We start from the raw sequence: 230,686 nt of genomic DNA on the forward strand, positions 1-230,686 counted from the left end.
AGCCGTCCGCGACCTGGGACGAGTTGGTTGAACGCACCGAGTTTCTGTATGAAGAGGCGCGCCAGACCCGACTGACCACCGAAAAATTCATGATCGACGGCCGGCACACCGGGACCGGCGGCGGTAACCATTTCGTGTTGGGTGGCGCGACTCCGGCCGACTCACCGTTTCTGCGCCGTCCCGATTTGCTCCGCAGCCTGATCAGCTACTGGCATAACCACCCGTCCTTGTCCTACCTGTTTTCTGGATTGTTCATCGGCCCGACATCACAGGCCCCGCGCGTTGATGAAGCACGCAACGATGCGTTGTATGAACTGGAAATCGCCTTCGCCCAGATGCCAGAACCCGGCGAAGAGTGCGCGCCATGGCTGGTGGACCGACTGCTGCGCAATCTGCTGATCGACGTGACCGGCAACACGCACCGCGCTGAGTTCTGTATCGACAAGCTTTACTCGCCGGACGGTGCGACCGGACGCCTTGGCTTGCTGGAATTGCGTGCGTTCGAAATGCCGCCGCACGCGCGTATGAGCCTGGCTCAGCAGCTGTTGTTGCGGGCGTTGGTGGCGCGGTTCTGGCGCGAGCCTTACGCGCCGCCGAAACTGGCGCGCTGGGGCACTGAATTGCATGATCGCTTCCTGTTGCCGCACTTCATTGAGCAGGATTTCGCCGATGTGATCGTTGATCTCAATGCGGCCGGTTATCCGGTGCGAGCCGAATGGTTTGCCGCGCATCTGGAGTTCCGTTTTCCCAAAGTGGGCGATTACGCGGTCAGTGGCATTGAACTGCAATTGCGTCAGGCGCTGGAGCCTTGGCATGTGCTGGGCGAGGAGGGCGCGGTCGGCGGCACGGTGCGGTATGTGGACTCGTCGCTGGAGCGCTTGCAGGTCAAGCTCACCGGCCTGCCACCCCAGCGCTACTTACTGACCTGCAACGGCGTTCCGGTGCCGTTGCAACCCACCGGGCGGGTCGGCGAGTTTGTCGCCGGCGTGCGTTTTCGCGCCTGGCAACCGGCCAACTGCCTGCAACCGACCATCCCGGTCCATGCACCGCTGGTGTTCGACCTGCTCGACACCTGGATGCAACGTTCGCTGGGCGGCTGCCAATACCACGTGGCCCATCCGGGCGGGCGCAACTACGACAGCCTGCCGGTGAACGCCAATGAGGCCGAGAGCCGGCGCATGGCGCGGTTTTTCCGCATCGGACACACCCCAGGGAAAATTCCTGTACCGAATCTGGACATTAACGACGAGCTGCCGATGACGCTCGATTTACGACGTTTCTAAATCGTACGCGACGCGCGGATTTTTCGTATATGCGGGTGTCATGAGCGTGCGTTAGTCTGACCGTTCTTTGCTGTCTGCCGAGCTTTCCATGCCTGATCTGCTTGATCACTACCCGCTCACGGCGGGCACCTATCACGAACTGCTTGACGACAGTGGCGGCGTACGCCCGCACTGGCGTCGGTTGGTTGACCAATTGCAACGCAGTACGCCATCACAGTTGGTGCAGCGTCAGGCCTTGCTGACACGGCAGATCCAGGAAAACGGCGTGACCTACAACGTCTATGCCGACCCCAAGGGCGCAGATAGGCCGTGGGAACTCGACCTGCTGCCGCATGTGATTGCCGCTGATGAGTGGGCGCTACTATCGGCCGGGATTGCCCAGCGAGCACGCCTGTTGAACGCGGTGCTGGCGGACCTGTACGGGCCGCAGCGATTGATCGCCGAAGGTCTGCTGCCGGCAGAACTCGTATTCGGGCACAACAACTTCCTCTGGCCTTGTCAGGGCATTACGCCGCCCGACGGGGCGTTTCTGCATCTGTACGCCGTCGACCTGGCGCGCACGCCCGATGGCCGCTGGTGGGTCACGGCGGACCGGACTCAAGCACCGTCCGGCGCCGGTTATGCCCTGGAAAACCGCACGATCGTCTCCCGGGCCTTTCCCGAGCTGTATCGCGATTTGAAAGTGCAGCATCTGGCCGGGTTCTTCCGCACGCTTCAGGAAACACTGGCTCGGCAGGCGCCTCGCGATGAGGAAGCACCGCTGATCGTGTTGCTCACGCCGGGACGGTTCAACGAAAGCTATTTCGAACACCTTTATCTGGCGCGTCAGCTCGGATACCCGCTGGTGGAGGGCGGCGACCTCACGGTGCGGGATGCCACGGTCTACCTGAAAACCCTGAGCGGCTTGCGTCGGGTTCACGCGATCATGCGTCGGCTCGACGATGACTTCTGCGACCCGCTGGAACTGCGCACCGATTCCGCACTTGGCGTACCGGGGCTGCTCGAGGCCGTGCGACAGGGGCGGGTGCTGGTGGCCAATGCCCTCGGCAGCGGCGTCCTGGAGTCGCCGGGGTTGCTGGGCTTTCTGCCGAAGATCAATCAGTTCCTGTTCGGCGAAGAACTGATCCTGCCGTCTATCGCCACCTGGTGGTGCGGTGAGCCGCCGGTGCTGGCGCAAGCACTGGAAAAATTGCCGGAGTTGTTGATCAAACCGGCTTTCCCGTCGCAAAGCTTTGCGCCGGTGTTTGGCCGTGACTTGAGTGAAAAACAGCGTATGGCCCTCGCGTCGCGCATGCAGGCACGCCCTTATGCCTATGTTGCGCAAGAAATGGCCCAGTTGTCCCAGGCGCCGATCTGGCAGGCCGAGGACGGTCAGTTGCAACCGCGGGCCATCGGCATGCGCGTTTACGCAGTGGCCAGCCATGACGGCTATCGGGTTTTACCGGGCGGCTTGACCCGGGTGGCCGCCGAGGCGGACGCCGAAGTGGTGTCGATGCAGCGCGGTGGTGCGAGCAAGGACACGTGGGTGCTGGGCGATCGTCCGCCCAGCGGCGAGCAATGGAAAACCCAGCGCACTATCGGTGTGCATGACCTGGTACGCCGAGATCCTTACTTGCCCTCGCGGGTGGTGGAAAACCTGTTCTGGTTTGGCCGCTATTGCGAGCGCTGTGATGACAGCGCACGACTGTTGCGGATCATGCTGGCGCGCTACGTGGACGGCGATGATCCGCAAGCCTTGCAGGCGGCTGTCGAACTCGGTGAACGGCTGAACCTGTTGCCCGATGAAGGCGAGTTGCCAGAGCGCCTGTTAGCCGCATTGCTCGGCGAAGACTGGCCATTCAGCCTGCGCTCCAATCTGCAACGCTTGCAGTGGGCGGCCTCGCAAGTGCGCGGTAAACTCTCGCGGGAAAACTGGCAGGCGCTGGTGGAGTTGCAGCGCGAGGCCATGGAGCTGGAAACCGAAGAGCCGGATTTCGGTGAACTGCTGGATTTTCTTAACCGTCTGGTGATGTCGCTGGCGGCGCTTTCTGGCTTCGCCCTGGACGACATGACCCGGGACGAAGGCTGGCGTTTCCTGATGATCGGGCGCAGGATCGAGCGCCTGCAATTTCTCAGCGGCAGCCTGGCAGCATTTTTGCGCGGCGCGGGGGCCTTCGATCAGGCTGGGTTGGAGTGGCTGCTGGAGTTGGGCAACAGCAGCATCACCTACCGTTCGCGGTATCTGGCGGTGGCGCAACTGCTGCCGGTGCTCGACCTGCTGCTGCTCGATGAGCAAAACCCTCACGCCGTCCTGTTCCAGTTGAAGCTGGTGACTCGAACCCTGAAACGCTTGAATGACGACTTTGGTGTGCCTCGCGAAGCGGGTTTGCCGTTGTTGGTGGAGCGACTGGCGCAATTCGATCTGGGTTGCCTGGAAAACGCTTTGTTCGGCGAAACCAGCGTTCGCGCAGCGCTCAATGGGCTGGCCGATTTGCTGCAAGAAATCGCCGACGCCAGTGGGCAAGTGTCGGATCGCCTGGCCTTGCGCCATTTCGCCCATGTCGATGATGTCAGCCAGCGCACGGTGTCCGTCTGATGAGTGCTCACTACCAGATTTTTCACGATACCCATTATCACTATGACAGTCCGGTGTCCTTGGCCCAGCAGCTCGCGCATCTCTGGCCGCGGCCCTGTGCCTGGCAGCGCTGCACCGCTCGACAATTGCAAATCAGTCCAGACCCGACTGCGCGCCGGGATGAGCTGGATGTGTTTGGCAATCCGCTCACGCGATTGGCCTTTGAGCGCCCGCACGATGAGTTGCTGGTCAATGCCAGCCTGACCGTCGAAGTCCTCGCCCGGCCCACGCTGGATTTCAATCAATCGCCGCCCTGGGAAGACACCCGTAACGCGTTGACCTATAACAGCCAGCCGCTGGCCCCAGACCTACTTGAAGCCTGTCGGTATCGGTTCGAATCGCCTTATGTGCATTTGAAGCGCAACTTCGTCGAATTCTCCGAGAGCTGCTTTCCGGCGGGGCGGCCGTTGCTGTGGGGTGTTCAGGCTTTGATGGAGAAGATCTTCAGCGAGTTCACCTTCGACGCCGAAGCGACCCAAGTGGCGACGCCTTTGGTGGAAGTGCTGGAGCGCCGACGCGGAGTGTGTCAGGACTTCGCTCACCTGATGCTCGCGTGCGTGCGTTCCCGTGGTCTGGCCGCTCGCTATATCAGCGGTTATCTGCTGACTCAGCCACCTCCCGGGCAGCCCCGGTTGATCGGCACGGACGCGTCCCATGCCTGGGTCTCGGTGTTTTGCCCAGCGCTGGGATGGGTCGATTTCGACCCGACCAACAACGTACAACCGGCACTCGAACACATCACCTTGGCTTGGGGCCGGGATTTCTCCGATGTCTCGCCATTGCGGGGGGTGATTCTGGGAGGGGGCAATCATGACCCGGAAGTCAGCGTCACCGTAATGCCACTGGATTAACAAAGAACCACTGTGGGAGCCTGTTCGCGAAGCGATCTGTCAGTTAAAAAAATGTTGGATATGCGGACGCTATCGCGAGCAGGCTCCCACAAGGGACTGTGTGCGTTCTTTAGATAGGGGTATTTCAGAGAGGACTGTGAGGGTCAGCAAAGTGACTGCTGACCCTGGACACAGATCCGGTGGGCCTGATCAGATCATCCGGCCCTGAGGGTCTCAGGCGTCGGGCGCCTGATCTTTCGGTGCTTCAGTTTCGTCTGTAGCCACGTCGCCTTCAGCATCCGGGTTCAGTGCTGCTGCTTCTTCTTCAGCTGTAGCTTTTTTGCGCTGAAGCTTTTCCTCTTTCTTCTGCTCCTTGGCCAAGTCTCTCTGACGTTTGGCGAAGGAATAATTAGGTTTAGCCATGGGCGATCCTCTGGGGTCGAAGGTGAGGTTGAGCGGCGCATATTCTGCCCTGTATCGGTGCCGAGCCGTTAGCTGGGTTTTTGATCGGTCCATTTTGGCATGACCGATGGTTGCCAGGCGTCCAGTGCATCGAGCAGGATTTGCGGTGATTCGCTCACTTGCAGCATGTCACGGTGCGGTGCGCGAACGAAGCCTTCGCCGACGATATGATCAAGAAAACCGGTCAATTTACTGTAGAAACCGTTCACTTCCAGTAGCCCGAGCGGCTTGCCGTGGTAGCCGAGCTGGCCCCAGGTCCAGACTTCGAACAGTTCTTCCAGAGTGCCCAGGCCGCCGGGCAGAGCGATGAACGCGTCACTGAGTTCGGCCATCCTCGCCTTGCGCGCATGCATGCCGTCGACCACTTCCAGACGCGTCAGGCCGCTGTGGCCGATTTCCTTGTCTTTGAGGCTTTGCGCGATGATCCCGATCACTTCGCCACCGGCCGCCAGTGCCGCATCGGCAACGATCCCCATCAGCCCGACGGCGCCGCCGCCATAGACCAGGGTCAGCCTGCGCTCGGCCAGTGCTCGCCCGAGGGCGACAGCCGCTTCACGATAAGCCGGATTGGTGCCGGTGCTGGCACCGCAAAATACACAAACGGACGCTAACGACATGCCTTACTCCACGGTCAGGATGGCCACAGAGTAAAGGCAGGCGAGCGGCGCTCCAAGGTCTAAACTTCGCGTTCAGGTGTTTCGTAGGTGCCACTGGCGCCACAGGCATAAGCGGCGAGCAAACTGCGTAACAGGCTGTTAAAGGACATGACAGGCGCTCCAGATCAGGGATGACGGCCTGATGATAGGGCCAGGCCAGACGTCTGGCTGGTAGATTGTTTCGATAGGTGTCATAGGCCGAAAGTTGTATACAATTTTTGATTCAGGTCATAGGAACTTGCGAAGATTTCAGGCAGTCTTCTGTCCATTCGCACTTCTGTTAACCCTGCCTTGGAGATTCACCATGTTTGCCAAACTTGTTGCGATATCCCTGCTGACATTGGCCAGCAGCCAACTGATGGCTGCCGAATGCAAGGTCACTGTCGACTCCACCGATCAAATGTCCTTCAACACCAAGGCCATTGAAATCGACAAAAGCTGCAAGACGTTCACCGTTGAACTGACTCACTCCGGCAGCTTGCCGAAAAACGTCATGGGCCATAACTGGGTGCTGAGCAAAGAGGCTGACATGCAGCCGATTGCGACCGCTGGCCTGGCTGCTGGAATTGATAAGAACTACCTTCCTGAAGGTGATGCACGCATCATCGCGCACACCAAAATCATCGGTGCTGGCGAAAAGGATTCGGTGACCTTCGACGTGTCGAAGCTGGCAGCGGGCGAAAGCTACGGCTTCTTCTGCTCGTTCCCGGGCCACATCTCGATGATGAAAGGCACGGTTACCCTGAAGTAATAGAATCGTGCTCATAAAAAAAGCGTCCGCTGGGGACGCTTTTTTTGTGCCTGGCATTACACCGAGTCATCGTTCATCGCGGGCAAGCCTTGCTCCTACAGGGTTGGCGTCGTGAACCGTAGGAGCATGGCTTGCCAGCGATGGCGTCCGTAAGAACGCCACTTGAATCAAGGCGCAAACGGCATCACCCGCTTGTGATGAGTCTTCCTGTACGTGTCACAGATGATCTTGAACGCTTCTTCACGCACCGGCTCGCCGTGCAGAAACGCATCGATCTCGGCATAGGTCACGCCGTGTGACGCTTCGTCCGGTTTACCCGGCGACAGGTCTTCCAGATCGGCTGTAGGGATTTTTTCCACCAACGACTCCGGTGCACCGAAGCTGCGAGCGATATCCCGGACCTGGTTCTTCACCAGACCGCTCAATGGTGCCAGGTCGCAGGCGCCGTCACCGAATTTGGTGAAGAACCCCATCACTGCTTCCGCTGCGTGGTCAGTGCCAATCACCAGACCATGGGCGGCGCCCGCGATGGTGTACTGAGCGACCATGCGCATCCGCGCCTTGGTGTTGCCGAGCACGAAATCCACTGAAACCGCGTGCTTGCCTTCGAAGGCGGCGACTTCATTGGCCAGGGATTTGACCGCCGGGCCTATGTTCACGGTGTGACGCTCGTCCGGGGCAATGAAATCCACCGAGGCCTGAGCGTCGTGCTCATCGAACTGGGTCTCGTATGGCAGACGTACCGCGATGAACTTATAACTCTTGTCACCGGTGCGTTGGCGTATTTCGCGCATGGCGCGTTGGGCCAGCAGGCCAGCCGTCAGCGAGTCGACGCCACCGCTGATGCCCAGCACCAGGGTCTTGAGTCCGGAATTGACCAGGCAATCCTGAATGAAGCTGACTCGCCGAGCGACTTCTGCCTCAAGGGCGGCCTCGTCGGCAAACGGCGGTTGAACCTTGAGCTGCTCAGCAATCTCACGCTGTACGGCTTGCATGAATTCACTCCTTGCTAGGTGGGCTTGAAAGGGCGGCAGGTACTTTGAAAACGTGTCGCAAATAGGCGACAAAATTCGGGTCTTTGCAGTGAGTCTTGCCAGGCTCATCAGAAATTTTTGCGACGGGCTGGCCGTTGCAGGCCGTCATTTTAAGCACGATGTTCATCGGTTCGACACCCGCAATATCACACGTCAGGTTGGTGCCGATGCCAAAGCTGACATTGATTCGACCCCGCAGCGCCCGGAATACTTCCAGCGACTTGGGCAGTGTCAGGCTATTGGAGAACACCAGCGTCTTGCTCATCGGGTCGATGCCGAGCTTGTGGTAGTGGGCAATGGCTTTCTCGCCCCACAACACCGGGTCACCTGAATCGTGGCGCAGACCGTCGAAAAGCTTGGCAAAAAACAGATCGAAATCGCCGAGGAAGGCATCCGTGGTGATGCAGTCAGTCAGGGCGATCCCCAGCAGACCGCGGTACTCGCGCACCCAGCAGTCGAGCGCGGCGATTTGACTGTCGATCAGCCGTGGCCCCAGTTGCTGGTGGGCCATGATCCATTCGTGGGCCATGGTGCCCAGCGGTTTCATGTCCAGTTCTCGGGACAGGTGCACATTGCTGGTGCCGACGAAGCGTCCGGGGAAGTCATGCTTGAGCACGTTCACCACTTCTTCCTGCACGCGGTATGAAAAGCGACGGCGCGTGCCGAAATCGGCTACCTGCAAGTCGGACAATTCGTCGCTGCTGGCGTTGGCGGTCAGCCAGTCGAACTTGCGGTAAAGCTGTTCGCGCGCCTGTTCCAGGACGATTTCCCGGTAACGATAGCGGTTGCGCACTTCACTGATAATCGCCAGCAGCGGCACTTCGAACAGAATTACATGCAGCCACGGCCCACGCAGGCGGATGAACAGTTCGCCGTTTTCGATGGCGGTGTGGATGTAGCGCAAGTTGAAGCGAAACAGTCCGAGAAACCGCAGGAAATCCGGCTTCAGAAAACTGATGCGTTCCAGAAAACTTAGTTGATCGGCGCTCAGGCTCAACTCTGCCAGTCGCTCGATCTGGAAACGGATCTCCGCCAGATACGGGCGCAAATCTTCACTGTTGCGGCAACGAAACTCCCATTCGACTTCGACGTTCGGGTAGTTGTGCAGCACCGCCTGCATCATCGTCAGTTTGTAGAAGTCGGTGTCGAGCAGGTTCTGCACGATGCGATCGCCAAACACGCTCTCGCTCATAACGGGGTTCTCCGCATTGAATGGGGCTAGTGGCGCATATCACTGGTAAAGATTGCCAGCGATTTTTTGGACAACGCAGATTCCCTGTGGGAGCAAGCCCCCTCACCACAGGGCTCGATCCCACAGGGTTTGGGTGAGACTTTAGATTTGTGCCCCGTCCGGGCTGTCAATCTGCTCCAACATCCATTTCACAAAATCGCGCACCTTGGGCACTTCCGCCGAATGCTCGGGATACGCCAGGTAATAGGCATCCGTGCTCGGCATCGAGTGTTTCCAGGGGATGACCAGTTTGCCGTCGGCCAGTTCTTCTTCCACCAAAAACCTTGGCAGCAGCGCCACGCCGCAGCCGACCTGGGCGGCTCGGATGCACATGTAGAAGGTTTCAAAGCGCGGGCCGTGGTAGCTGTGTTCGGTGTGGTAGCCCTGACTGTCGAACCAGTCATGCCAGGCCTGGGGTCGCGAGGCGTTTTGCAGCAAGACCAGGTCGGTGAGTTGCGTAGGGTCGGTGAACGGCGTGTCCGGCAGGCTGCCCGGTGCGCAAACCGGCACCAGCTCTTCGCCGAATAGCTTCAAGCATTCGGTGCCGGGCCGTGAACCCTGGCCGAAATAGAACGCCAGATCGCTGCGACCTTGCAGTAAATCGTCGGCTTCCTGCTCGCTGCACAGGTCCAGATGGATCGACGGATGACGCAGGCGCCAGCCTTTCAGTCGGGGCACCAGCCAGCGCGCACCGAACGTCGGCGGGGTCGAGACGCGCAAGACTTCGGTTTCACCGCCGTAGGAACGCAGGTAATGGGTCGACATTTCGACCTGGGTGAGGATTTTTCGGACTTCCACCAGGTACAAATCACCGGCCGGGGTCATTTGCAGGCGTCGGCGCACGCGGCGGAACAACAAGTGCTGCAACAATTCTTCAAGTTGCGCGACCTGTTTACTGACGGCGCTCTGGGTCAGGTTCAGCTCTTCGGCGGCCCGGGTGAAGCTCAAATGCCGGGTCACGGCCTCGAAACACTGCAGTGCTGTGATCGACGGCAGGTAGCGTTTGTTCAGCATGGGTTGTCCTTTTTCTTGTTTCTTTCTTACCAGCAATTCGCAGCATGAATAAACGGAATGATATCTCTCTTAAAGGTCGTTTGTTGGGTAACCTCCGGGGAGCTAAAACTACAGGTCTGATCAGCCGTGACTATTCCGGCTGCACCCATTGTGTTTTTCGCTTGAGGAGTGACCCATGGTTGCCGCATTGCTTGATCGTCTTGGTGTAAACCCGGCCCAGTACCAAAACGGCAAAGTGCCGGTGCATTCGCCGATCGATGGCAGCCAGATCGCGGCCGTGAACTGGGAAGGCGCTGCTGAAGTCGAGCAGCACATCAGTCGTGCCGATCATGCGTTCGAACTGTGGCGCAAGGTCCCGGCGCCGCGTCGTGGCGAGCTGGTGCGCCAATTGGGCGACATCCTGCGCGAATACAAGGCCGACCTTGGCGAGTTGGTCTCCTGGGAAGCTGGCAAGATCACTCAGGAAGGCCTGGGCGAAGTTCAGGAAATGATCGACATCTGCGATTTCGCCGTCGGTCTGTCCCGCCAGCTGTATGGTCTGACCATCGCTTCCGAGCGTCCTGGCCACCACATGCGCGAAACCTGGCACCCGCTGGGCGTTGTCGGCGTCATCAGTGCGTTCAACTTCCCGGTTGCGGTCTGGGCCTGGAACACCACGCTGGCGCTGGTGTGCGGCAACCCGGTGATCTGGAAACCGTCCGAGAAAACGCCGCTGACTGCCCTGGCCTGCCAGGCGCTGTTCGATCGCGTTCTGAAAAACTTCAGCGATGCTCCGCCACACCTGAGCCAAGTGATCATCGGCGGCCGCGACGCCGGCGAAGCACTGGTCGATGACCCGCGTGTCGCGCTGATCAGCGCCACCGGAAGCACCCGCATGGGCCGCGAAGTGGCACCGAAAATTGCCGCGCGTTTCGCTCGCAGCATTCTGGAACTGGGCGGCAACAACGCGATGATCCTCGGCCCAAGCGCCGACCTCGACATGGCCGTTCGCGCTATTCTGTTCAGCGCCGTCGGCACTGCCGGTCAGCGCTGCACCACCCTGCGTCGCCTGATCGCGCACGAATCGGTGAAGGAAGAGATCGTCACCCGCCTGAAAACCGCTTATTCCAAAGTGCGCATCGGCCATCCGCTGGAAGGCAACTTGATTGGTCCGCTGATCGATAAACACAGCTTCGAAAACATGCAGGACGCGTTGGAGCAGGCCTTGAGCGAAGGCGGCCGAGTGTTCGGCGGCAAGCGCCAACTGGAAGAAAAATTCCCTAATGCTTACTACGTCGCACCGGCCATTGTTGAAATGCCGGAGCAGAGCGACGTGGTGTGCCACGAAACCTTCGCACCGATTCTGTACGTGATTGGTTACAAGGATTTCGACGAAGCTCTGCGCCTGAACAACGCCGTGCCACAAGGCCTGTCGTCCTGCATCTTCACCACCGATGTGCGTGAAGCCGAGCAATTCATGTCGGCGGTAGGCAGCGACTGCGGCATCGCCAACGTCAACATCGGCCCGAGCGGCGCAGAAATCGGTGGCGCGTTTGGTGGCGAGAAAGAAACCGGTGGTGGTCGTGAATCGGGCTCCGATGCGTGGCGCGGGTACATGCGTCGCCAGACCAATACCGTGAACTACTCGCTGGAGCTGCCGCTGGCTCAGGGCATTACCTTCGACTAAACCTCAAGTCGAACAGTGATTCCCTTGTAGGAGTGAGCCTGCTCGCGATAACGGTTTGTCAGTCACATAGATGTTGGATGTGCCGACGCTATCGCGAGCAGGCTCGCTCCCACAGTTATAAGTGTGTGTTGGTTCGGTTTCAGTTGGAGTCTGGCAATGCCGTTACGCGAAGAGTGTCTGTGGGAAAAACTGACGCCGCAAAGGCCCGACAACGCGGCGCTCAAGGGTGAAGTGACAGTCGATGTCTGCGTCGTCGGCGCCGGGTTCACCGGTTTGTCGGCGGCGGTGCATCTGCTGGAACAAGGTAAATCGGTGTGTGTACTGGAAGCTCATCGCGCCGGCCATGGTGGTTCGGGACGCAATGTCGGATTGGTCAACGCCGGCATGTGGATTGCTCCGGACGACATCGAAGCCGGATTCGGCGAAGCAGTGGGCAGCCAGCTCAATCGCATGCTCGGCGCGGCACCGTCCCTGGTGTTCAGCCTTGTGGACAAGTACAACATCGATTGCCAGTTACGCCGTGAAGGCACGTTGCACATGGCGCATAACGCCCGTGGCGAAGCGGATTTGCGCAGTCGTGAAGAACAATGGAAACGACGCGGAGCGCCGGTCGAGCTATTGACCGGGCAAGCCTGCGAGCAGGCGACGGGCACTAAAAAAATCGCCGCGGCCTTGCTCGATAGACGTGCCGGCACCCTCAATCCGATGGCCTATACCACCGGGCTGGCCAAAGCGGCCATCGGCCTGGGCGGCCAACTGTTCGATCATTCTCCGGTCACGCGGCTCGAACGTCAGGGTCAACGCTGGTCGGTGCAAACCGCTCAGGGCTCGGTCATGGCCGAGAAAGTCGTCATCGCATCCAACGCTTACACCGAAGGCGACTGGACCGAACTGCGGAAGAATTTTTTCCCCGGTTACTACTACCAAGTGGCTTCGGTCCCGCTGACCGAAGACGCCGCGCAACAGATTTTGCCCGGTGGCCAGGGTTCCTGGGACACCCGGCAGGTGCTCAGCAGTATTCGTCGCGACAAGGATGGGCGTCTGCTGCTCGGCAGTCTCGGTAATGGCAATCAGAAGCCGGCCTGGTTTCTGAAAGCATGGGCCGATCGCGTTCAGCAGCATTATTTCCCCTACCTTAAACCGGTCGAATGGGAATGCACCTGGACCGGTCGCATTGCCTTCACACCAGACCATTTGATGCGTCTGTTCGAACCAGCGCCCGGTTTAGTGGCCGTTACCGGTTACAACGGTCGTGGCGTGACGACGGGTACGGTAGTTGGCAAAGCCTTTGCCGATTATTTGTGTAACGGAAATCCTCAAGCACTGCCGATACCTTTTGCCCCCATGCAGCCATTGGCGGGGGTAGGGCTGCGTAGCTGTTTGTACGAGGCCGGGTTTTCGCTGTACCACGCAGGCCAGTGCTTGCGGATCGTTATTTGATTGTTGAAGTTTGTTGCCGGAAGCGGCGTTTTTCGGCGCAGCGTCTAGCCTGTGATGGTGCGGGTTGTAGCAGTCCCGCACCAGCAGTGTGCACTTCGGTGACGAACGGTGTTACAGGCTGGTTGCACGTCGTTTGACGCTGCGGTTGCAATGATGGCGCATGCGGGTTGCGCCTTTAAAAATAAATGGTTTTACCTTCAGCGGTTTAGACGGTTGCACGCCCAATGAAAATGGGATCGAAACAGTCGAAAAAACAATAAGGCAGCGACTTTTTTCAGAATAAAAAACCGATGGCACGGCCCTTGCTCTGAGCATTCAGAGAAATCGCAGTGCCAACTAAAAAAAAACCTTGGAGCACCACCTCATGTCCCAGACGTTTTACAAGAAAGGCTTTCTGGCCCTCGCAGTGGCAGCTGCGTTGGGTGTTTCTGCGTTTGCACAGGCTGATGTGAAAATCGGTGTGGCGGGTCCGATGACAGGTGCCAACGCGGCATTTGGCGAGCAGTACATGAAGGGTGCACAAGCTGCAGCCGACGCGATCAACGCATCGGGCGGCGTTAACGGGGAAAAAATCGTACTGGTGAAGGGCGATGACGCCTGCGAACCGAAACAGGCTGTGACGGTCGCCAAGGACCTGACCAACCAGAAAGTCGCCGGCGTGGTCGGTCACTTCTGCTCCTCCTCGACGATTCCGGCCTCCGAGATCTACGACGAAGCAGGCATCATCGTAATGACTCCAGGTTCCACCAACCCGGCCGTTACCGAGCGCGGTCTGAGCGCCATGTTCCGTATGTGCGGGCGTGACGACCAGCAAGGCATCGTGGCCGGCGACTACATTGTCGACGTGCTCAAAGGCAAGAAAGTCGCGGTCATCCACGATAAAGACACCTACGGCCAAGGTCTGGCAGATGCCACCAAGGCTCAGTTGATCAAGCGTGGCGTGACTCCGGTCATCTACGAAGGCCTGACCCGTGGCGAAAAAGACTTCAGCGCCCTGGTCACCAAAATTCGCGCTGCTGGCGCCGACGTCGTCTACTTCGGCGGTCTGCACCCGGAAGCCGGTCCATTGGTTAAACAACTGCGTACCGAAGGCCTGAAAGACGTGAAATTCATGTCCGATGACGGCATCGTGACTGACGAACTGGTGACCACCGCCGGTGGCGCGCAATACGTTGACGGCGTGCTGATGACCTTCGGCGCCGACCCACGCCTGCTGCCAGACAGCAAGACCGTGGTAGACGCTTTCCGCAAGGCCGGTACCGAGCCTGAAGGTTACACCCTCTATGCTTACGCAACAGTCCAGGCCTTGGCCGCTGGCTTCAATGGCGCCAAGTCCAACAAGGGCGAAGACGCTGCCAAATGGCTGAAAGCACACCCGGTCAAAACCGTAATGGGCGAGAAGACCTGGGACGCCAAGGGCGACCTGAAAGTCTCCGACTACGTGGTTTACGAGTGGGACAAGGACGGCAAATATCACCAACTGGAAAAACAGAAGTGATATGAACTGCTGATCTGCCCGGTGCCTGGTGCACCGGACAGATCAATCAACATGTCCGTGCAGTACCTGTCTTTTCTCGTAGAGCTGCACACAACCGTGTTGCGCCGGCGGCTGAACCCCGGTCCGTTGCAACCCGCTTCTGTGCAGTCTCTCAAATGCGTGAGATTGCGTTATGGATGGTATTTTCCTGCAGCAACTGGTCAACGGCCTGACCCTCGGGTCGGTCTATGGCCTGATCGCCATCGGCTACACAATGGTCTATGGCATCATCGGCATGATCAACTTCGCCCACGGCGAGGTTTACATGATTTCTGCTTACCTGGCGGCAATCAGTCTGGCTCTGCTGGCTTACTTCGGTATTGAATCCTTCCCTCTGCTGATGCTCGGCACACTGGTCTTCACCATCATCGTCACGGCGGTGTATGGCTGGGTTATCGAGCGCGTCGCCTACAAACCGCTGCGCAACTCCACCCGACTGGCACCGCTGATCAGCGCCATCGGTATTTCCCTGATTCTGCAAAACTATGCACAGATCGCCCAGGGCGCCCGTCAACAAGGCGTTCCGACACTGCTGACCGGTGCATGGCGCGTTGAAGTAGGCACTGGCTTCGTCCAGCTCACCTACACCAAGATCTTCATTCTGGTCGCCGCGTTTGTCGGGATGGGCCTGCTGACCTACGTCATCAAGTACACCAAGCTCGGCCGCATGTGCCGCGCGACCCAGCAAGACCGCAAGATGGCCTCGATCCTGGGGATCAACACCGACCGTGTGATTTCCTACGTGTTCATCATCGGTGCAGCGATGGCGGCCTTGGCCGGCGTGCTGATCACCATGAACTACGGCACGTTCGACTTCTATGCAGGTTTCGTCATCGGCATCAAAGCGTTCACCGCAGCGGTACTCGGCGGGATCGGCTCGCTGCCGGGAGCGATGCTTGGCGGGATCATTCTCGGGATTTCCGAGTCGCTGTTTTCAGGTCTGGTCAACTCGGACTACAAAGACGTCTTCAGCTTCTCGCTGCTCGTTCTCGTTCTGGTCTTTCGGCCTCAAGGCCTGCTCGGCCGTCCTCTTGTGTCGAAGGTGTAAGCGATGTCTTCAACCACTAAAAAAACCATTGATCTCAAAAGAAGCCTGGTTGACGCGATTCTTGCCGGCCTTGTCGCCCTGATTGTGTTCGGCCCGATTGTTGGCGTGGTCCTTGACGGCTACGGCTTCAACCTGGAACCGACCCGTGTGGCGTGGATTATCGCCGTCGTCATGGCGGGCCGCTTTGCTTTGAGCCTGTTCCTGCAAACACCCAAGGGTCTGAAAATTCTCGAAGGGTTTGAAACCACCGGCTCCGGGGTTCATGTACTGCCGCCCGATTACAAATCCCGGTTGCGATGGATCATCCCGCTGATGATCGTCATTGCCGTGGTGTTTCCGTTTTTCTCCAACTCCTACCTGCTGGGCGTGGTCATCCTCGGGTTGATCTACGTGCTGCTCGGTCTGGGGCTGAACATCGTGGTCGGCCTGGCCGGCCTGCTCGACCTGGGTTACGTGGCGTTCTACGCCATCGGCGCCTATGGCCTGGCACTCGGTTACCAATACCTCGGCCTGGGCTTCTGGACGGTGCTGCCGCTGGCGGCGATCACTGCCGGGCTTGCCGGTTGCATCCTCGGCTTCCCCGTGTTGCGTCTGCACGGTGACTACCTGGCGATCGTGACCCTGGGTTTCGGTGAAATCATCCGTTTGATCCTCAACAACTGGTTGTCGCTGACCGGTGGCCCGAACGGCATGCCGGCTCCGCTGCCAACGTTCTTCGGCCTGGAGTTCGGCAAACGAGCGAAAGACGGTGGCATACCGTTCCACGAGTTCTTCGGCATCGCCTATAACCCCGACGTGAAGTACTACTTCATCTACGCGGTGTTGTTCCTGGTTGTGCTGGCCGTGTTGTACATCAAGCACCGCTTGACCCGTATGCCTGTCGGTCGCGCCTGGGAAGCCCTGCGTGAAGACGAAATCGCCTGCCGCTCCATGGGCCTGAACCACGTGTTGGTGAAGCTCTCGGCGTTCACCATCGGCGCATCCACGGCGGGTCTGGCCGGCGTGTTCTTCGCCACCTACCAGGGCTTCGTCAACCCGACCTCGTTTACCTTTTTCGAATCGGCCCTGATCCTCGCCATCGTGGTACTCGGTGGCATGGGTTCGACCATCGGCGTGGTGATTGCAGCCTTCGTGCTGACCGTCGCCCCGGAACTGCTGCGTGGCTTCGCGGAATACCGCGTGCTGCTGTTCGGCATCCTGATGGTGTTGATGATGATCTGGCGACCGCGCGGCCTGATTCGGATCAGCCGTACCGGTGTGACCCCGCGTAAAGGAGTAGCGCCATGAGCGAAGTCGTACTCTCGGTCGAGAAGCTGATGATGCACTTTGGCGGCATCAAGGCACTGAGCGATGTCAGTCTCAAGGTGCACCGCAACTCGATCTTCGCCCTGATCGGCCCCAACGGCGCCGGCAAAACCACCGTGTTCAACTGCCTGACCGGGTTCTACAAGGCCTCCGGCGGCAAAATCGAACTCAACGTGCGTGGCGAGAAAACCAACGTCATCAAGCTGTTGGGCGAATCGTTCAAACCGACCGATTTCGTCTCGCCTAAATCCTTCGCCAGTCGGCTGTTCTACAAAGCGTTCGGCGGCACCCACCTGGTGAACCGTGCCGGGCTGGCGCGGACTTTCCAGAACATTCGCCTGTTCAAGGAAATGTCGGTGCTGGAAAACCTGCTGGTGGCCCAACACATGTGGGTCAACCGCAGCATGCTGGCGGGTATCCTCAATACCAAGGGCTATCGCAAGGCTGAAAGCGATGCACTGGACCACGCCTTCTACTGGCTGGAAGTGGTGGACCTGGTGGATTGCGCTAACCGCTTGGCCGGTGAACTGTCCTATGGCCAACAACGCCGTCTGGAAATCGCCCGGGCCATGTGCACTCGTCCGCAGATAATCTGCCTCGACGAACCGGCCGCCGGCCTCAACCCTCAGGAAACCGAAGCGCTGAGCGCGATGATCCGGCTGCTGCGTGACGAGCACGATCTGACCGTGGTGCTGATCGAACACGACATGGGCATGGTGATGAGTATTTCCGACCACATCGTGGTGCTGGACCACGGCATCGTCATCGCCGAGGGCGGCCCCGACGCGATCCGCAACGACCCGAAAGTGATTGCGGCCTACCTGGGCGCTGATGAAGAGGAAGTGGCGTTATGAGTCAACCGATCCTCGAACTCAAGGACCTGGATGTGTTCTACGGGCCGATTCAGGCCCTGAAGAAGGTCTCGCTGCACATCAATGAAGGTGAAACAGTCAGCCTGATCGGCTCAAACGGCGCCGGCAAGTCGACCCTGCTGATGTCGATCTTCGGCCAGCCGCGCGCGGCGGACGGGCAAATCATCTATCAGGGCGTGGACATCACTCACAAATCGTCCCACTACATCGCCTCCAACGGCATCGCGCAATCGCCGGAAGGTCGGCGGGTGTTCCCCGACATGACCGTCGAGGAAAACCTGCTGATGGGCACCATCCCGATCGGTGACAAGTACGCCAAGGAAGACATGCAACGCATGTTCGAGCTGTTCCCGCGACTTGAAGAGCGGCGCAATCAGCGGGCGATGACCATGTCCGGCGGCGAGCAGCAAATGCTCGCCATCGCCCGTGCGTTGATGAGCCGGCCGAAACTGCTGTTGCTCGACGAGCCGAGCCTGGGGTTGGCGCCGATTGTGGTGAAACAGATCTTCTCGACCTTGCGGGAACTGGCGAAAACCGGCATGACCATCTTCCTGGTCGAGCAGAACGCCAACCACGCGCTCAAGCTGTCGGATCGGGCGTATGTGATGGTCAACGGCGAGATTCGCCTCACAGGCACCGGCAAGGAGCTGCTGGTGAACGAAGAAGTGCGTAACGCTTATCTCGGCGGTCATTGAGTCTGCGTTGTTAAACAAAAGCCCCGGCGCGCAATCGCCGGGGTTTTTTTATGTGGAAAGAGAAGTATCGGTTGAATTTCAAGTGTTCAGGCGCTGGTCCGCGCAAATTTGATATCAGAAAGTTAAATTATAAATTGGCTCTAATTCACTGTAAAAAGTTCAGTCTTAATTGCAGCCGCTATTGGTTATTGTAGGTGCCATAGTTATGTACTAAAAATAGACTTGACACTGCGGGAAAGCGTCTATACTTACCCGGCGTGTGCTTGTAATAACGCTACTCTTAAGTTCTGTTTCTAGCGCAAATCAATGCATGATATGGCCTCTTATATAGAGAGGTGTTATCCAAGACTGTGGAGACGCTTAAAATGACTCATAAGTTTTTTTGCAAAATGGCCCTTGCTGGCGTGATGCTCGCATCCGTCAGCGGTGTTTATGCCGCGTCGGCTGATCCCGATGATATGACGTGCAAGGAGTTCCTTGTAACGCCTCCGCTATCCCAGGCCACAATCGCACTTTGGTATTCAGTCGACGAAAATATCAATTCAAACGGGGGGTCGTTCACTAAAGAAAAACTTAAAACTGAAATTCTTCCTGAATATGTAAAGCGGTGTACAAAGAACCCCGAGAAAAAAGCTTCCAGTTTTACAGAGGAAATAAAGAAACTGTTCTGAATGATGTCGTCATGAACCTAGGGCGCTTGTCGGTGTTTTATGCCGGCGAGCGTTATTACCGTTTTGTGAGTCCGGTTAGTTTGACGGACAGAGTTGGTTGAACATTTTCGCTGGCCTGGTTCTCAAGAACCGATGCTGGCCAGCGATATCCCCCACAAAGCCATCGTCATCCCGGATGTAATCAGGATGGCGGATGTAAATCGCCTCCTGATCGATTCCCAATTCATCACCATTCCCTGTGGGGCAAACCGACTCGCTCAGGGGGGGCATGTGCTTTCTTGAAATTGTGGAAAACAATATTCACAAGCTCTGAAAGCGCGACATAAAGCCGCTGTAAATAGTTGTTTTGTCACTGTTTTGACTTGTCCCCGTTTGCTGTGGAGCTGGCTGTGAATAACGTGGGAGTAGCTGGCTGGACGCCTTTAATTACGTGGCTTGTAGCGATGTGGTTGTTTTTTGATCAGTCGTTTTTACGAGGCTGGAGGACGGCGTTGTCAACCTTTTTATTGGCGATTAAAGCAGGGTGATAGGGGCGCTAACGGCCTGTGGATAAGTCTGTGGTTAAACTCTGGAAAGACTTGGCTAAGGGCCGTCGTTACTGGCTTGGCGCCATCGCTGGTTTGCAGGTTCAATCGTGCAAAATGCCTTGGGCTACACCGCGCGCCTGCCAGGGTCAAGCGAAAAACTTTATGAACTCCCCGCAAAGCCCTGTACACAGTGGCCTCCAGCATTTCCACTTGCCCCCGGAAACTGTGGACCGGCCTGTGGATAACGTGCGCGTACATGGCTGCAAGCCACGGTGCGTATGGTGCTAACAGGGTTGGTTGTTTTTTGCACAGTTCTTGTGATAGTTGCCGCTGTGAGCAAGGCCGGGCATGCTGCCAGCTGACTTTCTATTCCAAGGGCTGCCCGTCAGCCGAAGCAAGGAGAACACGATGTCCAACACCCTGTTTATTACCGGCGCGACCTCCGGTTTTGGTGAAGCCTGTGCCCGCCGTTTTGCCGAGGCTGGCTGGAAACTGGTGCTGACAGGCCGTCGTGAAGAGCGCCTTACTGCCCTGTGTGCCGAGTTGTCGAAGCAGACCGAGGTGCATGGCCTGGTGCTCGACGTGCGTGATCGCAAAGCCATGGAGGAAGCGATTGCCAACCTGCCGCCGTCCTTCGCCAAACTGCGTGGGCTGATCAACAACGCCGGCCTGGCGCTCGGCGTGGACCCCGCACCGAAGTGCGATCTCGACGATTGGGACACCATGGTCGATACCAACATCAAAGGCCTGATGTACAGCACCCGTCTGCTGCTGCCGCGTCTGATTGCCCATGGCCGTGGTGCCGGCATCGTCAACCTCGGCTCTATCGCCGGCAACTATCCGTACCCGGGCAGCCATGTGTATGGCGCTAGCAAGGCATTCGTTAAACAGTTTTCGCTGAACCTGCGTTGCGACCTGCAAGGCACAGGCGTGCGTGTCAGCAACATCGAGCCGGGCCTGTGTGAGAGTGAGTTCTCGCTGGTGCGTTTCGCCGGAGACCAGGAGCGTTACAACGCGACGTATGCGGGGGCCGAGCCGATCCAGCCGCAAGATATCGCCGAGACTATTTTCTGGGTACTGAATGCGCCGGCGCACATCAACATCAACAGCCTGGAACTGATGCCGGTGAGTCAGACTTGGGCTGGTTTTTCTATTGAGCGTAATGCCAAGGCGTAAGACCGCGTAACGGCTATCGCGGGCAAGCCCGGCTCCTACAGGATTTGAGTTGAGTGGCCATTTTGCGAACGCCACAAACCCTGTGGGAGCCGGGCTTGCCCGCGATAGCAATCTGTCAGTCAGCGCAGATAGTCGACCAACCCGCGATAGCAGGTTGCCAGGTGATATGGCGTCGTCGACGGCATGTCCTTGCGGCTCACTTCGCCTTGTTCATCGCGACACTCATACCAGCCGCCCGTATGCAGAAAGCGCTGTTGCAGCGCCTCCAACTGGCGCTGCACAGAGGCCTCGCTGTCCGGTCGCAAGGTCAGGGCGCGCAAGTATTCAGCCTGAGCCCAGATGCGCTGGGTGGCATCCTTTGCAGAGCCATCCAGATCAAGCATCGCCGCAACCGCACCGGTTTGGGGATCAACACCCCGTTTCTCGGTAATGGCAAATGCACGCTCAAGCGAAGCATGCAGTGTGGAATCGCGCAGCAACGGCGAGGACTCCAGCAGGAAATACCACTCGAACTGATGCCCCGGTTCAAACCAGTTATCCACAGCTCCCAGCGGCTTCTCCATCAACACGCTCTGTTGCGGGTCGATGAAGCGCTTCTGCATGGCTGTGCATAACTCAACGAGCGCGCGCTGCACGGCGATGTCTTCGCGCACCGACAGGGTGGCGAGGAAGGCTTCGGCCAAGTGCATAAGGGGATTTTGCAGCGCCCCGGAGTTGAGCGAAGACCAGTCTCGGTCGAGGCTGGCTTCGTACAGGCCGTCGCCTGTCGCGAAACGCTGAGCGATCACTTCCAGCGCCGCATTGAGCACCGATTCCACCAACGGCTCGCGCACCTTGTCCCAGTAATGGGCGCAGGCGAACAGGATGAACGCGTGGGTGTAGAGGTCTTTACGCTGATCGAGCGGTGCGCCGTGCGGGTCGATGCTGTAGAACCAGCCGCCATGTTCGGCATCGTGGAAATGTTGCTGCAGGGACCGGAATAGCGCAGCAGCCCGCTCTTCGGCAGCCGGAACCTGGCCGATCAGGCTGGAGAACACATACAGCTGCCGCGCACAGGCCATGGCACGGTAGCGTTGGGGGGCCAGCGGTTGATGTTCCGCGTCCAGTGCTTCATACGGCAGTGCCATGTCAGCATTCCATCCGGGTCCTTGCCAGAGCGGCACGATCACGTCCCGGAAATGCTGTTGCACCGAGGCGAACAGGGCGGTCAATTCAGGCAGGGAGGCGGAGCGGGAAACAGGCGGCATTGGCTGGCGTCGTCACGGCAGGGTTGATTGCGCGACATGTTAGCAGGCCTGAGAGATGCGGTGTCTGTCAGGCCGCCATCGCGAGCAAGCTCGGCTCCCACAGGAGTACGCATTCCACTGTGGGAGCCGAGCTTGCTCGCGATGAGGCCATCACAGGCGATAAAAAATCAGCCCGCCAACAACCACACGCCAGTCGCCGCCGACGCCGCACCCGCCAGCCGAACCAACGGTGCAGCGGCTTGAGGCAGTACGCGAACCACCGCGTATCCCGCCGCATGCAATGCTGCCGTCGCCGCCACAAACCCGGCCGCATATACCCAAGGGCTCGACATCTGCGGCAATTCCAACCCGTGCGCCACACCATGGAACAGTGCAAAAAGCGCCGTCGCCCCAATCGCCACGCTCAACGGCGGACGCACCGCCAGCGCCACCGCCAGGCCCAGCGCCAGCACCGACGAGGCAATCGCGCCTTCCAGTGCCGGCAGGTTCAGCCCTTCAAACCCCAGTAACCCGCCCATCAGCATCGTGCCGACGAACGTGCATGGCAGCGCCCAGCGCGCTGCACCTTTTTGCTGTGCCGCCCACAGGCCGACCGCAATCATCGCCAGCACGTGATCGAGGCCGCCAATCGGGTGGCTGATGCCGGCGATCAAGCCGTTGTCGCCATGACCCGGATGGGCGAAGGCGATGGCCGGGGTCAGCAGCAGGGCCACGGCGCCCAGAATGCGTTTCAGTGTCATGGGTAAGCTTCCTTGTTGATAAGTCGTGATCAGGCCGCTGTCAGCAGGCCCTGGCATTCGATGAAGGCGATGATTTCCTCAAGTCCGAGACCGGTTTTCTGGTTACTGAAGACAAACGGTTTGCCGTTGCGCATGCGTTTGGTGTCGCTGTCCATCATCTCCAGCGACGCCCCCACCAGCGGTGCGAGGTCGATTTTGTTGATCACCAGCAAATCGGATTTGCAGATACCGGGCCCGCCCTTGCGCGGCAGTTTGTCGCCGGCCGAAACGTCGATCACGTAGATGGTCAGGTCGGATAATTCCGGGCTGAACGTTGCTGACAGATTGTCGCCACCGGACTCCACCAGAATCAGGTCCAGCCCCGGAAAGCGGCGGTTCAGTTGATCCACGGCTTCGAGGTTGATCGAGGCGTCTTCGCGGATCGCCGTGTGCGGGCAACCGCCGGTTTCCACACCGATGATTCGCTCGGGCGCCAGGGCCTCGTTGCGCACCAGAAAGTCGGCGTCTTCGCGGGTGTAGATGTCGTTGGTGACGACGGCAAGGTTGTAACGCTCGCGCAGGGCCAGGCACAGGGCCAACGTCAGAGCGGTTTTACCGGAACCGACCGGGCCGCCGATGCCGACGCGCAGGGGTTGTGTGTTCATGTGGTTCTCCAAATTTAAAGGCCCTAGGAACGGAACAGGCGGCTGTACTGGCGCTCATGGGCCATGCACGCCAGGGACAGGCCAAACGCGGCGCTGCCATAGTGTTCGGGGTTGATTCGGGTGGCGTCCTGCTGGGCTTGTTGCAATAGCGGCAGCAGTTCGCTGGTCAGGCGCTGAGCGGCTTGCTGGCCCAGCGGCAAGGTTTTCATCAGCACCGCCAATTGGTTTTCCAGCCAGCTCCAGAGCCACGCGGCCAACGCATCCTGCGGACTGATCCCCCAAGCCCGGGCGGCCAGCGCCCAGCCGAGGGCCAGGTGCGGTTCGGGGCGTTGTTCGAGGAAGGCGCGGGCGGGCGCATCCAGCTCCGGTAAGCCGTTGAGCAGCTGCTGCAACGAATAGCCCATCTGCCGGCTTTCCTGATGCAGCTCGCGAGTTTCCCGACTGGCGCGATGTTCTTCGCAGCGTTGCAGCAACTCGTCCCAGTTTTCATCAAAGGCGGCCATGCAATGGGCGAGCAGCAGCGGCGCCTCGAACCGTGCCAGGTTCAGCAGCAGCTGATCGCTGATCCAGCGTCGTACGCTGTCCGAATCGCACACCCGACCGTTATCCACGGCCATTTCCAGGCCTTGGGAATAGCTGTAGCCGCCAATCGGCAGTTGCGGGCTGGCCAGACGCAGCAGCGCCCAGGCCGGGTTCATGGACGGACGCCGAACTGATGCAGTTTCGGCGGGTAGTTGAAGTCTTCGTCGCCGTGCCGCGAATGATGATGGCCGCCACCATAAGCACCGTGTTCCGGCTGAAACGGGGCTTCGATGTTTTCGACCTTGGCTTCCAGCTGTTCGAGCATGGCTTTAAGTACGTAATCGTCGAGCAGGCGCAACCAGCCATCACCGATCTGCAGGGCGACATGACGGTTGCCAAGGTGATACGCGGCACGTGTCAGCTCGAAGGCATTGGCGCAGGTAACGTGTAGCAGTTGTTCGGGGCGGGCGCAGACGCGCACGATGCGTCCGTCTTCGGCTTGCAGGCATTCGCCGTCATACAGAGGCGGCTGACCGCGCTCCAAAAACAACCCGACGTCTTCACCTTCGGCACTGAAACAGCGCAAACGGCTTTTACTCCGGGCTTCGAAGGTCAGGAGCAATTCGGCGGCCCAGACGGGTTGAGGGTTGATTCTGCGATGAATCACCAGCATCGGAAGGCTTCCAGCAATGGACAATGCTCAGGCTAGAGCAAGGGGCTTGCCAATCGGGCGATACGTAGGAAATACCTGTCGGAGCTTAGTGGGGGGGGCCGGGTGTTGCAGGATTTTGGATCATGTTGGTGCATGTGGCGTTTTCGTGCACCAATGTGGGAGGTGTGGATTTACTCAGTGCTGCCGAGTCCTTGCCAGTGTTTGAGGCCGATAAAGATGAAGCGCAACTGCTGAGTGATCTTCGCCTGAGGCGTCAAATGCTCGGGCAGCGCCTCGGCCGGCGGATCGATAATGTCCGGCAAGGTCGCGAAAACACTTTTAACGATCAGATCAGCCATCACGCTCAAACCAGCGATGTTGAGATGCTGAAGCTTTGGCATCAAGGACAAGTCAGCCGCCAAATCCGAGCTGATGTCTTCACGCAACCGCCCAATCGCCAATCGCACCGGCAGCGATCCGCCGTACTGTTCGCGGGCAAGAAACAGAAACTGCGAGCGATTGGCGCTGACCACGTCGAGAAAGATCCGCACCGACGCATCAATAATGCCGCCCATGACGAATTCGTTGTGGCGCACCAGGCGAATGGTTTCGCGGAAGGTCTGACCGACTTCGCTCACCAGCACCAGGCCCAGTTCATCCATATCGGCGAAATGTCGGTAGAAACCGGTGGGCACGATGCCGGCGGTTTTCGCCACTTCGCGCAGGCTGAGGCTACCGAATCCTCGGCCGCATTCCATCAGATGGCGAGCAGCGTCCATCAGGGCGTTGCGGGTTTGTTGTTTCTGTTCGGCGCGGGGCAGCATCGCAAGGGTGTTTTCTGGACAGGACAGCGGCGCACTCTAGCAAATCGGCTTCGCTGGCGTCGAACGACTATCGGGGATCAGGCGGAGAAACGCAGTTCTCTATAAATCAAAAGCCCAATCCGGGGATTGGGCTTTTTTTCAGGGCGGCCATAGGGCTTAGCTCGTAGCGCTGTTGCGTTCGATCACACGGTCACCACCGCCTTCGGCAAGGGTTTGACCTTGTGGGGTGCGATCGGAACCACCTTCAGCCAGAGTTTGACCTTGTGGGGTGCGATCGGAACCACCTTCAGCCAGAGTTTGGCCTTGTGGAGTGCGATCAGAACCGCCTTCAGCCAGCGTTTGGCCTTGTGGAGTGCGATCGGAACCACCTTCAGCCAGCGTTTGGCCTTGTGGAGTGCGATCGGAACCACCTTCAGCCAGAGTTTGGCCTTGTGGAGTGCGATCAGAACCGCCTTCGGCAAGCGTCTGACCTTGTGGAGTGCGGTCGGCACCATCTGCAGCGACGGTTTGGCTGAACGCCGAGTGGCTGTCTTTGACTTGCGGAGCGGCCTGGTCAGGGGCTGGCAGAGCGAAAGCAGTGCTGGCTAGCATTGAGAGGGTCAGGCTAAGCAGTAGTTGGCGTTTCATGATGGGTTGCTCCTTGGGAGGGCGATCAAGTGGGTACGAGGGCAATGCTACTCTCGATAAGTCGATATGAAAGTTCATAAACGCAATGGTAATAATCAACAGAATTGATTGTTCTGCAGAAGGGCTCTAAAACGGGCGTTTTCGGCGAGTTTTTTTGCGCTGGAGTGGGTGGTTTCGACCCACTCGTGCCGCACAAAAATGCGGTCGGTAACGCTGTCTGGCGTGAGCACGGTGACCCTGATCGATTATTTGAACGTTAATGGGCTGTTCGGTTAAACCTGCGCGCTTTTTCCCAGTCCTAGGTGTCATGGCAGGTCGGTTCTGGCCTGACGTTTCACACGTGCGTCGCGGTCAGGGCGCGCAGTCGTATTCAGGAGTCCTGTGCAATGACGCGCACCCCCAAGATTTTTGCCTGGGCCTTTGCCAGCCTGGTTGTTCTGCTGGCGATACTCGTTTTGATCATCGTGTTTTTCGACTGGAACCGGATCAAACCCACAATCAACACCAAAGTCTCCGAAGAGCTGCACCGTCCGTTCGCCATCAATGGCAACCTCGCGGTGGTCTGGCAGCGCGAGCCTGACGAGGGTGGCTGGCGGGCCTGGGTACCGTGGCCGCACGTGGTGGCCGAAGACTTGAGCCTGGGCAACCCGGACTGGTTGAAGCAACCGCAGATGGTCACCCTCAAACGCGTAGAGCTGCGAATTTCGCCGCTGGCCTTGTTGGCTCAGCGGGTGGTGATCCCGCGCATCGACCTGACCGAACCGAACGCCGACCTTCAGCGTCTGGCTGATGGCCGCGCCAACTGGACGTTCAAATTCGATCCGAAAGACCCCGACGCCGAGCCGTCGAACTGGGTGGTCGACATTGGCGCCATTGGCTTCGACAAGGGCCATGTCACTCTTGACGATCAGCACCTGAAGACTCAGCTCGACGTACTCATCGACCCGCTGGGCAAACCGATTCCGTTCAGCGACATCGTCGGTGAAAAAGCGGCGAAAACCACGCTTGAAAAGGGTGGCACGCCGCAGGATTACGCCTTCGCCCTCAAGGTCAAAGGCCAATACCATGCGCAGAAACTCGAAGGCTCCGGCAAGATTGGTGGGTTGTTGGCGCTGCAAGACGCGGCCAAGCCGTTTCCGCTGCAGGCTCAGGTCAATATTGCCGACACCCGCATAGAGCTGGCCGGCACCCTGACCGATCCCCTGAACCTTGGCGCGCTGGACTTGAGGCTGAAACTGGCCGGCACCAGCCTGAGCCATCTCTATCCGCTGACCGGTGTAATACTGCCGGATACATCGCCATACGCAACCGACGGGCACCTGATTGCCAAGCTGCATGAGCCTGGTGGAGCGGTGTTCCGCTATGAAGCGTTCAACGGCAAGATTGGCGAGAGTGACATTCACGGCAGCCTGACTTACGTCGCCAGTCAGCCAAGGCCGAAACTCAGTGGTTCATTGCTCTGCGACCAACTGTTGTTCGCCGACCTGGCGCCGCTGATTGGCGCCGACTCCAATGCCAGGCAACAGGCCCGTGGCGGCGACAGCAAGCAGCCGCCGGACAAAGTGTTGCCGGTCGAGGAGTTCAAGACTGAACGCTGGCGTGACATGGACGCCGACGTCGAATTCACTGGCAAGCGCATCGTCCACAGCGAAAAACTGCCGATCAACGACCTCTTTACGCACCTGATACTTAACGACGGCGTGCTCAGTCTCGAGCCGCTGCGCTTTGGCGTGGCGGGCGGCAATCTGGAGGCGCAGATTCGCTTGAATGGCCGTACCGAACCACTGCTAGGCCAGGCCAAACTCACCGCGCGCAGATTCAAGCTCAAGCAACTGTTCCCGACCTTCGAACCGATGAAAACCAGCTTCGGCGAGCTCAATGGTGATGCCGATATTTCGGGGCGCGGCAACTCGGTGGCCAAGCTGTTGGGCAGCGCCAATGGCACTCTGAAAATGCTCATCAACGACGGCGCGATCAGCCGCGAGTTGATGGAACTGGCCGGGCTGAATGTCGGTAACTATGTGGTCGGCAAAATCTTTGGCGACAAGGAAGTGAAGATCAATTGTGCGGCGGCCGACTTCGACATCAAGACCGGGCTGGCGACCACGCGCCTGTTCGTCTTCGATACTGAGAACGCGATCGTCTACATCGATGGCACCGTGAACATGGCGACCGAACAACTGGACCTGACCATTACGCCGGAGTCGAAAGGCTGGCGTTTGATTTCGCTGCGCTCGCCACTGTACGTGCGGGGCAAGTTCATCAAGCCGGATGCCGGTGTGAAAGCCGTGCCGCTGATGCTGCGCGGGGCGGGGATGGTGGCGTTGGGTGTGATTGCGGCGCCAGCGGCGGGGTTGCTGGCGTTGGTGGCGCCCAGTGGTGGTGAGCCGAATCAGTGTGCGCCGTTGCTGGAGCAGATGAAGGCTGGGAAGGCGCCGGTGACGGTCAAGCCCACCAAGTAAATTACGGCGTCTGTACTGACGCCATCGCGAGCAGGCATGACAGGCACTACAAACATTTCAGAATGTATGCCCGGACAGCAACGCCTCCTCGCGCAACCACGCAAAAAACGCCCGGACCGGCGGATGTCGCTCGCGCCCCGGCACGCAAAGCGCGCTGTAACCGGCGCCATCGACCTGAACGTCGCCGCGATAAGCCACCAGCAAACCGCTGGCCACGCTTTCTGACACCAGAATATTGCTCGCGAGTACCAGGCCTTGACCGGCAATCGCCGCTTGCAGGGCGTAATGCTCTTCGTCGTATTCACGGACCGCCGGTTTGCCCGCCAACCATGACTCGCCTGACTGCGCGCACCAGGCCTCCCAGCCATGGGCGTACAGCCTGGAGTTGTGCCAGTGCACGCTGATGAGCGTTGGCGTGTGAGTGGCGGCCAGTGCGACTTGCTCCGGCGAGCCGTAAACGCCGAAGGACTCATCGAACAGGCACAAACCATAGAGGTTGGGGTAGGTGTCGAGGCTGTAGCGCAGCACCAGGTCGACACTGGCGTCCTGATGCAAATCGATGACTTCGCAGTGGGTGTCCAGACGCAGGCTGATGTTGGGGTGGCGCGCGTAAAAGCGCCCAAGGCGCGGCACCAGCCACAAGGCCGCGAACGCTGCGGTGGTGGAGACCGTCAGGTTGGCGCCACTGCGTTGCGGACGCAAGGTGTCGACGCTTTGCGCCACGTCCAGAAAGGCACCGTGCAGGCTGTGAAATAACCGCTCACCGCCCTCGGTCAGGCGCACTTGCCGTGGCAAACGCTCGAACAATGGAACGCCGAGCCAAGTTTCCAGTGAGCGAATCTGATGCGACACCGCCGTCGGCGTCACTGAGAGCTCTTCGGCCGCAGCCTTGAAACTCAACAGGCGCGAGGCGGATTCGAAAGCGCGCAGGGCAGTCAGTGGCAGCGAGGCAAACATTCAATTCTCCATGGATGAAATGGATTCATCCAAACTGATTTCTGCTCATTTGAAGCGCTTGTCTGGTGGCTTCAAGCTGCAAGTCACCCGCCGTTTGAGTGTAATCCCAAGGAGATTCAGATGAGTAAAATTCTTGCCGTTCACGCCAGCCCCCGTGGCGAGCGCTCGCACTCGCGCCGTTTGGCCGAAGTGTTTCTTTCGGCCTGGCAGGCGCGCCATCCTCATTCGAAATTGACGCGTCGCGAAGTCGGCCGGGCGTTGATTCCGCCGGTCAACGAAGCCTTTGTGGCCGCCGCGTTTTACCCCGAGCCCGATGCGCGACCGTTGTCGATGCAGGCTGATCTGGCCTTTAGCGATGAGTTGGTGGGCGAATTGCTCGGCCATGATCTGCTGGTGATTTCCACGCCGATGCACAACTTCAGCGTACCGAGCGGCCTCAAGGCCTGGATCGATCAGATTGTGCGGCTCGGGCTGACGTTCAATCACACTTTGGATAATGGCGTGGCCCAGTACGAACCGCTGGTCCATGGCAAAAAAGCGCTGATCGTCACCAGTCGCGGCGGGTTTGGCTTCGGACCGGGCGGTGAGCTGGAAGCCATGAACCACGCTGATCCGTTGCTGCGCACGGCGCTGGGATTCATCGGTATCACCGACATCACCGTGGTCGCCGCCGAGGGCGAAGAGTCCGAGGCGCGCACGTTCCAGATCTCCGCCGCCGAGGCCGAACAGCGCCTGTTGTCGCTGGCCAGGGAGTTCTAAATGGCCTGGTTGTTTCTGCTGATCGCCGCCGGGTTTGAAGTCACCTTTGCCATGGGCATGAAATACGCCGAAGGCTTCACCCGACTCTGGCCGTCCTTGATCACCGTGGTCGCCGCCGTGGGCGGGATTTACTTCCTGACCCTGGCCATGCGCGAGCTGCCGGTGAGCATCGCTTACCCGATCTGGACCGCCATCGGTTCACTGGGCACGGTGTTTCTGGGCTTTGCGCTGTTGGGCGAAAGCCTGACAGCGATCAAACTGGTGTCGGTGGGGTTGATCGTGGCGGGCGTGGTTGGGCTCAAGTAGGGCGGATGTCATAGACTGGTCGTCCAGTTGTCATCTTTGGTGACGATGCTTGGCTGACGTCTTGCCTCGCGCCTTGCTTCATCTCACCGATCACAAGGACGTTCGCCCATGTCGCAAGGTTCCGCCACGCGCTACCCGTTGGTGTTGGTCCCGGGGATGCTCGGGTTTATCCGTCTTGTGCTCTATCCGTACTGGTACGGCATCGTCTCGGCATTGCGCCAAGGTGGCGCGACCGTGTTTGCGGTGCAGGTCTCGCCGCTCAATTCCAGTGAAGTGTGCGGTGAACAACTGTTGGCGCGGATCGAGGAAATCCTGCGCGAAACCGGGGCCGAGAAGGTCAACCTGTTCGGCCACAGCCAGGGGGCGCTCACTGCCCGCTATGCGGCGGCCAAACGCCCGGACCTCGTGGCGTCGGTGACCTCGGTGGCCGGGCCGAATCACGGCTCGGAGCTGGCCGATTACCTGCACAAACACTATCCGCATGACAGTGCCAAGGGCCGGTTGTTGAGCGTTCTGTTACGGATAATCGCCGCGTTGATGAGCCTGCTCGAAACCGGCTATCGCGGGCCGAAACTGCCGGTGGATATCCACGCATCCCATCATTCACTCACCACCGATGGCGTGGCGCTGTTCAATCAGCGTTATCCACAGGGGCTGCCTGAAACCTGGGGCGGGCACGGGCCGGAAGAGGTTAACGGCGTGCGCTATTACTCGTGGTCCGGGACGTTGCAGCCGGGCAAGACGGATAGCGGGCGCAACCTGTTTGACGGGACCAATCGCAGTTGCCGACTGTTTGCCAAAACCTTTGTGAACGAGGTCGGGCATTGCGATGGGATGGTCGGGCGGTACAGCTCGCACCTTGGGGCGGTGATTGGCGATGAGTATCCGCTGGATCACTTCGATATCGTCAATCAGTCGCTGGGATTGGTCGGGAAGGGCGCCGAGCCGATCCGGTTGTTTGTCGAGCATGCCGCCCGGCTCAAAGCGGCCGGCGTGTAACCTCCTTACCGCGTCATCGTTCATCGCGGGCAAGCCACGCTCCCTGTAGCGGGCTTGCCCGCGAAGGCGTCAGTTCAGGCAACTCGGACCTTACTGCCTAACACCGTCGTCCAACGCCCCGAAAGAACAACCCCACCCAACGTCAGCAACCCGCCCACCAGGTGATACATCGCCAACTGCTCATGCAGCACCACCGCTGCAATCAGCGCGGTAATCAACGGCAGCAGATTGAAAAACAGCGTGGTCCGACTCGGCCCCAAGCGCACCACTGCCTGCATCCACGCCAATGGCGCCAGCATCGAAGCCAGCAGACAGGCGTAAAGCACCAGCGGAATGTTTTGCAGCGTCGGGCCGATCTTCGGCGAGGCGGCGAACAGCGGAAACAGCACCACCACCGCCACCAACACCTGCAAATACAACAACACCAGCGGTGGCAACCTCAGCTGCCATTTTTTCAGCAGCGTGCTGTAAATCGCATAAGCCAGGGTGGCGACCAGCATCATTGCATCGCCCATGTTCACGCCGTGTTCAAGTAACGCACCGAGTCTGCCGGACGACACCACCACCCATACGCCGGCAAACGACAGCACCGCGCCGGCCAATGCGCCGGCGGTCAGGCGTTGGCCGAGGTTGACAATCGCCATGGCCAGCGACATCAACGGCATCAGCGACAGGATAATCCCCATGTTGGTGGCGGAGGTCAGTGCTGCGGCGAAGTAGGCCAGGCTCTGATAGACCGCCATGCCCAGCACGCCAAGGACGAAAATCTTGCCCAGGTTCGGGCGAATCAGCGGCCAATGTGCGATCACCGGTTTGAGCATGAACGGCGTGAACAGAATCCCGGCCAGCAGCCAGCGGTAGAAACCAATCTCGGCGGGGAAAATGGCCCCGGCTGACATTTTGGTGATCACGGTGTTGCCAGCCCAGATGAAAATGGCCAGCAGGGGATGCGCGTATTGCATCAGAAAAAACCAGAACGTTAATGAGGGGCAATTATCCGCTTGTCTGGATGCAGGCCTATACTTCGATCCAGACAACCTGCCCCAGATTACGGACAGCATGAACAGTAAGCACATTGACCTGCTGGACTTCGCCGAGCTGCCGGCTCCGGTCTATTTCCGCTATGCCGATTTCAACACTCACGAGTACGCCTCGGCCCACCGTCACCCTTGGGGCACGCTCGAGTATTCGGCCAACGGCGTGTTGCACATGGAAATCGGCAACAGCCGTTTCATGTCGCCGCCGCAATACGCGGTGTGGGTGCCGCCCGAGACCGAGCACAGCTTCTATAGCAACCAACCGATCAACTACCGTGCGGTTTGCCTGGCGCCGTCGCTGTGCCGCGAGTTGCCGCAACAGGCCTGCACGCTGGCGATCAGCGATATTCTCAAGGCGATCCTCAAGGACTTCGCGGCTCGCGACGTGAAGATCCCCGAGCGTGACGCCGACCGACGTCTGGCTCAGGTGCTGGTCGATCAGCTTCGGCAAGCGCCGGTGCACGAATGCTATCTGCCATACGCCAGCAGCCCCGGTCTCATGGCGATCCTCCAGGTGTTGCACGACGCCCCGGACAACAACCAGCCCCTGGCTCATTGGGCCGCGCAGGTGCATGTCAGTGAAAGAACCCTGGCCCGGCAGTTTGTCCGCGAATTAGGTATGAGTTTCGGTGAGTGGCGCCAGCGCCTGCGTTTTCTTGCGGCCATCGAAGCGCTGAAAAGTCCGCGCAGCGTGCAGGCAATCGCTTTCGACCTTGGTTACAGCAGCGGCTCGGCGTTTATCGCCATGTTCGCGCGTCAGGCCGGATGCACGCCGGAGCATTACCGGCGTAATAGCGCGTTTTGATTTTTCTTGAGTACTTTCTTGCAAGGTATTACGAGTGTTGTTTCCAGTAAAAATACTGCAGGTGCGGGCCACTGAAAATAGATGTAAATAGCTGCGTGAGTCGTTGCGAATGAGCATTTCTTCAGCCGTTTGGTGAATCACAGCAAGACCCGGCAGGACATTTTTGAATTGGCACCGTAGAACCAAGACACCCGGCAATGAAGCCACAATAATTCGCAAGGATATAGATTCATGGCAACTCGACGCCCTACAAAAGGCCCCCTCAACTCCGACGCTCGAACACCGGGTTCGATGCCCGCAAACGGACATCCCTCAGGCCTTGATCTCCCGCGCCGTATCAATGCCGACCCCGTGACGGGAGGCGGCCGGACTCATCTGCCAGGGATCGACAGACCTAGGCGCAACGATTCGCTCGCCACAGGGGCAGCGTCGATAACGGTCAGCCCTATAGGTTCCGTTTCCAGTTCCAGTTCCAGTTCCAGTTCCCGATCGGCTAATCCATCGGAGCCGCGTCCGCTGTCAGAGTATCGGATCCCTTCGACTGCAAAGTTGCCAGAGGCCGATGTCGATGGCTTGCGGGTATTCAAAGGACGTTCGTATGCCGATGTTTCAGACGTTGGCATCGTACAAGTCGGCAAAGACTCAAGTACCGGGCAGTACCACGCCAAAGTGCCGAATGAGCGAACAGCTAGCGGCCCCGTGCTTGTATACGATCCGGTCAGCAAGATTTGGCACCTGCAAACTGATGTCGAAACCGCGAGCGCGGCCTTGACCGATACTCGATACGCCTACCAGCGTGCGATCGAGGGCGAGCAGCCGCGCACGTGGGACGAGCAGACCCTGATCAAGCGACTCGGTGTGCAGGCACAGGGTCTGGAAGAGGTCTACGCGGATATTCTTGCGGTGAGTCGCGTCGAGATCGATGCGGTCCGGCGCATGTACGCCAACAATGAACGCATCATTCCGCTGCTCCAGGACACCGTGACCCGATTCAGGATCGATCGCGAGATCGGTCGCTTCATCGACAGCATCAGAAGCGACCATTTGCCTGATTATTTGAAGGCTGATCTGCAGTTTCAGATTGACCTCCTTGATGGCGTTTGGCCGGGCAAGGCGATGGCGTTGCTGGACGCTGATGGCACGCTGTTGAAAGGGCTTGGCCCGGCGGATGCTACACCAGTGCCCCTGTCGCGCGATCGGCTGGTTGATGGCGACCTGCTCAAAACCTTGCTGTCGCATCTGAACGAGGCTGAAACCAAGACCTTGCTGAACATGGCTCCCGGTGAGCCGCTGAGCACGCCTGAAGAGAATGCCCGGCGTTTGAGACGCCTGCTTGCACAACAGGCTGAGCAGCGTAAGGCCTACCTGTTTGATCAACGTTATCGCCATATCGATCGGATTACTTCGGGTGAAGCGCTCGTTATTCAGGAGAAACTTGAGGGGCTGCCGGGTGTTGTGGCACGAGAGGTGGTGAACATCGCCACGCCGGCGGAACTGCAAGAAACGAGGCTTGGTCTCCTCCCCCGCAGACTTGAACACTTGGGGCGCTGGGCCCTTCAGGATGTTCGTATCAGTCGTGCTTACGAAGGCATTTACCTGGATTCGGTCAACAACCCGGATACCTTCAGGCTTGCTCTGCACTCATTGGGAAACCTTGGAGTTTGGGGGCGTGAAATACGCGTCGATATTCATCAGCATCGCTACGGTGGAAAACAGCTGCACATGTTCGGTAAAGCCGACGCGGCGACCCACCTTACGTTTGTCGAAGGCGAAAACGGGACCTACCAGGCTTTCGATGACGCAGGCAACGCATTGCATTCCGCCAGCGGCCCCTATGACTCGCTGCTTCATACACTGCCGGAAGAAGCCCGCAAGTGGTTGAACATTGAAGAAGGCGATACAGAATCGTTGAAAGCAATTCTGCGCACCGATGCGCTGAAACCGTACCAGTTAGTAGAGGTGCTGCCCAATCTGCCCGCCATGCAATGGGCCACGTTTGACCCGGACTTCATGCGGCTGCGCACAGGTTTACCCACATCCGACGGGGAAATGGCGCAACTGCAGATGATTGCGGACAAGTATGCAGGGCTGGAACTCATCTCGTTCCATGATTCAGTTCCGACAATTGAAAAATACGACTATCTGCGCGGCTTGAAGTGGCTGCATGAGCACCTCCCGGAGCAGTGCTTTTTGTCGTTGCAAAAAGCCTTGAATAAAGCGAACGGCGAAAGCCATGACGCCAATCTGAACGTCATCAAGAGCATTGAGGCATTACCCGAATTGCACTCATTGATGTTGCCTGAGCCGTTCAATTCGATGACTCGCCGCTTGTTCACTGACGACGCTCTGGTGCCACTCACTGAGTCCGAACGAAACCTGGCCGCCCATGCTCGCAATCTGCGGCAGAGCGGGCGAGTTGAGGCGTACGAATCCCTAAAGCGTACCGTTATAGAAAAAGGTATGGCGCCAGGCGAGGCGCTGATCGAACTGCGCAATGCGTTTCCTGGAGAGGCGATGGCGCCGCAGGAACCCGTCGAAGTGACTGCGCGGGTCATGGCTGATCTGCAACTGGCGCAGCACGTCATCTATCGCGCCAAAGAGCTGATACCGATGTCCGGTAATCAGTTGCCGAGTATCTGGCTGTACGGGGGGACGGCGATCGCGAAAATCAAAGGCCTGCGCCACTTCGATCTGCAGGAAGGCGGGTTCACTGCACAGTTGACCATTGCCGATGCTGCGCGCAAAGCCATCGAAATAAAGGGAGGAAACTGTTCGGAAAATTCAAAAGTGACCTTTTCGATACTTGCCAGCCAGCCGAGGTCTTCCTCGATCCATATCGTCAAAGCGAGCAACTTTGATCACCAGTACGTGGTAACCGGCAATGACCTGGGGAAATTATCCGAGCTGGTTGTCGCCGATTCCTGGCCCGAGTTTCCTGCAGCGCATACCGCTGCTCAGGGTTATTTCGATTTTGAGTTGCCGCCGGTCCTCACGTTGGAACCTGGGCCCGCCGCTGCAGACTATGGGTTTATAAACGAAGTCCCGCCAGGGCCGACAACGCTGCCAGAGGTGTCGGAATCAAACACCTTCCGGCAGGTAAAGATCAACAAACTGCACCAGTCAGGCGCGTATGCCCATTGGACATCCCTGAAGTCACTGGGCACCACTTTCAATCTGCCGGGGGAAGTGCCTGTGTCGTTCGAGAAAGTGCCAGTTTCGGTTGTCACCACGCGGCAGGATGCCTATGACCGCTATCTGGGCAAGTTTGAGGATCTGACGGCAACGGCCTGACGGATTGGTTTGTTCGACCGGCGCGCGTGACTTCTCACGCGCGCCGTTGGCTATTGATGATGGAGGTGTGACGGCCTTTGTCTACACTTCAGAGCGAGGCCGTGCCCATCGGCGCGGCAACAAGGAGAAAACTCCATGATGATGTTGCGTGTCCCTTTGTTGATGATCGGTTTGCTGCTCTGCACTCAGGGTTTCGCGGCCACAGCCCAGCAGGAAAAGATGACCACCTGCAATGCCGACGCGACGGCAAAAAGCCTCAAAGGCGATGAGCGCAATACGTTCATGAGTACCTGTCTCAAAGCCGCGCCGGCCGCCGCTGACGCGAAGGCCATGACCCCTCAGCAAGAGAAGATGAAAGCCTGCAATGCTGACGCCGCCGCCAAGTCGTTGAAAGGTGACGAACGCAAAGCGTTCATGAGCAACTGCCTCAAAGCCACGCCGGCCGCTACTGATGTGAAAGCCATGACGCCTCAGCAAGAAAAGATGAAGGCTTGCAACGCCGACGCTGCCACAAAGGCGCTGAAGGGCGATGAGCGCAAGGCGTTCATGAGTGATTGCCTGAAGAAAAAATAAACCGGTCCAGAAGATGTGGGGCCAGTCGGGTCACCGCAAAAAATCGCCCAGGCCCCGACCAAAGTCGACCTACACAATTCCTAGTGCTGCCACCAGAACGCTGGCAGACTGCCAATCCTTTTACGCTGTTCGTTTTGAGGCTGTATGCCAACGTTTTCTCAACGCCACGTTTTGCTGCTGATCAGTTGGTTCATCATTTTTGGTGGTTTGCTGCTGGTGATCCCGCTGCGCTTGTTGCCTAGCCTGCTGGCCGGTCTGCTGGTGTTCGAACTGGTCAATATGCTCACGCCGCAATTGCAGCGGCTGATCGAAGGACGGCGCGCGCGCTGGCTGGCGGTGGCTTTGCTCGGGACCTTGGTGGTGAGTGTGCTGGCGCTGATCTTTGCCGGCGCCTTCAGTTTCCTGCTGCACGAAGCGGAAAACCCCGGCGCTTCCCTCGATAAATTCATGGGCGTGGTCGACCGGGCGCGCGGGCAACTGCCGCCGTTCATCGACGCTTATCTGCCCGCCAGTGCCGGTGAATTCCGCGTGGCCATCGGCGAATGGATCAGCAAGCACTTGAGCGACTTGCAGCTGGTGGGCAAAGATGCGGCGCACATGTTTGTGACGCTGCTGATCGGTATGGTGCTGGGTGCGATCATTGCCTTGCAGCGTGCGCCGGACGTGACCAAGCGCAAGCCTCTGGCGGCCGCACTGTTCGACCGTCTGCACCTGTTGGTCCAGGCCTTTCGTAACATCGTTTTTGCGCAGATCAAGATTTCGCTGCTGAACACTTTCTTCACCGGGATTTTCCTGGCGGTGGTCCTGCCGATGTTCGGCATCAAGCTGCCGCTGACCAAAACCCTGATCGTGCTGACCTTCCTGCTCGGCCTGCTGCCAGTGATCGGCAACCTGATGTCGAACACCCTGATCACCATCGTCGGCTTGTCTCTGTCGATCTGGGTTGCGGTGGCGGCGTTGGGTTATCTGATTTTTATCCACAAGCTCGAGTACTTCCTCAACGCGCGCATTGTCGGCGGGCAGATCAGTGCCAAGTCGTGGGAGTTGCTGCTGGCAATGCTGGTGTTTGAAGCCGCGTTCGGCCTGCCGGGGGTGGTGGCGGGGCCGATTTATTACGCGTATTTGAAGAGTGAGTTGAAGCAGGTGGGGATGGTTTGATCCAGCAGATTTGTATTGCCTGATCTGACGCCATCGCGGGCAAGCCAGGCTCCCACATTAGATCTCGGTCAACTGTGGGAGCGTGGCTTGCCTGCGATGAGCGCGACTCGGTTTCAGATCAGTCCATGTTGCCGTAGCGCTTCATCGCTTCAATCGCCAACCCGCTACCAATGCTGCCAAAGATGTTCCCTTCCACATGCCGCGCATTCGGCAGCATCGCCGCAACACTGTTGCGCAAGGCTGGAATCCCGCTCGAACCGCCGGTGAAGAACACTGTATCCACCTGATCGACCCGCACATCGGCGTCGTTGAGCATCTGGGTCACGCTGGTGCGCACGCGCTCCAGCAGCGCTTCGATGGCCGACTCAAACAGGGCTCGGCTCAGCTCCACACTCAGCCCCGGCTCGATGCGGTCCAGCGGCACGTGACGGCTTTCGGCATGGGTCAGCTGGATCTTGGTCTCTTCCACTTCCATGGCCAGCCAGTGGCCGGCGCGCTGGTCGATCAGCTTGAACAGGCGATCGATGCCGCCAGTGTCTTCGATGTCGTAACGCATGCTGCCCAGGGCAAGGGTCGACTTTTGCGAGTACACCGAGTTGATGGTGTGCCAGGTGGCCAGGTTCATGTGGTGGCTGGTCGGCATGTAGGCGCCGCTCTTCATGCGGCTGCCGTAGCCGAACAGCGGCATCAGGCCTTGCAGGCTCAGTTGCTTGTCGAAATCGGTCCCGCCGATGTGCACGCCGCCGGTGGCGAGGATGTCGTCGTGACGGTTGTCATGGTTGCGGCGCTCAGGTGACAGGCGCACCAGCGAGAAGTCGGACGTACCACCGCCGATGTCGACGATCAGCACCAGCTCTTCCTTTTCGATGGTCGACTCGTAGTCGAATGCCGCCGCAATCGGTTCGTACTGGAACGAGACATCCTTGAAGCCAATGGCGCGGGCCACGTCCACCAAAGTGTTTTCGGCTTCCTGGTCGGCCATTTCATCGTCATCGACGAAAAACACCGGACGGCCCAGCACCACTTCCTCAAACTCCCGACCAGCGGCTGTTTCAGCGCGCTTCTTCAACTGGCCGATAAACAGCCCGAGCAGGTCCTTGAACGGCATCGCCGTGCCGAGAACGCTGGTGTCGTGCTTGATAAGCTTGGAGCCCAGCAGGCTCTTGAGCGAGCGCATCAACCGGCCTTCGTAGCCTTCCAGGTACTCGTGCAGCGCCAGCCGGCCGTACACCGGGCGGCGTTCTTCCATATTGAAGAAGACCACCGAGGGCAGGGTGATCTTGTCGTCCTCCAGCGCGATCAGCGTTTCCATGCCGGGGCGCAGCCAGCCGACGGTGGAGTTGGACGTGCCGAAGTCGATACCGCAGGCACGGGCTGGAGATGCGTTTTTCATGTCTTTCGAGTTCCGGTTAAAAAACGGCCGCGCAGTGTATGTCAGTGCGACGAATATTCGAAGGCCGACTATCTGCTATTTCGCATGCATTAGCGCTTGAAAGACTCAGCTTTGCCCCAAACTTGCTGGCATGGGCCTGGTAGCCAACCGGCGGTCGCAAGAACCGTCGTCCGCTGCCGATAAACTTCTGACGCGCTGCCCGGTCACAAAATCGAGATCGGTCAATCCAAACGCTGCAAACAAGAGCATGCTGTGCCTGGCGGCGCGATTTGATAACGGATGGTGATCCTCAGATGGACTTCAAAGACTATTACAAGATTCTCGGTGTGGAACCGACCGCTGACGACAAGGCAATCAAGGCTGCCTATCGCAAGCTGGCGCGCAAATACCACCCGGATGTCAGCAAGGAAAAGGATGCCGAGTCCAAGTTCAAGGATGCCTCGGAAGCCTATGAAGCGCTGAAAAGCGCCGACAAGCGCGCTGAATATGACGACTTGCGCAAATACGGCCAGCACGGCCAACCGTTCCAGGGCCCGCCAGGGTGGCAGGGGCGTGGTGCCGGTGGTTTTGGTGGTGGTCAGGACACGGGCGATTTCTCGGACTTCTTCAGTTCGATCTTCGGTAACCGTGGGCCTGGTTTTGGCGGTGGAGAGTCGCATCGCAGTGCTGGACGTCGAGGGCAAGACGTGGAAATGGAACTAGGGATTTTTCTCGAAGAAACCCTCTCGAACGAATCGAAGAAGGTCACCTTTCAGGTACCGCAATACAACGCGGCCGGCCAGCATGTGAGCAACACCCCTAAAAGCCTGAACGTGAAGATTCCGGCCGGTGTGGCGGACGGCGAGCGTATACGCCTCAAGGGGCAGGGTGCTCCGGGTATTGGTGGCGGCGCCAATGGCGACCTGTTCCTGATCATCCGCTTTGCGCCGCACCCTAAATTCGACGTCGAAGGCGAGAACCTGATCATCACGTTGCCGCTGGCACCGTGGGAGCTGGCGCTGGGTACCGAAGTGGCGGTGCCGACCCTGACCGGTAAGATCAATCTCAAGGTCCCGGCCGGCAGCCAGAACGGCCAGCGCATGCGCGCCAAGGGCCACGGCCTGCTGAACAAGGCGGGCGAGCGTGGCTTCCTGTTCGTGCAATTGAAGGCGGTCATGCCAAAAACCTCGAACGATGAGGTCAAGGCGTTATGGCAGGAACTGGCGAAAAAAGCCGAGTTCAACCCAAGAGAAAACTTCTGATCCACGAGACGGAGTAGCCCATCATGAGCACCCCCCTGATCGTTCACCTGGACCTGGCAGAATTCTGTGAGGCGACCGACCTGTCGGACGTCTACGTGATCGAAATCGTCGAACACGGCATCCTCGAACCTCAGGGCAAACAGCCCAAGGATTGGCGTTTCAACGATTATGAACTGGCGCTGGCCAAGCGCGCCGCCAAGTTGCGGCGCGATCTGGAACTGGAGTGGGAAGGCGTCGCCCTGGCGCTGGACCTGCTTGAAGAGGTCCAGCAACTGCGGGCCGAGAACCGGATGTTGAAACAGCGGCTGGGGCGGTTGGTGGTCGAGTAGGTGTTCCGGAGTTTTCGTATTGCCTGTTCTGGCGCCATCGCGAGCAGGCTCACTCCTACAGTGACCGTATTCCATCTGGATGAACTCGGTCGAATGTAGGAGTGAGCCTGCTCGCGATGAACGATGACACGGTCTCCTGCGTTACACCCTCCGGGGCAACACCACCGTAAACAGCGTCCCATCCGCCTCGCTGGAGCTGACCTCTATCGTCCCGCCATGCGCATCCACCACTTCCTTGACGATAAACAACCCCAAACCAAGGCTGGTCGTTGGCTGGCCGAGTTCCTCGTCTGCACTGCGCACCAACGGGTCGAAGAGGGTGCCGATGGCATCTTCGGGAATCGGAACGCCAAAGTTGCGCACCGTCAGGCGAACCGCGTCCGGCTCCCCGCTCACGGTGACGTAGACATCCCGTTTGTTTAAACCGTGCTGCAACGCATTGCCAATCAGGTTCTGTAGCAGCTGGTCAAGTCGTCCGGCATCCCAGACTCCTCGGGTATCACCCACGACGTTCACCGTTGGATCGCACTCAGGGTTACCGGCGCAGGCTACGGCAATCGCGGCATGGGCTGCATCCGCCAGGTCCATGGGCGCCGGTTCGATGGGCAGGCTCTTGCCCAAACGACTGCGCACCAGCTCCAGCAAATCGCTGACCATCACCGCCATGTGTCGAGCGCCACGCTTTATGTTGATCGCGCAGGTCAGTGCATCGCCTTCAAGCGCGGCTTTGCGCAGTAACAGTTCGGTAGACATGCTCACCGCTTGCAGCGGGGCCCGCAGGTCATGCCCGAGGATTGCGAGAAAGATGTCCCGTGAGTGATTGACCTGCTCGGCATAGGCCGCAGTGGATTCGGCAAGGGCTTCGTCGATCGCTTCGTTGAAACGGATCATGTCCTGGAAATAAGTCAGTTCCGGTGAGTCCAGGGTGTCGACCCACAATCGGATCACACAAGCGCGAAGATGACGGAATTCCGAGGTCATTTGTACCAAATCAAATCCCACGGTATGCCGCAGTTCACCATGGCTGGCGCCGGCCTCGTCCAGGCTTGGCGTTTTCTCCGGTCCTTCACCCTTGGCCTTGGCGCTCTGTTCGCTGGCGGTTTGTGCCGTGGTCATGTCCTGCGCGGCCGCCAACAGAATCGCCTTGGCGTGATCACGCAAGGCCACACGATCCATATTTTCAGCCGCCGGCGTGATGGTTTTGGCGAATTTCTCCCATTCATCGACGATACGGTCCACGTGTTGCCTGATGAATTCGGATAAGCGCATGGCCGGTTTCCTGACAGAAGGTCTGGGCAGCTTAGTCTTTTTAACGGCGGCCCAATACTACCGTTCACGCGCAGGTTCAGAGGGCGAGGCGGTCAGGGTGGTAATTAATTATTTTTCAGGTTTTAAAGTTGAATGTGAGTGGCTGTTTTCAAGCGGTTTGTCAGCAGTTATTTAATCTTTTGTTTTATTCGTCGTTGCATAAGCTGGGTGCTCTTGTCGTTGCATAGGGATTTTTGCGAAATGGAAGCGTCATCAGAAGGAACTGTATTGGAGTACCTCACACAAAAAGTCCCGGCGTTTATAAAGACCGTGCCGGCTGACAGGCTTGAATCATTCGTCAACCAGAACCCGGCTGTTCCCGAGTGGTATGGCCGTGCACGCGCCATGGATCGCCAGTACTTGAAAAGGCTTATCGAGGAACGCTGGAAATTGCAGGGCCCTTTGGAAAAGACACTCAATGATTTGCAACAGGACATCAAAACGTTTGCGCAACCGTTACTTGTTCATGCCCTGAAAGATCAGCTGGATCTTGAACTGGACGTTAATACAACGTTAGTGCGGCTTTATGTTCCCGCCACACTTACATTCGGCATTGATACCCACGCCAGTCGAACCAGGCAATACACGTTGCTGGAAGCGGCGCTGCACAATTTTGAAGATCCGGAAACACGGAGCGGCGCATTTCGCGATGGCTCCGGTATTTTCATCAAGGACGCCGAAGGGGAATTGCAACGCCAGGCATTGACGGTCGAGCGGTTTGCATCCTTGTGCCGGACATTGGACATCGGTGCCCAGTATCAAAAACACATCACGGCATTGCTCAAGCCGGCAGCCGTTGATGCCACGACAATCCTTGAGCGGCATGCCACCGCCTGCGAAATAGCGGCTTTCAACGAATCAGCACTCATTGCGTATTTGAAGAACGACCTCTCTTACTATTCATACAGCAAGTTGCAGGACGTGCGGGATCGTAAAAGCAACATCATGACGGGCAGTCGCCCCCTGCAGTGTCATCGCCTGTCACTCATGGGGTTCAAACTGACCGGCATTGTATTGTTCAGCGCCGTGGCAGACCCTTCGCTGGTGAAAAGAACCTATGACAGTCTGATTCCGGCGCACCAGCGATTGATGACGGACTGGTCTCAGCGCCTGTCGATAGTGCCGGGCCAGGAGTTTGAACAGTTCAAGCTGCTCAAGGCGTTTTTCGCCAACGGTCCCAGCGGCATGATTGATGAGATGCTCCGTCAGGATGATATCCATCAACAAAGTCGTCTGGACGGCACGTTGATCGCCTATGTGCCGGACGACCCTGAACATCCGCTCAAGGAGTATGCGTCGTTCACTGATTTCATGAAGGCGCTGATCAGTCAGTTGCGTTCACCGGACTATCAACAGTTTTTCAGCCGTTTCGTGGCGCAAAAAGACAAGGGCCGTTTTTTCTCGCGAGTCAACGAGCGCCTCACTACCTTTGCCTGGCATCAACGCGAGCCTCTGGACATGGGCCCCTGGTGGAGGGAAACCGCCACGGAAAACCCCGATGCGGAGCCGATCACCAACCCCGTCACGGGCGATATCTGGCGTCATGTCTCAGGCTGGCGCAGAGAGAAAGCCATCGCCGACGCGCGGCTCATTGCCGTACCGACCGACGATGAAGATGCCGCCACTCGCTGGGCGCGATTGACCAGTTACTTGAGTATCGGCTGGAACCTGTTCAATTTTGGCGCCCTGTTGGTGCCCGGTCTGGGCGAAGCCATGTTGGGCATCATGGTCGGGCAAATGCTGCTTGAAACCATGGAGGGTGTTGAAGACTGGAGCAAGGGGGACAGGGCAGAGGCAGCGGGTCTTCTGGTCGGGGTCATGATCAATGCGGCCCAACTGGCACTCATGATGGCCGGGCACGTGTTGCCAGGACGCATTCCGGCGCCGGTCAAGGCGTCGTCTTTTGTCGACCAACTGAAAAAGGTCGAGCTCCCCGAGGGTTCCACCCGTCTCTGGAACCCCGACTTAAAACCCTATGAGCACGTGGTTTCCCTGCCCAAGGATGCGGCGCCGAACGAACAGGGTCTTCATCGTCACAATGGAAGGGATTTTCTGCCACGGCAGGGTAAGTACTTCGCGATCACCGACGATCCGCAGAACGGCCAGCCGCGGTTGCAGCACCCCAATAGATCGACGGCTTATCAACCGAAGATGAAACACAACGGTGCCGGAGCCTGGCAAACCGAACTCGACCGCCCCGTCGAATGGGACAAGACCACCCTCATGCGGCGTCTGGGGCCGATGGTCGACGGGTTTGATGAGGCGACGCTGGAATACATCCGTCTGGCCAGTGGTGTCGAAGAAAACATACTGCGCAGGTTGCAGGTGGAAAACGCCGCACCACCGGCGTTACTCGTCGACACGATAAGACGGTTCCAGGCATTTGCTGAAACCGAGAAACAGCAAGGCCCGTTGACCTGCCTGCAACGAAAGACTCGTTTCGATACGCTCTACAACGCGCATCAACGTTCAGACAATGCCGGCGTGCTGGTGATACAGGACGCTTTTTCGCAGTGCCCGACCAACCTTGCCGAAGAGTTGCTGGCCACCGCCGCGCCTGAAGACCTGCGTGTGGTTGCGCAGAAAAAACGCCTTCCCTTGAGGCTTAAGGAACAGGTGCGTGCAGCCTTGCTGGAAGTGCGCACGACGCGTGCCTATGAAGGGCTTTTCGTTGAGTTTCTGCACACCGCGGATACTGAAAGACTGGCGTTGCATACGCTGGAAACATTGCCGAACTGGCCCCGCGATGTGCGCATCGAAATCCGAGAGCATTCATTCTCCGGTCCCCTGCGAGACAGCATTGGCCCGCAAGGCGCACCCGTGCGCAAGGTGCTGGTCAGCAACGACGGCGCCTATGAAGCACGGGACGCTGCCGATCGGCATTTGCATGGCGCTGACAATCTGTTTGCTTCGGTGCTGCATGCGCTGCCCGACGCGCAACGCAATGCGCTGGGTTATGAGATCAATCAAGGGGACGCACTCAGGCAGGCGGTTCAAAGGACACCGCTGGCGCGGGGCCGGTTGCAGCCGATACTGGCCGACAACCCGCTCCGCAAGCCGGTCTACGATTCCCACACGATGAAGCTGCGCGGCGGTATGCGTGGTGCTGATCAGGGCATTCCACAGCTGGCAGGACGACTGACCCCGCAGGAGCGGGTCAGGAGTGTGCGTACCGGCTGGACGGAGACCCAAGCCCAGGCCTATCTGGTGGGCGACGGTCGTGAAGGCAGCCCGGAACAGCGAGCCAGCGAGCTTGAGGCGCAGTTCAATCGACTCAATGCCAACTTCCAGCGCTGGCTGGATACGCCCACCGAGACGTTCAGGTACAGCGCGGCCGGAAGGGCCGAATGGGAGTCAAGAAACGCGTTGTATAAGGCGATCAGACAATGCTGGCAGCAAACCGGGCCAAGGGATATGGACCCCTTCGGCAATGTGCACGGAATAACCCTGGATCTGAGGGATATGCCACTGGCAAGGCATTTGGGGACGATGCCTCCCCTGGAGGGGGACTTCGGGTATGTCACCCACCTGAATCTGCTGAACACCGGGTTGGCCGATGCTCAGGTGTCGTTGCTCGATCAATTCCCCAGGCTTCGCCACCTGAACCTCAATGGCAACGCGCTCACACGGTTTCCTCGCGCGGTGAGCCGGATGCGCGGGCTGACGGAGCTGAACATGCGTGGCAATCGAGTGGTGCTGGATGCACAGTCGGTGGCCGATCTGGGCGGGTTGGTCCGGCTGGAAAGCCTGGACCTGATGGGCAACCCTTTGGGGCGCGTCCCCGATATTGGCCGGATGCCCATGCTGCACACGCTGCTGCTGACCGACACGGGCATTTCCACCTGGCCCGACGGATTGTTTTCTCTGCCAAGGTTCCGGCATTTTTATCTGGATCTTCAACTTAACCGGATCCTCGACGTCCCTGCGGTTACGCGGGGCACCGCCGAGGCGGAATTGTTGGCGCGCACGGTGTTGAGTCGAAATCCGCAGTGGTTGCCGGAGGCGAATCTGCAGTTGCTGCGCGAGTACATTCAGTCCGTCGGCATGGATCCTGACCGACCTTATCCGCCCCGTGGCGTACACGATAGCCTCGACTGGGAGCAAGGGCTGACCCGACCTGAGTGGGTCGCCCGGCAGGAGGCATGGAATGAGGTTGAGGACGAGTTCGGTTCGGTGCCGTTTTTCAACGAGATCCGCAAGCTGACCGAGTCCTATCACTTCAAACACGACATTGAATTTCGCGCGGACATGACCGCCAAAGTCTGGCGCATGCTCGACGCCATGGCCAAGCACAGCGCGCTACGAGAAAAACTGTTCACGATGGCCACGGCGCCTACGGCGTGCGTCGACGGCGGCGCTCAACTGTTCAATGCCATGGGGGTGGAGGTTCTGATTCAGGAAGCCTATGACCTGGCGAGTCCGAATCTGGTTGAAGCAGAACTGGTGCTGCTGGCCCAGGGCAAATCCCGTCTGGATGAGCTGAGCAGAATCGCGCACAAGGTCATTGGTGAGCGTGTAAATCGGGGCGAGCAGTTCCGGCGTGTCAATGCAGCGGGCGAGGTCACAGGCACCATTGATGAAGTCGAAGTGCATCTGGCCTACATGACGGACCTGGCCGACCGCCTGGAACTGCCTTGGCAGTCTCGAAAAATGCAGTTCAGAAAAATCGCCGCGGTCACGCCAGCGATGATCGAGGATGCGTACCAGCGTGTGCTCGATCTGGAAGCCGGGGATCTGCTGTGCGAGGCGATCAGCGAACAACCCTTCTGGTCATCCTACATTCAGGGCTCCAATCGTCGTGCTTTCAAAGCCATCAGGCGCCGTATCGATGCGACCACCGATTTTTCCATGGCCCTTGAAAAGCGGGCGACCGAGTCGCTTTCGTTGCAGGAAAAAGCGCAATTAAAAGAACAGATCTGGGTACTCGCCGCCGAGCTTGGCAAGCCGGAGAGCGAGTTCGCCCCGGGACAGGTCATGACCGCCCACGTGTATGAAAGAGAAATGAGCCGGCTCAATGCCGAGAAGCTGACACTACAAAAGACGCTGATCCGACAAGCGATGGATCGGGCAAAACTGTAACGGGTCGAAACGCCCTTCACCGTCATAAGCTGAACCGGCACAGACGTCGGTTGCGGCACGAAAACCGACGATTTTCGTGCCGGCCTATTAAGTCGTACATAAGGATATGTACCTTGCGAAAAAAACACGAAAGCAACGAAAAAAATGCAGTGCAACCACCCGCTGCCGAGTCACAAAGTGCCCACGCCGAATTCATCGCCGACGCCATCCCGGAATGGCTGGTGAATGCCTCGCCCGAGCGGCGAGAGGCGATGAAAGCCGCAGCGCTCATGCTGCCCGATTGGTACATGGCGGCATCGCAGGCGCAGCGCCAGACCTTGAACGCGAGTTTTGTGGCGAGTGTGACGTCGCAGAACCTGCTGGATAAAACCCTGTCGCGCCTGCAGGACATTGATGCGTTTGCCGAGCCGTTATTGGTCAAGGCACTCAAGGACCGGTTCGCAATGGAACTGGACGTCACTAAAACCTTCCTGCAACTGAAAAAGCCTTTGGAGGTGGGCATTTTCGAAATAGAAGTCAGCACGTTCGAGGTATTGAAATTGCCGCTGCTGCAAGCCGCGCTGCACAACTTCGAAGAGACGGAGTGTGCAGCGGATCACTTTCATTCCACCTCAGGCTTTGTGGCCGAATCGGCCCCGGGCCAATTCAGCAAGGTGACCACTGCCTTGACGGTGGTGCAGTACCTGAAGCTTTGTCGGGAGCTCGACATCGGTGCGAAGTATCAGGCTTACTTGAAGGACTTTGTGCAACCTTCCAATCCCGTGGCCGACGCCGTGCTGCGCAAGCGATTTGTGAGCAGTCAAAAAGATTCGATGCGCGCGGCTGCCGAGCTCGCCCTGTTGAAGAAGGACATCGAACCGAAGGATTACTCGATGATCCTTTCGGTCATTGGCGGAGAAATCAATCCGAAGATAGACAACACGCCGGTGTGGATTTGCGACCTGGTGTTGATGAAGAAGAGAATGACCGGCTGTGTACTTTTCCATATCTGCGAAAAGTATCGCTACTCCGATGACGTCCTTCTCTACATTCCCCATGACCCGGAGCACCCGTTAAAACGCTACAAAAGCCGGGACATGGAGGCGACCTTGAAGCGTCTGTTCTTGGCCTCGGACGCCTCGCAACCGGCCAACGCTGGCCCGACGGCTTATCAACGCTTTTTCAGCCAGTTCGTGGCCTATGCAGATCGTCCGTATTACTTCAGCCAGTTTGCCCGCAAGGCAGCGGACTCCCCGCCAGACCCGATAGCGCCGTTGCGATCTCCCTTGTGGAAAGCAATTGAAGCGTTCCCGCCGTTTTTTTCCGTCCTCACCCAGGTTAACGAGCTGCCTCCCGAACCACCGTCGCGGCAGGAGCCGGTCGACGAACTTTATCTACCTGTCACCGGCTACAGGCAGCGTGGTTTGTGGGGGCCGAACGTCGATCCCTGGGCGGATCTCTATGAGCAAAGTCGCAACAAAATCCTTGTAGATGCCCGCAGTCATGCTGTTCCCACGGCCGATGTCGACGCCAGGGTCCGAGCGCAAAAAATCGCGCATTTGCTTGAATTCGGCCTGCTGGTGTTGAACGGCGCCTCAATGTTTGTACCGGTGCTGGGTGAGGTGATGATGGCGGTGATGGCCGGCCAGATCCTGTACGAGACATTCGAAGGGGCCATTGAGTGGAGCGAGGGTGATCGCGAAGCAGCCTGGGCTCACCTGAGCGACGTGGCGGAAAACCTCGCGCTGATTGCTCTGATGCATGGAGCTGGCAAAGGTTTGGGCAAGTTGGCAGCGGTGAAACCCGAACCCTTGGTCGAGGGGTTGAAACCGGTCACGTTGCCAACGGGGAAACAACGGCTGTGGAAGCAGGACCTTGAGCCTTATAAGGCTCCCATTACGTTACCCGTCGATTCGCAGCCTGACGGACTGGGCCTGCACTCGGTTAACGGTCAGGGCATTTTGCCGCTCGACGATGCTCGCTTTGTGGTCAAGCAAAACCCTGCCAGCGGTGAGTACTGCATCCAGCACCCGCGCCGGCCTGAGGCTTATGCACCGCACCTGGAACACAACGGGGCGGGCGCGTGGAGCCATGAAGGTGAAGAACCTCTGAGCTGGGACGGGCCGATCCTGATGCGGAGGCTCGGCTATCGTGCGCAGGCCTTCTCGGATGCGCAACTGGAGCAGGTGCGCACCGCCAGTGGTGTTGAACATGATCAACTGCGTCGCCTGCATGTCGAAAAACAGCTGCCCGGCACGCAGTTGTCCGACACCCTCACGCGCTTTCGAATCGACCGGGACATTGAAGCATTCAGGGCACAGATCGGCAGCGATGACCCGGAGGTCTACGCCAAGGCGGATCTACGTCTGCAGTTCAGGGTCATGCGCAGCCAAGAGCTGTTGCCCCTGACACCCTCGATCAAAGTCATGGACAGCAAGGCAAAAACTATCTGGGAAGATCCGGTAACAGGCGCAGGACAATCACGCCGGTTGACGTTCGTGGTGAGTGATCGGGATGCGGCTAACGGCACGATGCTCACCTCGCTGCTGGACATGTTCAAGGCTCAAAAGGTCGATATCGGGAGCGTTCCGGGAACGTCGGATTTGACGCTGGAACAACGTGCCGTTGAACTGCGCAAGGAAATCGCGCGCGCCGTGCAGAGCAGGAAAAATTTATTGTTCGAGTCCCTATATCGAGAACAGGATGCCAGCACCCACGGTTCCGTGGAGCGAATCAGAGTCTTTTTCCCGCAGCTGCCCAGCGTCGTTGTGGAAGAAATCCTGGGTGGCGCGACTCAGGAAGAACGGTTGGCGTTGAACAAACCGGGGCCCTTGCCTCAGCCCCTTTACGAGCAGGCCGAACGGGCCCGCCAGGAACTGCGTGTGGCTCATGCCTATGAAGGCCTTTATATCGAGACCTCATCGGGCATCGACAGTGAACGGTTGGCCCTGCGCAGTCTTGAAGCACTGTCGGGCTGGCCGAAGGACGTGCGTTTCGAGCTGCGCGAGTATGGGGTTCAAGGGAAATTGCTGGACGCGATCGGTCCGCCGCAGCTGCCGGTCCGTGCGGTGTTGGTGGTTGACGAGAACACCCGGTTCGCTCAATCGACTGCTGCAAACCTCTATTCGTCCGTATTGCAGGCCCTGTCGGCAGAGGAACGACAGGCATTGGGCTTCACGCTGGAAGAGGCCGAACGATTGAAATCGGCAGTGCAACGCAGGCCGTTGCCGCGAGATCAGTTACGGGCGGTTCTTCAGCAGCACCGAGTGCTCAAGCCAAACGTCGAGTCAGGCATGAAACTGCTCGGCGGCGTTGGCCCGTTGCCGTCCGGGCTACAGGTGGCCAGTTTTTTTCGAACGCCGCGCGCGCGGGTGCTCAAGCTATTTCCCGACTTCAGCGAGGCGCAGGTCGACGCATTCCTGCTGTCGTTGGGCGAGGATGTACGCGGCGGTCTGACTCGACATGAAGCCGAATTAACCACCCTCAAGAATGAGTTGAATACCTGGGTTCAATCCCGTGTCACAGCGCAAAGCAGCCCCGCTGTAGCCGGGCTGATCCCGGGTGGGCGCGAGCGTCAGATAGCCAGTAATCTCAAGCGTTGCTGGCGTCGGCAGAGCGGCTCGACACTGCGCATCGACTCGACCGTCGAGCTGCCGTCGTTGAGTGCCCGATTCGGTCATGTCGAGACGCTCGCGTTGACCGGTACAGGCGTGCGTAACCTCAATGCCTTTCTCAAGGGCTTCACCGAACTCAAGACGTTGAAACTGGAGAGGATTTCCCGGCTCAGCGAATTGCCTGAGGTGGTGGGTGAAATGAACGGTTTGACTCACTTGAGCCTCAGGGGCAGCCGGGTTCGATTCAATGAACACAATGCGGCGGTGCTCGGGAAATTGAGTGCTCTTGAAGCGCTCGACTTGTTGAAAAATCCACTGGGTATCGCACCGGACTTCAGCACGATGCCCCGACTGAAGACCATCAACCTCAGTGGCACGGGCATCGACCAATGGCCCGCGGGCATGGGGAATCTGCCCGACTTGCAAGTGTTGGATTTGCGCGATAACGAACTGACCGAAGTTCCCCTGGCGATGCTCTCTACGGCGGATGATCAACTCGAAGCAAACGCCAGGGTGAACCGGGTAACGCTTCTGGAGGGTAACCCGTTTACTCGCCAAGGCTGGCAGCAGCTTCAGGACTACCGGGCGCGTCTGCAAGCGCTAAGGCCCGAACTGTTGGAGGGCAGCCTTCCCGGCGCATTCAAGGTTCAGGACTCGATGTCCGTCAGAGTTCGCCAACTGTACCCCGGCTTCGACGAGTTTGAGGTTGAGGATTTCCTGCAAACCCACGGGCTTGCGGCTGAGACCGAGCTGGCTCGCCTTGAAAACGAATATGAAACCTTGAATCGGCAGCTATCGGCCTGGGCATTCTCGGGGGGCGGCGCACGCCAACGCTACGTCCGGGCGGGTCAGTGGCGAGACCACTCCGGCCTGGAAAGCAGACATGAAGCCGCCGAGCGCATTCGCCGCTGCTGGAGGCGGCAATCTCCCCAACGAAATGCCGCTGACGGTAGTCCGATCGGTTTTGAGCTCGACTTGAGTGGCGAGACACTGGACAGCGTGCCGGACCTTGAGGCCGATTTCAGCCACGTGGGCTCGCTGAAACTCAACAATATGGGCCTGAGCGTTTCTCCAGAAGGATTTCTTGCGCGTTTCAAAGGTGTGCGCTGGTTGGATATGTCGCAAAACCAACTGACGGCAATACCTCCGGCATTGGGTGAAATGCATGGGCTGACCCGTTTGTTTCTGCAGCGAAACCGCATTCAGCTGACTGCCGACACTGCTCAACTGTTGGCTGGACGAACAACACTCAGGGCTTTAAGCCTGTCCTACAACCCTTTGGGCAGGCTGCCCGATTTCAGCCGGATAACGGATATGCGTTCGCTCTCCTTGAACACGATCGGAGTTGATGAGTGGCCAGTCGGGCTGGGAGCACAGCCTTTGCTGGATGCCATTGATGTGAGAAACAACCTGATCACGACGTTTCCGGAGTCGGTCATCACTCCACCTGCCGAGCAACTGGAACACGCAGCGCGCGTCAACAGTTTCACTTACATTGGCGGCAATCCATTGTCAGAGACCGCCCAGCAACAACTGCGCGACTACTGGAGCCGGCTCGAGCGCGAACGTGCGGACCTGTGGGGGCTACGGCAGCCGTGGGGCTTCGAGTACCAAGCTCCCAGGGTGTCTGATGAGCGCGCGATATTGCACAACCAGGAACAAGCTGGGCTCGAGCGCTGGAGCAAAGACTTGCCCGCCGATCAGGTCACGAAGAGACAGGCTCAATGGCAGACGCTGTTCCGACAACAAGGGTCTGACGGTTTCTTCCGGGTGCTCAACGACCTGCAGGGAGCCGGTGCGGGCCATGAAGACCTTCAGCAGCGTGTATGGGCGGTGATCGACACCGTGACTGAACAGACCGCGCAATCTGAAACGCTGCGCGGTGAGATGTTTGAGTGGGCGGGGCGACCGTCCTGTTGTGATCGTGCGGCGTTGTCGTTCAGTAACCTGGAAGTCATGGCCATGGTTTATCGGGCCAGGGCACTGGCCGGGGACGGGCAAAATGCGTCGGCCTTGCTGTCGTTATCCAGAGGGTTGTTTCGGCTGGATGAGGTCGAGAAAATCGCGCTGGCGGATATCGCGCAACGCACCACAGCGATCAATAACATGCCGGGTTTGTCGGCGGCTCAAAAGGCCAATCGGATTGCCCTTCTGGAAGAGGTCGAAATAAAACTGGCCTACCGCGTCGGTCTCAAGGATCGGCTCGGATTGCCAGGGCAGCCGAGGCAGGTCAGGTTCACCCGCTTGGCCAACGTCACACCCGCGATGCTGGACAACGCGTACAACCAGGTGCTGGCGCTGGACAATTCGCCCGCAGAGTTTCAGGCGCTGGTCGAGAAAGATTTCTGGAAAGACTTTGTGACGAATACCTGCCGAGAGCAATTTGAAACGCAGCGAGAGCCTTATCTGGCCCGTCACGAAACCTTGCGTGAACACCATCAGGCCGGGACATTGACGGCGCCAGCGTTCAAGGTTCAGTCCGACGATCTGGATGCCCAACTGCAGATCGAAGAGGCGGCACTGATCGAGAAGCTGACGCGCGAGGAACTGGTCAAACATCCATTCTGAGCGCAGCACCCAGCGTTTCACGTCCAGTGAACCGATGAACAAAGGCCTGGAGGCGCGCAAGCGTTTCCAGGCCTTTTTGCAATGTCGTCGGTTCAGAACAAAAAGTAGCGCTGTGCCATCGGCAACACATCTGCCGGCTCACACCACAGCAACACACCGTCGGCCTTGACCTGATAGGTCTGCGGATCGACTTCGATGTCGGGCAGGTAGTCGTTGTGGATCAGGTCGGTTTTCTGCACATCACGGCAACCCTTCACCACCGCGATTTTCTTCTTCAGGCCCAGTGCTTCGGGAAGACCAGCCTCCTGCGCCGCTTGGCTGATGAAGGTCAGGCTGGTGGCGTGCAGCGAGCCACCATAGCTGGCGAACATCGGGCGGTAGTGCACCGGTTGCGGCGTCGGAATCGATGCGTTGGCATCGCCCATCAGGCTGGCCGCGATGGCGCCGCCCTTGAGGATCAACGTCGGTTTGACCCCGAAAAACGCCGGGCGCCACAGCACCAGGTCGGCCCATTTACCCACTTCTACCGACCCCACTTCATGGCTGATGCCATGGGTGATCGCCGGGTTGATCGTGTACTTGGCGATGTAGCGTTTGGCGCGGAAGTTGTCGTTGCCTGCGCCGTCACCAGGTAGCGGGCCGCGCTGTTTTTTCATCTTGTCGGCGGTCTGCCAGGTGCGGGTGATGACTTCGCCGACGCGGCCCATGGCCTGGCTGTCGGAGCTGATCATCGAGAACGCGCCGAGGTCGTGCAGGATGTCTTCGGCGGCAATCGTCTCGCGACGAATGCGGCTTTCGGCGAAGGCCACGTCTTCGGCAATACTCGGGTCCAGGTGATGGCAGACCATCAGCATGTCGAGGTGTTCGTCGATGGTGTTGCGGGTGAACGGCCGGGTCGGATTGGTGGAACTCGGCAGCACATTGGCGAAGCCGCAGGCTTTGATGATGTCCGGCGCATGACCGCCGCCCGCGCCTTCGGTGTGGTAGGTGTGGATGGTGCGACCCTTGAACGCGGCAAGAGTGGTTTCGACGAAACCGGATTCGTTGAGGGTGTCCGTGTGGATTGCCACCTGCACGTCAAACTGATCGGCAACGCTCAGGCAGTTGTCGATACTCGCAGGGGTGGTGCCCCAGTCTTCGTGCAGCTTGAGGCCGATGGCGCCGGCCTTGACCTGTTCGATCAAGGGCTCCGGCAGGCTAGCGTTGCCTTTGCCGGTGAGGCCAATGTTCATCGGGAACGCGTCGGCGGCCTGGAGCATGCGCGCCAGGTGCCACGGCCCGGAAGTGCAGGTGGTGGCGTTGGTGCCGGTGGCCGGGCCGGTGCCGCCGCCGATCATGGTGGTGACGCCGCTCATCAACGCTTCTTCGATCTGCTGCGGGCAGATGAAGTGAATGTGCGTGTCGATGCCACCGGCGGTGAGGATCATCCCTTCGCCGGCGATGACTTCGGTGCTGGCGCCGATGGCGATGGTCACGTTCGGCTGCACGTCCGGATTGCCGGCCTTGCCGATGCCGGCGACGCGGCCTTCCTTGAGGCCGACGTCGGCTTTGACAATGCCCCAGTGGTCGATGATTAGCGCGTTGGTGATCACGGTGTCGACGACCTCGGCGGCCAACAGTTGGCTCTGGCCCTGGCCATCACGGATGACTTTGCCACCGCCGAATTTCACTTCTTCACCGTAGGTGGTGAAGTCTTTTTCGACCTCGATCCACAGCTCGGTGTCGGCCAGGCGGACCTTGTCGCCAACGGTGGGACCGAACATGTCGGCGTAGGCCTGTTTAGAAATTTTCATGGGCTTGCCTTGGGATTCAATTGTTTTTGAGACCGCTCGCGTAGCTCGCTATCGCTGGCAAGCCAGCTCCTACAAGGGAATCGCATCCACCGGCAACAATGGGAATGGAATGCGATCTCCTGTAGGAGCTGGCTTGCCAGCGAAGGGGCCAATGCACACGAAGCACTAATCAGAGGTCACCCATGATCCGCCCGGCAAATCCGAATACCCGGCGATGCCCTGCCAGATCCACCAACTCGACTTCGCGACTCTGCCCCGGTTCGAAGCGCACGGCGGTGCCGGCGGGGATGTTCAGGCGCATGCCGCGGCTGGCGGCGCGGTCGAAGGTCAGGGCGTCGTTGGTTTCGAAAAAGTGGTAATGCGAGCCGACCTGGATCGGCCGGTCGCCGCTGTTGGACACTTTCAGGCTGACAGTGCGGCGGCCGACGTTGAGTTCGATATCGCCGGGCTGGATCTGGTATTCACCGGGAATCATCAGTGGGCTCCTTGCAGAATTTTGTAGTAGAGCGCGGTCGGTTTGTAGCGGCCGCTCGGGTCGCAGGCGTAGTCGGGGATTTCCCCCGCCCGTGTGTAACCCAGCGCCTTGTAGAAATCTTCAGCGGGGGAGCCCGCCTCGGTGTCGAGGAAGAGCATGCCGCGCTTGTGCTGGAGAGCGGCCTGTTCCAAAGCGCTCATCAACTGTTGGCCCAGACCCCGCCGACGCGCGTGCTCGCGAACCAGGAGTTTTTGCACCTCGGCGCGGTTCAAGCCATTGGCTTTGTGGCACAGGGTCAGTTGCACGCTGGCTTCCACTTGTTCGTCGCGAACCACCACCCACAGCAGCACGTTGCCCTTGGTCAGGTTCTCCTGAACTTCATCGAAATAGGCACGCGCCTGTGTGGCATCCAGAGTGGCCATGAAGCCGACGCTGGCGCCATACCCCACGGCATCGAGCAACAAGTCGATCAAGCCCTGGCGATAGTGCGCAAAGCTCTCAACATTCACGCGGCGCAGTTGGGCTGCGTTCATTAGCGATTACTCCTGGTGGGCGACTGGCGGCTCCGCGCCGGGATTGAGGGTCAATTGCATGAAAGTCAGGTCCAGCCAGCGGCCGAACTTGGTGCCCACCTGGGGCATTTGCCCGGTGGTGATGAAACCGGCGCGCTCATGTAGACGAATAGATGCCGCGTTACCGCTTTCGATGGCCGCGACCATCACGTGTTTGTCGCAGCCTTTGGCACGTTCGATCAGCACCGTCATCAGTTGCGGGCCGAGTCCATTGCCACGCTGGTCGCTGCGCACGTACACCGAGTGTTCGACGGTGTGGCGAAATCCGTCGAACGGTCGCCAGTCTCCAAATGACGCGTAACCCAGCACACTGTCGTCAGCGTAGACGATCACCAGAATCGGATAACCCTGAGCTTGCCGGGCACTGAACCAGGCCTGGCGGTTGCCGAGGTCCACGGCTTGTTCGTTCCAGATCGCCGTGGTGTTGAGCACGGCGTCGTTGTAGATGTCGCGGATCGCCGGCAGGTCGGCCTGTACCGCTTCGCGAATGTGGTAAGTCATGGCGGGGCCTCAGGCGATAGGTTGGTGGACGGTGACCAGTTTGGTGCCGTCGGGGAACGTCGCTTCAACCTGGATCTCCGGGATCATTTCCGGGATACCTTCCATCACTTGCTCACGGGTCAGCAGGGTCGTACCGAAGTGCATCAAGTCGGCCACGGTCTGGCCGTCCCGCGCGCCTTCGAGCAGCGCAGCTGAGATGTAGGCCATGGCTTCCGGGTAATTGAGTTTCACGCCGCGCGCCAAACGCCGCTCGGCCACGAGGCCAGCGGTGAAGATCAGCAGCTTGTCTTTTTCGCGTGGGGTCAGGTCCATCGTTGGAATCCATCTGGGCAGATAAAAAATATTCGGATCTGTAAATACATACCTGTAGGAGCTGGCTTGCCAGCGAAGCTTTTGGCGTCAGTGAGTACGCCTTCGCTGGCAAGCCAGCTCCTACAGGGGGGACGGTGTTCAGGTGCTCCATATTCTGGGCGGGACGGCTTCGCGACCGAGCAACGTCGGCCTGAGCAATCGCCATAGATCAATCAACCAGCCTCGCGCCAGCAGCGCTTCACTGGCCAGGCACCGAGCCACCAACAGCCCCGGCAACTGGGTCAAATCCCCGCGTACATCGTTGGGCAGCGAACGACAGGTTTCCAGCAACTCGCTATCAATCTCACCGGTCACCAACAACGTCGCAAACACCGGTTGCCCGTCCAGCCCGATGGGCGAATCCAGCAAACCGTCATTGCCGACAATGCGCTGGCGTTCGTGCCAGAGCAACTGGCCGTCACGGCGGATATCCAGATGCGCCTGAAAATGCCCGAGGTTAAAACGCTCGCCACTGGCCGGTCGACCCAGCGCCACAACGTCCCAGTAGAACAACCGCGCATCGCCTTCCAGCTCAATCGAGGTGCTCAGTTCGGCCTGGGCATCGCTGAAGACAATCGTCTCTTGCGGCAACCACTCCAGTGTCGCGCCCGAAGCCACCCTCAAATCAAGTGTCTGGTAGGCCGGGCCCGCTGCGCGATACCACTTGGCCGCGCCGGGGCTGGTGATTTGTGCCCAGGCGTTTGTGCCGACGCTGGCCGAAATGTCCAGCCGATCACCACCGGCAATCCCGCCCGGCGGGTGAACGATGATGTGCTGGCACACCTCGGGGCCTTCGGCATACAGATGCTTTTGCACCCGCAGCGGGCCCAGGTGGCGGCGCTGAACCGGTCGGGTACTGTCGCCGAATCGGGCGTAGCCTAACTCCAGTTCGGCGTGCCAACTGGGGGTAAACAAGGCGCCAGAAGCTGGAAGAGTCATAGTCAGTGCTTATCGTGAGGTCGTCAGGATCTGTGCAAAGGCTGTGCCGGCAGACATGGCAGGCAGGAAGCGGCTGTTCATCGTCGCTGCGCACTGATACGAGGCGTCGTATGGAGCGCGGTGCGATAAATTGGTGCCTGGCGCAGATGTGAGACATATATACCGCCTTCCGTGGTCGCAAAGAATCCAGGATGCAAGCGCACGCCCCCTCCTCCAGCGGGGCGGCTTAACTTCTTGGAGTCTCTTGATGACCACTTCTACTGATTCTGTACAACCAGCAGCTTCGACCGCGCCGGTGTTGCCACCCGTGAGCCAACCTTTCATCTGCGTGGACGATGCAGCGTATTGGATTCACCAGCAAGAACGCACGAACGACGGAGAATACGGTGCGCTCATATTGCAGCGCCCCGACGGCAAGTTTGTCGCGACAACACCTATAAAAGATGAGGCAACTTCATTTGATTTTGAGCGTTTGCTACCGTTCGACCAACAGACCCAGACGATCAGTCACCCAGCGGGATACCGTTGCATGGGCCTTTATCACAGCCATCCGGAATATGCAGAACAGATTGCCAGGACGTACCCCTCCTACAACGAGGAGCAGGTCAAGTTGTATATCGCGCTCCCTTCGCTAGGCGATATCGCTTTAACTTTCAAGCATGTGAGTTTCTTTAAACATAATTATGTTTCAAGTCCCTATGGCTCTCTGGTGGCCTACTCCATCAATCCGCAAAACGCATCCGGCAATCCTAAATTCCGAATGGGCTCGACGCCCGAGAGCCGGATCCGGAGGATGGTGAGCATCGGCCAGTTGCGTGTCATCGATCCAGGCACCATCTGGGGTGGACATCGCGGCCCGGTCACGGCGGATTGGGTTCCCTATACGCTGGCAAGCCGCACGCCCCCGGTGTCTCAATGACAGTTGACAGTACACCGCTCAGATCGTAACCAGCCCGCGCACACCATCGGCTTCCATATTTTCGCCGCGACCTTGCTGCACGATCTCGCCCCGTGACATCACCAGGTATTGATCGGCCAGTTCGGCGGCGAAATCGTAGAACTGCTCTACCAGCAAAATAGCCATGTCGCCCCGGGCCGCAAGCTTCTTGATCACCGCGCCGATCTCCTTGATCACCGACGGCTGGATGCCTTCGGTGGGCTCGTCGAGAATCAGCAAGCGTGGACGGCTGGCCAATGCGCGGCCAATCGCCAATTGCTGTTGCTGGCCCCCGGACAAGTCACCGCCGCGCCGGTGCTTCATCTGCAGCAGCACCGGAAACAGCTCGTAGATGAACGCAGGGACTTCCTTGGCTTCAGCACCGGGAAATCGCGACAGGCCCATCAGCAGGTTTTCTTCGACGGTCAGCCGGCCGAAGATTTCCCGACCCTGCGGCACGTAAGCGATCCCTGCGTGCACGCGCTGGTGCGGCTTGAACGTGGTAATCGGTTTGCCTTCCCAGTTCACTGCGCCTTCTTTGGCCGGCAGCAAACCCATCAGGCATTTGAGCAGGGTAGTCTTGCCGACGCCGTTGCGCCCGAGCAGGCAGGTGACTTCGCCGACTTTCACCTCGAACGTCAGGCCGCGCAGGATGTGGCTACCGCCGTAATACTGGTGCAGCTTGTCGACTTGCAGCATGTTCAAATTCCCCTCAGATCCCCTGTAGGAGCAAGGCTTGCCCGCGATAGCGATCTCAAGGACGCCATCGCGGGCAAGCCTTGCTCCTACAGGGGCGACATTTCAGCGACCGAGGTAAACCTCAATCACCCGCTCGTTGTCCTGCACCTGCTCCAGCGACCCTTCGGCCAGCACGCTGCCCTGGTGCAACACGGTGACGTGGTCGGCAATCGAACCCACAAACCCCATGTCATGTTCCACCACCATCAACGAATGCTTGCCCGCCAGACTCTTGAACAGTTCGGCAGTGAATTCGGTTTCGGCGTCGGTCATGCCCGCCACCGGCTCGTCGAGCAACAGCAATTGCGGGTCTTGCATCAGTAGCATGCCAATCTCCAGAAACTGCTTCTGTCCGTGGGACAACAACCCCGCCGGGCGATTGACTGAAGTCGTCAGGCGAATGGTTTCCAGCACTTCAGTGATGCGATCACGTTGCTCGCCACTCAGCCGCGCCCGCAGGCTGGCCCACACCGACTTGTCGGTTTTCTGCGCCAGCTCCAGATTCTCAAACACGCTCAACGCTTCGAAAACGGTCGGCTTCTGGAACTTGCGACCGATACCGGCCTGGGCGATCTGCACCTCGCTCATCTGCGTCAGGTCGAGGGTTTCACCGAACCAGGCCTTACCGTGACTGGGGCGGGTCTTGCCGGTGATCACGTCCATCAGCGTGGTCTTGCCCGCGCCGTTGGGGCCGATGATGCAGCGCAGTTCGCCGACGCCGATGTACAGATTCAAGTCGTTCAGTGCCTTGAAGCCATCGAAGCTGACGCTGATGTCTTCCAGGGTCAGGATCGTGCCGTGGCGGGTATCGAGGCCTGGGCTGACGCGTTGGCCGTGGCTGATGGCGTCGCGGCTGGTGCCGGCGTCCTTGTTCGGTTCCACGGGGAAAAAGGCCGGTTCGAGCATGAATTCAGCCGTCGCAGTGACTCTCATTGCTCACCCCTTTTTTTCAGCAGACCGATCACGCCCTTGGGCAGATACAAGGTCACGATGATGAACAGCGCGCCGAGGAAGAACAGCCAGTATTCCGGGAACGCCACGGTGAACCAGCTCTTCATGCCGTTGACCACGCCAGCGCCCAACAGTGGGCCGATCAGCGTGCCGCGACCACCCAACGCGACCCAGACCGCCGCTTCAATGGAGTTGGTCGGCGACATTTCGCTCGGGTTGATGATCCCGACCTGCGGCACGTACAAAGCCCCCGCCAGACCGCACAACACCGCGCTCAGCACCCAGACAAACAGCTTGAAGCCGCGTGGGTCGTAGCCGCAGAACATCAGGCGATTTTCCGCATCGCGTAGCGCGGTGAGCACCCGCCCGAACTTGCTCTGCGCCAGGCGCCAGCCGATGAACAGGCTCGCCACCAGCAACACCACCGTGGCGAAAAACAACACCGCGCGGGTGCCCGGTTCGGTAATGCCGAAACCGAGAATAGTGCGGAAGTTGGTGAAGCCATTGTTGCCGCCAAAACCGGTCTCGTTGCGGAAGAACAACAACATTCCGGCGAAGGTCAGGGCCTGGGTCATGATCGAGAAATACACGCCCTTGATCCGCGAGCGGAAGGCGAAGAAGCCGAACACCAGCGCCAGCAGTCCCGGCGCCAATACCACCAGACACATGGCCCAGAGGAAGCTGCTGGTGCCGGTCCAGTACCACGGCAATTCGCTCCACGACAGGAACGTCATGAACGCCGGCAAGCCATCGCCCGAGGCCTGGCGCATCAAGTACATGCCCATCGCGTAACCGCCGAGGGCGAAGAACAGACCATGGCCGAGGGACAACAGGCCGGCGTAACCCCAGACCAGATCCAGCGCCAGGGCGACGATGGCGTAGCAAAGAATCTTGCCCACCAGCGTCAGGGTGTAGGCCGAAACGTGAAAAACACTGACGGGCGATAACAGCGACAGCAGCGGCAACGCCAGCAGCAAAACGAGGATCACCGCGCCGACCGCGATCGTGACCTTGGGGCCGGCCTTTTGTGTGGCCGTGAGCAATAGGGGCTGGTTCATCGGGGCATGCTCACGTCCATTGACGCACCGCGGTGCAGGCTGTCGGCGTGCCAGGCAAGGCGCGGGTCGCAGGTGATGGTTGTTCCCTCGACAAGATCCGCAACGCGGCATGGCGCGTCGACAGTCGCAACCCGTAGGGCCGTTGTCTTGTTGGCGGCGGGGCCAGTCTCGATGTCATTGATGGAAAACATATTTACGTTCCTTATCGGTGTCGCCGCCAGCAAGGCAGCGGCGCGGTCGTCAATGGGCGTGAGCATGCCCCGCTTAGTCGATCACCCGTCCTTTCAGTGCGAAGAGACCTTGCGGACGCTTCTGGATGAACAGAATGATCAGCGCGAGGATCAGGATCTTGCCGAGCACGGCGCCGATTTGCGGTTCGAGAATTTTGTTGGCGATACCGAGGCCGAACGCGGCGAGCACGCTACCGGCCAACTGGCCGACACCGCCGAGTACCACCACCAGGAACGAGTCGATGATGTAGCTCTGGCCGAGGTCCGGGCCGACGTTGCCGATCTGGCTCAGCGCCACGCCACCGAGGCCGGCAATGCCCGAGCCGAGGCCGAAGGCGAGCATGTCCACGCGCCCGGTCGGCACGCCGCAACACGCGGCCATGTTGCGGTTCTGGGTGACGGCGCGCACGTTCAAACCCAGGCGGGTCTTGTTCAGCAGCAGCCAGGTCAGCACCACCACAAACAGCGCGAAGGCGATGATCACGATGCGGTTGTACGGCAGCACGAGGTTGGGCAGCACTTGAATCCCGCCCGACAACCACGCCGGGTTGGCCACTTCAACGTTCTGCGCGCCGAACAGCAATCGCACCAGCTGAATCAACATCAAACTGATGCCCCACGTGGCGAGCAAGGTTTCCAGCGGGCGGCCATAGAGGTGACGAATCACCGTGCGTTCCAGCGCCATGCCGATGGCAGCGGTGACGAAAAAGGCCACCGGCAACGCAATCAGCGGGTAGAACTCGATGGCCTGAGGGGCGTAGCGCTGGAACATCATCTGCACCACATACGTCGAGTAGGCGCCGAGCATCAGCATCTCGCCGTGAGCCATATTGATCACGCCGAGCAGGCCGAAGGTGATCGCCAACCCCAGTGCTGCGAGCAGCAAAATCGAACCGAGGGACATGCCGCTAAACGCCTGACCAAGCAGCTCGCCGATCAGCAGTTTGCGTTTGACCTGGGCGAGGCTGGTTTCGGCGGCGGTGCGCACCGTGGCGTCGGCTTCGACGCCCGGTTCCAGCAGGCTTTCGAGGCGGGTGCGGGCCAGTGGGTCGCCGGTTTCACCGAGCAGTCGCACAGCGGCGAGACGCACGGCCAGGTCGGTGTCCACCAGTTGCAGATTGGCCAGCGCGAGGCTGAGTGCGGCGTGGACGCTTTCGTCTTTTTCGCTGGCCAGTTGCTGGTCGAGGAATTTCAGCTGCGCGGGTTTGGCACTTTTCTGCAATTGCTGCGCGGCGGTCAGACGGATTTTGGCGTCGGCGACCAGCAGTTGGTGGCTGGCCAGTCCGGTGTCGATCAGACCCCGCAGGCGATTGTTCAGGCGCAAGGTTTTCGGTTGGCCGTCGATAGTCAGCTCGCCTTGTTGCAAGGCGTTGATCAGCTCGATACGGGCCAGGCCAGGCTGCGCGGCCCAGGCTTCCAGCAGTTTGGCTTGCTGCACAGGGTTGGCGGCGACGAAGTCTTCGGCGTCGTTGGCCTGTACGGCCATCGGCAGTAACAGCGCGATGGCGAAGATGAAGCGGTAAAGGGCAGTGGGCATGTCGAACGTCCTGGTCATACGAGGACCTTGTAGGAGCTGGCTTGCCAGCGAAGGCGGTCTATCAGGCAAACCGCGTGATGCTATTCGCTGGCAAGCCAGCTCCTACAGGTGTTGTGTCGGGCCCAGGGTGAGTGTCCGGGCCCGGCATCGCAGGGCTTAGTTGCTCTTCACCGCATACTCCGGCTTCTTGTCGTTGCCCTGAATGAACGGGCTCCACGGCTGGGCGCGGATCGGCCCTTCGGTCTGCCACACCACGTTGAACTGACCGTCGGCCTGGATCTCGCCGATCATCACCGGCTTGTGCAGGTGATGGTTGGTCTTGTCCATGGTCAGGGTGTAGCCGGACGGCGCGGCAAAAGTCTGGCCGGCGAGGGCTTCGCGGACTTTGTCGACGTCGGTGGATTTGGCTTTTTCAGCCGCTTGCGCCCACATGTGAATGCCGACGTAGGTGGCTTCCATCGGGTCGTTAGTCACCGCTTTGTCGGCGCCCGGCAGGTTGTGTTTCTTGGCGTAGGCTTTCCAGTCCGCGACGAACTTCTTGTTTGCCGGGTTCTCCACCGATTCAAAGTAGTTCCACGCCGCGAGGTTGCCCACCAGCGGTTTGGTGTCGATGCCGCGCAGTTCTTCTTCACCGACGGAGAACGCCACGACCGGAACGTCGGTCGCTTTCAATCCCTGGTTCGCCAGCTCTTTATAGAACGGCACGTTGGAGTCGCCGTTGACGGTCGAGATAACCGCTGTTTTGCCGCCGGCCGAGAATTTTTTGATGTTGGCCACGATGGTCTGGTAATCGGCGTGGCCGAAGGGGGTGTAGACCTCTTCGATGTCCTTGTCCGCCACACCTTTTGAATGCAGGAACGAACGCAAGATTTTGTTGGTGGTACGCGGGTAGACGTAGTCGGTCCCGAGCAGGAAATAGCGCTTGGCGCTGCCGCCTTCTTCGCTCATCAGGTATTCAACGGCGGGGATCGCTTGCTGGTTCGGCGCGGCGCCGGTGTAGAACACGTTTGGCGACATCTCTTCGCCTTCGTATTGCACCGGATAGAACAGCAAGCCGTTGAGCTCTTCGAACACCGGCAACACCGATTTACGCGACACCGAGGTCCAGCAACCGAACACCACGGCCACCTTGTCCTGCGTCAGCAGCTGACGGCCCTTTTCCGCGAACAGCGGCCAGTTGGACGCCGGGTCTACCACCACCGGTTCCAGCATCTTGCCGTTCACGCCGCCCTTGGCGTTGATCTCATCGATGGTCATCAACGCCATGTCTTTGAGCGATGTTTCGGAGATCGCCATGGTGCCGGACAACGAATGCAGAATCCCGACCTTGATGGTTTCGGCGGCCTGGACCGTCCAGGTCATGCCCATCGCGGCAATGCTTGCCGAGAGTGTAAAAGCCTTGATCAAGCTACGACGCTTCATTGTGCGATCTCCATGAACTGATGAATTTTCTTGGTTGGCAGATGCGGACTACTGAAGGCTGTTTTGCAAGGGCTGTGCCCGGTTGGCAAAAGTCGTGGAAATGACGGGTTAGAGCGGTTGTGCGGTTTGGGCAGCGCACCATCAAGGGACGAGGTCGGGGCAGTGGTGCGACGAGGTGCGCCACATTGGGGCGAGCAACGATGATCTCCTGTGGGAGCGAGCCTGCTCGCGATGGCGGCCTTTCAGTCGAAGTGATGCTGGATGTGTTGTCGTCTTCGCGAGCAGGCTCGCTCCCACAATTGATCAGTGTTGTGAACGTGATGTGTGGACCACGATAGATCCCTGTGGGAGCGAGCAGGCTCACTCCCACATTTTTTTGCAGTACCTCTAGGTGGGAACGACGTTATCCACCGCGCGGTTCACGGCCAGTTCCGCGAGCATGATGACCTGCTGAATCGCCATCGCCTTATGGCGCTGCGGGCCGATCAGCTCGGTGGCGAAATCGCTGGCCAGCACACTGGCTGACGCCAAGGATTCACAGGCATTGACCAACAGGCTTTCGGTGTCGTTGTCCGGGGCGATCATGAACATGGTGCTGGGGCGGCGGGGCTTTTCGGTGTATTGGGCCGGGGGACCGAGGTAGTAGTCGAGGGCGCGCTTGATGGCATCGCGGTCTCTGAGCAGGTCTTCGTCGCGAGATGTTTCGGGATCGGGAGTGGTGGTGTCGATGGGTGGATCACTGGCTTCTTGGTCATCTTATAAGGGCTCTAAGAATCAAGTGGAGCCACCACTTGCCGTTTCTCACGCGGCGGAATGGTGGCAGCTATGTGCGGAGTGAGAAACCGGGCAGCACCCAAACCCGGCCGGACCGAAGTCCGCCCGCACACAGCCGCCATAGAGCATTGACGCAAGCGCATTGGCCGGCGGCAATTATGGTGGTACTGATGTTGGATTAACAGGGGCTGCCGGGTTCTCACACCCGATCACTGAGTTTTCAGTGACAGCCCCAGACTAGACAGCCCACGTCCGACGAACAACCTGAAAAAGTCGTGGGAAACGTCCGGTCATTTCGCATCCAGATAAACACACATAAACAACCCCGGAATCACAACCCCTGTAGGAGCTGGCTTGCCAGCGAAAGCGGTGGGTCAGTCACATCGATGCAGGATGTGCCGCCGCATTCGCTGGCAAGCCAGCTCCTACCGTGGATGTGTGGCGCATGCAGAATCAGCGAACGACGATACCCCCCTGTAGGAGCTGGCTTGCCAGCGAAAGCGGTGGGTCAGCCCCAAAAATGTTGAATGTGCCGCCGTCTTCGCGAGCAGGCTCGCTCCCACATTAGAATGTGGTCACAAAGAGGAGGCCGATTCAGTTTGTCGGCTGAAACGCGACAACAGCACGCGATCCAGCACCCAGACCACCACCAAGGATGCGCCCACCAGAGGAAACATCACCGCCAGGGCGAACATGATGACCATCGCGGTTTTCCATTTCGGCAAATCGTGACGCAGCGGCGGCACACCGAATTTGCCCTGTGGCCGACGCTTCCACCAGATCACCACGCCACTGACGGCGCTGAGCAGGATCATCAGGCAGATCAGCAACACGATGATCTGATTGAGCACACCGAACATCTTGCCTTCGTGCAGCATCACGCCGATTTCCGTGGCGCGGGCGACGGTGCCGTATTGCTCGTAACGCACGTCGGCGAGGACGTCGCCGGTGTATTGATCGACGTGCAGCGTGGCGTCGTTGCGTGGGTCATCCGCGAACACGGCAATGGTGAACACACCCGTCGCGGTGGTCGGGAAGGTGATGCTGTAACCCGGCTCGACCTTGCGCTGCACGGCGATGTTCTGCACGTCTTGCAGGCTGATGGTCGGCGCCGCCGGACCGGACTGTGCGCCACCGTGGGCCATGTGTTCGGCGTGGTCGCCGGACATCGGCATCGGCGTGTTTTCCATGGCCCAAGGCACGGTCTGGCGGGTGGCGGTGTTGAGGCTGCGGGCCTCGACGTCAGACTTGGGCACGTTGTCCCACATGGCGGCCGGAAACACGTTCCAGACGCCGGCGTATTGCTGGCCCCAGAAGCCGGTCCAGGTCATGCCGCTGAGCAACATCACCAGCAGCAACGACGCGCCCCAGAACCCGGTCACCGCGTGCAGATCACGCCACAACACGCGACCGCGACTGGTCAACCGTGGCCACAAAATGCCTGCCGCCTGGCCACGCGGCCGCCACAGGAACACCCCGGACACCACCAGCACGATGCCCCAGCCGGCGGCCATTTCGATCAGTCGATCACCGACGGTGCCGATCATCAGCTCGCCGTGAATCGCCCGCGCAACCGCTTGCAGGTTCTTCTTGGCGTCTTGCTCGCCGAGGATGTCGCCGTGGTAGGGATCAATGAACACGTTGAGCTCGGTGCCAGCATTGATCACGACGAATTGAGCGCTGCGCTCGGCGTTGACCGGTGGCAGGTACTGCTTGATCGTGGCTTGTGGATAGGCTTCCTTGACCCGCTTGAGCAGGTCGTCGGCGGGCACGGTGTGGTGGCCGGCCGGGACGTTCAGCAGGCTGCCGTACATCAACGGATCGAGTTGCGGTTTGAACAGGTAAATGATGCCGGTCAGGGCCAGCATCACCATGAAGGGCGCCACGAACAGACCGGCATAGAAATGCCAGCGCCAGGCCAGGTTGTAGAAATTCGGTTTGGGCTGTTTCATCACGTGTGCTCCGTTTTGGCATGGATCTTTTAGTTGTTTGTTGGCGGTTGCTTCGCAACCGATCGCGAGCAGGCTCGCTCCTACAGTAGGAGCGGGTTTGCCCGCGATGTTTTTAGAAACTCATGTCCACCTTGGTCCAGAGCGTTCGCCCCGGTTCTTTGATGGCCTGAGGGTTTTGGGCCGGGTAGCCAAAACCGGCGTTGCCGGCCAGGTTCAGGTGCTCGGCGTAGGCCTTGCCGAACAGGTTGTCGACGCCGGTGCTGACCCTCCAGTGCTGGTCGATCCGGTAGGCACCGTTGAGCGAGAACACGCCGAAGCCCGGGGTCTTGTCGAAGTCTTTGCCGACGACGTTGCCCTTGTTCAAATCGATGCGGTTTTGCGCAGCGACCACTCGCCACAGCGCCCCGGCACTCCAGTTGTCTTCGCTGTAGGTAAGGCCGAAACGCGCGTCCAGTGGCGGCATTTGCGGCAGTGCGTTGCCGTCGCTGCTGTTCTTGCCCCAGGCGTAGGCCAGGGTCGCGTCGGCTTTCCAGTTGTTGGTCAACCGGTAGGCCGCACCGAGTTCGCCGCCCATGATGTTGGCGTCGATGTTTTGTGCCTGGGAGAGGGTGCCCGCTGGGGTCGGGATGTAGTTGAACAGGATGTAGTCGTGCACTTTTCCGACATAACCCGAGGCCCAGGCGTCGAGGTCTTCGGTTTTGTATTGCAGGCCGAAGTCGAGCTGGGTGGTTTTCTCAGGCTTGATCGAATCGAAGGCATTCACCGAACCGGCGGGGCCGCTCTTGGGTGAAAACAGCTCCCAGTAATCCGGGAAACGTTCGGTGTGACCGAGGCCTGCGTACAGGGTGGCCGGGCTGTCGGCCAGGTCATGCTCATAACGGGCGAAGCCGCTTGGCAGGGTGTCGGCGCGGGTATCGTCGGCGGTCGGGTTGGGGCGTTTAGTCATCCCTGAACCGATGGTTTGCCGGTAATCCTTGGCCGAGGCGCGGTCCAGGCGCGCGCCGGTGATCAGCCGGTCACGGTCGGCGGCGTACCAGGTCAGTTCGCTGAAGACGCCGTAGTTGTGGAAGTCGGCGTCCTCGGTGTACGGCAGGTCCTTGTAGGTATTGATGCCCGCACTGCCGCGCTGGCGGTGTTCGCTGGTTTGCACGTCAATGCCGCTGATCAGCTGCACGACGGCCCAGCGCCAGGTGCCTTTGACCCGGCCGCCGACGGTTCGACGGTCGACATTCGACGCCCTCGGGCCGGACATCATCCCGGTGCCGGACGGCGTGCGCAGGGTGTAGTTGTCCATCACGTGGTCGGCGTAGTTGTAGTAAATCTGGCCCTCGATCTTGTCCAGCACGTCGCCGACGTTCGATTTTTCAAAGCGTAGACCGAGGCTTTCGCGCAGGAACTGCGAGCCGTCCATGCCGCGCCCGGCGTAACGCGCCTCACCATCGCTTTTGCCGGCGGTCAGTTCCAGCAGGGTGTCGGCATCCGGCGTCCAGCCGAGTGCGACATCGCCGTTCCACTTGTCGTAGCGCGAGGGCACGGTGTCGTTGTTGCCATCCCGGTAGTCGTCGGCGTGTGCGGTGTTGCCGATCACCCGCACGTAGCCCAACGGCCCGCCGGCAGCAGCGTCCACCAGTTTGTCGAAGCGGCCGTTGGAGCCGGCCAGCACGCTGGTATTCACCCGGGTGCCGAGTTCGCCGAAGCTCTCCGGCTCTCGGTCGAAGAGGATGGTCCCGGCGGACGCGCCCGGCCCCCACAGTACGGTTTGCGGGCCTTTGATGACGGTGAGTTTGTCGTAGGTTTCCGGCGAGAGGTAGGAGGTTGGCGCGTCCATCCGGCCGGGGCAGGCGCCCAGTAATTGGCCGCCGTTGGTGAGGATGTTCATCCGCGAGCCGAACATGCCGCGCAGCACCGGGTCGCCGTTGGTGCCGCCGTTGCGCACGAGGGCGAAGCCGGGGATGGTTTTCAAGTAGTCGCCACCGTCACTGGCCGGCACCGGTTGGCGCGGGTCCTTGGGGTTGGTGACGATGGTCAGCGGTGAGCTGGGGGCGATCGCGGTGATGACCGTCGGGCTCAGATCTTCACTGTGGCCTGCGTGTTCATCGGCCAACGCCAGCGGTGTCAGTAGAGCGCCACACAGGAATGCGGTGGCGTGCCTGAATCGAACACGGGGTTCGTTCAGGGCAAAAGAAGCTTGGGCAGGGCTCAAGCGTGAGTCAGCAGAAAACCTGGACATGACAATTTCCATCGAACGGCATAAACGACACGGCCGGCAGCCGAGGCAATTTCCTTGTGGGAACGAGCCTGTGTGGTGAGCGAGCTTGCTCGCGCTGGGCTGCGTAGCGGCCCCTTTTGTGAGTGCTGCGCACTCAAGCGGGAGCAAGCTCCCTCGCCACAAAAGCTCTGTCCCACAGGTTTGCTTGGCTGGTTTAACCGTGTGAGATCAGAGGTGGGTGTTTACGCGACGATGGGCGGGGCGCGTGTTCGGGCGCCGGGGAAGTACGGTTGCCGGGCGTGGCCCAGGCGGGGGGACGGGGTGGTGAACGTGCTGGCGGGTGGGGTGTTGAAGGCTGTGAACGAAACACCGCCGGTCAGTGCCGGGCAGTTGAACAGCAGGCTGCAATAGCCGCATTTTTCCCAGAGCGCATGGTGCGAGGCTTTGGGCGGGCAATGTTCGGCGGCGGGTTGCGCGCCGTGGTCGGCGTGTTCCATCGCCGACATGTCCATGCTCATGTCCATCGACATGTTCATGGTCATTGCAGAGGCGCGTTGATCCATCGGCATCGACTGAGAAATCAGCGGTCCGATAAAGATCATCAACATGGCGAACAAGCTGATCCAGCTACCGTGCGTCAGGCTCAATGACTGACGACGTGACGCGGATGACCTGGCGCTAAGCGGGCGCATGGCGGCTTCTGCTCAGTCGGTTACTGGGCGTGAGCGTGCATGTGCATGTCTTGCGGCGGCTTCTTCTGCACGGCGACTTCGACCGTCACATCGCCGGCCTTCTCGAAATGCATCGTCAGCGGGAAGTGTTTGCCGTCGCTCAGCAGGCTGCGATCTTTCAGCCCCAGCAGCATCACGTGATAGGCCATCGGGGCAAAGGTAACGTTGCCGCCGGCGGGAATCTCGACGCTCGGCACGTGTTGCATCTTCATCATGTCGTTCTGCATCACATGCTCGTGCAACTGGGCCTCGCTCGAAATCGGCGAGTCGACACTGAGCAGGCGGTCAGCGGTTTTGCCGCTGTTTTGAATTACAAAATAGGCGGCAACGGTTGGCGCGTTGGGCGGCAACTCCTGCGACCACGGGTTCGCGATTTCCAACTCGCCGACTTTGTAGTCTTGAGCATTGGCAAAGCAGGCAGGCAGCAGCAACGCAGCCAGAACGATGAGTTTGTTCAACATGGCAGTTCTCCAGAACGATTCAAAACGCAGGTCAATTGCGAGAAGGAATCACACCAGAGGGGATGCGCGGGGGTTGAGACTCGGCCATTGCCGACGAGGTGTGGGGATATTGAGTGTGGCGGCGGGCAGGCTTCGATTGCTCTCGAAATGCGCGAAATACAGCTGCGGCTCATGCCCTGGCAGCGCCACCAAAGGGGCGGAGCCCGAGCAACACCAGCAATGCTGCATGTTGGAATGATCGTCGCCCTGTGGTGCTTTTTGCTCGATATCGCCCAGGGAAATCGCCACCATCTTGGTGCCGTTGGAGGTGCAGAAACTGCCCCACAACAATTGCTCGGCGGGTGATTTCGCCGCCTGCGCCATCGCATTGCTCATCGGCATGGCGAGCATGTTGAACAGCACTGCGAAGCAGGCGATCCAGGCAATTGCGAGCCGATGTCGGGACATGGGACAAATCCATTGAGTGGGCGATCAAGCGCGGCTATTTAGCCTGATCAGGACCGATAAGTAAAAAAGCGGCGTGCGGTGTGGTGTCGCAGTGCAATCAGCGTGCACTGGCATGCAAGCGCAGGCCTAAAGCTTTCATAACCTTCATGATAGTCGCGAATTCCGGATTGCCAGTGTTACCCAGCGCTTTGTACAAGCTTTCACGGCCCAAACCTGCGTCCCGGGCAATCTGCGTCATGCCCTTTGCTCGGGCTATGTCGTTGAGAGCGGCACGTATGAGTACTCCGTCGCCAGCATCCTCTTCAAAGCAAGCATCCAGATAGGCAGCCATTTCTTCCGGAGTCTTGAGAAACTCGGCGGCGTCGAAACGGGTGAATTGTTCGGCCATGATTTACTCCTCATTACCGATGTTTTGCGCCATTTGAAGGGCGCGTTTGATGTCTCGTTTTTGAGTCGACTTATCTCCACCCACCAACAGCAGATAAACCACATCACCTCGGCGGGTGAAGTACATCCTGTAACCGGGACCGTAATGCACACGCATTTCAAAAACAGCTCCGCCTACCGGTTCGTAATCACCACAGTTTCCATGCTCGGCAGCTCGGAGTCTGGCAATGATGCGAGCTTTACCAATGATGTCTCTCAGTGAGTCGAGCCAGTCGGCAAATGCACGGGATCGTTCGAAGTCGATCATGTTTGATCGTATTCCTTGGGATACAAGTTGGCAAGGCGCACTTTCCCCAGGCCGAATTCGGTCGTCCCTCAGGATGCGGGTAGGGTGTGCTTGTTAAGATCAGAGGACTATATGATTCACGGCATAGAGTGAACAGCCGGCCCCGTCCGAGAGTGTTGCCGGCAAATTCGCGATGTTAAGCAGTTATCAGGAATGGTCCGACATCGAAAGGGCAGCCAGTACTTCACCCACCGTCTCAAACTCCCGATCAACCGTGGGCAACACCGGCCGCTGCAAAACAATCACCGGTACCCCACGCTCCCGCGCCACTTCCAGCTTCGGCTCCGTCGCTGTGCTGCCGCTGTTCTTGCTGATCAGCACATCAATCTGCCGGCGCTCAAACAGCTCTCGCTCATCCTCGATTACAAACGGTCCGCGCGCGCCGATGACTTCGCAGCGTTCGTTGCCGGGGTAAACGTCCAGGGCACGCAAGGTCCAGAATTGCTCCGGCGGAATTTCGTGCAGGTGCTGCAGCGGTTCGCGGCCGAGGGTAAACAGGGGGCGATGGAAGGGTTTCAGAGTTTCGATCAGTTCCGCCCAGTCGCGGACTTCGCGCCAGTCATCTCCGGCCTGAGGTTGCCAGGCCGGCCGTCGTGACGCCCAGCAGGCAATGCCGGTCAATTGCGCGGCGGTGGCGGCGTTCTGGCTGATTTGTGCAGCGTAGGGATGGGTCGCGTCCAACAGTAGATCAATCCCTTCATCGCGAATGAATTGCGCCAGACCTTCAGCACCACCGTAGCCGCCGACGCGCACCTGACAGGTCAATTCCGTCGGCACGCGACCGACACCGGCCAGGCTATAGATGTGTTGTGGCCCAAGGGTTCGAGCGATGGCCAGCGCTTCCGTCACACCACCGAGCAGCAAAATGCGCTTCATTGAAAAGCTCCCGCATGGCCGACAACTCCACCCTGACGATCAATCGCAAACACTTCGACCTGAACCTGAGCCGGCACCATGCTGCGAGCAAAATCCAGCGCGTGTTGACACACCGCATCACCCAGCGCGATGCCCGCCGCACTGGCCATCGCCAAGGCTTGCTGGCTGGTATTGGCCTCGCGAATCGCCTGTTGCAGCGCCTCATCAGCGCCGACCGCCGCCGCCCATTCGGCCAGTTGCGGCAGATCGATGCTTGAATGCCGGCTGTGCAAATCCATGTGTCCGGCCGCCAGTTTGCTGATCTTGCCGAAGCCGCCGCACAGGCTGAGTTTATCCACAGGCACTTTGCGCAGGTGTTTGAGCACGGCACCGACGAAGTCGCCCATTTCGATCAGGGCGATTTCCGGCAGGTTGTAGACCCGGCGCATGGTGTCTTCGCTGGCGTTGCCGGTGCAGGCGGCGATGTGCAGGTAACCGTTGGTTTTGGCGACGTCGATGCCCTGGTGGATCGAGGCGATGTAGGCCGCGCAGGAGAACGGCCGGACGATGCCGCTGGTGCCGAGAATCGACAGCCCGCCGAGAATCCCCAGGCGCGGGTTCATGGTTTTCAGCGCCAGGGCTTCGCCGTCCTCGACGTTGACGGTGACCTCGAAGCCGCCGTTGTAGCCGAGTTCAGCGGCCAGCAACGTCAGGTGATCGGTGATCATTTTGCGCGGCACCGGATTGATCGCCGGTTCGCCGACGCCCAATACCAAACCGGGTCGTGTCACCGTGCCGACTCCGTGCCCGGCCTTGAAACGAATGCCCGGTTCGGCGCTCAGGCGCACGTGCGTGTACAGCAGGGCCCCGTGGGTCACGTCAGGGTCATCGCCAGCATCTTTGATGGTCCCGGCTTCGGCGCCGTCGTCGGTCAGGCGACAAAATTCCAGGCGCATCTGCACCTGCTTGCCCTTGGGCAAAGCGATCTCGACCGCGTCAGCACTCATCCCGGCCAACAACAGACGCGCCGCCGCCAGACTGGTGGCGGTGGCGCAACTACCCGTCGTCAGGCCGCTGCGCAGCGGGGCGGGTTGTTCGGCGGTTTCGTCACGCATCGCAGGGCTTCGTCACGTCCAGCAGGGTAATGGGCAGCGCCTGGCGCCAGGTGTCGAACTCGCCCAACGGCTGCGCCTGGGCAATGTGGATGCGAGTCAGCTCACCGCCGTAGCGTTCGCGCCAGGCCATCAGGGTCATTTCACTTTGCAGCGTGACCGCGTTGGCAATCAGTCGGCCGCCGGGTTTGAGTTGTGCCCAGCAGGTGTCGAGCACGCCTTCGCGAGTGACACCGCCACCGATGAAAATCGCGTCCGGGCGTTCGAGGCCCACCAAGGCCTGTGGCGCGTTGCCGCGAATCAGTTGCAGGCCGGGAACGCCGAGGGTGTCGCGGTTGTGTTCGATCAGCAGCTGTCGACCTTCATCGGCCTCAATGGCCAGTGCGCGGCAAGTCGGGTGGGCGCGCATCCATTCGATGCCAATTGAGCCGCTGCCGGCGCCGACGTCCCACAGCAGTTCTCCGGGCACCGGCGCCAGGCGTGCGAGGGTGATGGCGCGCACGTCGCGCTTGGTCAGTTGGCCGTCGTGGTTGAAGGCCGAATCGGGCAACCCGGCCAGTCGTGAGAGGCGCGGCGTGTTCGGTTCGGCGATGCACTCGATGGCGATCAGGTTCAGATCGGCGATCAGCGGATCGTTCCAGTCATTGGCGACGCCATCGATGCGCCGTTCGGCGGCACCGCCCAAATGTTCCAGCACTGTGAGGCGGCTCGGGCCGAAACCGCGTTCGCGCAGCAATGCGGCGATGGCGGCCGGGCTTTGACCGTCGTTGCTCAGCACCAGCAGACGCACGCCGCCAAACAACTGCGCATTGAGGGCAGCGACCGGCCGGGCAACCACTGAAAGCGTCACAACATCCTGCAACGGCCAGCCCATCCGCACGGCTGCCAGCGAACAGGAGGAGGGCGCCGGGAGGATTTGCATTTCATCAGCAGGTACTTGCCGCGCCAGGCTGGCGCCCACGCCGAAGAACATCGGATCGCCGCTGGCCACTACGCACACCGGCTCACCGCGTCGGGCCAACAGTGGTTCAAGGGAAAATGGACTGGGCCATAGCTGACGTTCGCCACGGATGCACACCGGCAGCAAATCCAGTTGCCGCTGACCGCCAATAATTCGCGAAGCACGCAGCAGCGCGTGCCGGGCGTTTCTGCCCAGGCCCTTGAAGCCGTCTTCACCGATTCCCACTACTGTCAGCCAGGGTGACATCTGCAGTCCTTAAAAATAGTCCTCAAACGGACGGTTCCGACGGGCAGGCTTTTCATGCCGCCTGACAAAGCAGGCATAATACCGCGCCTTCGCCCGCGAAGCGCCTTTCCCCCCACAGCCGGTCGCCCCCTTGAACGAACGTCCGATGTCCACTGCCTTGCGCCCCTCGGCTTGCCCGGGGTTGCTGCGTATTGTTCAGGCACTGGACGGTGGTATCTGTCGAATTAAATTGAATGGCGGCTCGATCAGCGCCGTTCAGGCCGAGGCGGTGGCTGATGCGGCCGAGCGATTCGCCGGCGGCGTAATCGAGGCGACCAATCGCGCCAACCTGCAAATTCGCGGGATCGGCAGTGAGCACGCGGCGTTGATCGACAGCCTGATGGCGGCCGGGCTGGGCCCAAGCAGCGTCGCTGGTGATGACGTGCGCAACCTGATGCTCAGCCCGAGCGCCGGGATTGACCGGCAGAGGCTGCTCGACACGCGCCCGCTGGCCAGGCAGATTCTTGCGACACTGCAAAACCATGAACGCTTCCACGACCTCAGCGCCAAATTTGCCGTGCAGCTGGATGGCGGCGAAGGCCTGGCGATGCTCGAACATCCGCATGACCTGTGGCTTTCAGCGGTCGAGCGAGACGGCGAACAACGGTGGGCGTTCGGTCTGGCCGGGTGCCCGACAGACGTACCCGCCCGTTCGGTGTCGCTGGAACAGGGCCATGCGCTGGTCATTGCAGTGCTTGAGTTGTTTCTCGAACAAGCGCGCCCCGATCAGACCCGCATGCGCCATCTGCTCGCCGAATGCTCACTCGACGGGTTTCTCGCTCGACTGGCCGAACGTGTGCCGCTGATGACCATCGAAGGCTGGCAGCGCACGGCAACCCCGAGTGGCCTGCACATCGGAGCTCATCCACAGCGTGACGCCGAACGTGTGTACATCGGCGCAGTGCCGCCACTGGGCCGTCTCGATCCCGCGATGCTGCGGGGTGTTGCACAACTGGCGCTGGAACAGGGCGACGGCAGCCTGCGTTTCACGCCGTGGCAAAGCCTGTTGCTGCCCGGTGTTAATACCGACAATGCAGCTCAAGTTATCCACAGCCTCGAACAACTCGGCCTGCGCTGCTCGGCCGATGATGCCTTGGCGCACCTGATCGCCTGCACCGGCTCCAACGGTTGCGGCAAAGGGCTGGCCGACACCAAGGGCGATGCCCGGCAACTGGCGGCGCTGCTGCAACGCCAAGGTCGTGTGCTGAACGTTCACCTATCGGGTTGCTCACGTTCCTGCGCGGCGGCGCACATCGCGTCGATCACTTTGTTGGCGGTCTCTGCCGGTCATTACGACCTCTATTTTCGCGACGCAGCGCAGCCCGGTTTCGGCGCGCTGCACGCACGCAATCTTACTATTGAAGCGGTCGCAGCCTTGCTTGACGACCGTTCACGGAGCTCCCTAGATGCTTGATTACATCCGCGACGGTCAGGAGATCTATCGCAACTCCTTCGCGATCATTCGTGCCGAAGCCAACCTGGCGCGAATCCCCGTCGATCTGGAAAAACTCGCAGTGCGCGTGATCCACGCTTGCGGCATGGTCGATGCCATCGACGGCCTGCAGTTTTCCGAAGGCGCGGGCAAGGCGGGGCGCGAGGCGCTGGCCGCCGGTGCGCCAATTCTGTGCGATGCGCGGATGGTCAGCGAAGGCGTGACCCGCACGCGGTTGCCAGCGAACAATCAGGTCATTTGCACACTGCGCGATGACAGCGTTCCGGAACTGGCCCGTGAGTTGGGCAACACCCGCTCCGCCGCTGCGCTGGAACTATGGCGTCCGCACCTGGAAGGCAGCGTGGTGGTGATCGGCAACGCGCCGACGGCGCTGTTTTATCTGCTGGAAATGCTCGACGCCGGTGCGCCGAAACCCGCCCTTATCCTCGGCTTCCCGGTGGGCTTTGTCGGCGCCGCCGAATCCAAAGCCGCGCTCGCCGCCGACAGTCGCGGTGTGCCGTTTGTCATCATGCAAGGCCGGCTCGGCGGTAGCGCCATGGCTGCCGCCGCCGTTAACGCCCTTGCCACGGAGATCGAATGATGCAGCAACCTGGACGCTTGATCGGCCTGGGCGTCGGCCCCGGTGATCCGGAACTGATTACTGTCAAAGCCCTGCGCCTGCTGCGCGAATCGCCGGTGGTGGCGTACTTCGTCGCCAAGGGCAAAAAGGGAAACGCCTTTGGCATCATCGAAGCACATTTGCAGGACGCGCAAACGCTGCTGCCGCTGGTGTACCCGGTGACCACTGAAGCATTGCCGGCGCCGCTGTCGTATGAGCAAGTGATCAGCGATTTCTACGATGCGGCCGGCGAAGAACTCGCCGCGCATCTGGACGCGGGCCGTGACGTGGCGGTGATCTGCGAAGGCGATCCGTTCTTCTACGGCTCTTACATGTACCTGCATGATCGTCTGGCCGAACGCTATGAAGCCGAAGTAGTGCCGGGCGTTTGCTCGATGCTCGGCGGTGCTTCGGTGCTGGGCGCGCCGCTGGTGTATCGCAATCAGAGTTTGTCGGTGCTGTCTGGCGTGCTGCCTCACGACGAGCTCAAGCGTCGACTGGCCGATGCCGATGCGGCGGTGATCATGAAGCTGGGGCGCAATTTCCCCAAAGTCCGTCAGGTGCTCGAAGAGCTCGGTCTGGCGGAGCGCGCGCTGTATGTCGAACGCGCGACCATGGCCAATCAGAAAATCGTCCCGCTCAATGAGGTCGAGCCGATGTCCTCGCCGTACTTCTCGTTGATCATCGTTCCCGGCGAAAGGTGGCAAGGCTGATGGCCCGTCCAGTTCCGGCGATTGTCATTCTGGGCAACGGCAGCCTCGCGACCGCGCGCAAGATTCAGCAGCTGTACCCCGGCGCGATGATCCATGGCCTGGCCGAACGGGTTGACGGTGCAGACCGTGTCTATCGCGAGTTTGGCGCGACCTTGCGTGAGTTCTATCAACAGGACACGCCGATCATTGCTTTGTGCGCGGCCGGGATCGTGATCCGCACACTGGCGCCGTTACTGCTGGAAAAAGGTGCCGAACCGCCGGTGCTGGCCGTGGCCGAAGACGGCAGCGCCGTGGTGCCGCTGCTCGGTGGGCTGGGGGGCGTGAATGTCATGGCCCGGAAGATTGCCGCCGGTCTTGAGGTCGCTGCGGCGATCACCACCAGCGGTGAATTGCGTTTTGGCACCTGCCTGCTCAATCCACCCAGCGGTTATGCGCTCGGTGATCTGGAACTGGGCAAACGTTTCGTCTCGGATTTGCTCGCGGGTCAAAGCGTACGCGTCGAAGGTGCTGCGCCGTGGCTGGCGCAGGCGCAGTTGCCGCAAGATCCTCAAGCGCATCTATCGATCCATGTCGGCCATGCCGAGCGTGCGCCTGCGGCCAATGAATTGATGATCTACCCGCGCAATGTGTTGGTGGCGGTGGACGGCAAGGTGGCGGATCTGCCTGGAGCCATTCGCGCGGCATTGCATCAGGCGAACATCGCCGTGCAATCGGTGGCCTGCCTGTTGGCCAGCGACCTGTACATGGCCAGTGCGGCGTTGCGTGAAGCGGCACTTGAGCTGGGCGTACCGCTACGCTTTGCGTCATGTAACGGAGTGAGCGAGCTGATGGAGCATGCGGCTCGCGACGCGGCGTTGGTCTGGACGGACACGAACATCGCTATCGCCGTGGCCAGTCAGCCACTGGACGTTACGCGGATCGGCCGCCCGCGCGGTCGTCTGGCCGTGATCGGCCTGGGCCCTGGCGCCGCCGAACTGATGGTGCCAGCGGTCAAGGCAGAGCTGGCGAAGGCCACCGATGTGCTTGGCTATGAAACCTACGTGCGCATGGCCGGACCGTTTCGCGAAGACCAGGTGCTGCATTGCACCGACAATCGTGAAGAGATGCAGCGTGCCCGCCATGCCTTTGAACTGGCGGCGCAAGGCCGCTCGGTGATTGTGGTGTCGTCGGGTGACCCTGGTGTGTTCGCGATGGCAGCGGCGGTGCTTGAGGCCTTGCACGAATCGACTGAGGCGAGTTGGCACAGCGTTGATCTGGAGATACTTCCGGGTGTTTCCGCGTCCTTGGCAACAGCAGCTCAGGCCGGCGCGCCGCTGGGTCACGACTTCTGCGTGATGTCGCTCTCGGACAATCTCAAACCATGGTCGATCATCGAGAAGCGTCTGGACCTGACCGCCGAAGCCGATCTGGCGCTGGCGTTCTACAACCCGATCTCCCGTGCGCGTCCGTGGCAATTGGGTCGGGCACTGGAGATTGTGGCGCAGCATCGCACCAGCGAAACGCCTGTGGTGCTGGGACGTGACATAGGTCGGCCAGGGCAGACCTTGCGTGTGACCACGCTGGGGCAATTGACCCCGGAACAGGTGGATATGCGCACCATGGTGTTGATTGGCTCTTCGACAACCTGCGTGTTCCCGCGTGCCGAGGGCGGCGAGTGGGTGTATACGCCGCGTTGGTATGGCGACAAACCCGCTTCGTGAAGAGTGGCGGCCTCGTTCTGAGGCCGCTTTCCTTTTGAAAATTCTCGCGTCGGGTATTTAAGTGTCCTGATGTAAATAAAGGCGGGGTCCGGTCATGGATAACACTCATATTTATGGAGTGTTGTGATTCGGCTTGTGTGTTTTTTACTGTTTTGCAGGGCGTTTAAGTTTCTGGATGTTCGGCGGGTAATGAATTGTTGGTTTTCCATCGTGAGACGAGAGATTAGTTGGGTTAGTGTTGTTTTCAGAGTCTGATTGGCTCCTTGGTTTTTTTGCCGATTTCTATTTATACAGGGAAGTTTACTTATGGGTGAGCAGGAAGCTCGTCGTGCGAACGGCTATGTCAGTTTTGTCGATCTTTTTAAACTGTCAGATCTTGAGCAGGCCTTGCAGGCCTATAAAGGTACTGACGAATATGACGCTGTTTTTCGATATTACTTCGGGTGTATCGGGCTGCTCGATTTTCCGAGGATGCGTGTGCCGCTGGGCCTGTTGCGCCAGGCGCTCAAGTCTTTGGTTGAACCCAATGGCCGGCGCCGACGTGCCGCTGAGCAGGGGCCGCCATCAGCGCCGGATGAGGGGGCTGCGCCTGGGCTGACAGAAATACAGGACAGACTGGAAGGTTTTCATGCACGGCTGTCCAACAGTATCGAACAATTGAACACAGTGGCGATTGAAGTGCCGAAAAACTTGCACTTTGTCTGGCTCGGTGGCGGTCTTGGGGATATTCAGCGCGACTATATCAATGTCTGGAATAAAGCCGTAGCCGGGGAAGGTTACAGCGTCAAACTGTGGTACGACAGCGACGCATTACTGGCCTACGAAACCAACCGGATCATTGTTGAAGCCGCCAAGGCTGACGCGATGCTTAATGGTGGGCAAACCAGTAAGACCGCCATTGAATTGGGCGACAAGTATGAGGAGCGTGCCATTGTCCTCAAGCAACAAATGTACGCTCATATCTCTCAGGCTGTAGCGCGGGGTATAACCGCCGATGACGCAAGAATTGATCTTCTGGTTCGGGGTTATGGCCAGAATGAAGCGCACCTTAAAGCCTTGAGGGATAAAAACAGCCGAAGTATTTCGGCAATGGGTGAGGGGAGTATTGAACTACGAGACTTGGCGAGCAGTGTAACGCCGCTTAGTTTGCAGGCTATTTACGAACGGGAAATAAGTTTGCGTGGCAATTTCGCCGCCGCGTCCGATGTGGTGCGTGTCGAGGCTTTGATCGCTGAAGGCGGAAGTTACGCCGATGTCGATAACCTGCCACCCCTACAGGAAACGCTTGGCGGCGTGGATATCAGCCAATTCGGCACCGATGCGCGCTTGGGCGTGTTGCAGTTGCTGCTGGATCATAGCCCTGGGTGGATGCCGGGCCGTCAGGCGCTTCGCGGCCAATACACGAACTATTTCGAAGAAATACCCCAGGAACATCGCGTGGAACTGGAGCGCTTTGCCAAAAGTCGCCCCGCCTTGAACAGTGTTTTTCGTCCACCCGCCGAACGCCTCGTCCGTCCTGACGGGATGCGCGCCGTCGCGGAGCAAAGCAGCTTGAGCAATGCGTTCCTGATGGCCCATCCCGATTCGGCCATGCTGAAGGCGGTGATCGAACGTTTCAGGCTCAACTACGAAATGGTCGATGCCACCGCGCGTTTGGCCCTGGAGCGAAATATTGCGCTGATCGACGCCGAGGCCATGATCGGTCTGGCGCAGGAGGTGATCGAGAAAAAATTCGGTCCCTTGCACCAACTGTCAGCGGATGAAGAACTGTCGCTCAGCTTTCTGGTCGAGGCTGCGGCGACCTACCACAGCGACGGTATCCGCCCGCAGAGCGAAGTGACGATCTACCTGACGGGGCCTGCGGCCATGCGCGATGCGATGGCGTCCTACGTCAGAAGGCACTTCACCGTTCGAGCGTCTAATGCCTGGCAAGCGGACGTGGCGATTGCCGCCAAGGGCACGGTCAACCGGGCAACCGAAGAGGAACTGGATCACTCCTGGAAAGAAAATGCGAGCGACACGGCGCAATGGTTGATCAATGAACAAAAACGCTGGCAAGAAGGGCGGTTCAAAACCCGCTTCGCGGGTAGTGTCGCCCAGTTGCTGGAACATCAGACCGTCCAGTTTGAGGAAGGCTGGCCTGTCATCGAGGGGCGTCATGTGTTGTCGACGGTCTTGTTACAGCAACTGGCCGATGAATTGGGGGAGCCATTTCTCAACGCGATGAATGAGCAACACAGCGGTCCGATGACCTTCGAAAAAGCACTGCCATTGAGTTTTGAAGATCGCCAATCAATCCTCGCTCAGGATTCCAGGGCACGGCCTCCGGCTTCACTGAGTGACTCGACGACTCAACAGCTGTCGGTCGATGAAATACTGAGCCGCATCGCCAACGGCTCCTTTCAGAGTGCGCAGTTGAGCCCCCGACAGCGGCTGTTGCTGGGGACATTGCTGGGGGCTTCGGCACTGGATAACCGGAGCTTCGAGGCGGTGGGTATCGAACTGGAAAATCTGGCCAACACGGTTTCCGCGCTGGGCACCTCGGGCCGTTATGCAGCCATCGAGCGCCAACTCTACAAACACAGTGCGCGGGCCTTCCTGGCTGGAATGGACGACACACCCGGCGAGCCGCCGGCGTTTGCCGAACGGGCCCTGGACCTCAAGGAAAGTGCGCTCAAGCAGCCCTTGACCTTGCGTGAGTGGGGCCAGCGGGTTGCCCGGATTCAGCAGCTGGCGAAGCTTGAATTCCGAGACCGGATTGTCGAGCGGGTCGGCATTGTTCTGGATGGCTTCCAAGCCGGTACGATCAAGCTGGTGCCGCAGGATTTGTTGCTGCAGGGCATTGGCGAGCGAGTGGGAGGCCGCTGTTACCCGCTGGCTCTGGCGATGTCCGCTGCATTGACCCAAGGCCCTGCCGCCGCCAATACCCTGCGGGAACGCTTCTACCTCGGCGTCATTGACCCTGAGGAAGTGGACTCTGCGGTCTTTCTGCGCGTCGTGGAAGAGATGCGGGGGCTACAGCTAAACGAGATAGGTGCCACTCTGGCTCGCTCTGATCTGGCACAGGTCGTGGCGTTACTGGAAACCAAGACAGCCACCACTACCTTGATGCTCAACTCCAACAACCACTCCATGCTGGTGGCGAAAACCTTTGATGGCGAGCGCGCCCTCTATCATTTCTACGATCCTAACTTTGCGGTGTTCGAGGTTGAACAGCCGCAGCTGTTTCGAGAGGCGCTGGAGCAGTTCTTCCTGAAGCATGAAATGGCCAGGCAGTACGACGCCTACGGTGAAACTTCACGTCCGATGTTTGACCTGATCGAGCTGGACGGTAGGCGTCTGTCCGAGACATTACTGTCTTCCGGTCTTCGTGTGTCGGACCTGTTGCAACCCGGTCCGCTGAAGGAACAGTCATTGCCTGCAGTCAGGCAGCGCCTGGCCAGTGCTCGCGGCGAGTCGCTAATGAGCAATCCTCGACTGGGCAGCAGTCTGCTGGAGCTGGACGGTCATTGGTGGGGGCAGCAGATCCATCAGGCGACCACCGCGCTCCAGGAAAAGAATCCAGAGGTCGCAGGGTTTGTCCCGTTGTTCGAGACACTGGAAGTGACCCCGGTCGGCGAGTATCGCTTGAGCCTGATCAACCCCCGCAAGCCTGAAGAGCTGGTGCAGGTTATAACCAGCGATCAACGTTTCCTGCGCATCAAAAACTATCTGTCAGCGCATTTCTCGACGTTGGCAACAAAACCCCGAGCACCGGTCAATGAGCCGGATCCGACCGGGGCCGGCAGCGTTCATACACTGAACGCAGGCTTCACTATCCAGGCGCTGATGAATGCGCTGCGTTCTCGGGAAGGCGCCGGGAAACCGTTGACCACTGCCGTCCGGTTGCACGCCTATGTCAATTACGCGCAACTGGTGCACGGTAATGTGATTGATGTGCTTGGCCTGGTCAAACTTGTTCGACAGGCCCTGGCAGAAGAGAAGGTGATCGCGCAGACCTGTGCGCCGGTGGTGAGTGAGGCATTGGGGCATGTGGCTAACGAAGGCGTGGGCGCGGTGTTAGGTTTGGCCAATGCAGGGTTTGATGTTTACCAGTTGGCTACGGCCCAAAACGATGTGGAGCGTGCGCAGTACGGAACTCAATTGGCGTTTGATTCGGCGAGTGTGGTGCTGGCCGGCGCAGGAATCGGTGCCGGTGTTGTCGGTGCGAGTACCGCAGCAGCGGTTCTGGGTGGTGCCGGGGTGATTTTAGGCGGTCTGGCCATCGGGGCCGCAGCACTGGCACAGGGCTTTGCCGTCATTGCGGAGGAGGTGAAACGGGTCGGGTTGTTTTTTGACGAGCTGGAGCGGGCTCATCGTGCAGGGGGCTATCGGTTTGATGAGGGGGGGGATGCGTGGTTGCCTCAACCATCGCTGGTATTCCAGACGCTGGATTTGAATGCGCAAACCTTAAGGTTTGACAGCCCCAGACTGTTCCCCTTGCGCGATCATTTCGGGGTGCCGGATTTTGAAGCGGATTACGAGCGAGCCATTGATATTCGCCGTGAACTCGGCTTGCCGGGCCAGGCCGGTTTCCGTCCCGCTGCCGGACAGACCATCGTGCTGCCCTGCACGCCTAAAACGTTCTACGGCTACGAGTACAAGTGGCTGCCTTTTTCCACGTTGCGTCATGACGTTGGCTTTGATGTGGCCCGTCGCCTGGAGAAAAAGAAGCCGGACGGCCAATACCTGTTCCTCTTTTCTTTTTATTCGTTTCCGGGTGACTACATTGTCTATCGTCTGAACCCGGTCTATCAGCCGACGCTGATCACCGTGCGACTGGACGCGGTTGATCGCACGCTGGTGGTGCCCGATCTGCCGAAATCGTGGCATGGAAAAATCACCTATAGGATTGAAGGCGCCGATGCGCAATGTTCGCTGGTGCTCAATCCCGGGGTCAGCATTGAGCTTGAAGCGCCGTCGCTGAAAACTTCGCGCTGGGTGCTGCAAGCGTCCTGGGCGAACGTCAGCGATGTACAAATGGAAACCTCCGGAGGCGTTTCCATTGGCGCAATCAAGGTGATGATCAGCGGCAAGGGACGCCATGAAATCGTGGTCAAACTCGCCAACAACCAGGTGTTCAGGGTTCAGGGTCGCCAGCTGGTACTTCTGGAGCAAGACGTGGCCCCTGGCATAAACGCGCAGGTTTTGCAGGACTACTTCAAGGCCCTGGCCAATGACCATCGTCTGGCCATGCCTTACACGCCGATTCATCAGTTTCCGGTCCCGTTCGAAAACCCGAACGAACCCAGGTTCGCAAACGCTTGGTACGACGCGGTGGAAGACCGGTTTCTATACATCCGCGATGACGCGCTGGGAGAGGCCGATGGTGCTTTGCTGGGCGCAGTGGTTAGCGGCTATGCCTACTTCTACGACCCGCGCAATTACTTCATCTGGCGAGTTGACGCCGTGACAGGTTTGCTCAGTCATCGTTACAGGCTGTTGGTCGCGAGGATTGCCGATAGCGTCATCACCCACTGCAAGGTGGAGGCGCACGGGGTGATCACAGTTTTTCAGAGGGTCACGCGCCACGACCTGAGGACAGATGAGTTTGTGTACCAGCTGCATGGAGACGAGGTGTTTTTGAGTTCAATGACTCGAGACCTGGACCCGGCTCTGGAAGCTGTCATGAGCACGGCTGACATGCTTGCCGACTGGGCATTGGTGTTTGGCGAGTATGTTTCGCCTTTGCCTGCCTCGACTCACGATGGTGTCACCACCGTCAGCTGGCAGCCTGCGCCTTACGTTTCGGTTTGCTGGAAGGTGGGCTCAACGTTGCGTGATCTGGCCTGGGTTCGCAGCAGCGATCAGCTGATTATTCGTCCAGTCCCGTTGCGACACCGGGTACGAGGCTGGCCGGACTCCATCAAACAATTGAATGAGCTCACGTTGATTCCGCCTGCCAACGATGAGGCTGATGTCTTCGTCATTTACGACAAGACCTCCATGCGTCTATCCCGCCAACAATGGGTTAACGGGGCATGGACCGTGCGACAGATTGCGCCCGAAAGGCTGGTCAATGTGGTGGCTGTGGAAGAAGGTTTCCTGGCGCTGACGCGCGAAGGACTGTTCTTCAATGTGACCGCCGAAGGCCGGCTGCGACTAGGAGGCCTGTCCGATGACTGGCTCAGAGGGCGAGCGCAATGGTGGTTGGCGTTGGACGCGGTGGCCACTCAATACCCGGTCGAAAGTTTTGCAATTGTGGGTTTGACGAATTTCAGCGGGGATGCCCGGTTAAGCGCCTGGTATGTGGATGATCGGCTGTTGCTGTCCGAGTTGGGGCATGGAAAGGAAGTGCGTTTGCTGAGCGTTACGCCGGATAACAAGGCGGTCTGGTTGCTTGAGCGTTCAACCGGCGAAGTCTACCGTCAGGCCTTCATTGACCCCGACGTGCTGGACGGTGCGTTTGGCCCGGGCCTGCGATTATTGCAGGCCGACGCGGTACCGGCCCCGCAGCGCGAGTGGGCGCCCTGGCGGTTTGCCGGGGTCAACGCAGAGGGCGCAGGCCTTCGAGCAACAACGTTTGAAGGGATCCAGGTCGAGCTGCGCTATCAGGAGTCGGTGTTGGTGACCGGGGTTGATAATGATTGGGTTGCCGCTCAGTCCGACCCATTGCACGACAGCCTCAGGACGCTGGTCGAGCAGCATCGGCATACCGATTTCCTTTCGGTAGATGAGCCCGACAGCCGGCAATGGTACGTGCCGCAAACCGGGCGATTGATCCGGGCATCGGCAGCATCAATCCCTGCCGCCGCTTTTGAACTGTTGGGAACGCAACAGCAAACCAGCGTGTTGCTTCATGAAACCACTGGGGGCTTATTGCATACCTATCCGGGCAGGCAGCAAGCCGGGCCTGTCAGTTACATCCAACGCAACGCTGAAGTCCTGGTGGTCGAAGGGCAAATGACGGTAAGTGATCTCTTGCCGCTGATTCCCGACGATGTGAATACCCTGATTCTTCGACTGGGACAGGGAGCTGTCACATGCCACTTGTCGAAACCCGCCTGGTTGAGACTGGAGTCGGTCATCGTCGACTGCCGACATGCGCTGGAAAACACCGTTTCGATTCCGGGGAAGCTCATCTGGGTACTGGACCATCCTCAACGGTTATTGCTGAGCAAGGTCCAGGAGCACTTGGTGATTGTTGATCCAGACTGTGGGGACAGCTTGATCTTCCGCGAAGTGTTCTCAGCCGATATTGCCTTGCGTGGAGATGTGTTTCTGGCGATGAGCGGCTATCGGTCCTTTGCCGTATCCGCACTGGTGAAAACCCTGGTGAGCAGAAAAGACATGACGAGCCCTGTATCGCTCACAGAGCTCCTGCCGGTCGAGAAAGTCGAAGGCATCGCCAGTTAAGGCACCAGGTAGCCCTTCACGCCCGTAAAGATGATCTGCGCCGCCAAGGCGCAGACGAACAACCCCATCAACCGGCTGACAATCTGCAAGCCCTGGTCGCCGAGAATACGCTCGATGTGGTTGGCCAGATAAAGCACGACGCCCACGGTGAAGCTCGCTAGCGCAATGCTGAGAATGGCCGTGAGTTTATCGTCCCAATGCGGTTGGCCTATGCCCATCACCAGCAATGCGCCGATGGTGCCGGGGCCGACCGTCAAGGGAATGGTCAGCGGGACGATGGTCACGTCCTGCTGCACGTTATCGGTTTGCACCGCCGACTTGCCTTGGGCCATGCCCAGCGCCGAGATGAACAGTACGCTGCCGGCACCGATGCGGAACGCGTCCACGGTGATACCGAACACGCTGAAAATCACCCGCCCGAACAAGTACAACAAGACGCTGGACACCAGCGTGGCGACCGCCACTTTCCAGGCCAAGCGTCGTTGTTCCTTGCGCGAATATCCGCGGGTCAAGCTGATGAAGCAGGACAACACGAAGAACGGGCTATAGAGCACCAGCATCTTCAGGTAAACGCTGAATAACACTTGGAGCATGGTTTTGGCTCGCTTCAAAAGAGGGGTGAGGTGAAGTCTATCAGTCGATCAATTGCGTGTGGGGATCGGGTTTCAAAGACCTGATTGTTGTTTGTCTTTATTTGCGTGTTTTTAACTAAGTATGTGGGGGTGGTTATTATAGGTTGAGGGATATGGCGTTACATAGTCTGGATTGTTAGTATTCACTTGTTTGGTTATTATTTTTCCCGCAAGTTCATGAGGATCTTGCTTAAATGTAAATAAGGAATTTGTTATGAATAGCTCAATAGTGAGTGATCAATATATTAACGCCTGCGTTAAAAGTCTGCAGGAATATGAGCTGGATGATGTGGTAACTATTCGCCCTCGTAGTATGTTTACGCTGGGTGACACCGTTGAAGCACCTTCGAAAGCCTCTATCGTGGGCGAAGGTGTGTTGTCTTTCAGCAGTGGCCTCGGTGCTGCGAACCGGTCGGATGCGCAGAATGCTTTTCTCTATGCGAGCCTTGTTGCGAACAAAGCATTTGCACAGGAGTACCAGGGTAAAGAGTGGTACGAGCTGTTTCGGGAAGTCATGACCAAAGCGGGCTGGACGCCTACCAGCAAGTACTACAACGACTTGCACATCAGCGGAACCAGTGTCCGCATGGACAAGCTGGTGTTGGAGATTCTTGGCTCGGTGGTCGCGGGCCTTGCGCTACCGGGGCCGGCTACTGCATTGATGCTGAAAGTGGCGGGAGAGGCGATTGCAGCCCTGCAAAAGCGCGATACGGCACTGACAGTTTATGAGCGAAATCTGTTGGAGCATGGCGTAGGCGGAATAGCGGCCGGCGCGTGCACTGAACATAATGGCGTAGCTATTTTGGCCCTCGGTGCGGTGCGGTTTTTACGCAAGAATACGTCGACCAAAGTGCTGTTTGTGGATGTGGATACTCGGAGTGTGAATCTGTATCGCGGTGAAACAGTTTTTGAAAAAATGACCTGCTCGCCACAGCTACTCGTGAAGTTATTGCAAATAAACTGATCGCGCACGCCGGCAAAATTGCTGACTATGATATCTAATTGAATCTTGCAGGGCGGTCGAGTGTCGACCGCTCTTTTCTATTGGCGAGAAAATGATATGGGTTGTGATTATTTAGTGTCGGTAGTTGGGGCTGCTATCGTGATTGTTCCTGAATCTGATGGGTGGGTAGCTCATGATGATGTGCTCAATTCGGTATTGCTGGCGCAACTGGTTGCCAATAAAGAAGTTGAAAAAAATCCAGAGATTAATTGGTATGACGCTTATGTGAAAGTTTTAGATGACTTCTGGCTACGGCAAACAAAGGCGCGAGAGGAAAGGCTCATCACCGAAAACTGCGGCGAATCGGTGATCGAATGGGTTGCAGCTGCGATGTCCAAAGGTGCTCCAGACGAAGGACAAGATACTGCCGCAACATTGGCACGGGTGGCGAGTGTGTCGGGCACTGAACCTGCAATGAGCTTGCTGCGCAGCCATGTGCAAAAAACGTCCGCAGATGAATCGACTGAAGTACCTGCGCCAGCCAGGATTGTGCGTTTGCTTGTAATTCTGGCGCGAACTCCGACCTCGGTCACAAGCGTGTACCTGGAGTTTAAAACCCGTCAAGAGATAAGCCCCAATCCTTTGGCACAGCGCTTTCAGGCCGAAGATGTACAAGGCACTGTCAGCATGCGTTACGCCCGGGTCTATCTGTCCGAAACCCTATACGGTCCTGCGCGTGATGCTATCGCCTGGAAGGTCAGGGAAAGGCTCAAGGGCAATGTTGCGCTGATAAGCCTGACCGACAGCTGTTCTGGCGTGCAGGTTCCTGAGGAAGTTGAATCATGAGGCAATTGATTGCTCCACCGGCTGCGGTTGTTGGCGGCAGCGTCGTGGCGTTTGCCAGTGGTTTGCCTGCGTCCCACCGAGAAGACATTTACATGAGCACGGCATTTGCGCAATACGCTACCCGTGCTGCGTTTAACGATGGATTGTCGGGTGACTGGTTTGACTACTACCGCAATCAACTGAAGTTTCTCGGATGGGATGTTCCAGAACCTGAAACATTGTTGCCCCTACAGGACGGTCTGATGGGCAGGCAGGCAATGCGAAGTATCTCAACACGTCTCGGCGAGGCATTCGCCCAGCCTATGAGTCGGGCTTTGGCACAGATGGAGCGCAACGCATTGGCGCTCAAGGTCTTCGACTCGACGAGCCTTGGCTCAGATGGCGGTTACTTCCAGATGATTCCTTGCGTGATGAACGGTCCGAACAAAGTTGATATAGGGATTTATCACCGACAGTTTCAAATTCGTCGTAATGTCTCTCGATTCCTGTTTGTCGAGGATCAAACGCTCGTGCACAACAGCATCGAACAGATGGCTGTGATTACCTTCAACACACTTCACTATGCCCAATTTCGGGACAAGGTGAAGCAGTCGGTCATATCCCAGTCTCTGAAATACCTGATCGATCTGGAACTCTGACGAGCTCGCTGCAACACGTTGCTCAGAATGTCGACGCTGTACGACTTTGCTGATCACGCTGGGCAACCCAATGCTCGATCAGGTCACGCAACTGCGACAGCTCCACCGGCTTGGCCATATGCCCGTCCATGCCCGCCTGGCGCGCGCGCTCTTTGTGCTCGGCGAGGATGTGCGCGGTCAATGCCACCACCGGTGTGCGGGTTCGCTGGTTGCCGACTTCCCAGGCGCGTAGCTGCTGGGTGGCCGAGAAGCCATCGAGGATCGGCATTTCGCAGTCCATCAACACCAGGTCGTAGCGCTGAGCTTTCATCGCCAGCAAGGCTTCTTCGCCATTGCTGGCGGTGTCCGGTTGCAGGTTGAGTTTGCCGAGCATGCCGCGAATCACTTTGGTCGAGATCGTGTTGTCTTCAGCCACCAGGATACGGAAGTCGCTTGGGACCTTGACCGGAAGCGTCGGGCCTGTAGGCCGATGATGCGAAACGGCCGGGCCTTTGTTGCGCTGATTCAACTCGTCCGCGAGGGTGGTCTTGAGGGTGTAGCCGGCCACGGGTTTGGCGAGGATGCGTTTGATCCCGCAGTTGCGAGCAATGATCTTGCTCGGCGCATTGCTGATGCCGGTCAGCATGATCAGCAGAATGTCGTGATTGAGGCTCGGGTCTTCCTTGATCTTGGCCGCCAGTTGCATGCCGGTCATGCCCGGCATGTTCTGGTCCAGCAAGACCACATCGAAGTAATCGCGCAAGTGGGCCTTGGTGCGCAACAAGGCCAGGGCTTCCTTGCCGGAAGGCACGGCGCTGACGTTCAAGCCCCAGGCGCTGCACTGTTGCACCAGCACTTTGCGGCAGGTGTCGTTATCGTCCACCACCAGTACGCGCGCACCTTGCAGCGGACCATCGAGGTCGCAGGTAGGGTGCTCAAGCCGTTCCGGGTCCAGTGGCAATGTCAGCCACAACGTGCTGCCCTGGTTGGCGCCCGTCTTGATGCCGAACTCGCCGTGCATCAGGCGGATCAGCTGACGAGCGATCACCAGCCCCAGATTGCCGCCCAGACTCGTTGCCGAGAGGAAGTGCTTGCTGTGCAATTCGGCGTGCATCAGGGCATCGCGCTCATCGGCCTCCATCGGCACACCGCTGTCTTGCACGGCGATGCGCAGCCGAGGTTTTGCACTGCGTTCATCGAGGGCAACGACAATCAGAATCTCGCCTTCGTCGGTTTTCTTCAGCGCGTTTTCCAGCAGGCTCAGCAAGGTCTGGCGCAGGCGTGTAGGGTCGCCGCTGATGACGCGCGGCACTTGCGGCTGGATGAAGCTGATCAGCTCCACATTCTGCTGCTCGGCCTTGGCGCGGAAGATACTCAGGCAGTCTTCGATCAAGGCGTTGAGGTCGAACTGCACGTCGTCCAGCTCGATCTGCCCCGACTCGAGCTTGGAGATGTCGAGAATCTCGTTGATCAGTGTCAGCAGTTCGTTGCCGGCGCTGTGGATGGTCTGCACGTAGTCGCGTTGTTTGACCGACAGGGGAGTGCCCAACAGCAGCTCGGTCATGCCCAGAACACCATTCATGGGGGTACGAATTTCATGGCTGATTTTCGCCAGGAACTCGGCCTTGGCGTTGATCTCGGCGTTGCTGGCGGCCAGGTCGCGACTGACACTGAAGCGATCTTCAGTGATGCTGCGCTGACGTTCGCTCAGGGCGATGCTCATCAGCAGGCCGCTGATGCAGGTGAACACCAGAAGCGTAGTGATCAGGCCTTGCGGCGCGACCAGCGTCAGTCCCAACAGTGCGGGCAGCATGATCAGTGTGCCAATGTTGAACACCACCATCGCCGCGACGAAAAACCGTGCCGGGCGATAACCTTTTTGCCAGTGATAGGCGCTGACGAACAACATGCTCAGGCCTGCCAGAGCAACCAGGACGTAGGTAATGATGTTCAGCGGCAATGTGTTGACGAACAACAACAGCAGGCCGCAGGCGACGATGAACAGAATGTCCGCCAGCAGCAGTTTGTTCAGCGGGTGAGGGCCGAGCGGGGCGAAGAATCGACACGCAAGCATCAAACCGCTCGGCGCAGTCAGCAATAACGCGAGGTAGGCGCCCGGTGCCTGGATGGCGTGCCAGTTCGGCAACCATGGCCCAGGCAGGTTCAGCAGCAATAGCAGACTAAGCATCAACAACCCTTCACACCAGGCCAGCCAAAGGCTGCTGCGCGAACGTGTGTAGGCGTAGCGCACGAAGTTGTGCAGGATCAGCATGCCGAGGCAACCGAACAGCAGGCCGTAGATCAGCGTCTGGTTCTGATCGGCTGCGGTCGTGATCGCCGATTGCAGGGTGATGTGAGGCCGCAACTGGTGGTCGGAGACCAGTCGCAGGTAGACGTCGAGAGGGTTGTCGCTTTGCGGCAGCGGCAACATGAAGTCGCTGCTGGGCAGGGGGCGGTCAGCCTGGGGCTGCCCGGTACCGGTATTCAAATGATCGATCAGCTTGTCGCCGTCGAGTACATATAGATTGAGCGCCGACAGGTCGGGTGCAAACACCCGCAGCAATTGTTCATGTTTGCCAGGGGCCAGCCTGAAACGCAGCCACAACGCACCATCGGGCTCGGCCGCCGTGAGGCGATCGAGTTCGATGGGGCTGAATTGATTGGTGTAGCGAGCGGAGCGGATGTCACTGAGCTGCAGGTCGCCCTGTTCGTCGAGCAATACCGCCCAGCCACTGCCTTGCGCGGCCTGGGCCGGGAGCATGCAGAGCAAGGTCAGCAGAGTGACGGTGAGGCTTATGGCAATCCTGAGCCAGCGCACGGCGAAATCCCTTCGTAGGTTGATGCCAGATTATAACTATGCGCGGTGCCGGAATAGTCCGGCAAGGACCAGCGGCCCTTGCCTGGCCGAATGAATGGCCTTATTCCTGGCTTTCGCCCCGCTCACGGGCAATGGCACGGTAGCCAATGTCATTGCGGTAGAAACAGCCTTCCCAATCAATCTTGGCCGCCAGCTTGTAAGCCTGCTGCTGAGCCGCATCGACGCTGGCGCCCATGGCGGTGGCGCAGAGCACACGGCCACCGGCTGTCACCACTTGACCGTCCTTGAGCGCAGTGCCCGCGTGGAAGACTTTGCCTTCCAGTGCGGCGGCTGCATCCAGACCGTTGATGGCCACACCTTTGGCGTAGTCACCCGGGTAACCACCAGCGGCCAGCACGATACCGACGCTCGGACGTGGATCCCATTGCGCTTCGACTTTGTCCAGTGCTTGAGCCAGAGCGGCTTCAACCAGCAAGACCAGGCTCGACTGCAAACGCAGCATCACCGGTTGGGTCTCAGGATCGCCGAAACGGCAGTTGAACTCGATGACTTTTGGGTTACCAGCCTTGTCGATCATCAGGCCTGCGTACAGGAAGCCTGTGTAGACGTTGCCTTCCTCGGCCATGCCGCGAACGGTCGGCCAGATCACCAGGTCCATGGCCCGCTGGTGCACTTCTGCAGTCACGACCGGGGCAGGGGAGTAAGCACCCATGCCGCCGGTGTTCGGGCCGGTGTCGCCGTCGCCGACGCGTTTGTGGTCCTGGCTGGTGGCCATTGGCAGCACGTTCTTGCCGTCGACCATGACGATAAAGCTGGCTTCTTCGCCGTCCAGGAACTCTTCGATGACCACGCGCGAACCGGCGTCGCCGAACGCGTTGCCCGCGAGCATGTCGCGCACGGCGTCTTCGGCTTCTGCCAGGGTCATGGCAACGATCACACCTTTACCGGCGGCCAGGCCATCGGCCTTGATCACGATCGGTGCGCCTTTTTCACGCAGATAAGCCAGGGCAGGCTCGATCTCGGTGAAGTTCTGGTAGTCGGCGGTCGGGATCTTGTGGCGCGCCAGGAAGTCTTTGGTGAAGGCTTTCGAACCTTCCAGCTGGGCAGCGCCAGCGGTAGGACCGAAGCAGTCCAGGCCACGGCTGCGGAACAGATCGACCACGCCTGCCACCAGCGGTACTTCCGGGCCGACGATGGTCAGGGAAACGTTTTTCTCCGCGAAATCTGCAAGCTGCTCAAGGGCCAGCACGTCGATAGCGACGTTCTCGCATTTGGCTTCGGTGGCGGTGCCGGCGTTGCCGGGTGCCACGAACACTTTCTGCACACGCGGATCCTGAGCCACTTTCCAGGCCAGTGCGTGTTCACGGCCACCGCTGCCAATGATCAAAACATTCATTTCAAAAACCTCGGTTGTGGGAGCAAGGCTTGCCCGCGATGGCGATCTCGAGGACGCCATCGCAGGCAAGCCTTGCTCCTACAGGTCTGCGCATTGCAGGCCTGATGATATTAGTGACGGAAGTGGCGCATGCCGGTGAAGACCATGGCGATGCCAGCCTCGTCGGCCGCAGCAATCACTTCGTTGTCACGCATCGAACCGCCTGGCTGGATCACCGCAGTAACGCCGGCCTTGGCTGCATTGTCCAGGCCGTCGCGGAACGGGAAGAACGCGTCCGATGCCATGACCGAGCCTTGTACCTGCAAACCGGCGTGTTCGGCCTTGATCGCGGCGATACGGGCGGAGTTCACACGGCTCATCTGGCCGGCGCCGACACCGATGGTCTGGCGGTTCTTGGCGTAGACGATGGCGTTGGACTTGACGTACTTGGCCACTTTCCAGGCGAAGATCAGGTCGTTGATTTCCTGTTCGGTCGGTGCGCGCTTGGTCACGACTTTCAGGTCATTGGCGCCGATCATGCCGATGTCGCGGCTCTGCACCAGCAGGCCACCGTTGACGCGTTTGTAGTCCCAGGCAGCGGCGCGATCAGCCGACCATTCGCCGCAGGCCAGCAGGCGCACGTTGGCTTTTGCCGCCACGATGGCGCGGGCTTCTTCGCTGACGCTCGGGGCGATGATCACTTCGACGAACTGACGCTCGACGATGGCTTTGGCGGTTTCAGCATCCAGCTCGCGGTTGAAGGCGATGATGCCGCCGAACGCCGATTCGGTGTCGGTGGCATAAGCCAGTTCGTAGGCCTGGCGGATACCGCCTTCGGCGTCCGGACTCACGGCCACGCCGCACGGGTTGGCGTGCTTGACGATTACGCAGGCCGGCTTGACGAAGCTCTTCACGCATTCCAGCGCGGCGTCGGTGTCGGCCACGTTGTTGTACGACAGTTCTTTGCCTTGCAGTTGGGTCGCGGTGGCGATGCCGACTTCGGCAGGCTTGGCTTCCACGTAGAACGCCGCGCTCTGGTGCGGGTTCTCGCCGTAACGCATTTCCTGGGCCTTGACGAACTGGCTGTTGAAGGTGCGCGGGAATTCGCTGCGACCTTCGGTGCTGAGTGTTTCAGCGGCCTGATTCACGGTGCCCATGTAGTTGGCGATCATGCCGTCGTAGGCGGCGGTGTGTTCGAAAGCCTTGAGCATCAGGTCGAAACGCTGAGCGTAGGTCAGGCCGCCGGCCTTGAGGCCTTCGAGGACGCTGGCGTAATCGCTGGCGTTGACCACGATGGCCACGTCTTTGTGGTTCTTGGCCGCCGAGCGGACCATGGTCGGGCCGCCGATGTCGATGTTCTCGATGGCAGTCGGCAGGTCGCAGCCAGGCTTGTTGATGGTGGCTTCGAACGGGTACAGGTTGACCGCGACCAGGTCGATCGGCTTGATGCCGTGCTCGCTCATGATTGCGTCATCGATGCCGCGACGACCGAGGATCCCGCCGTGGATTTTCGGGTGCAGGGTTTTCACCCGACCGTCCATCATTTCTGCGAAACCGGTGTAATCCGCGACTTCCACTGCGGCAACGCCGTTGTCGCGCAGCAGCTTGAACGTCCCGCCGGTAGAGAGGATCTCGACGCCCAGGGCTTCAAGCTCTTTGGCGAATTCGAGGATCCCGGTCTTGTCGGAAACACTGATCAAGGCGCGGCGGATCGGCAGGCGGGTAGTCTGGTCGGTCATTTCAATTTCCATCAAAAGCAAAGGAGTCAGCAAAAAAGGCGACCGGTTTTACGCGGGCGCCTTTCTGGTTTGATTGAATGCTTACAGCAAATCGTACTGCTTGAGTTTCTTGCGCAGCGTGCCTCGGTTGAGCCCGAGCAGCTCGCTGGCCTTGGTCTGGTTGCCCTTGACGTAGTTCATCACGCACTCGAGCAGGGGAGCCTCGACTTCGGAGAGCACCAGGTTGTACACATCCGTGACGGCAGCGCCCTCAAGGTGGGCGAAATAATTGTGCAGCGCCTTCTCGACACTCCCGCGAAGGGTCTGGCCTTCTTCGCTGGGCGTATTGAGGTGCTGTTTCAAATTTACGTTGTCGCTCACGGGTGTTGTTCCACTCACTAAAGTCTCGGTCATCATCGTCATGCGGCCACCCCTTCTCCGTCCCCTGTCAGGCTCTTGTAACGTTCGGCGAAGAAGCCCTGAACGTTGGCGCATTGTGCTTCCGTATCTTCCAAACGATTGAAGTGGGCGCGAAACTCCCTGGCGCCCGGCAAGGTTGCGAGATACCAGCCCACATGCTTTCGAGCGATACGGACACCCATCACGTCTCCATAGAAAACGTGCAGGGCGGCCAGATGCTCTAGCAGAATGCGTTCCACCTCGATCAATTCCAGCGCCGGGAGTTTTTCGCCGGTACGCAGGAAATGGTCGATCTCACGAAAAATCCATGGCCGCCCCTGGGCAGCCCGGCCTACCAACAAACCATCGGCACCGGTCGCATCGAGCACGTACCGGGCCTTCTCGGGCGAATCGATATCGCCGTTGGCGAAGACCGGAATCGACACCGCCTGCTTGATCGCGGCAATGGTGTCGTACTCGGCTTCACCGGTGTACAGATCGGCACGGGTGCGGCCATGGACCGCCAACGCCGTAATGCCTGCCTGCTCGGCGATCTTTGCCACCGTCAAACCATTCTTGTTGTCCCGGTCCCAGCCGGTACGGATCTTCAGGGTCACCGGCACATCAACCGCAGCCACCACGGCCTGCAGGATCTCGGTGACCAATGCTTCATCCTTCAACAGCGCGGAACCGGCAGCCTTGTTGCAGACCTTCTTCGCCGGACAACCCATGTTGATATCAATAATCTGTGCGCCCAGCTCAACGTTGGCCCGGGCCGCGTCCGCCAGCATCTGTGCATCACCACCGGCGATCTGTACCGAGCGTGGCTCGGGATCACCTTCGTGGATCATGCGCATCCGCGACTTGCGGGTGTTCCACAAACTCATGTCGCTGGTGACCATTTCCGAGACAACCAGCCCCGCGCCCAATCGCTTGCACAGCTGACGAAAGGGTTGGTCGGTGACTCCTGCCATCGGGGCGAGAATCAAGCCGTTTTGCAATGTGTATGGACCGATGCGTACCGCCGACATAGGACTTCCCTGTTGTGGGGCCGGATCATTAGAGTTCGAAAAAGGGTTGGCATGATACCCGCTCTCGATGACTGGATAAAGGCTGAATTGAACAAAATCTGAACAGTTATTCTGTTATTGCCAGGAGTTCGGTACGGACGGTCCCAGTCAGAAATCTGCCGTCAAGCCTGTAGCGGTGAAGCGTTTCACTCGGGGGAGTGGAAGCTCAGGCTGTAGTTCACTGCTTTGGCGCCCGGGTCGAGAATATCCAGCGCGATGTGGATCGGCGTTTGCGGTGGCATTTCCGCCATGCCTTCGAGGTCGCCGTTGAGGTATTCGCCGGGTTTGAAGCGACGGCTGGCAATCAAATGGCCATTAAGGTCGGCAAAGCGCAGTTCCAGCAACGGGAAGGGCTGGGAGAACGCGGCGCGGTTGTAAATGATCGCATCGACCACCAGGGCACCACTGAAATCCGGGTGACTGCGGACCACCAGGTTGCTGCTTTTGATTTTGGCAATGTCGACTTTGGACGGCACTGTGCAACCGATTTTCGGGCACAGTTGCTGGAACCAGGGGCGGTACTGGTCCTGGCGGGCCAGCTCATCGAATTGGTAGGCAATGTATTGGCCCGCGAGCGCGGCGGCACCGAGCAAGACCAGGAGCAACCAGAACAAACGCCGGCCCCAGGGGGATCGACGCTTTTGCCAATCAAGTTGCAGTGGGTCGTCGGTCAGGTCCTGCAGTACCTCGGCGCGCACGCCCGGTTCGCTGCGCTCGCGACGTTTGCGCAACGGTTCGATGGAGGGCAGGTTGTCGTCGAGCACCTCGGACGCCGACAGGCGTTCGTGGTTGAGGGGGGCGTCGAGTGGGTCGTGCAGGCGCAGATGGGGCACCTGGGGTTCGTCGTCCAGATCAACCGGTTCCAGCGAAAACGAAGGCTCGGTTCGCGAGTGTTTTCTCGGCTCGGATTCTGATTGCGGCAGTTCGGTTTCTGTTGACTGGGCGCGGTCGGCGGCCGACTCGCTGAAGAGGCTATCGGACCACGGCTCGTCGTCGTGCTCGATAGAGTCGCGACGGGCACTGAGGCCGTCTTCGCGGTGCCGGCCAAACTCTGTGGTTGGCTGGATTTCCCGCTGTTCGAGCCGGGCGAGCTCTTCGTCCAGGTCCAGGCTGTCCAGATCCAGTTCGGAGGCGGTCCACTGCTTTTGGCTGATAGCGCGTTGCACCGGCGGTTCAACGATGGCCGGGGCAACCGGTTTGACGGCTTCTTTACCGGCCCGTTGTTCCAGCAATTGTTTGGCGGCGTTGAATACCTGCAAGCAGGAGCCGCAACGAACCACTCCACGGGCCACGCTCAACTGAGCATGGCTGACGCGGAAGCTGGTTTGGCAATGCGGGCACTGGGTGACGAAGCTATCGGTCATGCGGCGATCCGGTTTATGCAGGCGTTCATTCTAGCGCCGACGGCCGGTGATGCGCACCCAGCCATCGCGATTGGCAATCGGGTCCAGATCGAAGTCTTGAGCGTAGGCGGCGGCAACGTCTTCACCTTGTTCGGCGAGGATGCCGGACAACGCCAGGCGACCACCCGGTTTGACCAGGCTGGACAGTTGCGGGGCCAGGGAAACCAACGGCCCGGCAAGGATGTTGGCGACCAGCACGTCCGCTTTGACCGGCGGCAGATCTTCCGGCAGATACAGCGGGAAGAGTGCTTCGGCAATGTTATTGCGCCCGGCGTTGTCGCGCGAGGCTTCCAGTGCCTGGACGTCAATGTCGGTGCCGACGGCTTCCTTGGCACCCAGCAGCAGGGCGGCAATCGCCAGAATCCCCGAGCCGCAGCCAAAATCCAGCACGTTGCAGTCTTTCAGGTCCTGGCCATCGAGCCATTCCAGGCACAGCGCGGTGGTCGGGTGGGTGCCGGTGCCAAACGCCAGGCCCGGGTCAAGCAGCAGGTTCACGGCGTCAGGCTCGGGCGCGGCGTGCCAGCTCGGGACGATCCACAGGCGCTGACCGAAACGCATCGGCTGGAAGCCGTCCATCCAGCTGCGCTCCCAATCCTGGTCTTCGATGACTTCGCTGTGATGCTCGGGCAGCGGGCTGCCGGTCAGCAGCTCAAGGTGGGCCAATACGCTGGCGGCTTCGGTACCGCCTTCGAACAGGGCCAGCAGGTGCGTGTGCGACCACAGCGGCGTGGTGTTGAGTTCTGGCTCGAAGATCGGCTGATCTTCGGCGTCCATGAAAGTCACCGATACGGCGCCCACTTCAAGGAAAGCGTCTTCGTAGGTTTCGGCTTGTTCTGGGCTGATGGCGAGACGGACTTGCAGCCAAGGCATGGCGGGCACCTTTGAAAAATATTGATTGCAGCCTAGCGGGCTGCGATAAGCGCGCAAGTTTACGCGAGCGCGGAGGTTTTGTGGGGGTGACGTGGTCTGCTTCCACCGCTTGGTTTCTGAATGACACAGTGCCCTGTGGGAGCGGGCTTGCCCGCGATGACGTCAGCACATCCGACATCAATGTGAGAGGTAGAGCGCTTTCGCGGGCAAGCCTGCTCCTGCAGGGGGTGTGTTGTGGGGTCGTTGAAATGTCCAGAAACAACAAAGCCGCCCGAAGGCGGCTTTGTTGATTGGGTCGAAGCTTAGTGCTTCTCACCAGCGAGCTTGTGCTCAAGGTAGTGGATGTTGACTCCACCTTTGCAGAAGCCTTCATCACGGACCAGATCGCGGTGCAGCGGGATGTTGGTCTTGATCCCGTCGACAACGATTTCGTCCAGCGCATTGCGCATGCGCGCCATGGCTTCTTCACGGGTTGCGCCGTAGGTGATCAGCTTGCCGATCAACGAATCGTAGTTCGGCGGAACGGCATAGCCACTGTACAGGTGCGAATCGACGCGAACGCCGTTGCCGCCAGGTGCATGGAAATGCTTGACCGTGCCAGGGCTCGGCATGAAGGTTTTCGGGTCTTCGGCGTTGATTCGGCATTCCAGGGCGTGACCGCGGATCACCACGTCGTCCTGGGTATAGGACAACTTGTTGCCAGCGGCGATGCTGAGCATCTCCTTGACGATGTCGATGCCGGTGACCATTTCCGAAACCGGGTGCTCTACCTGGACGCGAGTGTTCATCTCGATGAAGTAGAAGTGGCCGTTCTCGTAAAGGAACTCGAAAGTGCCGGCGCCACGGTAGCCGATGTCGATGCACGCCTTGACGCAGCGAGCGAGGACTTCCTGGCGTGCTTTCTCGTCGATGCCCGGTGCCGGCGCTTCTTCGAGAACCTTCTGGTGACGACGTTGCAGCGAGCAATCGCGGTCGCCCAGATGGATGGCCTGGCCCTGACCATCGGAAAGTACCTGGACTTCCACGTGGCGTGGGTTGGTCAGGAATTTTTCCAGATAGACCATCGGGTTGCCAAACGCCGCGCCAGCTTCGGTGCGGGTCAGTTTCGCAAAGGAAATCAGGTCTTCTTCTTTGTGCACAACACGCATGCCACGACCACCACCGCCGCCAGCGGCTTTGATGATCACCGGGTAACCAACTTCGCGACCGATGCGCAGAGCGGTTTCTTCGTCTTCAGGCAGCGGGCCGTCGGAACCCGGAACGGTTGGAACGCCCGCAGCGATCATGGCGTGTTTGGCCGATACCTTGTCGCCCATCAGGCGAATGGTGTCGGCTTTCGGGCCAATGAAGGCGAAGCCGGAGTTCTCGACCTGTTCAGCGAAATCAGCGTTTTCCGCAAGGAAACCGTAGCCTGGGTGAATGGCGGTAGCGCCGGTCACTTCAGCTGCGGCGATGATTGCCGGGATGTGCAGGTAAGAGTGCGCGGCCGAGGCCGGACCGATGCAGACGGATTCGTCTGCCAGGCCCAGGTGCATCAGTTCTTTGTCGGCCTTGGAGTAAACGGCGACAGTCTTGATGCCCATCTCTTTGCAGGCTCGCAGGATCCGCAGGGCAATCTCGCCGCGGTTGGCGATCAGAACTTTTTCCAACTTCGCAGTCATCAAAGTTTCTCCGCGGTTCAAACGATGGTGAACAGCGGTTGGTCGTACTCAACCGGCTGGCCGTCTTCGACGAGGATGGATTCGATCACACCGCTGGTTTCAGCTTCGATGTGGTTCATCATCTTCATGGCTTCGACGATGCACAGGGTGTCGCCTTTCTTCACGGTCTGGCCGACTTCAACGAAGGATGGCGAGGATGGCGAAGATTTGCGATAGAACGTACCGACCATCGGCGAACGGGCAACGGTGCCGTTCAGGACAGGCGCGGCCGGAGCAGCAGGTGCAGCGGCAGCAGCAACCGGAGCAGCAACAGGCGCTGGTGCCGGAGCGTGCATTGGAGCCGGTGCGTAGTACTGCTGAGCCGGGGTTTTGCTATGACGGCTGATGCGTACGGACTCTTCGCCTTCCTTGATCTCGAGCTCGTCGATGCCGGACTCTTCCAGCAGTTCGATCAGTTTCTTAACTTTACGGATATCCATGAATCATCAACTCCCAAGGGTCGGTCAGGGGCGTTTACGCTTGTTGTTCAAGTCGTTGCCTGTCTTTCAAGCTGCTCTAGTGCGGCCTCCAGGGCCAGTCGATAACCGCTGGCGCCAAGGCCGCAGATCACTCCCACCGCTACGTCGGAGAAGTAAGAGTGATGGCGGAAAGGTTCGCGTTTGTGCACGTTAGACAAATGCACTTCGATGAATGGGATGCTCACTGCCAGCAGCGCGTCACGTAATGCGACACTTGTGTGCGTAAAAGCTGCTGGATTGATCAAAATGAAGTCCACACCTTCGCCGCGAGCGGCATGGATGCGATCGATCAATTCGTACTCGGCGTTGCTTTGCAGGTGCAGCAAATGATGGCCGGCTTCACGGGCGCGGCGTTCCAGGTCCTGGTTGATCTGCGCCAGTGTCGTAGCGCCGTAGGTGCCCGGTTCGCGGGTGCCGAGCAAGTTCAGGTTGGGGCCGTGCAGCACCAATAGGGTCGCCATCTGCTGTTCCTTGTTATCTGTGAGCAAGAGTCAGAACCCGGCGACTATGCCGCAAAGGCTTTGTGACTGTCCAGTTCTATGCAATAGCCAGCACGATAGCCGATGTTTGCGCGAAATATGTGACCGGCTGATTAAATCTGGTCATTTGCTTTCGCAACACGTTCAGCGAAGTCTTTGGCGTTGATCTCGCCGATCACTCGCACATCGGTGCGTTCAACGCCGTCCTTGCCAAAAAACATCAAGGCCGGAGGACCGAACAATTTGTAACGGTCGAGCAGGGCGCGTTGCTCGGCATTGCTGGCGGTGATGTCGAAACGGACCAGTCGATAGCCTTGCAGGCGCTCGACGACTTTTGCGTCCTTGAGGACTTCACGTTCGATGACTTTGCAGCTGATGCACCAGTCGGCGTACCAGTCGAGCAGCAGCGGAGTGCCCGAGGATTGAGCATCGGCGAGCACGCGGTCCAACTCTGAGGGCGTGCTGATTGTTTGCCAGGTTCCGGTGTTTTGCGGTGGTTCGTTACCTGCAATCACGCGCGATTGACCAATCGGGTTGAACGGATCGGTCTGGCCGCTGAACGCCCCGAACCAGCACGCCAGTGCGTAAAACAGCAGGAACATCCCCAGCAGCTGGCCCAGGCGTTTTCGAGGGGGCTTGTAGACGAACTCCAGTGCGCCCATGAACAAGCCGACACCGCCGGCCAGCAAGCCGATCAGCAGCAAGGTGATCTGGCCCGGCAGTACCCGGCTGAGCAGGGCGATCGCCAGTCCCAGCAACAGCACCCCAATGGCGTTTTTCACATACACCAGCCACGGCCCGCTTTTCGGCAGCCAGGCCGCGCCACCGGTGGCCACCAGCAACAGCGGCGCGCCCATGCCGAGGCCGAGCATGAACAGTTTCAGTCCACCTCCCAGCGCATCGCCGCTGGCACTGATGTACAGCAGCGCACCGGCCAGGGGCGCGGAAACGCAGGGCGAAACCAACAGGCTGGACACCACGCCCAACACCGCGGCGCCCCACAGTGAACCGCCTTCAGTGCGGCCCGCGATGCGATCCAGGCGACTGCTGATGGCCTGGGGCAGCTTGAGTTCGAATACGCCGAACATCGCCAGCGCAAACAGCGCAAAAAACATTGCAAACGGCACCAGCACCCAGGCCGATTGCAGGCGTGCCTGAAGATTGAGCTGCGCGCCGAACATTCCCATCAGCGCACCGAGCAGGGCGAAGCAGGCGGCCATCGGCAGCACGTAGGCCAAAGACAGGTTGAAGCCGCGCCAACCACCGACCTGACCACGCAGCACCACACCGGACAGGATGGGCAGCATCGGCAGCACGCAAGGGGTGAACGTCAAGCCCAAACCGGCGAGGAAAAACAGCGCGAGTTCGCGCCAGCCAACGCTTTGCGCGGAGGTCGGGGCGCCGATGCCATCAATGCTCAGGCGCTCGGTTTCCGGTGGATAGCACAGGCCTTTGTCGGCGCAGCCCTGATACGTCACGGCCAGTGTGAAGGTACGTTGATCGGTGCGCGGTATTTCTACGTCAACAACACCGTGATAAACCTCGACATCGCCGAAGTACTCGTCGTGCTTCTGCTCGCCCTTGGGCAGTATTGCTGCGCCCAGGCTTATATCGGCCGGGTCAGCCCGAAATTGGAAACGGTGGCGATAGAGGTAATACCCCTCGGTGGCGACGAAACGCAGCTTGATCGACTGCGGCGTGCTGTCTACCAGGCTCAATTGAAAGGCTTCGCGCACCGGCAGAAAGTCAGCGCTGTTGTTGATCGCGCCCAGAGTGGAGCTGGGCCGGGTGTCCGGCAACCCGGCGGCGGTGGCCGGCAGGGCGAGCACTAAAAGCAGCAGGCAGAGCAAACGGCGCATGACAATCTCGCGTATCGGAATTGGGGGCATGATAGCGGACAGTTGTCGGGTGTGCAGGGTAGGGGGTTGTGCGGTGATTGTACTGGCGCCTTCGCGAGCAAGCCCGCTCCCACATTGGTTCTGTGTCGTGCACAAATCAAAGGTGGGAGCGGGCTTGATCGCGAAGGCGATTTTTCAGACGCGGAAGGCTTGAACGGCCGTACGCAGCCGCCCGCCCAGCACCAACAGATTCTCCCCTTGCTCACGCCCTTCACCAATGCGCAGCAAGTTATCCCCGCCCAATTGGTGAATTCGCTCGCTGTGGTCGCGAATCTCGCTGACCGCGCCGCTCTGCTGGGCGGTGACATCGGCAATGCGCACGGCAGTGTCGGAAATGGTCTGGATGGCCCCGACGATTCTATCCAGCGCCCCGTCGGCCGCTTGCGCCTGATTGGCCGTGGCTTCTGCATGTTCAACTTGCGCGCGCATGCCCTCCACGGATTGACGCGCGGCGGTTTGCAGGCCGGCAATCAGCGTCTGAATTTCTGCGGTGGCCCCGGTGGTGCGTTGCGCCAGTGAGCGAACCTCTTCCGCCACCACTGCAAACCCTCGGCCCATTTCCCCGGCGCGAGCCGCTTCGATGGCGGCGTTCAGCGCCAGCAGGTTGGTCTGGTCGGCAATCGAGCGGATCACCGTCAGCACGCCGCCGATGGTCGCCGATTCTTCGGCCAGGTGCTCGATCATCTGCGCGTTACCCTGCACTTCGCCCACCAACGCATGCAGGCCGGTGAGGCTCAGGCCGATGACTTTCTGGCCGTGCGCAACCGCCAGGCCGGCATGACGACTGGCGTCGGCTGCCTGGCTGGCATCGCCGGCGACCTGTTGAATCGTCGCCTCCAATTCACCGAGAGAATCGCGGATCAGTGCCGTGTCGCCTGCCTGATGTTCGGCGCCACTGTGCAGATCATTACTCAAGTCGGCCAGAGTTCGGCTGCTGCCGGCGACTTGCTCGGCGTTGAGACGAATGGTCCCGACCAGATCCACCAGGTAGGCGCGCAAGCGATTGAGCGACGCTTGAATGTCGTGCAATTCGCGATTGGTGTTGCCCAGTTCAATGTCCCGGCTGAAGTCGCCTTCTGCCCACGTAGACAGGGCCGGCGCCAGGTTGGTCAGGGTTCGGGCCAAGCGTCGTTGCAGGGTATCGATGAGTAAGGCGATCAGCAGGATCAGCCCGATCATCACACCCTGCATCAACCGTACTTCGCCCTGGATCTGGCCGTGCTGGGCGCGGACCACGGGTTCGAGTCCGGCAATCGCTTGCTGCGCGGCGGCGATTTTCAGGTGGGTGGCGGCGCTGAGATCGGTGCGTTTCTGGATTTGATCGCGGGTGCGCGACAGTTCGGCCGGGTAGCGCGTGAGCAGGCTGTTGAGTTCACGCTTGAGGCCGACACCCGCGTCTTCGGCGGCAACTTTCTCGTTGTTCTCCAGGCCCATCATCGACGCGAAATCATCGGTGTTCGACTCACTCTTGGTGGTGACGCCGAGCAGCGGCAAGCCGCCCAGCAGCTCCGCCTGAGTACGGATGTTGGCCACTTCGCGTTCGACGTCGGCGGCCAATTCGCTGCGGCCACTGCTGACCAGTTTGTCCCGGGCCAGGGACAATTTGCCCAGGTGTTGAGAGGCGCTAAGTAGCGGCGTCAGGTACGCCGCGTCAGCGCTGGCGTATTGGCTGAGTTGGTCGAGGCTGGCGCCGAGTTCGCGTTCGGCTTGCAGCAGCAGCGCTTGCGGGTCGCCCGCGAGTTTGCCGGCGGCCAACAGATCGGTTTTGCTGAACTCATCCAGGTTCGACAGGCTCGGGCGCAAAGTGTCGGCGAGCGCCGGTGGCAACTCACCGAGCTCCTTTTGCAAGACGTCAATGGCCTGGCTGGCGCTGCTCAGGCGCAGGGCATCGCCACTGGCGAGGTAGTCTTCGATATTGCGCGCGACTTCATTCTGAAATTGCCGGGACAGCCCCAGGTAACGCTCCATCAACAGATAGGGGCGCTCCAGGGCCTTTTGCGACCACCACAGTGTGGCGCCAAGGGCCACGCACACGGCGACTAACAGGAGGGTGTTGAGATTGGTCAGCAACTTCAGGCGCATAGCGGGTCTACCGACGGCTGAGTGGTAAGCGCCTGAATTTATTGCGTTTGTGTTACAGCGTTATGACCGAATCGGTGGATTCCGATAAAAAAGTGGCACTTTGCCGTGATGTTCGCGCCGCCTGAATACGGTTGCGTCCGGCACCCTTCGCGCGGTATAGCGCCTCGTCCGCCTGGCTGGCCATCGTCACGCTGTCGGAGTGTTCGCACAACTCCACCACACCGGCACTGAACGTGCACCAAAGGTCTTGAGGTTGGGCGGGGTAGTGAATTTCGGCAAAGCGCTGACGAATTTCATTCAGCACTGTGTAAGCCGATTCGAGGTCGGTGTCCGGCATGACGATCGCGAACTCCTCGCCGCCATAGCGGCCGATGAAGTCGGTCTTGCGCAAGCGTTGCTTCAAGAACAGCGCCAGGCTTTTGATTACCCGGTCGCCCATGGGGTGGCCGTGGCTGTCATTGACGCGTTTGAAGTGGTCGATGTCGAGCATCGCAAAGCACAGCGGCTTGCTCTCGCGGCGGGAGCGGAAGCTGCAGTCTTCAAGCAATTGCAAAATGTGCGTGTGGTTATACAGACCGGTAAGGCTGTCGCGGACCATTCGGGCTTTCAGATTGCGTGCCCGTGCCGCGCGGTTGCGCACGGTGGTGATCAGGTGGCGCGGCTTGATCGGTTTGGTCAGGAAGTCGTCGCCGCCTTCGCTCATAGCGTCGAGTTGCTTGTCCAGATCGTCTTCGGCCGACAGGTAAATGATCGGCACGCTGACATAACGGTCGTTGTGACGGATCACCTTGGCCAGTTCAGTACCGGTGCAGGTTGGCATGTACATGTCGAGGATGATCAGGTCAGGTTGAAAGTCCGAAAGTTCGGCCATGGCCTGAATCGGATCGATCAACGTGCGCGTGACGATCCCGGCGCTGTTCAACAGGCGTTCGGTGTGCAGGGCCTGGGCGCGGGAGTCGTCGATGATCAGCACTTTATAAGGTTCGTACTGAGCGACACAGGTCAGGACTTCGATTTTCTCCAGCAGGCTCGAAGCTTCCAGGGTGCCGGTGAGAAACTCCTGGCCACCGGCACGCACGGCGGCGAGGCGGGTCGGGGTATCGGTTTCGTTCAGGCTGAAGAACAACAGCGGCAGGCGATGATCGAGACCTTCCTGGGCTTCGGCGGCCAGTTTCAGGCCAATACCGGCGCCACTGAAGTCGACGTCCATGACGATGGCGGCGGGCAAGCGCTCGACCATCGACGCACGAAACGCTGCAATGCTGTCCAGGGATTGAGCGCTGAGTCCGAAAAATTCCAGTTGCTTGGCCAGGCGCTCGGCGCGGTCGTGATCTTGCAACATCACATAGATCGGCTTGCGCAAGGGTGGCAGCAAGGTATGTTCGAGCTGATCGCCATGTCGCAGGCCGGTGCGCGACAAGCGTTGCATCAAGCGATTGAGATCGGTGATCAGCCCGCTGCTCAGGCGTCCGCGATTGGCGTCGACCGCCTCCAGCGACTGACCGATGTGGCGTGCCAGTTGCGTATGTTCCGGTTGCTCGAAACGCTCGGCAAACCGCAGCAGGCGCAGGTTGGCCTCTCTCAGTTCCGATAAGTCGGCGGTGGACCACTCGCTGCGTTGCAGGCGCTGCCAGATCTCAAGAATTTGACGTGCCTGATGAATCACCCGCTGGGCAAAGTGGTGCTTGAGGCGCTCACGGCTGGGGTCTTCTGGCTCGGTCATATCCTGACTACTAGTTAGGGTAAATGCTGAGATCGACTGGTGGCTCTATGCTAGCACCTCTTTTCAATGGGATGAGAGAGTCGTACGGCAATTATCTGTTAATCAGCCTTATTCAGTTTGTGACTGGCTGGTCTTATTCGGTGGAGCTGCGTTAGGCAGGCCCCTACATTCTGGCGGTTTCAGGAGATTTCCTTGTCGCTTCAGGGCAACGTCCTTCGCTGCGGCGAGCCTCGTCTGTCAGGGAATTCTGATTTTGCGTCAGCATGATTCGGACGGGATTTTCGGCTGTTAGGGTTCAGGGATTCCCTTGGTAGCCAGCCGAAACTCATGACTCAGTGTTTTGAACAGCATTCCAGCGATGAACAGCGCCTGAATCACAAATCACAACAGCACCCCCGTTACTGACTGTGAGTGTAAAGAGGAGCGGCTATATGGCAGCAAGACCTTGGTCACTGACGTGCCGATCCTCACGTGTTCCTGCCTTTGGCGTACGTATCAGCGCGAGGCGGAGGAGATCGTCGCACCGAAGGGCGTATTGATTGCCGACCCGGTGGCGCGCAATCGAGCGATCAACGCGGCCTATGCCCGGCTGTGGCTGCAAGACCCAAGGTTTCAGTGGGCCGGGTTGGCGGCGTTTGCCTCCAAACAGGTCGGATGCGGATTGCTGCATGCGGCGCAAAGTGTTGAACGTATTCGCGAGGAGCGGGAGGCGCGGCAGCGTTTGCGAGACAGCCGCCGTCAGTCCGGGCTTTTGACTCCGGACAGGATGCCCGAACCGGCAGATGCCTTGCGTGACTATAAAGAAGCGGATGCGCGTAACCCGGTGCCTTCAGTGGATATTCGTTTTGCCGGGGAAGACTCGTCCTTGGTACAGCAGCAGTTCCGGCATGTGCACGACTTGCAAAATATTCTACAGCCCACGATTTATCAGAACGGCCAACTGGTGGCTTTGCTGCGTGGCAACCATGCTTCTTATGTGACCGGTTTTCCTTCTGGCGTAGCCCAGGCAATTGAGTTGACGCTCTCCAGCCAATGCCGGCGTGTTGATGACGGACGCACCATTGGTTTCAGCAACAGTCCGCTAGCGGACTTGTCGGATATCGAGCAGCGAATGCCTTTCGTACTTCGGGCTGCAGCACGCTTTGATCAGATGCTCAATGATACGAGCCGTAGTGTGCTGCAGCAGTCGATCACCGAGATCTCATCTGGGCAGGGAATACGGTGAGTGTGCGGCAAGGTATAGGCCGCTGGCGGCTCGGGGCAGGCTTGTTGTTTCTGGCTGCCCTGATCGGGGTGGCTACGAATCAGTTGGTTGAGTCTCTATCGCAAGAGCCAGTGATCGCATTGGAGGTGGGCGGCACCTATGAAACCTTGCGCAAGCATTCTTCCGTGCCCTTCAGTCCGAGAATCCCCGGGCATGTCTGGATGGGCCTTCCCGATACGGATGCACGGCTTCGACTCATCGATCCGCAGTATGAGTTCGTAACGCCGAGAGCGCGTTTTTTTACCGTTGTATTTGACGACAACGTCGTTAGCAGTATTCGCATGTCCCCACAAGTTGAGCCTTTGCTGCTCGATGATGCCCTGAAGGTAGCGATGGATTTACAAGAGCAGTGGCGCCATGGCGGATGGAGGGTGGCCGGCAGGAAAAGTTATCCACCCTTTGCCGACACGCCAGAATGGCGAGCGCAGTTGAAAGACGTCAATAAAGGAGGAAAGGTCTACTGGAAAGCGGGCAAAAAATATCAAGTCACGATGCATTTTCACCGATTCAACTACGACAAGCGACCCAACGAAGAGCGCTACCTCATCACTCTGTCGATCGGCAAGCCATGGACGCCGTTCGCAGAAGATGGGGACGAAGAAGCGCTGATCGAGTTGGACCAGTCCAACCCGAACACACCCTTGTTCCCCAAATAAACCCAAGGAGCCCCACCATGCCAACCCCCGCCTTCATGACCCTCCACGGTGAACGACAAGGCCTGATCAGCGCAGGCGCCTTCACCGAAGCGTCAGTGGGCAACGTCTACCAACTGGGCCGTGAAGACCAGATCATGATTCAGGCCCTGAGCCATGGCATTTTTGTGCCCAAAGGGTCAGGAGCGGGGCGCCGGATGCACAAACCCTTGATCATTACCAAGTCCATCGACAAGGCGTCCCCGTTGATCAACATCGCCTTGTGTTCCGGGGAGCTGCTCAGCAAGTGCCGCGTCGAGTGGTATCGCACTTCGGCCCAGGGAACGCAGGAGCATTTCTACACCATGGAACTGGAGGACGCGGTGATCATTGGCGCCGAGGTGCTCATGCCCCATTGCCTGGACGCCAGTAGTGCGCACCTCACCCAGTTGGAGAAGGTTCACTTCAGCTACCGCCGAATCTACTGGAGACATGAAATTAGCCGGACTATGGGCTCCGATGAGTGGAGCGCCGAGGAACAGGTATGAGGCTGGTCAATGAGTTTCATCTGTCCGCGTGGGAGCGCCAGCATGCTTATTGCGGTGAGGATGCGGTGGATCACGTGCGCCAGGCATTGCACGATCGCCACCCCATCGAAGGCCTGGAGGAGTTGCGCTCCGGGTTGATGATCGATGTCGACAGTGAGGTACTCGACCAGATTGAGCGGGCGAGTGGTGGTTGGTCAGGGCTGAAGCCGACTACGGTGACTGGACGATTCCGCAGCGGACCTTTGACCGCAAGATCATGGAGTTGATGAAAAATCCACCGGTCCAGCCCTCTCGATCGCCAAGGATTTTCCGCTTGGTTGACAGCGTTACGGGTGAGCCATTGGCGCAGCGACGCTACATCGCGACAGTGGGCGGGCAGAGGCTCCAGCGCACGACCGACGGCGAAGGCATCGCCCATCTTTTTGGCGCAGACGAGGTGCGGCAGATTTCAATGGAGGTCATCGGCGCCAGCGAACGTATGGACGCTTGAGTTCATCGGCAACGGTTACGGCAGGTTCGTCCGTCATTTTTCAGGATTAACCCGGCGACGGGTGCCGGCCTAAGGCACGTTGTTGTATGGTTGTGGTCGAATCGATGAACTCAAGTGATTGAAAGGATATCGCCATGCTGGACTGGAAGAACCGCGCGGGCAGCGCGCCTGAACGTGCCGCTGAACCTAAATCGGCCACCCGCAGTTACTTTGGCGGCCTGCTGTTCAGCCGGGCGCTGGCCACGCTGATCGGCTTTTATCTGCTGGTTACGATTGCCCTGGGTTGGTACTGGAGTGCAGAACCTGCGCTGTTCCCGGTCCAGCAAAATGCCCAGATCGCTGCCGAAAAAGAAGGCAAACAGATGGTCATCGGCTACACCACGGTGGAAACCCTCAAGACCGTCGCCGGGACGTTGCTGAGCAAACCGGGTGGCTATATTTCCAACGACCGTTTCCCGCCGGGCCTGTGGATGGACAACATGCCGAGCTGGGAATATGGCGTGCTGGTCCAGGTGCGCGACCTGAGCCGTGCGCTGCGAAAAGACTTCGCCCGCTCCCAGTCGCAGTCGGCCGAAGACGCCGATCTGGCCAAGGCCGAACCGCGTTTCAACTTCGACAACAAAAGCTGGGTGCTGCCTTCCAGCGAGTCCGAATATCAGGAAGGCATCAATTCCCTGAGCCGCTATCAGGCACGTCTGTCCGATCCGAACCAGAAAAGCGCGCTGTTCTATGCCCGCGCCGACAACCTGAACAACTGGCTCGGTGACGTGGGCACCCGGCTGGGTTCGCTGTCACAACGCCTGTCGGCCAGCGTCGGCCGGGTCAAACTCAACACCTCGCTGAAAACCGAAGTCCTCGCGCCGGGCCAAGTGCCACAGGTCGACGAAGAAATCGTCGAGACCCCGTGGATGCAGATCGACAACGTGTTCTACGAAGCCCGTGGTCAGGCCTGGGCGCTGTCCCATCTGTTGCGCGCCATTGAAGTCGACTTCGCCGATGTATTGGCCAAGAAAAACGCCACGGTCAGCGTGCGTCAGATCATTCGTGAGCTGGAAGCCTCGCAAGAGGCGGTCTGGAGTCCGATGATCCTTAATGGCAGCGGCTTTGGTGTGCTGGCTAACCACTCGCTGGTCATGGCCAACTACATATCCCGAGCCAACGCCGCAGTGATCGATCTGCGTCAATTGCTCAATCAAGGCTGATTTATGGTCGACGACGCCAAAGAGGCCGCCCATCGCGCGGCCTCGGATGCCGAACAGATTGCCTGGGTCGACGAACAGGACAACCTGCTCGGCGCCCTGGTCCGTTCCGACTTGCGTGAACGCGGGCTGATCGGGCGCGGCACCTACATCATGCTGTTCAACTCGGCGGGTGAACTGTGCGTGCACCGGCGAACCCTGAGCAAAGCCATTTATCCGGGGTATTGGGATGTGGCAGCGGGGGGCATGGTGCTCGCCAGCGAAACCTACGCCGAGTCGGCCGCCCGCGAACTCGAAGAAGAGCTGGGTGTGCGCGGTGTGGAATTGACCGCCCATGATCACTTCTTCTTTGAAGACACCGGCAACCGGCTCTGGTGTTCGGCGTTTTCGGCGGTATGGGATGGGCCATTGATTCTGCAGCCGGAAGAAGTGCTCGAGGCGCGCTTCATCCCCATCGATCAGGTCATGCTGGAAATCCAGCAAAAGCCTTATTGCCCGGACTCTCTGGCCGCGTTGAAGCGCTATCTGCGCGCTCAACAGGATGAAGTCGCAAAAGAGCTATAAATTGGCGCCGATTGGCTCTTAGCAAGTCGGCTTTTTGCCGTTACACTGCGCGACCTTTTGTGGGAGCAAAGCTTGCTCGCGAAAGAGCGCATGGACGACACGTGCTGTCTGATGTCGCGCGTTATCGTTGACGTCCATCGCGAGCAAGCTCGGCTCCTGCAAGGTTGTACCGTTTCAGTAGCGCTGCCCCTGCCTGAGTGGGGCTTCGCGGTCGATGGCAACTTCCCGAGTTGCCGCGATCAGTCTTTGTCCTCCCAAGAGGATTGCCGGTGGCCAAAAAAGCCGCATCCTTCGCCGCCCTTGGTGGCCTGGTATTTTCCACCGACGCAGGTCGTCATTGCCCGGAATGCAGTAAACCGGTGGACGCCTGTATCTGCAAACAGACCGTTATCCCGGCCGGCGACGGCATCGCTCGCGTGCGTCGCGAAAGCAAGGGCCGTGGCGGCAAGACGGTGACCACCATCACCGGCGTGCCGTTGGCTGAAGACGCGCTCAAGGAACTGGCCACCACGTTGAAGAAACGTTGCGGCACAGGCGGGGCGTTGAAAGACGGGATCATCGAAATCCAGGGCGATCATGTCGAGCTACTCTTGGGCGAGCTGATCAAACTCGGTTTCAAAGCGAAGAAGTCCGGCGGCTAGCAGCCTCTGTGAAAACCACCCTCGGCTTGATCCAGTCCTGACAGCAGGTCTGGCGTCGTCTACATGGTTTTCACAGAGCCTGTTCTGACCGGTTTCTAAACTCAAACCTGAATGTGAGGTCTATCGCCCTTGCATGCAGGCTAATCGTCATTTTCATTCTTTAGACTGCGCCGGCCTGAACTCAAGGCGCGCTCAACGACTTCTTTATAGGGGACTTCAATGTCCGTACGACGCACACGCAAAGACGATGGCAGCCAATGGACAGTTGCGGACAGCCGCAGTGTTTACGGGATTCGCCATTGGGGGGCCGGGTATTTCGCGATCAACGACGCCGGTCGCGTCGAAGTTCGTCCGAACGGTCCGACCAGTTCGCCTATTGATCTGTTCGAGCAAGTCGACCAACTGCGCAAAAGCGGTTTGTCCTTGCCATTGCTGGTGCGTTTCCCGGATATCTTGCAAGACCGCGTGCGTCAGCTGACCGGCGCCTTCGATGCGAACATCGAGCGTCTGGAGTACCAGAGCAAGTACACCGCGCTGTACCCGATCAAGGTTAACCAGCAAGAAGCGGTGATCGAAAACATCATCGCCACCCAGGACGTTTCCATCGGTCTGGAAGCCGGGTCCAAGCCTGAGCTGCTCGCCGTTCTGGCTTTGGCGCCGAAGGGCGGCACCATCGTCTGCAACGGTTACAAGGACCGCGAGTTCATTCGTCTGGCGCTAATGGGCCAGAAGCTGGGTCACAACGTCTTTATCGTGATCGAGAAAGAATCCGAAGTCGGCCTGGTGATCGAAGAAGCGGCGTCGCTGAAGGTCAAGCCTCAGGTCGGCCTGCGCGTGCGTCTGTCGTCCCTGGCTTCGTCCAAATGGGCGGACACCGGCGGCGAGAAATCCAAATTCGGTCTGTCGGCGGCGCAATTGCTGTCGGTGGTCGAGCGTTTTCGCGCGGCCGGCCTGGATCAGGGCATTCGCCTGCTGCACTTCCACATGGGCTCGCAAATCGCCAACCTGGCGGACTACCAGCACGGCTTCAAGGAAGCGATTCGTTACTACGGCGAACTGCGCAACCTCGGCCTGCCGGTGGATCACATCGATGTTGGCGGCGGTTTGGGCGTGGACTACGACGGTACGCATTCGCGTAACGCCAGTTCGATCAACTACGACATGGACGATTACGCCGGTGTCGTGGTCGGGATGCTCAAAGAGTTCTGCGACGCGCAGAACCTGCCGCACCCGAACATTTTCTCCGAAAGCGGCCGCTCCCTGACCGCTCACCACGCCATGCTGGTGGTGCAAGTCACCGACGTCGAGAAACACAACGACGACGTGCCGCAGATCGACAACAAGGAAGAGCTGCCGGAAACCGTGCAGTGGCTGGTTGACCTGCTGGGCCCGACCGACATCGAGATGGTCACCGAAACTTACTGGCGCGCGACGCACTACATGAGCGACGTGGCTACCCAGTACGCCGATGGCAAGCTGACCCTGGCGCAAAAAGCCCTGGCCGAGCAATGCTACTTCGCCGTGTGCCGTCGTCTGCACAACTCGTTGAAAGCCCGTCAGCGTTCGCACCGTCAGGTGCTCGACGAACTCAACGACAAACTGGCCGACAAGTACATCTGCAACTTCTCGGTGTTCCAGAGCCTGCCGGACACCTGGGCCATCGGCCAGGTCCTGCCAATCCTGCCGCTGCACCGTCTCGATGAAGAGCCGCTGCGCCGCGCCGTGCTACAAGACCTGACCTGCGACTCCGACGGCAAGATCAAGCAATACGTCGACGAGCAAAGCATCGAAACCAGCCTGCCGGTGCATGCGCTGAACGACGGTGAAGACTACCTGCTGGGGATCTTTCTGGTGGGCGCCTACCAGGAAATTCTTGGCGACATGCACAACCTGTTCGGTGACACCGACTCGGTGAACATCTACCAGAACGCTGACGGCAGCGTGTACCACGCCGGTATCGAAACCCACGACACCATCGAAGACATGCTGCGCTACGTGCACTTGTCGCCGGAAGAGTTGATGACCCACTACCGCGACAAGTGCGCCAGTGCCCGCATCACCGCAGCCGAGCGTACCCAGTTCCTCGACGCTCTGCGTCTGGGCCTGACCCGTTCGTCTTACCTGTCTTCGTAAGGTAAGGCACTGTTCTCATCAGGTTGTCTGAAAATGTTCCGCACGTTGCGGAAATTTCAGAGGACCTGGTGAGACGCGTCTTTGTTTTCCAGCGAAATGACTCACATCCACGTCTATCCATGCGATGTGGTCTTCTTTTCGCGTAGGCCGTTTCCTAAGTTGTATTTCGGCACTCTACTCGGCCAACTCTCTCGGAGAGAATCCCCGGCCGCCCCTCCTGTAGAGAATCGCCGATGTTCGATCCAGTCAACGAGCCGTCATTTCGTCTGGATGTAGCGGGTCTGCCCGATCCCTTTGAGGTCTTGGCCTTTACTGGCAGTGAAGCGATCAGCGAACCCTTTGAGTACAACGTGGATGTGCTGATCGATGATCCGGCGCTGGACTTGGCAAGCCTGTTGTACCGCCCGGCTTTTTTGCATTTCGGGCCAGCGGGGAACGGTATTCACGGGCAGCTGCATGAACTCGTCCAGACCGGACATGGCACCACATACAGACTTTGTCGTGTAAGCCTGAGGCCGAAACTCGCGTGCCTGGCACTGCGGTCCAGCCGGCGAATGTTCAGTGACCGTTCGGTGCCGGACATCCTCGCCCAAGTGCTCAAGGAGCATGGCATTGCGGGCAAGGATCGGCGTTTCGAGTTGACCGGCGATTACCTTCCTCGGGATTTCTGCACGCAGCACCAGGAGTCGGATCTGCAATTTTTCCAGCGACTGTGCGCGCAAGAAAGACTTCATTATCACTTCGAGCACCGCTGGAGTGATCACTGTCTGGTCATTGGTGACGGGCAGGGACACGATCGGTGTGGCGCAGAGATGGTCTTCGCGTCCGACACCGGGCAACCTGGCGTGCATCAGTTCACGCTCCATGGTCGCGCGCAGGCTGCCGAAGGCCATACGAACGTTGCAACGCTGCGCAGTGGCCAGCGCGTTCCGATGACGGGTCATCCGTGTGCCGACTGGAATCGTCTTTGGTTGCTGACCCATGTCGAGCATCAGGGTGGACAACTGCCGGAGTTTACGTACGGCAACCAGATCCGCGCGGTGGCCGCAGCGTTGCCTTATGTGCCGGCGGGTTTGGCTACTGGTCCCAGGATGCACAGCCTGCAGCGGGCCTGGGTGGTCGAGGTTGCTGAGTCTCAACCCGAGGCGTCCCGACCCGTCGCCGTGCAATTTGACTGGCTCTATCAGGGCGAAGGCGCAGCCCCCAGCCACTGCTGGTTGTCGATAGCGCCTGAATTGCGCGACGCGCTCGAACTGCCCTTGAGTGAAGGCATTGAGGTGCTGGTGAGCTTTGTCGAAGGCGATCCTGATCAACCGCTGATCACCGGGTTTCTTCCCGGCACGTCCGATATCCAGGCGCCAGGCTCGTCCGAGCTTCAACCGGCTGCGGTGGAAAATGACAACGTGTCGGTCGAGGGATTGTTGCGCTTGTTGCACTCCAGCGAGCCGTTGGTGTTGCTGTGCCTACTGCCCGGCGGGGGCAGTTTTACTGATTGCACGCAAAACCTTTGCATTTGCCGGGCCGCGACGCAGCTTGGCCAGAGCGGTGCGGCATGATTGCCGTCCTGGCTCCCGAAGCAACCTCGCCATGGTTGTTGCTCGATGTACCGGGTGAACCTGGGGCCGGTGCAGCACTGCGGCAACAGTTTGCCCATGCCCGACAGTTCTGGTTATTTGAGAACACCGAATGGCAGCCGCTGAGGGAGCGCGGACCGGTGTTGATCGACCTCAACGGATGCCCTGCGCTGGCCGAACGGTGCCACCGCGAACCCCACCTCTGGAGCGGGTTATGGCTGGTCAGTGAGGCGTCGCCGTCGCAGTTGCTCGAACATCTGCGTCGCATGCTCACCGTCACCGTTGGCCTGCATCACCGCGCCTTGCTGAGTTACTACAATCCCCACACGGCCAGCTACTTTTTCGATGCGTGCGATGCCCAGGAGCTAAGTCGCTGGCTCGGTCCGATCAGCCAGCTGCGCTGGTTCGGCGGAACCTGGGCTGACCGGGCTATCGGCTGTCAGGGCTGGCAGCAGTTGTTCAATCCGGGGCTTGCGGTCAAACCGCTAGGCATCGAGGAAGACCTCAGTGCGCGTCAGCGCGACGCTTTGCAAACCTGCCTGCTGGAACAACACGCCTGGCGCTGGAGCCAATCCACCGGATGCGATTACACGCGCCTTTGGGCTTATCTGCAGGAGGGACTGGCGCTGGGTTTCAGCGAGCGGCCGGTGCTCGATGGCTGGTTATGGCTACGCTTGCAATACCCTGGCGCAGTGCCTGAGCAGCCGTTGCCGGGAATCACCCAACAGGAACGTCTCGATAGCCTGCGCAATCGTTGGCAGAAGGATCAACCCTGAACGTGTTGAAGACCCTGACCTCCCATCATCCGGCGAACCAGCCGTCGTTCTTGCGCAAGTACCAGGCGAACGCGCCGAGGGTCAGGCTGCGCAACACCATGAACAGCAAAAACGTGATCCACAACCCATGGTTGCCCAGGCCTTGCAGTGCCCAGGCGAAGGGCAGCAGGAGAACCACGGTCAGCAGCATGCCGTTGCGCATTTCCCGGGCGCGAGTGGCGCCGATGAACAACCCGTCGAGCAGGTAACTCCACACCGCAATCAGCGGCAACGCAGCGAGGTAGGGCAGGTAGATGAACGCGGTGTCGCGCACGCTCTGGATGTCAGTTTGCATTTCGATAAACAGGTGCCCGGCGAACGCAAACAACACGGCGAAACCCAGGCTCGCCAGCAACGACCAGCCGCAGGCGACCACCAGTGAACGCCGTAACGCCACTCGATCACGCGAGCCGATGGCGTGCCCGCACAAGGCTTCCACGGCATGCGCCAAACCGTCCAGAGCGTGTGCCGTCAGCAGCAGGCCGTTAAGCAGGAGCGCGTTAGCGGCAACGGTGGCATCACCGAGTCGCGCGCCCTGTACGGTGATCAGGAAAAACACCGATTGCAGCGCCAGGCTTCGGATGAAAATGTCGCGATTGACCGCCAGCAATGGCCGCCAACTCTGCCACAGCGCCAACGCGGCCCAGACGATATGCCCCGGGTAGGCACGCAAGGCTTTGCGCGTCAGCAGCAGGCCAATCAGCGCACCGGTCCATTCGGCAATCACCGACGCCCGGGCCGCACCGACCACACCCCATTCCAGCCCGAGGACGAACCACAGGTTCAGCGCGATGTTCACCAGGTTGGTGCTCAGCAGAATCGCCAGCGGCGCCCGCGCGTTCTGGGTGCCGAGGAACCAGCCGACCAGGGCATAACTGGCCAGCGCCGCCGGTAGACCGAACAACCGCGTATGGAAAAATTCGCGGGTCAGATGATCCAGTTCGGCCGAAGGTTGCATGAAGTGCAACGCGACGCTGCTCAAGGGAACGCCCACGGCGCCCAAGACAATCGCCAGGCCCAAGGCCAACAACAAACCTTGCAACAAAATCTGCCGCAACGCCGCGCCATCCCCGCGTCCGGCGGCCTGCGCCGCGAAACCGGTGGAGCCCATTCGCAGAAAACCCATGGCCCAGGCCAGGAAGGTATACAAACTGGCCCCGACTGCGACGGCGCCCAACTGATGGGCGTGGGGCAGGTGGCCGATGGCCGTACTGTCGACCAGCGCCACCAGCGGTACGGAAATGTTTGACAGAATCATCGGCGCAGCCAGCGCCCAGACCCGACGATGGGTCGGGCGGTCACGCCAGTCGGCAATCAGGTTGGACATGCAGGCTCCTTGGCGAAGCCGGCATTGTAGCGACAGTTGGTGGTGATCGTTCCCACGCTCTGCGTGGGAACGATCAGGAGTGTGGGGGTTTTGGGTGTCAGTGAATAATCCAGCTCAACAACCAAAGCCCCAGCATCAACCAGATGATCCCCATGATGATCGAAGCATTCATGAATGCCCGAATCGCCGACCACAACAGCATCAAGCCCAGAATCAGCGCGATGATGCTGATGATCGAAGCATCCATCCCCAGCGCCCGGGACAAGCCTTCGACAAAGTTGCCGCCGGCATGGCTCAACAGATTGAACAAGCCACTGAGGCCGTCAACGATAAAGCGGATGACCGAACCGAGCGCCTGGCCGAGCCATTCGAAAAAACCTTCTACCTGCATGTCGTTATCGTCCTGATGAAAGTGGTTGAGCCTTGGGCCATTGATCGCATTGACGAGTTCCCTGCAAGCATAGTGGTTTTGCAGCGCGTGCCGCTTGCCTTCACACATCATCCCCCCGAAGCTATACGCCTTCAGGAGAGCCCGATGAACCTTGTTGAACTGACCGAACGCCTGCACGCCATCCGTGATCGCAATGACTGGCGGCAATTTCACAGCCCGAAAAACCTGGCCATGGCCGCCAGTGTGGAAATGTCCGAACTGGTGGAGATTTTCCAGTGGCTGACCGAAGACCAGTCGCGTCAGTTGTCGGCCGACAAGCTTGCCCATGCCGGGCAGGAAGTGGGTGATATCGTGCTCTATTTATTGCTGCTGTGCAGCGAGTTGGGGTTGGACATGAATGAAGTCGTGCGCAGCAAACTCGCGGACAGCGAAAAGAGGTTCAGCTGATGAGCGATCGTCATTTCGATCAACTGGCGACACGTTTCGCCGAAAAAATCTACGGCGGGGCCAAAGGCGCGATCCGGCTGGCGGTGCTTCAGGCCGACCTGGCTGAAACCCTTCCGGACCGGCCGCTGCGTGTACTCGACATCGGCGCCGGTCTGGGCCACATGTCGTTGTGGCTGGCCCAGCGTGGTCATGACGTTACGCTGGCCGAGCCCGCCGAGCCGATGCTCGAAGGCGCCCGCCAACGCTTTGCCGAGGCCGGGCAGAACGCGACATTCATTCAGGCGCCGTGGCAGGAACTGCTCGGTCAGCTCACCGAACCCTACGACCTGGTGCTGTGCCATGCCGTGCTGGAATGGCTGGCCGAACCGCATGCGATTTTGCCGGTTTTGCATCAACTGACGAAGAAAGACGGTTGGTTATCCCTGGCCTTCTACAACCGCGATGCGCTGATTTACCGCAACCTGCTCAAGGGCCACTTTCGCAAGATGCGCAAGAACGACATGGCCGGCGAGAAGCAGAGCCTGACCCCGCAACAGCCGCTGGATCCGCGCGAGCTGGCGGGGCAACTTGAAGGTCTGTGGCAGGTCGAAACCCAGAGTGGCGTGCGGGTTTTTCACGACTACATGCCTGTGGAATTCCAGGCCCGCGCCGAGCTGGTGGACTTGCTCGAAATGGAGCTGGCGCACCGTCGTCACCCAAGCTTTGCCGGGCTTGGGCGCTATCTGCACTGGATCTGTCGACCGATCTGAGCGGAGCACGAAATGAAAAGTCTTTCAGGGTTACTGGTGATCTGTCTCGGGCTGGCGGCCTGTGAAGGCAGTAACCCGTATGTGGCATCGTCCAATCCGATACCGCCGGCGCCACCCGGCGCCGCCACCACCTTCGATCACAGCGCCTACCCGGCGCCACCGCATGACTACGGGCGTTATCGCAGTTGGGCGTGGCTCGACGGGCATCTGCCGCCGGGCACCACCTGGGCAGACTCGGCGCAGGTGGCCGAAGTGGTCAGCAATGCGCTCGATCAGCGCGGCCTGCGCCCGCTGCACGATAACCGGCCGGCCGACCTGTTTGTCAGCGCCAACCTGCACCTGGAAACCCGTTTGCGTCAGGAACAGGACGACTACGGCTATTACGGCGGTGGTTATGGTGGTTACAACCACTATGGCAACGGTTACGGCATGTACGGCAGCGTGCCGATCTTGCGCACGTATCAGGAGCAAGTTCTGGTGGTGCAGGTGAATATGTACGACGCCGGCACCGGACAACCCGTGTGGAGCGGTAGCGCCGAAACCGGCCAAAGGGCCAGCCAGAGTGAGCAAGCGGATGCCCTGCGAAAGGCTGTAGAAAAGGCAGTGTCGGCGTATCCTCCCAGTTAGCTTCTGTAGATAAGAAGCATTCCGCTGGTTTTGCATGCAACCGGAGAAACATCATGTTCCGCCGTCTCGCTGTACTGGCCGTGGCCGCGCTGCTCAGTGCCTGCGCTGCCAACCAGGTCAATCATGACTTCGATGCCAGCCGCGATTTTGCCGCCTACCGCAGTTGGAGCTGGAAAGAACCCGCCCTGCAATACCGCCCCGATGATCCAAGAATCAAGAGTGACCTGACCGAACGTCGCATCCGCGAAGCCGTGACCGATCAGCTTGATCAGCGAGGCTTGCGTCCGGCCGCCACCGGCACCCGGGGCGATTTGAACGTACAAACTTATCTGATCGTCGAAGAGCGCCAGCAACAAGTCACCACCAGCTATGGCGGCGGTTATGGCAACCCATGGAACGGTTACTGGGGCGCGCCGATGTACAACGAAACCCGCAACGTCAGCTACAAAGTGGCGACCATCCAGATCGACCTGCTCGATGGCAAGGACGGCAAACTGGTGTGGCGCGGCAGCGACGAACAACTGCTCAGCGGCTCGCCGAACCCGACGGAACGTAGCAATGCGATACATGAAACCGTTGTACGCATCCTGGCCAACTACCCACCTACATTGGCCCACTGAGCACACATTGGCTCGCTCTCACATTTGATTTGGCAACAACACAAATCCCCTGTAGGAGTGAGCCTGCTCGCGATAGCAATCTCAACACTCCAAAGTTTCCTCTGTCAGCCATCACGCCACCGGCCGCCAATGCCCGACCATGTGCTCAAGATCCCCAGCGCCCGCTAACTGAAAGTCCCCACTGGATCCCGCCGCGCTCGCCAGCAATGTCACTTCACTGGGCAACCGCACCGGTTTGCGAAACTGCACGGCAATCTCGATGTTCGCCGTTGGCAGATGATCGGCCAGTGCCGCCAGCGTACGCGCCTTGTTCCATAACCCGTGAGCGATGGCGGTCGGGAAGCCAAACAGTCTGGCGCTGACGGCACTCAGGTGAATCGGGTTGTAATCACCGGACACCTTGGCGTACTGGCGGCCAATGTCTGTCGGCGCTTTCCAGCGGGTGACTTCCATCATCTCCAGCGTGGTTGCCAACACCTCCTCGACCGGTTCCCCGTCCAGTTTGACGCCCCGGCACAGCATCTGGCTTTGCGCTTCCCAGAGCGTCCCCAATTGATCGTCCAGCGTGGTCACCAGATCGAACGTCGCCCCCTTGGCATGGGGTTGCAGATTCTGCACCTGCACGCTGACGCGAATTCGGTGCACGCCGCCCATGGGCCGCAAGACGCGAATGCGGTTGCTCAGGTGAATCAGCCCCAGCAAGGGAAACGGAAATTCCCTGGCGGTGAGCAATTGCATCTGCAAGGCAAACGCCAGGATGTGCGGACAGGTTGGCGGCAACAATCCGTTGTCGGCAAACCCGCAGACGTTGCGATACGCCGCCAGGCGCTTGGGATCGACATCGACCCAACAGTGCAAACCCGTGTCGGGCAACGTGGTGCCGGTGATTTTGCGCCGCGTCGCTGCTCGCACGTACAACGCCGACAGGTTCGGTTCGCGGTTGAGTGTGTGCCAATCGGTGATCATCGCTAGGCCCCCAAGACGCTTTGTCCACAGACCCGCAGCGCTTGCCCGGTAAACGCGCCGGTGCCCGGTTGCGCCAGCCAGGCCACGGCTTCGGCGACGTCTTGTGGCAAGCCGCCCTGGCCGAGTGAACTCATGCGTCGGCCCGCTTCACGCAGGCCGAACGGAATGTGCGCGGTCATCTGCGTTTCAATAAATCCCGGCGCCACTGCGTTGATGCTGATGCCGCGCTGGTCCAGCAACGGCGCCCAGGCTTGCGCCAATCCGATCAGCCCGGCCTTGCTCGCGGCGTAATTGGTTTGCCCGCGATTGCCGGCGATGCCGCTGATGGAGGCCAGCAAAATCACCCGGCCGTTGTCGTGCAGGGTGCCGCTGTCGAGCAGGGCCTTGGTCAGCACTTGTGGCGCATTGAGGTTGACCGCGAGCACCGCGTCCCAGAATTCCGGGGTCATGTTGGCCAGGGTTTTATCCCGCGTGATCCCCGCGTTGTGGACCACGATATCGACGCCGTCGGGCAGTTGTTCGACCAACTGTGCGGCGGCGTCTTCGGCGCAAATGTCCAGGGTGATGCTGCGCCCGCCGAGGCGCGCGGCGAGGGCGTCAAGATCGGTTTTGGCCGGTGGCACGTCGAGCAGAATCACCTCGGCGCCGTCACGGGCCAGCGTCTCGGCGATCGAGGCGCCGATGCCACGCGCTGCGCCGGTCACCAGCGCCTTGCGTCCTGCCAGTGGCCGCGTCCAGTCCTGAACCGGCGTGTCGCACGCCTTCAATCGAATCATTTGCCCGGACACAAACGCACTCTTGGGCGACAGGAAAAACCGCAACGGACCTTCAAGTTGATCTTCCGCACCGTCGCCGACATAGATCAACTGCAACGTGCCACCGCTGCGCAGTTCCTTGGACAGCGAACGGCTGAAACCTTCCAGTGCGCGCTGGGCGCTGGCGGCGAATGGGTCGCTCAAGGTTTGCGGCGCACGGCCCAGAATCACCAGGTGCGCGCTGTGATCGAGGTTTTTCATCAGCGGCTGGAAGAATTCGCGCAGCTGTTTGAGCTGCCCGGTTTGCTCCAGGTTACTGGCATCGAACACCACGGCTTTGAGCTTCGGACCGTGGCCGGGAATCCACGCGGTGGCCAATGAAGGTTCGGTGCCGTAACTGTAAATCGCGTCGGTCAGGCGATTGGCGAAGGCGCTGACTTTCTCTGCCAACGGGCCACCGCCGATCAACAGCGCCCCTTCGACAGGCCGCAGCCGGCCTGCCTGCCAGCGCTCCAGACGGACCGGCGACGGCAAACCCAAGGCCCCGACCAGGCGATGGCCGATGGACGAATTGGCGAAGTCGATATAACGGTCAGACATGGAACGTGCTCCGGCAGCTGGGGTTCAAAGTGTGGACCACGATTGGCAATCAGTCGTTCGATCCACGAGATAAGGCCTACGCTTGAACATTGCAGAGTAGTTCGTTGCGGGAATTTCAGGGCGACCGCCGCCCAGCATTGGAATGCAAACCCTGAAATGGGATGCAGCCCTGTGGGAGCCTGCTCGCTTCCACAGGGGATCGGGTTTCAAGTTGAATATTTCAAAGGAGCTTTTCATGACTCAGCTGCGCCGCGTCGCGATTATCGGCGGTAACCGTATTCCTTTCGCCCGTTCCAACGGGGCGTATGCCACCGCCAGTAACCAGGCGATGCTCACCGCAGCGCTCGAAGGCTTGATTGAACGCTACAACCTGCACGGCCTGCGCATGGGCGAAGTGGTCGCGGGGGCGGTGCTCAAACTGTCGCGGGACATGAACCTGACGCGCGAGTGCGTGCTCGGGTCGCGGCTGTCGCCCGAAACGCCGGCCTATGACATCCAGCAGGCTTGCGGCACCGGGCTGGAAGCGGCGTTGCTGGTGGCGAACAAGATTGCCCTGGGGCAGATCGATTGCGGCATTGCCGGTGGCGTAGATACCACCTCGGATGCGCCGATCAGTGTCAGTGAAGGCCTGCGCCGGATCTTGCTGCAAGCCAATCGTGCCAAGACCACCGGCGACAAACTGAAGACGTTCCTGCAATTGCGGCCACGGCACCTGATCCCGGAATTTCCGCGCAACGGCGAACCCCGCACCGGTTTGTCCATGGGCGAACATTGCGAGCTGATGGCGCAGACCTGGCACATTCCCCGCGAAGAACAAGACCAACTGGCGCTCGAAAGCCATCGCCATCTAACCGCGTCCTACGCCGAAGGCTGGCACAACGACCTGATGACGCCCTTCCTCGGCCTGACCCGCGACAACAATCTGCGCCCGGACCTGACCCTGGAACAACTCGCCAAGCTGAAACCGGCCTTCGAGAAAAGCGCCAAGGGCACGATGACGGCGGGCAACTCCACGCCACTCACCGACGGTGCGTCGCTGGTGTTGCTGGGCAGTGAGGAATGGGCCAAGGAGCGTGGCTTGCCGATCCTCGCGTACCTGCGTGACGGCGAAGCGGCAGCGGTGGATTTCGTCAATGGTGCCGAAGGCCTGTTGATGGCGCCGGTGTACGCGGTGCCGCGATTGCTGGCGCGCAATGGCCTGACCTTGCAGGACTTCGACTACTACGAAATCCACGAAGCCTTCGCCGCGCAGGTGCTCTGCACGTTGAGGGCCTGGGAAGATCCTGACTATTGCAAAACCCGCCTCGGGCTTGATGCGCCGTTGGGCTCCATTGACCGCAGCCGCCTCAACGTCAAAGGCAGTTCACTGGCGGCCGGGCATCCGTTTGCGGCAACCGGTGGGCGGATTGTCGCCAACCTGGCGAAGTTGCTGGATGCGGCGGGCAAGGGCCGAGGCTTGATCTCGATCTGCGCGGCGGGCGGTCAAGGCGTCACCGCAATAATCGAGCGCTGAAGCCAGCATTGGCCGAAACCGGAACCCTGTGGGAGTGAGCCTGCTCGCGATGGCGGTGTATCAGACACATTAATGTTGACCGACACACCGCCATCGCGAGCAGGCTCACTCCTACAGGGATTCTCGGCATCAAATAGATTTGTAAGGATCCATGACTTGGCCTAACGTCGGCCCCATCAGCCCTCTTGCGACACAAGGCTAGTTAATGCCGACTAACGGACAAATCTCCCTCGAACGAACGATTCCGACGCTGTCGACGTTACCGCGTCCGCTATTCGCGCGAGTAGAAAGCCTCAACGCCGGATCCTGGACGCCACCACACCGCCACGATTGGGTGCAGTTTTCCTACGCCATCAGCGGCGTCCTCGGCGTGCACACTGCCGAGGGCAGTTTCTTTGCGCCGCCGCAGTGGGGCATCTGGATTCCGGCGGACCTGGAGCATCAGGTCTTGACCTCGATGCGCGCCGAAATGCGCAGCCTGTATGTGCGCCGTGAAGATTGTGAGTGGGCGGACGGGCGCTGCCGGGTGCTGGAGGTCACTCCGCTGGCGCGGGAGCTGATCAAGAGTTTTTGCTTGCTGCCAGTGGAGTATCCACAAGGCGACAGCCAGGAAGCGCGGTTGGTGAGTGTGTTGCTGGATCAGTTGGCGAACTTGCCCGAGGTGGGGTTTTCCCTGCCGTTGCCACGGCATGAACGGCTGCTGGGATTGTGCAACGAGCTGATTGAAAGGCCTGAGCAAAACGTGACGTTGCAGGCCTGGGCGGAACACTTGGGCACCTCGGAAAAAACCCTGATGCGCCTGTTTCAGCGCGAGACCGGGTTGAGCTTTCGCGGTTGGCGACAGCGGATGCGGTTGTTGTCTTCGTTGAGTTTGCTGGAGGAGGGCGCCAGCGTGACCAATGCCGCGCTGGCGTGTGGCTATGACTCGACGTCGGCGTTTATTGCGGCGTTCAAAAGCCTGTTCGGGTTTACCCCCGGCGAACTCTTCAAGCAATAACCCCACCTGACCCTTGTGGGAGCGAGCCGGCTCCGGGCGGCGTTCCGACGATAGCTGACTGACATTCAACATCGATGTTGACTGACATGGCCTCATCGCGAGCAGGCTCGCTCCCACAGTGGATGTGCGGTGTTTCTGAACGATCAGGTTCTAAAGCGTCGAACCAACCCGTCCAGTTCGCTCGAAAGTCCGGCCAGGCTTTGCGAATCCAGGCGCGCCGAGTTGGCCAGTTCCGCGACCAGTTGCGCATCTCCATGGATCTGGCTGATGTGTCGGTTGATGTCTTCGGCCACGGAATGCTGTTCTTCGGCCGCTGTCGCGATCTGCGTGTTCATGTCGCGGATCACGTCCACCGACTCGCGAATAAGCCCAAAGCTGTTGCGTGCTTCGCCGATGCGGCTCACCGACTGCTGCGACACTTCCAGGCTCGCATGCATCTGTTGAGTCACTTGGCTGGTGCGCTTGGCAAGGTTGCCGAGCAGACCGTCGATCTCCGCCGTGGAGTCAGCCGTGCGTTTGGCCAGCGCCCGCACTTCGTCGGCCACGACCGCAAACCCGCGACCTTGCTCGCCGGCACGTGCCGCTTCGATGGCCGCGTTCAGCGCCAGCAGGTTGGTCTGCTCGGCGATCGAGCGAATGGTCCCCAGGATCGACTGAATATCGTTGCTGTCGCGTTCCAGCTGTTGCATCGACTGCGCCGACTGTTCGATCTCCTGGCTCAAGCGATCAACGCTGCTCACCGCTGCATCAATCTGCTGTTGACCTTCACGAGCCTGACGCTGGCCGTTGTCTGCAGAGTCCGCTGCCTGGCTGCAAGAGCGCGCGACTTCGTTGGCGGTGGCGACCATTTCGTGGAACGCCGTGGACACCATGTCCACCGCTTCGCGCTGGCGTCCGGCGGCTTCGGCCATGTCGCTGGAGACCTGGGTCGAGCTCTTGGAGGTGGCGAGGATGTTGGTCGCAGCGCCTCCGATGCTTTGAATCAGGTTGCGAATCGCCGTCAAGAACTGGTTGAACCAACTGGCCAATTGCGCGGTTTCGTCGCTGCCGCGGATTTCCAGGTTCCTGGTCAGGTCGCCTTCGCCTTGAGCGATACCTTCCAGACCGCTGGCCACGCTGCGGATCGGGCGCACGATGACGCTGGCGAAGCTGGCGCCGAGGATGGCGAAGAACACGGCCAGCACGGCCGCGATGAGTGCGATCAGCCAGGTCAGTTGGGTGGCCGAGCTCATCACGTCGTTTTGCTTGATCAGGCCGATAAAGGTCCAGCCCAGTTGCTCCGACGGCCAGACGTTGGCCATGTAGATTTCGCCGTTCAGCTCGACTTCCACCAGGCCTTTGCCAGCCTTGGCCAATTGCGCGTAACCCTCGCCGAGGCTGCTCAGTGGCTTGAAGTTGTGCTCCGGTTGTTTCGGGTCTACCAGGACCATGCCGGTATTTTCCAGCAGCATCAGGTAGCCGGTTTCACCGAGCTTGATCTGTTTGACGATTTCGGTGAGCCCCTTGAGCGTCACGTCGATGCTGACCACGCCGCCATTGCTGCCCAATTGGTTGTCGATGGTGCGCACGGTACTGACGTAGGTCGCGTCGTCCTGTGCCCAGTAATAGGCCTCGGTGCGGAACGGCTTGCCCGGTTTGGCCTGGGCCGCTTTGTACCAAGGACGCTGGCGTGGGTCGTAATTGTTCAGCTTCGCATCGTCCGGCCAGGACACATAACCGCCGGCAGCGGTGCCGAGAATGGCATAAGCGTAGGAGGGGTGACTCTTGCCCAGGTCCTGGAGGAGGCTGAAGACTTTTTTGTCCATCTCGCCTTGCGCAATGCTCTCGGCGTTGGCGCTCATGTAGGTCTTGAGGCTGTCGTCGGAGTTCTTGATCAGGGGCTGATTGGCCAGGTAGTCGACGTTCTGGCTGATGCCGTCGAAAAACAGTTGCATGGCGTTGCTGACCTGACGAATTTCGCGGCCGCTGCCGTCGACGAAACTCTCCTTGGCATCACTGCGCAAATTCAGCACAACGAGGGTGGCGACCAGCACCACGGGCAAGCTGGCGATGATTGCAAACGCCCAGGTCAACTTCTGTTTGATGTTCATCCACGCTCCAGATTTTCTTGTAGGCCCACGCAGTGCTGATGACTCGCGGAATATTGGCAGCCGAAAACGTTGTTTTTCATCTCGGGTCCGTGAGTGCGCCGTCGTTTTCTGTAGGAAAGTTTGTCGGACAATTACCTTTGTCTTTGAGGACTTCGGCCGCAGGAGGGGGAAATTGAGCCTGGATTGGAAAAATCCTACTGAAAGGTATGAATAAAGATTTCAGTTTTTGTCGTAAATGCCCTCAGAACCTTTCGTCTACGGGTGTCGTTGCCTCAGCTATGATCTCGGGCGGTCATTGACGACCGGCGGCGTATGAGTGATTAATCCGGCACATTGCGTGCTTCACGACGTTCATAGGTCGGCAACCCCTCCCCCGAACGACTGGATTGCCGTATAACGAATGACTTTCGCGTGTTTGGTAATAAAGGACCCACAATAAAAGCTGATGAAGACTCCAAAACGCATTGAACCCCTGATCGAGGACGGTCTGGTTGACGAGGTGCTGCGCCCACTCATGAGTGGTAAAGAAGCAGCTGTTTATGTGGTGCGCTGCGGCAACGAGTTACGTTGCGCGAAGGTCTACAAGGAGGCGAATAAACGCAGTTTCCGTCAGGCGGCCGAATATCAGGAAGGCCGCAAGGTGCGCAACAGCCGACAGGCTCGTGCGATGGCCAAAGGCTCCAAGTTCGGCAAGAAAGAAACAGAAGACGCCTGGCAGAACGCCGAAGTGGCGGCTTTGTTCCGCCTGGCCGGTGCCGGTGTTCGGGTGCCCAAGCCGTATGACTTCCTCGAAGGCGTATTGCTCATGGAACTGGTGGCCGATGAATACGGCGATGCCGCGCCGCGTCTGAACGACGTGGTGCTGGAGCCGGACCAGGCGCGCGAGTATCACGCGTTCCTGATTTCGCAGATCGTGCTGATGTTGTGTACCGGTCTGGTGCACGGTGACCTGTCCGAGTTCAATGTGCTGTTGACCCCGGACGGCCCGGTCATCATCGACTTGCCTCAGGCGGTGGATGCGGCGGGTAACAACCACGCGTTCAACATGCTGGAGCGCGACGTTGGCAACATGGCGTCCTACTTCGGGCGATTTGCGCCGGAGTTGAAAAAGACCAAGTACGCCAAGGAAATGTGGGCGTTGTACGAAGCCGGCACCTTGCACCCGGCCAGTGTCTTGACCGGGGAATTCGACGAGCCGGAAGAGTTGGCTGACGTCGGCGGGGTCATTCGCGAAATCGAGGCTGCGCGGTTGGACGAAGAGCGTAAGCAAGCCATCCGCGCTGCTGACGACGCGCCACCGAGCAAAGCCGAAGAACCGCCTCCGCCCTGGATGCAGTGATGTGCTAAACAAAAACCCGGCTTCGGCCGGGTTTTTTGTCCCCAATCCCCCAAGCACCGAAGATTCACTGTGGGAGAGCCTGCTCGCGATAGGGCCATCAAGTTCAAATCGCCTACAGGGTGGAAAAGGCTTGGCGATCAGGTGTGAACAGGTTCGGCGCAGCAGCCCGACGCCAGGTTCTTGAGGATCGGGCAGTCGGGGCGATGGTCGCCCTGGCAGTGCTCGACCAGGTCTTGCAGGGTGTCGCGCAGCTGGCCAAGCTCGCGGATCTTCTGGTTCAGTTCGTCGATGTGCTGACGGGCCAGGGCCTTCACATCGGCACTGGCGCGTTGGCGGTCCTGCCAGAGGGTCAGAAGTTTGCCGACCTCTTCCAGTGAAAACCCCAGGTCCCGGGAACGCTTGATGAAGGCCAGTGTATGCAGGTCATCGTCGCCATAAACGCGGTAGCCGCTGTCGGTGCGATGGGCGGCCTTGAGCAAGCCGATGGACTCGTAGTAACGGATCATTTTCGCGCTCAGGCCGCTTTGGCGGGCTGCTTGGCCGATGTTCATCGGTTATTCTCCAGGTCCTTGGGCTTCCAGGTTTTTAACAGTAACGCATTGCTCACCACGCTGACGCTCGACAACGCCATGGCTGCACCGGCCAGCACCGGGTTGAGGAAACCGAACGCCGCCAGCGCAATGCCGATCAGGTTATAGACGAAGGCCCAGAACAGGTTTTGCCGGATCTTCGCGTAGGTCTTGCGGCTGATCTCCAGCGCCGCCGGTACCAACCGTGGATCGCCGCGCATCAGGGTGATCCCGGCCGCGTGCATCGCCACATCGGTGCCGCCGCCCATGGCGATGCCGATGTCTGCAGCGGCCAGGGCCGGGGCGTCGTTGATGCCGTCGCCGACCATCGCCACCACGCCGGTCCTTTTCAGGTCGACAACGGTGGCGGCTTTGTCGGCGGGCAGCACTTCGGCATGCACATCGGTGATGCCTAGCGCCTCGGCGACGACTTTGGCACTGCCACGGTTGTCACCGGTCAGCAGATGGCTGCTGATGTTCTGCGCGCTGAGCTGTTGCACGGCTTGCAGGGCGCCGGGCTTGAGGGTGTCGCCAAAGGCAAAGAGGCCGAGCACTTTCGATTCCGGGCTTTGCTCGATCAGCCAGGACAGGGTTCGGCCCTCTGTTTCCCAGGCTGTTGCCGAGTCGACCAACGAACCCGCATTTAAACCACTTTCTTCCAATAGACGGCGATTGCCCAACGCCAATCGACGACCGTCCAGCGTACCGGCAATGCCTCGCCCCGTCAGCGATTGACTGTCGCTGACATCGGCCACGGTCAATCCACGTTCGGTGCAAGCGTCCAGCACCGCCTTGGCCAGCGGATGTTCGCTACCCCGTTGCAGCGCGCCGGCGATTTGCAGCAGGGCGGCTTCGTCACCGTTAATGGCCGTCAAATGAGCAATGCGCGGTGTACCCGACGTCAGCGTGCCGGTCTTGTCGAACACCACTGCACTGACTTCATGGGCGCGCTCCAGCGCTTCGGCGTCTTTGATCAGAATCCCGTAGCGTGCCGCCACGCCAGTCCCAGCCATGATGGCTGTCGGAGTCGCCAGCCCCAAGGCGCACGGGCAAGCAATCACCAACACCGCGACGGCATTGATCAGGGCTGTTTCAATCGGCGCGCCGTACAGCCACCAACCGATGAACGTCACCAGCGCGATCAACAGGACAGTGGGGACAAAGACCTGGCTGACTTTATCTACCAGTTTCTGGATCGGTGCTTTGGCGGCCTGGGCGTCCTCGACCAGACGAATGATTCGTGCCAACACGGTTTCCGCGCCCAAGGCCTGGGTGCGAACCAGCAATCGGCCTTCACCGTTTATCGCGCCCCCGGTGACCTTGTCCCCCGGTTGCTTGGGCACCGGCAGGCTTTCACCGCTGATCAGCGCTTCGTCGGCGTGGCTTTGGCCTTCGACCACTTCGCCGTCCACCGGGAAGCGTTCTCCGGGTTTGACCATGACCAGATCATTGAGACGCAAAGCGCTGATGGCGACGTCCTGTTCGCGGCCATCGATCACCTGAATTGCTCGCTCCGGGCGCAAGGCTTCGAGGGCGCGAATGGCGCTGGCGGTCTGGCGTTTGGCGCGGCTTTCCAGGTACTTGCCCAGCAGCACCAACGCAATCACCACCGCCGAGGCTTCGAAATACAGATGCGGCATGCGCCCGGCGGCTGTGGCCCATTCGTAAACGCTCAGGCCGTAACCGGCGCTGGTGCCCAGGGCGACCAGCAAATCCATGTTCCCGGCCCCGGCGCGCACGGCTTTCCAGGCGGCGACATAAAAGCGCGCACCGAAGATGAATTGCACCGGCGTTGCCAACGCAAATTGGGCCCAGGCGGGAAGCATCCAGTGCACACCGAACGGTTGCAGCAGCATCGGCAGCACCAGCGGCAAGGCGAGGAAGAGGGCCATGATCAACGCCCAACGCTCACGGTGCAGGCGCTTTTGTTGAGTGTCGGTTAGCGGGTGTTCGACTTCCCAGACGCTGGCGGAGTAACCCGCTTTGGTCACGGCAGCGATCAAGCTTTGCGGATCGATGTGGCCGAGCAGTTCGAGGTGGACGCGTTCGTTGGCCAGGTTGACGCTGACGCTCTTGACCCCCGGCACCTTGGTCAATGCACGCTCGACCCGGCCGACGCACGAAGCGCAGGTCATGCCGTCGATGCTCAGTTCCAGATTGTGCCGGGGCACGCTGTAACCGGCCTGCTCAACAGCGTCCATCAACGCGTTCAAGCTGTCGCTGGGCGCCTGGACGCGGGCCTGTTCGGTGGCCAGGTTGACGCTGACGGCAGTGGCGCCGATGACTTTGCTCAAGGCTCGCTCGACACGCCCGGCGCAGCTGGCGCAGGTCATGCCGGCAATCGGCAGATCGAACGTGGTGGATTCGAACATCGGTCGCACTCCCTGTAGTAGATGCCTACAGGATCAACCTTGCCATACGGGCAAGGTCAAGCACCAATCTAAAACTGTAGGAGTGAGCCTGCTCGCGATAGCGGAGTGTCAGTCAATATCTGCTTAGCTGACACACCGCCATCGCGAGCAGGCTCACTCCTACAGGACTTGCGTCAGTAGTCGAGGACGGCGGGCTTGAGGTACATCCCTTCCTGCGACATCGCAATCCGGTACTTCAACACATCGCCGGCCTTGATCTCGATGTTCTGCGCGCCCGGTACGAGCATGCCCGGGTTGCAACCCGGTACTTGGCCCGGCAGCAGTTTGAGGCGCAAGGACACATTGCCCGGCGGCAGGTTGAACGAGGTGCTTTGTTCCTGGAACAGCCGTGCAGACAGTTGATCCTGGATGTACACACCGATCTCGCAGGACGTTGAAACTTCCAGGCGCTCGCGGGAAATGATCAGTACGCCATAGTTCTCCCCGGCGGCGTGAACCGAAGGTGTCGCGGCAAAGAGGCTGAGGAAGCCAAACAGGCTGAGAGCTGACCAGCGCATGGCTGAATCTCCGGAGTTCGAGTCATTGATACCCGCAGCTTGGCCGAGCGCGACGCCGATTGCCAGCCCGGCAATTTGTTCAAGAACTTGACCTTGCCACGGTGGCAAGCTCGAGACTGCTCGCAACCTCATGAAAGGAGCCACACCATGCAAGTGTTCAACGTTCAAGGCATGTCTTGCGGTCACTGCGTCAAAGCCATTACTCAGGCGCTGCAAGCCAAAGATCCGGCGGCCAGTGTGCGGGTCGATCTGGCCGCCAAGGAAGTCGGGGTTGAAAGCGCGTTGACGGTCGAGCAAGTGATCGCCGCGATCACCGAAGAAGGCTACGACGCCAAAGTCGCCTGACCCAGCGAAATCCCCTGTAGGAGCGAGCTTGCTCCCACACAGGCTCAATCCCACAGTTCTGCATTCATTCAGTAATTTTTTGTTAGTTAGCAAGCTATCGGAATGTTCAAGGCGTTCATGCACGGCTAGACTGTCGACCTGACGACTCATGTCCAACTGGATGCCTGATGAACTTCCGTACCATTCTGATTCTTGGCGCCCTGAGCGCTTTCGGTCCACTGGCGATCGATTTCTATCTGCCGGCCTTCCCGGCGATGGCGCTCGCCTTCGGCACAGACGAAAAACATGTGCAACTGACGCTGGCGGCGTATTTCCTCGGTTTGTCGATTGGTCAACTGTTCTACGGTCCGGTTGCTGATCGTTTCGGGCGGCGTATTCCGTTGCTGACCGGGGTCGGTTTATTCACCGTTGCTTCGCTGGCCTGCGCGTATGCGCCGAACCTTGAATGGTTGATTGGCGCACGTTTTGTCCAGGCGTTAGGCGGTTGCGCGGGGATGGTGATTTCCCGTGCAGTGGTCAGCGATAAATGCGATGCCGTGGGTTCTGCGAAGGTCTATTCGCAACTGATACTGGTCATGGGGCTGGCGCCGATTCTCGCGCCGATGCTCGGCGGCTTGTTGGTCAACACCTCGGGTTGGCAGTCGATTTTTCTGGCGTTGACCGGTTTCAGTGCCTTGGCCGCATTGGCCGTGGCGCTCGGTTTGCCGGAAAGTCTGCCCGCGCATGTGCCGCGTCAGCCGCTGTCGGGGGCTTTCAGGCAGTACGGTCGCCTGTTGTCGGATCGGGTCTATCTCGGCCACGCCCTGACGGGTGGCATCGCCATCGCCGGAATGTTTGCCTACATCGCCGGTTCACCGTTCGTGTTCATCAAACTCTACGGTGTGCCGGCCGAGCACTTCGGCTGGCTTTTCGGCACCAACGCGGCGGGGTTCATTCTGGTGGCGCAAGTCAACGCACGATTGCTCGCCAAGCGTGGCCCGGCGTTCTTGCTGGCACGTGCCGTGTGGGTTTACCTGGTCGCCGGCCTGACACTGCTCGCCGTCAGTGCGCTGCGCCCCGAGCATCTATGGCCGTTGCTGATTCCGCTGTTTATTTGTATCTCCAGTCTCGGCTGCATCCTCCCCAACGCGTCGGCGTGTGCCATGAACGGGCAGGGCGCCCGCGCCGGCAGTGCATCGGCGATGCTCGGCTGCCTGCAATTCACCGTCGCGGCCGGTGCCGCTTCGCTGGTCGGTGTTTTACACGATGGCAGCGCCATGCCGATGGCGATGGTCATCAGCTTGTGCGGAGTGTTGGTGTTGAGCATGGCGAAGCTCACCCGGCGCTTGCAAACTGCCCGGGCGTTGGCACAAGCCCAAGTCTGAGGGCGGACTCAGCCAGCAGCGCGCTGCTGGTGACCGGGAATTTGATGGGGGGCGTACAGGCGTGCTTCGAGGGTTCGGGTAAAGGCCAGTGCTTCGGCTTCGCTGCGGAATGTCACGGCAAGCTGGTCCAGACGGACCTGCCATTGTGATTTAGCCACTTCTTTTATCAGGATCTTCATTGCTGATCTCTCCTCTTGTAAAAGATGCTACGTAAAGAATATGCCGCAGAGGATTCGATTGTAGACCCGAATACGATCGCTATTGTGACAGAGGTCAACTCTCGGACTGACGGTGTCGTCCCTGTCTGGACGACACCGCCGTCGCGTTTTTCAGAACCCTTCCAGCACAATCTTGCCCTTGGCTGTACCGCTTTCGAGTAACGCATGTGCACGGCGCAGGTTGGCCGCGTTGATGGTGCCGAAGTGCTCCCCGACCGTGGTTTTCAGTGTGCCGGCGTCGATCAGCCCGGCGATGCGGTTGAGCAAATGGTGTTGCTCGATCATGTCTGCGGTTTCGAACAGCGAGCGGGTGTACATGAACTCCCAGTGCAGTGACAGGCTCTTGCGTTTGAGCTTGGTCACGTCCAGCGACTTGGGATCATCGATCAATGCCAGTTTGCCTTGCGGCGCCAGCGCCTCGACCAATTGATCCAGATGACGATCGGTTTGGGTCAGGCTGGCGACGTGGGTCACGTAATCCACACCGCCACGCTTGAGCTCCTCGCTCAGCGGTTGGCTGTGATCGATCACCAGGTCGGCGCCCAGTTCACGGACCCAACTCTGGGTTTGCGGACGGGAGGCGGTGCCGATGACGTTGAGCCCGGTGAGCTGACTGGCCAGTTGCGTAAGGATCGAACCCACACCACCGGCCGCGCCGACGATCAGCAGGCGCTGGCCTTCATCGGTGTTGCCTTCGCGCACTTGCAGGCGCTCAAACAGCAACTCCCAAGCGGTGATGGCGGTCAGCGGCAGCGCGGCGGCTTCGGCGAAGCCGAGGGTTTTGGGCATGTGGCCAACGATCCGCTCATCCACCACATGGCGTTCGCTGTTACCCCCAGCCCGGGCGATGGAGCCTGCGTAAAAAACCTTGTCGCCAACCTTGAACAAGGTCACTTCGCTGCCAACGGCCTTGACCACACCGGCCACGTCCCAACCCAACACCTTGGCCGTGCCTTCTTCAGGCTGGACGTTCTGGCGGACCTTGGTGTCCACCGGGTTGACCGAGATGGCTTTGACGTCCACCAACAGGTCGCGCGGGCCGGCAACCGGTTCTGGCAGTTCAATGTCCTGCAGAGAGTGTTCGTCGCTGATCGGCAACGAGTTGTAGTAAGCAATGGCTTTCATCTAGGGCGTTCCTGAAGGTAATAAAGGAAGGAATCAGGCCACGGTACGCAGGCGCTTGAGGTCGAAGTGTTCGAGAAAGTCGCCGGCCTTGGCCCGGAAATTCTGGATGTGGGCGCTGGCGTCATGCGCTTGCAGGGCTTCGTCGCTGCTCCACTGCTCGATCATGTAAAAGGCCTGCGGGTTGGCGAGGTCCTGGTGCAGATCGTATTGGCCGCAACCGGCCTCGGCGCGGGTCGGTTCGACCAAGGCACGCAGGTGCTGTTCAAGAGCGTCTTGCTGGCCGGCTTTGGCGATGAGGGTGGCAATGGCGGTAAAAGGCTGGGACATGGACGACTCCGGGAGTGTGATGAATTCGATGGGGCAGATGATTGGCTATTTCGCAGCAAGATAAAACCCGCTAAAAGAGCAGTCTCTTTCAATATTATTTTGATAATCGAGGCTGAAGATGCTGCGTTTCGACGACTTGCAGCTGTTCGTCCGGGCTGCGGACCTGGGGAGCCTGTCGGCGGCGGCGCGGGTGATGGACATGTCGGCGGCGGTGGCCAGTGCGGCCTTGAAGCGCATCGAACAGCAACTCGGCGCGCGTTTGCTGGCACGCTCCACCCGCAGCCTGCGCCTGACGGCCGAAGGCGAGGGCTTTCTGGAATATGCCCGGGCGGCCCTGAGCAACCTTGATGAGGGGCGCCGATTGCTGGCCAGTGGTCAGGATCAGGTCAGCGGGATTCTGCAGCTTTCAGCACCGTCGGACTTTGGCCGCAACCTATTGCTGCCGTGGCTGGACGAGTTTCAGCGTGAGCATCCGAAACTGACCGTGCGGCTATTGCTGGGTGACCGCATCGCCGACCTGTTCCGCCAACCGGTCGACATCGCCCTGCGCTATGGCGAACCGGAAGACTCAAGCCTGGTGGCGCTGCCCATAGCCCCGCAGAACCGCCGGGTACTGTGCGCCGCGCCGAGTTACCTCGCCAGACAGGGCGAGCCACGGCAGCTGGAGCAACTGGCTCAGCACAATTGTTTATTGTTCATGCTGGGCGGCCGGGTCCACGATCACTGGAGTTTCCATGACGGCAAGCGCGAAGTCGGCCTGACCGTCAGCGGTGACCGTTTCAGTGACGATGCCGATGTGGTGCGGTTGTGGGCCGTTGCAGGCGCAGGGATTGCTTACAAGTCCTGGCTCGATGTTGCCGCCGATGTGCTCGCCGGGCGGCTGAAAGTGCTGATGCCAGAACTGCTCTGTGAGCGCGCACCTCTGAATTTGCTGTGCGCCCATCGCGCACAATTGAGTAAGCCTGTGAACCTGTTACGGGAAATGCTTGCCAGCCGATGCGCTCATTTAAGCAGCCAATTTCCGACGATATCGGGCATCGATCATTAGTCGCAGGTAAATAGAGAAATTTCTGTCAGCAACTATCAGCACTGACGGTTTCCCGGGGGCAGGATCCGGCGGTCAACCCGCTTATACTAGCGCCCGCCTCATGTACGCATCGTCGATCTCGTGTTGGCGAGTCCGCGTTCCAGTCGTCATGGCCCTCGCTTAATCATCCGACCTTCGCCCTGGCTGCGAAGCCTTGGCATAGGTGCGTGGAGGGCTTTGCCCGGCTTATGGCGGTTTTCGCGGCTTGGCCGACGACACATTACTGGTCAAGATGTCTCTGAGCAGCAGACGAAACGATTCAACAGGGAGTGAATACATGGAACATGCACCTTGCATCAGCCAGATCGCCACGTTGCTGGCTGACCCAAAGCGCAGCGCAATGATGTGGGCCTTGATGGACGGCACGGCGCGGCAAACCGAAGAGTTGGCATTGTTGGCCGGCCTGTCACCCTCTTCGGCCAGCGCACACCTGGGACGATTGTCCGCAGGAGGTCTGTTGAGAGTTGAAATCCGTGGGCGAAAGCGATTTTTCCGCCTGGCGGCCCCCGAAGTCGGCGCGGCTATCGAGGCATTGGCCAGTGCGACCCTGGCCAGTACACCCCGAGAGGTCCCGGATGTTTTCAAACGCCCCAATCCCATCGCCAAACCTCAGACGGCGCCTTCGTCACTGCTGCGAGCCAGGCTGTGCGACGACCATCTGGGAGGCACCCTGGCCGCCGACCTTTACCAGCGGTTGCTGGATGCAGGCTGGATCGAACAGATCGATCAGCGGGTCATGATTACCCACAAAGGGTCCACCCAACTGGCGACACGTGGCGTGTTCATCCAGGCGCTGGCGCATCGCAACAGCCGGGTGGCTTGTGCCTGTCCCGACTGGAGCGAAAGACGCCCGCACATGGGCGGCTCACTGGGCGCGGCACTGTTGCAACTGTTCATGCAGTCGGGCTGGTTGAGCCTGCCCAACGAATCCCGTGCCTTGCAGATCACTGCTGCTGGGCAGCGTGAAATCCATCGCTTCGCCAAGGAAACCGAGCTGGAAATGGCGCTTTAAGGATGAAGCAACATCCAATTGACAATGTGGGAGCGAGCCTGCTCGCGATGAGGTCGTGTCAGTCAACAACGATGTTGATTGAACAACCGCTATCGCGGGCAAGCCCGCTCCCACAGGGGCTTATGGTTTGACCAACCGTGCATCCAGGCTGTTTTGCGCCAGGCGCTTGGCCTGATCCTGGGTCATGCCCAGGTCGGTGTACAGCGCATGGAAGTTCTCGGTCACGTAACCGCCGAAGTACGCCGGGTCATCGGAGTTCACGGTCACTTTCACACCACGCTCCAGCATGTCGAGGATGTTGTGTTGGGACATGTGATCGAACACGCAGAGTTTGGTGTTCGACAATGGGCACACGGTCAGCGGGATCTGTTCGTCGATGATCCGCTGCATCAAACGCTCGTCTTCGATGGCGCGCACGCCATGGTCGATGCGCTGGATTTTCAGCAGGTCGAGGGCTTCCCAGATATATTCGGGCGGGCCTTCTTCACCGGCGTGGGCGACGGTCAGGAAGCCTTCGTGACGGGCACGGTCAAACACGCGCTGGAACTTGCTCGGCGGGTGTCCCATTTCCGAACTGTCCAGGCCCACGGCCACAAACGCATCGCGGAACGGTAGCGCCTGATCGAGGGTTTTCTGTGCTTCTTCTTCGCTCAAGTGACGCAGGAAGCTCAGAATCAAACCGCTGGTAATGCCCAGTTGCTGCTCGCCGTCCTTCAAGGCGGCAGCGATGCCATTGAGCACCACTTCGAACGGTACGCCACGGTCAGTGTGGGTTTGCGGGTCGAAGAACGGTTCAGTGTGAATCACGTTCTGCGCCTTGCAACGCAGCAGGTACGCCCAGGTCAGGTCGTAGAAATCCTGCGAGGTGCGCAACACGTCGGCGCCCTGGTAATACAGGTCGAGAAATTCTTGCAGGTTGTTGAAGGCGTACGCTTTGCGCAGGGTTTCGACGTCGTTCCACGGCAGGGCGATCTTGTTGCGTTCAGCCAGGGCGAACAGCAGCTCAGGCTCCAGCGAGCCTTCGAGGTGCAAATGCAATTCTGCCTTGGGCAGGGCGTTCAGCCAGTCGTACATAGTCTTTTCTCATCAGGTGCAGATGGCGAGCATTCTACAGATGCCCGTGGAAACAACTTGCAAAACCTGACCAGCCGGTTCATCACACCGCTTCCTGTTCCCGTCGATAGGCGTAGGTATCGGCGAAGCGCGAGAGCAGGAATTGCGCGCAGGTGGTGGCCGGGTATTTCGCCGGGTGCAGTTCATCCTGACAACCGGGCAGGCATTCGATGCGTGTGTCGGGGTGCGGCTCGGCGAAGAACGGCATCGAATAACGGTCCACGCCCAACGGGCTGATCACCCGGTGCGGCGTTGACAGATAACGGTCGTTGCTCCAGCGCGCCATCATGTCGCCTAGGTTGACCACGAAGGTGCCTTCAATCGGTGGAGCGTCGATCCATTCTCCCTTCACGTTCCGTACTTGCAGGCCGCCGGCAGCGTCTTGATACAGCAGGGTAATGCAGCCGTAATCGGTGTGGGCGCCGGCGCCTTGTTGTTCGGCGGAACTGGCGGTCTGGCGCGGTGGGTAATGGATCATGCGCAGGACGCTGACCGGCTCGTTAAAACGGGTGTCGAAAAAATCTTGCTCGATACCCAGTGCCAGCGTCATCGCGCGCATCAGGGTTTGGGCGAGCGCCTGCATGTCGGCGTAGTGCTGTTCCATCAGCGTTTCCCAGCCAGGCAGCGACGGGTGACGGTTAGGGCCGCGCAAAGGTTTTTCCGCCAGCACGTCGGGATGATCGGCCGGAAGGTGCAGGCCCATGTCGAAGGTTTCCTTCAGATCGCTGGGCTTGCTCGGGTCGAGTTGTTCGGTGGCGATGGCGCCGTAGCCGCGATGGTGGCGGGTTTGGGTGATGTCGATCTTGAGCTTTTCGGCGGTGGGTTGGGCGAAGAAGCGTTGGGCGTGGTCGAGCAGGGCGTCGATGCGTTCCGAGGAAATCGGGTGGCCCTTGATGTAGAAGAAACCCCATTCGCGGCAGGCGTGGTCGATTTGCGTGGCCACTGATTGCCAGGCGGTTTGGTCATCGCTGTAGAGCGGGGCGATGTCGATGATCGGGAGTTGGTTCATGCACAATTCTCAAGAACGCTGAAAATTCATTGTAGGAGTGAGCCTGCTCGCGATAGCGGACTATCAGTCAACATGGATGTTGAATGTAACGGCCTCATCGCGAGCAGGCTCGCTCCCACAAGGTTTTGTGTTGGGTGCGGAAAATTACTTCGGAATATCGGCCTTCATGCCTTCAACGTAGTAGTTCATCGACGCCAGGTCCGCATCGCTGGCCATCGCGCCCGCCGCGAATTTCTCGACCCCTGCCTGATCCTTGATCGGCCCGGTGAAGGGGTGGAAGGCGCCGCTCTTGATGTCCGCAATGATCTGCTCTGCTTCGGCTTTCACCGGCGCTGGAACCAGATCACTGATGGGCAGTTCAACTGTACCTTCCTTCAACCCGCCCCAATAATCCTGCGACTTCCATGAGTGATCGAGCTCGCTTTGGGTCGCTTGAATATAGTGTGGACCCCAGTCGTTGACGATGGAGGTCAATACCGCTTTCGGCCCGAAGTGCGCCATGTCCGACGCGTAGCCGACGGCATACACGCCACGACGTTCTGCCGCCTGGATCGGCGCCGGGCTATCGGTGTGCTGGAACACCACGTCCACGCCCTGATCGATCAGCGCGTTGGCGGCGTCGGCTTCCTTGCCCGGATCGAACCACGAGTTGACCCACACCACCTTGATCTCGGTGCCGGGGTTGTACTTGTTCAGGGCCAGTTGAATGGCGTTGATGTCGCGGATCACTTCCGGGATCGGGAAGGAGGCGACATAGCCAATCTTTTTGGTCTTGGTCATCTTCGCCGCGAGGAAGCCGCCGACGTAGCGACCTTCATAGGTGCGCGCCAGATAGGTGCCGAGGTTCTTGTCCTGTTTGTAGCCAGTGGCGTGTTCGAAGGTGACTTTGGGAAATTGCTTCGCCACTTTCAGGGTCGGGTTCATGTAGCCGAACGACGTGGTGAAGATCAAGTCGTAGTTGTCCTTGGCCATGTTGCGGATCACCCGCTCGGCGTCGGCTCCTTCGGCGACGTTCTCCACATAGTTGGTGGTGATCTGGTCGCCGAATTTTTCGGCCAACGCCTTACGTCCCTGTTCATGCTGATACGTCCAGCCGTGGTCACCGATCGGACCGATGTAGACGAAGCCGACTTTCAGCGGGTCGGCGGCACTGGCGGTCAGGCTGGCGCTCAGACCGATGGTGGCGGCGACGGCGCAAAGCAGCTTCTTCAGCGGACGTTTATGCATGAATTCCAACTCCATTTTGTTTTGAGGTTGGAAAGGCCAATGCAAATTGCTGACCAACAAGACAACAAAGTCTTCCGAAACCGTGTCGAGGCCATCGCGAGCAGGCTCGCTCCCACAGGGGAGCGCATTCCAATGTGGGAGTGAGCCTGCTCGCGATGAGGCCGGTGAGGCCAATAAAAGTGCATGGCCGTGTACAGCTGCCATCCACTGGTGCGCTAAGGTGTAACGAAACGTTAGCGCCGCACCGCAGTCAGTAGCTCATCACTTTGCTTTCGCTCCACTGCGCAAAAAAGGCCCGCAATGCTCACACTCCTCAAGCAAGAAACCTTTCTGCTGCTGGCCGTCCTCGCTGCCGTCGTCGCGTACCCCCTGGAGCACTGGATGCTCCACAGCGGCCAACCGGTCGCGCTGGCCGCCGGTCTGGTGTTGATTGCCTTCATCGTCGCCGCCTCCATGCGCGTCGCCCGTCATGCCGAACTGCTGGCGGAAAAAGTCGGCGATCCTTATGGCACGATGATCCTGACGTTGGCGGCGGTGCTGGTGGAAGTAGTGATTCTGGCGATCATGATGAGCAACGAAGCCTCGTCCACCCTGGTGCGCGACACGATTTACTCGGCGGTGATGCTCGACATCAACGGCATCCTCGGCCTGGCCGCGTTGATGGGCGGGCTCAAGCACGGCGAGCAGTCCTACAACGATGATTCGGCGCGCAGCTACAGCGTGATGATTCTCACCGCCATGGGTGTGTCGATGGTGGTGCCGGAGTTCATTCCCGAGGCCAACTGGAAGATTTATTCGGGCTTCACCATCGGGGCGATGGTCGTGCTCTACGCATTGTTCCTGCGGATGCAGGTCGGGCCGCACAGTTATTTTTTCAGCTACAGCTACCCGGAAAAACGCCGCCGGAAAGTCCCGGCGGAGGAACCTGAACCGGTCAATCTGGTGCTGAGTATCGGCACGTTGGTGTTTGGCGTGGTGGTGATCGGCGCACTGGCCGAGGTGATGTCCAAAACCCTCGATCTGGGGCTGGAAGGGACGGGCGCACCGCCGGTGATTACGGCCATTCTGGTGGCGGCCATTTCCGCGGCGCCGGAGATTCTGACCGCATTGCGCGCAGCATTGGCCAATCGCATGCAGTCGGTGGTGAACATCGCCTTGGGCGCGTCACTGTCAACGGTGATCCTGACGGTGCCGGTGATGGAAGCGATGGCGCTCTACACCGGCCAGCCGTTTCAAATGGCGATGACCCCGGTGCAGACGGTGATGATCTTCCTGACCCTGATCGTCAGCGCGATCAACCTCAACGATGGCGAAACCAACGCCATCGAAGGCATGACCCACTTTGTGCTGTTCGCGACATTTATCATGTTGTCGTTATTGGGGCTTTGAAAGCATCGCGGGCAAGCCATGCTCCTACGGTACAGCGTCGTTCTCACGACGCATGCAAACCTGTAGGAGCAAGGCTTGCCCGCGATCGGCGTCCGATCAGGTCCCGGCGATCAGCTGCCGAGCCGCCTGGCTGTGATCAGCGATCAGACCTTTGAGGTCCAGCCCCTCAACCTGCCCATCAATCACTCGCCACTTGCCGCCGACCATCACCCGATCCGCCCGATCCGCGCCGCACAGCAGCAACGCCGACACCGGATCATGGCTGCCGGAGAAGCGCAGTTCATCCAGTTTGAACAACGCCAGATCCGCCTGCTTGCCCACCGCCAGTTCGCCGATATCGGTACGGCCCAGCAAGCTCGCCGAGCCCTTGGTCGCCCAACCCAACACCAATTCCGGCGTGATTTTCTCAGCGCCATAACGCAAGCGTTGAATGTATAGCGCCTGACGGGTTTCCAGCATCATGTTGGACGCATCGTTGGACGCCGAACCGTCCACCCCCAGCCCGAGCAACGCGCCCGCCGCCGTGAGGTCCAGCGTCGGGCAAATGCCGGAAGCGAGGCGCATGTTCGAGCTTGGGCAATGGCAAATGCCCGTGCCGGCCGCGCCGAGGCGGGCGATTTCATCGGGGTTGAAGTGGATGCCGTGGGCCAGCCACGTACGCGGGCCAAGCCAGCCGACGCTATCCAGATAATCCACGGTGCGCAGGCCGAAGCGTTGCAGGCAGAAGTCTTCTTCGTCGAGGGTTTCGGCCAAGTGGGTGTGCAGGCGCACGTCGAGTTTGTTTGCCAATTCAGCACTGGCGGACATGATTTGCGGGGTCACCGAGAATGGCGAGCAAGGCGCCAGAGCGATCTGGATTTGCGCACCGTCACCGCGTTCGTGGTATTCGGCGATCAAGCGCTGGCTGTCGTCGAGAATGACTTCGCCTTCCTGCACGGTCTGCTGCGGTGGCAGGCCGCCGTCCTTTTCGCCGAGGCTCATGGAGCCGCGAGTCAGCATGGCGCGCATGCCCAGTTCGCGGACGCTTTCGACTTGCACGTCGATCGCATTTTCCAGGCCTTTGGGGAACAGGTAGTGGTGATCGGCGGCGGTGGTGCAACCAGACAGCAGCAACTCAGCCAGTGCGACTTTAGTGGCGAGGGCGAGTTTTTCCGGGGTGAGGCGGGCCCAGACCGGGTACAGGGTTTTCAGCCACGGGAACAACGGCTGATTAACCACCGGTGCCCAGGCGCGGGTCAGGGTTTGATAGAAATGGTGATGGGTGTTGATCAGCCCCGGCAGGATCACATGCTCGCGGGCATCGAAGACTTGTCCACAGGGCGCAGACGGTTGCTGGCCAGCGCCGAGCACTTCGACGATGACACCGTCTTGCACAACCAGACCGCCACGGGCATCAAGGCCATTGGCAGTGTAGATCGCGAGGGGATTTTTTAACCAGGTACGGGATGCGGGCATGTTGGCCGGCTCCTCTGAAAGTTGGGTTCAGGGTTGCCAGCTCAGTGATTACCCTGTCTGCTGATCCAGGATCGCCGCGGGGGCGAGGTGCGGAGTTTCGGACAAAACGCTGTTCTGGGCAAGCCCGGCCCGACAGGACAACACAAATCCCTGTAGAAGCCGGGCTTGCCCGCGATGCAGGCACCTCGGTCTGTCAGCGAGACCGAGGTGATGCAGTCGCGGGCAAGCCCTGCTCCTACAGTAGGCGGTAGTGTTTACCAGGGAATGGTTTCACCTCGGTAATTCACGAAGTGATGCCCGCCCTTGCCGGTGTACGCATTGACCTGATCAACCAGCCCACGGGTACTGGTGTCCACATCAATGTCCGCACCTTCACCGCCCATGTCGGTTTTCACCCAGCCCGGATGTAACGACAGCACGGTGAGTTGTTGCTCGCCCAATTGCGTCACAAAGCTGTTGGTCATCGAGTTCAGCGCCGCTTTGCTGGCTTTGTACAGCGCCAGTTCCGGCGCGTCCGGCATGGTCACGCTGCCGAGTACCGAACTCATGAACGCCAGCACGCCGCTGTCCGGGCGAATCTGCCCGATGAAATGCTGGGCCAGGTTGATCGGGGCCACAGCGTTGGTGAAAAACAACTGACCCACTTCGGCCAGCGTCGCACCGCCCGGTGTTTGAACGTCCGGGCCCTTGACCCCGGCATTCACGAACAACAGATCGAACACTTCACCTTTGAGCTGTTGGCTGAGGGCAATCACCGCTGGCTGATCGTCCATGTCGAGTTTCTCGATCCGCACATTGCCCAAGGCCCTTAGAGCTTCGGCGTTTTGCGGGTTACGCACGGTGGCGGTGACTTGCCAGCCGTCGGCCAGCAGTGTTTTCACCAGGCCGAGGCCCAAGCCCCGGGAGGCTCCGATGATGAGAGCGGTTTTTGCCTTGGACATGAGTGGCTTCCTTGAAAAAAGAGGATCACGGATTTAAAGGACAACGCTGGCCGAGCCGTTGCTGCAACTCGCTGCGCAACGCGCCAAGTTCGGCCATGCGGGTTTCGATCAGTTTGAGTTTGTCTTGCAGCAATTGCGTGACGGCGCTGTCCGGGTCGGGCGACTGCCACAACGCGGCGACGCTGTTGCCGATTTCGTCGAGTGTGAAGCCCAGTCTCTGGGCGGTCTTGATGTACAGCACCAGTTGCACCATGTCTGCCGGGTAGTCGCGATAACCATTGGCGCTGCGTTGCGCCGCGATCAATCCGCGCTGCTCATAGAAACGCAGCGTATCGCGGCTGACCGCGCTGGCCTGGGCTAATTCACCGATGCGCATAGTGGTGTCTCAAGAGGGCTTGACCTTGGAGCATACTCCAGGCTTTAGCCTTGTTGCTCCTCGAATGTCTGGAGCAAGGCCAATGTGGACTTCAACGCAATATCGCCGGGTGGTGCGGGGCAGCGCCTGGTATGACTTGATTGTGACGGCGGCGTTTGTCACGCCGTGGAGTTTTGCGGCGTTACACGGGGTGTTGGCGGGGTTGAGCCAGGCCTTTGACTTGCCCGGCGAATTACCGGCGTTTGAGCCGATGCACATGCTGATGGCGAATCTGTTGGGCTCGATTGTGTGTGTTTGGGCGGTGCTGCGGATTCGCGATCCGCAGCAGGTGTTTGGGCGGTATGACGCGGCTGGAAGATTCCTGTTTTCGGCTTGGCAGCTGTATGCCTTGCTGCATGGTGCCAGCTCGTTGCTGGTGGTTTTTTTGGTCTTTGAGTTGGCGTGGGGCGTTGTTCAGGTGTTGCCTGTTCGGCAGCCATCGCTGGCAAGCCATGCTCCTACGGGCGCAGCGCCAAACCAGTAGGAGCCGAGCTTGCTCGCGATGGGGCCCGCCCAGTCAGCCGCTAATGCCCACCCTGCCACGGTTGCCCCAACGACACCGGTGCATACAACCGAGTCCGCACGGCATCCCGCGACAGCAGGACCAACACCACAATCGTTGCGACATACGGCAGCATCGCCAGCAGGCTCGACGGAATCGCCAGCCCCAACCCCTGCGCCACCAAATGCAGGATGCTGGCGAGTCCGAACAGATACGCGCCCAGCAGCAAGCGCCACACGCGCCAACTGGCAAACACCACCAGCGCCAAGGCAATCCAGCCACGCCCGGCGCTCATGTTCTCGGCCCACATCGGCGTGTACGCCAGGGACAGATACGCCCCGGCCAACCCGGCCATCGCGCCGCCAAACAACACCGCCAGCGTACGCACACCCAACACCGGCAAGCCCATCGCGCTGGCCGCATCCGGGTTTTCCCCGACGGCCTGAATGATTAGCCCTACGCGGCTTTTCAGAATCACCCAGGCCACCAGCGCAAACAGCACGAATGACAGGTACACCAGCAAATCCTGCGCAAACAACATCCGCCCGATCAGCGGGATCTCGCTCAAGTAGGGAATCGCCACCGGCTCAAAACCGACTAGCGGTTTACCGACCCATGCCGCACCGACAAACGTCGACAGGCCCATACCGAAGATCGTCAGCGCCAACCCGGTGGCCACCTGATTGGCGTTGAACACCAGCGCCACCAAGGCAAACAGCGACGACAACAGCATCCCGGCGAGCATTGCCAGCAATACGCCGAGCCACAAGTTGCCGCTGTTCAGCGCGACGATAAAACCGATCACCGCGCCAAACAGCATCATCCCTTCCTGACCCAGGTTGAGCACGCCGCTCTTCTCGCAGATCAATTCACCCAGCGCCACCAACAACAACGGCGTGCCGCAGCGGACCATGGCGTAGAAAATATTGCTGAGCAGATCGATATCCATCACAGCGCTCCTGCATGTACGGCGGTGGCTGGTGCGCGACGGGCCCAGCGCATATTCAAACGAGGTCGGTAGAGAATCAGCACGTCGCTGGCCAGCAAGAAAAACAGCATCATTCCCTGGAACAATTGGGTGATGGCTTGCGGCAGGTTCATGCTCATCTGCGCGCTTTCACCACCGATGTACAACAACGCCATCAACAGGCTGGAAAACAGTATGCCGATGGGGTTGAGTCGTCCGAGAAACGCCACGGTAATCGCCGCATAGCCGTAGCCGGGCGAGACTTGCGGCACCAATTGGCCGATAGGTCCGGTCACCTCGCACACGCCGGCCAGGCCAGCCAAACCTCCGCTGATCAACAGCGCCAGCCAGATCAAACGCTTCTCGCGGAACCCAACGAAACCCGCCGCGCGCTTGTCCAGCCCCAGCACTTTGATCTGGAAACCGACAAAGCTTTTCTGCAACAAGACCCAGACAGCGACCAACGCCAGCAAGGCGAAATACACCCCGGCGTGAACCCGACCATCCTCCATCAATAACGGCAAACGGCTGAAATCACTGAACATCGCCGATTCCGGGAAATTGAACCCGGCCGGATCCTTCAACGGTCCATGGACACAGAACAGCAGCAGGTTCAGGGCGATGTAATTGAGCATAATGCTGGTGAGGATTTCGTTGGCATTGAACCGTGTGCGCAACCATGCCGTCAGCCCGGCCCACGCCGCACCGGCCAGGGTGCCGACCAGCAGGATCAGCACCAGTGCCCAGCGACTTTGCAGGTCGATGATGTTCACCGCCAAGGCACTGCCGGCCAGCGCGCCGAGCAGCAATTGACCTTCGGCACCGATGTTCCAGATCCGCGCCTGATACGCCACCGCCAGCCCCAGCGCGCAGAGCAAAATCGGCAACGCTTTGACCAACAATTCCGAGACGCCATACCAGTCGCTGACCGGCGCGATCAACAAGGTGTGCAAAGTGAGCAGCGGGTCGTGGCCCAGCGCGATAAACAGCCATGAGCCACAACCCAGCGTCAGCGCCGCCGCCAGCAATGGCGAGCACCAGAGCATCAGGCGCGATTGCTGGCCACGGGGTTCGAGAGAAAGCAGCATGTAAAACTCCGTTAAACCGTCGCGGGGGCAATTGATTGAGGGGCGTCGAACTGGCCGGCCATCCAGCCGCCGACGTCGATCAGGCGCGTGTCGACGGTGGCTCTGAGCGGCGACAGACAACCGCTGCACAAAGCGCCGAGGCGGTCGCTGATCTGGAACAGTTCGTCGAGGTCTTCGGAGATCACCAGGATCGCCGCCCCGGCATCGCGCAAGGCAATCAGCGCGCGGTGAATGGTCGCGGCGGCGCCGACGTCCACCCCCCAGGTCGGGTGCGCGGCGATCAGCAATTTGGGTTGCTGGAGGATTTCCCGGCCAAGGATGAATTTCTGCAAGTTGCCGCCAGACAGGCTGCGGGCCGGCGTTTGAGCATCGGGCGTCTTGACCCCGAAGCGACGGATGATCTCTTCGGCCAACGCTTCGACCTTGCGGCGCTGAATCAAGCCGTTGCTGACCAACCCTTGTTGAAAAGCCGTTAGCAGCGCGTTATCCGCCAGACTCAATTCCGGCACCGCGCCGTGACCCAGGCGTTCCGCAGGAACGAAGGCCAGGCCGAGGTTGCGTCGCGCATCGGGTCGCAGATGAGCGACCGATTGTCCACCGAAACTGATCGTCGCGCCGTCATTGCGGGTCAGTCGTTCTTCGCCGCTCAGTAAGGCGAGCAACTCATCCTGACCGTTACCCGCGACACCGGCGATGCCGACAATTTCACCACTGCGCACCTCAAGATCGACGCCCTTCAGCGAGCAACCGAACGGATCGGGATTGAACCAGGACAACCGGTTAACGGTGAGAAACGCATCACCGCCTATAACCTTCGGATAGTCCGTAATCGTCTCGGCCGCTTCACCGACCATCAGCCGCGCCAGTTGTCGGTCCGAACATTCGGCCGGCAAGCAATGTCCGGCCACTCGCCCGCCGCGCAACACGGTGGCGCTGTGGCAAAGCGCCCGGACTTCACTGAGCTTGTGGCTGATAAACAAAATGCTGCAGCCCTCGGCCGCGAGTCGGCACAAGGTGACGAACAGTTCTTCGGCCTCTTGCGGGGTCAGCACCGAGGTCGGTTCATCGAGAATCAACAGGCGGATGTCTTGCATCAGGCAACGAATGATTTCCACCCGTTGCCGCTCGCCAATCGACAGGCTGTGGACAAGTCGCTCCGGCTCTAGCGCCATGCCATAACGTCGGGACACCTCACGAATCTTCGGTTCAAGCTGTTTCGGTGTGCCGGCCGCGGCGCCCATCGCCAGGGCAATGTTCTGCGCCACGCTCAATGTTTCGAACAGCGAGAAATGCTGGAACACCATGCCAATCCCAAGGCCACGGGCCTGGGCCGGGTTGCGCATGGTTACCCGTTGCCCTTGCCAGATCATCTCCCCGGAGTCGGCATGGGTGACGCCATAGATAATCTTCATCAGCGTACTTTTACCGGCGCCGTTTTCCCCGAGCAGGGCGTGGATTTCGCCAGGCGCAATCGTCAGGTCGATGGCATCGTTGGCCAGGCATCCGGGGTAGCGTTTACTAATCTTGCGCAATTGCAGGCGGGGCGTTTGATCGGGGATCGGCACGGGGTTGGGCATGACGGACTCGGGTCGATGGGCGTGATGCCTGTGGATAAAGCAATTTCCTGGCCATGTAGTCAGGAAAGCTGCTAATCCGCGCAGGTACAGTCCTCGGGGACAATGGGTTGCGACCCATCAACGGCGAATCAGGCACCACATGAGGGCAGAGCTGTTGATCAGGCTCCTGTTTTGCTCGAGTTGAATTGGTTAAAAAACGAGCAGCTGTCTGCAAGCCATACCGGATAGGGAATCGCGACAGTCATGAACGGGTTATCCACAGATTGCTCCACAGTATTTGTGCGCAAGCTCAAAGGTCGGGCATAAGCACTGTGCGGCTATCTTCTAAAGGTGATAACCCGCGCTAACTATTTGTTTTTACGTGAATTTAGTGCTGATGATGGCAGATTGGACGAAAAGTGAACAAAGCCCGCAAACCCGCATGACAGAAGGGTTACAGACACCTGTGCTCAGGTTATCCACAGCCGGGTGCACAGTAGATGTGGGCAAATTCCCAACGTCGACAGAATAAGGGTGAACGTTGTTGGTGCGCTCAGTGCTGCAATACAATGCGCCCGCGACTCAAGTCCGCCAGCTGCGTTTGCAGGGTGCGGATCTGCGCTTTTCCAATCGCTAATTGCAGTTCGACGCCGTTGGCGGTGAAGGTTTCTTCCACGACTAAACCGCCCAGTTCCGCCACGCGAAGTTTCACCAGTGCGAGTTCACCAAAGGCGCAGGCGCAGCTGACAGGCACTCGACTGATCAGCTCCACCTTTGGCGCCGCTTGCAAGCACTTGTTGGCGCCGCCGCCATACGCCCGGGCGAGGCCGCCCGTGCCCAGTTGAATGCCGCCGTACCAACGAATCACGAGCACCGCGACCTGGTCGCAATCCCGCGCTTCGATCGCTGCCAGAATCGGTCGGCCTGCAGTGCCGCCGGGCTCGCCATCGTCGTTGCTGCGGTACTGATCGCCGAGCTTCCACGCCCAGCAATTGTGCGAAGCATTGAGGTCACTGTGCTGTTCGAAGAACGCTTGGGCTTCTGCTGGGCTTGATATCGGCGCGGCGAAGGTGATGAAGCGGCTTTTGCGAATCTCTTCGCGGTATTCGCAAAAATCGCTGAGGGTAAATGGCATAAGTGTCTTAAATAGCAGGGGTCAGGCCGCAGCCCTTGAGGATGATGCGGATCAGGTTGTTGCTGGCGTCTTCGATGTCTTGCTTGGTCAGCTTGGTACGTCCGCTGACTCGGCAGATCTGGGTCGCGAAGTCGGCGTAATGCTGAGTGCTGCCCCACAACAGGAAGATCAGGTTGACCGGGTCGACCGGGTCCATCTTTCCAGCGTCGATCCACGCCTGAAATACAGCTGCCCGGCCCTGGAACCAGGCGCGATAGTCCTGGTTGAAGTACTCGGTCAGGCACTCGCCGCCACTGATCACCTCCATGGCGAAAATCCGCGAGGCTTGTGGCTGGCGACGGGAGAACTCCATCTTGGCGCGGATATATCGCGTGAGCGCTTCGGCCGGATCGTCTTCGGCAGTCAAGGTGTTGAAGGTGCTGTCCCACAACTCGATGATGTTGCTCAGCACTGCCACGTACAAACCGAGTTTGTTGGTGAAGTAGTAATGCAGGTTCGCCTTGGGCAACCCTGCATTCTGGGCGATGGTGTTCATGCTGGTGCCTTTGAACCCGTGACGGGCGAACTCGTCTTCGGCGGCTTTGATGATGGTCTCTTCGTTCTTCTGACGAATGCGGCTGGCAGGTTTACCGCCATGGGCTGGGACTTCAAAGGTCATAGGCACTTCCAGACAAATAGGTGGGTGCAACCAATGCGTTGATAGCGCACCCATGGGCTTCAGACAAGTCCCGGCTGATAAAAGCTCATGTACTTGTAGGAGCCGGGCTTGCTCGCGATAGCGGCTTAACATCCAGCATTGATATTGACAGACCTGAGGCCATCGCGAGCAAGCTCGGCTCCTACAGTGTTTCTTCTTTTATTCAGCGAGTCGCGGCGAGGCTCTCCAGGAAGCTTTCCAGTACCAAATGCGGACGACGGCCCTTGCGCGTGACCGATGCAAGGCTCAGGTCATAAAAACGTGCCTGCGGTTTCAGCGCACGCAGACGACCTTGTTGCACCCAGAGGCTGGCGTAATGATCCGGCAGGTAACCGATGTAACGGCCAGTGAGGATCAGGAACGCCATGCCTTCACGGTCCGACGCGCTGGCGGTGCAGTTGAGTGCCTGGTAATGGGCCTGGATATCTGCTGGCAAGCGGAAGGTCGGCGCGATGGCGTCCTGACTGTTGAGACGTTCGTCGTCGAGTTGTTTGTCGTCAACGTAAAACAGCGGATGGCCAACCGCGCAGTACAGCAGTGAACGTTCACTGTAGAGCGGCTGATATTCCAGCCCCGACAACGCGCTGGCCTGGGGCACAACACCGACATGCAGGCGGCCATCGAGCACGCCTTGTTCCACTTCATTGGGCGCGATCATGCGGATCTGAATCTGTACATCGGGGCCGCGCTCTTTCAGTTGTGCCAGTGCGTGGGTGATACGCATGTGGGGAAGGGTGACCAGGTTATCGGTCAGGCCGATGGTCAATTCGCCACGCAAATGTTGGTGCAGGCCGTTGACTTCGGTGCGAAAACTTTCCAGCGCACTTAATAGCTGCAAGGCCGATTGGTACACCTCGCGACCTTCTTCGGTCAGGGAAAACCCGGCTCGACCGCGTTGACACAAACGTAAGCCGAGGCGCTGTTCCAGATCGCTCATTTGCTGGCTGATGGCCGAGCGCCCGATCCCCAGCACACTTTCCGCCGCAGAGAAGCCGCCGCACTCGACCACGCTGCGAAAGATCCGCAGCAAGCGGATATCAAAGTCGCTGACTTGCGCCAGTGGATCGGGACGACGCGTGCTCATAGTTTAGTAACAGCCTGACTGAACGTTAGAAAAGTTGGATTTCACCGACTTTATCCCCGTGGCAATTTAGCTGCAAGAACGCTTTTGATCTCTACGCCGCTTATTGCCCTGCGAGGTTTTGCCCATGAACTTGCCTGAAAACGCCCCGTCGTCCCTGGCCAGCCAGCTCAAGCTTGATGCTCACTGGATGCCCTATACCGCCAACCGTAACTTCCAGCGCGACCCGCGTCTGATTGTGGCGGCGGAAGGCAGCTGGCTGATCGACGACAAGGGCCGTAAAGTCTATGACTCGCTGTCCGGTCTGTGGACCTGCGGCGCCGGGCACACTCGCAAGGAAATCCAGGAAGCGGTTGCCAAGCAACTGGGAACGCTCGATTACTCGCCAGGTTTCCAGTACGGCCATCCGCTGTCGTTCCAACTGGCTGAAAAAATCACCGATCTGACGCCGGGCAATCTGAATCACGTGTTCTTCACCGACTCCGGTTCAGAGTGCGCTGACACCGCAGTGAAAATGGTGCGTGCTTACTGGCGTCTGAAAGGCCAGGCGACCAAGACCAAAATGATCGGCCGTGCTCGTGGCTATCACGGTGTGAACATCGCCGGTACCAGCCTCGGCGGTGTGAACGGTAACCGCAAAATGTTCGGTCAGGCGATGATGGACGTTGATCACCTGCCGCACACACTTTTGGCGAGCAATGCCTATTCCCGTGGCATGCCGGAGCTGGGCGGTATCGCCCTGGCTGACGAGCTTCTGAAGTTGATCGAACTGCACGATGCGTCGAACATCGCCGCCGTATTCGTTGAGCCGCTGGCCGGTTCCGCTGGCGTACTGGTTCCGCCACAGGGTTACCTCAAGCGTCTGCGCGAGATCTGCGATCAGCACAATATCCTGCTGGTGTTCGACGAAGTGATCACCGGTTTCGGCCGTACCGGCTCGATGTTCGGTGCCGACAGCTTCGGCGTGACCCCGGACCTGATGTGCATCGCCAAGCAAGTCACCAACGGCGCGATCCCGATGGGCGCAGTGATTGCCAGCTCCGAGATCTACCAGACCTTCATGAACCAGGCGACGCCTGAATACGCAGTGGAATTCCCCCACGGCTACACCTACTCCGCACACCCGGTGGCTTGCGCCGCTGGCCTGGCAGCACTCGACTTGCTGCAAAAGGAAAACCTGGTGCAGAGCGTGGCCGAAGTGGCACCGCATTTTGAAAATGCGCTGCACGGTCTGAAAGGTTCGAAGAACATCATCGACATTCGTAACTATGGTTTGGCCGGTGCCATCCAGATCGCGCCACGTGATGGCGACGCGATCGTGCGTCCATTCGAAGCGGGCATGGCGTTGTGGAAAGCCGGGTTCTATGTGCGCTTCGGCGGCGACACCCTGCAGTTTGGCCCAACCTTCAACAGCAAGCCGCAAGACCTTGATCGTCTGTTCGACGCGGTCGGCGAAGTGCTGAACAAGATCGACTGATTTTCTCTTCTATATAGAGGCGCCCTTTAACGGGCGCCTGTGGACAACTTTTCAGGAGCGCTACATGAGCCTTATCCCGCATTTGATCAATGGCGAACTGGTGACCGAAGACGGTCGCACGGCCGACGTGTTCAACCCGTCCACCGGCCAGGCGATCCACAAGCTGCCATTGGCCAGCCGCGAAACCATTCAGAAAGCCATCGACTCGGCCAAGGCTGCATTCCCGGCCTGGCGCAACACGCCGGCGGCCAAGCGTGCCCAAGTGATGTTCCGCTTCAAGCAACTGCTGGAACAGAATGAAGCACGCATTGCTCAGTTGATCAGCGAAGAGCACGGCAAGACCCTGGAAGATGCGGCGGGTGAATTGAAGCGCGGTATCGAGAACGTTGAGTTTGCTTGCGCAGCGCCGGAAATCCTCAAGGGCGAATACAGCCGTAACGTCGGCCCGAACATCGATGCCTGGTCGGACTTCCAGCCGTTGGGCGTGGTGGCCGGTATTACTCCATTCAACTTCCCGGCGATGGTGCCGCTGTGGATGTATCCGCTGGCGATCGTCTGCGGCAACTGCTTTATCCTCAAGCCCTCCGAGCGTGATCCAAGTTCCACGCTGTTGATCGCTCAGCTGTTGCTGGAAGCCGGTCTGCCTAAAGGCGTGCTGAACGTCGTGCACGGTGACAAGGCTGCGGTTGACGCGCTGATCGAAGCGCCGGAAGTCAAAGCGCTGAGTTTTGTGGGTTCGACGCCGATTGCCGAATACATCTACGCCGAAGGCACCAAGCGCGGCAAACGTGTTCAGGCACTGGGCGGCGCGAAGAACCATGCGGTGCTGATGCCGGATGCGGATCTGGATAATGCGGTCAGCGCACTGATGGGCGCGGCGTACGGTTCTTGCGGCGAGCGTTGCATGGCGATCTCGGTGGCTGTGTGCGTCGGTGACCAGGTGGCGGATGCGCTGGTGGAAAAACTGGTGCCGCAGATCAAGGCGCTGAAAATCGGTGCGGGTACTACCTGTGGTCTGGACATGGGGCCGCTGGTCACCGGTCAGGCGCGCGACAAGGTCAGCGGTTATGTAGAAGACGGTGTTTCTTCCGGCGCGACCCTGGTGGTCGATGGTCGTGGTCTGAGTGTGGCCGGTCATGAGGAAGGTTTCTTCCTGGGTGGCTGCCTGTTCGATAACGTCACGCCAGAGATGCGCATCTATAAAGAAGAAATCTTCGGGCCAGTGTTGTGCGTCGTTCGGGTGAACAGCCTGGAAGAAGCCATGCAACTGATCAACGATCACGAATATGGCAACGGCACCTGCATCTTCACCCGTGACGGTGAAGCGGCGCGGCTGTTCTGCGATGAGATCGAAGTGGGCATGGTCGGCGTTAACGTACCGCTGCCGGTCCCAGTGGCTTATCACAGCTTCGGTGGCTGGAAGCGTTCGCTGTTCGGCGACTTGCATGCGTATGGCCCGGATGGTGTGCGTTTCTACACCCGCCGCAAAGCCATCACGCAGCGCTGGCCACAACGTGCGAGCCATGAAGCTTCGCAATTCGCATTCCCTAGCTTGTAAGAAGAAGGGAAGAAGGCCGGCCCCTTGGGGCCGGCCTTTGTGTTTCTGGGGTTTTTTGATCTATATGACACAATTGTGACATTAAAGATTGACGGCAGATTCTGGATGTCTATAATTCGCCCCACTTCCGGCGCAGTCGAAACGGAAAACTCCTTGATAAACAAAGAGTTACGCGGTTTTCGGCAGTAAGCGGCTTCAGGTCATCGAAGCCCGAAAGGAGTTGAAAAAGAGGTGTTGACAGCAGCGTGTAACGCTGTAGAATTCGCCTCCCGCTGACGAGAGATCGAAGGCGCAAGTGGTTGAAGTTACAAAGGAAACTTTGAAAACTTCTGAAAATAACCGCTTGACAGCAACAGAGGCTGCTGTAGAATGCGCGCCTCGGTTGAGACGAAAGATCTTAACCAACCGCTCTTTAACAACTGAATCAAGCAATTCGTGTGGGTGCTTGTGGAGTCAGACTGATAGTCAACAAGATTATCAGCATCACAAGTTGCTCCGCGAGAAATCAAAGATGTAACCAACGATTGCTGAGCCAAGTTTAGGGTTTCTTAAAAACCCAAAGATGTTTGAACTGAAGAGTTTGATCATGGCTCAGATTGAACGCTGGCGGCAGGCCTAACACATGCAAGTCGAGCGGTAGAGAGGAGCTTGCTTCTCTTGAGAGCGGCGGACGGGTGAGTAATGCCTAGGAATCTGCCTGGTAGTGGGGGATAACGCTCGGAAACGGACGCTAATACCGCATACGTCCTACGGGAGAAAGCAGGGGACCTTCGGGCCTTGCGCTATCAGATGAGCCTAGGTCGGATTAGCTAGTTGGTGAGGTAATGGCTCACCAAGGCGACGATCCGTAACTGGTCTGAGAGGATGATCAGTCACACTGGAACTGAGACACGGTCCAGACTCCTACGGGAGGCAGCAGTGGGGAATATTGGACAATGGGCGAAAGCCTGATCCAGCCATGCCGCGTGTGTGAAGAAGGTCTTCGGATTGTAAAGCACTTTAAGTTGGGAGGAAGGGCATTAACCTAATACGTTGGTGCCTTGACGTTACCGACAGAATAAGCACCGGCTAACTCTGTGCCAGCAGCCGCGGTAATACAGAGGGTGCAAGCGTTAATCGGAATTACTGGGCGTAAAGCGCGCGTAGGTGGTTTGTTAAGTTGGATGTGAAATCCCCGGGCTCAACCTGGGAACTGCATTCAAAACTGACAAGCTAGAGTATGGTAGAGGGTGGTGGAATTTCCTGTGTAGCGGTGAAATGCGTAGATATAGGAAGGAACACCAGTGGCGAAGGCGACCACCTGGACTGATACTGACACTGAGGTGCGAAAGCGTGGGGAGCAAACAGGATTAGATACCCTGGTAGTCCACGCCGTAAACGATGTCAACTAGCCGTTGGGAGCCTTGAGCTCTTAGTGGCGCAGCTAACGCATTAAGTTGACCGCCTGGGGAGTACGGCCGCAAGGTTAAAACTCAAATGAATTGACGGGGGCCCGCACAAGCGGTGGAGCATGTGGTTTAATTCGAAGCAACGCGAAGAACCTTACCAGGCCTTGACATCCAATGAACTTTCCAGAGATGGATTGGTGCCTTCGGGAACATTGAGACAGGTGCTGCATGGCTGTCGTCAGCTCGTGTCGTGAGATGTTGGGTTAAGTCCCGTAACGAGCGCAACCCTTGTCCTTAGTTACCAGCACGTGATGGTGGGCACTCTAAGGAGACTGCCGGTGACAAACCGGAGGAAGGTGGGGATGACGTCAAGTCATCATGGCCCTTACGGCCTGGGCTACACACGTGCTACAATGGTCGGTACAGAGGGTTGCCAAGCCGCGAGGTGGAGCTAATCCCATAAAACCGATCGTAGTCCGGATCGCAGTCTGCAACTCGACTGCGTGAAGTCGGAATCGCTAGTAATCGCGAATCAGAATGTCGCGGTGAATACGTTCCCGGGCCTTGTACACACCGCCCGTCACACCATGGGAGTGGGTTGCACCAGAAGTAGCTAGTCTAACCTTCGGGAGGACGGTTACCACGGTGTGATTCATGACTGGGGTGAAGTCGTAACAAGGTAGCCGTAGGGGAACCTGCGGCTGGATCACCTCCTTAATCGACGACATCAGCTGCTCCATAAGCTCCCACACGAATTGCTTGATTCATTGAAGAAGACGAAAGAAGCAGCCTGTATCGGTTTGTAGCTGAGTTGGTTAGAGCGCACCCCATGCTTTGTGGTAAAGAGCAGGGTGAGGTCGGCCTTAGTAGCTCGAAATTGGGTCTGTAGCTCAGTTGGTTAGAGCGCACCCCTGATAAGGGTGAGGTCGGCAGTTCGAATCTGCCCAGACCCACCAATTTTGTGTGGGAAACGCCTGTAGAAATACGGGGCCATAGCTCAGCTGGGAGAGCGCCTGCCTTGCACGCAGGAGGTCAACGGTTCGATCCCGTTTGGCTCCACCACTACTGCTTCTGTTTGTATAAAGCTTAGAAATGAGCATTCCATCGTGGTGATGGTGAATGTTGATTTCTAGTCTTTGACTAGTTCGTTCTTTAAAAATTTGGGTATGTGATAGAAAGATAGACTGGACGTTACTTTCACTGGTAGCGGATCAGGCTAAGGTAAAATTTGTGAGTTAAATTGCGAATTTTCGGCGAATGTCGTCTTCACAGTATAACCAGATTGCTTGGGGTTATATGGTCAAGTGAAGAAGCGCATACGGTGGATGCCTTGGCAGTCAGAGGCGATGAAAGACGTGGTAGCCTGCGAAAAGCTTCGGGGAGTCGGCAAACAGACTTTGATCCGGAGATGTCTGAATGGGGGAACCCAGCCATCATAAGATGGTTATCTTAAGCTGAATACATAGGCTTAAGAGGCGAACCAGGGGAACTGAAACATCTAAGTACCCTGAGGAAAAGAAATCAACCGAGATTCCCTTAGTAGTGGCGAGCGAACGGGGACTAGCCCTTAAGTGGCTTTGAGATTAGCGGAACGCTCTGGAAAGTGCGGCCATAGTGGGTGATAGCCCTGTACGCGAAAATCTCTTGGTCATGAAATCGAGTAGGACGGAGCACGAGAAACTTTGTCTGAATATGGGGGGACCATCCTCCAAGGCTAAATACTACTGACTGACCGATAGTGAACTAGTACCGTGAGGGAAAGGCGAAAAGAACCCCGGAGAGGGGAGTGAAATAGATCCTGAAACCGTATGCGTACAAGCAGTGGGAGCCCACTTTGTTGGGTGACTGCGTACCTTTTGTATAATGGGTCAGCGACTTATTTTCAGTGGCGAGCTTAACCGAATAGGGGAGGCGTAGCGAAAGCGAGTCTTAATAGGGCGTCTAGTCGCTGGGAATAGACCCGAAACCGGGCGATCTATCCATGGGCAGGTTGAAGGTTGGGTAACACTAACTGGAGGACCGAACCGACTACCGTTGAAAAGTTAGCGGATGACCTGTGGATCGGAGTGAAAGGCTAATCAAGCTCGGAGATAGCTGGTTCTCCTCGAAAGCTATTTAGGTAGCGCCTCATGTATCACTGTAGGGGGTAGAGCACTGTTTCGGCTAGGGGGTCATCCCGACTTACCAAACCGATGCAAACTCCGAATACCTACAAGTGCCGAGCATGGGAGACACACGGCGGGTGCTAACGTCCGTCGTGAAAAGGGAAACAACCCAGACCGTCAGCTAAGGTCCCAAAGTTATGGTTAAGTGGGAAACGATGTGGGAAGGCTTAGACAGCTAGGAGGTTGGCTTAGAAGCAGCCACCCTTTAAAGAAAGCGTAATAGCTCACTAGTCGAGTCGGCCTGCGCGGAAGATGTAACGGGGCTCAAACCATACACCGAAGCTACGGGTATCACTTAGGTGATGCGGTAGAGGAGCGTTCTGTAAGCCTGTGAAGGTGAGTTGAGAAGCTTGCTGGAGGTATCAGAAGTGCGAATGCTGACATGAGTAACGACAATGGGTGTGAAAAACACCCACGCCGAAAGACCAAGGTTTCCTGCGCAACGTTAATCGACGCAGGGTTAGTCGGTCCCTAAGGCGAGGCTGAAAAGCGTAGTCGATGGAAAACAGGTTAATATTCCTGTACTTCTGGTTATTGCGATGGAGGGACGGAGAAGGCTAGGCCAGCTTGGCGTTGGTTGTCCAAGTTTAAGGTGGTAGGCTGGAATCTTAGGTAAATCCGGGATTCTAAGGCCGAGAGCTGATGACGAGTGTACTTTTAGTACACGAAGTGGTTGATGCCATGCTTCCAAGAAAAGCTTCTAAGCTTCAGGTAACCAGGAACCGTACCCCAAACCGACACAGGTGGTTGGGTAGAGAATACCAAGGCGCTTGAGAGAACTCGGGTGAAGGAACTAGGCAAAATGGCACCGTAACTTCGGGAGAAGGTGCGCCGGTGAGGGTGAAGCATTTACTGCGTAAGCCCATGCCGGTCGAAGATACCAGGCCGCTGCGACTGTTTATTAAAAACACAGCACTCTGCAAACACGAAAGTGGACGTATAGGGTGTGACGCCTGCCCGGTGCCGGAAGGTTAATTGATGGGGTTAGCTAACGCGAAGCTCTTGATCGAAGCCCCGGTAAACGGCGGCCGTAACTATAACGGTCCTAAGGTAGCGAAATTCCTTGTCGGGTAAGTTCCGACCTGCACGAATGGCGTAACGATGGCGGCGCTGTCTCCACCCGAGACTCAGTGAAATTGAAATCGCTGTGAAGATGCAGTGTATCCGCGGCTAGACGGAAAGACCCCGTGAACCTTTACTATAGCTTTGCACTGGACTTTGAATTTGCTTGTGTAGGATAGGTGGGAGGCTTTGAAGCGTGGACGCCAGTTCGCGTGGAGCCAACCTTGAAATACCACCCTGGCAACTTTGAGGTTCTAACTCAGGTCCGTTATCCGGATCGAGGACAGTGTATGGTGGGTAGTTTGACTGGGGCGGTCTCCTCCTAAAGAGTAACGGAGGAGTACGAAGGTGCGCTCAGACCGGTCGGAAATCGGTCGTAGAGTATAAAGGCAAAAGCGCGCTTGACTGCGAGACAGACACGTCGAGCAGGTACGAAAGTAGGTCTTAGTGATCCGGTGGTTCTGTATGGAAGGGCCATCGCTCAACGGATAAAAGGTACTCCGGGGATAACAGGCTGATACCGCCCAAGAGTTCATATCGACGGCGGTGTTTGGCACCTCGATGTCGGCTCATCACATCCTGGGGCTGAAGCCGGTCCCAAGGGTATGGCTGTTCGCCATTTAAAGTGGTACGCGAGCTGGGTTTAGAACGTCGTGAGACAGTTCGGTCCCTATCTGCCGTGGACGTTTGAGATTTGAGAGGGGCTGCTCCTAGTACGAGAGGACCGGAGTGGACGAACCTCTGGTGTTCCGGTTGTCACGCCAGTGGCATTGCCGGGTAGCTATGTTCGGAATAGATAACCGCTGAAAGCATCTAAGCGGGAAACTAGCCTCAAGATGAGATCTCACTGGGACCTTGAGTCCCCTGAAGGGCCGTCGAAGACTACGACGTTGATAGGTTGGGTGTGTAAGCGCTGTGAGGCGTTGAGCTAACCAATACTAATTGCCCGTGAGGCTTGACCATATAACACCCAAGCAATCTGTGAACTCGAAAGAGACCAGATTGCGGTGTGTGAAGACGATACACATTCGAAAATTCGAAACGAAACACACAAATCTATTACATACCCATTCGCTGGAGCGTGAACCGAAAGGTAAACGACCTGGCTACCGAATTTCTTGACGACCATAGAGCATTGGAACCACCTGATCCCATCCCGAACTCAGCAGTGAAACGATGCATCGCCGATGGTAGTGTGGGGTTTCCCCATGTGAGAGTAGGTCATCGTCAAGATTAAATTCCGAAACCCCTATCTGCGTATGCAGGTAGGGGTTTTGTTTTGTCCGCAGGAAAGTTCGTACAGCATTACCGGACAGCTCCCGGCTGTCACAGTCTCCCGACAATGCTAAGGTTCGGCCCTAGCGTTTGTATTTTCCCAAGGAAGCCTTTATGCCGGACGCCACGTCTCTCAACGCTGCTTTTATGGTGGTCCAAAGCAACAGTCTGAATGAACTGCGCAGCCTGGTGATCAGCGTAATGCGGCGATATCCGCTGGCTCCCCTGGAAAATGAAATCGCCCTGGTGCAGAGCAATGGCATCGCGCAGTGGCTTAAGTTGGCACTGGCCGAAGATCCGGAAGAGGGTGACATGGGCGGCTGCGGTATTGCAGCAGCCATCGACGTGCAGTTACCCGGTAGCTTCATGTGGCAGCTCTATCGCATGGTCCTTGGGCGGGATGAAATCCCGGTCAAATCGTTGCTCGATAAAGCTCCACTGACTTGGCGTCTGATGCGCCTCCTTCCGCAATTGATCAACCAGCCGCACTTCGAGCCGTTACAGCGCTTCCTCACCCATGACACTGATTTGCGTAAGCGCTACCAGTTGGCTGAGCGACTGGCCGACCTGTTCGACCAATACCAGGTCTACCGAGCCGACTGGCTCGAAGACTGGGCAGAGGGCCGCCACCAATTACGCAATGGCAGAGGCGAAGCCAAGCCATTGGCCCCGGCCAACTGCTGGCAAGCGGAATTATGGCGAGCGCTGTTGCTGGATGTGGGTGAAGAAGGCATGGCGCAAAGCCGTGCTGGTGTGCATCAGCGGTTTATCGAGCGCATCAACAGCCTCGACGTTGCCCCCAGCGGATTACCTTCCCGGGTGATCGTTTTCGGGATTTCTTCTCTCCCCGCTCAAGCACTCGAAGCGCTCGCCGGACTGGCCCGTTTCAGCCAGGTTCTGCTGTGTGTACATAATCCATGTCGTTACCATTGGGCGGACATCGTCGCCGATAAAGACCTTCTACGGCATCAATACAAGCGCCAGGCTCGCAAGAGCGGAATGCCCGTTGTACTCGACCCACAAACGCTCCACCAGCATGCTCACCCGCTACTGGCTGCCTGGGGTAAACAGGGACGGGACTACATCAACCTTCTCGACAGCTATGACGATCCCAACAGCTATAGCTCTGCATTTCGTGACGGACGAATCGACCTGTTCAGCGACAATCAGCCAAAGAACATGCTCAATCAACTGCAGGACGACATTCTCGAATTACGTCCATTGAGCGAAACGCGAGAATGCTGGCCAGCCGTCGATCTGGAGCAGGACGAGTCGATCCGTTTTCACATCGCCCACAGTGCCCAGCGTGAAGTAGAGATCCTCCATGATCAGTTACTCGCACGCTTTAGCGCGGATCCGGACCTGAGGCCTCGCGATATCATCGTGATGGTCCCGGACATCGACAGCTACGCACCGCATATTCGCGCCGTATTCGGTCAACTTGATCGTCAGGACCCTCGTTTCATTCCGTTCACGCTAGCGGATCAAGGCCAACGCGGTCGCGATCCTCTGCTGATTGCAGTCGAACACCTACTTAAACTCCCCGATAGCCGTTTCCCCGTCAGCGAGATTCTCGACTTGCTGGACGTCCCTGCATTACGCGCCCGTTTTGGCGTTGAGGAGCGTGACCTGCCAACGCTGCACCGCTGGATCGAAGGTGCGGGCATCCGCTGGGGAATGAATGCCGAGCAGCGTGCGGGTCTGGGATTGCCTGAAGCGCTGGAGCAAAACAGTTGGCGATTCGGTTTGCGCCGGATGCTGCTGGGTTATGCCGTGGGCAGCGCGAATGCGTGCGAAGGCATCGAGCCTTACGACGAAATTGGCGGTCTGGATGCCGCACTTATCGGACCTTTGGTGGCCCTGCTGGATGCGTTGGAGATTGCCCACCAGGAACTGACTCAACCTGCACCGCCCAAGCAGTGGGGCGTGCGGTTGCAAGCGCTGGTGCAGTTGTTCTTCCAGGCCAGCAACGAGCACGACGACTACTTGCTGGCCCAGCTCGAAGAGTTGCGCGAAACCTGGCTCGACACCTGCGAGTCCGTAGGATTGCACGACGATTTGCCGTTAACCGTCGTCCGAGAAGCCTGGCTGGCCGGACTGGATCAGGGCCGCCTGTCCCAGCGTTTTCTGGCTGGTGCAGTTAACTTCTGCACCTTGATGCCCATGCGGGCGATCCCGTTCAAACGGGTTTGTCTGCTTGGCATGAACGACGGGGACTATCCTCGTGCGCAACCGCCGCTGGATTTCGATCTCATGGGCAGTGACTACCGTCCCGGTGATCGGTCTCGCCGCGAAGATGACCGTTATCTTCTATTGGAAGCGCTGCTGTCGGCACGTGATCAGCTCTACGTCAGCTGGGTTGGCCGAAGCATTCGGGATAACAGCGAACGCCCTGCCTCTGTGCTGATTGGCCAGTTGCGTGACCATCTTGCCAGCGGCTGGCGGCTGCGCGATGAAGGTAAGGACCTGTTGAAGGCCATGACTCAGGAACACCCATTGCAGCCTTTCAGTGCTCGCTACTTTCATGAAGGTGACGCGCTGTTCAGCTACGCCAATGAGTGGCAAGTACTGCATCACGTCACTGTTCAGGTGGCTGACGGCGAAGTGCTTGAAGCTTACGTACAGGAGGAGCCGCTGAGCCTCGGTCAATTGCAGGATTTTGTGCGCAATCCCGTGCGACATTTTTTCAGTCAGCGGCTGAAAGTGTTTTTCGAAGCGGCTGAAGTGCCCTTGGCCGATGAAGAACCGTTTGTCCTCGATGCGCTGGAACGTTACACCCTCAGCGACAGCCTGCTTGCGGCCGCTCTGGGGCGAATTGATCACGCCGATCAGGCACTTGAAGACCAGGCCAAACGCCTGCAAAACAGTGGGCTGCTGCCCATGGCTGGATTTGGCGAATGCCTTCAGCGTGAGTTGATCGAGCCGCTGCCGGATCTGCTGCAGCGCTATCAACAGCTCCTGGCGTTATGGCCAACACCGCTTACCAGTGCTCTGCCAGTGAATCTTGAGTTGGAAGGACTGCGTCTGGAAGGTTGGCTCAGTGGCCTGCACCAGCGTGCAGACGGTGGTTTGCTGTCGGTCACGACCATCCCCAACAGCATTGGCTCAGTCAAAACCCGAAAATGGCACCGTTTGACGCGGCCTTGGGTCAATCATCTGGTTGCCAGCGCCAGCGGCATACCGACGACCACCGCGCTAGTGGCCAGCGACGATAGCCTGTTACTGGAACCGCTGGAAAAGGGCGCTGCACTCAAAATTCTAGGGCATCTCCTGGAAGCCTGGCAGGCGGGCATGCGTCAACCATTACCGATTGCAGTAAAAACAGCCTTTGCCTGGCTTGGCCAGACTGATCCGCTGAAAGCCGAAGCCGCTGCCCGCAAAGCCTATGAAGGCGATGGCCTGACCTCTGACGGAGAACGCCGCGAAAGCCCTGCACTCACCCGGCAGTTTGCTGACTACGACGCACTGCTCGCCGACGAAACGTTCCCCGACTGGTGCAACGCCTTGTACAAACCGATGCTTGAAGCCCCTTGGCGCTCACTGACCAGCGAGGAGGCTCGTTCATGACAACAAAAACTCCTCTGGCGCTGGCCTTCCCACTGCGCGGCAGTCAACTGATCGAAGCCAGCGCCGGGACCGGCAAGACCTTCACCATTTCCGCGCTTTATCTGCGTCTTGTCCTGGGTCACGGCAGTGACGCGAGTGGTTACGGGCGTGAGCTGTTGCCGCCGCAAATCCTCGTTGTGACCTTCACCGATGCCGCCACCAAAGAGTTGCGTGAACGTATCCGCACGCGCTTGGCCGAGGCAGCGCGTTTTTTTCGTGATGAGACTACAGCGCCGGATGGCCTCATTGCCGAACTGCGTGATCAGTACCCCCCCGAACAGTGGTCGGGCTGCGCAAACCGTCTGGACATCGCCGCGCAATGGATGGATGAGGCGGCTGTCTCGACTATCCACAGTTGGTGTCAGCGCATGTTGCGCGAACATGCGTTCGACAGCGGTAGCTTGTTTACCCAAACCCTGGAAACCGATCACAGCGATTTGCTGGGCGAAGTCCTGCGCGATTACTGGCGACTGTTCTGCTACCCGATGCAAGGCGATGCGCTGAACTGGGTGCGCAACAATTGGGGTGGTCCGGCGGCGTTGCTGCCGCGCGTGCGCGGTTTGTTCGCCAGCGAGCGTGACAGTGTTGAAGGAAAAGAGCCTGCCGAGCTGATCGACGAATGTTTGCAGGAGCGACGAAGTGCGTTGCTCGAACTCAAAATGCCTTGGCGCCAATGGGCGCACGAGCTGCTGGTCATCTGTCATCAAGGCGTTGCGAGCAAGAGTGTCGACGGTCGAAAAATGCAGGCGCGCTACTTCGAACCCTGGTTCGAAAAAATCAAAGCCTGGGCCGAAGATGAAGCGCTTGAGCAACTGGACATCGGCACCGGTTTCACTCGTCTGACGCCAGATGGCATGGCCGAAGCCTGGAAGGGCGAAGCGCCCCGTCATCCAGGATTGGACGCGATGCCCGGACTCAAGGCCAGCCTCGACGGACTGCCGACCCCCGATGCTGCCGTTCTGCAACATGCCGCACACTGGGTTGGAACACGGTTCGAGGAAGAAAAGCGCCGCCGCGCGGAGATGGGTTTCGATGACATGCTGCTGCGCCTGGATGCTGCTTTGCAATCCGAGGGAGGCGAGCGCCTGGCCACCTTGATTCGGGAGCAGTTCCCGGTAGCGTTGATCGACGAATTCCAGGACACCGACCCGGTGCAATACCGGATCTTCGAAAGCATCTATCGCATCGAAGATAACAATCCCGAGTGCGGCCTGTTCCTTATCGGTGATCCGAAGCAGGCGATCTATGCGTTCCGTGGCGCCGACATTTACACCTACCTGCGCGCCCGTCAAGCCACCACCGGTCGACTGCATACGCTGGGCACAAACTTCCGCTCCAGCCACGGCATGGTCAGTGCGGTTAATCATGTTTTCGAACGCGCCGAGTCTCGTGAGTTGGGGCGCGGCGCGTTTCTGTTTCGGGAAAAGAATGGCGACAACCCCGTACCGTTTTTGCCTGTCGAGTCCCAGGGGCGCAAAGAGGTTCTGCACGTAGAGGGGCAAGTGGTGCCGTCCCTGAGTATCTGGCATTTGTCCGCAGAACAACCACTGTCCGGCGCGGTGTACCGGCAACAATTGGCTGCTGCCTGCGCCAGTGAAATCACCGCATTGCTCAACGGTGGACAACAAGGGCAGGCGGGTTTCGTCGAGGCTGGCAAGGACTTGCGGGGCCTGCTCCCGGCGGATATCGCGATCCTTGTACGCGATGGCAAAGAAGCTCAAGCGGTGCGCGGCGAGCTCTCGGCCCGAGGTGTGCGTAGCGTTTATCTGTCGGACAAGGACTCGGTGTTCGCCGCACAAGAAGCTCACGATGTGCTGACCTGGCTCAAGGCCTGTGCCGAGCCCGATGTCGAGCGGCCACTGCGAGCCGCGTTGGCCTGCATCACGTTGAATCTGTCGCTGGCTGAACTGGAACGTTTGAATCAGGACGAGCTGGCCTGGGAAGCACGGGTCATGCAATTCCGTGGCTATCGCGAGCTCTGGCGCAAGCAAGGTGTGCTGCCGATGCTGCGACGGTTGCTGCATGACTTCCAGCTCCCGCAGGCATTGATCGTGCGCAGCGATGGGGAGCGAGTACTGACCAACCTGCTGCACCTGTCTGAATTGCTGCAGCAGGCTGCGGCCGAGCTTGACGGCGAGCAAGCGCTGATTCGTCATTTGTCCGAGCATCTGGCGTTGTCCGGCCAGGCCGGTGAAGAGCAGATCCTGCGCCTGGAAAGTGACGAACAACTGGTCAAGGTCGTGACCATTCACAAGTCCAAGGGCCTTGAATATCCCTTGGTGTTTCTGCCCTTCATCTGTTCGGCGAAACCGGTGGATGGCACTCGTTTACCGCTGCATTACCACAACGAAAACGGCAAGGCTCAGGTGACCCTGAAGCCGACTGCCGAGTTGATTGCCCTGGCCGACGATGAACGTCTGGCCGAAGATCTGCGCTTGCTGTATGTCGCCCTGACTCGCGCGCAACATGCGTGCTGGCTCGGCGTGACGGATCTCAAACGCGGCAATAACAACAGTTCGGTGCTGCACCTGTCGGCGTTGGGTTACCTGTTGGGGGGTGGTTTGCCATTGGCCGAGTCGGCAGGCTTGAAACGCTGGCTGGAAGACTTGCAGCAGGACTGCCCGGCGCTGACTTACGCTGAAATGCCGCAAGCCACCGTCGAGCATTACCAGCCGCCGCAAAATCAGGCGACTTTGCTCGCGCTGCGCGTCCCCAAACGCAAGGCCAGTGAAAACTGGTGGATCGCCTCGTACAGCGCCTTGCGCATTGGCGACCGTTTGAGCGTGGGCAGTGACGAAGCCCCTGAGAGTCCGCAAGCGCAAAAGCTCTTCGACGACGAGCGCCTCGATCCGCACGCTCCACGAGACGTGATGGCCGGTGGCGGTGATATCCATCGATTCCCTCGAGGCCCCAACCCCGGCACCTTTCTTCATGGTTTGCTGGAATGGGCCGGCGACGAAGGTTTTACCGCCAATCCACAAGCGGTCGAAGACGCGATTGCCCGTCGCTGCAACCGCCGTGGCTGGGAAGGCTGGATCACCACGCTGAGCGATTGGCTGCAACATTTGCTCAAGTCCCCACTGCACATCGGCGGTGGGCAGGCCCCGGTGATTTTCGAGCAACTGACTCAGTACCGTGTCGAGATGGAGTTCTGGTTCGCCAGCCATAAAGTCGACGTGTTGAAACTGGATGAACTGGTGCGCCAACATACCCACAAAGGCGTTGCCCGAGTGGCTGCCGAACCGGTCTTGCTCAACGGCATGTTCAAGGGCTTTATCGACCTCACCTTCGAGCACGAGGGCCGCTATTACGTCGCCGACTACAAATCCAACTGGCTGGGTGCAGATGACGCGGCCTACACCCAGCAGGCCATGGAACAGTCGATTCTCGATAACCGCTATGACCTGCAATACGTGCTGTACCTGTTGGCCTTGCATCGACAGCTCAAGGCGCGGCTTGCCGACTACGATTACGACCGGCACGTCGGCGGCGCGGTCTACCTGTTCTTGCGCGGTACCCGTGCTGCCACCCAAGGCGTGTATTTCACCCGTCCACCCAAAGAGCTGATCGAGCGACTGGACCTAATGTTCCAGGGCAAGCCAGAACCCAAGGCCGAACCCGCGTGGGAACAGGGAGTACTGCTATGAGTCGCACCTTCGCCGATTTGCTGCCCACACCCTTGGCGGCCGAAAGCCTGGCGGATCTGGCGCCGTTGAGTCGTGCCGATGACCTGCTGCTGTTACTGACGCGCTGGGTTGAAAGGGGCTGGTTGCGAGCGCTGGACAAGGCCTTCGTCGCCTTCCTCCACGAACTCGCTCCCGACGATGATCCGTTGGTGCTGCTTGCCGCGGCGCTGACCAGTCATCAACTGGGCCACGGTCATGTGTGCCTGGACTTGTTCGAGACGCTGAAAGAACCGGATTTCGCCCTGTCGCTACCCCCTGAAGGTGATCTGCACAGTGGCGCGATGGTATTGCCGTCGCAATTGCTGGAAGCGCTGGACGGTGCCCATTGGTGCAAGGTTCTGGCCTCCAGTAATCTGGTGGCCCTGGCCGCAGACGGTCGTGAATCTGCGCAATCGCGGCCCTTGGTTTTATCCGGCAAGCGCCTATACCTGCGCCGCTATTGGGCTTACGAAAGACGCATCGACGATGCCCTGCGCCTGCGCTTGGCTGAACACGAACCGACACCGGATGATTTACCCCAACGCCTGACTGGTTTGTTCGGCTCCGCCAAAACCGGTGAAGTGATCGACTGGCAAAAACTCGCCTGTGCCTTGGCGACCCGCAGTGCGTTCAGCATCGTGACCGGCGGCCCGGGAACCGGCAAGACCACCACCGTCGTGCGCTTGCTGGCATTGCTTCAGGCGCCAGCCGTGGAAGCCGGCAAACCGCTGCGCATCCGGCTTGCCGCACCCACCGGCAAAGCCGCGGCCCGCCTCACGGAGTCGATCAGCCAACAGGTCCAGACCCTGACAGTCGCCGAATCGGTTCGCGGCCAGATCCCGTCCGACGTCACCACCGTGCACCGTTTGCTCGGCAGTCGTCCCGGCACCCGTCACTTTCGCCATCACGCCGGTAATCGCTTGCCGCTGGATGTGCTGGTAGTGGACGAAGCGTCGATGATCGACCTGGAAATGATGGCCAACCTGCTCGATGCGATGCCGGCCCACGCGCGGTTGGTGTTGTTGGGGGACAAGGATCAGCTGGCATCGGTGGAGGCCGGCGCTGTGCTGGGGGACCTGTGCCGGGATGCCGAGGCAGGCTGGTACAGCCCGCAGACTCGCCAGTGGCTGGAAGCGGTCAGTGGTGAAAGCCTGGAAGCCAGTGGATTGCAGGCCGACACCCAGGGCACTCATCCATTGGCCCAGCAAGTGGTGATGCTGCGTCATTCGCGCCGGTTCGGCGAGGGCAGCGGCATTGGTCAACTGGCGCGCTGGGTCAATCAGCAACAACCCGAACAAGCGCGCAAACTGCTGGCAGCTCGAAGCCACGACGACGTGTTTTCCCTGCCGCTCAAGGGTGAGCAAGACCGGGCGCTGGAGCGCTTGTTGCTCGAAGGCCATGGCGAAGGACCGCAAGGCTATCGCCACTATTTGAGTCTTTTACGCAGTCAACGGCCGCCGCTCGACAGTTCACTCGACGATCCACGCTGGACCGAATGGGCGCGAGACGTGTTGCAAGCCTTCGACGCTTTCCAGTTGCTGTGCGCCGTCCGTAAAGGGCCGTGGGGCGTGGAAGGGTTGAATCAGCGTGTGACCGCCGCATTGCTTAAAGCCCGACTGATCGACAGCGATCAGCAGTGGTACGAAGGGCGCCCTGTGTTGATGACCCGTAACGACTATGGCCTGGGATTGATGAACGGTGACATCGGCATCGCCCTCAAACTGCCGGAGCGTGAGGGACCCGAAGCAGGCAAGCAGGTGTTGCGTGTGGCGTTTCCGAGAAATGACGGCCAGGGCGGCGTACGTTTTGTTCTGCCGAGCCGGCTCAACGATGTCGAAACCGTCTACGCCATGACCGTCCACAAATCCCAAGGCTCGGAATTCGCCCATACGGCGCTGATTCTGCCGGATGCCCTGAACCCTGTGCTCACCAAGGAACTGATCTACACCGGGATCACCCGGGCCAAGCACTGGTTCACCTTGATCGAGCCGCGCGCCGGTGTCTTCGAAGAGGCCGTGCGGCGCAAGGTCAAGCGCTTGAGCGGGTTGATGCTGGAGCTGGAGGAGGGGATTGCGCCGAGCCTTTGATTGAGCGCCGACTAGTCGGCGAACAACATCTCGCGCGTTTCACCCATCAACAGGCCCTGATTCTGTTCAGTGACCGAGCGGATGTAATCCCACAGCAGGGTAATCCGCTTGAGCTTCCTCAGGTCCTCCCGGCAGTACATCCAAAACTGTCGGGTGATGTTGATCTCTTGTGGCAACACCGGCAGCAGCCGTGGGTCCTGGGCCGCCAGGAAGCACGGCAGAATTGCCAGCGACCGCCCTTGCTGCGCCGCCACGAATTGCGCGATCACGCTGGTGCTGCGCAAATTGGCGCTGGCGCCGGGCAGCACGTTCGCCAGGTACAACAGCTCTGAGCTGAACGCCAGATCGTCGACATAACTGATGAATGAATGCTTGCCCAAGTCTGCCGGGCGGCGGATCGGTGGGTTTTTGTCCAGATAGTCCTGGGTCGCGTACAGCTGCAATCGGTAGTCACAGAGTTTGCAGCAGACATACGGCCCGTGTTCCGGACGCTCCAGGGCGATGACGATGTCGGCTTCGCGCTTGGACAAGCTGATGAAGTGCGGCAGCGGCAAGATGTCCACGGAGATGGCCGGGTAGGCGTCGATGAAATGACTCAGTTGCGGCGTGATGAAAAAGCTGCCGAAGCCCTCGGTGCAACCCATGCGCACGTGACCGGACAACGCCACTCCAGACCCTGAAACCTGCTCGCAAGCCATGTGCAATGTGCTTTCAATGGACTCGGCGTAACCCAGCAGTCGTTGACCTTCAGCAGTCAGGACAAAACCGCTGGTCCGGGATTTCTCGAACAACAAAGTCCCCAATGCCGCTTCCAGCGAACTGATGCGTCGCGACACAGTGGTGTAGTCCACCGCCAGGCGCTTGGCCGCGGTGCTGGCCTTGCGGGTGCGGGCGACTTCGAGGAAAAACTTGAGGTCATCCCAGTTCAGTGAGCCTAAAGACGTGATGTTTTTTTGCATGATGGACCGGCTTTTATGTGCGTTCTTATTAGAAGTTTGCACATCTATACTCCAAAAACAGCTCCACAACCAATTCGCGGCACACGCCTCATCACAAGGCGACTTTTTCGCCTTGGCTCCCAAGATAAAAACAAGCATCCGGAGACCCACATGAACGCATCGCTCACGCCTGACCAAACCACTGTCCAAACGGTAAAGCTGTTGATCGACGGCCAGTGGGTCGAATCCAAAACCACCGAGTGGCACGACATCATCAACCCGGCGACCCAGCAAGTGCTGGCCAAAGTGCCGTTTGCCACCACCGAAGAAGTCGACGCCGCCATCAGCGCTGCCCATCGTGCCTTCCAGACCTGGAAGCTGACGCCGATCGGCGCGCGGATGCGCATCATGCTCAAGCTCCAGGCGCTGATTCGTGAACACTCCAAACGCATCGCCGTGGTCCTGAGCGCAGAGCAAGGCAAAACCATCGCCGACGCTGAAGGCGATATTTTCCGTGGCCTGGAAGTGGTCGAGCATGCGTGCTCCATCGGCAGCCTGCAAATGGGTGAATTTGCCGAGAACGTGGCCGGCGGTGTCGACACCTACACCCTGCGTCAGCCAATCGGCGTGTGCGCCGGCATCACCCCGTTCAACTTCCCGGCGATGATTCCGTTGTGGATGTTCCCGATGGCCATCGCCTGCGGCAACACCTTCGTGCTCAAGCCGTCCGAACAGGACCCGATGTCGACCATGCTCCTGGTGGAGCTGGCTATCGAGGCCGGCGTTCCGGCTGGCGTCCTTAACGTCGTGCATGGCGGCAAGGATGTGGTCGACGCGCTCTGCACCCACAAAGACATCAAGGCGGTTTCCTTCGTCGGTTCGACCGCCGTCGGTACTCACGTCTACGACCTGGCCGGCAAGCACGGCAAGCGCGTGCAATCGATGATGGGTGCGAAGAACCACGCCGTGGTGCTGCCGGATGCCAATCGCGAGCAAGCGCTGAACGCTCTGGTCGGCGCTGGTTTTGGTGCGGCGGGTCAACGCTGCATGGCTACCTCCGTAGTGGTATTGGTGGGCGCGGCCAAACAATGGTTGCCGGACCTGAAAGCGCTGGCGCAGAAACTGACAGTCAATGCCGGCAGCGAGCCGGGCACTGACGTTGGCCCGGTGATCTCGAAAAAAGCCAAACAGCGAATTCTTGATCTGATCGAAAGCGGCATCAAGGAAGGCGCCAAACTGGAACTGGACGGTCGTGAGATCACGGTTCCAGGTTACGAGAAGGGCAACTTTGTCGGCCCGACCTTGTTCTCCGGCGTGACCACCGACATGCAGATCTACACCCAGGAAATCTTTGGCCCGGTGCTGGTGGTGCTGGAAGTGAATACGCTCGACGAGGCCATTGCGCTGGTCAACGCCAACCCGTTCGGCAACGGCACGGGCCTGTTCACCCAAAGCGGTGCAGCGGCGCGTAAATTCCAGAACGAAATCGACGTCGGCCAGGTCGGCATCAACATCCCGATTCCGGTGCCGGTCCCATTCTTCAGCTTCACCGGTTCGCGCGGCTCCAAGCTCGGCGACCTCGGCCCGTATGGCAAGCAAGTGGTGCAGTTCTACACGCAGACCAAGACCGTCACCAGTCGCTGGTTCGATGACGACAGCGTCAACGACGGTGTGAACACCACCATCAACTTGCGTTAAGGAGCCGGACATGAAAATCGCTTTTATCGGTCTCGGCAACATGGGCGCGCCGATGGCGCGCAACCTGATCAAGGCCGGCCATGCTCTGCGTCTGGTCGACCTGAACAAAACCGTGCTGGCGGAGCTTGAGCAACTGGGCGGCAGCATCAGCGCTTCGGCCCGTGAAGCGGCGCAAGGCGCGGAACTGGTGATCACCATGCTCCCGGCTGCTGTGCATGTGCGCAGTGTGTGGCTGGGTGAGGACGGCGTTCTCGCCGGTATCGGCCAAGGTGTACCGGCCGTGGATTGCAGCACCATTGATCCACAGACCGCACGCGATGTGGCCGCCGCTGCTGCCAAACAGGGCGTGGCCATGGCCGATGCGCCGGTTTCCGGCGGCACCGGCGGTGCCGCAGCCGGGACGCTGACCTTCATGGTCGGCGCCACCCCGGAACTGTTCGCCACCCTGCAACCGGTACTGGCGCAGATGGGCCGCAACATCGTCCATTGCGGCGAAGTCGGCACCGGGCAAATCGCCAAGATCTGCAACAACCTGCTGCTGGCGATTTCCATGGTTGGCGTCAGCGAAGCCATGGCGCTGGGTGATGCCTTGGGGATCGACACGACCGTGCTGGCCGGGATCATCAACAGTTCCACCGGGCGTTGCTGGAGTTCGGAAATGTACAACCCATGGCCGGGCATCGTCGAAACGGCGCCGGCCTCGCGCGGGTATACCGGCGGCTTCGGTGCCGAACTGATGCTCAAGGATTTGGGGCTGGCCACGGAAGCTGCCCGTCAAGCGCATCAACCGGTGGTGCTCGGCGCGGTGGCCCAGCAGTTGTATCAGGCGATGAGCCAGCGTGGGGAAGGTGGCAAGGACTTCTCGGCGATCATCAATAGCTATCGCAAACCGCAATAATTTTGTAACAGGTACAGCATGCCCTCATTGACCGGGAGATCACGTCGGGTGATCCCCCGGTTTTTTTGCATCAGGCAAAAACGAAATACTTGCGCACGGTTTCAACCACTTCCCACGTGCCTTTCATCCCCGGCTCAATGACGAAAATATCCCCGGCGCGCAGATGAATCGGCTCCTTTCCTTCCGGAGTGATGATGCAGTAGCCCTCGCGGAAATCGCAGTATTCCCACTTCACGTATTCGACATACCACTTGCCTGGCGTGCAGATCCAGGTGCCCATGATCTTGCTGCCGTCTTCGCTGGTGTAGGCGTTGAGGTTGACGGTGTGCGGGTCACCTTCGAGTTTTTCCCATTTGCAGGCGTCCAGCACCGGCAGTGGATGAGTATCGCGAAGGACGGTAATCGGTGCGGTCATGATGACTCCGGGCAGTGGGCTCAAGAACTGAAGTCGCACCCTATAGCGCCTGTGCACCGGTCAGTTGTCTGAACTCGACATCGAAGTGTCCAGAAACGCGCAGCACCTCAAAGACTTTCCAAAGGGCAATCCACCCTGGACTGTTGGAGGCTGGCTTCGAACTCGATCAATTGTGCGTGCTGGCGCGACAGCGCTGTCATTCGCTCACTGATTTCGCGCTTCTTGGCATCGATGGACTGACGCGCCAGTTCCCACGGCATCGCCTGACCCTGGTGGCCGGTGAAGATCGCCTGCAACTCCTTGAGCCTGAAACCCAGTTGCTGAGCGCACTTGATGAACATCAGCAGGTCGACACTTTGCTGGTCATAGACGCGGTATTTTCCCAAGCGCTGGGCCGCAGGCAGCAAGCCGATTGACTCGTAATGGCGGATGCTCTTGATCGTGGTGCCGGAGCGTTGCGCGGCTTGGCCGATGTACATGAAAAATCCTTTTTTACCGTGGTACAGCCCGGCGCATTATCGGCAGACTCAGCGGCTGGCGATAGTCTGGGCTTGCAGCAACCAGGCTTCACGCTGGTCAGCGCTGGCGCCGAGAATCGGGCCGAACGTGAGTGTGCGCTTGGGTTCGATACCGCAGAAGGCGAGGGTGGTGCTGCGGACCTGATGCAGCCCGGGCATGCGATACACCCAGCGGTAATACCAGGGGGGCGTGTCCATGGTTAACAATAAATGCGCGCTACGACCCTGCAATAATTTGTCGGGAAAGGCTTTGCCTTCCCGGTACTTGAAGGCGAAACCGGGCAGGAACACTCGATCAAAAAAGCCCTTGAGCAAGGCCGGAATCCCGCCCCACCAGATCGGATAGACCAGCGTCAGATGCTCCGCCCACAGGATGTCGGCCTGCGCCTGGCGCAAATCTGCTTCCAGTGGTTGAACCTGTTGATAGCCTTCACGCAGCACCGGATCAAAGTCCATCCTGCCGAGAAACAACTGGCGGACTTCATGCCCGGCGCGCAACGCCGACTGTGCATAGCGCTCGGCCAGTGCAGCGCAGAAGCTGTTGCTGGAAGGGTGACCGAGAATCACCAGAATGCGTTTACCCATCGTCGCTGTCCTTGAAGATGAAACCTCAAGGGTAAAGTCTGCCCCTCAGGGGAGAGTCAAGGCATGCAGCAGCGCTCTGGCATAACCGGGCAGCGTGGCAAATTCCCGGGCACAAATCAGGAGTTTGCGTTGAGCCCAGGTTTCTTGCAGCGCGATGCTCTGGAAAGGTTGTTCGCCGGACCAGCGCTCGACGGCCGCGAGCGGCACGATTGCCAGCCCCGCGCCCCGGGCGACCATGCGCATGACACCATCAAAACCGTCAGCGCGGATGCGGATTTTCAGGCGTGAACCGATGTGCAGCGCCTGTTCTTCGAGGTACACGGCCAGGGCGCTGTTGGCGTTCAGACCGACATAATCGTGGTGCAAGGTGTCGCTGAAACTTAAGCATTCGGTGTCGGCCAGCGGGTGGTCGCGGGGCAGGATCAATACCAGCGGATCGTCGCGAAAGGCGCGGGTCTGCAGGTCATCGGTGTCTACGGCGTCGGACACGATGCCCAGGTCTGCCGCACCTTGGCGAAGCGCGTGGGTGATGCGTGCGCTGGGTAATTCCTGAAGGTCGATGTCGAGATTCGGATGCTCGTGCAGAAAGTCGGCGAGCAACTCCGGCAGGTACTCGGTGATCGCCGTGGTGTTGCATAGCAGGCGCACCTGACCTTTGACGCCTTTTGCGTATTCGGCCAGGTCCTGTTGCATACGGTCGGCTTGTTGCAGCAGGGATCGGGCGTGTTTTGCCAAGGCTTTGCCGGCCGCAGTGGGCGTGACACCGCGACGCCCGCGCTCCAGAAATTCGATGCCGAACGAAGCCTCCATGGCGCGGACTCTCGCGCTCGCCGCTGCCAGGGACAGATGGCTGCGCGCGGCACCGGCGGTGATGTTGCCGCTGTCGAGAATGTTCAGGTAGAGGCGCAGGTCGGTCAGGTCGAAGTGCATGTTTTGTCCCAAGATCGTTCCCACGCTCTGCGTGGGAATGCCTCAATGGACGCTCCGCGTCCGCTTCGGCATGTGACGCGGAGCGTCACGGGCTGCATTCCCACGCAGAGCGTGGGAATGATCAACAAACTGTTCAGCCTGTTGCTCAGCAAGAGGCTGCCTCAGTATATGGCAGATTTTCACGGGGCCAATCCAGGCTCAGGATAGCCCCATGAATACACTCGCCGCGTTCTATCAAAACCTCGGGTTGGCCCTTTCTTTACTGATCATCGCCACCTTTCTCCTAGCTGGCATGATCAAAGGCGTCATCGGCCTCGGCTTGCCGACGATTGCCATGGGGCTGTTGGGTCTGGCTATGGCCCCGTCGCAGGCTGCCGCGCTGCTGATCATCCCGGCGACCCTCACCAATATCTGGCAACTGGCATTCGGCGGGCATTTGCGGGCGCTGATCAATCGGTTGTGGCCGATGCTGCTGGCAATCTTCATCGGCACCGGTGTCGGCACGCTTTGGATCGGGATGGCCAGCGGTCATTGGGTGGTTCGCGGATTGGGCGCTGCGTTGTTGCTCTACGCGCTGAGTGGTTTGTTCCTGCCAACCCTGCGCGTCGACGGTCGTACCGAACGCTGGCTCGGTCCGCTGTGCGGCGTGCTGACCGGCGTCATCACCTCGGCCACCGGCGTCTTCGTGATTCCTGCCGTGCCTTACCTTCAAGCGCTCAATTTGAGCAAGGACGAACTCGTGCAGGCGCTGGGCTTGTCGTTCACCGTTTCGACCTTGGCGCTGGCGGCTGGCCTGTGGTGGCGCGACGCCTTGGGTGGTGGCGAATTGAGCGCGTCATTGCTGGCGCTGATCCCCGCAGTGCTCGGCATGTTTCTGGGCCAATGGCTGCGTCAGCGGATCAGCGCCGTGCTGTTCAAGCGCGTGTTCTTCATCGGCCTCGGCGTGCTCGGCGGCCATTTGCTGATCAGCGGGTAGCGGACGACGGGCTGAGCATGTCGATGGCGCGGATCTCGAAATCCCGTTCGAGGAATTCATCGCGCTGCTCGAGGAATTGCTTCATGTGCGGCAGATTCGAGTGCACATCCAGGTGAGCCTGGGATTGCCAGATCTCGTAGAAGATAAACAGCGTCGGGTCCTGCTTGTCGCGCAGCATGTGGTACTCGATGCAGCCGGGTTCGGCGCGGCTGGCTTCTACATAACCGCGGAAAAACGCTTCGAAGGCGTCGGATTTTTCCGGGCGGGTTTTGGCGTGCAGGATGAAGCCTTGCATTTCACTCATCAGAAATCTCCTCAAGTTAAGAATCGGCGCAAGTCTATGGCAACAATCACCTAGTAATTCGTGTGTATTGGTCAAAAGGGTTTTGTGCATTCGGGGCTTATTCCGCGCGAGCCCCCCCGCTAACCTGCCGCCATCCAATTTCTGACCTTCCGAGATTCCCCATGAAAAAAGTCCTGTTGCTCAATGGCGGCAAAAAATTCGCCCACTCTGATGGCCGCTACAACACCACCCTGCACGAAGCGGCGCTGAGCGTGCTGGACCGCGGCGGCGTGGACGTGAAAACCACCTTCATCGACGAGGGCTACGACGTCGCTGAAGAGGTCGCCAAACTTCTCTGGGCCGACGTGATCATTTATCAAATGCCGGGCTGGTGGATGGGCGCACCCTGGACCGTGAAAAAGTACATCGACGAAGTCTTCACCGAAGGCCATGGCAGCCTCTATGCCAGTGATGGCCGCACCCGTTCCGATGCGTCGCAGAAGTACGGCAGCGGCGGATTGGTGCAGGGCAAGCAATACATGTTGTCGCTGACCTGGAATGCGCCGCAGCAAGCCTTCGACGACCCGACCGATTTTTTCGAAGCCAAGGGCGTGGACGCGGTGTACTTCCCGTTCCACAAGGCCAACGAGTTCCTCGGCATGACCGGCCTGCCAACCTTCCTGTGCGTCGACGTGATGAAACGCCCGAATATCGAAGCCGATGTCGCGCGTTATGAACAGCACCTGCGCGAGGTGTTCGGCCTCAAGGCTTGAGGTTCCTTTTGCCCCGCATCCAGCTACTATCAAGCCAGTTTTGAATGAGGGGCCTTTGTGAAAGCCAGATCCGATGAGTTGCAGATTTTCGTCTGCGTGATTGAATGCGGGTCGATTTCCGCTGCGGCCGAACAGGTCGGACAAACGCCTTCGGCAGTCAGCCGCACGCTGTCGCGGCTGGAGGCGAAACTCGATACCACGCTGATCAACCGCACCACGCGGCGCATGGACCTGACCGAAGAGGGCAAGTACTTCTTCGAGCACGCCAAGCGGATTCTCGATCAGATGGACGAGCTTGAAGAACGCCTCAACTCACGCCAGCAAACCCCGTCCGGGCGGCTGCGGATCAACGCCGCCTCACCATTCATGCTGCACGCCATCGTGCCGTACATTGACGAGTTCCGCCGGCTCTACCCGGACATCCAGCTCGAACTCAACAGCAATGATCTGATCATCGATCTGCTCGAACAAAGCACCGACATCGCGATCCGCATCGGCACACTCGCCGACTCGACCTTGCACGCCCGCTCGCTGGGGTGCAGTCCGCTGCACATCGTCGCCAGCCCGGCCTACCTCGAGCAACACGGCGCGCCGCAGGCAGTGGCGGATTTAAGTGAGCACGCATTGCTGGGGTTTACCCAGAACGAAGGCCTCAACCAATGGCCGCTGCGTTATGTACACGGTGATCGCTGGCCGATCGAGGCGTCGATCAGTGCTTCCAGTGGCGAGACGATCCGGCACTTGGCGCTGGAAGGCCAGGGCATTGCTTGCCTGTCCCACTACATGACCATCGACGACATCCGTGCCGGACGTTTGCAGGTGCTGCTGGCGGATTTCAACAGCGGCTATCGCCAGCCGATCAACGCGGTGTACTACCGCAACTCGCAATTGGCCTTGCGCATTCAATGTTTCCTGGACTTCATTCAGGGCAAATTGGCGGTGTATGCGAATTCCGATTTCCAAGGCTGATTCGTGATCCCTGCGCAAGAGTGAATTGGGTCAGAGGGGATTTTTCGTCAGTGATCACTCCTCGATACTCGTTGCATCACTTATTCACGCAGGGAGTTTCCCCATGAACGTATTTGTAACCGGCGCTGCGGGTTTCATCGGCGGCTCCATCGCCACCGGCCTGATCCGCGCTGGCCACAAGGTCAACGGCCTGGTGCGCAGCGAAGCACAAGCCAATGAACTGAGCGCGTTGGGCATCACTCCGGTGATCGGCACGCTGGACGACAGCGCACTGCTCGCCGAACAGGCTCGGGCTGCCGACGCCGTGATCAACGCCGCCAGCAGCGACCATCGCGGCGCGGCAGAAGCCTTGCTCGACGCGTTGCGCGGTTCCAACAAAGTGTTCCTGCACACCAGTGGTTCGAGCATCGTCGGCGATGCATCCGGTGGCAAGTCAAGCGAGGTCATCTACTTCGAAGACAAGCTACCGGAACCGACAGCCGACAAGGCCGCTCGCGTGGCCATCGACAACCTGATCCTCGCTGCTGCGAACGACGGCGTGAACTCGGCCGTGATCTGCAACACCCTGATCTACGGCCACAGCCTGGGCGTCAACCGCGACAGCGTGCAACTGCCACGCTTACTGAAGCAGGCACGTAAAAGTGGCGTGGTCCGGCATGTCGGTCCGGGGCAGAACATCTGGTCCAACGTGCACATCGAAGACGTGGTGTCCCTGTATCTGTTGGCGCTGACCAAAAACAGACCGGGCACGTTCTATTTCGTCGAAAGCGGTGAAGCGTCGTTCATCGACATGACCACTGCCATTGCCCAAGCGCTGGAGCTGGGCGCGCCGCAAGACTGGCCGTTGAAAGACGCCGAAGCGGAGTGGGGGTATGAAATGGCCAACTATGGTTTGGGTTCCAACAGCCGGGTACGCGGGAAAAAGGCGCGTGAGCTGCTGGGCTGGGTGCCGAAGCGGGTGTCGGTGATTGAATGGATTCGGGACGAGATGGTTTGAATTCGCTTTAGACCGCGTCGTGGCCATCGCGGGCAAGCCATGCTCCTACAAGGGTTTTGTGAGCGACGCAAATCCCTTGTAGGAGCATGGCTTGCCCGCGATGGCATTTCCGAAGTCCCAACAACTGGCCGGGCTGCCCTCAATTCCGTAACATCCGCGCACGTTCTTCTCGTCACTCCCTGCGTGCGATTCCCCCATGAAACCAAAACGCCTACGCGCTGATGTCCTGGCCGGGCTCACGACCTCTTTTGCCCTGTTGCCCGAATGCATCGCCTTCGCGCTGGTGGCCCACCTCAATCCGCTGATGGGGCTTTACGGGGCATTCATCATTTGCACCCTGACCGCGCTGTTCGGCGGCCGGCCGGGAATGGTGTCGGGCGCTGCCGGTTCGATGGCCGTGGTGATCGTCGCGCTGGTGGTGCAACACGGCGTGCAGTACTTGCTGGCCACCGTGCTGCTGGGCGGGTTGATCATGTTGGCGTTCGGGTTGCTGAAACTGGGCAAACTGGTGCGCATGGTCCCGCACCCGGTGATGCTCGGTTTCGTCAACGGTCTGGCGATCATCATCGCCCTGGCGCAGTTGGAGCATTTCAAAAGTGGTGAAAACTGGCTCAGCGGCATGCCGCTGTACGTGATGACGGGGTTGGTGGCCGTCACGATGGCCATTGTTTACCTGCTGCCGCGCCTGACGCGTGCCGTACCGCCGGCACTGGTGGCGATTCTGGGCGTGGGCCTGGCAGTGTATCTGCTGGGCTTGCCGACCCGTACGCTGGGCGACATGGCGCATATTGCCGGTGGCCTGCCGACGTTTGCATTGCCAGGCATTCCCTGGACGTTGGAAACCCTGCGCATCATCGCTCCCTACGCGATTTTGATGGCGCTGGTCGGCCTGCTGGAAACCTTGCTGACCCTGAACCTGACCGACGAAATCACCGAGAGCCGGGGCTTCCCGGATCGCGAGTGCGTGGTGCTCGGTGCAGCCAATATGGTCTCTGGTGTGTTCGGCGGCATGGGCGGTTGCGCGATGATCGGTCAGACCGTGATCAACCTCAGTTCCGGTGGGCGCGGACGGCTGTCCGGGGTGATGGCCGGGGTGATGATCCTGCTGTTCATTCTGTTTCTTTCGCCGCTGATCGAGCGCATCCCGCTGGCGGCGCTGGTCGGGGTGATGTTTGTGGTGTCACAGCAAACGTTCGCCTGGGCCTCGCTTCGGGTATTGAACAAAGTGCCGTTGAACGACGTGTTGGTGATCATTGCCGTGACGGTGATTACCGTGTTCACCGATCTGGCCACTGCGGTGCTGTGCGGAATCATCATCGCGGCGCTCAACTTTGCCTGGCAGCAGGCCCGGCAGCTTTACGCCGACAGTCATCTGGAAACCGACGGCAGCAAGCTCTACCGGGTGCATGGCACGCTATTCTTTGCCTCGACGACACCCTTCCTGAATCAATTTGACCCTGCCAATGATCCCGCTCAGGTCACGCTGGATTGTCGTCATTTGAGCTTCGTTGATTACTCGGCCATTGCTGCGCTGAATACGCTGCGCGAACGCTACGCCAAGGCCGGCAAGCACCTGCGCGTGCTGTACTTGTCGGAGCGCTGCAAGAAACTGCTGAAACGTGCGCGCGTGAATCACGACTGAGAATGAACGCGGCAGGTGGACGATTACCTGCCGTAGGGAGACAGACATGATGTACGACACGCTGATTCGCAACGCCCTGATCATCGACGGCAGCAACCGCCCCGGCTACCCCGCCGACGTGGCGATCCTGAATGGCCGCATCGAGCGCATCGGTGACGTGCACGACGCCACCGCCACCGAAGAAATCGACGCTGCTGGCCGTGTACTGGCGCCGGGTTTCATCGACGTCCACACCCACGACGACACAGTCGTCATCCGCCAACCGCAGATGCTGCCCAAGCTCAGCCAGGGCGTGACCACGGTGATCGTCGGCAATTGCGGCATCAGTGCTTCGCCGGTGAGTTTAAAAGGCAATCCGCCGGACCCGATGAACCTGCTCGGCACGGCTGCGGCATTTGTTTATCCAACGTTCAGCGATTACCGCGCGGCGGTCGAAGCGGCAAACACCACGCTGAACGTCGCCGCACTGGTCGGCCACACCGCCCTTCGCAGCAATCACCTGGATGACCTGTATCGCACCGCCACGCCGGACGAAATCAGCGCGATGCGCGAACAATTACGGGAAAGTCTTGAGGCCGGCGCGTTGGGTTTATCCACAGGTCTGGCTTACGCCAGCGCGTTCTCGGCGTCTACCGATGAAGTGATGCAACTGACTGAAGAGCTGACCGCATTCGGCGCGGTGTACACCACCCATTTGCGCAGCGAATTCGAACCGGTGCTGGAGGCGATGGACGAGGCTTTTCAAATCGGACGTCATGCGAAATCCCCGGTGATCATTTCCCACCTCAAATGCGCGGGCGCCGGTAACTGGGGACGCAGTCCGCAACTGCTGGCGTCCCTTGAACACGCGGCGAAAACCCATCCGGTGGGCTGCGATTGTTATCCCTACGCGGCAAGCTCTTCGACGCTCGACTTCAAGCAAGTCACCGACGCACATCGCATCACCATCACCTGGTCCACGCCGCACCCGGAGATGGGCGGTCGCGACCTGATGGACATTGCCGCCGAGTGGGGTGTGCCGTTGCTCGACGCCGCCCGACAACTACAACCGGCTGGCGCGGTGTACTACGGCATGGACGAGGCAGACGTGCGAAGAATCCTTGCGCATCCGCTGTCTATGGTCGGCTCTGACGGATTGCCGGAAGACCCGTTCCCGCATCCGCGCTTGTGGGGCGCATTCCCACGGGTGCTAGGCCATTTCAGTCGCGATGTCGGGTTGTTTCCACTGCACACCGCGGTACACAAAATGACCGGGTTGTCGGCGGCGCGATTTGGCTTGAAAGAGCGTGGCGAAATCCGCGAAGGGCATTGGGCCGATCTGGTGTTGTTCAATCCGGTGACCATTCGCGACGTAGCAGACTTCAACGACCCGCAACGGGCTGCGGAAGGGATTGACGGTGTATGGGTCAACGGTGTGTTGAGTTACAGCGAAGGGCAGGCGAACGGCAAAAGGGAAGGGCGGTTTTTGGCGCGAGAAGGGGATCTGCGTGGCGGGTTTCAGTAAGCATTATTAGTGGTCCGTCACACTGGCGGCACATTGCAATTAAAGAATGCCACCTCCAAGCCGAAGCGCTGATATTCGACCCAGCTACAATGGGGTGTCTTTTTTAGTCAGGGAGTAACTGCATGAGCTTCGGTAAAACCACCCCGATCTTGCGGATTTTCGATGAAGCCAAGGCGTTGGAATTCTACGTCGACTTCCTGGGTTTCAAGATCGACTGGCAACATCGCTTCGAAGCGAATTTCCCGCTGTACCTGCAAGTTTCCCGTGGCGAATGCGTGCTGCACCTGTCCGAACACCATGGTGACAGCACGCCGGGTTCTGCGCTGCGGATCGAGACGGATGAACTGGAGGCGTTTGCGCAGCAATTGCTGGCCAAGGAATACCCCTTTTCTCACCCGCAGATTCAGGCCATGCCCTGGGGGAGCCAGGACATGACCATCAGTGATCCGTTCGGCAATCGATTGGTGTTTACCAATGCGATCAGCGTGTGAAACGGGTTCTGGATGACTGCATCGATTCCAGATGTGCCGGGTAGTCCATAGGACCCAGTCGCCCGGTGGGCACATTTATATCCCCGGGGATCAAGGCATTACAGTTCATGCACGTGGGGAAATCGGTTACTTGTCTGGAATCGGGAGTTCCCTTTAGTCGTTGAGTCATTACAAATACGTTTTCAAGCGGGACACTCAATGAGCTATTGAGCAGTGCGTTTCTGCTTCGTACTTCTGCATGGCGCCCGGGAGTGCCGGACTTGATGGGAAACAAATGCCCGGAGCGCCCTAAATGGTCGCGAATATCTTGAGCCAGCGCCGGGTGAAGGGCCACGTCATGTTCAGTGGCATAGTCTCGTTCAACCTGAGCCATGTAAGCCTCTGGTCGGGTTACTTCAAAAATACCCAAGTCTGCTGGCCCCTCTGATGAGGGAAGGGGATTGCGATAAATCCGGACTCCGGAATAGGGGATGTCTCCCAGTTGCTCAGGGAAGTTGAAGTGCTCCCAGGACGAGAAACTACCGTCTGCCGTGGTGACTGCGGCGTGTGCGGTCAATACATTCAGTTTCTTTCCCGAATAGGTCGTGAACGTTGGATTGGCAGCTTCGATTCCGGCAATTTCTTTGTCTGTCAGTGGATGTTTTCGATTGGGAGACCTGACCTTCAATTCATCAAGCTTTGCAGTCTTCGCTTCTGCAAATTGTCTCGGAGCATCCGTCATCGAAACGGTTTTCATTGAAAACCGGTCGTAGTAGTCGAGTACCACGGGGAAATTTGCCAGATCATCGCGTCCCAGCCCGTGTGAGTCGGCAAATCGCACCGGGTTGTTCCCCACCATGCAATACAGATTCAACCCGTCAGCCGTCCCCGCAGGATCCGGACTGATCCAGCGCTGCAACCATGGTGCGTAATATCGCTGGCCGTAGTAATACAGCCCGCTGGCATCACACTCCTTGCCTGAATAACGAATGGTTCTGTAGTTCGCTTCCAGCACGTTACGGGCGGCTCTCCATGCGGTACCGCCAAAGGGGTAATAACCCTCCTCGCTGATCAGCTTGCCTTCGGCGTCCAGTTCGATTGTGTTGGAACCCAAGTGATCGTCGAAGCGGTAGCGCATAGCGTCATTGTGGATGCCTGAAGGTATTCCCTGGCTCCAATGCAGACACTGTACGTTGCAGTTTCCTGCCTTGATGGTGATGACTTCGAGTTTTTCCGTCGTGCTTTCACGGATCTCCAGCCCCGGTAAATAAATGACGTCGTAGCAATGGGTCAGTGCATGCGCCTTTTGAATCTGTCGTTTGCGAATGCGCTGACCGTTGCCATCGTAGAGATAACTTTCCGTATCGGCTTCTTGCCCTGCGCGCTCGACCAGCGTCACGCTGTGTAATTGGTTACGGATATTCCATCCCAGAGGTTGCCCGGTTTGCAGGGTTTGCAGGGTTTGCAGGGCTTGCAGATTGCCGTTGGCGTCGAAGCCTGCTGCAAAGTCGGGGTTTGCATCACCTGCTTTCCATGACAACCCACGATTGCTGTCAGGGGCGATGCGCATCTCGCGGGTGTAGTTGTTGCCCTCGCACTGATGCTGCAGCTTGATCAGATTGGAGCACTCGTCATAGGTATATCGCTGAGTGAAATTGAGCAGTCGGCTCCGGTCGCCCGGGCGCCTCGACCACTCGGGAAGTGAGGTCTGGATGCTTGCTCCCTGCTCTTCACGCCCCGAAGCCTGGACCAGTTGATAAAGGCTGTCATAAACATAGGAACTGACCGGTTTGATACGTTGGTTGGCGTTGTGCTGCGCAGGTTTGCTGTGGTCTTCGACACTGCGCACATTGCCGACAGCGTCATAGGCGTAGTGCAGCTTCTGGACGACGCTTGCATCAGTGCGCGAAATGGTTCGCTGGTTCATGCGTCCATTTTCAGGTGCATAAATCGCCATGCCAGTGATCTTGCTTCCCAAGGTTTGCAACTCGATCTGACCCTGCTCGTTGTAGCTGACCTGATCGAGAATCAACCTTTGTTCAGTGGCGCCATTGAGTTGCAGCGTGACTTTTTTGAGCTGTCCGGCGACATCGAACCAGAAGCGTTGGGTATGACCTTTGGCATCCTTGTGCTGAACAACTTCGCCGGTCGCTGTGTACTGCCAAGTGGTGGTGTAGCCGGATCCGCTTTCGAGCAGGTCATCCCGTTTGGCGGCTTCTTCGGGCCAGTTCGTGGATTGTTGGTCTTTGAGCAAATGTCGTGTTTCGCTCAGCAGATTACCTGTCAGGTCATACGCGCCAAGGAGCCGTTTTCCTGCCGTATCATCATGACGAATCAATCGACCGCACTGGTTTTTTTTCGCAGAGTCGGTTGAGCTGTCTGCGTAAGAAAAACGTTCGGTGGCTTGGCGGGATTTTTCTTTGCCTGCTTCGTAAATGGCTGTGGGGCGTAACTGGTTGTCGTAGTCCGTTTGCCGATGGCTGCCCCGAGAGTCCCAGTTTTCCAATGCTTGGCCCGCTTCGCCGAACAACGTCAGGCGCCAACCTGCATCGATGCTTTTGCTTAACAGCAATGCGCCGGACAGGCTGCTGATTTGCATCAAGTCGGCTATTTTCACGCTGTCACCGCTGTGTTGCTCGGCAATCTGGCCGTTGATGTCGTGCGGGTAACGAGTAATACGAGCCTGAGGCTGCGTGATGACGTCATTGCGCAGGTAGGCGACTTCGCGAACCCGGACGCCGCGACCGTCGACAACGTTCAGTGTCGGGGTCTTGCCATGAATATTGATACTCATATGTCGCCTCCCTGCGCCATTGATTGATCAGGCTGTGTGTCGTTCTCGTCTTCGGTAATGGTGTACCAGGGGAAATAGGTGTACTGACGTTCGTCGCCATTGGCATTGATGACACGAATGGGCCGGCCCAACGGGTCGTGGAAATGCTGATCGAAAAGTTTTGATTGGCGTGCGGATTTATCGTCGGTGTAGCGATGATGGTCACTGAAAGAGGGGCGGTAGGTGCGACTGACTAAACCCTTGGTGTCGTATTCGATGCGTTCGCTGACGCGCCAGTGATGACTGACTGCGCTTTTTTGCGTGGTGTCGCTAACCTGCTCCCGAGTGCTTTCTTCGTTGACGACGCCGGCTGCACTCAACTCGACTTTTTGTTTTATTTGTAGCTGCCGACCAAAACCATCCCGGTAAACGACAGTGATATGTGTCTGTTTTTCGCTATCGGTGGGGTATCTGTCCGACTGCATAAGGACGTGGTGAACAGGTTCGCGCCGCGCGTTTTTTGCTACAAGCTTCTGCAATTTTTGCTCGTGAGGTGTCTGCCTCGTATCTGACTCGAACAGGCGAGTACGAGTGCTGGCGCGAACATGCCCACCGGGCAATAGATCGCCTAGCGTCACCGCTTCTTTGCACACGTCTAGTTCTGCTTTGTTTGTACCCACAATTTTCCCCATCCAGCTCAACGAGTTGTAGAACCAGGCGCTGGCGACATTCTGGAGTGCCAGGGCCGGGTTTTCGATGGCGAGATCAGGCCGGTCGTCATAACGACGGATGTAGGTCGTCAGTGGCTTGAAGCCGATATCTTTACCGTTGACGGGTTTGTAATGGCTGACGGCTTGAACGTGTCCGAAGGGGTCGTACAACGCTTCCCGGACAATGCCGTTGGTGTCAGTGATCAGAGTCGGCTGGAGGTTTCGGTAGTCAATATTCGAGGCTGTGGTAACGCAGTTGTCCGGCAGTTTGATGCGCGTGGTCAGGCAGTAATAAGGGTCGTAGGTAATAGCTGTCGAACCCTGCGACTGGCTTTCCTTGAACGTCTGCAGCTTAAAGAAACCCTCGATTTTTTCGTAAGTAGCGAACTTGCGTCGTACCGACCAAAGCCTGGCATTTTTGTCCCATTCAGTGTCTGGAGGTAAGGCGATGGGCATTTTTTTGTAGCCCACATCTTCGAGCTTGTTTAGCAAATCAAAAGACGTTGAGTCTGATGGTTCTTTGAGTAGGTCATAGACCTTCAAGGCCTCGTCATTGAGCTCGGCTGTTTCCACATGATCCACCAACGCTTCGATCCTGGCACGGCCATCGACATAGGTGTCGCTTGCGTCCGGTTTCCTGTAACGCACCAGCGACAGGCCAGTCATGACTTTTTCGGTTTCCCATGACGCTGAGGCGCTCAGTTCAAGCAGCTTTTCATAATTGATGTCTTTGGGTTCCAGTCCTCCAGCCGCAGGTGCCTTGGGCAGTTTCAAGGCATTGGTACGCTGTAGATAACGCAGGCCCAGGCGCCTGGCTTCAGGCGTTTCAATGTGGATGAATTGAGCCTTTGTTTCGTTTACGTAGTAATACTGTTGGTCTGCGTCATGGGCATCTTTCCACCATGTGCACTGCCATTTGTCTGTAAACGGAGAGGTGTCTTCTTTTGTTTTACGTCGTGCGTAACTGATCTCCAGGCTATGGGTGAGGTGGCCGTAGGCGTCCCATTCCAGACTGATTGAATGAGTGCAACGAGGATCATCGGGGATGCGTTCGTACTGACAGCTTATGGACTCCACCTTCAAGGGCTGCACGATTGAATAGGGGCTGTGTTTATCCAGGCTGCGCAGCTCGCGTACCAGGTAACGGTACTGTTCTACCGAATAAGGATGTTTTTCCTCCGGCGTCCTGTCCTGACCGTAAATCTCTATCCGCAACGGGCGTCCGCTCAACGCTCTGGCCAAATCACGACGGCGCGCGGCCGAGTTGTGGGCAACTGCGTCAAGAGACGATTTGGGCTTGTCCGGGCTCTGGATTGCACTCATCTGCAGTACGGTGAGACCGAGCGGGACGGCTGATTCGTCGCTGCTGTAGTAATTCTGATTGAGCAGGTCTACTGCTTGACCCGTGTGGAACCAGGTCTTGGTCGTTTTGGCCTTGGCCACAACTTTGTCGTTGGGGCTATCCGTTTGCTGGAGCAGGCCGAACCCCCGAAACACTCGCTCGTCGCTGTCGTACACGCCCCGTCGATACTTGAATTGTTGTGTCAGTCGATTGCCTGTGACTTCATCGAGTTGAGTCTGTTGTTTGACCAGATGCACGGGAAAGGGAAGGCGTGAGATCGCTGGTTTGTTGTTCTTGAGTAACTGTTTTTTTTCATCCAGCCACTCTTGTGCAGAGCTGCGATATCGAATGCTGCCACTGGCACCCATGTTGTTATTGGTCGAACTGAGCAGGTAGGGTTTGGAGTCAACAAAATCATACCGCCAATGCCTGTCTACCTCTCCCGGCAGGCTGAAAACCAGGCTTGCGCAGCCAAGTCCCTGCAGATCTGTAGCGCTGACCTGGCAGAAACGGTCATAACGCAGGCCTTCGGGCCATGGCAAAACGACTCCCCGGCGCAGGCTGTTGCCACCCTGGTTCATGAATATGCGCGCACCATCAGCTTGCAGATAAATAAGGTCCGTCGCACCCGAGCCGTCCAGATCGGCCAGTAGAATGCGTGATGCGTCAAATGCCTCGTAGGCGAAGTCGAGGGTGGCGATAACCCGACCCTTTGCGAACCGTCCGCGCCCCAGATTGGGCCAGCATTTCACTTCGTTGTGGCGGATACGGATCAGGTGCTGCTGGCCGCTGCCCAGAACATCACTGAAAGCCACCAGTTCGCTACGAGCGTCGCCAGGCACTGGCAGGTCATCCTCATCTACCAAGCGTGGCACTTCGATTGCGGGAGCGAACCGGGCGATTTTCTGGTTGGCATACAGGCGAACACTGCGCGGTCCCACCATCACCAGATCGCTTAAGCCCGCCCCCATCAGATTGGCCAACTGTCCTTGCGGATTGAAGAACTCCGTTGGTACAGCAGCAAATGAAGTGAAGTTCGACCATTTGCCATTGGGGCTCAGAGTAAAAAAGCCGCTGAGCCCTGGCCGTGTCACGATCCAGTCCAGATGACCGTTACCGCTGATGGCGCCGAGAAACTGTCGCAAGGGTTTATTGCTATCGGCCAGCGGTATTTCTGGCAGCTCATGCCATTGTGTGAAGGTGACGTGGTCCTTTCCTTTCTCATCTCGCAACGGCTGGCTGTAGCGCCAACTTTTGTCCGTTTGGTGAAGTACCCCTGGCAGGCCTTCTCCAAGCAAATCGACAAACTGAAAACGCTGTCCGTGGTTGAGCCTGGACAACGCGTCGAAGGTTTTGTATCCGCCAGCGTCAGGTTTCAGGGTGAAACCGGTGTACGTGAACTCAAGCGGCGGTTGGCAGCTGTCCGTCTCGTTGCCATAGGATTGGGGTAACGCCGCCATCAGGCAGTTGCAGGATTGAGCGCTGGCCTGATACTGAAGCAACACGCGACGAACCAACACCGGCGCATTGCCCATGGACGTCTCATTGGGAAAGTAATGAAACATCAGGATTTGCCGGCACAAGTACTGAGTGCCCAATTCAAAACCATAAGCGAACTCCGAGAAGGGATCACCGCGTACAGACCCTGCAGGAGTCGTTTTGTAGTCGGGCTTCTTATCGGGTGTTGCATTGAGTTCGTCGTAGTCGAAACACAGTTCGAAATGCCACGCTTGATCCTTGAGGCCGTCGATTTTGCACAAGTACAACTGTGAGTCGGCTTTGAAATTGCCATAGCGCACGCGGCTCGGATAACGCTGGGCGCGGTAGTCGCCAACTCCGGTGTCGGACTCCTTGCCCGTGGCGTACTCATAAAGAATATGTTCGCCATGAGCATTCATGCTCTCTTCGATCAGCCACTCGGCTACCCGCAAGGGGGCGTCGGGGTCTGTGCGCCGTGCCACTGGCGTTTTTCCGTACACGTGCTGGTTGCCGTCGGCACTGTGTACCCGCCAGAAGCCGGGTTTGTCGTTAGTGCTGGACCAGTGTTCGATCAAGTCGAAGTCGGCTTCGATGCGGGGCCGGTATTGCACGACATCATGCGGCACCTCTTGATCGCCCACAGTGCACATTTTGCGAGTTGATCTGATTGCGCCCGTCGTATCGTCCCGTTCAGGCAACCACACTTCGCCACTGGGGCTGACGAACAGATCATCGTCGCAATAGGCCGGGACGCCGAGGCTGGTGCGTCGTGTGACGGTCGCCAGAGACAGTTTCCAGCCGAGGCCGAAAATGCCGTTTCCTTGGCCATTGCTGTAGCGCAAAGTCAGCGCCGGAGCATACCCGCGTCCAGGTGACACCGGCAGCGGGATCTCGCAGGTGGCCGCACCGCTGGAGCCGACGGCGGCCAAGCCGTGCCCCATGCCTTGAATCGCACCGCCGCCCTTGGGCAGGGTCAGAGGGGTAACCTCTATGGGGGGGAGCTCGCTCATTGCGCACCCCCGGAGGCCCTGGCGGTGTACTGCAGGTGCACGATGATATCGGTGAGCGATTCAAGCATGGCTTTCTGTTCTTCGAAATTAGGGAAAAACAGTTTCCATTTGGAAATCGCACCGGTGTATTCAAAGGGCAGGTAGCGTTCATCCTGAAAGTTCAGCGTGAACAGACCGTTGTCGTCGATACCCGTCGACAGCGCAATGTGCTGATTGGCCCGCAGACTTTTCATGACGGTCTTGTCTGAATCGGGCATGACGACTTCGCTGGACGTCTGGGATAGCGTAGCGCGGACATCCTCATAAGGTCCGAGGACGGCGGGCAAGGAAATACTGATGCTTTTGATCCGGCGCAGGCAGTGTCCCGGGTAGTCGTTTTCAAAAAGGGAAGACGTTAATTCAAACTCGCACACGCCGCTTTTTACCAGGGTGGACTTGAGTCCGTCGGTCACTGGTTTGTTCTTTTCGGTCGTATCGTCCCAGGGCTTGTTGATTGAGGATGGCGGTGGCGCCTGCTACTTCGGACTCACCGTTTTTAGCCAGTTTATTTTCCAGCGCATACAGTTTTTTGTTGGGCTCCTCGCTGAATTGTTTCAACGTGAGCGCTGCCCATAGATCGGTTTGCCTGACATCCGGTCTCGGCCCCAACAGGTTCTGTGCGCACAGATACCAGAGCTTGGCGTCGGTCAGGCTGTCGGGGGTCAATTCGCGGTAAGCGGCGTCGCCGCGATTGAGCAGAATATCGATGTAGAGCATGTACAAGGCTTTGCGAAAGTGCACGGGATGACTCAGTGCAATCTGGTGCGGATCCTGTGCCCCCTGGATGGCATAACTGGATTGGCCGGGTTTGGCCGCGTCGGAGGTCAGTGGCGCCGCGTTCCAGTAATCCGGGTTAGCGCCACTGACTGCTTTTCGCGAGGGATTGAACAGGTACTGCATCCAACGTTCGGCTTCGCTGTATTGACGCTCCTGGTTAAAACGGTGTGCCACCAGCCAGGGAAGGTATAGAAACAGCTCGACAAAGTAGCGACCGTAGGCACCGTAAAAATCCATTTTTTCAGTCGGTTTTCCGTTCTCGAAGGGGGGTTCTTCCAGATGCTGAGAGGACCAGCTCAGCAAGGTATCCATGCTGTCTTCTGCGCGTTCGATCAGATGCCTGGCGAAGGTGATATTCATTCGGATGGGTTGGCGGGGCTGGCCATCACTGTTCTTTATTCCGGAATTTTTGAAGTCGATGAAGTCTGCCCTGCCAAACGTGTTATCCAGATGGATTTCGATACTGGGAGCGATAGGCGAAGTTGACGGGTAACTGAACTGAAGCATTTTTTGACTGGAAAACGGCCAGCAATCGAGAACCGCAATAAGGGTCTTGTCTGAGGTGGTGGTCAACTGGGTACGAGGAACCGCTTTCGAAGTGATCTGGGCATCCTTGTCGATAAAAGCCGACAGGTTGAAATCAACATATGGAGCCCCAATACCTGTGCTTTCAAACTCACCAATATGCAGGGTGACACACAGCGATGAGGTCGATCGGTCACAGGTGGCAATGGTTCGTGTGTATTCCTTCAACTCCGCCAGGCTCATGCCTACCGCAGAGTCGGCTGAACAGTAACCTTGCCCACAGGTCTTCGGCGTACTCCAACTTCCGTCATATTTTTTGAAACACATATTCAAACGAAACAACGGATACGGTTTGTCCTTACTTCCTTCTTTGCTCCCCTGATCCTGAAACACGCATTCGGCCCAGAACACATACAAGCGGTTGTTGGACACGACCAGGCGAATGGTGTGCTCGATGGTGCTTTCGGAGACTGGCAGATTGACGCGATGCCAGTCGGACCATGCCTGTGGTTCCGGTGCATCATATTTGTCAGTCTTGGAACCGGGCACGAGGGGACGGCAGGCCATGTCCAGAGAGCGCCAATACCAGGTATTGGCGGCACGGGATTTGGCTATGAAGTAATAGGTGCTTTCGTCGAAGTTGTCGCCGTCGATGTAACCATTGACGATTTCCAGGTTGGCCACTTCCTCCAGTCGGGTCAGATAGGCCAGCACAGCCGTTCGCACCGACTCGGCAGTGAGCTGGTTGCGGTTGAGGTCGTTTTCCAGTTGTTCGAAGCTTTCAGTTCTGGCCTTGCGAAGCGTCGGATCAAGATAGGCCGCTGGGAAGTAATGAAGGCGTTGATGGGTCACCCAGTCCTGATAGTGATGCATGACGGTGCGCCAGGTTTCGACTTGATCTGCTGGAATCTGCGCGGTGTGATATCCCGGCTCCATGTTGGCCAGAATACTGTTGATGTATTGCTGCAGACTGGCGATGGCGCAGGCTACCGGGCTTGTGGGCACATCCTGGCTGACCAGCACGTCAAGCAACCAATAGTGATAAAGATCAGTGGCCGTTTTAAGGTGTTCTGCAACCTTCAGCTCTTTCAGGGTCTTGTCTTGCGGTGCGATCGCTGACAGATAGAGACCAAGCTGCGCATCACGCAGGCTTTCATTGAGTTGTTTTTCCATAGCAACAGACATGTTCATTCCTTGAGCACGTAGTGGAGTTAGTGACTGGCTGCCATGACCGCTTCACCGACGGCCTTCCATTGATCGATCGAACTGTCGTTCTGCAGGGCCACGGCCTTCAGCAGGGCGGTCGCGCTGAGCCCGGTCGCTTTACAGGTGTGGTGACAACGCATCACCCAATCGATCTCCTTGATTGTTGTAGCCCGCCTGAACATCAGTTTCGAGGTGAGCGCGGTGACTTCAGTCGTTGTCCAGTTCATTAATTGGGCCAGACGGCTGTTGACGGCTTGCGCTTCTCTACTGAGGAAATTGGCGAATTCCAGGTAGCTCAGCAGGCTTTCTTCCGGTTGCTGGTAAGTGATCAGGAAATGGTTGAAACGATCGAACAAGTACAGGGCTCTGAATGACAGGCTCAATTCCCCATCCGATATGTCCAGCCAGCGGGCAGTGCTCAGGAGTGCGCGCAACGCCTTGTTGCTCAATTGCAACCTGACAGCGGCTTCGGTATGGCGCAGTAGTGAACGCAGTGTGCTTGCAAGTGCGTGTGAGTCTTTTGAGTCCAGAGCCGCCTTGAGAATCTGATGTACCGACGTTTTCGCCCAAAACACCACATCGATTCCACAGTTCATGGGCAGCAGGAGCGCTTCCTGTAGAAACTCTTCCACCCGGTGTTGCTGTCGGTCATGGGCCAGTAGAAGTAAGCCTTTGAGTTTTTGTTTGCAGTCTTCCTTGAGCCTTAAGTTTTTGTCTGGATCCGTGTCCAGTGTCAGCTGCGCAAATACTTTATCCAGTGTGTTTATCAGGCTCTGTGGTACATCGTCTCTGATTCTGGGGGCGAAATTTTTTACCAACCCTTTGTCATCCAGCAGGGTATCAGCCAGTTTTGCGCGCCATTCCACAGTGTTCGGCAATGCCAGCGTTGCAAATTCCTGTGCGGTGATCGCGCACTGGAGAGTGTCGGCTTTGAGTTTTGTGAGGTGTTGCTGCAGTTGCCCCAACGGATATTCGTCACCGCTTTGCAGCTCAAGAACACGTTGCAGCATGGGGATGTCGTAGGTGGATTCTTTGATCCAGCGTGTTATCCAGTCCAATTGCATCAGGACGTGGAGTAAGTTGAATGCAGGATCGGCTTCATTTCTCAGGGTTACTTGATTTATTTCGCCATTCAGAGTGCCGATCGAAGTAATCCCCGTTTCAGGAGAGCGGGCTAACGATTGCAGTAACAGATCCGTATTTTTTCGATCTGTGTATTCGTCAAAGTCACCGACATTCCATTTGATGATTCGGCCCGCCAGTGATGTCTGGCTATTGGGGGCGGTGGTTAGAATCTTGTCGATGTCGATCCATGGCACTGTGATTTCGTCTGGCGCTTTGTAAAACTCGAGGACAAGTCGTTGATCTGTACTGGCATCGGCAAACCATGACGTGTTTGTTCGCAGGGTTGAACCGGCAAGCAAAGTCGCTTCACCAGGGCCGCCCTGTTCCGGAAGCTGGAAAATGGCGAGTATTTCGAAATACTGCTCTCTCTTTCGGCCGCTTATGTGAAAGATTCGTCTGCCGGAGTCGCCGGTTGCCAGGCACCTGAAAATGCTTTCCCCCCCCAGCAAATTTCCCAACGTCGTACTGTCGGCAATCGAAAGACCGAACATTCGCGCTGTCCGTGCCTGACGATAAATGGACGACAGCGTGGGTAAGCCACACTTGAGCGGCCCCAGGTATTTCTGCGTGTTTTTGACAACCCGAAGTAGCGAGTCCTCTGTCAGAGGCAGGCCAAGGCTGACGCTCAAATGTTGGTGGATGGCGTGAGAGCCAGGATCCGAATCATCCGCTTGGAAGGCACGATCATCGAGCTTTAGCGGTGTGTCAAACACACGGGCCTGGTTGAACACCTTGTCAAACTGGGAGGTGTTGTCGCCGGTCGAGCAGGGTGATACCTGGTGTAACAGTGCTGCGAACTCTTCAGCCGTGATCGAGTGCTGGCGGTTCAGATAGCGAAAAATCCCCAGGACCTGGATGGAATGGTTGTTCAGTTGCATCGGGTCATTTTTTTTGGGCAGTTGCGATTCAAAAGCGCTGCACATCAAGGTGTCCAGATCGGTGAACGGGATATCGAGCCAGCGTTGAAGGCGGATCATTCGATGCAAACGTTCGAATCGATCCTCGGTCGCGTTGGCGATTTGCGCAGGCTTTTGTTCTTTGTCCAACGTCATGCTTGTGTCATTGACAGCTTGAGGACCGTTTACATAACGGGCTCCATAAGGCTGGGGAAAAGGCGCTGACAGCAAGTACTGAGCAGACGTGTGTGGCGTGTATTTGCCTTGCGCCAGCAAGGCCTCCATTTGCTCGGCTTTAAGCTCGGTTCGCTCCAGGAAGGTGTTAATTGTCTTCAGACCGGAAATTGACGCGGTGCCGTAGATTTTTTCCCAGTAGATGTTTTCTGGCGTGCGCCGTTCTTCAGGGGCGCGCTCAGCCCATGGCTGTTCCGTCAGCAATGCCTGTTGTTTTGGACCCAGCCCGGACATCAGCATCTGAGCGGCATCAGAGGCAACGTCCAGCACCTTGCCGTACAAGGACGCGTCGTAAGACCGCAGAGGCAGGAATTCGCTGACGAGGTAATTCAGCTCTCCGAGCGTCGGTTTGTTCCCCCTCAGTCCCAGCAGGCACTGATGGTGGAAAAACTCATAGGGGAGGGCGAAGGGATAATACCGTTGCGCCAGAACGTCATAGGTCGATTTGCCTTTGTCGTCGTTGGTCTTCAGCGCGTCCTGAATATTGCTGTCCAGAATGGCATTGACTATCCCGAGCATCGGTTGCGCAGTAAACGTGCTTTGCTGATCAATCGACAGTTCGGGCAGATCCGGACGCCGTTTTTCCAACAGGATGCGGGTTTCTTTTTCCTCCGCCGATTGCGAAGGGCAGGACTCCAGTTGCAAGGCAAACAGGTACAGCGCTCTCAGGTAGGCGACCGGTGAGTCAATGGCAGCGATCGAATCGTTTTTGCAGGCGTCATTCCAGTTTTCTTTGAACTGATGAGTGTAGGTGGGACCTTGTTCCGCGACCGAGCGAATGCCCCGGGGATGCCACTGATGCTGTGGCACACCGTCTGAAGCTTGCTGCTCCCGATACAGGACGCTGACTTGGGCTGCGTAACATTTGGCGTTGTCGTAAAGCGACTGAGTATCGATGCTGAGCGTTGCATAATTCGTATCCGTATCCGTATCCGTATCCGTATCCGTATCCGTATCCTTCTGCTTCTCCTTCTCCTTCTCCTTGATCGCGGTATCGACGCGATGCTTGAAGTCGGCTTCGGTAAGTCGGGAAATGTCGAACACCGAGGTGAGCTTCAGATCTATAAAAAGCGCTTTAACTTTTATTTTTTGTGCGTCATCGGAACTGTAGGTCGTGATCAAAATATCGAGTAAGGATTGATCGTTGCCTGGGGAATTGCCGTCCATGCTTGTGAATCTCCAATAGGTGGAGATATCGACAGTACGGCGTGGCAGGGGGGACGGCTGTCAGCTACTCCATCCAGCGGACGCTGGAAGTTTCTCCACTTGGCAGGGGACTGAGGCAGGAAGGCTGTAGGATTTTGAAACACCGCAGGCAGGAGAGATTGCCAATAACCTTGGCACGGGAAGGGGATCTGCGTAACGGATTTCAGTTTTCGCCCGGCACTCGGTGGGTTTGGCGAAACTCGCCGGGCGGCATCCCGCGCCGGCTTTTGAACGTACGGTGAAACGAACGGGGTTCGGTGAAACCCAGGTACTGGGCGATGTCCTGAATCGGCAAGGTGCTGTTGAGCAGGTAATGCTCAGCCAGTTCCTGACGCAGGTCATCGAGGATCTGCTGGTACGACGTACCGGCCTGATGCAGCTGGCGTTGCAGTGTGCGCACTGACACGGCGAGATGCTCGGCCACTTGCTCCTTGCGTGGCAAGCCTTCCTTGAGCAATTGACGCAGGATGCTTTTGACCCGCTGTTCCAGCGACGCGTCCTCCAGTGTCGCCATCAAACCCTGCGCATGTTCTTCCAGGGTGCGCAGCAATTGCGCATCGGCCTGGCGCAACGGCAACTGCAAATACGGCAACGGCACAATCAGCGCCGAATAAGGCTGGTCGAACAGTACCGGACAGTCGAAGAATTGCTCGTACTGCGCCAGCGTCGTGTCAGCCGGTCGTGTATGTTCCAGCCAGACAGCGGCCGGCGACATCTGCGTATCAGCGATCCAGCACGCGTATTGCAGCCAGGAGCCGAGCACGTTTTCCACCAGGTGCCGGCGAATTCGCGGGCGTTGATAGCGGCATGCCCAGATCAGGTGCACGTGGCTGTCCTGCACCTCGGCGCGGCTGACGCCCATGTCTCCCACCAGTTTCTCGAACGGCATGATGCGGCTCATGGCATCGCCCAGTGTCGCGCAGTTCATGGTGATGTAGCCCAGCACGCTCCAGGAATTGGGTAACACAAAACGCGCGGCGTTGAGACCGAACAACGGATCGCCCGAGTGTTCGCAGAAATAATCGAGCAGCCGTTCATGGGCTTCACCCGGCAATCGCAGGCTGTTGTCACTCAACTGCTGCGCCTGCAACCCGGCAGCCGCCAACGCAGGCTCGATGGCCATGCCCAGTTGTTCGGCATGACGCAGGTATTTGAGCAGCGGCGGAACTGAAGTGAAGCCCAGGGATTGCATGATCGAATTCCTTTGATCAAGGCCCGCGTGCGCGGATGAATGCCCTGAAAGGTAATTTGAAACCCCGGCTAAAGTAAATGGCTGACGTCTGTGCGACGTTTGACTCAATTGGCTACTCGAACTGGCCGGATGCGACCGTGACACTTTCGGGCAGCTGACTAGTATGGGGGCCTGAAATATCACTGATAAGAACCGCAAAAGGACACACGCATGCGACGCTGGAACGGCTGGGGAGATGCAACCACGGTGGTCGAACTGCCGGCCCAGGGCGCGAGTTTTCTCGCCCAGCGGTTGGGTGACGGTCGAGCGTTGCCCGATGCCACGCTTGAGACGGCATTGGCCCGCGTGCCGGCCTCGCGGTTGCAGGAACATGCCTTGTACAGCGTGGTTGCGCAGGATCGTTTGCTGCATGCCCGGGGGCAGAGCCTGCCGGACTGGTTGGCGTTGCGTGAAGGCGCGCTGGGGCATTATCCCGACGCCGTGGCCTTTCCCGAGAGCGCCGAACAGATTCGCCAGTTACTGGCGCTCGCCCATGAGCAGGACGTGTGCCTGATTCCTTATGGCGGCGGCACCTCGGTGGCCGGGCACATTAATCCACCGAGTTCCGCGCGACCTGTGGTGACGGTTTCCCTGGCCCGCATGAATCGCCTGCTGGACCTCGACGAACAGAGTTTGCTGGCCACCTTCGGCCCTGGCGCGACAGGGCCGCAGGTGGAAAGTCAGCTGCGGGCCCGTGGTTACACCCTGGGGCATTTCCCGCAGTCGTGGGAGCTGTCGACCCTGGGCGGTTGGGTCGCCAGCCGTTCCAGTGGCCAGCAGTCGTTGCGTTACGGGCGAATCGAGCAACTGTTCGCCGGCGGGACCCTGGAAACTTTTGCCGGACCTTTGCAGATTCCAACCTTCCCGGCCTCTGCCGCCGGCCCCGATCTGCGAGAAGTGGTGTTGGGTTGCGAGGGTCGTTTCGGGATCATTTCCGAGGTCAAGGTTCGGGTCAGTGCGCTACCCGCCGATGAGCGTTTCTATGGCGTGTTTCTTCCCAGTTGGACCAAGGCGCTGCAAGCCATCCGCCAGTTGGCCCAGGCGCGGGTTCCGCTGTCGATGCTGCGCCTGTCCAACGCGGTGGAAACCGAAACCCAGCTGGCGTTGGCCGGTCACCCGCAGCAGATCGCCTGGCTGGAAAAGTACCTGGCCCTGCGCGGTGCCGGTGAAGGCAAATGCCTGCTGACGTTCGGCGTGACCGGGAATCGCCGGCAAAACGCGCTGTCCCTGAGCCAGGCCCGGCAGCACCTCAAGGCATTCGGCGGGGTGTTTACCGGCACCTTGCTCGGCAAGAAGTGGGCGCAGAACCGTTTTCGTTTTCCCTATCTGCGCGAGAACTTGTGGAACGCCGGTTATGTGGTCGACACCCTGGAAACGGCCACCGACTGGAGCAACGTCGACAACCTCCTGACCCTCATCGAAAACAGCCTGCGCGACGCCCTGGCGGCTGAAGGCGAACGGGTGCATGTCTTCACCCACCTGTCCCATGTCTACGGCGAAGGATCGAGCATCTACACCACCTATGTGTTTCGCCCGGCAGCGGATTACCGCGCGACGCTGGCGCGCTGGCAGGCGCTCAAGCAGGCGGCCAGCCGGACCATCGTCGACAACCACGGCACCATCAGTCACCAGCATGGCGTGGGCAAGGACCACGCGCCGTACCTGCGGCGCGAAAAGGGCGCGCTGGCGATGGACACCCTGCAGGCGCTGAGCCGGCATTTTGATCCGGCCGGGCGACTGAACCCCGGCACGCTGTTGCAGGAGTGACGGCCGTGAGCCAGGACTGGAACGCCGCGTGGCGACAGCAGGTGCTGCCGACGCTGGCGGATGAAAACTGGGACCTGATCGTCATCGGCGGCGGCATCAGCGGCGCCGGTATCCTGCGCGAAGCCGCGCGCCGCGGCTGGCGTTGCCTGCTGCTGGAGCAGCGTGATTTCGCCTGGGGCACCTCCAGCCGATCCTCGAAAATGGTCCATGGCGGCTTGCGGTACATCGCCAAGGGCCAGTGGCGCCTGACCCGCGATTCGGTCCGCGAACGCCAGCGCCTGCTCGACGAAGCGCCGGGACTGGTGGAGCCGATGAGTTTCATGATGCCGCATTACCGTGGCGGCTTTCCCGGACCGCGGGTGCTGGGTGGTTTGTTGTCCATCTATGACGCGTTGGCGGGGCGGCGTAGCCATCGCTTCCATGATGCGCAACAACTGCGTTATCTGGCGCCGGGGGTGAAGGAACATGACCTGCTGGGTGGCACCTGTTTTGTCGATGCGCTGACCGATGATGCTCGTCTGGTGATGCGCGTTTTGGGCGAGGCTCGGGCCGACGGCGCCGTGGTATTGAACGGGGTACGCGTGCAGCAATTGCTGCGTAAAGAGGGGCGGGTGTGCGGGGTTCAGGTAGAGGACTGCGAAGGTGGCGCATCAATGCAATTGCGTTGTCGCGTGTTGGCCGTGGCCACCGGCGCCTGGGCTGAGCGCTTGCGCGTGCCCGATGCCCCTCGTCTGTTGCGCCCGTTGCGTGGCAGCCATTTGTTGCTGCCGGGCTGGCGCCTGCCCGTGGCGCAAGCCTTCACCTTCCTGCACGAGCGCGACCGTCGACCGGTGTTCGTTTTTCCTTGGGAGGGCGCCACGGTAGTCGGCACCACGGACCTCGATCATCACGGGGACCTGGACCAAAGTGCGAGCATCAGCCCCGAAGAACTCGACTATCTGCTGGCGGCTTGCAGCCAACAGTTCCCCCAGGCAGAGGTAATCGCCGCCGACGTGCTGTCGACCTGGTCGGGAGTGCGTCCGGTGGTGGGCAGCGCAGCGGGTGAACATCAAGGCAAACCGTCGAGTGAAACTCGAGAACATGTGTTGTGGCAGGAGCCGGGTTGCGTGACCCTGGCCGGCGGCAAGCTGACCACTTTTCGCCCGCAGGCGATCGAAGTGCTCAAGGCCTGCGCGGCAATGCTCGACCGGCCCTTCGATGATGACGCCGCGCCGGTGTTTGCCGTCGTGCCGCCGCTGGCGATCCCCGGGCTCTGTGGCAGTCAGTGGCGGCGCCTGGCCGGGCGGCATGGTCGTGACCTGCCGAGGCTGGCGAAACTGATCGCGGAACTGGGCCATGACAGTGTGGGCGCCACTGACACCTTGTGGGCGGAACTGGCCTTTGCCTGTGATTCGGAAATGGTCCTGCATCTGGATGACTTGCTGCTGCGTCGCACCCGTCTGGGCCTGTTGCTGCCGCGAGGCGCCGAGGATTATTGGCCGGCCATTCGCCGACTCTGCCAGCCACGGCTGGGCTGGGACGATGAGCGCTGGCAGCAGGAGCAGCAGCGCTACCAGGCGTTATGGCAACGACACCATGGTTTGCCGGATGCCGCGCATTGATGCCCATTGAAGAGAGCTCCATGGATAACCACCCGAACAAGCGTTACCTGCTGGCCATCGACAATGGAACCCAGAGCGTGCGCGCGCTGCTCTTCGACCTGCAGGGCAATCTGCTGGGCAAAGGCAAGGTCGAGTTGCAGGCCTATTACTCGACACAACCCGGCTGGGCCGAGCAGGACCCGGAGTATTACTGGGCGAAATTGGGCGAAGCCTGCCAGCAGGTGTGGCAGCAAACCGGTATCGATCGTTCGCAGATTGCCGGCGTCTCCCTGACCACCCAGCGCGGCACAGTGATCAATGTCGATGCGCAAGGCAAGCCGTTACGCCCGGCGATCCTGTGGCTCGATCAACGCCAGAGCGAAGTCGAAGGCGGGATCAAGGGGCCGTGGGGCTGGTTGTTCAAACTGGTCGGCGCGCAAGCCACCGTGGATTATTTTCGCGCCCAGGCCGAGGTCAACTGGATCGCCCGCCACCAGCCTGAAGTCTGGGCGGCGACCGATAAATTTTTGCTGCTCTCGGGGTTTCTCACTCATCGCCTGTGCGGGCGCTTTGTCGATTCCGTGGGCTGTTGCGTAGGCTACCTGCCGTTCGATTTCAAACGTCTGAAATGGGCCGCACCCTCCGACTGGAAATGGCAGGCGCTGGCGGTGCGCCCCGAGCAATTGCCGAGCCTGCTCAAACCCGGTGAGACCCTGGGCTACATCAGCGCCGAGGCCAGCCGCCATACCGGCATTCCCGAGGGAGTGCCGCTGATCGCAGCGGGGGCGGACAAGGCCTGCGAAGTCGTGGGTTCCGGAGTCGTCGACGCGGATACGGTGTGCCTGTCCTACGGGACCACAGCGACGATCACCAGCACCCGGTCGCGCTACCTGGAAATCGTCCCGTTGATCCCGCCTTACCCCTCGGCGGTGCCGGATCAATACAACTGCGAGGTGATGATTTATCGCGGCTACTGGATGGTCAGCTGGTTCAAGAACGAGTTTGGCCTGCGGGAAATACAGCAGGCCAAAGCGCTGGGTGTGGAGCCGGAGCAACTCTTCGATGCGTTGGTCGACGCGGTGCCGCCGGGGTCCATGGGGCTGATGCTGCAACCCTATTGGTCGCCGGGCATCCGCGAACCCGGTGTGGAAGCCAAGGGCGCGATGATCGGCTTCGGCGACGTGCATACCCGTGCGCACATTTACCGGGCGATCCTCGAAGGTCTGGCGTATGCCTTGCGTCAGGGCATGGAGAACATCGAGAAGCGTTCGAAGCTCTCCATCACGCGTTTGCGCGTCGCCGGTGGGGGCTCCCAGAGCGATGCCGCGATGCAGCTCACGGCCAACATATTCGGCCTGCCGGCCGAGCGCCCGCATGTCTATGAAGCGTCTGGCCTGGGCGCGGCCATTTGCTGCGCGGTGGGGCTGGGTCTGCACGCGGATTTTCCCACGGCGATCGCGGCCATGACTCGGGTGGGGGCAGTGTTCATGCCGCAACCCGAGGCGCAGAAGATCTATGAGCGACTGTACAAAGAGGTCTACCTGCGCATGTACCGACAGCTCAAGCCGTTGTACCAAAGCATCCGCAAAATCACCGGTTACCCCGCCTGAACGAACACAGGGAATCCCTTGTATGTCCTGCGGTGTTTTTTGCACCGTGCATGTGGCGCTATCGGAGAACTTTTCTGGTGAGATTGGACAGTGTCAGGGGCGGGGTCGGTTGTTAGGCTCAACCCCCACTGCACATCCAATAAGAACCAAAAGCAATGAAGCTGACACTCCTCCTGCTGCTGCTTTATGGAACGGCACCGATGGCGTGGGGTTGGTCCAACCATACGGTCGGCAGCTACCAGGCGTTGCAGGATTTGCCGGCCTTGCGCACAGCCCCGCAGGTCGAAGTCGAGCCACTGGAGCAGTTTCTCTCGCAGCAATACCAAGCCGTGTCCGCACTGCTGGAGGAGCAGGAGCGCTTCGCCCGTGAGCACTTCGCCCAGTACCCGCCGCGCCCCGACAGCCTGCAACTGCCAGCCGTGCCAGGGGACAATCTGCGCCACGACTTCCTCACCGCGTTACGGATCAATCCGCGGATTCATCTGGCGATGGTCATCCAGCCGTTGCCGGGCAAGGATTTGCCCGAACGTGAACACCTCCAGGCCGAGCAGGTCATGGTTGAGCAGACCCTGTCGCCGTGGAATCGCCAGCGCTTCATCCACGTGGCTGACGGCGAAAAAGTAGCGCCCCTGGCCGTGTTGGCCAGCGCCGCCGATGAGCCTGATTACGGCCACGACATCAACCTGTTCAGCGACAACCCCGGCGAGGTGGGCGAGTTGTACGGCTTCGGCCCGCAGCCTTTCGGCGATGCCCGGTTTCAGTACAGCTCCCAGGCGCCGTTCCATATGGGGTTCTTCCATGAAAGTGCGGTGGTGTATGCCGCCGCCGGATTTCTTCAGCGCAGCTGGCCGGACTGGCGCGCCTACCAGTACATGGGGTTGGCGCGACTGGCGTTTGCCACTGGCCATCCTTACTGGGGTTATCGATTTCTCGGGTGGGGCCTGCACCACGTTCAGGACCTGACTCAGCCTTATCACGCCAAACCGCTGCCCGGCGTCGAACTGACAAGCCTGCTGCTGCTGGAAAGCAAGGCGTTGGTCGGCTTCGACGCCGATAAGCATGCGGCCATCGAACGGGTCGCCACCCGGCACATGGAAGTGGAGAAATATCAGTCGACCTGGCTTCGTCGCCTGCTGCACGCCGGCCAGGCCCATCCGATGCTCGATGCTTATGCCGATCACGCACAAGACGCCAGTTACCCACCGTACTCGGTCGACTACCTGCGCGAAGTGGTGAGTGCCGAGTCCGCCGACGAGTCCGCAGCGTTTGATCAAGCCATCGGACAGTGGCTGGACACGGCTGCGGTCACCAGCGATTTCAGCGCCAGTAACCAGGTACAGCGCGAAGACTTCGACCATCCGGCACTGAACCAACAGCTGTTCAAACTGCTGGGGCATTTCGGCACGCACAGCCGGATTTATGTCAGTGCGGGATTGGCGCCCTAGCCATCGCGGCAATATTGCTCACTTACACAGAAACCATAAAAACAATAAAACCAGGGAAGAGGAATAGATCATGAGCACTCGATTTCGCCTGACTGGCGCGGCGCTCCCCGGCGTCGGCCTGGCAGGGCTGCTGCAACTGTGCGCGGTCGACGGCGTGCAGGCCGAGGAGTTCAGCGTACTGGACAATCAGGTCACCGGTTCTTTCGACAGTACCTTGTCCTATGGCCGCTTGTGGCGAGTCCAGGGCCGGGACAAGAACAACGACGACATCAACACCAACGACGGCAATCGCAACTTCGACACCGGGCTGGTTTCCGAGGTGTACAAGATCACCTCGGAGCTTGAGGCCAACTATCAAAACTTCGGGATGTTCATGCGCGGCACTGCGTTCTATGACACCCGACTGATGGATAAGCGCAACGATTACTACCGCAACAACAACCCGTCGCAACCGAGCCAGAGTTACCCGCAGGACGACCACTTCACTGACCAGACCCGCGATATCGCCGGTAGCCGGGTGGAGATGCTCGACGCCTACGTCTATGGCAACTGGGACGTCGCGCAGATGCCGGTCACGGCGCGTCTGGGGCGCCAGGTGTTCAACTGGGGCGAGGGGATTTTCTACCGGGGCGGGATCAACACCACCAACCCGGTGGACGCGGCCAAGTACCGTTTGCCCGGTGCCGAAGTCAAGGAAGTGCTGGTGCCGGTGGAAGCACTCAGCTTCAACATCGGCCTGACCGACACCCTGACCATGGAAAGCTTTTACCAGACGAACTGGAAGGAAACCCGCATCGACCCGGTCGGTACGTTCTACTCGCAGACGGACCTGTTCGCCGACGGTGGCAACACCGGCTACAACAACTTTACCGATACCGCACTGGACACCCCGGTGCCTGGCTTCGGCAACGTAATTGGCCTGTACAGCGCGCTGGGCAACAACCCCTCGCTCAACCAGGCCCTGAGCACCACCGGCCTTTATGCCAACGGGGTGACCCCGACCTTCGGCAATATCGTCAAGGTGGCAACAGTCGGCAAGGATTACAACGCGCGCAATGACGGCCAGTTCGGTTTCGCCTTTCGCTACGTCGCAGAAGAACTCAACAGCACCGAGTTCGGGTTGTACATGGTCAACTATCACGCCAAGGAACCGACTGTCTCCGCCGATCTGGGGGGGTACCAGGGCATCGACATGAATGCCCTGACAAGCCTGTTGACCGGTGTCGCCGGCAGTCAGGCGGGGCAACTGGCCAACGGCCTGGCGACCGTGGATGTGATGGGCAATATTCAGGCTCATCGTCGCTACGCCGAAGACATCCGCATGTACGGCTTCAGTTTCAACACCACCCTGGGCCAGGCGTCTGTGTTCGGTGAAGTGGCCTATCGGCCGAATCTGCCCATCGGGGTCGCCGCCACCAACGACCTGATCGGCGATCTGGCCAACGGCGCTGCCGCATTGGCAGGCGGTCAGAGCATCAACATCGGCGGGCAACAAGTCACGCTCGACAGCCAGATCAACAACGCTGAGCGGGTGGAAGCGTTCAACACCTCCCTGGGCACCATTTACAACTTTGGTCCGAGCCTGTCGTTCGACTCGATGTTCGGCGTGTTCGAGCTGGTGTCCGAACACCTGCGCGGCAGTAACCTGCAGTACACCGCTTATGACGGCAGTACCCGTTACTACGCGGGCACCGGTAACTTTTCCTACGTGTCCGGCGGCGATCGCAGCGACCAGGTCAACCGCGATTCCTACAGCTACACCGCGATGGTCAATGGCACCTGGAACGACGTGTATGCCGGGGTCAACGTCTCGCCCTATGTCGTCTACAGGGACGACTTCGAGGGCAACAGTTATCAGGCGGGCAACACCATCGAGGGCCGCAAGGCCTACACCTTGGGGATCAAGGCCAACTACCAGAACAAGCTGGAGGCCGAGCTGCAATACACCGAATTTTACGGCGGTGGGCAGGACAACGGCCTGCGTGACCGCGACAACGTCGGCTTCAACCTCAAGTACTTCCTTTAAGCGCTACACGCAAACCAAATGTGGGAGCGGGCTTGCTCGCGAAGAGGGCGGCACATCCAACACAGATGTCGCCGGATATATCGCCTTCGCGAGCAAGCCCGCTCCCACATTGGATCTTCTGTGTCTTGCAGACCGCAGCAGGATTTATTTCGGAGAACGATCATGTTTCACATGCCACGACTGACCAAAACCACACTGGCTCTAATCCTTAGCCTGGCCGCCGGCAGCACGCTGGCCGCCATCTCGCCCCAGCAGGCCGAACAATTGAAAACCACGCTGACGCCGCTGGGCGCCGAGCGTGCCGGTAACGCCGCCGGGACCATTCCGGCCTGGGCCGGCGGCATCACCCAGGCGCCGGCCGGCTACAAACCGGGTCAACACCACCCGGACCCGTACGCGGCGGACAAGCCGTTGTTCACCATCACCAAAGCCAACCTTGAACAGTACAAAGCCCACCTCAGCCCGGGTCAGATCGCCCTGTTCAACAGCTACCCCGAGACCTTCCAGATGCCGGTCTATCCCTCTCGCCGGACGGGCTCGGCGCCGCAGTGGCTGTATGACAACACCTACAAAAATGCGACTTCGGCCAAGCTGCTTGAGGGCGGAAGCGGTTTTGCCGATGCCTATGGCGGTGTGCCGTTCCCGGTACCCAAGGACGGGATCGAGGTGCTGTGGAACCACATCACCCGTTATCGCGGCATCTATGTGGTTCGTCGTGCTTCCGAAGCGCCGGTACAGCGCAACGGCAGCTTCGCGATAGTGACCTCGCAGCAGGAGGGGCTCTTCAACTATTACCGCCCGGGCGGGCAGTTTGCCGACTTGAAAAACATCCTGTTTTACTACTTGGCGTTCGTGAAGAGCCCGGCCCGACTGGCCGGTGGTGCGGCGTTGATTCACGAGACCCTGGACCAGCTCAAGGACCCGCGTCAGGCCTGGGTCTACGACGCCGGCCAACGCCGTGTGCGCCGGGCGCCGAACCTTGCGTATGACACGCCGATCGCCTCATCCGACGGCCTGCGCACGGCGGACGATACCGACCTGTTCAACGGCTCGCCAGACCGCTACGACTGGAAGCTCAAGGGCAAGCAAGAGATCTACATTCCCTACAACAACTATAAAGTCGGTAGCCCGGAGGTGAAGTACGCGCAGTTGCTCACACCGGGTCGCTACCCTCTCAGGATTGAATGAGAGCGGTACGTGCCGGCGAGGCGGCTTGATGTGGAATTAAGACTGAATCTACTCGGGATAAAACGCTCGATTGATTTGAGCCGCTGTACCCGCTATCGCAATGCGGTGGTGGTATTGGCTTCTGCGCTGTTGGTGATCCCGTTGACGGTATGGCTGTTGCAGAGTGCCGCCGTGCCGGACCTGGCCCATGGTAATGTCGCGGGTGCCAAGGCATTAGCGGACGGCTGGGCCAAGGGCGACATGATCGTGCTGGTTCGCCATGTCGAACGTTGCGATCACTCCCCGGCCCCTTGCCTGGCGGGCAGCGATGGCATCACCGAGCGCTCCAGAAGTGTTGCTGTCAGTGTTGGCGCGCAGTTCCAACGCCTCGGGCTGACCAAGGCTGACATTTACAACAGCCCCATCCTGCGTGCTGCGCAGACCGCCAATTTTATGTTCAGCAAGGCAGGCGTCGGTGAGGACTGGCTAATCAGTTGCAAGGGCACTATGTTGCGTGATGCTTTGGCGCATAAAGTAGCGGGCCGCAATCTGATTCTGGTGACCCACAGTGAGTGCATGACGCAACTCGAAAAGGAACTCAAGTTGCCAGCCTCAACTCTGGGTTACGGCGCCTCGTTGTTTATCACCGCGCCAACGCCTCAAGCGGCACACATGCTGGGCTTCATTGACGCCTCCGACTGGCACACGGTAACCACCGAATGAATTTTCCTCTGGATCAGGACATACAATGCTGAATCTTTCCCGACACCGCTTTTACTGGGTGAACTTCGGTATTGCGCTAGCCTGCGCGGCCGCGGTTTTCCTGATGTTCGACATGACCACCATCGACATCGCCTTCAACAATCTTTTTTTTGATCCGGTCACCCAGACCTTCCCGCTCGACAAGGTTCACTTCTTCGAGAAGCTCACCCACAAGTGGGCGCGCATCATTCCCAACTGGACCGCTGAAATCGCCTTGATCGGCATGATGCTTTCGTTTGCCTGGCCACTGGTCAACCCGCAAAAGCGCCCGCGTATCGGTCAATTTCTGGAGCGGATCAAAGCCGCCCCCGTGCTGCGGTTTACCTATGACCATCGCCGTGACTTTATCTTTGTGGTGGTGGCGTTTGCCGTCTGCACCGGCGTGATCCATTTCCTCAAGGCGCACACCAGCGTGTACTGCCCGATTGAAACGACCGTCTACGGTGGCAAGATTGCCCACATGGAGTGGTACAACAACTTCCAGCTGTTCCGTGAAGCCGGCGACGGTCGCTGCTGGCCGGGTGGGCATGCGTCGGGCGGGTTCACCATGCTCGCGCTCTACTTTGTTGCGCGCCGCTACCAGTGGCGCTATTCCAAAGCCGTGCTGTGGGGCTCGTTGCTGCTCGGTTTCATCTACGGCACAACACGTGTTCTGCAAGGCTGGCACTACATGTCCCACACCCTCTGGGCCGGGATCTTCGTCTGGTTGGCGTGCTTGCTGACGGCCCTGGCGTTTTACGGGCGGGCAAGGCTGGACGTGCCGGTGCTGAAAAAGGCTGCGCAACCGAACGCCGTTACAGATTCACAACGTAGCAAGCCAGTCGCCCCTGCCTCATTGTCTTGAGCACTTTCAGCGTCGCGGCAGGTTCGGTATCACCGGACCTGACCGCCATGTTGGACGCTGCGCCACCTGCCCCCGTGTGAAAAACATCAAGTGAAACGTTGACCATTCTTTCAGGCAAAAAAAAGCCCGCGGGAGGGCGGGCAAACTGTAGTTTCTTGAATGAGCGAGGGCAATGTACCGATTGTTGAGGCACAGCGGGGTGAAGAAAAGTTCATGTAGATGAACGCCCGCGGGTTAGTGCGTTTAGGGCAAATGATCCGCCGCAAAGTCCGCCTCTGAACGCGTGCGTAACTGGCCCTTGCGGCAGGCTTGCTGGAATCTTTCGTAGTCGTGGTCATTCTGCTCGGTATAGCGTTTGGCATATTTGACCAGCGCCTCGGCCAATGCATCGCTCTTGCCGATGTACCCGCTGATCTGCGAGGCGTGCCCGGATGATTTGGCATGGGCGCGGGCGAGGGCGCGGCCACACAAGCGTGCGTAGGCCGCAAACGCTTCGGCGTCGAAGGTTTCCAGTTCGGCCGAAATCTTCATGTCGCGCAACTGGCGCACGTAAAAGTGTCGACCGCTGGGACCGGTGGTCCAGCCGAGGAACAGATCGCTGGCCGTTTGCATCAACCGCTGACCATCGACCACTCGCTGACCGTTATGTCGAACACGTGATTTCGCCTTCACATAATCGGCGAGCACTGAACGTCGCGCTTCCTTGAATTGCAGGAACAGCGGGAACTCTTGCTCATCCGTCAGCAACGCCACCAGGCAACGCGTGCCGACACTGCCCACACCCACCACTTTGAACGCCATGTCGTGAACGTGAAAACGTGACAGTAACTCACGACGGTCAGCTTGCAGCGTGGTTCGGTAGTCGCTCATGAACGTGTCGTACAGCGGGCGCCAGTCCGAAAGGCGCAGCCAGTCATCGTCGGCATCCAGTCGCGTGGTGTTTTTGTGCAGGTGGAAAATTTCCGGCAGGTCATCGCGAATAACCAGATGACCTTTCGCGTGACGTTCGCTGATTTTCGGCAGCAGTTCGGCATGCGTACGCCGTTCGGCTTTTTCGATGGCGCGCTCCACATGCTCCAGCGTGCTTTTACTCGCCTGCTTGAGCAAGTCATCGTAACTGATGGACTCGTACCAGTTATCCAGCGCGCTTTGTTGGGCGCACTCCAGCATGGTTTCCTGATAGGCGCCCACCACTTGGCGGCAGACGGTTTCTTCTACCGTCTCGCCGTGGCGCAGGTCCCGGGCCGCCACCATGAAACTCGCCACCAGACGTTTCAGGTCCCATTCCCAGGGGCCGGGATGGGCTTCGTCGAAATCATTCACGCTGAACAACAGATTGCGCTCGGGCGTGGCAAAACCGCCGAAATTCATCAGGTGGCAATCGCCACAGATCGTCGATACCAGGCCCATGTCGGGTGTGGCGGCCAAGTCGTGGGCTTGCAGCAAGGCGTTGCCACGATAGAAGGCGAACGGCGACACGAGCATGCGGCCATACCGTAACTCGACCAGCGACTTGATCCGGCCCTCGCTGGACCGCTTGATCAACGGCAGCGGATCACGCGTTACTTTACCCATGACCGCCTGAGCACTGCGCGAGCAGTTTTTGCGAGCATCCTTGCCTTGCTTCAAACGGTCTTCGAGGGTGGTCATGAGGGCTCTTTTTGGTTGGCGTCAGGAGGTGACTTCGAGCTGAGTGTAGAAGGGGTTTGGGTGGTTACAAACGGCACAATCAGCTCCGAGTCGTTAAGGTTTGAAGGAAACTTCCGAAGAACCTGTCCTTTATTTCGTCCGCAAGAAGGCCAGGAGTGAGCTGAGATTGTTGGCTGGAAACGTTCTGCCGAGTTGAAACCAAAAAAGCACCTGCGATGTTCTCGTCAGGTGCTTTCTTTATTGATTGGGCAGACTCATAGCCGTTTCGTTACATCGTCGACACCTGCGCCCGCAATCGTCGGCCGACGACATCCAGCAAATCGCAACCATCGCGCAATGATGTCACCAACAGCCGCGCCAGCTCACTGTGAATACCCTCGCCAAAGGCGATGTTCTCCAGTAGTTGAGTCGCGGTACGGATGCGGTAAGCCGCAGTTTCGTGCAACACGTCCAGCGGTGCTTCGGTGTCGATCAGCAGCGACGCGATGGTGCAGTCGATGCCGGTGATAGGCATGTATCGATCCATGACAAACCCTCCATTCGGTAAAAGAACGCGACTACTCAGTGGCGGCTGCTGGGCGAACCTCAGGCAACCCAACAGTCGGATCCAGGTTGTCCAGCGCGCGGTTTACCAACAGCTCCGCCAGTACGCTCAACTGCTGAATGGCCAGTGCCACGTTCCGACGCGAGCCTTGGAGTTCACAGGCGAGGTCGGTGGTCATGACGTTCAGCGAGGCGAGGGTTTCGCAGGCGTGAGCGAGCAGGGTGGGTGTGTCGATGTCGGGGAGGAGGGTGAAGACGTGGCTGAGGGGGTCGGGGCGTTTTGGGTTGCGCAGACGAGTGCTGACGGTGCGTTCGGTGGTATCTGAAAGTGCCTCAGATCCAGGTGGATTTGGAGTGATCTTCTTCATATTGAATGTCCTCACACTATTGATAAGAGCTACCAATCCCCTGCTGTCAAACAGGATTGGGTGGCAGCTGTACGCGGGTTGACAGACCGGAAGTGTGAGAATCCGGTGCACCCGGAGATGCCCCGCGCACAGCCACCATAACGAGACTGCATGCGCGTGAGCATGTCGCCCGGTCTGGAGGGAGTGCAGATTACACTTTTCAGCCTGTCAAAGCCGATCGCTGATTTGTAGCGACATCTGAAGACTATCGACGCAGAACCGCTTCCGCCAGTTCATGAAAGTCGATACGAGTTGCGGGAAGCTTCCTAGGACGCGGACTACATCCGCTGGGATAGCTTGCGCTCGCGAATCAGAGTAAGTGGGGGCCGGCACGAACTAGGTCGATGGGGGGGCGATGGCTTGCCAAAATTTAGCGAAAAAAAAAGCCCGATACTTGGGCGGGCTTCTTATCAGCGCAGTGGGTTAACCTCGTTTGGCCTCAGCCTCCATCATCACAAGGTTCTGCTGCTTGGTGGCTTCTGTCAGCACTTCGCTGTAGACACGCTTTTTCTGCTCTGACTTGGCGTTCCGAATAAAGTCGGCAAAGGGGCTCTTGGCACCTTTGGTAAAACCGAGCTTGATCGACATCATAAATGTGCTCCTGATCCTAACCCGAGCTGAGCCATTAAATCAGCCCGCGTGTACAGCACCCTGTCGGTTCGACGTCTAGCGATGGCTTTTTTGTTCGATCGTGCGAAGCCAATCGCTTCGTCTCGCATGAGCTGTTCAGCAGGCGTCATTCGTCCATTCCTTTGCTATGTAAATCATCAAGTTGGAACAGAAAAAGGCAGCGAATCTGTTTGGACGAAAGGATACCGGTTTGCTTCCCACGCTCTAGTTCATGGTTGTCGCCACGACGTGAGGGATATTTCCCAAATGAGAGAACGAAGCCGGTCAAGCACGTACCCGGTTCAAACTCTCAATATTCAGTGACCCCATCCTCCCTCAAAACCCACCCCGCCTCCCCAGCCACCAACCTGTACTGAATCTGCCGCATCTTCCCCGTCCGTCCCGCCTCAACAACCGAACTCTCATAAACCGGAAACCGTCGCACCAGCGCATTTTCCACCACCGCAAACTCTTCTTCCCCCTGATACCCCTGCGCCATTTTCGCGTTCTCACTAACGGCCGGAAGGTAAATCTCGCTCAGCGATTTTTTGCGGTTGGCCGAGTAGGCGACCAACTCCCCCGGCATTCCGCGCCCGGGTGATCGGGCGAAGATGTAAATCTCCGGTGAGCCATCGCGATCAAGGTCGGCAACTTCCGCGCGTGCGATGTTGCCTGTGATCGATCGAGTGATCTGCGAGTTGTCGATTTCCAATCCTTGAGGCGAGATGCGCACCACAGGATTTCCGTCGACCCATTCCCCCTTCACATGAAAACGTATGCCTTGCAGTTCGAGTGTTTGATCAAACGGTTGGGCGCTGTCCGTCGGGGGGCTGAGGGTCAATGAAAGGCTGTAATAGGCTACCTCGTTGCGCCGTGCAGCGTTGCGCATGAGGTACACCTGAACCGTGTATTCGCCATCGACGGGCAAAGGGCCCATGAAGTGGTTGCCCATGATCGATCCGTTGAACAGCGCAGCGTCGGCACCCTTGGCGGTGATGTTGAAGTAGGCGGATGCGTTGGAAGGCTTGAGGTCGACGGTCAGTATCTGGCCTGCCGTCGCACGGACGCGGTATTGCGCTTTGAGCGGACCTTTGATCGATTGCTTGAACTTGGCGCTATCGGCGCCTTTATCGAAAGGGACTTGCTCGACAGGAGGTGCGAGTTCGGTGGCGGCGTGTGCAAACGTGGGAACCACGGCCAACAGAACGGCGTTGATCCAGCGTTTCATTTTTTTTTCCTGAAAGGACCTGGAGCGAAAGGATAGATAAAACCCTGCGAGTCTGCGAAGACACAAAACCGACAAACGTCACCGGTGAGCAGGTGCTGCGCTGCTAGGCTTGCCTACTCTGTCGCTTCCCATCAGGAGTCACGGCCATGAGTACTGCACTTGAAACCGTTCTGTACACCGCAAAAACCCACACCGTCGGTGGCCGCACCGGCACCGGCAAGTCCAGCGATGGCGAACTGAGCGTCAACTTCAGCTCCCCCGGCTCGGGCAAGCCTGGCACCAATCCGGAGCAACTGTTTGCCCTCGGCTATTCGGCTTGTTTCATCGGCGCGATCCAGGTGGCGGCCGGCAAGATGAAAATCAAATTGCCGGAAGACACATCGGTGGATGCCGAGGTGGATCTGGGTAAAACCAGTGGCGGGGATTTTCAGTTGGCGGTCAGGCTGAACGTCAACATTCCCGGGTTGGACGCAGGGGTGAAGCGTGAACTGGCTGAGGCTGCGCATCAAATCTGCCCGTATTCGCGGATGACGCGCGGGCATGTAGAGGTGGAGTTGAAGGTGGTTTAAATCGCAGCCACACACTGGACTTGCCTTTGTGGGAGTGAGCCTGCTCGCGATAGCAATTGTTCATTCAACAAGGATGCCGACTGACACACCGCCATCGCGAGCAGGCTGATCTGGTTCTGTCGTGTATAGAGCTCAAATGCATGAGTGCCATCAGACGACTGCACAGCGAAGTTGAATCTCAGCGATTTTTGAACAGGGTGGGTTTCGCTCCAGGATTTTTTACCACTTTGTCCATAGTGAGGAGCTGCGCGATCAACTCATCGCTGAGTAGCGTCATTTAAATTCCCCTATCTGCTTACAGATTTCACATCACTGTTTGATCCGAACCAGTTTCGCTGGCTAACATCGGCAGTCAGAGATTTTTCTCATATTAATATGCCGGCGGTCCCTGAAGCCTACGGACTCTGCTTCCCACACAACAACCGTCAAAACGTGTTGGAAACAATCCCCAAACTCACGAGAGCTGTAGGACCTGTCCCTTGCTGACACTAGTTCGAAGCCCCAACCCCAAACTTTAACCCACCCCAACTCCAATCCTTCGACTGCTTCGTATAACAGCCCGGCTGATTGGCAGGCTCGGCATCACAGGCAATCCGCCCGTTCTTGCTGGTGTCGGTGGTGCGGTCGTTGTAGTACGCACAACCGGACGACAGGGAGAGGGTTAACACGACAATCAGCATTTTGTATTTCATGGCGCCATCCTTGGGAGAAGTAGTACAGCGTAGATCTGATTGTGTTGAACCGTCCAATGAAGTTGCGGAGCACAACCCGGTCGATTTCATTGTGTGCTTGATAGGATGCTCCCAAAGCCTGACGGCCAGCCCGTCCGTTCGATCCAGCGATCGATGAGCGTCCGGATGTCATCGATAAGCTATTGCGCCGGGGCGAAGCTGTGCTGCATGTCTACGATCAGGAGGGCTTGGCGAATGGGGGCCGGGTACTCAGGCGAAGTAAACGCATTCTGCTTCCGCGCTCGCATGTAAACAAAAAAACACCCGATGCAGTCAGTGCATCGGGTATTTTTTATTTTTGAGTCAGGAAACCAGGGCTCAGCCTTCCTCGGAAGATGCTGAGCTTTGGATCATTCTTCCCTCTTGGGATTGTTATTGGCGTACCGCATAAAGCTCCATTTGGGCTTTATACCGGTTCGGAACTGCGAAATCGACAACGGCAAAACCACTGTCGATCAAGAGTGCAATGAGTCGGTCGCGACTGAAATTATGGTAATGCTCGATTTCCAACCAGTAAGGGTTGGCTTTCTCCGCATCCATGATTTTCCAGCTCGAAGATGTCAAATCAGGCAGGCTGATAACAATCACTCCCCCAGGGCGAAGTACTTGCGCTGCTTTGCGTAAGGCTTCAAGCGGGTAAGGCATGTGTTCAAGAACATCCATCATGGACAGTACATCGGGCACGACCTCAAATTGCAGTGTCATGAAGTCATGTTGCAGTGCATTGAAGCCCAGGTTCTGAATCTGGCTGACGGTTTCGGCGCGGGCATCCAGGCCTATTGCCGAAAACCCGTAGTCTCCGGCCGTCATGACGAGCGCACCGTCGCCGCACCCCACGTCCACCCAAACCGGCCGGCTGGCCTGATTCACTACCGCCCCAAAACCACCCAGCAACCCCACGACCTTATCCACTACAGGCGCCCAGATAGCTCGCTTGGTGTCATGGTAGCCAGAGGATTGGGCGAGCTGACTGGCGTTAGCATTGCGGAAGACTTCGGCCAGGCCTGCTTCCGTCCAGTAGTGCCGGTTATGCACATGTGCGCACGATGGGCATTGCATCCACTCAATGGTTGGCGGCAATGGTTCATGCCATAAAGGATGAGCCGTACAGTTGGCGAACCCCAGCGTTGTACTCGCGCCCTCGCACAAGGGGCAGGCCAGATAGGGTGCTTGTAGTGGGAGTGCGCAGGTATCCATATCCGGCTCAACCACCGGTTTCGGCTCGACTGGCCCGCAGTCCGGCACATCGATATGTTCACCCTTTACGCCGATGCGATGCTGTTGGGTCATCATTTCGATGGCTGTTTCGAAATTGCGGGTAAAGCGCAGCGTATCGAACAGCGGTGTCGTCAAGCGATTGGCGGCGACCTTGTCACGCAGGGCCATCCGATAGTCGGCGTCGGTGCCGATGCGTTTGGCGATGCGTACCATGTCGTCATGGTCGGTGCCCACCAGTTCCGGCAGCTCGATCGCGTTGAGCAGGCTTTCGCTGACGCGTGAGCAGAAATGCTTTCCTCGCGAAGTAATCACGGGAACGCTGGCCCAGAGTGCATCCGATGTGGTGGTGTGTCCATTGCATACCAGCGTGTCGAGGACGGCGTCCGCCAGTTGTAAACGGGCAAGGTGTTCCTGGGGGATGGCAAATGGCGCAAAAATCAACCGTTGCGGATCGATGCCCGCGAGCAGTGCGTGACGGGTCAGGTTCGCTATGGCCGCTTCGCATTGGCCCAGCAGCCAGAGCACACTGTCCGGCACTTCAGCCAGCACACGCAGCCAGACGGAAAAGCTGGTGCGGTCGATCTTGTATGACTGGTTGAAAGCGCCGAACACCACCTTGTCGTCCGGGAGCCCGTTTGCGGCGCGGGTGGTCGGTTCGGCCGCCGCGCCACGTTTACGGTCGTTGCACTGATAGGAGTGCGGCAGGCGACAGAATGCCTCGGGGTAGTGTGGCGTACTGCTGTCAGGCGTCACAAACCGGTCCGAAACGATGTAGTCGATGTCGGTGTTTGCGGCACTGCCAGGATAGCCCAGGTAAGCGACCTGAAGCGGCGTGGGCCGGTAAGCCAGGATGCCTGGACGACCACCTCCGGTGTAGAGTTTCAGATCGAACAGGATGTCCAACTGATCGGCTGCGATCCGCTCGGCGGCCTGTTGGTCGCTCATGGAGTGGATAGCGACGTGATGCTCGACGGCGTTGGTGAAGCGTTGTCGGTATTCGGAAATATCGAAAGCGCTGTAATCGTATGCGAATACCTCGAAGCGTTCCCGGTCATGGGATTCGAACAGGCCGGCCATCAAATGCATGGTCGCATGGTTGCGGAAATCACAGGAGACGTAGCCGACACGAATGCGCTTGCCTGGACGTGATGTTGCAACAGGCGTCGCCAAAGGTTCAGTCGTCGGCACCATGCGCTTGACGTAGGCTTGAGTCACCCCGAGATTGCGGGCCTCGTCCAGGCACCACGTGAGGTGTGTCAAAGGGTATTCCTGCGGTAAATCGAACGCTGCCTGGTCGTACCAGGTGCCGATTTTTTGCTGCAGTGCTTCGATCCATTCCCAATCACAGGTGAAGCGAGCCGGTACCAGGGCTGCGCCGATCACCGCCGGGTCGTCAGGTGCCAGCTGGATAATCTTCTTGAAGGCGTGCGACGACTCTTCATAGCAATCATTGCTCTGCAGCAGCAATGCCGCATGGGTCAGCAGCCTGGGGTTAAGGCTGATCGTCAACTGGAGGCGCGCAAATTCGATACCCTCTTGCTGGCGATTGGCGTTGAAACAGGTGGTGATCAGCGCGTCGAGCACTTCATCGCTGTCGGGTGCCTCCTCATGGGCCTTGAGCAGGCACTGCAAAGCGTCGTCGGTAGTGCGCATGGCTGCCAGCAGCACTCCGGCAGCGAGCCAGTTGCGCGCACCGGCGCCTTTCCCGGCGGCTAGCTTGAAAGCCTCCACGGCATCGGCGAAGCGTCCGCAAAGGCGCAAGGCCTCGGCCTTCAGCCCGAGCAGGGCAGGGTGTTCCGGTTGCTGGTCCAGCAGTTGGTCAAGTTCGGGCAGGGCCTCGGTAGCATGGCCGCCATTAATCTGAGCGAGTAGCGCCTCAAGGCGCCCTTCCTGAATTGTCATAGGGATAGGTTTTCAAAAAAATGATCGCAAGATCGCGACGGAGACATCCAGCGATGTCCGGTGTTGGAAAAAAATGGGCAGGCGGACCACGAAATGTTCCTCAGGAGGTGTAGCAGCGGCTCATCCTAAATGGGCACATCCGGATTCGTCCAGAACCAGGAGATGAAAGAAAGGATAGGGCAGGTGAATGCCCCATCCCTGAATTTCAAAAGCGCTCAATGCACCGTCGATTGACCCCGGCGCGCATTAGTGGCTAATGCACGCCATGGTCAACCGTCGGTTCATGAGTGAACAGGTCGAGTCCTTACATCGTCAGATAAGGAATCTGAGTGGTAGAGAGTTGACCCAATTGGGCGGAAGTCATCGAAACGACCTGGTTATGGGTCAGTGCTCCGACCTGAGAGGTTGACAGCGCAGCGATGTGTGACGTGGTCAATGCGCTCACCTGAGCAGTCGTCAGGGCGGCGATGTCCTTGGTCGAAATCGCGGCAACCTGAGAGGTGCTCATTGCGGCCAGAACCGTGGTCGCAATGCCCGATATCTGAGTGGTTGACAGCAAGCCGATCTGGCCTGTCGACAAGTTGGCACCCAGCGCGCTGACCTGAGCGTACTTCAAGGCGCCCACTTGGCTGGTCGTCAGGCTGGTGACCTGAGCGCTCGTCATTGCAGCCGCCTGGGCGGTCGACAGTACTGCAACATCAGCCGTTTCCATTGACTTGACCTGAGTGGTGCTCAGGGAGGCCACGGCCGTGGTCGACATTCCGGCTACCTGCGCCGTCGACAGTGCGGCGATGTCCTTGGTCGAGATTGCCTGGAGCTGAGCGGTGCTCAGGCCGTTGATCAAGGCGGTGGTCAGGCCCGCGGCCTGTGTGGTGGTCAGTGCGCCGATTTGGGTGGTGGTGAAGTTCGTGCCCAGAGAGTTGACCTGGGTGTACTTCAAGGCCGCCACTTGGCCGGTGGTCAGGTTGCCGACTTGACTTGTGGTCAATGCCGACAGCTGAGCGGTCACCAGCGAACTGATGTCTCGGGTCTCGATCGCTTGCAGCTGTGTCGTGGTCAGGGTTGCGGTGTTCAGACCTGTGACCTGGCTGGTCGACAGCGCAGCGATCTGGCCCGTGGTGAAGTTGGCTTGCAGCGTTCCAACCTGAGCGGTCGACAGCGCACCGATCTGGGTAGTCGACAGGGCGGCAACGCCGGCAGTGCTCAAGCTAGCCAACTGGGTGGTCGACAGCGAAGCGATGTCCTTGGTCGAAATCGCTGCGACTTGGGCCGTGCTCAGGGCGGCTATCGTCGTCGTGGACACTCCCGCGGCCTGTGCTGTCGACAGTGCGCTGATCTGGCCCGTGGTGAGTTTCGCGCCCAGGCTTCCGATCTGGGTGCTGCTCAATGCGGCGACCTGGGCGGACGCCAGAGTACCGACTTGAGTCGTCGTCAGGGCGCCCAACTGGGCGGTCGACATCGCTGCAATGTCTTTGGTCTCGATTGCCTTGAGCTGGGTTGTGCTCAGGTTAACCAGCACAGTGGTCGACAGACCCGCTGCCTGCGTCGTCGACAGGGCAGCGATGTCCTGGGTCGAGATCGCTTGAAGCTGAGTCGTCGTCAGGGAGCCCAGAACGGTGGTCGACAGCCCTGCTGTCTGTGCCGTTGTCAGTGCGCCAATCTGGGTGGTCGACATTTTGGCTGCCAACGCACCGACCTGAGCGGTGGTCATCGCCGTGATCTGGCTGGTTGTCAGGGAGGCGAGATCAGTCGTCGCCACAGCGCCCAGTTGGGCAGTCGTCAGGGACGCGATGTCCTTGGTCGAAATCGCTGCCAGCTGAGCCGTGCTCAGGGCGGCCATTGCCGTGGTGGACACGCCCGCGACCTGCGCCGTCGACAGTGCGCTGATCTGGCCCGTGGTGAATTTGGCGCTCAGGCTTCCGACCTGTGTGCTGCTCAATGCGGCGACCTGGACGGACGCCAGGGTGCCGACTTGAGCCGTCGTCAGGGCGCTCAACTGGGCGGTCGACATCGCTGCGATGTCTTTGGTCTCGATCGCCTTCAGCTGGGTTGTGCTCAGGTTAACCAGCACAGTGGTCGACAGGCCTGCTGCCTGCGCCGTCGACAGGGCAGCAATGTCCTTGGTCGAGATCGCTTGAAGCTGAGTTGTGGTCAGGGAGCCCAGAACGGTAGTCGACAGCCCTGCTGTCTGCGCCGTTGTCAGTGCGCCAATCTGGGTGGTCGACATTTTGACTGCCAACGCGCCGACCTGAGCGGTGGTCATCGCCGTGATCTGGCTGGTTGTCAGGGAGGCGAGATCAGTCGTCGCCACGGCGCCCAATTGGGCAGTCGTCAGGGACGCGATGTCCTTGGTCGAAATCGCTACCAGCTGAGCCGTGCTCAGGGCGGCCATCGTCGTCGTGGACACTCCCGCTGCCTGCGCCGTCGTCAGTGCGTTGATCTGACCCGTAGTGAGTTTGGCGCCCAGGCTTCCGATCTGGGTGCTGCTCAATGCGGCGACTTGGGCAGTCGCCAGGGTGCCGACTTGAGTTGTCGTCAGTGCGCTCAACTGGGTGGTCGACATTGCTGCAATGTCTTTGGTCTCGATCGCCTTCAGCTGGGTTGTGCTCAGGTTAACCAGCACAGTGGTCGAGAGGCCCGCAGCCTGCGTCGTCGACAGGGCAGCGATGTCCTTGGTCGAGATCGCTTGAAGCTGAGTTGTGCTCAAGGTGCCCAGAACGGTGGTCGACAGCCCTGCTGTCTGCGCTGTTGTCAGTGCGCCAATCTGGGTGGTCGAGAGCTTGGCGGCCATGGTGCCGACCTGAGCGGTGGTCATCGCCGTGATCTGGGTGGTCGTCAGTGCAGTGACAGCGGCGGTCGATAGAGCACCCAGTTGGGTGGTCGACATTGCAGCGAGGTCCTTGGTCGAGATCGCCGCTGCTTGAGTGGCGTTCAATGTCCCCACTACAGTGGTTGTAAGACCTGCTGCCTGGGCCGTCGACAGTGCGCCGATCTGGGTAGCTGTCATGTTGCCGGCCAGTGCACCCACCTGAGAGGTACTCATGGCTGCGATCTGGGCAGTGGAAAATGCCGTCACTTGAGTTGAAGAGAGGGCTGCAACCTGAGCGGAGGCGAGCGATGCGACATCATCCGTGCCCAGTGCCTTGAGCTGGGAAGCATTAAAGGCTGCAATCGCCGCGGAACTCAGTGAGACAACGTCCGAAGTCGAAAGCGCTGCAATCTGGGCGGTGCTCAGAACCCCTGCCTGGGCAGTGCTCAGGGCGGCGATATCAGAAGTTGCTAGCGCCGCTATTTGTTTGGTTGACAGAACGGCGATTTGAGCCGTTGACATTGACGTGACGATTGAAGTCATGGATTAACGTTCCTGGAATGAATGGGTTGGACGGCATCCTTACCACTCTCGCGTCGCCACAATACGAGCCCACGAGCGCTATGCCATGCCTGAATAATTATCGGCATGGCCATTTGATACTTTAGAGAAATTAAGAAACATTTAGTCGCGAGCTTATAGGGAGCGGAGGGAGTTCCTCGCCTATTTGGCCGAGTCCCTGAGCATTCAGCCGCTGAACTCCGTTGGCTACTACCGCAAGGCCTGCAAGGACGCGATTCCCTATGGCTGCTCGGTTCTTGAGTGCGATAACGCGCAAGCTGCCGCGAGGCAGACCTTGACGCTGGGTCAGCACGTTTTCTTCAAGAATGTGCCATTTATATAGGGGTTGTACTCGGTCGGCAGGACGCCGGAGGTGGGATTTGACACCGGGCAGTCACTCCGGCGCCATCATTACCGCAAGCGTCATTTTGATGAACTCTTCATTCTTGTCGATAGTGTCCAAGGCGCCGCGCACGTTGTCGGCAACGTCGGCCGATCCGCACTGCTCGACCCAGTTCGACAGCTCCATGATGGCAGCCTCAAGGGCGAGCTGGTTTTCATTGAGCTTGAAGAGCAGGGAAGGGAGTAGGTCTGAGTTCGGCATGGGATTTCCTCCGTGTCGTAAATCAGCGTAGCAGGGAGGGAGTGGGTCGGCAGAACACCGGAGGAAGGAGGTGCTGAAAAGTCGCTGAGGCCTGTATGTGTCCACATGAATCCACAACAACCTTCAGCAGCATGTGAAACTCCAGATGCAACAAAGCCCGCACTGGGCGGGCTTCGTTGGTGTCTCAATTGGTGGAGCCGGGGGGATTTGAACCCCCGTCCGCCAGTACTCCGCTGTCGGTACTACATGCGTAGCCGTGTCTATTAAGTTAACCCTCAGCGACCCGACGGGCAGGGTGCTTTGGGCGAGTTGTGTAAGTTTTAGCCGCTTCGTCCACAACGTACTGCACGGCGATTCTGTTCTATATGACAATCACTTTGGGTTTACAGACATCCCCTGATGATTGCTGGACCCGAAGGTACCAGGAGGGAAGGGCTAAGGCTGCTTACGCAGCGAGAGCGTATTCCCCGTAGGTTTCGTCATTGGCAACTATAAGAAGTTGCAACAGTGGATTTACGAGTTCTGTTACCAACTCGGCATGCACCTAAAGTTTCGCAACCGGCGTCGAATCCTAAACGGCCCCGAGCCTGCTGCTCTGTGAATCAAAGTGAGCAACAAGCCTGCGCAGTGTACGCCAACAAGGCTCAGAAGGCCAACCCGAAGGTTGGCCCTGAGCGCTGCGGTTATTCACCGCCTTTCTTGGCATTCTTCATTTGCTGGATGAGCTCATTCGTTTCAGCGATGCAATCTTTTGTGCCTTCTGCAGTTCCTTTTGCCTGATCGGCTTTGGCCTGCTTAACGCTTGCCTTGATCGTATCCATCATGTCGGCTGAACTCTGGTACTCCGCCTGGTTATTTTCGATAGTTTTCAGGTTGACCGCGCATTGGTCTTCAGCAGCAAACGAAGCAGAAGTCATCAGGGAAGCAGTAACGAACAGGCCAAACAGTACAGAATGTTTCATGTGCATCTCCTTGAACTGAAGAACCAGGCATCGCTGACCATCAGGACGGGCTGCCGAGTTTTGGATGGTCCCACGTTTGCGGGACTTGATAGGTGGACTGCGGCGACAAGTCAGGGTTCGATTTTTCTACGGCTGGGCTGTCGATTCCCGCAAGAAGCCTTACAGAAGGCGCATAAACACGCCTTCCTTGAAGCACTGCTATCAGGTCACCCTGGCCTTGGTAACGCGGTCCACTAGATAGACTAGTCCGTGGTAGTCAATTCTGCTGTGTTGTGTAAGCCCTATCTCACAAGTGCGACTGGTCGAGATCCCTTCGCTGCACTGCTGAACCGCGTCCTTGAGCGTTCTTAACGCATAAGCGTTCAATTCCGGCGTGGTGAAACCTTTGTCACCGGCAAACCCGCAGCAGTGAATGCCTTCCGGAATGACTACGGTTTTGCTGCATTTGCGCGCCAGTTCGATCAACGCCTGGCTCTCGCCCAGATGCTGGGTGCTGCAGGTGACGTGCACTGCAATCGGCGCTTCCTGCGGAGTGAAATCCAGGCGATCCATCAAATGCGTACGGATAAAACGCACCGGGTCGTACAGGTCCAGTCGAACCTCGCCCAAATCCTCAACCAGCCGTAAGGTGCAAGGGCTGGTGTCGCAGTAAATCGGATCGATGCCCCCGCGACTGGCGTGCAGCAGGGCGCCGATCAGTTCCTGGCGTTTGTGTTCGGCCTGTTCGGCGTACCCCTTGGTGGCAAATGGCTGGCCGCAGCAGAGGTTGTCCTGATTGTCCGGGAACACCACTTGGTAACCGGCTTTTTCCAGCAGGCCGCGGGTTTTGTCGTACAGCGACATCTGCTCTTTATCACCCGCCGCCGGGCCCATGACCCGCGATACACAGGCCGCCAGGTACACCACCCGGGGGCGCTCGTCTGACACGGCCGGACTGAAGCGAATGGCTTTTTCCGGCTGCGGCATGGCACTGGTCCATTGCGGAACCTGACCTTTGGACAGCTTCGTCAGCGCCGCCGAAAGTTTCGCCAGGCGTGGGGTGCCCAGCAGCATCCGCGCGCCATTGGCGACGTGCAGGGTGAAACGGGCGCCTTGCAGTGCTGTTGCGAAATTGCCTTCCAGCCAGTTGGCGGTTTTCGTACGCGTTGCGTTACGGCTGCGGAGCTTTTTCACCAGCTCGCCGGTATTGATGCCTACAGGGCAGCGTTGCGCACAAAGACCGGTGGCCGCGCAGGTGTCGATGCCTTGGTATTCGTAAGCCGCTTCGAGTTCGGTGGTGTCGACGCCAGCACGCTTTTTAGCCTGAATATCACGCCAGATCACGATGCGCTGACGCGGGCTCAGGGTCAGGCCTTTCGACGGGCACACCGGCTCGCAGAAACCGCACTCGATGCACTTATCCACAATCTCATCGGCCGCCGGTAACGGCTTCAGGTGCTTGAGATGGATTTGCGGGTCTTCGCTGAGCACCACGTCCGGGTTGAGAATCCCGTTGGGGTCGAGCAGGCGTTTGAGCTGCCACATCAACTGGTAGGCAACGCTGCCCCACTCCAGCTCGACGAAGGGTGCCATGTTGCGTCCGGTGCCGTGTTCAGCCTTCAACGAACCGCCGAATTCCACCGCCACCAACTGCGCCACGTCGTCCATGAACGCTTGATAGCGTGCGACTTCTTCCGGGTTGTTGAAGCCTTGGGTGAAGACGAAGTGCAGATTGCCTTCCAGCGCGTGTCCGAAAAGGATCGCTTCGTCGTAGTGATGTTTGTCGAACAACTCGATCAGGCGGTTTACGCCGAGGGCCAGTTGTTCCACCGGGAAGGTCACGTCTTCAATGATTACGGTTGTGCCGGTTTTACGCACGGCGCCGACGGCGGGGAAGGTGTCTTTGCGGATCGCCCAGAGGCGGGCGTTTTCGACTGGGTCTTCGGTGAAGTCGACCTGTTTCTCCACCGGGAACGAAGTCAACGACACCATGATCTGCGCCAGTTGTTCCTGCAGCAAGGTGGACGATGCGGCGCGGGATTCGATCAGCAGCGCGCAGGCATTATTCGACAGGTGCTGTACGAAAGCGGGCATGCCGGGTTTGCTCTGCACCGAGCGCAAGCTGCGGCGGTCCAGCAGTTCCACGGCTGACACCGGTTGGCTTTTCAGCACGGTCACGGCGTTGCAGCAGGTTTCCACGTCCGGGAACACGATCAGCGCCGAGGCCTTGTTCGGGTGGTCGATCACCGTGTCGTACGTCACCGCACTGATAAAGCCGAGGGTGCCTTCGGAGCCCACCAGCAAGTGGCTCAAGATATCCACAGGCTCGTCGAAATCCACCAGGGCATTGAGTGACAGGCCGGTGGTATTTTTCAGACGGTATTTGTGGCGGATTCTTGCAGCCAGTTCGGCATTGGCGCGAGTCTCGCGGCCCAAGGTTGCCAGACGTTCTAGCAGTGAGGCATGGCTTTGACGAAACGCCGCGACGCTGGCCGCGTCTTCGGTGTCGAGGCGGCTGCCGTCGGCCAGTACCAGCCGAATGCCGGCCAGCGTGCGATAGGTGTTCTGCGCCGTGCCGCAGCACATGCCGCTAGCGTTGTTGGCGACGATGCCGCCAATTTTGCAGGCGTTGATCGAGGCCGGGTCCGGGCCGATCTTGCGTCCGAACGGTGCCAGCCAGGCGTTGGCCTGCGCGCCGATCACGCCCGGTTGCAGGCGGATTTGCATGCCTTGGCCACGGATCTCGCGACCGTTCCAGTTATCCCCCAGCACGATCAGCACCGAATCGCTGATGGCCTGGCCAGACAGGCTGGTGCCAGCGGCGCGGAAGGTCACCGGGACCTGATCCCGTTGTGCCAGTTTGAGCAACGCCACCACTTCGTCTTCCGACTCGACACGAATCACCAGTTTCGGAATCAGTCGATAGAAACTGGCGTCAGTGCCGAAGGCCAATGTCGACAGCGGGTCGTCGAAACGTCTCTCTGGGGGGATCAGTTGCTGTGCATCTCTGAGGAAAGCCGCCGGTAGACTCATTGGTCCTCCAGGATCAAAACCACCAGGTCTTTCGGACCATGAGCACCGTAGGCCAGGATTTGTTCAATGTCTGCGGTTTTCGACGGGCCGGACACTAACAGGGCGTTGGTCGGCATGCCTTGGGCCCAGTTGAATTCCTGTTGCACCTGATAGAAGTTGTCGCGGATCTCGCTGGCCTTGAGCAGGGCGAAATGCACCGGGGGTACCAGGCTCATCAAGCGCGGTTCTTCTCGCGTCGGCCAGAGAATCAGGCTGCCGGTGGCGGCGATTGCGCCGAGAGTGCCGGTGAGGCTGGCCGGGGTGTCGTTGAACAACTCGGCTTTCCATTCTTCAACCGGGCGGTCGTAGGCTTTGAGCGTCGGTAGCCCCGGATTATTCGCACAATGTTGTGAGAGGCGTTGCCCGTGAGGCGTCGTCGGCGCGATCAACAGGCTTGGCAGCTGACGATCCTGCAACAACTGAGCCAGCAGCAAAGGCCAACCTTCTCCCGACGTCAGATGAATTTCGGTATGCACCGCTTCCATCAGTTTGCGCAGCTGCGGGATGCGTTGCTCGGGCGTGTACGTGTAGGGCGCTGTCACCAGTTCGACGTCGAACTCGTCAGGCACAGGCGTGGTGCCGGTCAGACTTTTCCGTAACTTGGCGAGGATATTTTGCTTGGCGCTCATCAGCGGTCTCCCTGTTTGCCCAGATGTTCGCGGGCCATGTCATGCAGTGAGCGGGCAGCGGGTTTTGGTGCGCTGTGGTTTTGCGTCCACGGTCCGACATTGTTCGGCGTCAGCGCGCGCAGGCGAGTGGCTAAGAAACCGAACAGGCGATACAGCGTCGGCGAGCTGTTGAGCTTCGCCCAGGCGTTCCAGATGAACCGTTCCGTGCGCGAGTATTTACTGCCTTGACCGCGCATGACTTGATGCGGGCTGTCCGGCGCTTTGACGTTTTCTTCCCGCAGGCGACGCAGCAGGGCCGGGATAGGGATTTTTACCGGACAGACTTCGCCGCACGCACCGCAAAGGGATGAAGCGCTGGGGTGATCCGGGACTTTCGCCAGGCCGACCATGTGCGGCGTGATGATTTTTCCGATAGGCCCGGGGTAAACCTCCCCATAGGCGTGGCCGCCGATTCGGGTGTAGACCGGGCAATGATTCATACAGGCGCCGCAGCGGATGCAGTTCAGGGTCTGGCGCAGTTCGCTGTCGGCAAACGCCTGGCTGCGACCGTTGTCGAGCAAGACCAGGTGCACTTCCTGAGGGCCGTCGAGTTCATGCGCCTTGCGTGGGCCGGAGATCATGTTGACGTAGGTGGTGATCGGAATGCCCAGCGCCGAACGGGTCAGCAGCGACAGCAGCGGCACCACGTCGCGCAGGTTTTCCACGACTTTTTCGATGCCGGTGACGGCGATGTGCACCGGTGGTACAGCGGTGGTCATGCGCCCGTTGCCTTCGTTTTCCACCAGCAACAGGGTGCCGGTTTCGGCCACGGCGAAGTTCACACCGGAGACGCCGATGTCCGCTTCGAAGAATTTCTGCCGCAAGACTCTGCGACCGATCTGAATGAG

At 59.0% G+C, this 230,686-nt stretch carries 179 protein-coding genes, 2 tRNA genes, 3 rRNA genes, 1 other RNA gene and 7 pseudogenes (2 of these 192 cut by a window edge); 89 read left to right on the forward strand and 103 right to left on the reverse strand.

Annotated elements, in window-relative coordinates; translation table 11 throughout:
* From ACA048_RS02820 to ACA048_RS02830, 3 genes are all read left to right on the forward strand, one after another.
* A protein-coding gene (locus ACA048_RS02820; RefSeq protein WP_497627848.1) for a transglutaminase family protein crosses the window boundary here: on the forward strand, positions 1-1,283 show its end. 1,993 nt of this gene lie to the left of the window's left edge; 1,283 of the gene's 3,276 nt are visible here — the last part of the coding sequence; the start codon falls outside the window, past its left edge; it ends in the stop codon at positions 1,281-1,283.
* A gap of 88 nt (positions 1,284-1,371) precedes the next feature.
* Positions 1,372-3,858 carry a circularly permuted type 2 ATP-grasp protein gene (locus tag ACA048_RS02825; RefSeq protein ID WP_497627849.1) on the forward strand — a complete coding sequence of 829 codons (2,487 nt, stop codon included), beginning with the start codon at positions 1,372-1,374 and terminating at the stop codon, positions 3,856-3,858.
* The gene (locus ACA048_RS02830; RefSeq protein WP_497627850.1) at positions 3,858-4,748 is read left to right on the forward strand and encodes a transglutaminase family protein; all 891 of its coding nucleotides are present in this window, start codon (positions 3,858-3,860) and stop codon (positions 4,746-4,748) included. The genes ACA048_RS02825 and ACA048_RS02830 overlap by 1 nt, the downstream gene beginning before the upstream one ends.
* Before the next feature lie 213 nt (positions 4,749-4,961).
* Here ACA048_RS02830 and ACA048_RS02835 read toward each other — a convergent pair whose 3' ends face one another.
* Positions 4,962-5,150, reverse strand: a complete 189-nt coding sequence (locus tag ACA048_RS02835; RefSeq protein WP_223518450.1) for a hypothetical protein — start codon at positions 5,148-5,150, stop codon at positions 4,962-4,964.
* Between the two features lie 68 nt (positions 5,151-5,218).
* The gene (locus ACA048_RS02840) at positions 5,219-5,806 is read right to left on the reverse strand and encodes a cytokinin riboside 5'-monophosphate phosphoribohydrolase (RefSeq protein ID WP_497627851.1); all 588 of its coding nucleotides are present in this window, start codon (positions 5,804-5,806) and stop codon (positions 5,219-5,221) included.
* A gap of 343 nt (positions 5,807-6,149) precedes the next feature.
* On the opposite strand from ACA048_RS02840, the gene azu reads away from it, so the two are divergent.
* Positions 6,150-6,596: an azurin gene (gene azu, locus ACA048_RS02845; protein ID WP_497627852.1), complete on the forward strand. Its 447-nt coding sequence runs from the start codon at positions 6,150-6,152 to the stop codon at positions 6,594-6,596.
* Positions 6,597-6,763: 167 nt separating this feature from the next.
* On the opposite strand, the gene nadE is transcribed toward azu, so the two are convergent.
* The 3 genes from nadE to ACA048_RS02860 all read right to left on the reverse strand — a co-directional run bounded on the left by nadE (position 6,764) and on the right by ACA048_RS02860 (position 9,875).
* Entirely contained in the window at positions 6,764-7,591 is an 828-nt protein-coding gene (gene nadE / locus ACA048_RS02850) for an NAD(+) synthase (protein ID WP_497627853.1), read from the reverse strand.
* 4 nt (positions 7,592-7,595) lie between these two features.
* The gene (gene pncB / locus ACA048_RS02855) at positions 7,596-8,822 is read right to left on the reverse strand and encodes a nicotinate phosphoribosyltransferase (protein WP_497627854.1); all 1,227 of its coding nucleotides are present in this window, start codon (positions 8,820-8,822) and stop codon (positions 7,596-7,598) included.
* A 141-nt stretch (positions 8,823-8,963) separates the two neighbouring features.
* Positions 8,964-9,875 (reverse strand): LysR family transcriptional regulator, encoded by a 912-nt coding sequence (locus ACA048_RS02860; RefSeq protein WP_497627855.1) that lies wholly within the window; start codon positions 9,873-9,875, stop codon positions 8,964-8,966.
* Between the two features lie 175 nt (positions 9,876-10,050).
* On the opposite strand from ACA048_RS02860, the gene amaB reads away from it, so the two are divergent.
* From amaB to ACA048_RS02905, 9 genes are all read left to right on the forward strand, one after another.
* Positions 10,051-11,541 carry an L-piperidine-6-carboxylate dehydrogenase gene (amaB, locus tag ACA048_RS02865; protein WP_497627856.1) on the forward strand — a complete coding sequence of 497 codons (1,491 nt, stop codon included), beginning with the start codon at positions 10,051-10,053 and terminating at the stop codon, positions 11,539-11,541.
* 156 nt (positions 11,542-11,697) lie between these two features.
* Positions 11,698-12,981: an L-pipecolate oxidase gene (amaA, locus tag ACA048_RS02870; RefSeq protein WP_497627857.1), complete on the forward strand. Its 1,284-nt coding sequence runs from the start codon at positions 11,698-11,700 to the stop codon at positions 12,979-12,981.
* A 364-nt stretch (positions 12,982-13,345) separates the two neighbouring features.
* Entirely contained in the window at positions 13,346-14,479 is a 1,134-nt protein-coding gene (locus ACA048_RS02875) for a branched-chain amino acid ABC transporter substrate-binding protein (protein WP_497627858.1), read from the forward strand.
* A 172-nt stretch (positions 14,480-14,651) separates the two neighbouring features.
* A complete protein-coding gene (locus tag ACA048_RS02880) occupies positions 14,652-15,566 on the forward strand; it encodes an ABC transporter permease subunit (RefSeq protein ID WP_054044085.1) in 915 nt (304 codons plus the stop codon).
* A 3-nt stretch (positions 15,567-15,569) separates the two neighbouring features.
* A complete protein-coding gene (livM, locus tag ACA048_RS02885) occupies positions 15,570-16,853 on the forward strand; it encodes a high-affinity branched-chain amino acid ABC transporter permease LivM (RefSeq protein ID WP_497627859.1) in 1,284 nt (427 codons plus the stop codon).
* Entirely contained in the window at positions 16,850-17,725 is an 876-nt protein-coding gene (locus ACA048_RS02890) for an ABC transporter ATP-binding protein (RefSeq protein WP_497627860.1), read from the forward strand. The genes livM and ACA048_RS02890 overlap by 4 nt, the downstream gene beginning before the upstream one ends.
* Complete coding sequence (locus ACA048_RS02895) at positions 17,722-18,438, forward strand: ABC transporter ATP-binding protein (RefSeq protein ID WP_140669686.1); 717 nt, start codon at positions 17,722-17,724, stop codon at positions 18,436-18,438. The genes ACA048_RS02890 and ACA048_RS02895 overlap by 4 nt, the downstream gene beginning before the upstream one ends.
* A 365-nt stretch (positions 18,439-18,803) precedes the next feature.
* On the forward strand, positions 18,804-19,109 hold the full coding sequence (locus ACA048_RS02900) for an HdeA/HdeB family chaperone (RefSeq protein ID WP_497627861.1): 306 nt from the start codon (positions 18,804-18,806) through the stop codon (positions 19,107-19,109).
* A gap of 935 nt (positions 19,110-20,044) precedes the next feature.
* On the forward strand, positions 20,045-20,812 hold the full coding sequence (locus ACA048_RS02905; RefSeq protein WP_477802833.1) for an SDR family oxidoreductase: 768 nt from the start codon (positions 20,045-20,047) through the stop codon (positions 20,810-20,812).
* Between the two features lie 119 nt (positions 20,813-20,931).
* Here ACA048_RS02905 and ACA048_RS02910 read toward each other — a convergent pair whose 3' ends face one another.
* The 7 genes from ACA048_RS02910 to ACA048_RS02940 all read right to left on the reverse strand — a co-directional run bounded on the left by ACA048_RS02910 (position 20,932) and on the right by ACA048_RS02940 (position 26,068).
* The gene (locus tag ACA048_RS02910) at positions 20,932-22,059 is read right to left on the reverse strand and encodes an AGE family epimerase/isomerase (protein WP_497627862.1); all 1,128 of its coding nucleotides are present in this window, start codon (positions 22,057-22,059) and stop codon (positions 20,932-20,934) included.
* Between the two features lie 167 nt (positions 22,060-22,226).
* Positions 22,227-22,799, reverse strand: coding sequence for a HupE/UreJ family protein (locus ACA048_RS02915; protein WP_497627863.1), 573 nt, complete (start codon positions 22,797-22,799; stop codon positions 22,227-22,229).
* A 29-nt stretch (positions 22,800-22,828) separates the two neighbouring features.
* Positions 22,829-23,443 (reverse strand): urease accessory protein UreG, encoded by a 615-nt coding sequence (ureG, locus tag ACA048_RS02920; RefSeq protein WP_497627864.1) that lies wholly within the window; start codon positions 23,441-23,443, stop codon positions 22,829-22,831.
* A gap of 23 nt (positions 23,444-23,466) precedes the next feature.
* On the reverse strand, positions 23,467-24,141 hold the full coding sequence (locus ACA048_RS02925) for an urease accessory protein UreF (protein ID WP_497627865.1): 675 nt from the start codon (positions 24,139-24,141) through the stop codon (positions 23,467-23,469).
* Complete coding sequence (gene ureE, locus ACA048_RS02930; protein ID WP_497627866.1) at positions 24,138-24,638, reverse strand: urease accessory protein UreE; 501 nt, start codon at positions 24,636-24,638, stop codon at positions 24,138-24,140. The genes ACA048_RS02925 and ureE overlap by 4 nt, the downstream gene beginning before the upstream one ends.
* A 170-nt stretch (positions 24,639-24,808) precedes the next feature.
* A complete protein-coding gene (locus ACA048_RS02935) occupies positions 24,809-25,441 on the reverse strand; it encodes a TetR family transcriptional regulator (RefSeq protein ID WP_497627867.1) in 633 nt (210 codons plus the stop codon).
* A gap of 156 nt (positions 25,442-25,597) precedes the next feature.
* Entirely contained in the window at positions 25,598-26,068 is a 471-nt protein-coding gene (locus ACA048_RS02940) for a hypothetical protein (RefSeq protein ID WP_497627868.1), read from the reverse strand.
* A gap of 386 nt (positions 26,069-26,454) precedes the next feature.
* Here ACA048_RS02940 and ACA048_RS02945 point away from each other — a divergent pair, with 386 nt between their 5' ends.
* Complete coding sequence (locus tag ACA048_RS02945) at positions 26,455-28,530, forward strand: AsmA family protein (RefSeq protein WP_497627869.1); 2,076 nt, start codon at positions 26,455-26,457, stop codon at positions 28,528-28,530.
* Between the two features lie 57 nt (positions 28,531-28,587).
* On the opposite strand, the gene ACA048_RS02950 is transcribed toward ACA048_RS02945, so the two are convergent.
* Entirely contained in the window at positions 28,588-29,487 is a 900-nt protein-coding gene (locus ACA048_RS02950) for a LysR substrate-binding domain-containing protein (RefSeq protein ID WP_497627870.1), read from the reverse strand.
* Between the two features lie 120 nt (positions 29,488-29,607).
* Here ACA048_RS02950 and ACA048_RS02955 point away from each other — a divergent pair, with 120 nt between their 5' ends.
* From ACA048_RS02955 to ACA048_RS02965, 3 genes are all read left to right on the forward strand, one after another.
* A complete protein-coding gene (locus ACA048_RS02955; protein WP_497627871.1) occupies positions 29,608-30,246 on the forward strand; it encodes an FMN-dependent NADH-azoreductase in 639 nt (212 codons plus the stop codon).
* A complete protein-coding gene (locus ACA048_RS02960) occupies positions 30,247-30,552 on the forward strand; it encodes a DMT family transporter (protein ID WP_007947555.1) in 306 nt (101 codons plus the stop codon).
* A 108-nt stretch (positions 30,553-30,660) separates the two neighbouring features.
* Entirely contained in the window at positions 30,661-31,551 is an 891-nt protein-coding gene (locus ACA048_RS02965; RefSeq protein WP_497627872.1) for an esterase/lipase family protein, read from the forward strand.
* A gap of 74 nt (positions 31,552-31,625) precedes the next feature.
* On the opposite strand, the gene ACA048_RS02970 is transcribed toward ACA048_RS02965, so the two are convergent.
* Positions 31,626-32,513 carry a DMT family transporter gene (locus ACA048_RS02970; RefSeq protein ID WP_497627873.1) on the reverse strand — a complete coding sequence of 296 codons (888 nt, stop codon included), beginning with the start codon at positions 32,511-32,513 and terminating at the stop codon, positions 31,626-31,628.
* A 97-nt stretch (positions 32,514-32,610) separates the two neighbouring features.
* Here ACA048_RS02970 and ACA048_RS02975 point away from each other — a divergent pair, with 97 nt between their 5' ends.
* From ACA048_RS02975 to ACA048_RS02995, 5 genes and pseudogenes are all read left to right on the forward strand, one after another.
* Complete coding sequence (locus ACA048_RS02975; protein ID WP_497627874.1) at positions 32,611-33,393, forward strand: AraC family transcriptional regulator; 783 nt, start codon at positions 32,611-32,613, stop codon at positions 33,391-33,393.
* A 549-nt stretch (positions 33,394-33,942) separates the two neighbouring features.
* On the forward strand, positions 33,943-36,684 hold the full coding sequence (locus ACA048_RS02980) for a hypothetical protein (RefSeq protein WP_497627875.1): 2,742 nt from the start codon (positions 33,943-33,945) through the stop codon (positions 36,682-36,684).
* Positions 36,685-36,819: 135 nt separating this feature from the next.
* A pseudogene (locus tag ACA048_RS02985) lies at positions 36,820-37,116 on the forward strand (PsiF family protein); the annotation flags it as partial.
* A 45-nt stretch (positions 37,117-37,161) separates the two neighbouring features.
* Positions 37,162-37,257, forward strand: a pseudogene (locus tag ACA048_RS02990) (PsiF family protein); the annotation flags it as partial.
* A 144-nt stretch (positions 37,258-37,401) separates the two neighbouring features.
* Entirely contained in the window at positions 37,402-38,415 is a 1,014-nt protein-coding gene (locus ACA048_RS02995) for an AI-2E family transporter (protein ID WP_223515039.1), read from the forward strand.
* A 118-nt stretch (positions 38,416-38,533) separates the two neighbouring features.
* On the opposite strand, the gene ACA048_RS03000 is transcribed toward ACA048_RS02995, so the two are convergent.
* Positions 38,534-39,808 carry an Hsp70 family protein gene (locus tag ACA048_RS03000; protein ID WP_497627876.1) on the reverse strand — a complete coding sequence of 425 codons (1,275 nt, stop codon included), beginning with the start codon at positions 39,806-39,808 and terminating at the stop codon, positions 38,534-38,536.
* Positions 39,809-40,101: 293 nt separating this feature from the next.
* Between ACA048_RS03000 and ACA048_RS03005 the strand changes: the two genes are divergently transcribed.
* Together ACA048_RS03005 and ACA048_RS03010 are read left to right on the forward strand one after the other, a co-directional pair.
* Positions 40,102-41,049 carry a DnaJ C-terminal domain-containing protein gene (locus ACA048_RS03005; protein ID WP_497627877.1) on the forward strand — a complete coding sequence of 316 codons (948 nt, stop codon included), beginning with the start codon at positions 40,102-40,104 and terminating at the stop codon, positions 41,047-41,049.
* Positions 41,050-41,072: 23 nt separating this feature from the next.
* Entirely contained in the window at positions 41,073-41,378 is a 306-nt protein-coding gene (locus ACA048_RS03010; RefSeq protein ID WP_140669669.1) for a chaperone modulator CbpM, read from the forward strand.
* Positions 41,379-41,519: 141 nt separating this feature from the next.
* Here the strand turns inward: ACA048_RS03010 and ACA048_RS03015 are convergent, their stop codons facing one another.
* Entirely contained in the window at positions 41,520-42,647 is a 1,128-nt protein-coding gene (locus ACA048_RS03015) for a sensor histidine kinase (RefSeq protein WP_497627878.1), read from the reverse strand.
* Here ACA048_RS03015 and ACA048_RS03020 point away from each other — a divergent pair.
* The 3 genes from ACA048_RS03020 (at position 42,646) to ACA048_RS03030 (ending at position 53,926) form a co-directional block, all read left to right on the forward strand.
* A complete protein-coding gene (locus tag ACA048_RS03020; protein ID WP_497627879.1) occupies positions 42,646-42,822 on the forward strand; it encodes a hypothetical protein in 177 nt (58 codons plus the stop codon). The two genes, ACA048_RS03015 and ACA048_RS03020, sit on opposite strands and share 2 nt — an antisense overlap.
* A gap of 65 nt (positions 42,823-42,887) precedes the next feature.
* Positions 42,888-47,765, forward strand: a complete 4,878-nt coding sequence (locus ACA048_RS03025; protein ID WP_497627880.1) for an NEL-type E3 ubiquitin ligase domain-containing protein — start codon at positions 42,888-42,890, stop codon at positions 47,763-47,765.
* A gap of 113 nt (positions 47,766-47,878) precedes the next feature.
* Positions 47,879-53,926: an NEL-type E3 ubiquitin ligase domain-containing protein gene (locus tag ACA048_RS03030; RefSeq protein WP_497627881.1), complete on the forward strand. Its 6,048-nt coding sequence runs from the start codon at positions 47,879-47,881 to the stop codon at positions 53,924-53,926.
* A 92-nt stretch (positions 53,927-54,018) separates the two neighbouring features.
* Here the strand turns inward: ACA048_RS03030 and ureC are convergent, their stop codons facing one another.
* The 6 genes from ureC to ACA048_RS03060 all read right to left on the reverse strand — a co-directional run bounded on the left by ureC (position 54,019) and on the right by ACA048_RS03060 (position 58,557).
* On the reverse strand, positions 54,019-55,719 hold the full coding sequence (gene ureC, locus ACA048_RS03035) for an urease subunit alpha (protein WP_497627882.1): 1,701 nt from the start codon (positions 55,717-55,719) through the stop codon (positions 54,019-54,021).
* Between the two features lie 169 nt (positions 55,720-55,888).
* The gene (locus ACA048_RS03040) at positions 55,889-56,194 is read right to left on the reverse strand and encodes an urease subunit beta (protein WP_497627883.1); all 306 of its coding nucleotides are present in this window, start codon (positions 56,192-56,194) and stop codon (positions 55,889-55,891) included.
* On the reverse strand, positions 56,194-56,727 hold the full coding sequence (locus ACA048_RS03045) for a GNAT family N-acetyltransferase (RefSeq protein WP_497627884.1): 534 nt from the start codon (positions 56,725-56,727) through the stop codon (positions 56,194-56,196). The genes ACA048_RS03040 and ACA048_RS03045 overlap by 1 nt, the downstream gene beginning before the upstream one ends.
* Before the next feature lie 6 nt (positions 56,728-56,733).
* On the reverse strand, positions 56,734-57,267 hold the full coding sequence (locus tag ACA048_RS03050) for a GNAT family N-acetyltransferase (protein WP_497627885.1): 534 nt from the start codon (positions 57,265-57,267) through the stop codon (positions 56,734-56,736).
* A gap of 9 nt (positions 57,268-57,276) precedes the next feature.
* Positions 57,277-57,579 (reverse strand): urease subunit gamma, encoded by a 303-nt coding sequence (locus ACA048_RS03055; RefSeq protein ID WP_007945249.1) that lies wholly within the window; start codon positions 57,577-57,579, stop codon positions 57,277-57,279.
* A 138-nt stretch (positions 57,580-57,717) separates the two neighbouring features.
* The gene (locus ACA048_RS03060; protein ID WP_497627886.1) at positions 57,718-58,557 is read right to left on the reverse strand and encodes an urease accessory protein UreD; all 840 of its coding nucleotides are present in this window, start codon (positions 58,555-58,557) and stop codon (positions 57,718-57,720) included.
* Positions 58,558-58,804: 247 nt separating this feature from the next.
* On the opposite strand from ACA048_RS03060, the gene ACA048_RS03065 reads away from it, so the two are divergent.
* Entirely contained in the window at positions 58,805-59,476 is a 672-nt protein-coding gene (locus ACA048_RS03065; RefSeq protein ID WP_497627887.1) for a DUF4329 domain-containing protein, read from the forward strand.
* Positions 59,477-59,494: 18 nt separating this feature from the next.
* Here ACA048_RS03065 and urtE read toward each other — a convergent pair whose 3' ends face one another.
* From urtE to cbiE, 17 genes are all read right to left on the reverse strand, one after another.
* Positions 59,495-60,193: an urea ABC transporter ATP-binding subunit UrtE gene (urtE, locus tag ACA048_RS03070; RefSeq protein WP_497627888.1), complete on the reverse strand. Its 699-nt coding sequence runs from the start codon at positions 60,191-60,193 to the stop codon at positions 59,495-59,497.
* A gap of 102 nt (positions 60,194-60,295) precedes the next feature.
* Positions 60,296-61,165, reverse strand: a complete 870-nt coding sequence (urtD, locus tag ACA048_RS03075; protein WP_477801853.1) for an urea ABC transporter ATP-binding protein UrtD — start codon at positions 61,163-61,165, stop codon at positions 60,296-60,298.
* Complete coding sequence (gene urtC, locus ACA048_RS03080; protein WP_497627890.1) at positions 61,162-62,241, reverse strand: urea ABC transporter permease subunit UrtC; 1,080 nt, start codon at positions 62,239-62,241, stop codon at positions 61,162-61,164. Before urtC ends, urtD begins: the two co-directional genes overlap by 4 nt.
* The gene (locus ACA048_RS03085; RefSeq protein WP_497627891.1) at positions 62,238-62,432 is read right to left on the reverse strand and encodes a hypothetical protein; all 195 of its coding nucleotides are present in this window, start codon (positions 62,430-62,432) and stop codon (positions 62,238-62,240) included. The genes urtC and ACA048_RS03085 overlap by 4 nt, the downstream gene beginning before the upstream one ends.
* A 73-nt stretch (positions 62,433-62,505) precedes the next feature.
* Positions 62,506-64,008, reverse strand: a complete 1,503-nt coding sequence (gene urtB / locus ACA048_RS03090) for an urea ABC transporter permease subunit UrtB (RefSeq protein WP_497627892.1) — start codon at positions 64,006-64,008, stop codon at positions 62,506-62,508.
* A gap of 156 nt (positions 64,009-64,164) precedes the next feature.
* On the reverse strand, positions 64,165-65,430 hold the full coding sequence (gene urtA, locus ACA048_RS03095; protein ID WP_497627893.1) for an urea ABC transporter substrate-binding protein: 1,266 nt from the start codon (positions 65,428-65,430) through the stop codon (positions 64,165-64,167).
* 387 nt (positions 65,431-65,817) lie between these two features.
* Positions 65,818-66,159 (reverse strand): DUF6124 family protein, encoded by a 342-nt coding sequence (locus tag ACA048_RS03100; protein ID WP_497629795.1) that lies wholly within the window; start codon positions 66,157-66,159, stop codon positions 65,818-65,820.
* Between the two features lie 620 nt (positions 66,160-66,779).
* A complete protein-coding gene (locus ACA048_RS03105; protein ID WP_497627894.1) occupies positions 66,780-68,156 on the reverse strand; it encodes a PepSY-associated TM helix domain-containing protein in 1,377 nt (458 codons plus the stop codon).
* A gap of 112 nt (positions 68,157-68,268) precedes the next feature.
* Complete coding sequence (locus ACA048_RS03110) at positions 68,269-70,386, reverse strand: TonB-dependent copper receptor (protein ID WP_497627895.1); 2,118 nt, start codon at positions 70,384-70,386, stop codon at positions 68,269-68,271.
* Between the two features lie 221 nt (positions 70,387-70,607).
* Complete coding sequence (locus ACA048_RS03115) at positions 70,608-71,057, reverse strand: DUF2946 domain-containing protein (RefSeq protein ID WP_497627896.1); 450 nt, start codon at positions 71,055-71,057, stop codon at positions 70,608-70,610.
* Between the two features lie 20 nt (positions 71,058-71,077).
* Positions 71,078-71,557: a copper chaperone PCu(A)C gene (locus tag ACA048_RS03120; protein ID WP_497627897.1), complete on the reverse strand. Its 480-nt coding sequence runs from the start codon at positions 71,555-71,557 to the stop codon at positions 71,078-71,080.
* A gap of 48 nt (positions 71,558-71,605) precedes the next feature.
* Complete coding sequence (locus tag ACA048_RS03125) at positions 71,606-72,004, reverse strand: DUF2946 domain-containing protein (RefSeq protein ID WP_497627898.1); 399 nt, start codon at positions 72,002-72,004, stop codon at positions 71,606-71,608.
* A 97-nt stretch (positions 72,005-72,101) separates the two neighbouring features.
* The gene (locus tag ACA048_RS03130) at positions 72,102-72,392 is read right to left on the reverse strand and encodes an addiction module antidote protein (RefSeq protein ID WP_497627899.1); all 291 of its coding nucleotides are present in this window, start codon (positions 72,390-72,392) and stop codon (positions 72,102-72,104) included.
* Between the two features lie 3 nt (positions 72,393-72,395).
* Positions 72,396-72,698, reverse strand: a complete 303-nt coding sequence (locus ACA048_RS03135; protein WP_497627900.1) for a type II toxin-antitoxin system RelE/ParE family toxin — start codon at positions 72,696-72,698, stop codon at positions 72,396-72,398.
* A gap of 186 nt (positions 72,699-72,884) precedes the next feature.
* Positions 72,885-73,613, reverse strand: a complete 729-nt coding sequence (locus ACA048_RS03140) for a cobalt-precorrin-6A reductase (protein ID WP_497627901.1) — start codon at positions 73,611-73,613, stop codon at positions 72,885-72,887.
* Positions 73,610-74,707 carry a cobalt-precorrin-5B (C(1))-methyltransferase gene (locus ACA048_RS03145; RefSeq protein ID WP_497627902.1) on the reverse strand — a complete coding sequence of 366 codons (1,098 nt, stop codon included), beginning with the start codon at positions 74,705-74,707 and terminating at the stop codon, positions 73,610-73,612. The genes ACA048_RS03140 and ACA048_RS03145 overlap by 4 nt, the downstream gene beginning before the upstream one ends.
* Positions 74,700-75,911 carry a precorrin-6y C5,15-methyltransferase (decarboxylating) subunit CbiE gene (gene cbiE, locus ACA048_RS03150; RefSeq protein WP_497627903.1) on the reverse strand — a complete coding sequence of 404 codons (1,212 nt, stop codon included), beginning with the start codon at positions 75,909-75,911 and terminating at the stop codon, positions 74,700-74,702. The genes ACA048_RS03145 and cbiE overlap by 8 nt, the downstream gene beginning before the upstream one ends.
* 145 nt (positions 75,912-76,056) lie before the next feature.
* Here cbiE and cobG point away from each other — a divergent pair, with 145 nt between their 5' ends.
* From cobG to ACA048_RS03175, 5 genes are all read left to right on the forward strand, one after another.
* Complete coding sequence (gene cobG, locus ACA048_RS03155) at positions 76,057-77,364, forward strand: precorrin-3B synthase (RefSeq protein WP_497627904.1); 1,308 nt, start codon at positions 76,057-76,059, stop codon at positions 77,362-77,364.
* Positions 77,357-77,983, forward strand: coding sequence for a precorrin-8X methylmutase (locus tag ACA048_RS03160; protein ID WP_497627905.1), 627 nt, complete (start codon positions 77,357-77,359; stop codon positions 77,981-77,983). The genes cobG and ACA048_RS03160 overlap by 8 nt, the downstream gene beginning before the upstream one ends.
* On the forward strand, positions 77,983-78,714 hold the full coding sequence (locus ACA048_RS03165; protein ID WP_477795665.1) for a precorrin-2 C(20)-methyltransferase: 732 nt from the start codon (positions 77,983-77,985) through the stop codon (positions 78,712-78,714). Before ACA048_RS03160 ends, ACA048_RS03165 begins: the two co-directional genes overlap by 1 nt.
* Complete coding sequence (cobJ, locus tag ACA048_RS03170; protein ID WP_497627906.1) at positions 78,714-80,414, forward strand: precorrin-3B C(17)-methyltransferase; 1,701 nt, start codon at positions 78,714-78,716, stop codon at positions 80,412-80,414. The genes ACA048_RS03165 and cobJ overlap by 1 nt, the downstream gene beginning before the upstream one ends.
* A gap of 306 nt (positions 80,415-80,720) precedes the next feature.
* Entirely contained in the window at positions 80,721-87,809 is a 7,089-nt protein-coding gene (locus ACA048_RS03175) for a TcdA/TcdB pore-forming domain-containing protein (RefSeq protein ID WP_497627907.1), read from the forward strand.
* Here ACA048_RS03175 and ACA048_RS03180 read toward each other — a convergent pair.
* Positions 87,806-88,402 carry a MarC family protein gene (locus ACA048_RS03180; RefSeq protein WP_007945221.1) on the reverse strand — a complete coding sequence of 199 codons (597 nt, stop codon included), beginning with the start codon at positions 88,400-88,402 and terminating at the stop codon, positions 87,806-87,808. The two genes, ACA048_RS03175 and ACA048_RS03180, sit on opposite strands and share 4 nt — an antisense overlap.
* Positions 88,403-88,655: 253 nt before the next feature.
* Here ACA048_RS03180 and ACA048_RS03185 point away from each other — a divergent pair, with 253 nt between their 5' ends.
* The 3 genes from ACA048_RS03185 to ACA048_RS03195 are packed head-to-tail and all read left to right on the forward strand — an operon-like array spanning position 88,656 to position 90,868.
* Positions 88,656-89,405 carry a hypothetical protein gene (locus ACA048_RS03185; RefSeq protein WP_497627908.1) on the forward strand — a complete coding sequence of 250 codons (750 nt, stop codon included), beginning with the start codon at positions 88,656-88,658 and terminating at the stop codon, positions 89,403-89,405.
* A 60-nt stretch (positions 89,406-89,465) separates the two neighbouring features.
* Complete coding sequence (locus ACA048_RS03190) at positions 89,466-90,230, forward strand: hypothetical protein (RefSeq protein ID WP_497627909.1); 765 nt, start codon at positions 89,466-89,468, stop codon at positions 90,228-90,230.
* A complete protein-coding gene (locus tag ACA048_RS03195; protein ID WP_497627910.1) occupies positions 90,227-90,868 on the forward strand; it encodes a hypothetical protein in 642 nt (213 codons plus the stop codon). The genes ACA048_RS03190 and ACA048_RS03195 overlap by 4 nt, the downstream gene beginning before the upstream one ends.
* Positions 90,869-90,890: 22 nt before the next feature.
* Here the strand turns inward: ACA048_RS03195 and ACA048_RS03200 are convergent, their stop codons facing one another.
* The 13 genes and pseudogenes from ACA048_RS03200 to ACA048_RS03260 form a co-directional block, all read right to left on the reverse strand.
* A complete protein-coding gene (locus ACA048_RS03200; protein ID WP_497627911.1) occupies positions 90,891-93,665 on the reverse strand; it encodes a hybrid sensor histidine kinase/response regulator in 2,775 nt (924 codons plus the stop codon).
* Between the two features lie 100 nt (positions 93,666-93,765).
* On the reverse strand, positions 93,766-95,061 hold the full coding sequence (gene purD, locus ACA048_RS03205; protein ID WP_497627912.1) for a phosphoribosylamine--glycine ligase: 1,296 nt from the start codon (positions 95,059-95,061) through the stop codon (positions 93,766-93,768).
* 110 nt (positions 95,062-95,171) lie between these two features.
* Complete coding sequence (purH, locus tag ACA048_RS03210; protein ID WP_497627913.1) at positions 95,172-96,779, reverse strand: bifunctional phosphoribosylaminoimidazolecarboxamide formyltransferase/IMP cyclohydrolase; 1,608 nt, start codon at positions 96,777-96,779, stop codon at positions 95,172-95,174.
* An 81-nt stretch (positions 96,780-96,860) separates the two neighbouring features.
* Positions 96,861-97,181, reverse strand: a complete 321-nt coding sequence (fis, locus tag ACA048_RS03215) for a DNA-binding transcriptional regulator Fis (protein ID WP_007907419.1) — start codon at positions 97,179-97,181, stop codon at positions 96,861-96,863.
* Complete coding sequence (gene dusB / locus ACA048_RS03220; RefSeq protein WP_497627914.1) at positions 97,178-98,188, reverse strand: tRNA dihydrouridine synthase DusB; 1,011 nt, start codon at positions 98,186-98,188, stop codon at positions 97,178-97,180. The genes fis and dusB overlap by 4 nt, the downstream gene beginning before the upstream one ends.
* Before the next feature lie 185 nt (positions 98,189-98,373).
* The gene (locus ACA048_RS03225; protein WP_497627915.1) at positions 98,374-99,591 is read right to left on the reverse strand and encodes a DUF3426 domain-containing protein; all 1,218 of its coding nucleotides are present in this window, start codon (positions 99,589-99,591) and stop codon (positions 98,374-98,376) included.
* A gap of 30 nt (positions 99,592-99,621) precedes the next feature.
* Positions 99,622-100,500, reverse strand: a complete 879-nt coding sequence (gene prmA, locus ACA048_RS03230) for a 50S ribosomal protein L11 methyltransferase (RefSeq protein WP_223515176.1) — start codon at positions 100,498-100,500, stop codon at positions 99,622-99,624.
* A 302-nt stretch (positions 100,501-100,802) separates the two neighbouring features.
* Positions 100,803-102,161: an acetyl-CoA carboxylase biotin carboxylase subunit gene (gene accC, locus ACA048_RS03235; protein WP_489335432.1), complete on the reverse strand. Its 1,359-nt coding sequence runs from the start codon at positions 102,159-102,161 to the stop codon at positions 100,803-100,805.
* A gap of 17 nt (positions 102,162-102,178) precedes the next feature.
* A complete protein-coding gene (gene accB / locus ACA048_RS03240) occupies positions 102,179-102,640 on the reverse strand; it encodes an acetyl-CoA carboxylase biotin carboxyl carrier protein (RefSeq protein WP_223515182.1) in 462 nt (153 codons plus the stop codon).
* Positions 102,641-102,687: 47 nt separating this feature from the next.
* Positions 102,688-103,140: a type II 3-dehydroquinate dehydratase gene (aroQ, locus tag ACA048_RS03245; RefSeq protein WP_310845759.1), complete on the reverse strand. Its 453-nt coding sequence runs from the start codon at positions 103,138-103,140 to the stop codon at positions 102,688-102,690.
* A 131-nt stretch (positions 103,141-103,271) separates the two neighbouring features.
* Positions 103,272-105,017, reverse strand: a complete 1,746-nt coding sequence (locus tag ACA048_RS03250; RefSeq protein WP_497627916.1) for a protein-disulfide reductase DsbD — start codon at positions 105,015-105,017, stop codon at positions 103,272-103,274.
* Positions 105,018-105,191: 174 nt separating this feature from the next.
* Positions 105,192-105,698, reverse strand: a pseudogene (locus ACA048_RS03255) (methyl-accepting chemotaxis protein); the annotation flags it as partial.
* 1,492 nt (positions 105,699-107,190) lie between these two features.
* On the reverse strand, positions 107,191-108,861 hold the full coding sequence (locus tag ACA048_RS03260) for a diguanylate cyclase (protein WP_497627917.1): 1,671 nt from the start codon (positions 108,859-108,861) through the stop codon (positions 107,191-107,193).
* A gap of 327 nt (positions 108,862-109,188) precedes the next feature.
* Here ACA048_RS03260 and ACA048_RS03265 point away from each other — a divergent pair.
* From ACA048_RS03265 to ACA048_RS03315, 11 genes and pseudogenes are all read left to right on the forward strand, one after another.
* Positions 109,189-110,086: pseudogene (locus ACA048_RS03265) on the forward strand (DUF2515 family protein).
* Positions 110,083-110,781, forward strand: coding sequence for a hypothetical protein (locus ACA048_RS03270; protein ID WP_497627918.1), 699 nt, complete (start codon positions 110,083-110,085; stop codon positions 110,779-110,781). Before ACA048_RS03265 ends, ACA048_RS03270 begins: the two are co-directional and overlap by 4 nt.
* Positions 110,782-110,798: 17 nt before the next feature.
* On the forward strand, positions 110,799-111,305 hold the full coding sequence (locus ACA048_RS03275) for an Hcp family type VI secretion system effector (RefSeq protein WP_497627919.1): 507 nt from the start codon (positions 110,799-110,801) through the stop codon (positions 111,303-111,305).
* Positions 111,302-111,571, forward strand: coding sequence for a hypothetical protein (locus ACA048_RS03280; protein WP_497627920.1), 270 nt, complete (start codon positions 111,302-111,304; stop codon positions 111,569-111,571). Before ACA048_RS03275 ends, ACA048_RS03280 begins: the two co-directional genes overlap by 4 nt.
* 47 nt (positions 111,572-111,618) lie before the next feature.
* Complete coding sequence (locus ACA048_RS03285) at positions 111,619-111,795, forward strand: hypothetical protein (RefSeq protein WP_497627921.1); 177 nt, start codon at positions 111,619-111,621, stop codon at positions 111,793-111,795.
* A 134-nt stretch (positions 111,796-111,929) separates the two neighbouring features.
* On the forward strand, positions 111,930-112,997 hold the full coding sequence (locus ACA048_RS03290; protein ID WP_497627922.1) for a DUF2333 family protein: 1,068 nt from the start codon (positions 111,930-111,932) through the stop codon (positions 112,995-112,997).
* Between the two features lie 3 nt (positions 112,998-113,000).
* A complete protein-coding gene (locus ACA048_RS03295; protein WP_497627923.1) occupies positions 113,001-113,558 on the forward strand; it encodes an NUDIX hydrolase in 558 nt (185 codons plus the stop codon).
* A 269-nt stretch (positions 113,559-113,827) separates the two neighbouring features.
* Positions 113,828-114,199: a translation initiation factor Sui1 gene (locus ACA048_RS03300; RefSeq protein WP_046032986.1), complete on the forward strand. Its 372-nt coding sequence runs from the start codon at positions 113,828-113,830 to the stop codon at positions 114,197-114,199.
* Positions 114,200-114,418: 219 nt separating this feature from the next.
* Positions 114,419-116,332 carry an arginine decarboxylase gene (gene speA / locus ACA048_RS03305; protein WP_140669623.1) on the forward strand — a complete coding sequence of 638 codons (1,914 nt, stop codon included), beginning with the start codon at positions 114,419-114,421 and terminating at the stop codon, positions 116,330-116,332.
* Between the two features lie 233 nt (positions 116,333-116,565).
* A complete protein-coding gene (locus ACA048_RS03310) occupies positions 116,566-117,888 on the forward strand; it encodes a contractile injection system protein, VgrG/Pvc8 family (RefSeq protein ID WP_497627924.1) in 1,323 nt (440 codons plus the stop codon).
* Positions 117,885-118,682 carry a DUF4123 domain-containing protein gene (locus ACA048_RS03315; RefSeq protein WP_497627925.1) on the forward strand — a complete coding sequence of 266 codons (798 nt, stop codon included), beginning with the start codon at positions 117,885-117,887 and terminating at the stop codon, positions 118,680-118,682. Before ACA048_RS03310 ends, ACA048_RS03315 begins: the two co-directional genes overlap by 4 nt.
* A gap of 25 nt (positions 118,683-118,707) precedes the next feature.
* Here ACA048_RS03315 and ACA048_RS03320 read toward each other — a convergent pair whose 3' ends face one another.
* Positions 118,708-120,048 carry an MATE family efflux transporter gene (locus tag ACA048_RS03320; protein WP_497627926.1) on the reverse strand — a complete coding sequence of 447 codons (1,341 nt, stop codon included), beginning with the start codon at positions 120,046-120,048 and terminating at the stop codon, positions 118,708-118,710.
* A 97-nt stretch (positions 120,049-120,145) separates the two neighbouring features.
* Positions 120,146-120,439, reverse strand: a complete 294-nt coding sequence (locus tag ACA048_RS03325; protein ID WP_497627927.1) for a hypothetical protein — start codon at positions 120,437-120,439, stop codon at positions 120,146-120,148.
* A 144-nt stretch (positions 120,440-120,583) separates the two neighbouring features.
* Here ACA048_RS03325 and ACA048_RS03330 point away from each other — a divergent pair, with 144 nt between their 5' ends.
* The 4 genes from ACA048_RS03330 to ACA048_RS03345 are packed head-to-tail and all read left to right on the forward strand — an operon-like array spanning position 120,584 to position 122,882.
* A complete protein-coding gene (locus ACA048_RS03330) occupies positions 120,584-120,886 on the forward strand; it encodes a MazG-like family protein (RefSeq protein WP_497627928.1) in 303 nt (100 codons plus the stop codon).
* A complete protein-coding gene (locus ACA048_RS03335; RefSeq protein ID WP_497627929.1) occupies positions 120,886-121,635 on the forward strand; it encodes a methyltransferase domain-containing protein in 750 nt (249 codons plus the stop codon). The genes ACA048_RS03330 and ACA048_RS03335 overlap by 1 nt, the downstream gene beginning before the upstream one ends.
* Positions 121,636-121,647: 12 nt before the next feature.
* Entirely contained in the window at positions 121,648-122,262 is a 615-nt protein-coding gene (locus ACA048_RS03340; protein ID WP_497627930.1) for a DUF4136 domain-containing protein, read from the forward strand.
* A 53-nt stretch (positions 122,263-122,315) separates the two neighbouring features.
* The gene (locus ACA048_RS03345) at positions 122,316-122,882 is read left to right on the forward strand and encodes a DUF4136 domain-containing protein (RefSeq protein ID WP_497627931.1); all 567 of its coding nucleotides are present in this window, start codon (positions 122,316-122,318) and stop codon (positions 122,880-122,882) included.
* Between the two features lie 111 nt (positions 122,883-122,993).
* Here the strand turns inward: ACA048_RS03345 and ACA048_RS03350 are convergent, their stop codons facing one another.
* Together ACA048_RS03350 and ACA048_RS03355 are read right to left on the reverse strand one after the other, a co-directional pair.
* Complete coding sequence (locus tag ACA048_RS03350; RefSeq protein ID WP_497627932.1) at positions 122,994-123,848, reverse strand: MaoC family dehydratase; 855 nt, start codon at positions 123,846-123,848, stop codon at positions 122,994-122,996.
* Positions 123,849-123,850: 2 nt separating this feature from the next.
* On the reverse strand, positions 123,851-125,203 hold the full coding sequence (locus ACA048_RS03355; RefSeq protein WP_497627933.1) for a 3-oxoacyl-ACP reductase: 1,353 nt from the start codon (positions 125,201-125,203) through the stop codon (positions 123,851-123,853).
* 235 nt (positions 125,204-125,438) lie between these two features.
* On the opposite strand from ACA048_RS03355, the gene ACA048_RS03360 reads away from it, so the two are divergent.
* Positions 125,439-126,716 (forward strand): acetyl-CoA C-acetyltransferase, encoded by a 1,278-nt coding sequence (locus ACA048_RS03360; RefSeq protein ID WP_497627934.1) that lies wholly within the window; start codon positions 125,439-125,441, stop codon positions 126,714-126,716.
* A gap of 205 nt (positions 126,717-126,921) precedes the next feature.
* Positions 126,922-127,713, forward strand: a complete 792-nt coding sequence (locus ACA048_RS03365) for an AraC family transcriptional regulator (RefSeq protein WP_497627935.1) — start codon at positions 126,922-126,924, stop codon at positions 127,711-127,713.
* Positions 127,714-127,856: 143 nt separating this feature from the next.
* On the opposite strand, the gene ACA048_RS03370 is transcribed toward ACA048_RS03365, so the two are convergent.
* Positions 127,857-128,624: a methyl-accepting chemotaxis protein gene (locus ACA048_RS03370; protein WP_411741843.1), complete on the reverse strand. Its 768-nt coding sequence runs from the start codon at positions 128,622-128,624 to the stop codon at positions 127,857-127,859.
* Positions 128,625-128,714: 90 nt separating this feature from the next.
* Positions 128,715-129,803: pseudogene (locus ACA048_RS03375) on the reverse strand (cache domain-containing protein); the annotation flags it as partial.
* Positions 129,804-130,248: 445 nt separating this feature from the next.
* Here ACA048_RS03375 and ACA048_RS03380 point away from each other — a divergent pair.
* On the forward strand, positions 130,249-131,142 hold the full coding sequence (locus ACA048_RS03380) for a PA4780 family RIO1-like protein kinase (RefSeq protein WP_494375001.1): 894 nt from the start codon (positions 130,249-130,251) through the stop codon (positions 131,140-131,142).
* Between the two features lie 137 nt (positions 131,143-131,279).
* Here the strand turns inward: ACA048_RS03380 and cueR are convergent, their stop codons facing one another.
* The 3 genes from cueR to ACA048_RS03395 all read right to left on the reverse strand — a co-directional run bounded on the left by cueR (position 131,280) and on the right by ACA048_RS03395 (position 134,640).
* Positions 131,280-131,693: a Cu(I)-responsive transcriptional regulator gene (gene cueR / locus ACA048_RS03385; protein ID WP_497627936.1), complete on the reverse strand. Its 414-nt coding sequence runs from the start codon at positions 131,691-131,693 to the stop codon at positions 131,280-131,282.
* Positions 131,690-134,083 carry a heavy metal translocating P-type ATPase gene (locus tag ACA048_RS03390; RefSeq protein ID WP_497627937.1) on the reverse strand — a complete coding sequence of 798 codons (2,394 nt, stop codon included), beginning with the start codon at positions 134,081-134,083 and terminating at the stop codon, positions 131,690-131,692. Before ACA048_RS03390 ends, cueR begins: the two co-directional genes overlap by 4 nt.
* Before the next feature lie 173 nt (positions 134,084-134,256).
* Positions 134,257-134,640 carry a hypothetical protein gene (locus ACA048_RS03395; protein WP_497627938.1) on the reverse strand — a complete coding sequence of 128 codons (384 nt, stop codon included), beginning with the start codon at positions 134,638-134,640 and terminating at the stop codon, positions 134,257-134,259.
* 147 nt (positions 134,641-134,787) lie between these two features.
* Here ACA048_RS03395 and ACA048_RS03400 point away from each other — a divergent pair, with 147 nt between their 5' ends.
* Together ACA048_RS03400 and ACA048_RS03405 are read left to right on the forward strand one after the other, a co-directional pair.
* A complete protein-coding gene (locus ACA048_RS03400) occupies positions 134,788-134,985 on the forward strand; it encodes a cation transporter (protein ID WP_027921856.1) in 198 nt (65 codons plus the stop codon).
* A 167-nt stretch (positions 134,986-135,152) separates the two neighbouring features.
* A complete protein-coding gene (locus ACA048_RS03405) occupies positions 135,153-136,349 on the forward strand; it encodes a multidrug effflux MFS transporter (protein WP_497627939.1) in 1,197 nt (398 codons plus the stop codon).
* An 8-nt stretch (positions 136,350-136,357) separates the two neighbouring features.
* Here ACA048_RS03405 and ACA048_RS03410 read toward each other — a convergent pair whose 3' ends face one another.
* The 3 genes from ACA048_RS03410 to ACA048_RS03420 form a co-directional block, all read right to left on the reverse strand.
* Positions 136,358-136,528 carry a hypothetical protein gene (locus ACA048_RS03410; protein WP_007947681.1) on the reverse strand — a complete coding sequence of 57 codons (171 nt, stop codon included), beginning with the start codon at positions 136,526-136,528 and terminating at the stop codon, positions 136,358-136,360.
* A gap of 150 nt (positions 136,529-136,678) precedes the next feature.
* Entirely contained in the window at positions 136,679-137,692 is a 1,014-nt protein-coding gene (locus tag ACA048_RS03415) for a zinc-binding alcohol dehydrogenase family protein (RefSeq protein WP_497627940.1), read from the reverse strand.
* 33 nt (positions 137,693-137,725) lie between these two features.
* Positions 137,726-138,019, reverse strand: a complete 294-nt coding sequence (locus ACA048_RS03420) for a putative quinol monooxygenase (protein WP_452624815.1) — start codon at positions 138,017-138,019, stop codon at positions 137,726-137,728.
* Between the two features lie 118 nt (positions 138,020-138,137).
* Between ACA048_RS03420 and vimR the strand changes: the two genes are divergently transcribed.
* Both vimR and ACA048_RS03430 read left to right on the forward strand, forming a co-directional pair.
* Positions 138,138-139,067, forward strand: a complete 930-nt coding sequence (vimR, locus tag ACA048_RS03425; protein ID WP_477791067.1) for a transcription regulator VimR — start codon at positions 138,138-138,140, stop codon at positions 139,065-139,067.
* Between the two features lie 316 nt (positions 139,068-139,383).
* Positions 139,384-140,118, forward strand: coding sequence for an ArsR/SmtB family transcription factor (locus ACA048_RS03430; RefSeq protein ID WP_223520954.1), 735 nt, complete (start codon positions 139,384-139,386; stop codon positions 140,116-140,118).
* A gap of 120 nt (positions 140,119-140,238) precedes the next feature.
* On the opposite strand, the gene ACA048_RS03435 is transcribed toward ACA048_RS03430, so the two are convergent.
* From ACA048_RS03435 to ACA048_RS03445, 3 genes are all read right to left on the reverse strand, one after another.
* Positions 140,239-141,192: an adenosine deaminase gene (locus ACA048_RS03435; RefSeq protein WP_497627941.1), complete on the reverse strand. Its 954-nt coding sequence runs from the start codon at positions 141,190-141,192 to the stop codon at positions 140,239-140,241.
* Positions 141,193-141,274: 82 nt separating this feature from the next.
* The gene (locus ACA048_RS03440; protein WP_497627942.1) at positions 141,275-142,240 is read right to left on the reverse strand and encodes a 2-oxoglutarate and iron-dependent oxygenase domain-containing protein; all 966 of its coding nucleotides are present in this window, start codon (positions 142,238-142,240) and stop codon (positions 141,275-141,277) included.
* Positions 142,241-142,384: 144 nt separating this feature from the next.
* On the reverse strand, positions 142,385-143,467 hold the full coding sequence (locus ACA048_RS03445) for a BMP family ABC transporter substrate-binding protein (protein WP_497627943.1): 1,083 nt from the start codon (positions 143,465-143,467) through the stop codon (positions 142,385-142,387).
* Between the two features lie 300 nt (positions 143,468-143,767).
* Here ACA048_RS03445 and ACA048_RS03450 point away from each other — a divergent pair, with 300 nt between their 5' ends.
* Positions 143,768-144,856, forward strand: coding sequence for a calcium:cation antiporter (locus ACA048_RS03450; protein WP_497627944.1), 1,089 nt, complete (start codon positions 143,768-143,770; stop codon positions 144,854-144,856).
* Positions 144,857-144,952: 96 nt separating this feature from the next.
* Here the strand turns inward: ACA048_RS03450 and ACA048_RS03455 are convergent, their stop codons facing one another.
* The 3 genes from ACA048_RS03455 to ACA048_RS03465 all read right to left on the reverse strand — a co-directional run bounded on the left by ACA048_RS03455 (position 144,953) and on the right by ACA048_RS03465 (position 147,628).
* Positions 144,953-146,311, reverse strand: coding sequence for an 8-oxoguanine deaminase (locus tag ACA048_RS03455; RefSeq protein WP_497627945.1), 1,359 nt, complete (start codon positions 146,309-146,311; stop codon positions 144,953-144,955).
* A gap of 254 nt (positions 146,312-146,565) precedes the next feature.
* Positions 146,566-147,252 (reverse strand): SDR family oxidoreductase, encoded by a 687-nt coding sequence (locus ACA048_RS03460; RefSeq protein WP_497627946.1) that lies wholly within the window; start codon positions 147,250-147,252, stop codon positions 146,566-146,568.
* Between the two features lie 25 nt (positions 147,253-147,277).
* The gene (locus ACA048_RS03465; RefSeq protein ID WP_497627947.1) at positions 147,278-147,628 is read right to left on the reverse strand and encodes a MerR family transcriptional regulator; all 351 of its coding nucleotides are present in this window, start codon (positions 147,626-147,628) and stop codon (positions 147,278-147,280) included.
* An 82-nt stretch (positions 147,629-147,710) separates the two neighbouring features.
* On the opposite strand from ACA048_RS03465, the gene ACA048_RS03470 reads away from it, so the two are divergent.
* Positions 147,711-148,151 carry a hypothetical protein gene (locus ACA048_RS03470; RefSeq protein WP_497627948.1) on the forward strand — a complete coding sequence of 147 codons (441 nt, stop codon included), beginning with the start codon at positions 147,711-147,713 and terminating at the stop codon, positions 148,149-148,151.
* Between the two features lie 40 nt (positions 148,152-148,191).
* Here ACA048_RS03470 and ACA048_RS03475 read toward each other — a convergent pair whose 3' ends face one another.
* The 6 genes from ACA048_RS03475 to ACA048_RS03500 all read right to left on the reverse strand — a co-directional run bounded on the left by ACA048_RS03475 (position 148,192) and on the right by ACA048_RS03500 (position 154,696).
* Positions 148,192-149,118, reverse strand: a complete 927-nt coding sequence (locus ACA048_RS03475) for an ABC transporter permease (protein ID WP_497627949.1) — start codon at positions 149,116-149,118, stop codon at positions 148,192-148,194.
* The gene (locus ACA048_RS03480) at positions 149,118-150,224 is read right to left on the reverse strand and encodes an ABC transporter permease (RefSeq protein ID WP_497627950.1); all 1,107 of its coding nucleotides are present in this window, start codon (positions 150,222-150,224) and stop codon (positions 149,118-149,120) included. The genes ACA048_RS03475 and ACA048_RS03480 overlap by 1 nt, the downstream gene beginning before the upstream one ends.
* An 11-nt stretch (positions 150,225-150,235) precedes the next feature.
* On the reverse strand, positions 150,236-151,801 hold the full coding sequence (locus tag ACA048_RS03485) for an ABC transporter ATP-binding protein (RefSeq protein ID WP_497627951.1): 1,566 nt from the start codon (positions 151,799-151,801) through the stop codon (positions 150,236-150,238).
* 532 nt (positions 151,802-152,333) lie between these two features.
* Positions 152,334-152,915, reverse strand: a complete 582-nt coding sequence (locus tag ACA048_RS03490; RefSeq protein ID WP_497627952.1) for an IMPACT family protein — start codon at positions 152,913-152,915, stop codon at positions 152,334-152,336.
* Positions 152,916-152,922: 7 nt separating this feature from the next.
* Positions 152,923-153,573: a TetR/AcrR family transcriptional regulator gene (locus ACA048_RS03495; RefSeq protein WP_497627953.1), complete on the reverse strand. Its 651-nt coding sequence runs from the start codon at positions 153,571-153,573 to the stop codon at positions 152,923-152,925.
* Positions 153,574-153,775: 202 nt separating this feature from the next.
* On the reverse strand, positions 153,776-154,696 hold the full coding sequence (locus ACA048_RS03500; protein ID WP_497627954.1) for a LysR family transcriptional regulator: 921 nt from the start codon (positions 154,694-154,696) through the stop codon (positions 153,776-153,778).
* Positions 154,697-154,820: 124 nt separating this feature from the next.
* On the opposite strand from ACA048_RS03500, the gene aptA reads away from it, so the two are divergent.
* The 10 genes from aptA (at position 154,821) to recD (ending at position 172,976) form a co-directional block, all read left to right on the forward strand.
* The gene (gene aptA / locus ACA048_RS03505; RefSeq protein WP_497627955.1) at positions 154,821-156,170 is read left to right on the forward strand and encodes an omega-aminotransferase AptA; all 1,350 of its coding nucleotides are present in this window, start codon (positions 154,821-154,823) and stop codon (positions 156,168-156,170) included.
* A gap of 64 nt (positions 156,171-156,234) precedes the next feature.
* Entirely contained in the window at positions 156,235-157,728 is a 1,494-nt protein-coding gene (locus ACA048_RS03510; RefSeq protein WP_027921834.1) for a CoA-acylating methylmalonate-semialdehyde dehydrogenase, read from the forward strand.
* A 568-nt stretch (positions 157,729-158,296) separates the two neighbouring features.
* A 16S ribosomal RNA gene (locus ACA048_RS03515) occupies positions 158,297-159,833 on the forward strand.
* A 162-nt stretch (positions 159,834-159,995) separates the two neighbouring features.
* A tRNA-Ile gene (locus ACA048_RS03520) sits at positions 159,996-160,072 on the forward strand.
* A gap of 30 nt (positions 160,073-160,102) precedes the next feature.
* A tRNA-Ala gene (locus ACA048_RS03525) sits at positions 160,103-160,178 on the forward strand.
* Positions 160,179-160,414: 236 nt separating this feature from the next.
* A 23S ribosomal RNA gene (locus ACA048_RS03530) occupies positions 160,415-163,306 on the forward strand.
* A gap of 154 nt (positions 163,307-163,460) precedes the next feature.
* Positions 163,461-163,576: ribosomal RNA gene (gene rrf, locus ACA048_RS03535) — 5S ribosomal RNA — on the forward strand.
* The 16S, 23S and 5S rRNA genes sit together here with 2 tRNA genes alongside, the layout of an rRNA operon.
* A gap of 156 nt (positions 163,577-163,732) precedes the next feature.
* Positions 163,733-167,185: an exodeoxyribonuclease V subunit gamma gene (recC, locus tag ACA048_RS03540; RefSeq protein WP_497627956.1), complete on the forward strand. Its 3,453-nt coding sequence runs from the start codon at positions 163,733-163,735 to the stop codon at positions 167,183-167,185.
* Entirely contained in the window at positions 167,182-170,871 is a 3,690-nt protein-coding gene (gene recB / locus ACA048_RS03545; protein ID WP_497627957.1) for an exodeoxyribonuclease V subunit beta, read from the forward strand. The genes recC and recB overlap by 4 nt, the downstream gene beginning before the upstream one ends.
* On the forward strand, positions 170,868-172,976 hold the full coding sequence (recD, locus tag ACA048_RS03550) for an exodeoxyribonuclease V subunit alpha (RefSeq protein ID WP_497627958.1): 2,109 nt from the start codon (positions 170,868-170,870) through the stop codon (positions 172,974-172,976). The genes recB and recD overlap by 4 nt, the downstream gene beginning before the upstream one ends.
* Before the next feature lie 11 nt (positions 172,977-172,987).
* Here recD and ACA048_RS03555 read toward each other — a convergent pair whose 3' ends face one another.
* Entirely contained in the window at positions 172,988-173,935 is a 948-nt protein-coding gene (locus tag ACA048_RS03555) for a LysR family transcriptional regulator (RefSeq protein ID WP_497627959.1), read from the reverse strand.
* Between the two features lie 150 nt (positions 173,936-174,085).
* Here ACA048_RS03555 and ACA048_RS03560 point away from each other — a divergent pair, with 150 nt between their 5' ends.
* Both ACA048_RS03560 and mmsB read left to right on the forward strand, forming a co-directional pair.
* Positions 174,086-175,612: a CoA-acylating methylmalonate-semialdehyde dehydrogenase gene (locus ACA048_RS03560; RefSeq protein WP_497627960.1), complete on the forward strand. Its 1,527-nt coding sequence runs from the start codon at positions 174,086-174,088 to the stop codon at positions 175,610-175,612.
* 10 nt (positions 175,613-175,622) lie between these two features.
* Positions 175,623-176,510, forward strand: a complete 888-nt coding sequence (gene mmsB / locus ACA048_RS03565) for a 3-hydroxyisobutyrate dehydrogenase (protein WP_046031847.1) — start codon at positions 175,623-175,625, stop codon at positions 176,508-176,510.
* A gap of 70 nt (positions 176,511-176,580) precedes the next feature.
* Here the strand turns inward: mmsB and ACA048_RS03570 are convergent, their stop codons facing one another.
* The 4 genes from ACA048_RS03570 to ACA048_RS03585 form a co-directional block, all read right to left on the reverse strand.
* Entirely contained in the window at positions 176,581-176,925 is a 345-nt protein-coding gene (locus ACA048_RS03570) for a cupin domain-containing protein (RefSeq protein ID WP_007946320.1), read from the reverse strand.
* A gap of 107 nt (positions 176,926-177,032) precedes the next feature.
* On the reverse strand, positions 177,033-177,404 hold the full coding sequence (locus tag ACA048_RS03575) for a MerR family transcriptional regulator (RefSeq protein ID WP_497627961.1): 372 nt from the start codon (positions 177,402-177,404) through the stop codon (positions 177,033-177,035).
* Between the two features lie 48 nt (positions 177,405-177,452).
* A complete protein-coding gene (locus ACA048_RS03580) occupies positions 177,453-178,028 on the reverse strand; it encodes an NAD(P)H-dependent oxidoreductase (RefSeq protein WP_497627962.1) in 576 nt (191 codons plus the stop codon).
* Positions 178,029-178,073: 45 nt separating this feature from the next.
* Positions 178,074-178,958, reverse strand: a complete 885-nt coding sequence (locus ACA048_RS03585) for a LysR substrate-binding domain-containing protein (RefSeq protein WP_497627963.1) — start codon at positions 178,956-178,958, stop codon at positions 178,074-178,076.
* A 211-nt stretch (positions 178,959-179,169) separates the two neighbouring features.
* Here ACA048_RS03585 and ACA048_RS03590 point away from each other — a divergent pair, with 211 nt between their 5' ends.
* Entirely contained in the window at positions 179,170-179,934 is a 765-nt protein-coding gene (locus ACA048_RS03590) for a sulfite exporter TauE/SafE family protein (protein WP_497627964.1), read from the forward strand.
* Here ACA048_RS03590 and ACA048_RS03595 read toward each other — a convergent pair.
* Positions 179,924-180,238 carry a putative quinol monooxygenase gene (locus tag ACA048_RS03595; RefSeq protein WP_497627965.1) on the reverse strand — a complete coding sequence of 105 codons (315 nt, stop codon included), beginning with the start codon at positions 180,236-180,238 and terminating at the stop codon, positions 179,924-179,926. The genes ACA048_RS03590 and ACA048_RS03595 overlap by 11 nt on opposite strands.
* A 161-nt stretch (positions 180,239-180,399) precedes the next feature.
* Between ACA048_RS03595 and mdaB the strand changes: the two genes are divergently transcribed.
* From mdaB to ACA048_RS03625, 6 genes are all read left to right on the forward strand, one after another.
* Complete coding sequence (gene mdaB / locus ACA048_RS03600; protein ID WP_497627966.1) at positions 180,400-180,990, forward strand: NADPH:quinone oxidoreductase MdaB; 591 nt, start codon at positions 180,400-180,402, stop codon at positions 180,988-180,990.
* Between the two features lie 57 nt (positions 180,991-181,047).
* The gene (locus tag ACA048_RS03605) at positions 181,048-181,959 is read left to right on the forward strand and encodes a LysR substrate-binding domain-containing protein (RefSeq protein ID WP_497627967.1); all 912 of its coding nucleotides are present in this window, start codon (positions 181,048-181,050) and stop codon (positions 181,957-181,959) included.
* A gap of 103 nt (positions 181,960-182,062) precedes the next feature.
* Entirely contained in the window at positions 182,063-182,956 is an 894-nt protein-coding gene (locus tag ACA048_RS03610) for an NAD-dependent epimerase/dehydratase family protein (RefSeq protein ID WP_497627968.1), read from the forward strand.
* A gap of 196 nt (positions 182,957-183,152) precedes the next feature.
* The gene (locus tag ACA048_RS03615) at positions 183,153-184,598 is read left to right on the forward strand and encodes a SulP family inorganic anion transporter (RefSeq protein WP_497627969.1); all 1,446 of its coding nucleotides are present in this window, start codon (positions 183,153-183,155) and stop codon (positions 184,596-184,598) included.
* Between the two features lie 46 nt (positions 184,599-184,644).
* Positions 184,645-186,102, forward strand: coding sequence for an N-acyl-D-amino-acid deacylase family protein (locus ACA048_RS03620; protein ID WP_497627970.1), 1,458 nt, complete (start codon positions 184,645-184,647; stop codon positions 186,100-186,102).
* A gap of 122 nt (positions 186,103-186,224) precedes the next feature.
* Entirely contained in the window at positions 186,225-186,593 is a 369-nt protein-coding gene (locus ACA048_RS03625; protein WP_497627971.1) for a glyoxalase superfamily protein, read from the forward strand.
* Here ACA048_RS03625 and ACA048_RS03630 read toward each other — a convergent pair.
* From ACA048_RS03630 to gliR, 6 genes and pseudogenes are all read right to left on the reverse strand, one after another.
* Positions 186,583-189,366, reverse strand: a complete 2,784-nt coding sequence (locus tag ACA048_RS03630; protein ID WP_497627972.1) for an RHS repeat-associated core domain-containing protein — start codon at positions 189,364-189,366, stop codon at positions 186,583-186,585. The genes ACA048_RS03625 and ACA048_RS03630 overlap by 11 nt on opposite strands.
* Positions 189,363-193,886 (reverse strand): SpvB/TcaC N-terminal domain-containing protein, encoded by a 4,524-nt coding sequence (locus ACA048_RS03635; RefSeq protein ID WP_497627973.1) that lies wholly within the window; start codon positions 193,884-193,886, stop codon positions 189,363-189,365. Before ACA048_RS03635 ends, ACA048_RS03630 begins: the two co-directional genes overlap by 4 nt.
* Positions 193,883-194,326, reverse strand: a pseudogene (locus ACA048_RS03640) (Tc toxin subunit A-related protein); the annotation flags it as partial. The gene ACA048_RS03635 and the pseudogene ACA048_RS03640, both read right to left, overlap by 4 nt.
* The gene (locus ACA048_RS03645) at positions 194,286-196,418 is read right to left on the reverse strand and encodes a neuraminidase-like domain-containing protein (protein WP_497627974.1); all 2,133 of its coding nucleotides are present in this window, start codon (positions 196,416-196,418) and stop codon (positions 194,286-194,288) included. The pseudogene ACA048_RS03640 and the gene ACA048_RS03645, both read right to left, overlap by 41 nt.
* A 20-nt stretch (positions 196,419-196,438) precedes the next feature.
* Positions 196,439-199,855, reverse strand: coding sequence for a Tc toxin subunit A (locus ACA048_RS03650; protein WP_497627975.1), 3,417 nt, complete (start codon positions 199,853-199,855; stop codon positions 196,439-196,441).
* Between the two features lie 202 nt (positions 199,856-200,057).
* Positions 200,058-201,086, reverse strand: a complete 1,029-nt coding sequence (gliR, locus tag ACA048_RS03655; protein ID WP_497627976.1) for an AraC family transcriptional regulator GliR — start codon at positions 201,084-201,086, stop codon at positions 200,058-200,060.
* 210 nt (positions 201,087-201,296) lie between these two features.
* On the opposite strand from gliR, the gene ACA048_RS03660 reads away from it, so the two are divergent.
* From ACA048_RS03660 to ACA048_RS03695, 8 genes and pseudogenes are all read left to right on the forward strand, one after another.
* Positions 201,297-202,892, forward strand: a complete 1,596-nt coding sequence (locus tag ACA048_RS03660; RefSeq protein WP_497627977.1) for an FAD-binding oxidoreductase — start codon at positions 201,297-201,299, stop codon at positions 202,890-202,892.
* Between the two features lie 5 nt (positions 202,893-202,897).
* Complete coding sequence (locus ACA048_RS03665; protein WP_497627978.1) at positions 202,898-204,493, forward strand: glycerol-3-phosphate dehydrogenase/oxidase; 1,596 nt, start codon at positions 202,898-202,900, stop codon at positions 204,491-204,493.
* A 20-nt stretch (positions 204,494-204,513) separates the two neighbouring features.
* Positions 204,514-206,082: an FGGY-family carbohydrate kinase gene (locus ACA048_RS03670; RefSeq protein WP_497627979.1), complete on the forward strand. Its 1,569-nt coding sequence runs from the start codon at positions 204,514-204,516 to the stop codon at positions 206,080-206,082.
* 155 nt (positions 206,083-206,237) lie between these two features.
* Complete coding sequence (locus ACA048_RS03675; protein WP_497627980.1) at positions 206,238-207,527, forward strand: phospholipase; 1,290 nt, start codon at positions 206,238-206,240, stop codon at positions 207,525-207,527.
* A gap of 70 nt (positions 207,528-207,597) precedes the next feature.
* Positions 207,598-209,553 carry a DUF1302 domain-containing protein gene (locus tag ACA048_RS03680; protein WP_497627981.1) on the forward strand — a complete coding sequence of 652 codons (1,956 nt, stop codon included), beginning with the start codon at positions 207,598-207,600 and terminating at the stop codon, positions 209,551-209,553.
* 162 nt (positions 209,554-209,715) lie between these two features.
* Positions 209,716-210,717: pseudogene (locus ACA048_RS03685) on the forward strand (DUF1329 domain-containing protein); the annotation flags it as partial.
* Between the two features lie 54 nt (positions 210,718-210,771).
* Complete coding sequence (pmrG, locus tag ACA048_RS03690; protein WP_497627982.1) at positions 210,772-211,443, forward strand: lipopolysaccharide core heptose(II)-phosphate phosphatase PmrG; 672 nt, start codon at positions 210,772-210,774, stop codon at positions 211,441-211,443.
* 25 nt (positions 211,444-211,468) lie between these two features.
* A complete protein-coding gene (locus ACA048_RS03695) occupies positions 211,469-212,326 on the forward strand; it encodes a phosphatase PAP2 family protein (protein WP_497627983.1) in 858 nt (285 codons plus the stop codon).
* 243 nt (positions 212,327-212,569) lie between these two features.
* Here the strand turns inward: ACA048_RS03695 and ACA048_RS03700 are convergent, their stop codons facing one another.
* From ACA048_RS03700 to ACA048_RS03720, 5 genes are all read right to left on the reverse strand, one after another.
* Positions 212,570-213,976 carry a DUF2252 domain-containing protein gene (locus ACA048_RS03700; RefSeq protein WP_497627984.1) on the reverse strand — a complete coding sequence of 469 codons (1,407 nt, stop codon included), beginning with the start codon at positions 213,974-213,976 and terminating at the stop codon, positions 212,570-212,572.
* 268 nt (positions 213,977-214,244) lie between these two features.
* The gene (locus ACA048_RS03705) at positions 214,245-214,502 is read right to left on the reverse strand and encodes a hypothetical protein (RefSeq protein ID WP_497627985.1); all 258 of its coding nucleotides are present in this window, start codon (positions 214,500-214,502) and stop codon (positions 214,245-214,247) included.
* 31 nt (positions 214,503-214,533) lie between these two features.
* Positions 214,534-214,887, reverse strand: a complete 354-nt coding sequence (locus ACA048_RS03710) for a DUF6124 family protein (RefSeq protein WP_497627986.1) — start codon at positions 214,885-214,887, stop codon at positions 214,534-214,536.
* Positions 214,888-215,349: 462 nt separating this feature from the next.
* The gene (locus ACA048_RS03715; RefSeq protein WP_175648960.1) at positions 215,350-215,517 is read right to left on the reverse strand and encodes a hypothetical protein; all 168 of its coding nucleotides are present in this window, start codon (positions 215,515-215,517) and stop codon (positions 215,350-215,352) included.
* A gap of 328 nt (positions 215,518-215,845) precedes the next feature.
* A complete protein-coding gene (locus ACA048_RS03720) occupies positions 215,846-216,763 on the reverse strand; it encodes a hypothetical protein (protein WP_497627987.1) in 918 nt (305 codons plus the stop codon).
* A 146-nt stretch (positions 216,764-216,909) separates the two neighbouring features.
* Here ACA048_RS03720 and ACA048_RS03725 point away from each other — a divergent pair, with 146 nt between their 5' ends.
* Entirely contained in the window at positions 216,910-217,332 is a 423-nt protein-coding gene (locus ACA048_RS03725) for an organic hydroperoxide resistance protein (protein WP_497627988.1), read from the forward strand.
* A gap of 488 nt (positions 217,333-217,820) precedes the next feature.
* On the opposite strand, the gene ACA048_RS03730 is transcribed toward ACA048_RS03725, so the two are convergent.
* From ACA048_RS03730 to ACA048_RS03740, 3 genes are all read right to left on the reverse strand, one after another.
* Complete coding sequence (locus ACA048_RS03730) at positions 217,821-218,024, reverse strand: hypothetical protein (protein ID WP_497627989.1); 204 nt, start codon at positions 218,022-218,024, stop codon at positions 217,821-217,823.
* Between the two features lie 411 nt (positions 218,025-218,435).
* Positions 218,436-221,183 (reverse strand): O-linked N-acetylglucosamine transferase family protein, encoded by a 2,748-nt coding sequence (locus tag ACA048_RS03735; protein ID WP_497627990.1) that lies wholly within the window; start codon positions 221,181-221,183, stop codon positions 218,436-218,438.
* 304 nt (positions 221,184-221,487) lie between these two features.
* On the reverse strand, positions 221,488-224,535 hold the full coding sequence (locus ACA048_RS03740) for a beta strand repeat-containing protein (protein ID WP_497627991.1): 3,048 nt from the start codon (positions 224,533-224,535) through the stop codon (positions 221,488-221,490).
* 184 nt (positions 224,536-224,719) lie between these two features.
* On the opposite strand from ACA048_RS03740, the gene ACA048_RS03745 reads away from it, so the two are divergent.
* Positions 224,720-224,896, forward strand: coding sequence for a hypothetical protein (locus ACA048_RS03745; RefSeq protein ID WP_497627992.1), 177 nt, complete (start codon positions 224,720-224,722; stop codon positions 224,894-224,896).
* Between the two features lie 51 nt (positions 224,897-224,947).
* Here ACA048_RS03745 and ACA048_RS03750 read toward each other — a convergent pair whose 3' ends face one another.
* The 6 genes from ACA048_RS03750 to ACA048_RS03775 form a co-directional block, all read right to left on the reverse strand.
* Positions 224,948-225,157, reverse strand: a complete 210-nt coding sequence (locus ACA048_RS03750; protein WP_497627993.1) for a hypothetical protein — start codon at positions 225,155-225,157, stop codon at positions 224,948-224,950.
* A 189-nt stretch (positions 225,158-225,346) separates the two neighbouring features.
* Positions 225,347-225,740, reverse strand: a transfer-messenger RNA (tmRNA) gene (ssrA, locus tag ACA048_RS03755).
* Positions 225,741-225,840: 100 nt separating this feature from the next.
* Positions 225,841-226,119: a PA2433 domain-containing protein gene (locus tag ACA048_RS03760; protein WP_497627994.1), complete on the reverse strand. Its 279-nt coding sequence runs from the start codon at positions 226,117-226,119 to the stop codon at positions 225,841-225,843.
* A 201-nt stretch (positions 226,120-226,320) separates the two neighbouring features.
* On the reverse strand, positions 226,321-229,131 hold the full coding sequence (locus tag ACA048_RS03765) for an FAD-binding and (Fe-S)-binding domain-containing protein (RefSeq protein WP_497627995.1): 2,811 nt from the start codon (positions 229,129-229,131) through the stop codon (positions 226,321-226,323).
* The gene (locus ACA048_RS03770; RefSeq protein ID WP_497627996.1) at positions 229,128-229,799 is read right to left on the reverse strand and encodes a LutC/YkgG family protein; all 672 of its coding nucleotides are present in this window, start codon (positions 229,797-229,799) and stop codon (positions 229,128-229,130) included. The genes ACA048_RS03765 and ACA048_RS03770 overlap by 4 nt, the downstream gene beginning before the upstream one ends.
* On the reverse strand, positions 229,799-230,686 hold the 3' portion of the coding sequence (locus tag ACA048_RS03775; protein ID WP_497627997.1) for a LutB/LldF family L-lactate oxidation iron-sulfur protein. The gene runs 567 nt beyond the window's last position; 888 of the gene's 1,455 nt are visible here — the last part of the coding sequence; its start codon lies off the right edge, out of view — the gene reads right to left on this strand; it ends in the stop codon at positions 229,799-229,801. Before ACA048_RS03775 ends, ACA048_RS03770 begins: the two co-directional genes overlap by 1 nt.

The sequence above is a fragment of the Pseudomonas sp. LBUM1659 genome, from assembly GCF_059716045.1.

Coding starts and splice junctions, on each gene's coding strand:
- ACA048_RS03595 (WP_497627965.1), bottom strand. CDS start 180,238: ATGAGTGAAATGCAAGGCTTCATCCTGCACGCCAAAACCCGCCCGGAA.
- cobG (WP_497627904.1), top strand. CDS start 76,057: ATGTCCACTGCCTTGCGCCCCTCGGCTTGCCCGGGGTTGCTGCGTATT.
- ACA048_RS03620 (WP_497627970.1), top strand. CDS start 184,645: ATGATGTACGACACGCTGATTCGCAACGCCCTGATCATCGACGGCAGC.
- ACA048_RS02955 (WP_497627871.1), top strand. CDS start 29,608: ATGAGTAAAATTCTTGCCGTTCACGCCAGCCCCCGTGGCGAGCGCTCG.
- ACA048_RS03695 (WP_497627983.1), top strand. CDS start 211,469: ATGCTGAATCTTTCCCGACACCGCTTTTACTGGGTGAACTTCGGTATT.
- ACA048_RS03130 (WP_497627899.1), bottom strand. CDS start 72,392: ATGGCCGAACAATTCACCCGTTTCGACGCCGCCGAGTTTCTCAAGACT.
- ACA048_RS03420 (WP_452624815.1), bottom strand. CDS start 138,019: ATGTCCCAGCCTTTTACCGCCATTGCCACCCTCATCGCCAAAGCCGGC.
- ACA048_RS03580 (WP_497627962.1), bottom strand. CDS start 178,028: ATGGGTAAACGCATTCTGGTGATTCTCGGTCACCCTTCCAGCAACAGC.
- ACA048_RS03140 (WP_497627901.1), bottom strand. CDS start 73,613: ATGAAGCGCATTTTGCTGCTCGGTGGTGTGACGGAAGCGCTGGCCATC.
- ACA048_RS03175 (WP_497627907.1), top strand. CDS start 80,721: ATGGGTGAGCAGGAAGCTCGTCGTGCGAACGGCTATGTCAGTTTTGTC.
- urtB (WP_497627892.1), bottom strand. CDS start 64,008: ATGCCCACTGCCCTTTACCGCTTCATCTTCGCCATCGCGCTGTTACTG.
- amaA (WP_497627857.1), top strand. CDS start 11,698: ATGCCGTTACGCGAAGAGTGTCTGTGGGAAAAACTGACGCCGCAAAGG.
- ACA048_RS02940 (WP_497627868.1), bottom strand. CDS start 26,068: ATGAAACGCCAACTACTGCTTAGCCTGACCCTCTCAATGCTAGCCAGC.
- ACA048_RS03490 (WP_497627952.1), bottom strand. CDS start 152,915: ATGCCATTTACCCTCAGCGATTTTTGCGAATACCGCGAAGAGATTCGC.
- ACA048_RS03185 (WP_497627908.1), top strand. CDS start 88,656: ATGAATAGCTCAATAGTGAGTGATCAATATATTAACGCCTGCGTTAAA.
- nadE (WP_497627853.1), bottom strand. CDS start 7,591: ATGCAAGCCGTACAGCGTGAGATTGCTGAGCAGCTCAAGGTTCAACCG.
- gliR (WP_497627976.1), bottom strand. CDS start 201,086: ATGCAATCCCTGGGCTTCACTTCAGTTCCGCCGCTGCTCAAATACCTG.
- ACA048_RS03635 (WP_497627973.1), bottom strand. CDS start 193,886: ATGAGCGAGCTCCCCCCCATAGAGGTTACCCCTCTGACCCTGCCCAAG.
- ACA048_RS03015 (WP_497627878.1), bottom strand. CDS start 42,647: ATGCGCTTATCCGAATTCATCAGGCAACACGTGGACCGTATCGTCGAT.
- ACA048_RS03160 (WP_497627905.1), top strand. CDS start 77,357: ATGCTTGATTACATCCGCGACGGTCAGGAGATCTATCGCAACTCCTTC.
- ACA048_RS03350 (WP_497627932.1), bottom strand. CDS start 123,848: ATGATCACCGATTGGCACACACTCAACCGCGAACCGAACCTGTCGGCG.
- ACA048_RS03615 (WP_497627969.1), top strand. CDS start 183,153: ATGAAACCAAAACGCCTACGCGCTGATGTCCTGGCCGGGCTCACGACC.
- ACA048_RS03365 (WP_497627935.1), top strand. CDS start 126,922: ATGCCGACTAACGGACAAATCTCCCTCGAACGAACGATTCCGACGCTG.
- ACA048_RS03025 (WP_497627880.1), top strand. CDS start 42,888: ATGGAAGCGTCATCAGAAGGAACTGTATTGGAGTACCTCACACAAAAA.
- amaB (WP_497627856.1), top strand. CDS start 10,051: ATGGTTGCCGCATTGCTTGATCGTCTTGGTGTAAACCCGGCCCAGTAC.
- ACA048_RS03415 (WP_497627940.1), bottom strand. CDS start 137,692: ATGAAAGCCATTGCTTACTACAACTCGTTGCCGATCAGCGACGAACAC.
- ACA048_RS03450 (WP_497627944.1), top strand. CDS start 143,768: ATGCTCACACTCCTCAAGCAAGAAACCTTTCTGCTGCTGGCCGTCCTC.
- ACA048_RS03715 (WP_175648960.1), bottom strand. CDS start 215,517: ATGATGTCGATCAAGCTCGGTTTTACCAAAGGTGCCAAGAGCCCCTTT.
- ureC (WP_497627882.1), bottom strand. CDS start 55,719: ATGAAAATTTCTAAACAGGCCTACGCCGACATGTTCGGTCCCACCGTT.
- ACA048_RS03275 (WP_497627919.1), top strand. CDS start 110,799: ATGCCAACCCCCGCCTTCATGACCCTCCACGGTGAACGACAAGGCCTG.
- aptA (WP_497627955.1), top strand. CDS start 154,821: ATGAACTTGCCTGAAAACGCCCCGTCGTCCCTGGCCAGCCAGCTCAAG.
- ureE (WP_497627866.1), bottom strand. CDS start 24,638: ATGCTGGTGATTCATCGCAGAATCAACCCTCAACCCGTCTGGGCCGCC.
- ACA048_RS03765 (WP_497627995.1), bottom strand. CDS start 229,131: ATGAGTCTACCGGCGGCTTTCCTCAGAGATGCACAGCAACTGATCCCC.
- ACA048_RS03570 (WP_007946320.1), bottom strand. CDS start 176,925: ATGACCGCACCGATTACCGTCCTTCGCGATACTCATCCACTGCCGGTG.
- ACA048_RS03325 (WP_497627927.1), bottom strand. CDS start 120,439: ATGCAGGTAGAAGGTTTTTTCGAATGGCTCGGCCAGGCGCTCGGTTCG.
- ACA048_RS02910 (WP_497627862.1), bottom strand. CDS start 22,059: ATGCCGCCTGTTTCCCGCTCCGCCTCCCTGCCTGAATTGACCGCCCTG.
- ACA048_RS03050 (WP_497627885.1), bottom strand. CDS start 57,267: ATGACTTACCACATTCGCGAAGCGGTACAGGCCGACCTGCCGGCGATC.
- ACA048_RS02890 (WP_497627860.1), top strand. CDS start 16,850: ATGAGCGAAGTCGTACTCTCGGTCGAGAAGCTGATGATGCACTTTGGC.
- ACA048_RS03750 (WP_497627993.1), bottom strand. CDS start 225,157: ATGCCGAACTCAGACCTACTCCCTTCCCTGCTCTTCAAGCTCAATGAA.
- ACA048_RS03020 (WP_497627879.1), top strand. CDS start 42,646: ATGGCCGGTTTCCTGACAGAAGGTCTGGGCAGCTTAGTCTTTTTAACG.
- ACA048_RS03105 (WP_497627894.1), bottom strand. CDS start 68,156: ATGAAACAGCCCAAACCGAATTTCTACAACCTGGCCTGGCGCTGGCAT.
- ACA048_RS03470 (WP_497627948.1), top strand. CDS start 147,711: ATGTGGACTTCAACGCAATATCGCCGGGTGGTGCGGGGCAGCGCCTGG.
- ACA048_RS03195 (WP_497627910.1), top strand. CDS start 90,227: ATGAGGCAATTGATTGCTCCACCGGCTGCGGTTGTTGGCGGCAGCGTC.
- ACA048_RS03440 (WP_497627942.1), bottom strand. CDS start 142,240: ATGAACCAACTCCCGATCATCGACATCGCCCCGCTCTACAGCGATGAC.
- ACA048_RS02965 (WP_497627872.1), top strand. CDS start 30,661: ATGTCGCAAGGTTCCGCCACGCGCTACCCGTTGGTGTTGGTCCCGGGG.
- ACA048_RS03085 (WP_497627891.1), bottom strand. CDS start 62,432: ATGTTTTCCATCAATGACATCGAGACTGGCCCCGCCGCCAACAAGACA.
- ACA048_RS02860 (WP_497627855.1), bottom strand. CDS start 9,875: ATGCTGAACAAACGCTACCTGCCGTCGATCACAGCACTGCAGTGTTTC.
- ACA048_RS02950 (WP_497627870.1), bottom strand. CDS start 29,487: ATGTTTGCCTCGCTGCCACTGACTGCCCTGCGCGCTTTCGAATCCGCC.
- ACA048_RS02835 (WP_223518450.1), bottom strand. CDS start 5,150: ATGGCTAAACCTAATTATTCCTTCGCCAAACGTCAGAGAGACTTGGCC.
- cobJ (WP_497627906.1), top strand. CDS start 78,714: ATGGCCCGTCCAGTTCCGGCGATTGTCATTCTGGGCAACGGCAGCCTC.
- mmsB (WP_046031847.1), top strand. CDS start 175,623: ATGAAAATCGCTTTTATCGGTCTCGGCAACATGGGCGCGCCGATGGCG.
- pncB (WP_497627854.1), bottom strand. CDS start 8,822: ATGAGCGAGAGCGTGTTTGGCGATCGCATCGTGCAGAACCTGCTCGAC.
- ACA048_RS03330 (WP_497627928.1), top strand. CDS start 120,584: ATGAACCTTGTTGAACTGACCGAACGCCTGCACGCCATCCGTGATCGC.
- cbiE (WP_497627903.1), bottom strand. CDS start 75,911: ATGTCACCCTGGCTGACAGTAGTGGGAATCGGTGAAGACGGCTTCAAG.
- ACA048_RS03630 (WP_497627972.1), bottom strand. CDS start 189,366: ATGAGTATCAATATTCATGGCAAGACCCCGACACTGAACGTTGTCGAC.
- ACA048_RS03700 (WP_497627984.1), bottom strand. CDS start 213,976: ATGACCACCCTCGAAGACCGTTTGAAGCAAGGCAAGGATGCTCGCAAA.
- ACA048_RS03295 (WP_497627923.1), top strand. CDS start 113,001: ATGGTCGACGACGCCAAAGAGGCCGCCCATCGCGCGGCCTCGGATGCC.
- ACA048_RS03005 (WP_497627877.1), top strand. CDS start 40,102: ATGGACTTCAAAGACTATTACAAGATTCTCGGTGTGGAACCGACCGCT.
- ACA048_RS02915 (WP_497627863.1), bottom strand. CDS start 22,799: ATGACACTGAAACGCATTCTGGGCGCCGTGGCCCTGCTGCTGACCCCG.
- ACA048_RS03125 (WP_497627898.1), bottom strand. CDS start 72,004: ATGTCCCGACATCGGCTCGCAATTGCCTGGATCGCCTGCTTCGCAGTG.
- urtE (WP_497627888.1), bottom strand. CDS start 60,193: ATGCTGCAAGTCGACAAGCTGCACCAGTATTACGGCGGTAGCCACATC.
- ACA048_RS03460 (WP_497627946.1), bottom strand. CDS start 147,252: ATGTCCAAGGCAAAAACCGCTCTCATCATCGGAGCCTCCCGGGGCTTG.
- ACA048_RS03720 (WP_497627987.1), bottom strand. CDS start 216,763: ATGAAACGCTGGATCAACGCCGTTCTGTTGGCCGTGGTTCCCACGTTT.
- azu (WP_497627852.1), top strand. CDS start 6,150: ATGTTTGCCAAACTTGTTGCGATATCCCTGCTGACATTGGCCAGCAGC.
- ACA048_RS02960 (WP_007947555.1), top strand. CDS start 30,247: ATGGCCTGGTTGTTTCTGCTGATCGCCGCCGGGTTTGAAGTCACCTTT.
- ACA048_RS03355 (WP_497627933.1), bottom strand. CDS start 125,203: ATGTCTGACCGTTATATCGACTTCGCCAATTCGTCCATCGGCCATCGC.
- ACA048_RS03110 (WP_497627895.1), bottom strand. CDS start 70,386: ATGTCCAGGTTTTCTGCTGACTCACGCTTGAGCCCTGCCCAAGCTTCT.
- dusB (WP_497627914.1), bottom strand. CDS start 98,188: ATGTCGGCGGTACGCATCGGTCCATACACATTGCAAAACGGCTTGATT.
- ACA048_RS03400 (WP_027921856.1), top strand. CDS start 134,788: ATGCAAGTGTTCAACGTTCAAGGCATGTCTTGCGGTCACTGCGTCAAA.
- ACA048_RS03405 (WP_497627939.1), top strand. CDS start 135,153: ATGAACTTCCGTACCATTCTGATTCTTGGCGCCCTGAGCGCTTTCGGT.
- ACA048_RS03055 (WP_007945249.1), bottom strand. CDS start 57,579: ATGGACCTGACCCCACGCGAAAAAGACAAGCTGCTGATCTTCACCGCT.
- accC (WP_489335432.1), bottom strand. CDS start 102,161: ATGACTGCGAAGTTGGAAAAAGTTCTGATCGCCAACCGCGGCGAGATT.
- ACA048_RS03260 (WP_497627917.1), bottom strand. CDS start 108,861: ATGACCGAGCCAGAAGACCCCAGCCGTGAGCGCCTCAAGCACCACTTT.
- ACA048_RS03455 (WP_497627945.1), bottom strand. CDS start 146,311: ATGCCCGCATCCCGTACCTGGTTAAAAAATCCCCTCGCGATCTACACT.
- ACA048_RS03585 (WP_497627963.1), bottom strand. CDS start 178,958: ATGCACTTCGACCTGACCGACCTGCGCCTCTACCTGAACATTCTCGAC.
- ACA048_RS03135 (WP_497627900.1), bottom strand. CDS start 72,698: ATGATCGACTTCGAACGATCCCGTGCATTTGCCGACTGGCTCGACTCA.
- cueR (WP_497627936.1), bottom strand. CDS start 131,693: ATGAACATCGGCCAAGCAGCCCGCCAAAGCGGCCTGAGCGCGAAAATG.
- ACA048_RS02840 (WP_497627851.1), bottom strand. CDS start 5,806: ATGTCGTTAGCGTCCGTTTGTGTATTTTGCGGTGCCAGCACCGGCACC.
- ACA048_RS02975 (WP_497627874.1), top strand. CDS start 32,611: ATGAACAGTAAGCACATTGACCTGCTGGACTTCGCCGAGCTGCCGGCT.
- ACA048_RS03725 (WP_497627988.1), top strand. CDS start 216,910: ATGAGTACTGCACTTGAAACCGTTCTGTACACCGCAAAAACCCACACC.
- ACA048_RS03115 (WP_497627896.1), bottom strand. CDS start 71,057: ATGCGCCCGCTTAGCGCCAGGTCATCCGCGTCACGTCGTCAGTCATTG.
- ACA048_RS03145 (WP_497627902.1), bottom strand. CDS start 74,707: ATGCGTGACGAAACCGCCGAACAACCCGCCCCGCTGCGCAGCGGCCTG.
- ACA048_RS03610 (WP_497627968.1), top strand. CDS start 182,063: ATGAACGTATTTGTAACCGGCGCTGCGGGTTTCATCGGCGGCTCCATC.
- ACA048_RS03165 (WP_477795665.1), top strand. CDS start 77,983: ATGCAGCAACCTGGACGCTTGATCGGCCTGGGCGTCGGCCCCGGTGAT.
- ACA048_RS03560 (WP_497627960.1), top strand. CDS start 174,086: ATGAACGCATCGCTCACGCCTGACCAAACCACTGTCCAAACGGTAAAG.
- ACA048_RS03435 (WP_497627941.1), bottom strand. CDS start 141,192: ATGTACGACTGGCTGAACGCCCTGCCCAAGGCAGAATTGCATTTGCAC.
- ACA048_RS02825 (WP_497627849.1), top strand. CDS start 1,372: ATGCCTGATCTGCTTGATCACTACCCGCTCACGGCGGGCACCTATCAC.
- vimR (WP_477791067.1), top strand. CDS start 138,138: ATGCTGCGTTTCGACGACTTGCAGCTGTTCGTCCGGGCTGCGGACCTG.
- ACA048_RS02970 (WP_497627873.1), bottom strand. CDS start 32,513: ATGCAATACGCGCATCCCCTGCTGGCCATTTTCATCTGGGCTGGCAAC.
- urtC (WP_497627890.1), bottom strand. CDS start 62,241: ATGAACCAGCCCCTATTGCTCACGGCCACACAAAAGGCCGGCCCCAAG.
- ACA048_RS03480 (WP_497627950.1), bottom strand. CDS start 150,224: ATGCTGCTTTCTCTCGAACCCCGTGGCCAGCAATCGCGCCTGATGCTC.
- ACA048_RS02900 (WP_497627861.1), top strand. CDS start 18,804: ATGACTCATAAGTTTTTTTGCAAAATGGCCCTTGCTGGCGTGATGCTC.
- ACA048_RS03625 (WP_497627971.1), top strand. CDS start 186,225: ATGAGCTTCGGTAAAACCACCCCGATCTTGCGGATTTTCGATGAAGCC.
- ACA048_RS02830 (WP_497627850.1), top strand. CDS start 3,858: ATGAGTGCTCACTACCAGATTTTTCACGATACCCATTATCACTATGAC.
- ACA048_RS03060 (WP_497627886.1), bottom strand. CDS start 58,557: ATGACTCTTCCAGCTTCTGGCGCCTTGTTTACCCCCAGTTGGCACGCC.
- ACA048_RS02995 (WP_223515039.1), top strand. CDS start 37,402: ATGCCAACGTTTTCTCAACGCCACGTTTTGCTGCTGATCAGTTGGTTC.
- ACA048_RS03335 (WP_497627929.1), top strand. CDS start 120,886: ATGAGCGATCGTCATTTCGATCAACTGGCGACACGTTTCGCCGAAAAA.
- ACA048_RS03555 (WP_497627959.1), bottom strand. CDS start 173,935: ATGCAAAAAAACATCACGTCTTTAGGCTCACTGAACTGGGATGACCTC.
- ureG (WP_497627864.1), bottom strand. CDS start 23,443: ATGAACACACAACCCCTGCGCGTCGGCATCGGCGGCCCGGTCGGTTCC.
- ACA048_RS02895 (WP_140669686.1), top strand. CDS start 17,722: ATGAGTCAACCGATCCTCGAACTCAAGGACCTGGATGTGTTCTACGGG.
- purH (WP_497627913.1), bottom strand. CDS start 96,779: ATGACCGACCAGACTACCCGCCTGCCGATCCGCCGCGCCTTGATCAGT.
- ACA048_RS03735 (WP_497627990.1), bottom strand. CDS start 221,183: ATGACAATTCAGGAAGGGCGCCTTGAGGCGCTACTCGCTCAGATTAAT.
- accB (WP_223515182.1), bottom strand. CDS start 102,640: ATGGATATCCGTAAAGTTAAGAAACTGATCGAACTGCTGGAAGAGTCC.
- fis (WP_007907419.1), bottom strand. CDS start 97,181: ATGACGATGATGACCGAGACTTTAGTGAGTGGAACAACACCCGTGAGC.
- urtD (WP_477801853.1), bottom strand. CDS start 61,165: ATGAGAGTCACTGCGACGGCTGAATTCATGCTCGAACCGGCCTTTTTC.
- recC (WP_497627956.1), top strand. CDS start 163,733: ATGCCGGACGCCACGTCTCTCAACGCTGCTTTTATGGTGGTCCAAAGC.
- ACA048_RS03650 (WP_497627975.1), bottom strand. CDS start 199,855: ATGGACGGCAATTCCCCAGGCAACGATCAATCCTTACTCGATATTTTG.
- ACA048_RS03310 (WP_497627924.1), top strand. CDS start 116,566: ATGTTCGATCCAGTCAACGAGCCGTCATTTCGTCTGGATGTAGCGGGT.
- ACA048_RS03340 (WP_497627930.1), top strand. CDS start 121,648: ATGAAAAGTCTTTCAGGGTTACTGGTGATCTGTCTCGGGCTGGCGGCC.
- ACA048_RS03645 (WP_497627974.1), bottom strand. CDS start 196,418: ATGAACATGTCTGTTGCTATGGAAAAACAACTCAATGAAAGCCTGCGT.
- purD (WP_497627912.1), bottom strand. CDS start 95,061: ATGAATGTTTTGATCATTGGCAGCGGTGGCCGTGAACACGCACTGGCC.
- ACA048_RS03680 (WP_497627981.1), top strand. CDS start 207,598: ATGAGCACTCGATTTCGCCTGACTGGCGCGGCGCTCCCCGGCGTCGGC.
- ACA048_RS03180 (WP_007945221.1), bottom strand. CDS start 88,402: ATGCTCCAAGTGTTATTCAGCGTTTACCTGAAGATGCTGGTGCTCTAT.
- ACA048_RS03710 (WP_497627986.1), bottom strand. CDS start 214,887: ATGAAGAAGATCACTCCAAATCCACCTGGATCTGAGGCACTTTCAGAT.
- ACA048_RS03390 (WP_497627937.1), bottom strand. CDS start 134,083: ATGTTCGAATCCACCACGTTCGATCTGCCGATTGCCGGCATGACCTGC.
- ACA048_RS03395 (WP_497627938.1), bottom strand. CDS start 134,640: ATGCGCTGGTCAGCTCTCAGCCTGTTTGGCTTCCTCAGCCTCTTTGCC.
- ACA048_RS03120 (WP_497627897.1), bottom strand. CDS start 71,557: ATGTTGAACAAACTCATCGTTCTGGCTGCGTTGCTGCTGCCTGCCTGC.
- ACA048_RS03485 (WP_497627951.1), bottom strand. CDS start 151,801: ATGCCCAACCCCGTGCCGATCCCCGATCAAACGCCCCGCCTGCAATTG.
- ACA048_RS03430 (WP_223520954.1), top strand. CDS start 139,384: ATGGAACATGCACCTTGCATCAGCCAGATCGCCACGTTGCTGGCTGAC.
- urtA (WP_497627893.1), bottom strand. CDS start 65,430: ATGAAGCGTCGTAGCTTGATCAAGGCTTTTACACTCTCGGCAAGCATT.
- ACA048_RS02925 (WP_497627865.1), bottom strand. CDS start 24,141: ATGAACCCGGCCTGGGCGCTGCTGCGTCTGGCCAGCCCGCAACTGCCG.
- ACA048_RS02905 (WP_477802833.1), top strand. CDS start 20,045: ATGTCCAACACCCTGTTTATTACCGGCGCGACCTCCGGTTTTGGTGAA.
- ACA048_RS03770 (WP_497627996.1), bottom strand. CDS start 229,799: ATGAGCGCCAAGCAAAATATCCTCGCCAAGTTACGGAAAAGTCTGACC.
- mdaB (WP_497627966.1), top strand. CDS start 180,400: ATGAAAAAAGTCCTGTTGCTCAATGGCGGCAAAAAATTCGCCCACTCT.
- ACA048_RS03575 (WP_497627961.1), bottom strand. CDS start 177,404: ATGTACATCGGCCAAGCCGCGCAACGCTCCGGCACCACGATCAAGAGC.
- ACA048_RS03370 (WP_411741843.1), bottom strand. CDS start 128,624: ATGGCCGAAGCCGCCGGACGCCAGCGCGAAGCGGTGGACATGGTGTCC.
- ACA048_RS03000 (WP_497627876.1), bottom strand. CDS start 39,808: ATGAAAAACGCATCTCCAGCCCGTGCCTGCGGTATCGACTTCGGCACG.
- ACA048_RS03360 (WP_497627934.1), top strand. CDS start 125,439: ATGACTCAGCTGCGCCGCGTCGCGATTATCGGCGGTAACCGTATTCCT.
- ACA048_RS03760 (WP_497627994.1), bottom strand. CDS start 226,119: ATGAAACATTCTGTACTGTTTGGCCTGTTCGTTACTGCTTCCCTGATG.
- ACA048_RS03445 (WP_497627943.1), bottom strand. CDS start 143,467: ATGCATAAACGTCCGCTGAAGAAGCTGCTTTGCGCCGTCGCCGCCACC.
- ACA048_RS02880 (WP_054044085.1), top strand. CDS start 14,652: ATGGATGGTATTTTCCTGCAGCAACTGGTCAACGGCCTGACCCTCGGG.
- ACA048_RS03670 (WP_497627979.1), top strand. CDS start 204,514: ATGGATAACCACCCGAACAAGCGTTACCTGCTGGCCATCGACAATGGA.
- ACA048_RS02945 (WP_497627869.1), top strand. CDS start 26,455: ATGACGCGCACCCCCAAGATTTTTGCCTGGGCCTTTGCCAGCCTGGTT.
- ACA048_RS02875 (WP_497627858.1), top strand. CDS start 13,346: ATGTCCCAGACGTTTTACAAGAAAGGCTTTCTGGCCCTCGCAGTGGCA.
- prmA (WP_223515176.1), bottom strand. CDS start 100,500: ATGCCTTGGCTGCAAGTCCGTCTCGCCATCAGCCCAGAACAAGCCGAA.
- ACA048_RS03475 (WP_497627949.1), bottom strand. CDS start 149,118: ATGGATATCGATCTGCTCAGCAATATTTTCTACGCCATGGTCCGCTGC.
- ACA048_RS02935 (WP_497627867.1), bottom strand. CDS start 25,441: ATGCTGCCCCGCGCCGAACAGAAACAACAAACCCGCAACGCCCTGATG.
- ACA048_RS03045 (WP_497627884.1), bottom strand. CDS start 56,727: ATGAACGCAGCCCAACTGCGCCGCGTGAATGTTGAGAGCTTTGCGCAC.
- ACA048_RS03500 (WP_497627954.1), bottom strand. CDS start 154,696: ATGAGCACGCGTCGTCCCGATCCACTGGCGCAAGTCAGCGACTTTGAT.
- ACA048_RS03345 (WP_497627931.1), top strand. CDS start 122,316: ATGTTCCGCCGTCTCGCTGTACTGGCCGTGGCCGCGCTGCTCAGTGCC.
- ACA048_RS03730 (WP_497627989.1), bottom strand. CDS start 218,024: ATGAAATACAAAATGCTGATTGTCGTGTTAACCCTCTCCCTGTCGTCC.
- ACA048_RS03225 (WP_497627915.1), bottom strand. CDS start 99,591: ATGACCGATAGCTTCGTCACCCAGTGCCCGCATTGCCAAACCAGCTTC.
- recD (WP_497627958.1), top strand. CDS start 170,868: ATGAGTCGCACCTTCGCCGATTTGCTGCCCACACCCTTGGCGGCCGAA.
- ACA048_RS03315 (WP_497627925.1), top strand. CDS start 117,885: ATGATTGCCGTCCTGGCTCCCGAAGCAACCTCGCCATGGTTGTTGCTC.
- ACA048_RS03495 (WP_497627953.1), bottom strand. CDS start 153,573: ATGACCTTTGAAGTCCCAGCCCATGGCGGTAAACCTGCCAGCCGCATT.
- ACA048_RS03010 (WP_140669669.1), top strand. CDS start 41,073: ATGAGCACCCCCCTGATCGTTCACCTGGACCTGGCAGAATTCTGTGAG.
- ACA048_RS03675 (WP_497627980.1), top strand. CDS start 206,238: ATGAAGCTGACACTCCTCCTGCTGCTGCTTTATGGAACGGCACCGATG.
- ACA048_RS03465 (WP_497627947.1), bottom strand. CDS start 147,628: ATGCGCATCGGTGAATTAGCCCAGGCCAGCGCGGTCAGCCGCGATACG.
- ACA048_RS03660 (WP_497627977.1), top strand. CDS start 201,297: ATGCGACGCTGGAACGGCTGGGGAGATGCAACCACGGTGGTCGAACTG.
- ACA048_RS03065 (WP_497627887.1), top strand. CDS start 58,805: ATGACCACTTCTACTGATTCTGTACAACCAGCAGCTTCGACCGCGCCG.
- ACA048_RS03590 (WP_497627964.1), top strand. CDS start 179,170: ATGAATACACTCGCCGCGTTCTATCAAAACCTCGGGTTGGCCCTTTCT.
- speA (WP_140669623.1), top strand. CDS start 114,419: ATGTCCGTACGACGCACACGCAAAGACGATGGCAGCCAATGGACAGTT.
- ACA048_RS03740 (WP_497627991.1), bottom strand. CDS start 224,535: ATGACTTCAATCGTCACGTCAATGTCAACGGCTCAAATCGCCGTTCTG.
- ACA048_RS03250 (WP_497627916.1), bottom strand. CDS start 105,017: ATGCGCCGTTTGCTCTGCCTGCTGCTTTTAGTGCTCGCCCTGCCGGCC.
- ACA048_RS03040 (WP_497627883.1), bottom strand. CDS start 56,194: ATGATTCCCGGTGAATACCAGATCCAGCCCGGCGATATCGAACTCAAC.
- ACA048_RS03705 (WP_497627985.1), bottom strand. CDS start 214,502: ATGGATCGATACATGCCTATCACCGGCATCGACTGCACCATCGCGTCG.
- ACA048_RS03380 (WP_494375001.1), top strand. CDS start 130,249: ATGAAGACTCCAAAACGCATTGAACCCCTGATCGAGGACGGTCTGGTT.
- recB (WP_497627957.1), top strand. CDS start 167,182: ATGACAACAAAAACTCCTCTGGCGCTGGCCTTCCCACTGCGCGGCAGT.
- aroQ (WP_310845759.1), bottom strand. CDS start 103,140: ATGGCGACCCTATTGGTGCTGCACGGCCCCAACCTGAACTTGCTCGGC.
- livM (WP_497627859.1), top strand. CDS start 15,570: ATGTCTTCAACCACTAAAAAAACCATTGATCTCAAAAGAAGCCTGGTT.
- ACA048_RS03510 (WP_027921834.1), top strand. CDS start 156,235: ATGAGCCTTATCCCGCATTTGATCAATGGCGAACTGGTGACCGAAGAC.
- ACA048_RS03320 (WP_497627926.1), bottom strand. CDS start 120,048: ATGTCCAACCTGATTGCCGACTGGCGTGACCGCCCGACCCATCGTCGG.
- ACA048_RS03290 (WP_497627922.1), top strand. CDS start 111,930: ATGCTGGACTGGAAGAACCGCGCGGGCAGCGCGCCTGAACGTGCCGCT.
- ACA048_RS03280 (WP_497627920.1), top strand. CDS start 111,302: ATGAGGCTGGTCAATGAGTTTCATCTGTCCGCGTGGGAGCGCCAGCAT.
- ACA048_RS03410 (WP_007947681.1), bottom strand. CDS start 136,528: ATGAAGATCCTGATAAAAGAAGTGGCTAAATCACAATGGCAGGTCCGT.